Annotated in this window: 205 protein-coding genes, 1 tRNA gene and 1 other RNA gene (2 of these 207 cut by a window edge); 92 read left to right on the top strand and 115 right to left on the bottom strand. The window is 33.7% G+C overall.

The window, feature by feature from the left end:
• Positions 1-359 carry the 3' portion of a hypothetical protein gene (locus tag BIW12_RS15380; protein WP_071185928.1) on the top strand. The gene continues 97 nt to the left of window position 1, outside the view, so the window shows 359 of its 456 coding nt (coding positions 98-456); the start codon falls outside the window, past its left edge; the stop codon is at positions 357-359.
• Between the two features lie 55 nt (positions 360-414).
• On the opposite strand, the gene BIW12_RS15375 is transcribed toward BIW12_RS15380, so the two are convergent.
• On the bottom strand, positions 415-1,401 hold the full coding sequence (locus tag BIW12_RS15375; RefSeq protein ID WP_071185927.1) for an aldo/keto reductase: 987 nt from the start codon (positions 1,399-1,401) through the stop codon (positions 415-417).
• 12 nt (positions 1,402-1,413) lie between these two features.
• The gene (locus tag BIW12_RS15370) at positions 1,414-2,040 is read right to left on the bottom strand and encodes an SGNH/GDSL hydrolase family protein (RefSeq protein ID WP_071185926.1); all 627 of its coding nucleotides are present in this window, start codon (positions 2,038-2,040) and stop codon (positions 1,414-1,416) included.
• A gap of 161 nt (positions 2,041-2,201) precedes the next feature.
• Between BIW12_RS15370 and BIW12_RS15365 the strand changes: the two genes are divergently transcribed.
• Together BIW12_RS15365 and BIW12_RS15360 are read left to right on the top strand one after the other, a co-directional pair.
• The gene (locus BIW12_RS15365) at positions 2,202-3,245 is read left to right on the top strand and encodes a sensor histidine kinase (RefSeq protein WP_071185925.1); all 1,044 of its coding nucleotides are present in this window, start codon (positions 2,202-2,204) and stop codon (positions 3,243-3,245) included.
• Between the two features lie 226 nt (positions 3,246-3,471).
• A complete protein-coding gene (locus tag BIW12_RS15360) occupies positions 3,472-10,440 on the top strand; it encodes an MBG domain-containing protein (RefSeq protein WP_071185924.1) in 6,969 nt (2,322 codons plus the stop codon).
• Positions 10,441-10,546: 106 nt separating this feature from the next.
• On the opposite strand, the gene BIW12_RS15355 is transcribed toward BIW12_RS15360, so the two are convergent.
• From BIW12_RS15355 to BIW12_RS15330, 6 genes are all read right to left on the bottom strand, one after another.
• Positions 10,547-10,822 carry an ATP-dependent Clp protease adaptor ClpS gene (locus tag BIW12_RS15355; protein ID WP_071185923.1) on the bottom strand — a complete coding sequence of 92 codons (276 nt, stop codon included), beginning with the start codon at positions 10,820-10,822 and terminating at the stop codon, positions 10,547-10,549.
• 44 nt (positions 10,823-10,866) lie between these two features.
• On the bottom strand, positions 10,867-11,700 hold the full coding sequence (prmA, locus tag BIW12_RS15350; RefSeq protein ID WP_071185922.1) for a 50S ribosomal protein L11 methyltransferase: 834 nt from the start codon (positions 11,698-11,700) through the stop codon (positions 10,867-10,869).
• A 110-nt stretch (positions 11,701-11,810) separates the two neighbouring features.
• Positions 11,811-12,563, bottom strand: a complete 753-nt coding sequence (gene tpiA, locus BIW12_RS15345; protein ID WP_071185921.1) for a triose-phosphate isomerase — start codon at positions 12,561-12,563, stop codon at positions 11,811-11,813.
• Between the two features lie 31 nt (positions 12,564-12,594).
• Complete coding sequence (locus BIW12_RS15340; RefSeq protein WP_394332087.1) at positions 12,595-13,110, bottom strand: TlpA family protein disulfide reductase; 516 nt, start codon at positions 13,108-13,110, stop codon at positions 12,595-12,597.
• Between the two features lie 262 nt (positions 13,111-13,372).
• A complete protein-coding gene (locus BIW12_RS15335; RefSeq protein ID WP_071185920.1) occupies positions 13,373-14,476 on the bottom strand; it encodes a BT_3928 family protein in 1,104 nt (367 codons plus the stop codon).
• A gap of 6 nt (positions 14,477-14,482) precedes the next feature.
• Entirely contained in the window at positions 14,483-15,031 is a 549-nt protein-coding gene (locus tag BIW12_RS15330; RefSeq protein ID WP_071185919.1) for a DUF1599 domain-containing protein, read from the bottom strand.
• 74 nt (positions 15,032-15,105) lie between these two features.
• Between BIW12_RS15330 and folP the strand changes: the two genes are divergently transcribed.
• On the top strand, positions 15,106-15,930 hold the full coding sequence (gene folP, locus BIW12_RS15325; protein ID WP_071185918.1) for a dihydropteroate synthase: 825 nt from the start codon (positions 15,106-15,108) through the stop codon (positions 15,928-15,930).
• A 2-nt stretch (positions 15,931-15,932) separates the two neighbouring features.
• On the top strand, positions 15,933-16,568 hold the full coding sequence (locus BIW12_RS15320; RefSeq protein WP_071185917.1) for a hypothetical protein: 636 nt from the start codon (positions 15,933-15,935) through the stop codon (positions 16,566-16,568).
• Between the two features lie 88 nt (positions 16,569-16,656).
• Here the strand turns inward: BIW12_RS15320 and BIW12_RS15315 are convergent, their stop codons facing one another.
• From BIW12_RS15315 to BIW12_RS15305, 3 genes are all read right to left on the bottom strand, one after another.
• A complete protein-coding gene (locus BIW12_RS15315) occupies positions 16,657-17,145 on the bottom strand; it encodes a CHRD domain-containing protein (protein WP_071185916.1) in 489 nt (162 codons plus the stop codon).
• A 233-nt stretch (positions 17,146-17,378) separates the two neighbouring features.
• Positions 17,379-17,852, bottom strand: coding sequence for a 23S rRNA (pseudouridine(1915)-N(3))-methyltransferase RlmH (gene rlmH / locus BIW12_RS15310; RefSeq protein ID WP_071185915.1), 474 nt, complete (start codon positions 17,850-17,852; stop codon positions 17,379-17,381).
• Between the two features lie 40 nt (positions 17,853-17,892).
• Positions 17,893-18,348 (bottom strand): cupin domain-containing protein, encoded by a 456-nt coding sequence (locus BIW12_RS15305; RefSeq protein WP_071186483.1) that lies wholly within the window; start codon positions 18,346-18,348, stop codon positions 17,893-17,895.
• A gap of 340 nt (positions 18,349-18,688) precedes the next feature.
• Here BIW12_RS15305 and nadC point away from each other — a divergent pair, with 340 nt between their 5' ends.
• The 3 genes from nadC to priA are packed head-to-tail and all read left to right on the top strand — an operon-like array spanning position 18,689 to position 23,014.
• On the top strand, positions 18,689-19,549 hold the full coding sequence (gene nadC / locus BIW12_RS15300) for a carboxylating nicotinate-nucleotide diphosphorylase (protein ID WP_071185914.1): 861 nt from the start codon (positions 18,689-18,691) through the stop codon (positions 19,547-19,549).
• Between the two features lie 25 nt (positions 19,550-19,574).
• Entirely contained in the window at positions 19,575-20,504 is a 930-nt protein-coding gene (locus BIW12_RS15295; protein WP_071185913.1) for a YihY/virulence factor BrkB family protein, read from the top strand.
• Positions 20,505-20,560: 56 nt separating this feature from the next.
• Entirely contained in the window at positions 20,561-23,014 is a 2,454-nt protein-coding gene (priA, locus tag BIW12_RS15290) for a replication restart helicase PriA (protein ID WP_071185912.1), read from the top strand.
• 7 nt (positions 23,015-23,021) lie between these two features.
• Here the strand turns inward: priA and BIW12_RS15285 are convergent, their stop codons facing one another.
• Complete coding sequence (locus BIW12_RS15285; RefSeq protein WP_071185911.1) at positions 23,022-23,717, bottom strand: LytR/AlgR family response regulator transcription factor; 696 nt, start codon at positions 23,715-23,717, stop codon at positions 23,022-23,024.
• A gap of 167 nt (positions 23,718-23,884) precedes the next feature.
• Between BIW12_RS15285 and rpsF the strand changes: the two genes are divergently transcribed.
• The 17 genes from rpsF (at position 23,885) to BIW12_RS15200 (ending at position 39,854) form a co-directional block, all read left to right on the top strand.
• Positions 23,885-24,226, top strand: coding sequence for a 30S ribosomal protein S6 (gene rpsF / locus BIW12_RS15280; RefSeq protein ID WP_071185910.1), 342 nt, complete (start codon positions 23,885-23,887; stop codon positions 24,224-24,226).
• A 5-nt stretch (positions 24,227-24,231) separates the two neighbouring features.
• Complete coding sequence (rpsR, locus tag BIW12_RS15275; protein WP_007138295.1) at positions 24,232-24,528, top strand: 30S ribosomal protein S18; 297 nt, start codon at positions 24,232-24,234, stop codon at positions 24,526-24,528.
• Positions 24,529-24,593: 65 nt separating this feature from the next.
• Positions 24,594-25,037 (top strand): 50S ribosomal protein L9, encoded by a 444-nt coding sequence (gene rplI, locus BIW12_RS15270; protein WP_071185909.1) that lies wholly within the window; start codon positions 24,594-24,596, stop codon positions 25,035-25,037.
• Between the two features lie 221 nt (positions 25,038-25,258).
• The gene (locus BIW12_RS15265; RefSeq protein WP_071185908.1) at positions 25,259-25,732 is read left to right on the top strand and encodes a DUF6495 family protein; all 474 of its coding nucleotides are present in this window, start codon (positions 25,259-25,261) and stop codon (positions 25,730-25,732) included.
• Positions 25,733-25,817: 85 nt separating this feature from the next.
• Positions 25,818-27,824, top strand: a complete 2,007-nt coding sequence (ligA, locus tag BIW12_RS15260) for an NAD-dependent DNA ligase LigA (protein ID WP_071185907.1) — start codon at positions 25,818-25,820, stop codon at positions 27,822-27,824.
• Positions 27,825-27,974: 150 nt separating this feature from the next.
• Positions 27,975-28,493 (top strand): DUF6913 domain-containing protein, encoded by a 519-nt coding sequence (locus BIW12_RS15255; protein ID WP_071185906.1) that lies wholly within the window; start codon positions 27,975-27,977, stop codon positions 28,491-28,493.
• 11 nt (positions 28,494-28,504) lie between these two features.
• Positions 28,505-29,386 (top strand): 4-hydroxy-tetrahydrodipicolinate synthase, encoded by an 882-nt coding sequence (gene dapA, locus BIW12_RS15250; RefSeq protein ID WP_071185905.1) that lies wholly within the window; start codon positions 28,505-28,507, stop codon positions 29,384-29,386.
• A 135-nt stretch (positions 29,387-29,521) separates the two neighbouring features.
• Entirely contained in the window at positions 29,522-30,316 is a 795-nt protein-coding gene (locus tag BIW12_RS15245) for an outer membrane protein assembly factor BamD (protein WP_071186481.1), read from the top strand.
• A 9-nt stretch (positions 30,317-30,325) separates the two neighbouring features.
• The gene (locus tag BIW12_RS15240; protein WP_035657230.1) at positions 30,326-30,643 is read left to right on the top strand and encodes a DNA-directed RNA polymerase subunit omega; all 318 of its coding nucleotides are present in this window, start codon (positions 30,326-30,328) and stop codon (positions 30,641-30,643) included.
• A gap of 6 nt (positions 30,644-30,649) precedes the next feature.
• Positions 30,650-31,861 carry a bifunctional phosphopantothenoylcysteine decarboxylase/phosphopantothenate--cysteine ligase CoaBC gene (gene coaBC, locus BIW12_RS15235; protein ID WP_071185904.1) on the top strand — a complete coding sequence of 404 codons (1,212 nt, stop codon included), beginning with the start codon at positions 30,650-30,652 and terminating at the stop codon, positions 31,859-31,861.
• Positions 31,854-32,738, top strand: a complete 885-nt coding sequence (gene porD, locus BIW12_RS15230) for a type IX secretion system protein PorD (RefSeq protein WP_071185903.1) — start codon at positions 31,854-31,856, stop codon at positions 32,736-32,738. The genes coaBC and porD overlap by 8 nt, the downstream gene beginning before the upstream one ends.
• A 51-nt stretch (positions 32,739-32,789) precedes the next feature.
• A complete protein-coding gene (recN, locus tag BIW12_RS15225) occupies positions 32,790-34,442 on the top strand; it encodes a DNA repair protein RecN (protein ID WP_071185902.1) in 1,653 nt (550 codons plus the stop codon).
• A 99-nt stretch (positions 34,443-34,541) separates the two neighbouring features.
• Positions 34,542-35,732 (top strand): enoyl-ACP reductase FabV, encoded by a 1,191-nt coding sequence (fabV, locus tag BIW12_RS15220; RefSeq protein ID WP_071185901.1) that lies wholly within the window; start codon positions 34,542-34,544, stop codon positions 35,730-35,732.
• 158 nt (positions 35,733-35,890) lie between these two features.
• Entirely contained in the window at positions 35,891-36,889 is a 999-nt protein-coding gene (locus BIW12_RS15215; RefSeq protein WP_071185900.1) for a glycosyltransferase, read from the top strand.
• 2 nt (positions 36,890-36,891) lie between these two features.
• A complete protein-coding gene (coaE, locus tag BIW12_RS15210; RefSeq protein ID WP_071185899.1) occupies positions 36,892-37,479 on the top strand; it encodes a dephospho-CoA kinase in 588 nt (195 codons plus the stop codon).
• A 68-nt stretch (positions 37,480-37,547) separates the two neighbouring features.
• Entirely contained in the window at positions 37,548-39,140 is a 1,593-nt protein-coding gene (locus BIW12_RS15205) for a sensor histidine kinase (protein ID WP_071185898.1), read from the top strand.
• A gap of 3 nt (positions 39,141-39,143) precedes the next feature.
• On the top strand, positions 39,144-39,854 hold the full coding sequence (locus tag BIW12_RS15200) for a response regulator transcription factor (protein WP_071185897.1): 711 nt from the start codon (positions 39,144-39,146) through the stop codon (positions 39,852-39,854).
• Positions 39,855-39,915: 61 nt separating this feature from the next.
• Here the strand turns inward: BIW12_RS15200 and cysM are convergent, their stop codons facing one another.
• Positions 39,916-40,803 carry a cysteine synthase CysM gene (gene cysM, locus BIW12_RS15195; RefSeq protein ID WP_071185896.1) on the bottom strand — a complete coding sequence of 296 codons (888 nt, stop codon included), beginning with the start codon at positions 40,801-40,803 and terminating at the stop codon, positions 39,916-39,918.
• 2 nt (positions 40,804-40,805) lie between these two features.
• Positions 40,806-41,597, bottom strand: a complete 792-nt coding sequence (gene epsC, locus BIW12_RS15190; RefSeq protein WP_071185895.1) for a serine O-acetyltransferase EpsC — start codon at positions 41,595-41,597, stop codon at positions 40,806-40,808.
• 228 nt (positions 41,598-41,825) lie between these two features.
• On the opposite strand from epsC, the gene BIW12_RS15185 reads away from it, so the two are divergent.
• Positions 41,826-42,008: a hypothetical protein gene (locus tag BIW12_RS15185; protein ID WP_071185894.1), complete on the top strand. Its 183-nt coding sequence runs from the start codon at positions 41,826-41,828 to the stop codon at positions 42,006-42,008.
• A complete protein-coding gene (locus tag BIW12_RS15180; protein WP_071185893.1) occupies positions 42,001-42,552 on the top strand; it encodes a Smr/MutS family protein in 552 nt (183 codons plus the stop codon). Before BIW12_RS15185 ends, BIW12_RS15180 begins: the two co-directional genes overlap by 8 nt.
• 123 nt (positions 42,553-42,675) lie before the next feature.
• On the opposite strand, the gene BIW12_RS15175 is transcribed toward BIW12_RS15180, so the two are convergent.
• The 3 genes from BIW12_RS15175 to BIW12_RS15165 all read right to left on the bottom strand — a co-directional run bounded on the left by BIW12_RS15175 (position 42,676) and on the right by BIW12_RS15165 (position 46,229).
• Positions 42,676-44,304, bottom strand: coding sequence for an acyl-CoA carboxylase subunit beta (locus BIW12_RS15175; RefSeq protein WP_071185892.1), 1,629 nt, complete (start codon positions 44,302-44,304; stop codon positions 42,676-42,678).
• A 260-nt stretch (positions 44,305-44,564) separates the two neighbouring features.
• Complete coding sequence (lpxD, locus tag BIW12_RS15170) at positions 44,565-45,563, bottom strand: UDP-3-O-(3-hydroxymyristoyl)glucosamine N-acyltransferase (protein WP_071185891.1); 999 nt, start codon at positions 45,561-45,563, stop codon at positions 44,565-44,567.
• A gap of 216 nt (positions 45,564-45,779) precedes the next feature.
• Positions 45,780-46,229 carry a YhcH/YjgK/YiaL family protein gene (locus BIW12_RS15165; protein ID WP_071185890.1) on the bottom strand — a complete coding sequence of 150 codons (450 nt, stop codon included), beginning with the start codon at positions 46,227-46,229 and terminating at the stop codon, positions 45,780-45,782.
• Between the two features lie 192 nt (positions 46,230-46,421).
• Here BIW12_RS15165 and BIW12_RS15160 point away from each other — a divergent pair, with 192 nt between their 5' ends.
• Complete coding sequence (locus BIW12_RS15160; protein ID WP_071185889.1) at positions 46,422-47,081, top strand: M15 family metallopeptidase; 660 nt, start codon at positions 46,422-46,424, stop codon at positions 47,079-47,081.
• Positions 47,082-47,386: 305 nt separating this feature from the next.
• Here the strand turns inward: BIW12_RS15160 and BIW12_RS15155 are convergent, their stop codons facing one another.
• From BIW12_RS15155 to tsaD, 7 genes are all read right to left on the bottom strand, one after another.
• Positions 47,387-47,956: a hypothetical protein gene (locus BIW12_RS15155; RefSeq protein ID WP_071185888.1), complete on the bottom strand. Its 570-nt coding sequence runs from the start codon at positions 47,954-47,956 to the stop codon at positions 47,387-47,389.
• A 1-nt stretch (position 47,957) separates the two neighbouring features.
• On the bottom strand, positions 47,958-49,139 hold the full coding sequence (locus tag BIW12_RS15150) for a class I SAM-dependent methyltransferase (RefSeq protein WP_071185887.1): 1,182 nt from the start codon (positions 49,137-49,139) through the stop codon (positions 47,958-47,960).
• Positions 49,140-49,141: 2 nt separating this feature from the next.
• The gene (locus BIW12_RS15145) at positions 49,142-50,233 is read right to left on the bottom strand and encodes an AI-2E family transporter (protein WP_071185886.1); all 1,092 of its coding nucleotides are present in this window, start codon (positions 50,231-50,233) and stop codon (positions 49,142-49,144) included.
• Between the two features lie 32 nt (positions 50,234-50,265).
• Entirely contained in the window at positions 50,266-50,769 is a 504-nt protein-coding gene (locus tag BIW12_RS15140; RefSeq protein ID WP_071185885.1) for a TrmH family RNA methyltransferase, read from the bottom strand.
• A gap of 5 nt (positions 50,770-50,774) precedes the next feature.
• Positions 50,775-51,413: a DUF4159 domain-containing protein gene (locus tag BIW12_RS15135; protein ID WP_071185884.1), complete on the bottom strand. Its 639-nt coding sequence runs from the start codon at positions 51,411-51,413 to the stop codon at positions 50,775-50,777.
• A 68-nt stretch (positions 51,414-51,481) separates the two neighbouring features.
• Positions 51,482-52,189 (bottom strand): 16S rRNA (uracil(1498)-N(3))-methyltransferase, encoded by a 708-nt coding sequence (locus tag BIW12_RS15130; RefSeq protein ID WP_071185883.1) that lies wholly within the window; start codon positions 52,187-52,189, stop codon positions 51,482-51,484.
• Between the two features lie 3 nt (positions 52,190-52,192).
• The gene (tsaD, locus tag BIW12_RS15125; RefSeq protein ID WP_071185882.1) at positions 52,193-53,215 is read right to left on the bottom strand and encodes a tRNA (adenosine(37)-N6)-threonylcarbamoyltransferase complex transferase subunit TsaD; all 1,023 of its coding nucleotides are present in this window, start codon (positions 53,213-53,215) and stop codon (positions 52,193-52,195) included.
• Positions 53,216-53,420: 205 nt separating this feature from the next.
• Between tsaD and BIW12_RS15120 the strand changes: the two genes are divergently transcribed.
• The 5 genes from BIW12_RS15120 (at position 53,421) to BIW12_RS15100 (ending at position 61,527) form a co-directional block, all read left to right on the top strand.
• Positions 53,421-57,857: a translocation/assembly module TamB domain-containing protein gene (locus BIW12_RS15120; protein WP_071185881.1), complete on the top strand. Its 4,437-nt coding sequence runs from the start codon at positions 53,421-53,423 to the stop codon at positions 57,855-57,857.
• A 228-nt stretch (positions 57,858-58,085) separates the two neighbouring features.
• On the top strand, positions 58,086-59,072 hold the full coding sequence (gene pfkA, locus BIW12_RS15115) for a 6-phosphofructokinase (RefSeq protein WP_071185880.1): 987 nt from the start codon (positions 58,086-58,088) through the stop codon (positions 59,070-59,072).
• 78 nt (positions 59,073-59,150) lie between these two features.
• Positions 59,151-60,155: a type I glyceraldehyde-3-phosphate dehydrogenase gene (gap, locus tag BIW12_RS15110; RefSeq protein ID WP_071185879.1), complete on the top strand. Its 1,005-nt coding sequence runs from the start codon at positions 59,151-59,153 to the stop codon at positions 60,153-60,155.
• 140 nt (positions 60,156-60,295) lie between these two features.
• Positions 60,296-61,147 carry an N-acetylglucosamine kinase gene (locus tag BIW12_RS15105; RefSeq protein ID WP_071185878.1) on the top strand — a complete coding sequence of 284 codons (852 nt, stop codon included), beginning with the start codon at positions 60,296-60,298 and terminating at the stop codon, positions 61,145-61,147.
• 5 nt (positions 61,148-61,152) lie between these two features.
• A complete protein-coding gene (locus tag BIW12_RS15100; RefSeq protein ID WP_071185877.1) occupies positions 61,153-61,527 on the top strand; it encodes a methylglyoxal synthase in 375 nt (124 codons plus the stop codon).
• Here BIW12_RS15100 and BIW12_RS15095 read toward each other — a convergent pair.
• Together BIW12_RS15095 and BIW12_RS15090 are read right to left on the bottom strand one after the other, a co-directional pair.
• The gene (locus BIW12_RS15095) at positions 61,517-61,897 is read right to left on the bottom strand and encodes a RidA family protein (protein ID WP_071185876.1); all 381 of its coding nucleotides are present in this window, start codon (positions 61,895-61,897) and stop codon (positions 61,517-61,519) included. The genes BIW12_RS15100 and BIW12_RS15095 overlap by 11 nt on opposite strands.
• Positions 61,898-61,944: 47 nt before the next feature.
• Entirely contained in the window at positions 61,945-64,692 is a 2,748-nt protein-coding gene (locus tag BIW12_RS15090) for a putative LPS assembly protein LptD (RefSeq protein WP_071185875.1), read from the bottom strand.
• Between the two features lie 92 nt (positions 64,693-64,784).
• On the opposite strand from BIW12_RS15090, the gene BIW12_RS15085 reads away from it, so the two are divergent.
• From BIW12_RS15085 to BIW12_RS15045, 9 genes are all read left to right on the top strand, one after another.
• Positions 64,785-65,873, top strand: a complete 1,089-nt coding sequence (locus tag BIW12_RS15085; protein WP_071185874.1) for an N-acetylmuramoyl-L-alanine amidase family protein — start codon at positions 64,785-64,787, stop codon at positions 65,871-65,873.
• Between the two features lie 59 nt (positions 65,874-65,932).
• Entirely contained in the window at positions 65,933-67,063 is a 1,131-nt protein-coding gene (locus tag BIW12_RS15080) for an N-acetylmuramoyl-L-alanine amidase family protein (protein WP_071185873.1), read from the top strand.
• A 46-nt stretch (positions 67,064-67,109) separates the two neighbouring features.
• The gene (locus BIW12_RS15075) at positions 67,110-68,072 is read left to right on the top strand and encodes an MlaD family protein (RefSeq protein WP_071185872.1); all 963 of its coding nucleotides are present in this window, start codon (positions 67,110-67,112) and stop codon (positions 68,070-68,072) included.
• A 6-nt stretch (positions 68,073-68,078) separates the two neighbouring features.
• Positions 68,079-69,416 carry a 4Fe-4S dicluster domain-containing protein gene (locus BIW12_RS15070; protein ID WP_071185871.1) on the top strand — a complete coding sequence of 446 codons (1,338 nt, stop codon included), beginning with the start codon at positions 68,079-68,081 and terminating at the stop codon, positions 69,414-69,416.
• Positions 69,417-69,518: 102 nt separating this feature from the next.
• Entirely contained in the window at positions 69,519-70,310 is a 792-nt protein-coding gene (locus tag BIW12_RS15065; protein WP_071185870.1) for a (Fe-S)-binding protein, read from the top strand.
• A gap of 62 nt (positions 70,311-70,372) precedes the next feature.
• Complete coding sequence (locus BIW12_RS15060) at positions 70,373-71,107, top strand: phosphatase PAP2 family protein (protein WP_198033427.1); 735 nt, start codon at positions 70,373-70,375, stop codon at positions 71,105-71,107.
• Between the two features lie 31 nt (positions 71,108-71,138).
• Positions 71,139-71,621: an ABC transporter ATPase gene (locus BIW12_RS15055; protein WP_071185868.1), complete on the top strand. Its 483-nt coding sequence runs from the start codon at positions 71,139-71,141 to the stop codon at positions 71,619-71,621.
• A gap of 129 nt (positions 71,622-71,750) precedes the next feature.
• Entirely contained in the window at positions 71,751-72,920 is a 1,170-nt protein-coding gene (bshA, locus tag BIW12_RS15050) for an N-acetyl-alpha-D-glucosaminyl L-malate synthase BshA (RefSeq protein ID WP_071185867.1), read from the top strand.
• Positions 72,921-72,945: 25 nt separating this feature from the next.
• Positions 72,946-73,374, top strand: a complete 429-nt coding sequence (locus BIW12_RS15045; RefSeq protein WP_071186479.1) for a protease complex subunit PrcB family protein — start codon at positions 72,946-72,948, stop codon at positions 73,372-73,374.
• A gap of 48 nt (positions 73,375-73,422) precedes the next feature.
• On the opposite strand, the gene BIW12_RS15040 is transcribed toward BIW12_RS15045, so the two are convergent.
• Together BIW12_RS15040 and BIW12_RS15035 are read right to left on the bottom strand one after the other, a co-directional pair.
• Entirely contained in the window at positions 73,423-73,914 is a 492-nt protein-coding gene (locus BIW12_RS15040) for a porin family protein (RefSeq protein WP_071185866.1), read from the bottom strand.
• A 123-nt stretch (positions 73,915-74,037) separates the two neighbouring features.
• A complete protein-coding gene (locus BIW12_RS15035; protein WP_071185865.1) occupies positions 74,038-74,862 on the bottom strand; it encodes a UDP-2,3-diacylglucosamine diphosphatase in 825 nt (274 codons plus the stop codon).
• Positions 74,863-75,047: 185 nt separating this feature from the next.
• Between BIW12_RS15035 and aroC the strand changes: the two genes are divergently transcribed.
• The 3 genes from aroC to BIW12_RS15020 all read left to right on the top strand — a co-directional run bounded on the left by aroC (position 75,048) and on the right by BIW12_RS15020 (position 79,196).
• The gene (gene aroC, locus BIW12_RS15030; protein ID WP_071185864.1) at positions 75,048-76,106 is read left to right on the top strand and encodes a chorismate synthase; all 1,059 of its coding nucleotides are present in this window, start codon (positions 75,048-75,050) and stop codon (positions 76,104-76,106) included.
• A 134-nt stretch (positions 76,107-76,240) separates the two neighbouring features.
• Positions 76,241-77,521 carry a dicarboxylate/amino acid:cation symporter gene (locus BIW12_RS15025; protein ID WP_071185863.1) on the top strand — a complete coding sequence of 427 codons (1,281 nt, stop codon included), beginning with the start codon at positions 76,241-76,243 and terminating at the stop codon, positions 77,519-77,521.
• Positions 77,522-77,633: 112 nt separating this feature from the next.
• Positions 77,634-79,196, top strand: a complete 1,563-nt coding sequence (locus BIW12_RS15020) for a response regulator (protein WP_071185862.1) — start codon at positions 77,634-77,636, stop codon at positions 79,194-79,196.
• 51 nt (positions 79,197-79,247) lie between these two features.
• On the opposite strand, the gene BIW12_RS15015 is transcribed toward BIW12_RS15020, so the two are convergent.
• Positions 79,248-80,498, bottom strand: a complete 1,251-nt coding sequence (locus BIW12_RS15015; protein WP_071185861.1) for a DEAD/DEAH box helicase — start codon at positions 80,496-80,498, stop codon at positions 79,248-79,250.
• A 119-nt stretch (positions 80,499-80,617) separates the two neighbouring features.
• Positions 80,618-81,658 carry a formimidoylglutamase gene (locus BIW12_RS15010; protein ID WP_071185860.1) on the bottom strand — a complete coding sequence of 347 codons (1,041 nt, stop codon included), beginning with the start codon at positions 81,656-81,658 and terminating at the stop codon, positions 80,618-80,620.
• Between the two features lie 108 nt (positions 81,659-81,766).
• Here BIW12_RS15010 and BIW12_RS15005 point away from each other — a divergent pair, with 108 nt between their 5' ends.
• The gene (locus BIW12_RS15005; RefSeq protein ID WP_071185859.1) at positions 81,767-82,642 is read left to right on the top strand and encodes a hypothetical protein; all 876 of its coding nucleotides are present in this window, start codon (positions 81,767-81,769) and stop codon (positions 82,640-82,642) included.
• Between the two features lie 70 nt (positions 82,643-82,712).
• Here BIW12_RS15005 and BIW12_RS15000 read toward each other — a convergent pair whose 3' ends face one another.
• Positions 82,713-83,762, bottom strand: a complete 1,050-nt coding sequence (locus tag BIW12_RS15000) for a glutaminyl-peptide cyclotransferase (protein ID WP_071185858.1) — start codon at positions 83,760-83,762, stop codon at positions 82,713-82,715.
• Positions 83,763-83,850: 88 nt separating this feature from the next.
• Here BIW12_RS15000 and ffs point away from each other — a divergent pair.
• The 3 genes from ffs to fsa all read left to right on the top strand — a co-directional run bounded on the left by ffs (position 83,851) and on the right by fsa (position 85,606).
• Positions 83,851-83,948, top strand: an RNA gene (gene ffs / locus BIW12_RS14995) — signal recognition particle sRNA small type.
• 118 nt (positions 83,949-84,066) lie between these two features.
• Positions 84,067-84,870, top strand: a complete 804-nt coding sequence (locus tag BIW12_RS14990) for an SDR family oxidoreductase (protein WP_071185857.1) — start codon at positions 84,067-84,069, stop codon at positions 84,868-84,870.
• 79 nt (positions 84,871-84,949) lie between these two features.
• On the top strand, positions 84,950-85,606 hold the full coding sequence (gene fsa, locus BIW12_RS14985) for a fructose-6-phosphate aldolase (protein WP_071185856.1): 657 nt from the start codon (positions 84,950-84,952) through the stop codon (positions 85,604-85,606).
• A 74-nt stretch (positions 85,607-85,680) separates the two neighbouring features.
• Here fsa and fahA read toward each other — a convergent pair whose 3' ends face one another.
• Complete coding sequence (gene fahA / locus BIW12_RS14980; protein ID WP_071185855.1) at positions 85,681-86,964, bottom strand: fumarylacetoacetase; 1,284 nt, start codon at positions 86,962-86,964, stop codon at positions 85,681-85,683.
• A gap of 106 nt (positions 86,965-87,070) precedes the next feature.
• Here fahA and glyA point away from each other — a divergent pair, with 106 nt between their 5' ends.
• From glyA to BIW12_RS14960, 4 genes are all read left to right on the top strand, one after another.
• Entirely contained in the window at positions 87,071-88,345 is a 1,275-nt protein-coding gene (gene glyA / locus BIW12_RS14975) for a serine hydroxymethyltransferase (protein WP_071185854.1), read from the top strand.
• Positions 88,346-88,439: 94 nt separating this feature from the next.
• The gene (gene miaE, locus BIW12_RS14970; protein ID WP_071185853.1) at positions 88,440-89,033 is read left to right on the top strand and encodes a tRNA-(ms[2]io[6]A)-hydroxylase; all 594 of its coding nucleotides are present in this window, start codon (positions 88,440-88,442) and stop codon (positions 89,031-89,033) included.
• 108 nt (positions 89,034-89,141) lie between these two features.
• Entirely contained in the window at positions 89,142-90,185 is a 1,044-nt protein-coding gene (gene guaC / locus BIW12_RS14965; RefSeq protein ID WP_071185852.1) for a GMP reductase, read from the top strand.
• Positions 90,186-90,188: 3 nt separating this feature from the next.
• Positions 90,189-90,683, top strand: coding sequence for a GNAT family N-acetyltransferase (locus BIW12_RS14960; protein ID WP_071185851.1), 495 nt, complete (start codon positions 90,189-90,191; stop codon positions 90,681-90,683).
• A 194-nt stretch (positions 90,684-90,877) separates the two neighbouring features.
• Here the strand turns inward: BIW12_RS14960 and BIW12_RS14955 are convergent, their stop codons facing one another.
• The 19 genes from BIW12_RS14955 to BIW12_RS14860 all read right to left on the bottom strand — a co-directional run bounded on the left by BIW12_RS14955 (position 90,878) and on the right by BIW12_RS14860 (position 112,391).
• Entirely contained in the window at positions 90,878-91,198 is a 321-nt protein-coding gene (locus tag BIW12_RS14955) for a hypothetical protein (RefSeq protein ID WP_071185850.1), read from the bottom strand.
• A gap of 101 nt (positions 91,199-91,299) precedes the next feature.
• A complete protein-coding gene (locus tag BIW12_RS14950) occupies positions 91,300-91,932 on the bottom strand; it encodes a response regulator (RefSeq protein ID WP_071185849.1) in 633 nt (210 codons plus the stop codon).
• Positions 91,929-93,584 (bottom strand): sensor histidine kinase, encoded by a 1,656-nt coding sequence (locus BIW12_RS14945; RefSeq protein WP_071185848.1) that lies wholly within the window; start codon positions 93,582-93,584, stop codon positions 91,929-91,931. Before BIW12_RS14945 ends, BIW12_RS14950 begins: the two co-directional genes overlap by 4 nt.
• 313 nt (positions 93,585-93,897) lie before the next feature.
• Positions 93,898-94,305, bottom strand: a complete 408-nt coding sequence (locus BIW12_RS14940; RefSeq protein ID WP_071185847.1) for a hypothetical protein — start codon at positions 94,303-94,305, stop codon at positions 93,898-93,900.
• Between the two features lie 641 nt (positions 94,306-94,946).
• The gene (locus BIW12_RS14935) at positions 94,947-96,293 is read right to left on the bottom strand and encodes a hypothetical protein (protein ID WP_071185846.1); all 1,347 of its coding nucleotides are present in this window, start codon (positions 96,291-96,293) and stop codon (positions 94,947-94,949) included.
• Complete coding sequence (locus BIW12_RS14930; protein ID WP_157499561.1) at positions 96,280-98,013, bottom strand: IPT/TIG domain-containing protein; 1,734 nt, start codon at positions 98,011-98,013, stop codon at positions 96,280-96,282. Before BIW12_RS14930 ends, BIW12_RS14935 begins: the two co-directional genes overlap by 14 nt.
• Positions 98,014-98,108: 95 nt before the next feature.
• Complete coding sequence (locus tag BIW12_RS14925) at positions 98,109-99,605, bottom strand: FGGY family carbohydrate kinase (protein WP_071185844.1); 1,497 nt, start codon at positions 99,603-99,605, stop codon at positions 98,109-98,111.
• Between the two features lie 156 nt (positions 99,606-99,761).
• A complete protein-coding gene (locus BIW12_RS14920) occupies positions 99,762-100,736 on the bottom strand; it encodes an ABC transporter permease (RefSeq protein ID WP_071185843.1) in 975 nt (324 codons plus the stop codon).
• A gap of 2 nt (positions 100,737-100,738) precedes the next feature.
• Positions 100,739-102,229, bottom strand: a complete 1,491-nt coding sequence (locus tag BIW12_RS14915) for a sugar ABC transporter ATP-binding protein (protein ID WP_071185842.1) — start codon at positions 102,227-102,229, stop codon at positions 100,739-100,741.
• Between the two features lies 1 nt (position 102,230).
• A complete protein-coding gene (locus BIW12_RS14910; RefSeq protein WP_071185841.1) occupies positions 102,231-102,845 on the bottom strand; it encodes a DUF2291 domain-containing protein in 615 nt (204 codons plus the stop codon).
• Between the two features lie 2 nt (positions 102,846-102,847).
• On the bottom strand, positions 102,848-103,768 hold the full coding sequence (locus BIW12_RS14905) for a D-ribose ABC transporter substrate-binding protein (RefSeq protein ID WP_071185840.1): 921 nt from the start codon (positions 103,766-103,768) through the stop codon (positions 102,848-102,850).
• Entirely contained in the window at positions 103,765-104,724 is a 960-nt protein-coding gene (locus BIW12_RS14900) for a transketolase family protein (RefSeq protein ID WP_071185839.1), read from the bottom strand. The genes BIW12_RS14905 and BIW12_RS14900 overlap by 4 nt, the downstream gene beginning before the upstream one ends.
• Positions 104,724-105,563, bottom strand: coding sequence for a transketolase (locus BIW12_RS14895; protein WP_071185838.1), 840 nt, complete (start codon positions 105,561-105,563; stop codon positions 104,724-104,726). Before BIW12_RS14895 ends, BIW12_RS14900 begins: the two co-directional genes overlap by 1 nt.
• A 10-nt stretch (positions 105,564-105,573) precedes the next feature.
• The gene (locus tag BIW12_RS14890) at positions 105,574-106,977 is read right to left on the bottom strand and encodes an L-fucose/L-arabinose isomerase family protein (RefSeq protein WP_071185837.1); all 1,404 of its coding nucleotides are present in this window, start codon (positions 106,975-106,977) and stop codon (positions 105,574-105,576) included.
• Between the two features lie 38 nt (positions 106,978-107,015).
• Positions 107,016-107,777, bottom strand: coding sequence for a DeoR/GlpR family DNA-binding transcription regulator (locus tag BIW12_RS14885; protein ID WP_071185836.1), 762 nt, complete (start codon positions 107,775-107,777; stop codon positions 107,016-107,018).
• A gap of 567 nt (positions 107,778-108,344) precedes the next feature.
• Positions 108,345-109,580 (bottom strand): ATP-binding cassette domain-containing protein, encoded by a 1,236-nt coding sequence (locus tag BIW12_RS14880; RefSeq protein WP_071185835.1) that lies wholly within the window; start codon positions 109,578-109,580, stop codon positions 108,345-108,347.
• Between the two features lie 187 nt (positions 109,581-109,767).
• A protein-coding gene (locus BIW12_RS14875) for an IS3 family transposase (protein WP_394332086.1) occupies positions 109,768-110,942 on the bottom strand; the annotation gives its coding sequence in 2 pieces (ribosomal slippage) (positions 109,768-110,684 and positions 110,684-110,942; 1,176 coding nt in all).
• 172 nt (positions 110,943-111,114) lie between these two features.
• Positions 111,115-111,885, bottom strand: coding sequence for a patatin-like phospholipase family protein (locus tag BIW12_RS16600; protein ID WP_071185834.1), 771 nt, complete (start codon positions 111,883-111,885; stop codon positions 111,115-111,117).
• 68 nt (positions 111,886-111,953) lie between these two features.
• Positions 111,954-112,391, bottom strand: coding sequence for an acyl-CoA thioesterase (locus tag BIW12_RS14860; protein ID WP_071185833.1), 438 nt, complete (start codon positions 112,389-112,391; stop codon positions 111,954-111,956).
• Positions 112,392-112,597: 206 nt separating this feature from the next.
• On the opposite strand from BIW12_RS14860, the gene BIW12_RS14855 reads away from it, so the two are divergent.
• A complete protein-coding gene (locus BIW12_RS14855; protein WP_071185832.1) occupies positions 112,598-113,440 on the top strand; it encodes a transglutaminase-like domain-containing protein in 843 nt (280 codons plus the stop codon).
• 24 nt (positions 113,441-113,464) lie between these two features.
• Here the strand turns inward: BIW12_RS14855 and BIW12_RS14850 are convergent, their stop codons facing one another.
• Both BIW12_RS14850 and BIW12_RS14845 read right to left on the bottom strand, forming a co-directional pair.
• Complete coding sequence (locus tag BIW12_RS14850; protein WP_071185831.1) at positions 113,465-114,748, bottom strand: serine hydrolase domain-containing protein; 1,284 nt, start codon at positions 114,746-114,748, stop codon at positions 113,465-113,467.
• 33 nt (positions 114,749-114,781) lie between these two features.
• Entirely contained in the window at positions 114,782-115,171 is a 390-nt protein-coding gene (locus BIW12_RS14845) for a DUF1398 domain-containing protein (protein ID WP_071185830.1), read from the bottom strand.
• 299 nt (positions 115,172-115,470) lie between these two features.
• On the opposite strand from BIW12_RS14845, the gene dnaK reads away from it, so the two are divergent.
• The 4 genes from dnaK to BIW12_RS14825 all read left to right on the top strand — a co-directional run bounded on the left by dnaK (position 115,471) and on the right by BIW12_RS14825 (position 122,032).
• A complete protein-coding gene (dnaK, locus tag BIW12_RS14840; RefSeq protein ID WP_071185829.1) occupies positions 115,471-117,348 on the top strand; it encodes a molecular chaperone DnaK in 1,878 nt (625 codons plus the stop codon).
• A gap of 258 nt (positions 117,349-117,606) precedes the next feature.
• Positions 117,607-118,677, top strand: a complete 1,071-nt coding sequence (gene corA, locus BIW12_RS14835) for a magnesium/cobalt transporter CorA (RefSeq protein WP_071185828.1) — start codon at positions 117,607-117,609, stop codon at positions 118,675-118,677.
• A 75-nt stretch (positions 118,678-118,752) separates the two neighbouring features.
• Positions 118,753-120,846, top strand: coding sequence for a phosphate acetyltransferase (gene pta, locus BIW12_RS14830; RefSeq protein ID WP_071185827.1), 2,094 nt, complete (start codon positions 118,753-118,755; stop codon positions 120,844-120,846).
• 1 nt (position 120,847) lies between these two features.
• Positions 120,848-122,032, top strand: coding sequence for an acetate/propionate family kinase (locus BIW12_RS14825; RefSeq protein WP_071185826.1), 1,185 nt, complete (start codon positions 120,848-120,850; stop codon positions 122,030-122,032).
• A 38-nt stretch (positions 122,033-122,070) separates the two neighbouring features.
• Here the strand turns inward: BIW12_RS14825 and BIW12_RS14820 are convergent, their stop codons facing one another.
• Both BIW12_RS14820 and BIW12_RS14815 read right to left on the bottom strand, forming a co-directional pair.
• A complete protein-coding gene (locus BIW12_RS14820; protein WP_071185825.1) occupies positions 122,071-123,162 on the bottom strand; it encodes an AI-2E family transporter in 1,092 nt (363 codons plus the stop codon).
• 265 nt (positions 123,163-123,427) lie between these two features.
• The gene (locus tag BIW12_RS14815) at positions 123,428-124,159 is read right to left on the bottom strand and encodes a Dph6-related ATP pyrophosphatase (protein ID WP_071185824.1); all 732 of its coding nucleotides are present in this window, start codon (positions 124,157-124,159) and stop codon (positions 123,428-123,430) included.
• 99 nt (positions 124,160-124,258) lie between these two features.
• On the opposite strand from BIW12_RS14815, the gene BIW12_RS14810 reads away from it, so the two are divergent.
• Positions 124,259-126,328 (top strand): M1 family metallopeptidase, encoded by a 2,070-nt coding sequence (locus tag BIW12_RS14810; protein ID WP_071185823.1) that lies wholly within the window; start codon positions 124,259-124,261, stop codon positions 126,326-126,328.
• The gene (locus BIW12_RS14805) at positions 126,325-127,239 is read left to right on the top strand and encodes a patatin-like phospholipase family protein (RefSeq protein ID WP_071185822.1); all 915 of its coding nucleotides are present in this window, start codon (positions 126,325-126,327) and stop codon (positions 127,237-127,239) included. Before BIW12_RS14810 ends, BIW12_RS14805 begins: the two co-directional genes overlap by 4 nt.
• A 1-nt stretch (position 127,240) precedes the next feature.
• On the opposite strand, the gene BIW12_RS14800 is transcribed toward BIW12_RS14805, so the two are convergent.
• Positions 127,241-127,762, bottom strand: coding sequence for a DUF7935 family protein (locus tag BIW12_RS14800; protein ID WP_071185821.1), 522 nt, complete (start codon positions 127,760-127,762; stop codon positions 127,241-127,243).
• Positions 127,763-128,106: 344 nt separating this feature from the next.
• Between BIW12_RS14800 and BIW12_RS14795 the strand changes: the two genes are divergently transcribed.
• The 3 genes from BIW12_RS14795 to BIW12_RS14785 all read left to right on the top strand — a co-directional run bounded on the left by BIW12_RS14795 (position 128,107) and on the right by BIW12_RS14785 (position 132,211).
• Positions 128,107-130,440 (top strand): ATP-dependent helicase, encoded by a 2,334-nt coding sequence (locus tag BIW12_RS14795; RefSeq protein WP_071185820.1) that lies wholly within the window; start codon positions 128,107-128,109, stop codon positions 130,438-130,440.
• A gap of 89 nt (positions 130,441-130,529) precedes the next feature.
• Positions 130,530-131,150, top strand: a complete 621-nt coding sequence (locus tag BIW12_RS14790; RefSeq protein WP_071185819.1) for an L-threonylcarbamoyladenylate synthase — start codon at positions 130,530-130,532, stop codon at positions 131,148-131,150.
• Between the two features lie 98 nt (positions 131,151-131,248).
• Positions 131,249-132,211, top strand: coding sequence for a M23 family metallopeptidase (locus BIW12_RS14785; protein ID WP_071185818.1), 963 nt, complete (start codon positions 131,249-131,251; stop codon positions 132,209-132,211).
• 115 nt (positions 132,212-132,326) lie between these two features.
• Here the strand turns inward: BIW12_RS14785 and BIW12_RS14780 are convergent, their stop codons facing one another.
• The 3 genes from BIW12_RS14780 to BIW12_RS14770 form a co-directional block, all read right to left on the bottom strand.
• Entirely contained in the window at positions 132,327-133,160 is an 834-nt protein-coding gene (locus BIW12_RS14780; RefSeq protein ID WP_071185817.1) for an OmpA/MotB family protein, read from the bottom strand.
• A gap of 75 nt (positions 133,161-133,235) precedes the next feature.
• Positions 133,236-134,225 carry a glycosyltransferase family 2 protein gene (locus tag BIW12_RS14775; protein ID WP_071185816.1) on the bottom strand — a complete coding sequence of 330 codons (990 nt, stop codon included), beginning with the start codon at positions 134,223-134,225 and terminating at the stop codon, positions 133,236-133,238.
• Entirely contained in the window at positions 134,222-134,686 is a 465-nt protein-coding gene (locus tag BIW12_RS14770) for a type I restriction enzyme HsdR N-terminal domain-containing protein (protein ID WP_071185815.1), read from the bottom strand. The genes BIW12_RS14775 and BIW12_RS14770 overlap by 4 nt, the downstream gene beginning before the upstream one ends.
• 83 nt (positions 134,687-134,769) lie before the next feature.
• Between BIW12_RS14770 and holA the strand changes: the two genes are divergently transcribed.
• The 4 genes from holA to ettA all read left to right on the top strand — a co-directional run bounded on the left by holA (position 134,770) and on the right by ettA (position 138,176).
• Positions 134,770-135,774 (top strand): DNA polymerase III subunit delta, encoded by a 1,005-nt coding sequence (gene holA / locus BIW12_RS14765; protein ID WP_071185814.1) that lies wholly within the window; start codon positions 134,770-134,772, stop codon positions 135,772-135,774.
• A 44-nt stretch (positions 135,775-135,818) separates the two neighbouring features.
• Positions 135,819-136,001, top strand: coding sequence for a CAL67264 family membrane protein (locus tag BIW12_RS14760; protein WP_026713689.1), 183 nt, complete (start codon positions 135,819-135,821; stop codon positions 135,999-136,001).
• A 27-nt stretch (positions 136,002-136,028) separates the two neighbouring features.
• Entirely contained in the window at positions 136,029-136,418 is a 390-nt protein-coding gene (locus BIW12_RS14755) for a four helix bundle protein (RefSeq protein ID WP_071185813.1), read from the top strand.
• Positions 136,419-136,481: 63 nt separating this feature from the next.
• On the top strand, positions 136,482-138,176 hold the full coding sequence (gene ettA / locus BIW12_RS14750; protein WP_071185812.1) for an energy-dependent translational throttle protein EttA: 1,695 nt from the start codon (positions 136,482-136,484) through the stop codon (positions 138,174-138,176).
• A gap of 308 nt (positions 138,177-138,484) precedes the next feature.
• On the opposite strand, the gene BIW12_RS14745 is transcribed toward ettA, so the two are convergent.
• The gene (locus BIW12_RS14745) at positions 138,485-140,272 is read right to left on the bottom strand and encodes an ABC transporter ATP-binding protein (RefSeq protein WP_071185811.1); all 1,788 of its coding nucleotides are present in this window, start codon (positions 140,270-140,272) and stop codon (positions 138,485-138,487) included.
• Between the two features lie 210 nt (positions 140,273-140,482).
• Between BIW12_RS14745 and BIW12_RS14740 the strand changes: the two genes are divergently transcribed.
• A tRNA-Val gene (locus BIW12_RS14740) sits at positions 140,483-140,560 on the top strand.
• Between the two features lie 69 nt (positions 140,561-140,629).
• On the opposite strand, the gene BIW12_RS14735 is transcribed toward BIW12_RS14740, so the two are convergent.
• The 6 genes from BIW12_RS14735 to BIW12_RS14710 all read right to left on the bottom strand — a co-directional run bounded on the left by BIW12_RS14735 (position 140,630) and on the right by BIW12_RS14710 (position 146,265).
• A complete protein-coding gene (locus BIW12_RS14735) occupies positions 140,630-141,820 on the bottom strand; it encodes a hypothetical protein (RefSeq protein WP_071185810.1) in 1,191 nt (396 codons plus the stop codon).
• Positions 141,821-141,956: 136 nt separating this feature from the next.
• Positions 141,957-142,787 carry a type 1 glutamine amidotransferase gene (locus tag BIW12_RS14730; protein ID WP_071185809.1) on the bottom strand — a complete coding sequence of 277 codons (831 nt, stop codon included), beginning with the start codon at positions 142,785-142,787 and terminating at the stop codon, positions 141,957-141,959.
• Positions 142,788-142,831: 44 nt separating this feature from the next.
• Positions 142,832-143,938 carry a carboxylate-amine ligase gene (locus tag BIW12_RS14725; protein WP_071185808.1) on the bottom strand — a complete coding sequence of 369 codons (1,107 nt, stop codon included), beginning with the start codon at positions 143,936-143,938 and terminating at the stop codon, positions 142,832-142,834.
• Positions 143,939-143,956: 18 nt separating this feature from the next.
• Positions 143,957-144,904 (bottom strand): ATP-grasp domain-containing protein, encoded by a 948-nt coding sequence (locus tag BIW12_RS14720; protein ID WP_071185807.1) that lies wholly within the window; start codon positions 144,902-144,904, stop codon positions 143,957-143,959.
• Positions 144,905-144,956: 52 nt separating this feature from the next.
• Positions 144,957-145,670, bottom strand: coding sequence for an alpha/beta fold hydrolase (locus BIW12_RS14715; protein ID WP_071186477.1), 714 nt, complete (start codon positions 145,668-145,670; stop codon positions 144,957-144,959).
• Between the two features lie 193 nt (positions 145,671-145,863).
• The gene (locus BIW12_RS14710) at positions 145,864-146,265 is read right to left on the bottom strand and encodes a glyoxalase (protein WP_071185806.1); all 402 of its coding nucleotides are present in this window, start codon (positions 146,263-146,265) and stop codon (positions 145,864-145,866) included.
• Positions 146,266-146,333: 68 nt separating this feature from the next.
• Between BIW12_RS14710 and BIW12_RS14705 the strand changes: the two genes are divergently transcribed.
• Positions 146,334-146,717 (top strand): acyl-CoA thioesterase, encoded by a 384-nt coding sequence (locus BIW12_RS14705; protein WP_071185805.1) that lies wholly within the window; start codon positions 146,334-146,336, stop codon positions 146,715-146,717.
• An 81-nt stretch (positions 146,718-146,798) separates the two neighbouring features.
• Here the strand turns inward: BIW12_RS14705 and BIW12_RS14700 are convergent, their stop codons facing one another.
• A complete protein-coding gene (locus BIW12_RS14700) occupies positions 146,799-147,068 on the bottom strand; it encodes a DUF3817 domain-containing protein (RefSeq protein ID WP_071185804.1) in 270 nt (89 codons plus the stop codon).
• A 103-nt stretch (positions 147,069-147,171) separates the two neighbouring features.
• On the opposite strand from BIW12_RS14700, the gene BIW12_RS14695 reads away from it, so the two are divergent.
• The 5 genes from BIW12_RS14695 (at position 147,172) to BIW12_RS14675 (ending at position 152,833) form a co-directional block, all read left to right on the top strand.
• The gene (locus tag BIW12_RS14695) at positions 147,172-147,699 is read left to right on the top strand and encodes a DUF6155 family protein (RefSeq protein WP_071185803.1); all 528 of its coding nucleotides are present in this window, start codon (positions 147,172-147,174) and stop codon (positions 147,697-147,699) included.
• Between the two features lie 105 nt (positions 147,700-147,804).
• On the top strand, positions 147,805-149,352 hold the full coding sequence (locus tag BIW12_RS14690) for a DEAD/DEAH box helicase (protein WP_071185802.1): 1,548 nt from the start codon (positions 147,805-147,807) through the stop codon (positions 149,350-149,352).
• Between the two features lie 51 nt (positions 149,353-149,403).
• Complete coding sequence (locus BIW12_RS14685) at positions 149,404-150,744, top strand: DEAD/DEAH box helicase (protein ID WP_071185801.1); 1,341 nt, start codon at positions 149,404-149,406, stop codon at positions 150,742-150,744.
• 63 nt (positions 150,745-150,807) lie between these two features.
• The gene (locus tag BIW12_RS14680) at positions 150,808-152,088 is read left to right on the top strand and encodes an NAD(P)/FAD-dependent oxidoreductase (protein WP_071185800.1); all 1,281 of its coding nucleotides are present in this window, start codon (positions 150,808-150,810) and stop codon (positions 152,086-152,088) included.
• Positions 152,089-152,437: 349 nt separating this feature from the next.
• A complete protein-coding gene (locus BIW12_RS14675) occupies positions 152,438-152,833 on the top strand; it encodes a hypothetical protein (protein ID WP_140485862.1) in 396 nt (131 codons plus the stop codon).
• 290 nt (positions 152,834-153,123) lie between these two features.
• Here BIW12_RS14675 and BIW12_RS14670 read toward each other — a convergent pair whose 3' ends face one another.
• Positions 153,124-153,876: an NUDIX hydrolase gene (locus BIW12_RS14670; protein WP_071185798.1), complete on the bottom strand. Its 753-nt coding sequence runs from the start codon at positions 153,874-153,876 to the stop codon at positions 153,124-153,126.
• Positions 153,877-154,264: 388 nt separating this feature from the next.
• Here BIW12_RS14670 and BIW12_RS14665 point away from each other — a divergent pair, with 388 nt between their 5' ends.
• The 6 genes from BIW12_RS14665 (at position 154,265) to BIW12_RS14640 (ending at position 161,892) form a co-directional block, all read left to right on the top strand.
• A complete protein-coding gene (locus BIW12_RS14665; protein ID WP_232227104.1) occupies positions 154,265-155,599 on the top strand; it encodes a carbohydrate porin in 1,335 nt (444 codons plus the stop codon).
• Between the two features lie 76 nt (positions 155,600-155,675).
• Positions 155,676-156,530 carry a sugar phosphate isomerase/epimerase family protein gene (locus BIW12_RS14660; protein WP_071185796.1) on the top strand — a complete coding sequence of 285 codons (855 nt, stop codon included), beginning with the start codon at positions 155,676-155,678 and terminating at the stop codon, positions 156,528-156,530.
• A 137-nt stretch (positions 156,531-156,667) separates the two neighbouring features.
• Positions 156,668-157,618 (top strand): carbohydrate kinase family protein, encoded by a 951-nt coding sequence (locus BIW12_RS14655; protein ID WP_071185795.1) that lies wholly within the window; start codon positions 156,668-156,670, stop codon positions 157,616-157,618.
• 19 nt (positions 157,619-157,637) lie between these two features.
• Positions 157,638-158,993, top strand: a complete 1,356-nt coding sequence (gene fucP / locus BIW12_RS14650) for an L-fucose:H+ symporter permease (protein WP_071185794.1) — start codon at positions 157,638-157,640, stop codon at positions 158,991-158,993.
• 390 nt (positions 158,994-159,383) lie between these two features.
• On the top strand, positions 159,384-161,288 hold the full coding sequence (locus BIW12_RS14645) for a DUF294 nucleotidyltransferase-like domain-containing protein (RefSeq protein WP_071185793.1): 1,905 nt from the start codon (positions 159,384-159,386) through the stop codon (positions 161,286-161,288).
• A 4-nt stretch (positions 161,289-161,292) separates the two neighbouring features.
• Positions 161,293-161,892 carry a DNA polymerase III subunit epsilon gene (locus BIW12_RS14640; RefSeq protein ID WP_071185792.1) on the top strand — a complete coding sequence of 200 codons (600 nt, stop codon included), beginning with the start codon at positions 161,293-161,295 and terminating at the stop codon, positions 161,890-161,892.
• Between the two features lie 15 nt (positions 161,893-161,907).
• Here BIW12_RS14640 and BIW12_RS14635 read toward each other — a convergent pair whose 3' ends face one another.
• The gene (locus tag BIW12_RS14635; protein WP_071185791.1) at positions 161,908-162,912 is read right to left on the bottom strand and encodes an LLM class flavin-dependent oxidoreductase; all 1,005 of its coding nucleotides are present in this window, start codon (positions 162,910-162,912) and stop codon (positions 161,908-161,910) included.
• 245 nt (positions 162,913-163,157) lie between these two features.
• Here BIW12_RS14635 and BIW12_RS14630 point away from each other — a divergent pair, with 245 nt between their 5' ends.
• Complete coding sequence (locus tag BIW12_RS14630; protein WP_071186475.1) at positions 163,158-164,612, top strand: FAD-dependent oxidoreductase; 1,455 nt, start codon at positions 163,158-163,160, stop codon at positions 164,610-164,612.
• 73 nt (positions 164,613-164,685) lie between these two features.
• Here the strand turns inward: BIW12_RS14630 and BIW12_RS14625 are convergent, their stop codons facing one another.
• The 38 genes from BIW12_RS14625 to BIW12_RS14440 all read right to left on the bottom strand — a co-directional run bounded on the left by BIW12_RS14625 (position 164,686) and on the right by BIW12_RS14440 (position 207,792).
• Positions 164,686-165,390, bottom strand: coding sequence for a DUF4240 domain-containing protein (locus BIW12_RS14625; RefSeq protein WP_232227102.1), 705 nt, complete (start codon positions 165,388-165,390; stop codon positions 164,686-164,688).
• Positions 165,391-165,446: 56 nt separating this feature from the next.
• Positions 165,447-167,102, bottom strand: a complete 1,656-nt coding sequence (locus tag BIW12_RS14620; RefSeq protein WP_071185790.1) for a M1 family metallopeptidase — start codon at positions 167,100-167,102, stop codon at positions 165,447-165,449.
• A 144-nt stretch (positions 167,103-167,246) separates the two neighbouring features.
• Positions 167,247-168,461: an ATP-grasp domain-containing protein gene (locus BIW12_RS14615; RefSeq protein WP_071185789.1), complete on the bottom strand. Its 1,215-nt coding sequence runs from the start codon at positions 168,459-168,461 to the stop codon at positions 167,247-167,249.
• 4 nt (positions 168,462-168,465) lie between these two features.
• The gene (locus BIW12_RS14610) at positions 168,466-169,896 is read right to left on the bottom strand and encodes a leucyl aminopeptidase family protein (RefSeq protein WP_071185788.1); all 1,431 of its coding nucleotides are present in this window, start codon (positions 169,894-169,896) and stop codon (positions 168,466-168,468) included.
• Between the two features lie 9 nt (positions 169,897-169,905).
• Positions 169,906-171,033 carry an alpha/beta hydrolase gene (locus tag BIW12_RS14605; RefSeq protein ID WP_083382145.1) on the bottom strand — a complete coding sequence of 376 codons (1,128 nt, stop codon included), beginning with the start codon at positions 171,031-171,033 and terminating at the stop codon, positions 169,906-169,908.
• Positions 171,034-171,171: 138 nt separating this feature from the next.
• Positions 171,172-171,771, bottom strand: coding sequence for a bifunctional phosphoribosyl-AMP cyclohydrolase/phosphoribosyl-ATP diphosphatase HisIE (gene hisIE / locus BIW12_RS14600; protein ID WP_071185787.1), 600 nt, complete (start codon positions 171,769-171,771; stop codon positions 171,172-171,174).
• Positions 171,772-171,847: 76 nt separating this feature from the next.
• The gene (gene hisF, locus BIW12_RS14595; RefSeq protein ID WP_071185786.1) at positions 171,848-172,603 is read right to left on the bottom strand and encodes an imidazole glycerol phosphate synthase subunit HisF; all 756 of its coding nucleotides are present in this window, start codon (positions 172,601-172,603) and stop codon (positions 171,848-171,850) included.
• Between the two features lie 96 nt (positions 172,604-172,699).
• Positions 172,700-173,422, bottom strand: coding sequence for a 1-(5-phosphoribosyl)-5-[(5-phosphoribosylamino)methylideneamino]imidazole-4-carboxamide isomerase (gene hisA / locus BIW12_RS14590; RefSeq protein ID WP_071185785.1), 723 nt, complete (start codon positions 173,420-173,422; stop codon positions 172,700-172,702).
• A gap of 61 nt (positions 173,423-173,483) precedes the next feature.
• On the bottom strand, positions 173,484-174,065 hold the full coding sequence (gene hisH, locus BIW12_RS14585) for an imidazole glycerol phosphate synthase subunit HisH (RefSeq protein WP_071185784.1): 582 nt from the start codon (positions 174,063-174,065) through the stop codon (positions 173,484-173,486).
• Positions 174,066-174,147: 82 nt separating this feature from the next.
• Positions 174,148-175,284, bottom strand: a complete 1,137-nt coding sequence (gene hisB, locus BIW12_RS14580; protein ID WP_071185783.1) for a bifunctional histidinol-phosphatase/imidazoleglycerol-phosphate dehydratase HisB — start codon at positions 175,282-175,284, stop codon at positions 174,148-174,150.
• A gap of 35 nt (positions 175,285-175,319) precedes the next feature.
• Positions 175,320-175,742, bottom strand: coding sequence for a DUF2846 domain-containing protein (locus tag BIW12_RS14575; protein WP_071185782.1), 423 nt, complete (start codon positions 175,740-175,742; stop codon positions 175,320-175,322).
• Positions 175,743-175,832: 90 nt separating this feature from the next.
• Positions 175,833-176,882 (bottom strand): histidinol-phosphate transaminase, encoded by a 1,050-nt coding sequence (hisC, locus tag BIW12_RS14570; protein WP_071185781.1) that lies wholly within the window; start codon positions 176,880-176,882, stop codon positions 175,833-175,835.
• Positions 176,883-176,982: 100 nt separating this feature from the next.
• A complete protein-coding gene (gene hisD, locus BIW12_RS14565; RefSeq protein ID WP_071185780.1) occupies positions 176,983-178,281 on the bottom strand; it encodes a histidinol dehydrogenase in 1,299 nt (432 codons plus the stop codon).
• Between the two features lie 97 nt (positions 178,282-178,378).
• Entirely contained in the window at positions 178,379-179,236 is an 858-nt protein-coding gene (gene hisG, locus BIW12_RS14560; protein ID WP_071185779.1) for an ATP phosphoribosyltransferase, read from the bottom strand.
• Positions 179,237-179,535: 299 nt separating this feature from the next.
• Positions 179,536-180,015: a DUF2231 domain-containing protein gene (locus BIW12_RS14555; RefSeq protein ID WP_071185778.1), complete on the bottom strand. Its 480-nt coding sequence runs from the start codon at positions 180,013-180,015 to the stop codon at positions 179,536-179,538.
• A 40-nt stretch (positions 180,016-180,055) separates the two neighbouring features.
• A complete protein-coding gene (locus tag BIW12_RS14550) occupies positions 180,056-181,174 on the bottom strand; it encodes a VIT1/CCC1 transporter family protein (protein WP_071185777.1) in 1,119 nt (372 codons plus the stop codon).
• A 9-nt stretch (positions 181,175-181,183) separates the two neighbouring features.
• Entirely contained in the window at positions 181,184-182,302 is a 1,119-nt protein-coding gene (locus tag BIW12_RS14545) for an efflux RND transporter periplasmic adaptor subunit (RefSeq protein ID WP_071185776.1), read from the bottom strand.
• A 6-nt stretch (positions 182,303-182,308) separates the two neighbouring features.
• On the bottom strand, positions 182,309-186,646 hold the full coding sequence (locus tag BIW12_RS14540) for a CusA/CzcA family heavy metal efflux RND transporter (protein ID WP_071185775.1): 4,338 nt from the start codon (positions 186,644-186,646) through the stop codon (positions 182,309-182,311).
• Between the two features lie 100 nt (positions 186,647-186,746).
• Positions 186,747-187,151, bottom strand: a complete 405-nt coding sequence (locus tag BIW12_RS14535; protein WP_071185774.1) for a hypothetical protein — start codon at positions 187,149-187,151, stop codon at positions 186,747-186,749.
• Between the two features lie 116 nt (positions 187,152-187,267).
• A complete protein-coding gene (locus BIW12_RS14530; protein WP_232227100.1) occupies positions 187,268-188,602 on the bottom strand; it encodes an LTA synthase family protein in 1,335 nt (444 codons plus the stop codon).
• A gap of 728 nt (positions 188,603-189,330) precedes the next feature.
• On the bottom strand, positions 189,331-190,713 hold the full coding sequence (locus tag BIW12_RS14525; RefSeq protein ID WP_071186470.1) for a sensor histidine kinase: 1,383 nt from the start codon (positions 190,711-190,713) through the stop codon (positions 189,331-189,333).
• Positions 190,714-190,723: 10 nt separating this feature from the next.
• Positions 190,724-191,386 (bottom strand): response regulator transcription factor, encoded by a 663-nt coding sequence (locus BIW12_RS14520; protein WP_071186468.1) that lies wholly within the window; start codon positions 191,384-191,386, stop codon positions 190,724-190,726.
• Between the two features lie 4 nt (positions 191,387-191,390).
• Complete coding sequence (locus tag BIW12_RS14515) at positions 191,391-192,842, bottom strand: DUF3570 domain-containing protein (RefSeq protein ID WP_071185772.1); 1,452 nt, start codon at positions 192,840-192,842, stop codon at positions 191,391-191,393.
• Between the two features lie 44 nt (positions 192,843-192,886).
• Entirely contained in the window at positions 192,887-193,099 is a 213-nt protein-coding gene (locus BIW12_RS14510; protein WP_071185771.1) for a DUF4266 domain-containing protein, read from the bottom strand.
• A gap of 1 nt (position 193,100) precedes the next feature.
• Complete coding sequence (locus BIW12_RS14505; protein WP_071185770.1) at positions 193,101-194,084, bottom strand: FAD:protein FMN transferase; 984 nt, start codon at positions 194,082-194,084, stop codon at positions 193,101-193,103.
• Entirely contained in the window at positions 194,081-194,518 is a 438-nt protein-coding gene (locus BIW12_RS14500; RefSeq protein ID WP_071185769.1) for a thioredoxin family protein, read from the bottom strand. Before BIW12_RS14500 ends, BIW12_RS14505 begins: the two co-directional genes overlap by 4 nt.
• Positions 194,519-194,764: 246 nt before the next feature.
• Positions 194,765-195,718, bottom strand: a complete 954-nt coding sequence (locus BIW12_RS14495; protein WP_071186466.1) for a YeiH family protein — start codon at positions 195,716-195,718, stop codon at positions 194,765-194,767.
• A 49-nt stretch (positions 195,719-195,767) separates the two neighbouring features.
• Positions 195,768-197,795, bottom strand: a complete 2,028-nt coding sequence (locus BIW12_RS14490; protein WP_071185768.1) for a hypothetical protein — start codon at positions 197,793-197,795, stop codon at positions 195,768-195,770.
• 72 nt (positions 197,796-197,867) lie between these two features.
• The gene (fabG, locus tag BIW12_RS14485) at positions 197,868-198,614 is read right to left on the bottom strand and encodes a 3-oxoacyl-[acyl-carrier-protein] reductase (protein WP_071185767.1); all 747 of its coding nucleotides are present in this window, start codon (positions 198,612-198,614) and stop codon (positions 197,868-197,870) included.
• A gap of 136 nt (positions 198,615-198,750) precedes the next feature.
• A complete protein-coding gene (locus tag BIW12_RS14480) occupies positions 198,751-199,173 on the bottom strand; it encodes a hypothetical protein (protein WP_071186464.1) in 423 nt (140 codons plus the stop codon).
• A gap of 186 nt (positions 199,174-199,359) precedes the next feature.
• On the bottom strand, positions 199,360-200,244 hold the full coding sequence (gene sucD, locus BIW12_RS14475; RefSeq protein WP_071185766.1) for a succinate--CoA ligase subunit alpha: 885 nt from the start codon (positions 200,242-200,244) through the stop codon (positions 199,360-199,362).
• 168 nt (positions 200,245-200,412) lie between these two features.
• Positions 200,413-201,345, bottom strand: a complete 933-nt coding sequence (locus tag BIW12_RS14470) for a UDP-3-O-(3-hydroxymyristoyl)glucosamine N-acyltransferase (protein ID WP_071185765.1) — start codon at positions 201,343-201,345, stop codon at positions 200,413-200,415.
• A gap of 91 nt (positions 201,346-201,436) precedes the next feature.
• Positions 201,437-202,003: an elongation factor P gene (gene efp, locus BIW12_RS14465; protein ID WP_071185764.1), complete on the bottom strand. Its 567-nt coding sequence runs from the start codon at positions 202,001-202,003 to the stop codon at positions 201,437-201,439.
• A gap of 135 nt (positions 202,004-202,138) precedes the next feature.
• Positions 202,139-202,924, bottom strand: coding sequence for an acyl-ACP--UDP-N-acetylglucosamine O-acyltransferase (gene lpxA, locus BIW12_RS14460; RefSeq protein WP_071185763.1), 786 nt, complete (start codon positions 202,922-202,924; stop codon positions 202,139-202,141).
• Positions 202,925-203,005: 81 nt separating this feature from the next.
• Positions 203,006-204,400: a bifunctional UDP-3-O-[3-hydroxymyristoyl] N-acetylglucosamine deacetylase/3-hydroxyacyl-ACP dehydratase gene (locus BIW12_RS14455; protein WP_071186460.1), complete on the bottom strand. Its 1,395-nt coding sequence runs from the start codon at positions 204,398-204,400 to the stop codon at positions 203,006-203,008.
• The gene (gene lpxD / locus BIW12_RS14450; RefSeq protein ID WP_071186462.1) at positions 204,393-205,439 is read right to left on the bottom strand and encodes a UDP-3-O-(3-hydroxymyristoyl)glucosamine N-acyltransferase; all 1,047 of its coding nucleotides are present in this window, start codon (positions 205,437-205,439) and stop codon (positions 204,393-204,395) included. Before lpxD (BIW12_RS14450) ends, BIW12_RS14455 begins: the two co-directional genes overlap by 8 nt.
• Before the next feature lie 38 nt (positions 205,440-205,477).
• On the bottom strand, positions 205,478-206,707 hold the full coding sequence (locus BIW12_RS14445) for an HD domain-containing protein (protein WP_071185762.1): 1,230 nt from the start codon (positions 206,705-206,707) through the stop codon (positions 205,478-205,480).
• A 293-nt stretch (positions 206,708-207,000) separates the two neighbouring features.
• On the bottom strand, positions 207,001-207,792 hold the full coding sequence (locus BIW12_RS14440) for a 3-keto-disaccharide hydrolase (RefSeq protein ID WP_071185761.1): 792 nt from the start codon (positions 207,790-207,792) through the stop codon (positions 207,001-207,003).
• Between the two features lie 220 nt (positions 207,793-208,012).
• Between BIW12_RS14440 and BIW12_RS14435 the strand changes: the two genes are divergently transcribed.
• The 4 genes from BIW12_RS14435 to BIW12_RS14420 are packed head-to-tail and all read left to right on the top strand — an operon-like array spanning position 208,013 to position 214,206.
• The gene (locus BIW12_RS14435) at positions 208,013-208,507 is read left to right on the top strand and encodes a GbsR/MarR family transcriptional regulator (RefSeq protein ID WP_071185760.1); all 495 of its coding nucleotides are present in this window, start codon (positions 208,013-208,015) and stop codon (positions 208,505-208,507) included.
• Between the two features lie 9 nt (positions 208,508-208,516).
• A complete protein-coding gene (locus BIW12_RS14430) occupies positions 208,517-209,629 on the top strand; it encodes an efflux RND transporter periplasmic adaptor subunit (protein WP_071185759.1) in 1,113 nt (370 codons plus the stop codon).
• 19 nt (positions 209,630-209,648) lie between these two features.
• Complete coding sequence (locus tag BIW12_RS14425; RefSeq protein WP_071185758.1) at positions 209,649-212,816, top strand: efflux RND transporter permease subunit; 3,168 nt, start codon at positions 209,649-209,651, stop codon at positions 212,814-212,816.
• Positions 212,806-214,206 carry an efflux transporter outer membrane subunit gene (locus BIW12_RS14420; protein ID WP_071185757.1) on the top strand — a complete coding sequence of 467 codons (1,401 nt, stop codon included), beginning with the start codon at positions 212,806-212,808 and terminating at the stop codon, positions 214,204-214,206. The genes BIW12_RS14425 and BIW12_RS14420 overlap by 11 nt, the downstream gene beginning before the upstream one ends.
• A 289-nt stretch (positions 214,207-214,495) precedes the next feature.
• On the opposite strand, the gene BIW12_RS14415 is transcribed toward BIW12_RS14420, so the two are convergent.
• Positions 214,496-214,975 (bottom strand): GyrI-like domain-containing protein, encoded by a 480-nt coding sequence (locus tag BIW12_RS14415; RefSeq protein WP_071185756.1) that lies wholly within the window; start codon positions 214,973-214,975, stop codon positions 214,496-214,498.
• Between the two features lie 57 nt (positions 214,976-215,032).
• The gene (locus tag BIW12_RS14410; protein WP_071185755.1) at positions 215,033-215,392 is read right to left on the bottom strand and encodes an immunity protein Imm33 domain-containing protein; all 360 of its coding nucleotides are present in this window, start codon (positions 215,390-215,392) and stop codon (positions 215,033-215,035) included.
• A gap of 280 nt (positions 215,393-215,672) precedes the next feature.
• Here BIW12_RS14410 and porX point away from each other — a divergent pair, with 280 nt between their 5' ends.
• The 4 genes from porX to BIW12_RS14385 all read left to right on the top strand — a co-directional run bounded on the left by porX (position 215,673) and on the right by BIW12_RS14385 (position 219,551).
• Complete coding sequence (gene porX / locus BIW12_RS14400; RefSeq protein ID WP_071185753.1) at positions 215,673-217,226, top strand: T9SS response regulator signal transducer PorX; 1,554 nt, start codon at positions 215,673-215,675, stop codon at positions 217,224-217,226.
• 87 nt (positions 217,227-217,313) lie between these two features.
• Complete coding sequence (tsaE, locus tag BIW12_RS14395; protein ID WP_071185752.1) at positions 217,314-217,721, top strand: tRNA (adenosine(37)-N6)-threonylcarbamoyltransferase complex ATPase subunit type 1 TsaE; 408 nt, start codon at positions 217,314-217,316, stop codon at positions 217,719-217,721.
• Positions 217,722-217,939: 218 nt separating this feature from the next.
• A complete protein-coding gene (locus BIW12_RS14390; protein WP_071185751.1) occupies positions 217,940-219,139 on the top strand; it encodes an alanine dehydrogenase in 1,200 nt (399 codons plus the stop codon).
• 34 nt (positions 219,140-219,173) lie between these two features.
• Positions 219,174-219,551 carry a DUF4258 domain-containing protein gene (locus BIW12_RS14385; protein ID WP_071185750.1) on the top strand — a complete coding sequence of 126 codons (378 nt, stop codon included), beginning with the start codon at positions 219,174-219,176 and terminating at the stop codon, positions 219,549-219,551.
• Positions 219,552-219,709: 158 nt separating this feature from the next.
• Here the strand turns inward: BIW12_RS14385 and ung are convergent, their stop codons facing one another.
• Positions 219,710-220,384, bottom strand: coding sequence for a uracil-DNA glycosylase (ung, locus tag BIW12_RS14380; protein ID WP_071185749.1), 675 nt, complete (start codon positions 220,382-220,384; stop codon positions 219,710-219,712).
• 169 nt (positions 220,385-220,553) lie between these two features.
• Between ung and BIW12_RS14375 the strand changes: the two genes are divergently transcribed.
• Positions 220,554-222,719 carry an endonuclease MutS2 gene (locus BIW12_RS14375; protein ID WP_071185748.1) on the top strand — a complete coding sequence of 722 codons (2,166 nt, stop codon included), beginning with the start codon at positions 220,554-220,556 and terminating at the stop codon, positions 222,717-222,719.
• Between the two features lie 193 nt (positions 222,720-222,912).
• A complete protein-coding gene (locus BIW12_RS14370) occupies positions 222,913-223,356 on the top strand; it encodes a thiol-disulfide oxidoreductase DCC family protein (protein WP_083382144.1) in 444 nt (147 codons plus the stop codon).
• 60 nt (positions 223,357-223,416) lie between these two features.
• Here the strand turns inward: BIW12_RS14370 and acs are convergent, their stop codons facing one another.
• Positions 223,417-225,324: an acetate--CoA ligase gene (gene acs, locus BIW12_RS14365; protein ID WP_071185747.1), complete on the bottom strand. Its 1,908-nt coding sequence runs from the start codon at positions 225,322-225,324 to the stop codon at positions 223,417-223,419.
• Positions 225,325-225,670: 346 nt separating this feature from the next.
• On the opposite strand from acs, the gene BIW12_RS14360 reads away from it, so the two are divergent.
• The gene (locus BIW12_RS14360) at positions 225,671-226,357 is read left to right on the top strand and encodes a hypothetical protein (protein ID WP_071185746.1); all 687 of its coding nucleotides are present in this window, start codon (positions 225,671-225,673) and stop codon (positions 226,355-226,357) included.
• 274 nt (positions 226,358-226,631) lie between these two features.
• Here BIW12_RS14360 and BIW12_RS14355 read toward each other — a convergent pair whose 3' ends face one another.
• The 4 genes from BIW12_RS14355 to ilvB all read right to left on the bottom strand — a co-directional run.
• Positions 226,632-228,047: a hypothetical protein gene (locus tag BIW12_RS14355; protein ID WP_071185745.1), complete on the bottom strand. Its 1,416-nt coding sequence runs from the start codon at positions 228,045-228,047 to the stop codon at positions 226,632-226,634.
• Positions 228,048-228,376: 329 nt separating this feature from the next.
• Entirely contained in the window at positions 228,377-229,849 is a 1,473-nt protein-coding gene (ilvC, locus tag BIW12_RS14350; RefSeq protein WP_071185744.1) for a ketol-acid reductoisomerase, read from the bottom strand.
• Between the two features lie 15 nt (positions 229,850-229,864).
• Positions 229,865-230,395, bottom strand: coding sequence for an acetolactate synthase small subunit (gene ilvN, locus BIW12_RS14345; protein WP_071185743.1), 531 nt, complete (start codon positions 230,393-230,395; stop codon positions 229,865-229,867).
• Between the two features lie 4 nt (positions 230,396-230,399).
• Positions 230,400-230,686, bottom strand: partial view of a biosynthetic-type acetolactate synthase large subunit gene (ilvB, locus tag BIW12_RS14340; protein ID WP_071186456.1) — the final stretch only. 1,402 nt of this gene lie beyond the right edge of the window; the window shows 287 of its 1,689 coding nt (coding positions 1,403-1,689); its start codon lies beyond the right edge, outside the window; the stop codon is at positions 230,400-230,402.

Here is a 230,686-nt window from a genome sequence, read left to right as displayed (position 1 = left end):
AACAATTTCATTATCGGGCGATAAACGATAAGGATACGGCATTTCTTAATTTTATAAAACTGGAGGACAACCGGTTTTTTGGTCAATATGAAATTCGATATGGAGGAGTCAGTAAAGATTCCGGTGAGATAAGGGGGATTATTAGTGGAGATACGATAAAAGGAAGTTTTTATTATCAGCCTTATGGTGGCGGAGTTTTGAAAAGATATCCCATTGCACTACTGAAACGTAAAAACAAATTACTGTTAGGTAAAGGTGTAATTTCGGTTTACATGGGAATTCCTTCGTTTTTAAAAGGAGATACCATTGATTATTCTAATCCCGAATTTGTATTTGAAGAAATAAAGAAAATCAAATAAAAATCCGTCCCGATTAGCTATCAGAACGGATTTTTTGTTTAATAAGGATACTCTTTTACCACAAATGGTGTACTTCTTTTTTGATATAATGATTGTAAATCTCGTTCATAGCCGCAATTTTTTCAGGAGTTAATGCCGGTAAATCAAACGTTGAAAGATTAGATAATACATGACTTTCCGTTGAAGCACCAGGAATAATACAACTTACTTCACTAAAACTTAAAATCCATTGTAAGGCAATAGGAGCCAGGTTTTGAACTTCAGGGAATAGTTTTTTTAGTTCGTCCACGGCAATCAAACCTAATTCGTAATTTATTCCGGAGAAAGTTTCTCCTTTGTCAAATGCAGCTCCTTCACGATTAAAAAAACGATGATCTTTGCTGTCAAAAATAGATTTTTCAGAGAATTTTCCTGTCAACAATCCGCTGGCTAATGGAACACGGGCAATGATTCCCACATCTTTTTTCTGAGCTTCCTTAAAAAGTAACTCCGATGGACGCTGTCTGAAAAGATTGAAAATGATTTGAATCGAAGTGACATTTGAAAACTCCATCGCTTTAAGTCCTTCTTCTACTTTTTCGACACTAACTCCAAGATTTAAAATTTTTCCTTCTTGCTTTAGTTTGTCAAAAAGCTCAAAAATTTCCGGACGATAAAAAACTTCAGTAGGAGGACAGTGTAACTGAATAAGATCGATAGTATCTAATTGAAGACGTTTCAAACTGTCTTCGACATATTTTTGTAAAACCTTAGGCTGATAACCTTCGTTAACATGCGGATTGATGTGACGTCCACATTTAGTAGCCACATAAATACGTTCAGAGCGGGAACGAATGAGTCTGCCCACCGCTTTTTCACTCAATCCGTTTTCATAAACATCGGCAGTGTCAATAAAATTGATGCCTTTGTCAATAGCTGTATTCAATAGTTCATCGGCGGTTTTGTCATTAAAAGGCGAGCCCCATTTGCCGCCCACCTGCCAGGTACCAAGAGCAATTTCGGATATTTCAAAGTTTGTTTTTCCTAGTTTACGATAGTTCATTTTTTGTTTGTTTTATAGATTTTTTATAGTGAGTTGAATAGCTTTTTCAATTAGTGGACTCATAATTTCATATCCTGCTTTGTTGGGATGAACCCTATCTTCTGAAAATTCGGTTTTTAAGCCTTTTTGATCGTCAACCATTGCCGAATAATAATCAACAAATGGAATTTTATTGACAAGCGCATAATTTTCTAACAGTTGATTTAATTCAATAATTCGTTCCGCTGGTTTTTCTTTTGGATTCCAATAGAAAAAATTAGCAGGAAGAACAGAGCAAAGTATCACTTTTATATTGTGAACATGAGCCAGTTCAATCATCGAATAAATATTATCAGTAATCATTTTAGTTGTTGAAGCTCCCGTATTCCCTGCAATATCATTTCCGCCAGCTAAAATAATAACTATTTTAGGATGTAATGCAATGACATCTGCTCTAAAACGCAGCAGCATTTGCGGAGTAGTTTGACCACTGATTCCCCGATTGATATAAGATTTATTTTGAAAAAATGAAGGCTGTTCTTTACTCCAGAATTCAGTTATGGAATCGCCTAAAAACACAACACGGTTTTCAGCATTTACAGGAAGAGGCAGTAATGCGTTTTCTTGTTGGTATTTTGCTAAATAAGGCCAGTCTTGCATTGTGATAGTTATGGATTAGATTCGATATGGGCTGGAAAGCAAAACTAAGGAAATTATTTTGAAGTTAGTATTTCTGATTTTTCTTAAAAAATAATTTTTAATAGATAAGAAAAAATATAGTTTTTTCGTACATTTGGTCTTGTCTCAAATAATATGAATTTATGGAATTTTATAAAAAACTATCTTCAATAGGTTTTCTTAAAAAAAGTTATGCGTTTAAGTTTCTTTTTGTAGCTTTCATAGGAATTCATATTCCTCTAATAGGGATTTTGTTTTTTGTACTGTATTCAAAAAATAACTTTTCAAGCGCTGGTTTATTGCTTTTTTCATTAGTAATGACCTTATTAGCTACGGTTGTAACCTTAATATTATTGAAAAAATTAATTCAGCCTTTAGAATTGGCTTCAAAAGCTTTGAATGATTATAAGTTAAGTCGAACAGTTACAAAATTGCCCTTAGATTTTTCAGACGAAGTAGGTTTGTTATTATCCAATATTCAGGATTCTATTTCAGAGAGTGAAAAATTTATTACCGAAAAACAAAATTTGATTTATTTGCTTTCTCATGATTTAAGGACTTTTGCCGGAAATCCCAAATCATTGGCAACAATGATTTTAGGGACTAATCCTCCTGAAAATGTAAAGGAATTAGCCCAAATGATTTATCAGTCGTCAGACGAGCAGTTTCAATACATTGAGAAGTTTGTAAAAATGCTGAAAGATCAGGATGAGATACTGCAAACGGCTGTTGAAGTTAAAGAAATCAATTTGAAAACGATGATTGATGCAATAGGTACTCAATTGAGACAGTCTATGGCTGTTAAAAAAATTGAATTGATTAGGAATGTTGCTATCGAAAGTGTTAGTCTGAAAATTGATGCAGAATTATTGACAAGAGTAATTTTTAATTTGCTTCACAATGCGATTAAATTTTCTTTTTCGGATTCAAAAATACAGTTAGATGTTTTTAATGAAAATGGAAAAATAGTTATAAAAATTATTGATCAAGGCGTTGGTTTTGATAGTAAGGACAATGAAAAAGTATTTGCTAAATTTACTAATATGAGCCGTTTAGGGACTTCTGACGAATCTTCAACAGGAATAGGTCTGTATTTATGCCGACAAATTATAGAAAAGAATCAAGGAATTCTTATTGCCAATAGTGAGGGTGTAAATAAAGGGGCTACTTTTTCGATTGTTTTTTAGAAATATTCTTTATAAATGACTTAAAAACAACAGGCTATGTAGTTTATAGTTTTTTTTAACACTTCATCGGGAATGTGGAATAAATAAAATTATTGTATCTAAATTAGATATGAATTAAATGAAATAAAAGTAAAAACAATATTGTTTTTCAGACAAATAGAAACCTCATTCTATTGATTTCAATTATTCAATTTAGCATACATTTTTTTATTTAAATCCCTCGCGTATGAAAACAATTCTACCCCAATCTCGTTTTTTCTTATTTGTTTTTTTGATTGCCAATTTGTTTTTTGCAAATGTGGCTTTTAGTCAGGCAACTGTCACGACTGATAAAGATGATTATCAACCAGGAGATACTGTTATAGTTACAGGTTCGGGTTGGCAACCTGGAGAAACGGTATTGTTACATTTTGATGAAACACCTCAGGTATGTACCAGTGATCATAATCGATCGACTGTAGCAGATGCAAATGGAAATATATATTATGATCAGTTTTTGATTAATATAAAACATCTAGGAGTGTCATTTGTATTAACAGCTACAGGGCAAAGTTCAGGTTTAAGTGCAGAAGTTTTGTTTACAGATGGAGGGTATCAATTTGCAGCAGTAGGACTTCCATTAAGTACAAGTGTGATTGTTAATTATACAATTTCAGGAACCGGTGGTGGTAATGGAACTTTTAATACCACTAGTTTTATTCCTCCATCAACAGCTGGAGGAAGTATTAATAATAAGGCTATAACCGCAAATAGTTATACTCCAACTTATAGTCCATCACCATCGGTAAATTATTCAATTCTAAATTATAGTTTACGCGTAGGATCAACTTCATCTCCAACAAGTCAGCAAACTTCAAATGTTTTTACTGTTGCTGGAGGAGGAGCAGCGAATGCTGTACTATTTACGGCTAATTATGGAGCTTTAGTGGCAACAAATGTTACAGGTCTTTATGGAAGTTCTGTTACATTGACTTCAACATTCTATTCCAATTATCAAACAACTACTGGTATATCAGGAAAAACGATTGCCTTTTATATTAATGGCACTTCAGTAGGTACAGCTGTTACGAATGCTAGTGGAGTTGCAACTTTAAATTTAGATTTAACAAATGTTCCCTCACTTGGAAAACTGAATTCAGGAAACTATACAATTTCCAGTTCTTTTTCAGGAGATAGTGATTATTTAGCAGTTTCTAGTGGTAATAGTACATCAGCAATCTTAACAATAAATAAAAAAGTAGCTACTGTTACTGCTAATGCAAAATCCAAAATCTACGGTGATGTAAATCCGGCATTGGACGCTGTAGTTACAGGTATAGTTAACGGAGATGAGTTAGATTATAGCTTATCTACCACCGCAGTTCATTTTTCAGGAGTTGGTAATTATCCAATTGAAGTTACTTTGGGGGCTAATCCAAATTATAGTATAACTCCAACGAATGCTTTATTAACCATTGGCGAACGAAACATTACAATTACTGCCGATGCTAAATCTAAAACCTATGGCGAAGCAGATCCTGCATTGACTTATCAAATTAGTTCAGGAAGTTTGGTGACTGGTGATTCTTTCAGTGGTTCATTGAGCAGAGATACAGGAGAAATTGTTGGGGATTATGCCATCACTCAGGGAAGCGTTGCTTTGAACAGTAATTATACTTTAACTTATGTTGGAGCAAATCTAACCATTGGTAAACGAGATATAACGATTACTGCCGATGCTAAATCTAAAACCTATGGCGAAGCAGATCCTGCATTGACTTATCAAATTAGTTCAGGAAGTTTAGCGTTTAGTGATTCTTTCAGTGGTTCATTGAGTAGAGATACAGGAGAAATTGTTGGAAATTATGCCATCACTCAGGGAAGCGTTGCTTTGAACAGTAATTATGCTTTAAGTTATGTTGGAGCAAATCTAACCATTGGTAAACGAGATATTACAATTACTGCCGATGCTAAATCTAAAACCTATGGCGAAGCAGATCCTGCATTGACTTATCAAATTAGTTCAGGAAGTTTAGCGTTTAGTGATTCTTTCAGTGGTTCGTTGAGCAGAGATACAGGAGAAATTGTTGGGGATTATGCCATCACTCAGGGAAGCGTTGCTTTGAACAGTAATTATACTTTGACTTATGTTGGAGCAGATTTAACGATAGACTTGCGTTCAGTAGAAATCACTGCCGATGCAAGATCCAAAACCTATGGCGAAGCAGATCCTGCATTGACTTATCAAATTAGTTCAGGAAGTTTGGTGACTGGTGATTCTTTCAGTGGTTCATTGAGCAGAGATACAGGAGAAATTGTTGGAAATTATGCCATCACTCAGGGAAGCGTTGCTTTGAACAGTAATTATGCTTTAAGTTATGTTGGAGCAAATCTAACCATTGGTAAACGAGATATAACGATTACTGCCGATGCTAAATCCAAAACCTATGGCGAAGCAGATCCTGCATTGACTTATCAAATTAGTTCAGGAAGTTTGGTGACTGGTGATTCTTTCAGTGGTTCATTGAGCAGAGATACAGGAGAAATTGTTGGAAATTATGCCATCACTCAGGGAAGCGTTGCTTTGAACAGTAATTATGCTTTAAGTTATGTTGGAGCAAATCTAACCATTGGTAAACGAGATATTACAATTACTGCCGATGCTAAATCTAAAACCTATGGCGAAGCAGATCCTGCATTGACTTATCAAATTAGTTCAGGAAGTTTGGTGACTGGTGATTCTTTCAGTGGTTCATTGAGCAGAGATACAGGAGAAATTGTTGGAAATTATGCCATCACTCAGGGAAGCGTTGCTTTGAACAGTAATTATGCTTTGACTTATGTCGGAGCAAATCTAACCATTGGTAAACGAGATATAACGATTACTGCCGATGCTAAATCCAAAACCTATGGCGAAGCAGATCCTGCATTGACTTATCAAATTAGTTCAGGAAGTTTGGTTACTGGTGATTCTTTTAGTGGTTCATTGAGCAGAGATACAGGAGAAATTGTTGGGAATTATGCCATTACGCAAGGAAGCGTTGCTTTGAACAGTAATTATGCTTTGACTTATGTTGGAGCAGATTTAACGATAGACTTGCGTTCAGTAGAAATCACTGCCGATGCTAAATCTAAAACCTATGGCGAAGCAGATCCTGCATTGACTTATCAAATTAGTTCAGGAAGTTTGGTGACTGGTGATTCTTTCAGTGGTTCGTTGAGCAGAGATACAGGAGAAATTGTTGGGGATTATGCCATCACTCAGGGAAGCGTTGCTTTGAACAGTAATTATACTTTGACTTATGTTGGAGCAGATTTAACGATAGACTTGCGTTCAGTAGAAATCACTGCCGATGCAAGATCCAAAACCTATGGCGAAGCAGATCCTGCATTGACTTATCAAATTAGTTCAGGAAGTTTGGTGACTGGTGATTCTTTCAGTGGTTCATTGAGCAGAGATACAGGAGAAATTGTTGGAAATTATGCCATCACTCAGGGAAGCGTTGCTTTGAACAGTAATTATGCTTTAAGTTATGTTGGAGCAAATCTAACCATTGGTAAACGAGATATTACAATTACTGCCGATGCTAAATCTAAAACCTATGGCGAAGCAGATCCTGCATTGACTTATCAAATTAGTTCAGGAAGTTTGGTGACTGGTGATTCTTTCAGTGGTTCATTGAGCAGAGATACAGGAGAAATTGTTGGAAATTATGCCATCACTCAGGGAAGCGTTGCTTTGAACAGTAATTATGCTTTGACTTATGTCGGAGCAAATCTAACCATTGGTAAACGAGATATAACGATTACTGCCGATGCTAAATCCAAAACCTATGGCGAAGCAGATCCTGCATTGACTTATCAAATTAGTTCAGGAAGTTTGGTTACTGGTGATTCTTTTAGTGGTTCATTGAGCAGAGATACAGGAGAAATTGTTGGGAATTATGCCATTACGCAAGGAAGCGTTGCTTTGAACAGTAATTATGCTTTGACTTATGTTGGAGCAGATTTAACGATAGACTTGCGTTCAGTAGAAATCACTGCCGATGCTAAATCTAAAACCTATGGCGAAGCAGATCCTGCATTGACTTATCAAATTAGTTCAGGAAGTTTGGTGACTGGTGATTCTTTCAGTGGTTCGTTGAGCAGAGATACAGGAGAAATTGTTGGGGATTATGCCATCACTCAGGGAAGCGTTGCTTTGAACAGTAATTATACTTTGACTTATGTTGGAGCAGATTTAACGATAGACTTGCGTTCAGTAGAAATCACTGCCGATGCAAGATCCAAAACCTATGGCGAAGCAGATCCTGCATTGACTTATCAAATTAGTTCAGGAAGTTTGGTGACTGGTGATTCTTTCAGTGGTTCATTGAGCAGAGATACAGGAGAAATTGTTGGGGATTATGCCATCACTCAGGGAAGCGTTGCTTTGAACAGTAATTATGCTTTGACTTATGTCGGAGCAAATCTAACCATTGGTAAACGAGATATAACGATTACTGCCGATGCTAAATCCAAAACCTATGGCGAAGCAGATCCTGCATTGACTTATCAAATTAGTTCAGGAAGTTTGGTGACTGGTGATTCTTTCAGTGGTTCATTGAGCAGAGATACAGGAGAAATTGTTGGAAATTATGCCATCACTCAGGGAAGCGTTGCTTTGAACAGTAATTATGCTTTGACTTATGTCGGAGCAAATCTAACCATTGGTAAACGAGATATAACGATTACTGCCGATGCTAAATCCAAAACCTATGGCGAAGCAGATCCTGCATTGACTTATCAAATTAGTTCAGGAAGTTTGGTGACTGGTGATTCTTTCAGTGGTTCATTGAGCAGAGATACAGGAGAAATTGTTGGAAATTATGCCATCACTCAGGGAAGCGTTGCTTTGAACAGTAATTATGCTTTGACTTATGTCGGAGCAAATCTAACCATTGGTAAACGAGATATTACAATTACTGCCGATGCTAAATCTAAAACCTATGGCGAAGCAGATCCTGCATTGACTTATCAAATTAGTTCAGGAAGTTTAGCGTTTAGTGATTCTTTTAGTGGTTCGTTGAGCAGAGATACAGGAGAAATTGTTGGGGATTATGCCATCACTCAGGGAAGCGTTACTTTGAACAGTAATTATGCTTTAAGTTATGTTGGAGCAAATCTAACCATTGGCAAACGAGATATAACTATTACAGCCGATGCTAAATCTAAAACCTATGGCGAAGCAGATCCTGCATTGACTTATCAAATTACTTCAGGAAGTTTGGTGACTGGTGATTCTTTTAGTGGTTCGTTGAGCAGAGATACAGGAGAAATTGTTGGGGATTATGCCATCACTCAGGGAAGCGTTGCTTTGAACAGTAATTATGCTTTAAGTTATGTTGGAGCAAATCTAACCATTGGCAAACGAGATATAACTATTACAGCCGATGCTAAATCTAAAACCTATGGCGAAGCAGATCCTGCATTGACTTATCAAATTACTTCAGGAAGTTTAGCGTTTAGTGATTCTTTCAGTGGTTCATTGAGCAGAGATACAGGAGAAATTGTTGGAAATTATGCCATCACTCGGGGAAGCGTTGCTTTGAACAGTAATTATGCTTTAAGTTATGTTGGAGCAAATCTGACCATTGGCAAACGAGACATTACAATTACAGCCGATGCTAAATCCAAAACCTATGGTGAAGCAGACCCTGTGTTGACTTATCAAATTAGTTCAGGAAGTTTGGTAACTGGTGATTCTTTCAGTGGTTCATTGAGCAGAGATACAGGAGAAATTGTTGGAAATTATGCCATTACGCAAGGAAGCGTTGCTTTGAATAGTAATTATACTTTGACTTATGTTGGAGCAAATCTAACCATTGGTAAACGAGATATAACTATTACAGCCGATGCTAAATCTAAAACCTATGGCGAAGCAGATCCTGCATTGACTTATCAAATTAGTTCAGGAAGTTTGGTGACTGGTGATTCTTTCAGTGGTTCGTTGAGCAGAGATACAGGAGAAATTGTTGGGGATTATGCCATCACTCAGGGAAGCGTTGCTTTGAACAGTAATTATACTTTGACTTATGTTGTAGCAAACCTAACCATTGGTAAACGAGATATAACGATTACAGCCGATGCTAAGTTCAAGTGTTTTGGAGTGAGTGATCCCGGACTAACAGCACAGTTAACTTCCGGTTCAATTATTTCTGGTGATACGGTAAGTGGACAATTGGAAAGAAATAGTGGAGAATCTGCCGGGGTTTATGCTATTAATAAAGGAACTTATACTTATGGTAATAATTATAATGAAACCTATATTTCAGCTAATTTGACGATAAACTCTCAAATAACAGCAACTTTTACCAGAACCAATCCAAATCATTATTTTGGATTATCGGGAGATCAGACTTCGAAAATTACAGTAATACCATCAGGAGGTATTGGACCTTATACAGTAACAATTACTATGGATCGTAGTTTAATTAGTAATTATATCAATAGTAGTGGTGATGAATCCTGGATTCCAGATCCGATAACTATGCCAGCAACTACTAGCAGTTACAATATTGTATTGCCTTCTTCAGGATCCAATACTCAAGGAAATCCATATACAATAACGACAGGAGTCCAAACGGCTGTGGGGTATTCTATAAAAGTTGGTTTAATAGATGATGCTGGGTTTACCGCTACTATTACTGATTCTAAAGGATGTACAATAACAACCGAAAAGATATTTATTCATGGGGAAGATGTACGTTGTTTTGCTGGTAAAAGTGGTGTGGCAAAAGTAAAACTTTGTCATAGAACAGGGAATACTAAAAATCCATGTCAGGAGTTGTGTGTAGATGAATCTGCAGTTGCGGCTCATTTAGCTCATGGTGATTTCTTGGGTACATGTACTCCAAATTGTGAAGCACCAACGTTGTTAACGAAGTCTTCACTAGCAACTAAGGGTAAAGTGATGGAAGTAGAAGTAGAAATTGATCCTTTTTCTGTAATAGCTTATCCAAATCCATCGAGCAGTCAATTTTCGCTAGTTGTAAATAGTGAAAGTCAGGAAAAAGTGGAAGTTTTAGTATATGATATGTTAGCCAGATTAATAAAAAGAATAGAGACAAAAGATGAAGAAATTATTTCATTTGGTGAGGATTTACCTTCCGGAGAGTATTTGGTTTTAGTACGTCAAGGTGAAAAACGAAAATCAGTTAACGTGATAAAGAAATAAAAATACTGTATAGATTAAATTTCAATAAAAAAAAAACAAAAAAATCTCCATAAAAAAAGCATTCGTCTCGGCGAATGCTTTTTTTATGGAGAAAATTTTAGTTTAATTAGATTATTTCGGCACTTAAACCGGCTTCTAAAAGCTGTGTACACTGTGGTTTTAATTTGGTAATCAGTCCTGTTTTTACGGTACATTTTCCATTGTAATGAATAATTAATGAACATTGTTCAGCTTGTTCAGCCGTATGTTCGCAAACACGCATTAAGGTTTCGATTACATGATCAAAAGTATTCACATCGTCATTATAAACAATAATTTCGTTGTTTTGTGTGGTAGTTTCCTGTACGCTTACTCTTTCTCTAATTTTTTCTTTAGTACTCATTGTATTGCTTTTTGTACTTTAATTATTTGATAATAAACAGAGTACTAATTTACGTATTTTAGTGAAACCCAGTTGTTTCTTTCGAATTTTTTAACATAAGTTAAGCCTTTTTCAGTGCATGAAGCATCTATAAAAGGAATGTCTTCGGTATAAAAACCACTCAATAATAACGTTCCTTTAGGATTTAAGCAGTCAATATAAGTTTGCATATCGTTTAACAAAATGTTTCTGTTGATATTGGCAATGATTAAATCGTATTTTTTGCCTTTTAATAAAGAGGCATCTCCTTCATAAACGCTGATGTTTTTGCAATTATTACGTTCGGCATTTTCAATAGAATTTAGATAGCACCAGTTGTCAATATCGATGGCATCAATAGGTTGAGCACCTTTCATTTCGGCAAGAATAGCAAGAATAGCAGTTCCGCAACCCATGTCTAAGGTTTTCATTCCGGTAACATCAATTTCTAGTAAATGTTGAATCATCATGTGAGTGGTTTCATGATGTCCTGTTCCAAAACTCATTTTTGGTTCAATTACTATATCAAATTCGGCATCGGTTTTTGGATGAAAAGGAGCTCGAACATGGCAATCTCCTTCTACATCAATAGGTTCAAAGTTTTTCTCCCATTCTTCGTTCCAGTTGATTTGGTCGATTTCTTCGAAAGTGTAGTCAATTTCAAATTCTTCTGAATGGAGAATATTAACATTGTCAAGAATCATTTCGTCCCATAAATCTTTTTGTACAAAAGCCGAAATTCCTTTTTCGGTTTCTGTAAAACTTTCGAATGCTAATTCGCCTAATTCGGCAATTAAAATTTCAGAACCCAGTTCTTTTGGTTCAATGCTAAAATGGTAGGCGATATAAATATTTGACATAATTGATTTAATTTTTTGCAAAGGTAGTATTTCTCTTTTATCAAAATCAGAAAAATAAAAAAAGCGATAAAATGAATTACCGCTTTCTTGAATAGTATAAAAAGGTTTTCTTAGATAGCTGTTACAATTGCAACAAAATCATCTGCTTTTAAAGCAGCTCCACCAATAAGACCACCGTCTACATCTGGTTTTCCAAAAATTTCTTTAGCATTTTCAGGTTTTACTGAACCTCCGTAAAGAATAGTTACATTCTCAGCAATTTCTTTTCCAAAAGCTTTAAGAACAGTTTCTCTAATAAATTCGTGCATTTCCTGTGCTTGTTCCGGAGAAGCAGTTTCACCTGTTCCAATAGCCCAAACTGGTTCGTAAGCTAAAACAACTTTTTCCCAAGATTTAGTATCAATTTGGAATAAACCATCTCTCAATTGATTTTCTACAACGTTGAAATGTTGGTTAGACTGACGGTCTTTTAATTCTTCACCAAAGCAAAAAATAACAGTCATATCATGTTTTAAAGCTGTATTTACTTTATCAGCAATTAAAGCATCAGTTTCATGAAAAATAGCTCTACGTTCAGAGTGTCCAAGGATTACAGTGTTTACACCAACTCCAGTCAACATATCAGCAGAGATTTCTCCTGTAAAAGCACCACTTTCTGTTTGGTGAACATTTTGTGCAGCAACAGCAATGTTAGATCCTTTTAATTGATTTACAGCTGCAGCCAAGTTTACAAATGTAGGCGCAACAATTATTTGTGCTGTAGTATTTGCAGGTACTTTTGCAATTAATTCACTTAACAATTCGCTAGTTTGTGTTGCGTTTTTGTGCATTTTCCAGTTTCCTGCTACAATCTTTTTTCTCATTTTAGTAGTGTTATATTTGAATTTTATTCTTTTATTGTTTTTCTAATTGATTTAAAACAGCATTAATTTTTTCAAAATCAGTTTCTACAGCGCGATACAGCACAATTTTTCCTGTTTTGTCAATAATAATGTATCTCGGAATCCAGTTGACATCCACTGCTTTTGCAAAAACACCACCCATTTGATCATTAGCCATATAATGCGCTCCTTTTAATTGGTGTTTTTCAATTCCGGCTTTCCATTTATCAGCGGTTTTATCCATTGAGATAAATACATAATTTGTATTCGAATGTGCCACCTGTAATTCTTTTATTTTTGGCATTGCTTTTACACAATCACCACACCAGGAAGCCCAGATTTCGATTACCGTATTTTTACCTTTATTTTTAGATAAAATAGTTTCGAAAGCGACTTGATTATCGCTAGTATCTAATAAAGTTTCTGCTAAAGCTTCTTTAGAAAACTCCGTTTTTTGTGCATTCGATTTAGTACATGAAATAGTGACTAAAAGAAGTAAAAAAGCGATAATTTTTTCTATTTTTTTCATTGTAACAAAGTTAAAATAAACAATTTGATTGCTGTTTGCTGTTTTAGTTTTTTTGGATAAACTCGTTAAAAATAACAAATACAACGTTAAGAGTTATAAAAACACAAATGAAAACGTAATAGTGAGCACGAATTATTATTGTTTCTAAAAAAAAAATTCTAAAAAGTTCTCTAAAAACCGCTATTTGGGATGTTTTTTAGTCTTTTTTAGACATAAAAAAAGCTCATAAATACCATTTTTAGTCTTCATGAGCTTTGTTTTTTTAAAATTTTAAATCTTGTATATCGTTGTAATGTACTTTTTGTTTTATAGTTCCTTTTTCCAGAATTACAATACTTGGATTGGCTCTTTCTATCGTTTTTAAGGCAGTAGCATCGCAGCTGTAAAAGTCAAATTTTAGATTGTATTTTTTCTGTGCTTTTTCGATTTCCTCAATTGAAGAATTGGTCATACCAATTACTTTATAACCTTTGGCAGTAGCTTCCTGATTTAACTTTTGTAATTTTTGCATTCCTTTTTCTTCGGCTGAAGCCAAATCATAAGTTACAATCATTAGCAATTTAGGTTCTTGTAACAACTCGTCTTTATAGTCCGAACCGTCTTTTGTCATCGTGAAATCATGGATAGGAGGAACGTAACCTTCGCTGATAATCTTGTCTTTTCGATCCACAAATTCAGCTCCTTCAGGAAGATTCATCAGATCGTTTTCCGAAAATTCTTTTTCGACACCGTTTACTTTGTATATAAATTTCATTTCTACAACAGGCATAGCCGCTCCTTCGGGAATTTCCATTCCTTTTTGGATGTTTGTTCCTACTTTGTACGGACGGAAATCAATTATTGGTAGGTGATTTAAAACCGTATAGGCCATAAAAATACAGGATGCTAATCCCAGAAAAACAATGGCATTTTGAAAGCTGCTATTAAAAAATAAGGGCTTTATTAGTTTTTTGTTTATAAATAATATGAGAATAAAAAACAGTAAAACAACATCTTTGGTAAATGATTCCCAGGGCGTAAGATGCAAAGCGTCTCCAAAACAGCCACAATCTTTTACCACATTGTAATAAGCCGAATAAAAAGTTAAGAAAGTAAAAAACACAATCATTAACAATAAGCTCCAAATAGTAAATTTAGTTTTGTAACCAATGAGTAACATGATTCCTAACAGTACTTCTACAATAACTAAAAATAAGGCCAGGTAAAAACTAAATGGCACTAAAAAAGGCAGATTAAAAACAGGTTCGCTAAAATATTCGGCTAGTTTGTAGGAGAAACCTACCGGGTCATTTAATTTAATTAATCCTGAAACAATGAATAAAATCCCAACAAAAAGTCTTGAAAACTGAGTAATAAAATTTTTCATATACTATTATTTCTTATTGACAAAACCCATTAAAATTAAAGCAAAAACCGAGTAATTAATCATGTCCTGGTAATTGGCGTCAATTCCTTCCGACACAATGGTTTTTCCTTTATTGTCTTCAATTTGCTTTACGCGAAGTAGTTTTTGCAAAATCAAATCGGTCAACGAACTCACACGCATATCGCGCCAAGCCTCGCCATAATCATGGTTTTTGGCTTCCATTAATTCTTTGGTTAATTTTACTTTGGCATCATACAATTGCGTTGCTTTGTCGGAATCTAAATCCGGTTGGTCAACAACACCTAGTTCTAATTGGATTAAAGCCATTATTGAATAATTAATAATTCCGATAAATTCGCCCGATTCGTCTTCGTCTACTTTTCGAACTTCGTTTTCCTGTAAACTTCGAATTCTTTGAGCTTTGATGAAAATTTGATCGGTTAAAGAAGGCAATCTTAAAATGCGCCAGGCACTACCGTAATCCTGCATTTTATTAGTAAATAAGGAACGACAAATTGCAATTACCTTATCGTATTCTTGAGAAGTATTCTTCATTATTGATGTATATTTGTCTAAAATTTTTCTCAAAAATAGGGAAAAGGATTCAACTTTAAAATAAAGATTAAAAAATGACTATTAACTGCAAAGGACAGCTGATTGATTTATCGCAACCTAAAGTAATGGGGATTTTGAATATAACTCCCAATTCTTTTTTTGATGGTGGAAAGTATTCGAGCGAAGAAGAAATTATTGCTAAGGTCGAAAAAATGCTTGCCGAAGGAGCTACTTTTATTGATATTGGAGCTTATTCGAGTAAACCCAGTGCCGAATATGTATCGGAAGAAGAAGAGTTGAACCGTATTGTTCCTGTTGTGCAATTATTGGTTAAACATTTTCCAGAAATTTTAATTTCAATTGATACTTTTAGAAGTGAAGTAGCAAGAGCTTGTATCGAAAATGGTGCGGCTATGATTAATGATATTTCGGCAGGAAATCTTGATGATAAAATGCTTGAAATTATTGCCCAATATAATGTTCCTTACATTATGATGCACATGCGTGGAACTCCACAAAACATGCAATCCATGACCGAATATGAAGATATTGTAAAAGAAGTTTTGCTTTATTTTTCAGAAAAAATAAGTCAAGCCAGAAGTTTAGGAATCAATGATTTGATTGTAGATCCCGGTTTTGGATTTGCAAAAACAATAACACAAAATTATGAAGTGATGCGAAAATTAGAGTTGTTTCATATTTTAGAATTACCCATTTTAATTGGTATTTCCAGAAAATCGATGATTCATAAAACATTGGAAATTACTGCCGATGAAGCTTTAAACGGAACTACTGTTTTAAATACCATTGCTTTGACAAAAGGTGCTCAAATTTTAAGAGTACATGATGTGGCTGCAGCCGTTGAATGTGTAAAATTGTTTGAAAAATTAAATTCTTAATAATGAAATATTTTAGTCTTATTGCTGTATTATTTTTGTTTAGTTGTGGTAATAAAGAAGATATTTTACTCCCAAAATCAGATAAAACAGTAGTTAGTGATGTACAGGATCATTCGCCAATTTATATTTTTTTTCGGACCAATGGCAAAGACACTTTGGCAGAAGTCAATAGAAAAAACAGCATTATTACCACCAATTGGATTCTGAATATCGATAAGCGTTTGCCTTTGAAATTAGTCATTCCTGAAGTAATGAAACTGCAAGACAAAAAACGCAAAGAAAAAGCGCACAAGAACGAAAAAGCGGAAAATTATTATTCGTATGCTGATTCAATAAAAAAAAATATAGCTTTTATTCCTTTTACAAAAGTGTATTATACTATTGGAAAACCTAAAAAAGAGGACTTCGTTATTGCTTTCAAGAAAGGCAGTGATTTGGTTTCTTTAAATGGGAAATATGTAAAAAAAATAGATTTGATACAAGAGTTTTTCAGTATTCGGTTTATTTTAAAACCTCGTATTGTTATTCAATTTGATAAAAATATGTCTTATGACGAATATATCCAGAATAAAATTTTAATTCAAAAATTTGATTTGTACAGTGTAAATCCAATCGCTCCAAAAGAATTTGTTTTTTAAAATCGAATGATTTAGAAAAGAATTTATTAGTTAAAAAAAGACCTTCTTCTGTTAAAAGAAAGTCTTTTTTTTTAGAATAAAGAAGCTATTAATAGCCACCACCGCCACCACCTCCAGAACCACCACCTGGATTTGTGGTAATAAGTTGTCCTCTAATTTCTCCTCCGGGGAATGCAGCAGTATGTAAATTTACATAATAGAGATTGGCAAGTAAATCAGCTTCTTGAGCGGAGCTCAAAGTCATACTTGTATAATTCATAGGGGAAGTTAAATCGGTGATAGGAAATACAACGCCACCATCAACGCCTATGGCTCCTTTGTGAATGTGTGCATCGGTAAGTGTAATTCCTGAAAAATTTACTGTCAAAGTGAAAATTTTACTTGTTTTGTTATAAAGAAGTACAGCCGTTCCGGTAGCCGTTGAAGTATTACCGGGTACTTCGCTTGAACCGTTTAAAGTAGCATTAAAAGTTACGATAACAGGTGTGGGATCAGAATCATTACCATCATCACTATCACATGAAAAAAGTCCTGATAGAATGATAAAAATAGCTAAAAATAAAATTGGACGTTTCATTACAAAATGTTTTAAAGTTCAAATGGGAAACATTTTCTTGAAAAAGGAGGTGATTGTATAACGATTGATAAGTTATTAGAATCAAACCTTGAAATCGATCCTTATAAAGTTAAGCATTTTATATAAAAAAGACTGCTAAAGAAAGTTTAAAATATGAGTCTATGTGATTGGTTATTAGTGGTTTGTTGTTTTTGTTAGAGGCGTGTTTTTAACTTCTGACTTCCAGCTTTCTGCTATTGATGATGATAAGGTTCGTTTCTTAAAATTGTAAATCCGCGATACAGTTGTTCGATAAAAAACAAACGTACCATTTGGTGAGAGAAAGTCATTAGTGAAAGCGAGATTTTTCCTTGTGCTTTGGCGTAAACAGTTTCCGAAAAACCATAAGGGCCACCAATAACAAAGACTAAGGTTTTAATTCCTGAATTCATTTTCTTTTGCAATTCTTCCGAAAAAACTACACTGGAAAAGTTTTTTCCGTTTTCATCCAAGAGAATAAGTTGATCGGTTGAGCCGATTTTCGACAAGATCAATTCGCCTTCTTTTTCTTTTTGTTGGCTTTCGGATAAGTTTTTTACATTTTTAATATCAGGAATAATTTCCAAATCAAATTTGATGTAAAAAGACAGGCGTTTGGTATAATCGTCAATTAAGGTTTGCAGTGCTTTATTATCCGTTTTGCCTATGGCGATGAGTTTGATATTCATTTTGAGGATGATTTTCGGAGTGGCAAAGATATAATTTTAATTATTTGGGATTATTCGTCGTAATTACAAAAACAATTAAAACTTCGTCAGTAGTGTTGATTAGCGAATGAAAGCCTTCGCCGCTCATGGCAGTAATGCTTCCTTTTTTGATTGTTTTTTTTCGAATAATACCTTCTTTTTTTGTCATTTCAGTATATTCTCCTTCTCCGTGCATCACGATATAAAGCTCTTCTTCATTTCGAGTTCCATGAGTATGAAAACCTGCTTCGTCTCCTTTGTTGAAGAAAACCATATAGGCTCCAATGCGGTTGTTGGTTAATTCGCCTTCGTCAAACATTTGCAATAAATAAACAATTCCGTTTCCTCCATACATAGGGTCGCGTTTATCCACTTTTACAACGGTTCTTTCCGGTTTATTGAAAGGAGTAACACTAAGATCGATGTATTGAGATACCAATTCGATTATTTTGGCGTTTTCAGATGTTGTTTCAGACATTGTGATTGTATTTGTTGGCAAAATTGGATTATTTTTTCCAAAAGTAAAATATATTTTCAACGGATTTGTCTTCGGAATAAGTTTTAGTCAAATTGGCTAGGCAAAGATTTAGAAGTTAAAGCAAAGACCGCAGATTCGCTAATTTACTTTTTGTAAGAATTTTTATTTATTTGTAATTTATGTTTTGAGCTTGTTTTTATTTTAATTGTTTGATGTTAATAAAAATCTGTGAATCCGCGGTAAAAAATAACTCAAATGTTTGATTCAAGTGAAATGGAAACAAATTTTCTATTCCACAAAATATGTCCTACTTTAGCAACATAAAAATTTTCAGTAAAAAATGATTAGCGAAGCACAATTTCAAAACGAGTTAGAACTATTAATTGCAAATGCCATCAGGGAAGATGTAGGAGATGGAGATCACAGTTCGCTGGCTTGTATTCCAGCATCTGCTCAAGGAAAAGCAAAGCTTTTAGTAAAAGATGAGGGGATTATTGCAGGTGTTGCATTTGCGAAAATGATTTTCAACTATGTGGATTCTAATTTGAAAGTTGAAACTTTTATAGAAGATGGAACTCCGGTTAAATTTGGAGATGTAGTTTTTCATGTCTCGGGAAGTTCCCAGTCAATTTTAAAGGCCGAGCGCATGGTGTTGAATTCGATGCAAAGAATGTCTGCCATTGCGACTAAAACCAGTAGTTATGTGCAATTACTGGAAGGAACCAATACTAAAATATTAGACACTCGTAAAACGACTCCTGGTTTTCGTGTGGCCGAAAAATGGGCAGTGAAAATAGGAGGAGGGGAGAATCATCGTTTTGCATTGTATGATATGGTGATGTTGAAAGACAATCATATTGATTTTGCAGGCGGAATTACTTTGGCTATAGCCAAAACCAAAGAATATTTAAAAGCTATTAATCGCGATTTAAAAATTATTGTTGAAGCCAGAGATTTGAATGAAGTGAAAGAAATTGTGGCTGCAGGCGGTGTTTTTAGAATTTTGCTGGACAATTTTGATTATGAAATGACTAAGGAAGCAGTAGCTTTTATTGGTGATGCTAGTTTAACAGAATCGTCAGGAAATATTAACGAAGATACGATTCGTCATTATGCTGAATGCGGTGTGAATTATATTTCTTCGGGTGCTTTGACACATTCTATTTATAATATGGATTTGAGTTTAAAGGCAATCGACTAATTTTCTTCGATAAAAGATACTATTAATGTCAGTAGAAATAGAAATAAAGCTTGAAAAAATTCCTGTGTTACGCAATTTTATGCGTTGGGCAAGAAAAGTAAAACTCAATTGGCTCAGTGGATTATCGCTGTATGATTTGTTAGAATTGTACATTATTGGGATTACCGAAGCTGCCCTGTCAAACCGTGCAGGATCTATTGCATTTAGTTTTTTTATGGCATTATTTCCTTTTGCACTTTTTATTTTGAACCTTATTCCATTTATTCCCATAGAAGGTTTTCAGGAAGATTTTTTACAGTTTGTAGCTGATGGAGTTCCGCCTAATACTTTTTATGCAATCAAAAATATCGTTAATGATATTCTTCATAATAGTCATTCGGGATTAGTGTCTTCGGGATTTATATTGTCTGTTTTTTTAATGGCTAATGGTTTGAATGCTATTTTAGGAGGTTTTGAAAATTCGAAACATGTTTTGGTAAAAAGAGGTTTTTTTCATCAGTATTTTGTCGCTATCGGTTTGTCACTGTTTTTAGCTTTGTTGTTGATAGTTACTGTGGCAACTATCGTTGTTTTTGAAGTTTTTATTCAAAAATTAAATGCAACTGATTTTTTGAGTGATAAAATCCCGTTGATGGTTATGGGACGTTATGCTTTTTTGATTTTAATGATTTTGATTACCACATCGGTGCTGTTTAAATTTGGAACTAAAAATCAGGAAACCCGGTCTTTTATATCCATAGGTTCGGTTTTTACTACTGTTTTAACTATTATTAGTTCCTATTTTTTTGGAGTTTGGGTGATTCGATTTTCAAAATACAACGAATTGTATGGTTCGATTGGTACTTTGTTGATTGTGATGTTTTACATTTGGATTAACTGTATGATTTTGTTACTTGGTTTTGAATTGAATGAGGTAATTAATAAATTAAAAAAGCGAAAAGAAACAATTACTTAGAGTAAAATTCTAAAAAATTAATCAAGATTTAGTACTAAAAGAATAGGAGATAATAAATGTATTTTGTTGAAGTAATTTTACCGCTAGCTCTTGCCAAAACCTTCACTTATAGTGTTTCTGAAGCCGAATATCATTATATTCAAAAAGGAATGAGACTGGCAGTTCCTTTTGGGAAAAGTAAAATCTACACCGCTTTAGCGATTGATTTGCATCAAAACCAGCCTACTTTATACGAAGCCAAAGAAATTCATCAAATTCTGGATGAAAAACCTATTGTTACCGAAAACCAAATTAAACATTGGCAGTGGATTGCAAGCTATTATATGTGTGCCATTGGCGATGTATATCGTACTGCTTTACCAAGTGCTTTGTTGCTGGAAAATGAAACTTTAATTTCGCAAAAAGCGGATGTTTTTGTGGATGAAAGTCAACTTACGGATGATGAGTTTTTGATTTATCAGGCGTTACAGCAACAATCTTCTTTAAAAGTTCAGGATATTATTGGGATTTTGAACAAAAAAAATATCTTTCCTGTTATTCAAAAACTGATTGATAAGAACATCCTGGTTTTGCAGGAAGAAATGCAGGAAAGTTATAAGCCTAAATTGGTGCGATACATTCGTTTGCATTCTAAATACGAATCAAGCGAGGGATTGAATGAATTATTGGAAGTTTTAAAAAATGCCAATAAACAAAAAGAAATTGTACTTACTTATTTTCAATTAAGTGCCAGTGAGAAGAAAAAGCCTATTTCTGTTAAAAAATTAGTGGAAGCATCGAATGTGACTTCAGCGGTGGTAAAAGCCCTAATTGATAAAGAAATTTTTGAAGAATATTACATTCAGGTAGATAGAGTAAATTTTTCAGGAGAATCTAATTCGAATCTATTACAACTAAGTGAGGCACAGCAAAAAGCTTTTGAAGAAATCAATATTAGTTTTCAGAAAAAAGAAGTTTGTTTGTTGCACGGAGTGACTTCGAGTGGAAAAACCGAAATTTATATCAAACTGATTGAAGAATATCTGGTAACCGGAAATCAGATTTTGTATTTGTTGCCCGAAATTGCCTTGACTACTCAATTGGTAACCAGATTACAGGCACACTTTGGTAACAAAGTAGCTGTTTTTCATTCGAAATACAATAATAATGAACGTGTTGAAGTCTGGAATCAAGTATTGCAAAATTCGGAGAAAGCACAAATAGTAATAGGAGCGAGGTCGGCTTTGTTTTTGCCATTTTCAAATTTAGGTTTTATAATTGTTGATGAGGAACATGAGCAAACTTTTAAACAAGTAGATCCTGCACCCCGATATCACGCCCGTGATGCTGCGATAGTTTTGGCTAGTTTTTTCAAAGCTAAAGTTTTGTTAGGTTCGGCTACGCCAAGTATTGAATCCTATTATAATACAACTGTGGATAAATATGCTTTAGTCGAACTTAAAGCGCGTTACGGAAATGTAATGATGCCTGAAATCGAATTGGTCGATTTAAAAGACAAGTATTTCCGAAAAAGAATGACAGGGCATTTTAGTGATGTTTTGATTGAAGGAATTACTACTGCTTTGTCTTTAGGAGAGCAGGTAATTTTATTTCAAAACAGAAGAGGTTATTCACCTTTGTTAGAGTGTATGACTTGTGGACATGTACCACAATGCCAGCAATGCGACGTGAGTTTGACTTATCACAAGCATAAAAATCAGCTGCGATGTCATTATTGTGGTTATTCGATTGCTAAGCCTACTAATTGTCATAGTTGTTCCAGCATCGATTTGCTGACTAAGGGTTTTGGAACAGAGCAAATTCAACAGGAATTGGTTCAGTTGTTTCCGGAGCGAAAAATTGGTCGTATGGATCAGGATACGACTCGTGGTAAATTTGGTTTCGAAAAAATCATCGATAGCTTCAAAAATCGTGAAATTGATATTATGGTAGGAACGCAAATGCTTGCCAAAGGATTGGATTTTGACAATGTGAGTCTGGTAGGAATTATGAATGCCGACAATATGTTGTTTCATCCCGATTTTAGGGCTTTCGAAAGAAGTTATCAAACCATGACTCAGGTGGCAGGACGTTCAGGACGTTCCGAAAAACAAGGGAAAGTAATTATTCAGACTTATAATCCTCTTCATAATACCATACAACAAGTAACTAATAATGATTATTTGGGTATGTATAAAGAGCAGTTGTATGACAGGAAGATTTATAAATATCCGCCCTATTTCCGGATTATAAAACTAACCTTGAAGCATCGGGAATTTGAAAAATTAAAAGAAGGATCTTTGTGGTTGTATCAGGTTTTGAGTCAACATTTAGGAATTCCGGTTCTTGGTCCCGAGGAACCAGCTATTAACCGAATCAGAAATGAGTATATTAGAACAATTATGATAAAAATTCCTCAGGATTCCTCGGTTTTGGGTACAAAAAAAACTATTCAAAGGGTATTGAATAGTTTTGATGCTGTTCCGCAATACAGAGCTATCAAAGTAGCGCTAAATGTGGATTTTTATTAAGTAGTTTTTAAACAACAGAAAGTGCTTTTATTAAGTCTTCTTTTTTGTTTCTACTCAAAGGAATTTTAGTAGTTCCAATTTCGGCAAATTTGCTGTTGAAACGTTCTACCTTATCTATATTAATGATGTAGGATTTATGAACACGCACAAATTTCTTTTTCGACAAATCATTTTCAAAAGATTTCATTGTAGAAAGTACCAGATTGCTGTCGTCTTCAGTAACCACTCTTACGTAATCTCCAAAGGCTTCAATCCATTTGATTCTGGAAGTGTATATTTTTAATTTTTTCAAATTACTTTTAATGAAAATATGTTCACCTTCTTCTTCCTTAGTATCTTGTTTAAGCAAGTGTAAGTCCATTGCTCTTTTGACAGATGCACTAAAACGATCTACAGCTATAGGTTTTTGCAGATAATCAGTAGCATCATAATCAAAAGCTTTCAGGGCATATTCTGCTTTTGAGGTGATAAATATAATCTGGGGTTTGTTTTTTAATCCGTCTAGAAAATCAAAACCGCTAATTACGGGCATTTCAATGTCTAGAAAAATTAAATCAACCGAATGTACAGACATGCAACTTTTGGCTTCAATTGCATTCGAAAAATCACCTACTAAATGTAGATTAGGGTGATTATTTACTAACTTTGCGATGATCATTCTTTGAATCGAACTGTCATCGACTACGACACAATTAAGTTTCATATTTTTTGTGTTTTAAGATTTGGATACGTAAAAGTATTGTACTTTTTCTACAAAAACTAATTTTAATCGGTTTTTTTTACCATACAACGAATAAAGTTGGTTTATGTTTTTTTATTCAAATAAAAAGATTACTTTTGCAGCCAATTTAACAAATTAAATGAAATTTTATGAATCACTATGAAACTGTTTTCATTTTAAATCCCGTTTTATCTGATGTTCAGGTAAAGGAAACAGTAAGCAAATTTGAAGATTTTCTTACTAGTAGAGGAGCAGAAATGGTAGCTAAAGAGGATTGGGGTCTGAAAAAAATGGCTTACGAAATCCAAAACAAAAAATCTGGTTTTTACCATTTATTCGAATTCAAAGTATCAGGAGAAGTTCTTTTGGCATTTGAAACTGAATTTAGACGTGACGAAAGAGTTATGCGTTTCTTAACTGTAAGTCTTGACAAACATGCTATCTCTTGGGCTGAAAGAAGAAGAGCAAAACTTAAATCTCAAAAAGCTTAATTATCATGGCAACATTACAACAATCTGCTTCAGGAAAAAAAGACGGAGATATCAGATATCTTACTCCTTTAAATATTGAGACTAACAAGACTAAAAAATATTGTCGTTTCAAAAAATCTGGAATCAAATACATCGATTATAAAGATGCTGATTTCTTATTGAAATTTGTTAATGAGCAAGGAAAGATTCTTCCTCGTCGTTTAACAGGTACTTCATTGAAATACCAAAGAAAAGTGTCTGTAGCTGTAAAAAGAGCTCGTCACTTAGCTTTAATGCCATACGTGGCCGATTTATTAAAATAATTAAAAATTAACAGTTGTTGTTCCGAATACTATCGGGACTAACTTCTATAACAAAGGACATCAACATGGAATTGATTTTAAAAAAAGACGTTCAAAACTTAGGTTTTAAAGACGATGTAGTAACTGTAAAAAACGGATACGGTCGTAATTACTTAATCCCACAAGGATTTGCTCAATTGGCTACTTCTTCTGCTAAGAAAGTATTGGCTGAAAACTTAAAACAAAGAGCGCACAAAGAAGCTAAAATTGTTGCAGATGCAAAAGCATTAGCAGAAACATTGAAAGCTCTTGAAATTAAAATTTCTGCTAAAGCAGGTGGTGAAAAATTATTTGGTTCAATCACAAATATTGACATCGTTGAAGCTTTAGAAAAAGCAGGACAAACTATCGACAGAAAATTCATCACTTCTGGAATCGTTAAGCGTACTGGAAAATATTCAGCTACTGTAAGATTACACAGAGATGTTATCGTTGACTTAGCTTATGAAATTGTTGCTGAAAAAGCATAATTTCTAAACTTCATATTTGAAATCCCGATGAAAATCGGGATTTTTTTTGTTCAAAATTTTGCCACAAAGACACAAACGCACAAAGGTTTTTTTGTTTTAGGAGAGAATTTTAGTTTAATAATGAAAATTTTATAAAATCGAAAAGTTTTTATAAGGGATTGATACAGGATTAAAAAAAATTAGCGCCTTTGCGCCTTCGTGGCAAAAAAAATAATAATGACATGAAATACACAAGACTAACAAAAGAACAATTTGAGGAATTACATCCTGAGTTTACAAACTTTTTAGCAACCCAGTCTATTGATAAAGCAGAATGGGATAAGATAAAAGTAGAGAAACCCGAAGTGGCCGAACAGGAATTGGATGTTTTTTCTGATTTGATATGGGAAGGTGTTTTGTCGAAAGCAGAGTATTTAGAGCACTTTTCTAAAAATCATATTTTCCTTTTTCAGGCTTTTGATACTTATGTTCAATCTATTGTTTTGAAAACATTAGTGACCGATGTGGACTTTTTGACCAAAGAAGGTTTGCAATGGTTGAGTGATAATATGTTTACAGAAACTATCGAAATGAAAGTGGGTAAAAAAGTATTTACAGAAGAACGAAATGCCTCCGTTTTTGCATTAATCCAGCAAGGTGCTTTTTTAAGTGACGGACAATTATTTAAACAAATAAATTCAATTATTGAATCGTAATTTGAAATAATAAAAGCTGTTATTTCTTTTAAATTGGTTATTTTAGTAGGCTGTTTGCAGAAACTAAAATGACCAATTTTTTTATATGGATGTTCTAAATACGATTCAAAAATTAAGAGAAGAACTTAATCTTCATAATTATAATTATTATGTGTTGGATAATGCTACAATATCTGATTATGAGTTTGATATAAAATTAAAAGAACTTCAGGATTTAGAAAATGCGCATCCTGAATATTTTGATGAAAATTCCCCGACACAAAGAGTAGGTGGAACAATTACTAAAAATTTCCAAACGGTAGCACATACGCAACGAATGTATTCTTTGGATAATTCGTATTCTAAAGAAGATTTACAGGATTGGGAAGTGAGAATTCAAAAAGTTTTGGGTAATGTTGATTTGCAATATACCTGCGAATTGAAATACGATGGTGCATCGATTAGTATTACTTATGAAAACGGAAAATTAGTTCGTGCAGTTACGCGTGGTGATGGTTTTCAGGGTGATGATGTAACCAATAATATAAAAACCATTCGTTCGATTCCTTTGACTTTAAAAGGAAACGATTATCCTGAGAAATTTGATATTCGTGGCGAAATTATCTTGCCTTTTGCTGGTTTCGAAAAAATGAATCAGGAGTTGATTGAAATTGGCGAAACACCCTATTCGAATCCTCGAAATACCGCTTCAGGCAGTTTGAAACTACAAGATAGTGCTGAAGTGGCTAAGCGTCCATTGGAATGTCTGCTGTATTTTGTTACGGGCGAAAAACTGCCTTTTGCTTCCCAATTTGAAGGTTTGAATTCGGCTCGTCATTGGGGATTTAAAGTGCCTAATGAAGCGAAATTGGCTAATAATTTACAGGAAGTTTTTGATTTTATTGATTATTGGGATATAAATCGTCATAATTTGCCTTATGAGACTGATGGTGTTGTAGTGAAAGTTAATAATTTACACTACCAGGAAGAATTAGGTTATACAGCAAAATCTCCTCGTTGGGCAATGGCTTATAAGTTTAAGGCGGAGCAGGTGTTTACTAAATTAAATTCGATTTCGTATCAGGTGGGAAGAACAGGAGCAATAACTCCTGTGGCTAATTTAGAGCCGGTACAATTGGCAGGAACTGTTGTAAAAAGAGCTTCTTTGCATAATGCCGATCAAATTCAAAAATTAGATATTCGAATTGATGATACTGTTTTTGTAGAAAAAGGAGGGGAAATCATTCCTAAAATTATTGCTGTTGATTTAACTAAGCGTCCTGAGAATTCTATAGCTACCGAATATATTACACATTGTCCGGAATGTCAAACGGAATTGGTTAGAAACGAGGGAGAGGCGAATCATTATTGTCCAAATTTTTATGGTTGTCCGCCGCAGATTATTGGTAGAATTCAGCATTACATTTCGCGAAAAGCAATGGATATTGAAGGTTTAGGAGGAGAAACTGTGGCGTTACTTTACAATAATAAATTAGTTCAGAATTATGCAGATTTATACGAATTAAAAGTGGAAGATATTTTGCCTTTAGAGCGAATGGCACAAAAATCAGCGGAGAATTTGGTAAATGGAGTGGAAAATTCAAAAAACATTCCTTTTGAGAGTGTGCTTTACGCGTTAGGTATTCGTTATGTAGGTGAAACGGTAGCAAAAAAGTTGGCAAAGCATTATAAAAACATTGATGCTTTGAGCAAGGCTAGTTTGATGGATTTGGTTTTGGTAGATGAAATAGGAGAACGAATTGCGCAAAGTGTTGTTGACTTTTTTGAAAATGAAGAAAATAAAATTATAATTGAGCGTTTAAAAAGTTTTGGTGTTCAATTTGAGATTGTTGAAAAAATTAATTTGAATGCAACGGATAAATTAGCTGGGAAAACCTTTGTAGTTTCGGGAGTTTTTGCGCAATTTTCACGTGACGAACTAAAAAAAGCCATTGAAGATAATGGTGGAAAAGTGGGGAGTTCAATTTCTTCTAAAACCGATTTTGTGGTTGCGGGAGATAATATGGGGCCGGCTAAATTAGAAAAGGCGAGTAAGTTGAATATCCCAATTATTTCGGAAAGTGATTTTATGGAAATGTTAGCTGTAAATTGATATTTTTGTTTTGGTTATAAATTCAATTAGTATCACGAAATAAGTGTTAAGAATTTAACAAAAAGTTTCAAATCATCGTTATACTTTTTTAGATTTGCCACCTATAGTGTAACTTAATTAATTAATTTTGTTTACTAATAAAGACAACTTATGTTTTTAAATTACTTAAAAGAGTTTTTAGTAAAGAAAATATTAAAAAACAGCTTACTTAATGTTAAAGCAGGATCTTTTAGTGGTAAAATAGAAACAGTAGGGGTGATTATAGACGAAACTTATTTTAATCATACAGAATTGTTGGTTAAGGAGTTAGTGTTAAATGGGATTACTGAAGAAAACATAGAATTATTAATCTATAAAAGTAAATCAAAAGGTGGTTTTACTTCTTTGGTAACAAAATTAGAATGGACGCATTTAAGTTGGAAAGGCCAAATTATAAATCAGGCAGTAAATGATTTTTTGATCAAAGATTTTGATTTATTACTGAGTTATTATGATGTAGATAAAGCGATTTTGCTTGTTGCAACTCAGGAATCAAAGGCCAAATTTAAAGTTGGTTTTTCAACTATAAATAAACGATTGAATAATTTGATGATTAATACCAATTCAGAAAATTATAAAATCTTTGTTCAGGAATTATTCAGGTATTTAAAAATATTAAACAAAAAATAGAATCTAAAAACATGCAATCATTAATAGGAACTGGTGTTGCTCTTGTAACTCCTTTCAAAGAAGATTTTTCAATTGATACTGAAGCATTAAAAAGAATTGTAAATTTTTCTGTAGATGGGGGAATTGAATATCTGGTTATTTTAGGAACAACAGCAGAGAATGCAACGCTAAGCAATGACGAAAAAGAATTGGTTATCCAAACTGTTATTGAAGCTAATAATGGTCGTTTACCGTTGGTTTTAGGTGTAGGTGGAAATAATACAATGAAAGTGGTTGAGGAGTTAAAAACAAGAGATTTGTCTCCTTATGTTGCAATTCTTTCGGTTTCTCCTTATTATAACAAGCCTTCACAAGAAGGGATTTATCAGCATTTTAAAGCGGTTTCTGAGGCTTCGCCAATTCCGGTAATTATTTATAATGTTCCTGGTAGAACTTCAAGCAATATGTTACCTCAAACAGTATTGCGTTTAGCCAATGATTTCGAAAACATTGTTGCAATTAAAGAAGCTGCGGGCGATATTGTTCAGGCAATGCAATTGTTGAAAGACAAACCAAAAGATTTCCATGTAATTTCAGGTGATGATATGACAGCACTGGCAACTGTATTAGCTGGAGGTTCAGGAGTGATTTCGGTTATTGCACAAGGTTTTCCAAAAGAATTTTCTGAAATGATTCGTTTAGGGCTGAATCGTAAAGTGGATGAAGCATTCAAATCACAATATTTATTGTTTGATTGTATCGATATGATTTTTGAACAAGGGAATCCGGCTGGTATCAAGCAGGTTTTTCAGACTTTAGGAATCGCCGAAAATATCGTTCGACTTCCATTGGTAAGCGTGGATGAATCTTTACAACAAAGAATTGCTGAATTTGTAAAAAGAATTGACAAATAAGCAGTTTTTGCCCGATTTTTTTAAGCTAAGAAATATTTTGTAGTCGCTAAATTAATAACTAAATTTGCCACCGAAACTTCGGTATGATTTTTTATAGACTTGAAAAGTCTGTATTTTAAAGATAAAAATAAAAAAATGAAGAAAATTGTATCCTTATTGTTTCTTGTTGTTCTTTTTGGTTCCTGTAATGAGTACCAAAAAGCATTGAAAAGCGAAGATGTTTCGAAAAAATTTGCGATGGCAGATACATTGTTTGCTCAGGCTAAATATTCTAAAGCATTGCGACTTTTTGAGCAAATAGCTCCTGAATTTAGAGGGAAACCTCAGGCGGAAAAATTGTTTTATATGTTTGCACAGTCATATTACAAAACAAAACAATACCATTTAGCAGCCTATCAGTTTGAAAGTTTTGTTTCAGGATACCCAAAAAGTGTGAAAGCAGAAGAAGCTGCTTTTTTAGGTGCCAGAAGTTATGCTGTTTTATCGCCGGTGTATAGTTTAGATCAGGCAGATACTCATAAGGCAATTGAAAAAATGCAGTCTTTTATTGATAGGTATCCTAATTCTTCTTATTTAGCAGAAGCAAATGGTTTGACAAAATTATTGTCTGAAAAGATTGAGAGAAAGGTTTATGAAAACGCAAAAGGTTACAATACTATTTCTGATTTTAAATCAGCATTAGTAGCTTTTGATAATTTTATTATCGATTTTCCGGGTACAAAATTTCAGGAAGATGCCTTGTATTATAAATTTGATTCTGCTTATCAATTAGGGATTAACAGTGTTCCTGAAAAAATGCAGGAAAGATTAAACGTTGCTAAAACTTCGTACCAAAATTTGATTAAGTTTAAAGCGGATACCAAATACAAAGAAAAAGCAGACGAGATGTATGCTCGTGTGGAACAAGAATTACAAAAATATACTAAATAACTATAAGTCATGGATTTAAAAAAGACGAATGCTCCAGTAAACACAATAACGTACAATAAAACGCTTATTGAACAACCTACTGGAAATGTGTATGAAGCAATTACCATTATGGCTAAAAGAGCGAACCAAATTAACTCTGAAATTAAAAAAGAATTAACAGAGAAATTGGAAGAGTTTGCTACATATAATGACAGTCTTGAAGAAGTTTTTGAAAACAAAGAACAAATCGAGGTTTCTAAATTCTATGAAAAATTGCCAAAACCACACGCTTTAGCAGTACAGGAATGGTTAGATGGTAAAATCTATCACAGAGAATCAAACAAATAAGATACTATGTCAGTTTTAAGCGGTAAAAAGATTTTGCTAGGTGTTTCTGGCGGAATTGCCGCCTATAAAACAGCGTCTTTAGTACGACTTTTTATAAAAGCAGGTGCACATGTCCAAGTGATAATGACACCTGCTTCTAAGGATTTTGTAACCCCACTTACCTTATCCACCTTATCTAAAAATCCGGTTTATTCCACTTTTTTTAATCAGGACGAAGAAGATGAAAAATGGAATAATCATGTTGAATTAGGGCTTTGGGCTGATTTAATGCTTGTTGTGCCCGCAACTGCAAATACCCTGTCTAAGATGGCAAATGGTAATTGTGATAATCTGCTTATTGCTACTTATTTGTCAGCAAAATGCCCTGTTTATTTTGCTCCTGCAATGGATTTGGATATGTATAAGCATCCTTCTACTATTGCTAGTTTTAAAGCTTTAGAACAATTTGGCAACATTATGATTCCTGCCGAAAGCGGAGAATTAGCCAGTGGTTTATCAGGTGAGGGCAGAATGGCTGAACCTGAAAATATCATTGCTTTCCTTGAAGCTGATTTGGAAAGTAAATTGCCTCTCAAAGGTAAAAAAATACTAATCACAGCCGGGCCTACTTATGAGGCTATCGATCCTGTTCGTTTTATAGGAAATCATTCTTCAGGAAAAATGGGCTTTGATATAGCAAAAAGTGCCGCTAATCTTGGCGCTTCGGTTATTTTAGTTACAGGTCCTACACATTGTGTTGCAAATCATTCTTTAATAGAAGTAGTTAAAGTTACTTCGGCACAGGAAATGTACGATACCTGTCATCAATATTATAATGAGGTTGATGTGGCCATTGCTGCAGCTGCTGTAGCTGATTATAAGCCAAAAAGAGTAGCTGACCAAAAGATTAAAAAAGCAGCAGATAATTTTATCATCGAACTCGAAAAGACAAAAGATATTCTGTATTCATTGGGGGAAAATAAGAAGAACCAGTTTTTAATCGGTTTTGCTTTGGAAACTGAAAATGAAATTGAGAATGCTAAGGCTAAAATTCAGAAAAAAAACTTAGATTTGATTGTTTTAAATTCTTTGCAGGATGAAGGTGCCGGTTTTCAAAAAATAACCAATAAAGTTACTTTTATCGATAAAGATTTTAAAATTGAACCGATGGAATTAAAATCCAAAGAAGCGGTTGCTGATGATATTATAAATAAAGTAATAGCTCATTTTCATGAATAAGATAATCGTCTTTGTTTTTCTATTAAGCTTTGGTTTTGTTCAGGCGCAACAGTTGAATTGTACTGTGACGGTTAATGCCCAAAAAATGGGTAATCCTAATCAGCAAGTATATAAAACACTGGAAACTTCGTTGAACGAGTTTGTTAATAAAACCGATTGGACTACACAGAATTACAAACAACAGGAAATGATTAATTGTTCGATGTATATTACTTTGCTTTCGCATAGTTCTGATCAGTTTACAGCAACAATTCAGGTTCAATCATCCCGTCCTGTTTTTGATTCTTCTTATGAAACACCGGTTTTGAATATTAATGATAAGGATTTTGGTTTTACTTATACCGAATTTGAAAATTTAGTCTTTAACGTTAATTCATTTCAATCGAATTTGATTTCGGTGATTTCTTTTTATAGTTATATGATTATCGGAATGGATAAAGATACATTTGAATTAAAATCAGGTGATCCGGTTTATCAAACAGCACAAACCATAGCTACAGTTGCCCAGCAAAGCGGATACAAAGGCTGGAGTCAATTGGACGGAAATCAAAATCGTTATTTTTTAATTAATGATTTATTGTCACCAACATTTGCTGAAATTAGAAAAACAATTTTTGATTATCACCAGGCTTTGGACGGAATGACAACTGATACTAAATTGGCTAAAGAAAAAGTGAAAAACTCCTTAATAGCATTGAATAAATTGAATAATTCAAAACCTAATGCCTTTTTGACCCGCGGTTTTTTTGATGCAAAATCAGATGAAATTGTTTCTATTTTTTCAGGAGGACCTAATTTAAGTATTACTGATTTAGTAGATAATTTGAATAAAATTTCGCCTATGAATTCCAGTAAATGGGCAACATTTAAGTTTTAATTTTCCTTGCTTTTTTAGATTATCCAACAATAACTTATATAAATACAATTAATGATTACTGCACTATCAATAAAAAACTATGCTTTAATTGAAAAATTAGCTATTGATTTTTCTAAAGGATTTTCGATTATTACAGGAGAAACGGGTGCGGGGAAATCCATTATTTTAGGGGCTTTAGGACTAGTTTTAGGAAAACGCGCCGATTTGACTTCTTTGAAAAACAAGGAGGAAAAGTGTATTATTGAAGCCCAATTTGAAATTTCAAAATACAATTTAAGAGCTTTTTTTGAAGCTAATGATTTGGATTACGAAGATGAAACTATCATACGAAGAGAAATTCTACCTTCGGGAAAATCGCGTGCTTTTATTAATGATAGTCCTGTAAATCTTCAGGAATTGCAGGATTTAGGTTTGTTTTTAATCGATATTCATTCGCAGCAACAAACCAGGGAACTTAACGATGAGAATGTACAGTTTGATATAATTGACGCCATTGCTGCTAATCAGGAAATTATTGCTGATTATCAATTGCTTCTTAAAAGTTATAAATCAGATAAGACACAATTAAATTCGCTTATTAAAAAGCAAAGTGAATCTAATAAAGAACAGGAATATCATGCTTTTTTATTGAATGAATTGCTTGCAGCCCAACTAAAATCGGGTGAGCAAGAAGAACTGGAAAGTGTTTTTGAGCAGCTGAATAATGTTGAAATTATAAAAGAAGCTATTGATAAATCGTTGGCTATTGCCAATGAAGAGCAATTTGGCGTTTTAAATAATCTGAAAGAAATTAAAACAGCCATACAAAAAATTGCTTCTTTTTCTATTGAGTACAAAGAATTACTGGAAAGAATTGATAGTTTAACGATTGAATTTGATGATATTTCGGCTGAAATGAATCGTTGTTCTGAAAAAATCACTCACGATCCGGAACAATTAGAGCAAATTAATCAAAAGTTACAGGTGATTTATAATTTGCAAAAAAAGCATCAGGTGCTTACTGTAGATGAGTTGTTGTTAATTCAAACCAAATTAGAAAATGAAGTTGTTGAATTAGGAAATATTGAAGAGGAAATTACTCTTTTGAGTACTGCAATTCAGGAAAAAGCTTCAAAATTAAATGCTTTAGCCACTACTATTCATGATAATAGAATTCAGGCTATTCCGGTTTTATCTGAAAAAATGATTGGAATATTGGCGACTTTGGGAATGCCTAATACACGTTTTAATATTGAAGTAACACAAGGTGAAAGTTATTTTTCCAATGGAAAAGACGAATTGCAATTTTTGTTTTCGGCCAATAAAGGAACTGATTTTGGATTATTGAAAAAAGTAGCTTCGGGAGGAGAGATGTCCCGAATTATGCTGGCTGTAAAAGCTATTTTGGCACAATATTCAAAATTACCAACCTTGATTTTTGATGAGATTGATACTGGGGTTTCCGGAGAAATTGCCATAAAAATGGGAGAAATCATGAAGGAAATGAGCAAGAAAATGCAAATATTTGCCATTACTCATTTACCTCAGATTGCTGCCAAAGGGGAGGCTCATTTTAAAGTGTTTAAATCAACTATTGAAGAGGATACCCAATCAGAATTAAAATTACTGTCAGAAGAAGAGCGCGTTGTTGAAATTGCGCAAATGCTGTCGGGAGCTATTGTTTCAGATTCGGCTCTAAATCATGCAAAAGCCTTGTTGAACTAAAAAAATGCTCTATATTTGCCATCCAAAAACGATAGCTTTTTCTTGATAAAGTCATTGTTTTATTCGATTAAAAAAATAAAAATATAATATTGATACCCTATGATCATAGAACCTAGAATGAGAGGATTTATTTGCTTGACAGCACACCCGGTGGGATGTGAGCAAAGTGTTAAAAATCAAATTGAGTATGTTAAATCAAAAGGAGCCATTGATGGTGCTAAGAAAGTACTTGTAATTGGTGCTTCAACAGGATTTGGTTTGGCTTCAAGAATTTCAAGTGCTTTTGGTTCTGATGCAGCAACTATTGGAGTATTTTTTGAAAAACCACCATTGGCTGGAAAAACGGCTTCACCAGGTTGGTATAATTCTGCTGCTTTTGAAAAAGAGGCTCATAAAGCAGGTTTGTATGCAAAAAGTATCAATGGAGATGCTTTTTCGAATGAAGTAAAAAGAGAAACATTAGATTTAATAAAAGCCGATTTAGGTCAGGTGGATTTGATTATTTACAGTTTGGCTTCTCCTGTTCGTACAAATCCAAATACAGGTGTAACACATCGTTCGGTTTTAAAACCTATTGGAGCTACTTTTTCAAACAAAACAGTAGATTTTCATACAGGAAAAGTTTCTGAAGTTTCGATAGAACCATGCAGTGGTGACGATATCGAAAATACAATTGCTGTAATGGGAGGTGAAGACTGGGCTATGTGGATTGATGCTTTAAAAGCAGAAAATTTATTAGCTCCAGGAGCTGCAACAGTTGCTTATTCTTATATTGGGCCATCAGTTACTGAGGCAGTTTATAGAAAAGGAACTATTGGTCGTGCTAAAGATCATTTAGAAGCTACTGCTTTTACAATTTCAGATAGTTTAGCTGATATTAACGGAAGAGCGTATGTTTCGGTAAATAAAGCATTAGTTACTCAGGCGAGTTCGGCAATTCCTGTAATTCCGTTGTATATTTCTTTATTGTACAAAATAATGAAAGCTGAAGGAGTCCATGAAGGTTGTATCGAGCAAATTCAACGTTTATACCAACAAAGATTGTTTACAGGAGCTGAAGTTCCTGTTGATGAAAAAGGTAGAATTCGTATTGATGACTGGGAAATGCGCGATGATATTCAAGCTCAGGTTGCTCAATTGTGGGAACAGGCAACTACTGAAAATTTAGCTGAAATAGGAGATTTAGAAGGATACAGAAAAGATTTTTATAATTTATTTGGTTTTGATTTAGCTGGAGTGGATTATAAAGCAGAAGCTGACGAAATGGTTCAGGTTGAAAGTATAGCTTAATTTTATTTCGCAAAGAATATAAAAACATAAAATTTTTGATAATGCGTCTTGATTTTAAATGTATAAAAGCATTTAAAATTAAGGCGCATTATTGATTAAAGGTTATCTTTGTTAAAATATTACATTTATATTGTATAATTAATACCGCTTTTAAGAATATGTATTTTTCTTTGATTATTCCCGTGTATAATCGTCCAGACGAAGTCGATGAACTTTTAGAAAGTTTGTCAAAATCAGATTATAAAGAAGATTTTGAAATTGTAATTGTAGAAGATGGTTCTGCAATTAAATGCGAAGATGTTGTCAGTCAGTACAAAAGCAAATTGACGATTTCTTATTATTTCAAAGAAAATTCAGGTCCCGGAGATTCCAGAAACTACGGAATGAGAAAAGCCAAAGGAGATTATTTTATCATCTTTGATTCGGATTGTATTATTCCGGCTGAATATTTAACGGAAGTAGATAAGGCTTTAAAAGAAGATTATGTGGACTGTTTCGGTGGTCCTGACAGGGCATTGGATAGTTTTTCGGATATTCAAAAAGCAATTAATTTTGCTATGACTTCTTTTCTTACTACAGGAGGAATAAGAGGAGGTTCAGAAAAAATTGAAAAATTCCAGCCACGAAGTTTTAATATGGGGATTTCCCGTAAAGCATTTGAAGCTTCTAATGGGTTTGGGAATATTCATCCTGGAGAAGATCCTGATTTGTCTATTAGATTATGGAATTTAGGTTTTGAAACCAGGCTTTTTTCGAATGCTTATGTATATCATAAAAGGAGAATTGACTGGGATAAATTTTCAGTTCAGGTAAATAAATTTGGGAAAGCACGACCAATTTTGAACAGTTGGTATCCGGAATACAGCAAGTTGACGTTCTTTTTCCCATCGATATTTATTATTGGTTTAGCACTTTCGATCGCTTTATTGATATTTACCTATGATCTTTTGGCAAAATTGTATTGTGTTTACTTTTTTGTAATATTTTTAGTGTCAAGTATTCAAAATAAAAGTATTAAAATAGGTTATCTTTCGGTAACTGCAGTCTGGAAACAATTTTCAGGTTATGGTTTGGGTTTTTTAGAGTCTTATATTAAAGTCATTATTTTAAAACAAAAACCGGAAGTGGCTTTTCCTAAATTGTTTTTTAAAGTATAATTATGCCCAAAATTATTGGTTTAACAGGAGGAATTGGAAGTGGAAAAACTACTATTGTTAATTATATTGCATCATTAGGTATTCCTGTTTATATAGCTGATGAAGCCGGTAAAAAAGTAATGCAGACTCAGGAAGTTCTTGAGTCAATTAAAGCTGAATTTGGCAAAGTTATTTTTGATAAAAATCAGTTAAACAGAGCGAAATTAGCAGCTATTGTATTTGAAAATCAAGATAAGTTAAAAGCTTTAAATGCTATTGTTCATCCCGCTGTCAGGCAGGATTTTAATGATTGGCTAGCTAAAAATCAAAAAGCTTCGATTGTTGTTTATGAATCGGCAATTTTATTTGAAAGTGGCAGTTATGTTAATTTTGATTACATATTAACAATAACGGCACCTTTAGAATCAAGAATCGAACGTGTTTTAAAAAGAGAATCAATCAGTCGCGATCAGGTATTAAAAAGGATTAATTCGCAATGGACAGACGAACAACGTATTTCAAAAAGTGATTTTGTTGTAGAGAATATTGATATTGATTTGACTAAGCATAAAATCGATGAAATTCTTAAAATTTTGTTGATTAAGCAATAGGACGTATAGATGTTAATGTTTGGTTAATACATTATCAACTATAGTGTTAAAAAGTTAATTTTGGTTTGATGAATAAATTATTTTTTAGATTTCTTGTTTTATTGATGAGTTTGTCTCTAATAGGGATAATACTCGTTCAGGTATATTGGTTCAATACTTCATTTAAAAATAATGATGAACAATTTAAGTATCATGTTACTCAGGTAATTGATAATGTGGCGGATAAACTTGAAAAACAAGAAGAGTATAGTTTTTATGATAAAATTAATCACATAAAAGACAGTACAGGTAAAATCCCTGAAAAAGAAGATTTATTAGAGATTTTATTTGTTCAGAGAAATACGAAAACCAATAAAACGATAATTTATAAAAACAGTATTACATCTGAAAAGTACGATTACGATGGAGCGCTATTCAATAAAAAGTTTAATTCAGGTGGTTTTAAAAGTTTTAGTTCTAAACGATTAACAGAAGTTTATAATAGCAATAAAACTATTGATAATTCGTCATTAAACAAGAGTTTGATTCCGGATGTAAAAATGGAGAAAGAAGGGAGTCTGGATGTTTTGAACAAGGCTCAATTGCAGATTTCATACAAAGATTACGCATCGACATTGTCTATTGAAGAAAGAATTTCGAAAGAAAAACTGAAAAATCTTTTGAAAAAAGAATTGGTTGAACATGGAGTTAATACCAAATTTGAATTTGGAATTTCCAGTAATGGATCGGAGACAAAAATAAAATCGGCAGGTTTTAATTTTGATTTTGATAAAGATGCAACTTATTCGATTCCTATTCTTGCTGATAATGAAGGGAATGAAAAGTATGAATTATCAGTTACTTTCCCCAATAAAAAGAAATTTTTATTGTCAGAATTAGTAAGTATTACAATCTTGTCAATAGTATTTACGTTGATTATCTTAATTGCTTATACCAGTGCATTGAATCAGTTAATTCGTCAACGTCAGATTTCGGAGATTAAGACCGATTTTATAAATAATATGACGCATGAGTTTAAAACGCCTATTGCTACTATAAATTTAGCCTTAGATGCAATAAAAAATCCTAAAATAATTGAAGATAAGGAGAAGGTTTTCAGGTATTTGCAAATGATTCGGGATGAGAATAAACGAATGCACGCTCAGGTAGAAAATGTATTGCGAATTTCGAAATTAGAGAAAAAAGAATTAGATATAGAGAAAGGTTCCAGCAATGTAGAAGAAGTGATTTATGATGCAATTGATCATGTTAATTTAATTTTGCAAGACAGAGGAGGAGAGATACATAAACATTTTGAAGCAGCAAGAACCAGTGTTTTAATTAACGAAGTGCATTTTACCAATGTTATTGTAAACATTTTAGAAAATGCAATCAAGTATTCGCCTGAAACACCAAAGATTGATATTTATACCGAGAATATTAAGGATATGATTCTGATAAAGGTAAAAGATCAAGGTTTGGGAATGAGTAAGGTGGCTCAAAAAAGAGTTTTTGAAAAATTCTATCGCGAGCATACCGGAGATTTACATAATGTAAAAGGACATGGTTTGGGCTTAGCTTATGTAAAAAGAATTGTAGAAGATCATAACGGACAAGTGTTTGTAGAAAGTGAAAAAGGAAAAGGAAGTACCTTCATTATAAAATTACCTCTAATAAATTAGATTATGGAAAATATAAATAAAAAAATTCTCTTAGTAGAAGACGACTTAAATTTTGGAGCTGTTCTAAAAGATTATTTAATGTTAAATGATTTTGACGTTACTTTAGCAAAGAACGGAATGGAAGGTTTTGAGAAATTTAAAAAAGATTCTTACGATTTATGTATTTTAGACGTAATGATGCCTTATAAAGATGGCTATACATTGGCTAAAGAAATAAGAGAAAAAAATGCCGAAGTGCCTATTATCTTCCTTACGGCAAAATCAATGAAAGAAGATGTTTTGAAAGGTTATAAAGCAGGGGCTGATGATTATTTGAATAAGCCTTTTGATTCAGAAGTATTGTTGATGAAAATTAAAGCTATCATTCAAAGAAAGGCTTCTGATGTTAAGGCAGAACAAGTTCCTTTTGAGTTTACAATAGGTAAATTTCATTTGAACTCAAAATTGAGATTCTTAAGCTATGCCGGAGAAGAACCGGTGAAATTGTCTCCAAAAGAGAACGAATTATTAAAAATGCTTATTCTCCATGAAAATGACTTGATGCCAAGAGAGTTGGCTTTAACTAAAATATGGAGAGATGACAACTATTTTACTTCAAGAAGTATGGATGTTTATATTGCTAAATTGAGAAAATATCTGAAACTTGACGAAGATGTAGAGATTTTAAATATTCACGGAGAAGGTTTCCGATTGGTAATTAAAAATAAAGCCTAATAAACAAAAAGTCCCGATGAAAAATTCGGGACTTTTTGTTTTATGAATTTTCGATAAGAAATTAATCAAATAAATCAGAAGATAAATAACGATCTCCTCTGTCGCAAATAATAGCTACAATCACACCCGATTCGAGTTGGTTAGCAAGTTTTACAGCCACAGCTACAGCGCCACCGCTACTCATTCCTGCAAAAATTCCTTCTTCTAAGGCCAAACGTTTAGTCATTTCACGGGCTTCCTGTTCGCTTACATCAATTGTGCGATCTACCTTTGAAGGATTAAAAATTTTTGGCAGGTATTCTATAGGCCATTTTCTGATTCCTGGAATTTGGGAGCCTTCCGAAGGTTGGGCACCAATAATTTGTACTGCCGGATTTTTTTCTTTCAAATAAGTAGAAGTTCCAATGATGGTTCCCGTAGTTCCCATAGCTGACACAAAATGCGTTACACTACCTTCGGTATCATTCCATATTTCAGGACCGGTGGTGTTATAATGTGCTTTCCAGTTGTCATCATTGGCAAATTGATTCAACATGATGTAACCACCTTCGGCTACTTTTTTATCTGCATAATCTCTGGAACCGATGATTCCCTCTTTGGCAGAAGTCAAAATCACCGTTGCACCATAGGCGCGCATGGTTTGGGTGCGTTCTTTGGTAGAATCTTCTGGAAGAATTAATTCAATTTCGATTCCTAGTAATTGTGCAATCATAGCCAGAGCAATACCGGTGTTTCCACTGGTAGCTTCAATTAATTTGTCTCCTTTTTTGATTTCACCGCGATCTAGTGCACCTTTAATCATATAATAAGCTGCACGGTCTTTAACACTACCGCCGGGATTATTTCCTTCTAGTTTTAAAAGTAGTTTTACGTTTTTATTTTGTACTAAATTGACTGTTTCTACAAGTGGAGTATTTCCTATTAAGTCAACTAATTTTTGAGGCTTCATAATTATTTAATTTCTTTTACTTTTACTTCGGTAGTTGTGGTGTTCATGACAATCGATTTTACAGGCACCGACTTGGTTACCCAGGCATTTCCTCCTACAATGCTGTCTTTACCGATAATGGTTTCACCTCCCAGTATGGTTGCATTGGCATAAATACAAACATTTTTTTCTACTGTTGGATGTCGTTTGGCGTTTTTCATGTCTTTACTCACACTCAAAGCACCAAGGGTAACTCCCTGATATATTTTTACATTTTTTTCAATAACTGTGGTTTCACCAATAACAATTCCAGTGGCGTGGTCTATGAAAAATGGCGAATCAATTTTGGCTCCCGCATTAATATCCGTTCCTGTTGTTTTATGTGCATATTCGCTCATTAATCTTGAAAAAAGCATCAAATCCAAGTTGTAGAGTTCGTGACTTAGACGATAAATGGCAATTGCATAAAAACCAGGATAAGCTAAATAGACTTCTTCAATGCTATTGGAAGCCGGGTCATTTTCTAAAATATAAGCTGCATCCTGATTTAATTTTTCAAGTACAGCGGGAAGTTTTTGGAGAAAACTATCCCACATAGATTCGCAAGTAACTTCCGGTTTTTTACAGGCTACTCTTGAAATATCTTTAAATAAACCTTCAAGTTCATCAATGCTTTCTGCCAACGAAGCATTTGAGTCAAATAAAGTGTAGAATAATTTTTCAGTGAATTTTTCAATTTTAGTTTTTATTCCGTAATTGATGGATAGGTGACTTTTTAAAGAGTCGATGTTTTTTATAATTAGATCCTTTGTCATGACTTTTGGATTGTTAGTAGAAAGAATGCTACTTGATTCTATTGCTGTTGCTAATTTTAAACAAATATATTGAACTATTTTGAATAAAAGGATAGAACAGTCACGCTTTCACATTGCGATTTTATTTTTTATGAAACGAGTTTCCGAGTCGATTTTGTCGAATAGAAATCTAGTTTCTTAAAACCACAATTTTAAATTTAGTATTTTTGAAATCTGATATCATTTAAAATGAAAAAAATAATATTTCCGATAATGTTAATTGCTATTGTGGTTGCTTTTTATGAGCAAACATCGGCTGAGAAAAATGTGTATGTAACAGTAGTTGCAATGGCGGTTTTTATGTTTGGAATGATGCGATTAAGTGCTAAAACGCCAAGTAAGAATCAAGAAAAAGACGAAGAAAATGTTTAGTAAAGGAGATAAGGTTTCGGTACTCGATGACGCTATCAACGGTGTGGTATTGGCTGTAAAAGGCAATGAAGTTACTGTTGAAACCGATGAAGGTTTTGTAATGAATTTTTTAAAAAATGAATTAGTTAAGTTAAACGATTCTAGTAATTTAATGGATTCTATCAAAAGAATTAATGTAGATGAAATTAAGAAAGAAAAAACAATACCAAAGCCCAGAAGTTTTGTGAAAGAGAAAAAGGACAAACATGAAGTTGGTGTTCCTGAATTTGATTTACACATTGAGAAATTAGTCAAAAATAAAAACGGAATGTCGAATTATGATATTTTGACATTACAGGCTGAAACAGCTCAGAGGCATATTGAATTTGCTATTAAAAATCGTATTCCTAAAATAGTTTTTATTCACGGTGTGGGTGAAGGTGTATTGAAAGCAGAACTCAATTTTCTGTTAGGACGTTACGATAATATTGATTTTCAGGAAGCCAATTATCAAAAATACGGACAAGGAGCAACTGAGGTTTTTATCAGACAAATTAAAAAATAAAAAAAGGATCAATGGTTGGGAACCCTAGTTCTATATCTTAAATTTAAATAAGGATTGCCATCAATTGCTTAAAATTTTAAGAACAATTGGTGGCAATCTTTTTTATTGGTTATAATTATAATCTTAAACCTGAATCACTCCCAAATTAAATGCTTTTTCAATAGGAGCGTGGTTTGCGGCTTCAATACCCATAGAAATCCATTTTCGCGTTTCCAGCGGGTCGATAATAGCATCAGTCCAAAGACGGGAAGCGGCATAATAGGGTGAAGTTTGTTCGTCGTAACGTGCTTTTATTTTGGCAAACAATTCTGCTTCTTTGATTTCATCTACAGTCTCGCCTTTAGCTTTTAGTGAAGAAGCTTCTATTTGTGCCAATACTTTTGCAGCCTGCGTACCACCCATAACGGCGAGTTCGGCACTTGGCCAGGCAAAAATTAATCTTGGGTCATATGCTTTTCCGCACATGGCATAATTTCCTGCACCGTATGAATTCCCTACAACCACGGTGAATTTTGGTACTACCGAATTACTCACGGCGTTAACCATCTTAGCTCCGTCTTTTATGATTCCGCCTTGTTCTGATTTGGAACCTACCATAAAACCGGTTACGTCCTGAAGAAAAACAAGTGGAATTTTTTTCTGATTGCAATTGGCAATAAAACGCGTGGCTTTGTCGGCACTGTCAGAATAGATTACACCGCCAAACTGCATTTCGCCTTTTTTGGTTTTGATGACTTTTCGTTGGTTGGCAACAATTCCCACTGCCCAACCGTCAATTCGGGCGTAACCTGTGATGATGGTTTGTCCATAACCATCTTTGTAGGCTTCAAACTCTGAATTATCCACCATACGATTGATGATTTCCATCATATCGTATTGCTCGGTACGGGCTTTTGGCAAAATGCCGTAAATTTCGTTTTCGTCTAAGGCTGGTTTTTGGGGTTTTATGCGGTTAAAACCTGCTTTGTCGTAGTCACCAATTTTGTCAACGATATTTTTAATTTTGTCTAAGGCATCTTTGTCATCTTTGGCTTTATAATCGGTAACTCCAGATATTTCGCAATGTGTTGTGGCTCCGCCAAGACTTTCATTGTCGATGGTTTCGCCAATGGCAGCTTTGACTAGATAGCTTCCGGCAAGAAAAATACTCGCCGTTTTATCAACAATTATCGCTTCGTCACTCATGATAGGCAGGTAAGCACCACCAGCAACACAGCTGCCCATGATAGCCGAAATTTGTGTAATTCCCATGCTGCTCATAATAGCATTATTCCTGAAAATACGACCAAAATGTTCTTTGTCTGGGAAAATTTCGTCCTGCAAAGGCAAATACACTCCGGCACTGTCAACTAAGTATATAATCGGAATTTTATTTTCCATTGCAATTTCTTGTGCACGCAGGTTTTTCTTAGCCGTGATAGGAAACCAGGCACCGGCTTTTACGGTCGCATCATTAGCAACAACAATACATTGTTTTCTTTTGATATAACCTATTTTTACCACAACACCCCCCGAAGGACAGCCACCGTGTTCTTTATACATTCCTTCTCCCACGAGAGCTCCAATTTCGATACTTTCGGCTTTATCATCCAATAAATAGTCAATGCGCTCACGGGCAGTCATTTTTCCTTCGGCATGTAATTTTTGGATGCGTTTAGTTCCGCCTCCTAATTTTACTTTTGCCAGTTGTTGCTTTAATTCAGAAAGTGAAAGTTTATTGTGATCTTCGTTTTTGTTGAAGTTTAAATCCATGGTGTTTGTAATTGCAAGAAAATTGATGGCTAAAATACAAAACCATTAATCCATTTTTATAGGAAAAAGAAATATTTTTTATTTGGAACACAGATGAAACAGATTTAGCTGATTAACACAGATAAAAGATTAAAAAAAATTGTGAAACTTAGTGTTTTCTTTGTGAGACTTGGTGTGATTGAAGATGATAAAAAAAAAAACCGCAAGTTCACAAAAGTTTAAATTTGCGAACTTGCGGTAAAAAATAAAAATAAAAAAAATTATTTCTTAGAATCGTTAACAAGTCTTTTTAAAAGAGCCCATTGTTTTAAGGCATCACGAGCTTCAACAGCCGGGTAGCCCAACATGGTTTTTCCGGCGGGAATATCACAGGTAACTCCCGAACCTGCACCAATAACAGCTCCGTCACCTATAGTAGTATGATCTTTTATCGAAGCACTTCCGCCAATGATAACGCCATTTCCTAGTGTTACTGAACCAGCTAAACCGCTGTTTCCGGCCATAATGCAAAAACGTCCCAATTTACTGTTATGTCCTATTTGAACTAAATTATCAATTTTACAACCATCACCTAAAACAGTGGAGCTGAATTTACCTCTGTCGATACAACTATTGGCACCTATTTCGACATTATTTCCAATGACTACGTTCCCGATTTGAGGGATTTTTACCAAGCCTTTTTCAGGACAGGGACGGAATCCAAAACCATCAGCTCCGATGGTGGCATTGGGATGAATAATACAAGCATTACCAATATGACAACGCTCTCTGACCACAGTTCCTGACCAAATTACCGTGTTTTTCCCAATAGTAGATTCGTCAAGAATGGTTACATTAGGATAAATTGTACTGTTTTCTCCAATTTTTACATTAGGTCCAATATAACTTCCGGCACCAATCTTTGTTCCCAAGCCAATACTAGCTGTTTTGTCAACTACTGCGTTGGGATGAATATCTACGAAAAATTCAGGTAGTGGAGGTGCAAAAAGTTCTAATATCTGCGACATTGCTAAATCAGCATTCTTAACTTTTATAAAAGCTCTGTTTTCGCCGGGTTCAATAGAAATATCTTCATTTACTACGGCAACACAGGCCTTTGATGTAGCCCAAAGTTTTTCGTATTTTTTGTTTCCAATAAAAGAAATTTCAGAATCAGAAGCGACTTCCAATTGCTCAGCAGCAGTAATATTTTGTGATGTATTGCCGGAAATTACGCCTTTAAGTACATCGTTTATTTCATGAATAGAATAAGATTTCATAAGGTGGTTAGGAAAATTAGTTAAATAGATGACTCAAATGAACTGATTCTATATACACAATCCTAATATTTTAAGAATACAGGGCTAAAGTTTAACAAAGACTTATTCTTAATGGGGTTTTTGTAATCTTTTTATGAAATAAAAAGGAATGAAGTAATGTATAAAACAATAAAACTACCTGAAGAAGTAGTTTTATTGTTTTGAATAAGTAATCGGTTATATTTTAACCTTGATAACAATTTTTTTAATTTTTCCATTGCTTATCATAGCCGCATGAACATCTTCAGGAAACAAGATAGTAAATTGTCCCGGATTTAATTCAAAAAACATATCGGGTTTGTCATAGAAAAAACGAACGTCTTTTTCGTCGCTGTAATCACCATTTGGACTCACACATTTTTCTCTTGGTTTCCATGCATAGGTTTCCGGTCCGGCAACACAAACCTGAATGTCAATATTTTTATCGTGACATTCAAAGTGAATTAAACTTTGTTCTTTTGAATTTCCGTTTCCGGAATTAACGATAATTTTTAAATCATCGGAATATTGGGTTACGCCATCTGCTAGATTGGCTAAGTCATTTTCGTTTAAAAATTGAAATGCTTTTTCGAATGCAGGGTGTAAACCATAGTATTTCGTAGCATTGTTTAATGAATCTACAATCATTTTAAAGTTGTTTTAATTTTATGGGTAAAAAATAGTTGCTTTTTTGAAACAAAAAATAAAAGTACATTTTTAAATTTAACTGCCTAATGAAAATTTGACAAAAAGAGTTTTTTTAACGAATCGAAGGTTTAATTGAAGGAGTTTTTTAGTAGTAGTTTTGTACATTTGTTTTAAGCCTAAAATTCGTATTTAATGATTACTACTTTAAAGAGCATAAGTTTAATTTTATTTTTAGCTGTATTTTTGCCTTGTAAATCGCAAAATACGGTTGTAAAATCAGCAAAAGAAATAACAACAATAGTTGATGATACTACTTTTGTGAATTTAAAAGACTATAGCTCGGATTTTGTACATGATATGAAATATGCCACCGAAGACAATTTCCTGAAAGCAAAAGTTTATGATTGTGCCGAATGTTATCTTAGATTGAAAACAGTTAAAGCCTTGATTTTAGCCAACCAAAAATTTATCAAAAAAGGCTATCGCATTAAACTTTTTGATTGTTACAGACCCTTAGATATTCAAAAAAAGATGTGGCAAATTGTTCCCAATCCGGAATACGTTGCCAATCCGGCAAAAGGATCAATCCATAATCGGGGTGGAGCAGTCGATATTACACTGGTAGATAGTAATGGAAAAGAACTGGATATGGGTACTAAATTTGATTTTTTTGGTCCGGAAGCCAGTCATTATTATGCTGGTGTTACTGAAGAAGTGAAAGAAAATAGAAAATTATTGAAAAAAATTATGTTGAAGAAGAATTTTATTTCTTTTGATTCTGAATGGTGGCATTACAATTTAAAGTCGGCTTTGACGGATAAAGTTGCCAACGAAAAATGGAAGTGCGAGTAGTTACAATTTTCTCAAATTAAATTCTTTGTACAAAAATAGGTTGCTCCGTTGGAGCTTTATTTAACTAATAATTACCGTTTTCTACAAATATTTAGTTACTAAAGGATTATTTTAGTCCCATTGGCATCTAACTGTTTGTAGAAAATGAGAATTCTCCAAAAAAGCTCCAGAGGAGCGACCTGTCATTGTAAATTTTCTCTTTAACGGATATTGGTTTAATATAAAATCCAATACTTTCAAGCAGATAAATTGAAAGTGTTGGCTTTTTATGATAAATCAAATAAAGAATAAAGTAGGCTATTGATTTAGTTTTCGATACATTTTAAATTATTAATAAAATAAGTTTCGGGTTGATATGTTTTTCCATTTAGTTCAGAAACCAATTGTTTTTTAACAATATAATCTTCTGTATCCGATAAATATTTTATTCGCATTAATGAAAGTGGCGAACTTTTCAAGTCTTCCATTGTTCCTTTCATAAACATGAAATTTCCAACGATGACACGGTTGTCAAAACCATTTTCGTCTCTAATCATGCTTCCACAGTATTCCAAATTGGTATGCACCAGAGTAATTACTTTTCCGTTGTTGAGTTGTAGATACAATCTGGAGTTTTTATCAAAACAATTGGCTTTAATAAAACCTTTGCTTTTTTGAATAAGTTGCACATTGAGCGTTGGCAAACCATCTGTTAAAGACAAAGTGTAAAAAATATAGCTGGAAGTTCCTGCGAAAATTTTCTCAGAAATCAGGTATTCTTTGGTTAGTTTGTAGGTTCCTAGGGAATCTTTTATGTTAGTTGCGTAGTCGCAATCTTTTTGCGCAAAAGTGTTTAATGATAAGAAGAATAAGGCGGTAAGTAATAGTTTTTTCATTTTAATTTATTTTGGCGCAAATTAATACTATTTTATTATTATTTGCATCTGTGGTAAAAAAAGTATATAAATTTCCACCCTCTTTGATTTTCCATTTTTTTCGAATGTTTTCCACCGTTTCGGGAAAATTTCGAGTAGTAATATTGGATTGTTTTCCGCTCATTTGGTTCTTCATTTCGATTTTATTATACGGAAAAGCCGTCGTTATTTCAAAAATTCTACCCGGAAACGATAGAATTTCATCAGAAGTATATAAATGAGAATGTTTGTGTAATTTATTGATGTTGTAGTTAATAGCAACTTCATCAAAGCCTCCCGATTTCATGATAGCACTATTGGGTTCGTACAAATATTTTTTAGGCAAACTATAATCAGGAAATACCGATTCCTGATTCATTAAAAACTCAAATGTATTAATAACGCCTTTGTTGATGTTGACCGTTTTCAAAGTGATTTCCCCCTCATAATCTTTATGCAATTCCCATAAAAGTTCTTTTACTTCGTTTTCCAGGGCTACAATATGAATGGTTTTTACGTTTTTCAATTCGGATAATCCTGCTGAAATATCTAATAAAGGCGCGGTTTTGATTAAGATGGCATCCGAATTTTCTAAATAAAAATCAAGATTTTCGGGAACATTGGGCAAACAGTCTTTGAGCATAAAAACTTTGCCTTTGGTATCATTTCGCCTTGAAGGATCAATGTAAATCCAATCCCATTTTCGATTCAAAGTTTTTAAGGTTTCAAAACTGTCGCCAGCATGACATTCGATATTTTTAATGTTGAGCTGTTCGAAATTGTGTTGTACAATAGCCGAAAGCTCTGAGTTTATTTCGCAATGCACTACCGATTTGATTTTGGCAGAAAAAAAAGAATCATCTACACCAAAACCACCGGTAAGATCAATTAAATTTTCTCCCGAAAGGATACTGGTTTTGTATAAAGCCGTTGGTTCGGAAGAGGTTTGTTCTACCGAAATTTTACTGGGATAAATAATGTTTTTGGTGTTAAACCAAGTTGGTAATTTGTCTTTAGCCTTTGTTTTAGCTTCAATTTGATTCAAAATCCGAATCCATTCCACATCAGGAAATGGATTTTTTTGAAGGGCTAATTTTGAAATGGAGTTCCCTATTTGGTTTTCAATAAATTCTTGAATTTGTGGTTGTAAAATAGTAGAATCCAAACCTAAATATCTTTAGTTAGTAATTGAATGATTTTGTTTTCAGGAATGAATTCTTTTCCTATCACTTTCAGAATTGTGTACAACGGAACAGCAATAATCATCCCTAATATTCCCGAAAGAAAGCCCGCAATTAAAATGACAAGAAAGATTTCCAAAGGATGAGAACTGACACTTTTTGAAAAAATAACGGGTTGCGAAACATTATTGTCAATAATCTGAACAATCCAAAAACCGATTAATACATAGATGGTCGTAGGTAAAATTTCAGATTGGAAGTCATTTCCTAAATTACTTAACATGGTCAATAAAGCCGCTAATACAGAAGCAATCAATGGACCGATGTAAGGAATGATATTCAATACGGCACATAAAAAAGCAATAATTAAGGCATTTGGGATTCCAAAAATGATTAAAACAATCAGATATAAAAGGAATACAATGAATAATTGCAATAATAATCCAATGAAATAACGGGAAAGTAAATCGTTGATTTTTTCGAAAGAGTTCAAAAATTGCTCTTCATAACTGTCCGGGATTAGTTTTTTAGCTCCACGTAAAAAGAGTACTCTGTCTTTTAAAAAGAAAAAAGTAATAAATAATACTGAGCCTAGACCCACACCAAAACTGCTGATGGTACCTAAAATACTATTTAAAAAATCAGGAATAAAAGTGAAATTGATTTTAGAAGAAATATTAGCTTCCTTTAATACTTTGGAAGAATCAATATTGTGAGAATCTAAAAAAGCCTTGATTTGGTTGACTAATTCGCTAATGTTTTTCTCTATTTCAGCGGTATTTAGTAAAGATAAATTTTGTCCTTGAGAAGAAATTAAAGGAATAAACATTAAAACAAATCCCAAAATAATCAATACAAAAATGACTATCGTAATAATAGTTGCAAAGATGTGGCTGAATTTTAATCGTTTTTTAAAGAAATTTAAAATTGGTTTTCCAATCATCGTAAGAATGATTGAAACTACCAAATAAGTCAGAACAATGCTGATTTGATATAGAAAAAGCAAAATTAAACCGACAATAACTACGGTTAGTAAAGCGCGAAGGATTCCGTTGGATATCGTTTTTGATGTAATCATAGCAATGTTTTAGTTTATAAAGATAAAGAAACTCAAATCATTTTTGAAGTAAATTCATAAAGCGCAATACTTGCAGCCTGAACCACATTCATACTGCTGTTTTGACCAAACATATTGATGTGTACAATTTGATTTGAAATTGCCAAAAGAGCTTCGTTTATGCCATTAATTTCGCTGCCAATTATAAGTGCTATTTTTTTATCAGAAGGCAAAATCACTTCTTTTAATGCTTTGCTGCTTGAAGCAATTTCTAACGAAATTATTTCATAATTATTCTCCTGTAAGTAATTAATTAAAGTGTCGTTTTCTTCAATTACAGTGTAAGGAACGTGTAAATGGGTACTTCTGGAAGTTTTATTAATTTTTCGGGGATTTAGAGGAATGTCTTTTCCTAAGAAAATAATTTTCTCAATTCCGAAAGCTTCCCCAATTCTAAAAAGCGAACCAATATTTTGTTGGAAATAGATATTGTCACAAACCAGCGTAATAGGAAATTGCGTTTGTTTAAACTGATTTTCTTCGTGTTTTAGCTGCACTTGAATTAGTTATTAAAGATATAGTTCATAATATTAGCTCCCATTTTCAATGCTTTTTCACGTACTTCAATTGGGTCGTTATTGACTTCGGCATCTTCCCAGCCATCACCTAAATCACATTCAAAAGTATATAGCAGTACTAATCTATTGTCTATGAAAACCCCAAAAGCTTGTGGACGTTTGCCATCGTGTTCGTGTATTTTGGGTAAACCATTGGCAAAAAGATAAGGTTTTTGAAAAATAGCGTGATTAGCAGGAATTTCAATCAATTCTTTGTCAGGGAATATTTTTTTAATTTCTTTTCGAATGTATTGATCCATTCCGTAATTATCATCAATATGTAAAAAACCACCGGCTTTTAAATATTTTTGAAGATTTTGTACATCTGATTCACTAAAAACAACATTTCCGTGTCCCGTCATGTGGGTAAAAGGATAGGAAAATAAATCAGGGCTACTTGGTTCTACTGTAGCTGGTTTTGGATTAATAGTGGTGTTGATATGGCTGTTGCAAAAACGAATTAAATTATGAAGTGAAGTAGGATTGGCATACCAATCGCCACCACCGCTGTATTTTACCAAGGCAATTTCCTGGGAAAACGAGGTGAAAGAGATTAATACTAAAAGAAGATATATTTTTTTCATTTTTTAGTCCTTAGTGATTAGTCCTTAGTAGTTAGTCCTTATTGATTAAATTCATCCTAAACTAAGGACTATTCTTCATTAAAAAACACCACACTATGGCAAGCTACTAACGCTGCTGTTTCAGTTCTTAATCTGGTGTTGCCTAAAGAAACGGGAATATAATTATTCTCTAACGCCAATGCGATTTCTTTAACCGAAAAATCGCCTTCTGGGCCAATAAGTAAAGTAATATCTTCGTTGGCTTTCAAAACCGATTTCAATGTTTTTTTATCGGTTTCTTCGCAATGGGCAATTAGTAAGCTGCCATTCTTTTTTTGATTTACAAATTCTTTAAAACTAACTGCTTCGTTCAATTTTGGTAAGTAAGCTTCGTTGCATTGTTTTAACGCTGACAGGATGATTTTATCAAATCGTTCTTTGTTGATGACCTTTCTTTCGGAGCGATCACAAATAATGGGCGTAATTTCCTGAATACCAATTTCGGTAGCTTTTTCCAGAAACCATTCGTAGCGGTCGTTCATTTTTGTTGGTGCAACGGCCAGATGCAAATGGAATTTTGGCGTTTCTTTTTTCTCAAAAGAATTAATTTTGACTGTACATTTGTTATCAGATGCTAAGGTGATTTCGCATTCGAAGATATATCCCAAACCATTGGTTACAAATAAAATATCGCCATCTTTTTTTCGTAAGACTTTGATAATGTGTTTGCTTTCTTCTTTGTCGAAAGAAAAGGATTCCGTTTGCGGGTCAATATTTGGATTGTAAAATAATTGCATAGTTTAGAATTGAATTCGCGCTTTAGAAACAACTGAAGCATTTTCGAAATTTTGAGACAAGAATTTTTGATAACCTACAATCCCTATCATGGCAGCATTATCGGTCGTGTATTCAAATTTAGGGACAAATGTTTTCCAGCCGTATTTTTGTTCAGCGTCTTTTAAAGTTTGTCTGATTCCGGAATTTGCCGAAACGCCTCCGCCAATAGCTATTTGTTTAATTCCCGTTTCTTGTACAGCCAATTTTAATTTGTCCATTAAAATTTGGATAATCGTATATTGAATCGAAGCACAAATATCATTGGTGTTTTCTTCGATAAAATTTGGATTTTTTTGTTTTTCTTTTTGGATGAAATACAAGATTGCCGTTTTTAAACCTGAAAAACTAAAATCCAGTCCGGGAACTTTCGGTTTGGTAAAAGGATATGCTTTTGGATTTCCCAGTTGGGCATATTTATCTACTAAAGGCCCACCAGGATAGGGAAGTCCCAGGATTTTAGCGCTTTTGTCAAAAGCTTCACCTACAGCATCATCGGTGGTTTCGCCAATGATTTGCATATCAAAAAAGTGGTTGACTTTCACAATTTGGGTATGTCCGCCGCTAATGGTTAAGGCCAGGAAAGGAAATTCGGGTTTGTCATAACCTTCTTCGTCAATAAAATGCGCCAAAATATGTGCGTGCATGTGGTTGACCGCAATAAGTGGAATTCCCAATGCCAGTGCCATTGATTTGGCAAATGAACTACCTACTAATAAAGAACCCATTAGTCCCGGTCCTTGAGTAAATGCAATGGCTGAAAGTTGTTCTTTTTGTATATTGGCTTTTTTGAAAGCAGCATCAATTACAGGTACAATATTTTGCTGATGCGCTCTTGAAGCCAGTTCAGGAACCACACCGCCGTACTGGGTATGAATTAATTGATTCGCCACAACATTTGACAGTACTTTGTCGTTACATAAAACGGCTGCAGCAGTATCATCGCATGAACTTTCGATAGCAAGAATAAAAACCTCGGGATTTAGCATATTTGAAGGCACAATTTTTGAATTATCTATAGAAACCGATTTTATTTTTTTTAATTTTACGGCGCAGCCAAAATTAAAGAATTTTTATTAAAGGTTTTGCTCTTTCCTTAAGCAAAATAATATTTCATAAATAAAAGCAAAGCATATCAAAAAAGCCATTAAAATAACTTCGAGTATAATTCTGGGGCTCATCATTTTCCTGTTGATGCTTGGTATTGCTTTATCGTTACCAGCGGTTCAAACTAAGGTAGGTAAGTATTTAATGAATCGTATCAATAATGATTTTGGTACAAGTATCAATATTGACAAAGTTAGAGTATCAGTTTTTGGTGGAGTAAAAATTAAAAACGTATTGATTTTAGATCACCATAAGGACACTTTAATTTATACCCGAATTTTAAATACTACTATTTTTGATGTCAATGCTGTTTTAGAAGGCGATTTGTTGTTTAAGAAAATTCATCTGGATGGAGTTTTGTTTGATATGAAAACTTACAAAAACGAAAAGAAAACTAATATGGATGTTTTCATAGATGCCTTTGATTCGGGGAAACCACCTACAGGAAAACATTTTCTTCTGACATCAGATAAGGCTTACATCAATCATGGGCATTTTAGATTGACAGATGAGAATAAAGCCAATCCAAAGGATGTTGATTTTAAAAATATTAATACCGAATTGACCAATTTTAAACTCTATGGTCCTGATGTGGATATTATTATAAATAAATTATCTTTTTTAGATTCAGGAGGTTTGTTTGTAAAAGATTTAAGTACTGTTTTTAGTTATACCAAGAAAAAAATAAAGCTGGAAAATCTGGATTTAACCACTTCTGAATCCAAAATAAAAGCTGAAGTGGCGCTGAATTATAAAATTGAAGATTTTGCCCATTTTAATGATAAAGTTAAGTTTGATGTTAAGATTCATTCGGCTTCGATAGCAAGTAATGATGTCCGTTATTTTTATAATGAATTAGCTAAAAATCATTTCTTCTATATCAACAGAGCCAATATTAATGGAACTTTAAACGATTTGTATGTAAATCGTTTAAAGTTAGTTGATTCGAAAAAATCAAGAATTGAAGGAGCTATTCGTTTCAAAAATATTTTTGGAAAACAACATCAGCGATTTTATATGGATGGCGATTTTAGCCGAATCAACTCGAGTTACGATAATTTAGTGAACCTTCTTCCTAATGTTCTTGGCAAAAAACTACCGGTTGAATTAAAAACATTGGGGGGTTTTTGGATGGAAGGAAGCACCCAACTTACAGCTACAGCTATCGATGCAGCACTTAATTTGAAATCAGAAATTGGAAGAGTACAGTCGGTTTTTTCGATGACAAATATAGATTTTATTGACAAAGCGACTTATACCGGAAATGTAGTTTTTGAAAATTTTGATGTTGGAACTTTTTTAAATCGTGAAGATTTAGGAAAAGTAACCATGGATGTCAATGTAGATGGAAAAGGATTTACAGAGAAATTCTTGAACACACAGTTAAAAGGAACTATCAATACAGTTGATTATAAAAATTACAGATACAGCAATATTGTTGTTAATGGTAATTTTAAATTGCCTTATTATAAAGGACAAATTTCGGTAGATGATCCTAATCTGGATATGGAATTTGATGGTTTGGTTGATTTAAGTGCCAAAGAAAATAAATATGATTTTCATATCAATGTGGCTCATGCCAATTTGAATAAGCTGAAATTTGTAAAGGATAGTATTTCTAATTTTAAAGGTGATGTGGTGGTACAGGTCACGGGAAATACTATTGAAAATTTACAGGGAAATATTTATATAAAAGAGACTTCGTATCAAAATGTAAAGGATACTTATTTTTTTGATGATTTTAATATTAATTCCACTTTTGACGAAAAAGGAATTCGTACGCTAACAATTGATTCTCCGGATATTGTTGAAGGAAAAGTGGTGGGGCGTTTTCAATTTAGTCAATTAGGAAGATTGGCTAAGAATTCACTGGGTAGTTTATATACTAATTTTAAGCCCGAAAAAGTAAACAAAGGACAATTTTTAAGGTTTAATTTTACTATTTACAGTAAGATTGTTGAGATTTTATATCCCGAAATTGCGTTGGCAACCAATACGGTTCTTAAAGGAAACATCAAATCGGATGGTCAGGAATTTAAGATGAATTTTAATTCGCCTAAAATTGTGTATGCTAAGAATACTTTTGATAATATTAGTGTTGCTATTGATAATAAAAATCCGTTGTACAATGCTTATGTGGAATTAGATAGCATCAAAACGCCTTATTATAAAATGCGTGATTTTAGCTTGATTAACATCATCACTAAAGATACTTTACTGTTTCGTTCCGAGTTTAAAGGAGGCGAAAAAGGAGAAGATTATTTCAACCTGAATTTATACCATACTATTGATGAGGATAATAATAATGTGGTAGGTATTAGTAAATCAGAGATGAAATTCAAGGAGAATTTATGGTATTTGAATCAACAGGACCGATCGGATAATAAAATAGTTTTTGATAAATCGGTTAAGAATTTCAATTTTGATAATATCATACTTTCTCACGAAAATCAATCTGTGGCTTTGAATGGGGTGATAAAAGATAATTTGAATAAGAATTTAGAACTTAGTTTTAAAGATGTTGATTTGTATAAAATTACGCCTTTGAGCAGTAAGTTTGTGTTTAACGGAAATGTAAACGGTGCCATTCATTTTAAGCAAAACAATCAGATTTATAAGCCCACCGCTTCATTAATAGTCGATAAACTGAATATTAATAAAACCGACTTGGGAACTTTGAAGTTTGATATTGAAGGAGATCAAAATCTGGAAAAATTCAGTATTAATTCTTATTTGCAAAATGATAATCTGGAATCTTTTAATGCTAACGGAAGTTTTGAAATTGTCAACAAGAAAACGGTTCTTGATTTAAAATTGAAATTGGATAAGTTTAATTTAGGTGTTTTTAGTTCGTTAGGAGGTGACGTTTTGTCTAATATCAGAGGATTTGTAACAGGAAATTCAATTGTAACAGGAGATGTAAATAAGCCAAAAATAAGCGGACGATTGTTTGTAGATAAAGCAGGAATGACTATTCCTTATCTCAATGTTGATTATCAGTTGAGTGATCGTTCAGTAGTGGATTTGGTAGATGAGACATTTTTGTTTAGAAATAATACCATTACAGATTCTAAATTTAATACCAGAGGTTTATTGAATGGTAGTATTGAGCATAATAATTTTGCAGACTGGAAACTGGATTTTGGGATAACTTCCAAAAGGCTGGTGGTTTTAGATACCAAGGATTCTGAAGATGCTGCCTATTATGGAACTGCTTTTATTAACGGAGCTGCAACGATTAAAGGACCTACTAATGCTTTGTTGATAAAAATTGACGCAAAATCAGAGAAGGGATCCGACGTTAAAATACCTATTAATTATGCCGAGAGTGTAGGCGAGAATTCTTTTATTCACTTTGTAACACCCAAGGAAAAGTATAATAAAAAAATGGGAATTGTCGAAAATACCCGAAAGTATAATGGTCTTGAGTTAAAATTTGATTTGGACATAACGCCTGATGCCGAGGTTGAAGTGATATTAGACAGAAATTCAGGACATGGAATGCGTGGTAGAGGTTATGGTTCACTTTTGTTTGAAATTAACACTTTAGGAAAATTTAATATGTGGGGTGATTTCCAGGCTTATGAAGGAACTTATAATTTTAAATACGGCGGATTAATTGATAAGAAGTTTGATGTAAAAAAAGGAGGTTCTATTTCCTGGGAAGGGAATCCAATGCGAGCGCAGTTGAATTTACAGGCGGTTTACAAAACCATTGCGAATCCTGCTGTTTTGTTGGACAATTCTTCATTTAACCGAAAAGTCCCGGTGAATGTAGTTATTGGTATTCAGGGAGATTTAGCCAGTCCGGATCCTGATTTTAATATAGAATTCCCAACGGTGAGTAATGTTTTAAAGTCAGAAATTCAATATAAATTATACGATAAAGATGTAAGGCAAACACAGGCTTTGTATTTGCTTTCTTCGGGAGGTTTTTTGAGTCCGGAAGGAGTGAATCAGTCTGATTTTTCGGGAAGTTTGTTTGAAACCGCTTCCAGTTTGTTAGGAGATATTTTAAAGACGGATAGTGATAAGTTTAAGGTAGGACTGAATTATGTTTCTCCTGACAGAAGAATTGGTAGAGAAACCGATGGTAGAGTAGTAGCAACTATTTCGTCAAAAATTAATGAGCGTATTTCTATTAACGGAAAGGTAGGGGTTCCTTTTGGAGGAATTAATGAATCGGCAGTAGTAGGCGATGTTGAAGTTTTGTATAGGGTAAATCAGGATGGAACAATGAATTTACGATTATTCAACAGAGAAAATGATATTAATTATATTGGTCAGGGAATAGGTTATACCCAAGGTTTAGGGGTGACTTATGATGTTGATTTTGATACTTTCAGGGAATTGGTTAGTAAGATATTTAAAAAATACCGTATTCAAAATACCGGGAATACTAATGAGTATTTTCAGGATTCTAATGTAATTCCGGAGTATATTAATTTCAGTAAAAAGAAAGCTCCTAAAAAAGCTGATTCAAAAAAGAATAAAGAAGCGGTTAAAGCCGAGGACGAAGAGTAGTTTGCTAATCGATGTTGTTTTATTAAAATGTTAGATAAAGGTTAAAATAAGGTATTCTTAGTTAAATTATCTAAAAATCGATTTCTTTCAAAAAAAAGTTCAGTTTTTTTGTTTTTTGTGAAACTTATTAACGAAAACGTTTGAATTTAAGCTGATTAGTTAAAATATTAAGTCATACCCTTTTAAAGTAATTAATGTTTCTTAATTTTACCTTTCAAAACTAAAACTATGCTAAAAACAATAAAAAAAATAGGTGTTTTAACCTCAGGTGGAGATTCACCGGGAATGAATGCCGCGATACGTTCTGTAGTTCGAACTTGTGCTTATCATAATATAGAATGTGTTGGGATTTACAGAGGATACCAAGGGATGATTGAAGGAGACTTCAAAGAAATGGGACCTCGTAGTGTAAATAATATTATTAATAAAGGAGGAACGATTTTAAAATCGGCTCGTTCATCTGAATTCAGAACTGCTGAAGGAAGAAAAAAAGCACATGATAACTTAGTTAAAGAAGGAGTTGAAGCTTTAGTAGTTATCGGAGGAGACGGTACGTTTACAGGAGCTTTGATTTTTAACTCAGAATATAATTTTCCTGTAATGGGAATTCCGGGAACTATCGATAATGATATTTACGGAACAACACATACTTTAGGATATGATACTGCTTTAAATACCGTAGTAGATTGTATCGATAAAATTAGAGATACTGCCAGTTCACACAATCGTTTATTCTTTGTGGAAGTAATGGGAAGAGATGCCGGACACATTGCATTGAACGCAGGTATTGCAGGTGGTGCTGAAGAAATTTTAATTCCTGAAGAAGATTTAGGGCTAGATCGTCTATTGGAATCACTTCAAAAAAGTAAAGCTTCCGGAAAATCATCCAGTATTGTTGTAATTGCAGAAGGAGATAAAATAGGTAAAAATGTATTCGAATTAAAAGATTATGTGGATGCTAATTTGCCCGAATATGATGTTCGTGTATCTGTATTAGGACACATGCAGCGTGGAGGTTCGCCTTCTTGTTTTGATAGGGTATTAGCTAGCCGTTTAGGTGTTAAAGCTGTAGAATCATTATTAGACGGAGTGTCTAACTTTATGGTAGGATTAAAAAATGATACTGTAAATCTTACTCCATTATCATTAGCCATCAAAGGTAAGTCGGAAATCGACAGAGAGTTGTTGAGAGTTTCAGATATTATCACAACTTAATAAAAATTGTAGCAGAATTAATTATTAAATTTGCGAAAATTTTTCAATCAGAATAATAAACAATAAATAAATAAAGAAATGTCAAAAGTAAAATTAGGAATAAACGGTTTCGGAAGAATCGGAAGAATTGTTTTTAGAGAGTCTTTCAACAGAGATAATGTAGAAGTTGTTGCAATCAATGACTTATTAGATGTAGATCACTTAGCTTACTTATTAAAATATGATTCAGTTCACGGTCGTTTTGATGGTGATGTTGAAGTAAAAGAAGGAAAATTATACGTAAACGGAAGAAACATCCGTATCACTGCTGAAAGAAATCCAGCTGACTTAAAATGGAATGAAGTTGACGTTGATGTAGTTGCTGAATGTACTGGTATTTTTACAACTATCGAAACTGCAAATGAGCACATTAAAGGTGGTGCTAAAAAAGTAATTATTTCTGCTCCTTCTGCTGATGCTCCAATGTTTGTAATGGGAGTAAACCACGAAACTGCAAAAGCTACTGATTTAGTTGTTTCTAACGCTTCTTGTACTACTAACTGTTTAGCTCCATTAGCTAAAGTAATTCACGATAACTTCGGAATTGTTGAAGCTTTGATGACTACTGTTCACGCTACAACTTCAACTCAAATGACTGCTGATGGTCCTTCTAGAAAAGACTGGAGAGGTGGACGTGCTGCTGCAATCAACATTATTCCTTCTTCTACAGGAGCTGCTAAAGCGGTTGGAAAAGTTATTCCTGAATTGAATGGAAAATTAACTGGTATGGCTTTCCGTGTTCCTACTGCTGACGTTTCTACTGTTGACTTAACTGTAAAAGTAGCTAAAGAAACTTCTTACGAAGAAATTATGGCTGTTTTGAAAAATGCTTCTGAAACTAACATGAAAGGTATCTTAGGATATACTGAAGATGCTGTTGTTTCTCAAGATTTTATCTCTGACAAAAGAACTTCAATCATTGATGCTACTGCAGGAATTGGTTTGAACTCTACTTTCTTTAAATTAGTATCTTGGTACGATAATGAGTACGGATACTCTAGTAAATTAATTGATTTATCTGTACATATTGCAGGTTTAAAATAATATTTTACAATTTTAGAAAATCCCGTTCGATGCGTCGAACGGGATTTTCTTATTTTATACCTCTTTTAATTAATGTAAAAACAACATTTTTAATTAAAAAGGAACAGCTTATCTAAAAACAAATCTAAAAACTAAAATAAATGAAATTAATAGTTGATAGTGGTTCTACCAAAGCCGACTGGATTGCGATAGACGATCATGGAAAAATATTATTTACAACTCAAACACTGGGTTTAAATCCGGAAATCCTGGAAGGAGATCAAATTGTAGCTCGTTTAGAGGATCGATTTGATATTCAACAAAGCAAAAAAGAGGCTACTCATTTATTTTTCTATGGTGCAGGTTGCGGAACTGACAGAATGAAAATCAGTTTGACTGCTGTTTTTCAGGATTATTTTCCAAATGCTAAAATTGTTGTGGAAGAAGATACTTATGCGGCTGTTTATGCAACTACGCCAAAAGACGAAAAAGCAATTGTTTGTATCCTGGGAACAGGTTCCAATTGCAGTTATTTTGATGGAACTCAATTGCATCAAAAAGTACAATCTTTAGGGTATATCGTTATGGATGACGCCAGTGGAAATGTTTTTGGAAAAGAATTAATCAGAAAATATTATTTTAATAAGATGCCTAAAGATTTAGCTGTTGAATTTGAAAAAGAGTTCAATGTGGATCCTGATTTTATTAAAAACAAATTATATAAAGAAGAGAATCCAAACGCTTATTTGGCCACCTTCGCTAAGTTTTTAATTCAGCATAAAGAAACTGAGTTTTGTCAAAAAATTATTCGTAAAGGAATGAAGTCTTTTGTGAAAAATTACATTCAGCAATATGATAATTGCAAAGAGGTTCCGGTTCATTTTATTGGTTCAATTGCTTATTATTTAAAAGAGGAATTGCAACATACTTTCGATAAATACAACTTACAATTAGGTAATGTTTTAAGAAGACCTATTGATGGTTTGATTTCGTATCACGTAGCTAATAAATAAGAATTATGGAAATTGCTATTATTTCACACGATGGAAAAAAAGTTGACATGGTTCAATTTTTAAATAAAAATAAAGATATTTTATCCAGAGAAAATATTCAGCTTATTGCTACCGGTACAACCGGTGGAAGAGCTGAAAAAGCAGGTTTTAAAGTAATGAAAATGCTTTCAGGACCTATAGGAGGTGATGCTCAAATAGCTGCCAGAGTGGCTGAAGGAAAAACTAATATGGTTTTCTTTTTTAAAGACCCTTTGGCAAGTCACCCACACGAACCAGATGTGAGTATGCTTGTTCGTGTATGTGACGTACACAATGTGCCTTTGGCTACTAATGAAGCTACAGCACAATTATTATTAGATGCAATTGCTACTAGAGTATAGCAATTACTGAAATTTCTACATTTACATTTTTTGGCAAACAAGCCACCTGAACCGTTTCACGAGCTGGAGCGGTTTTTTCGTTAAAATAAGAACCATAAATGCCGTTGATAGCTCCAAAATCATTCATGTTCATGATAAAAATAGTTGATTTTACAACGTTTTCAAAAGTCATTCCGGCAGCTTCCAAAACAGCTTTTAGATTTTCCATAACCTGAGTTGTTTCGGCTTCGATAGTAGCGGTAACTAAACTTCCGTCAGCTGGATTGATGGCGATTTGTCCCGAAGTGTATAAGGTGTTACCGGTAAGTATGGCTTGATTATACGGACCAATAGGAGCAGGGGCTTTTTCGGTAAAAATTACTTTTTTCATGATAATAGGGTTTTATATGAAACGAATGGTTTTGTATTTTAGTCAGATTAACGAGTAGGGTAGTTGCGTTTTTCCCATTTAATATCGCTCAACATACCTGATTTAATTCCGATAAAGAAATTCCAGTTAGCGTTATTTCCAAAAGGAGTCCAGTTAAAACTTAGTCTCCAGCTTGCTAAATCGCGTTCAAATCGCAATTGGGTATAGGTAACTCCGTTTTGAACAAAATCATATCCTGTAGATACTCCTACTTTCCATTTTGGAGTTAAATCGGTATTGGCCGAAATCATTAGAGAATTTCCTGTAATCCTGCTTTCACGATTGTTATTGCTATAAGTAAAAGAATAAGCAAAAGTCATATCCCAAGGCAGTTTGGCATTGAAAAATTCCGAAATAGTATCTTCGCCTTCTTCCTCGCTGCCATCAAATAAACTTTGTCTGTTGTCATTCAAATCTGTTGCTGTTCCGAAAAGGTCGTCTTCACGACCACCATTTCTGGTGGTTTGCTCCGTGTTTTTATTCTTTTTATCTTCTTTATCTTTACTTGATAAAGCATAGTTTAGTGTAATATTGGCACTGGTCATTCTGAATAAGCTTCCTCCATTGTCAATATTAAATTTGTTAATTCTTCGTCCTGAATTATCAATTGCATAAGGATCTAAAGTAGTAGCAAAGTTTGCATTTAGTTTGTTTTGAAAAAATTGTGCTCCCGTACTTACTCTTACCGGAGACCAGGCCAGTGCGGTAACCCCATCGGCATCAAGATTGTAGCTGGTAGATAAATTCAGGTTGTTTAATAGCATTACTTTTTTGGGCTCTGTTTTCGTTGAATCAGCATCTCTAACTTTTGCTTCAAAGGTGTTACTGATGCTAATTCCCATCGTATTGGAATTGCTTAATCCCGGAGCGCCATAAATTCCGCCTTCAAATCGGGTGTATCGTTTGTCCATAGTTCCGCTGGCATCAGAGGCATAGGTGTCGTAATATTTTTCAAAACTTGGAGTATAAGCATACGAAATAGAGGGACGCATAACGTGTCTGATGGCTTGTATTTTTTTATTTTCACCAAAATTGAAAGTTCCGTAAATAGTAGTTCCTAAACTGGCAGACAGGTTATAGGTTCTAAAAGCATCAAATCCGTTTACTGTTCGGTCAACTACAGCACTTTGTTCAGCATCATAAGCTCTTCGGATGGTTTTTGCGTACCAAATCTCTTCGTAATTAACAGAAGTCGAAGCACTAAAATATTTGAATAATTTAAAGTTAGTACTCAAAGGAATACTGTGTTGCATTCCCATTTGTGCATCTTTAAACATTTCGGGTTTGAAAAACAACGAATCGGTAGTGGTAATGGAATTACGTCCGTTTAAATTATACTGTAAGTTGATGTTTTTGAAAAAACCTTTTTTTACACCATCTTTTCCAACAAAGGGGTACATTCTGTCTAAGCTAAATTGCAAAGTTGGCAAAGTCATATTAATGGTCTCAGTTTGGGTATTTTGCGAATGCGTAGCAGACAATGACAAACGTGCCTGAGGAATAATATTGAATGTTTTAGAGTAAGAAACTGACGAACTTAAGGTGTTGTTTAATGAAGATCCAATATTGGACTGATTAATAGATTGTTGGTAATATTTACTACTTCCTAAGTTAACCGATGCTGAGAAACTCGAATTAGGATTAGCTTTCGAATCTCTGGAATGTGACCATTGAATGTTGTATATATTTTGTCTGGAATAGTCAGGATAGCCTCTTTCACTATTGATAAGGTTTTCAAAACGGATGTTAACATTTCCTCTGTATTTGTATCGGGTAGCGTAGGAGGATTCAAATCGCATACCATAACTGCCGTTAGTGTAGTAATCTCCCAGGACAGTTAAATCGTAATGGTCACTAAGTGCAAAATAGTATCCTCCGTTTTGCAATGAAAATCCACGATTGTTTGAGTCGTTATAACTGGGTAAAATTAATCCGGAAACACTGGTTTCTTTGCTCATCGGAAAAAAAGCAAAAGGCAGGGCAATAGGTGTGGGTACATCGGCAATGACTAAATTAGTTAATCCGGTAATTACTTTTTTACCCGGAATAAATTTTACCTTATTGGTTTGAAAATAATATTCGGGATTTTCTTTATTTGTAGATGTTGTAAAACGAGCTCCTTTTAAAAAGTAAACAGAATCATTTTCTTTTTTTGTAATAGCTGCTTTTACATTAAATTCTCCCTGATCAGTTTTTGAGTTCCATATTAGGGCTTTTTTTGTTTTGAAATTAAAGCGTATCGAGTCCGGTTCTATAATATTTTCGCCCTGTTTAAAGTTGGGATATTGAGTGTATTTACCTAAAGAATCTTTAATTCGACCGGCATAAACTTCGTTTTTTTCATAATCCATTACAATTTTACCCGATTTTAATTCAATATCCTGGTAATAAAGTTCGGCATTGTCGTACAAAGTGATTAATTTCTTTTTTTGGTCAATTTTAGCGTATTGCTCTGCTTTGTATTTTACTTTTCCTTCCAAAAATGCTTTTTTGGGTTTAATACTATCGGTTTTTACGCTGTCTTTTACCTTTGTTATGCTGTCATTTACAGTGATTTCGGGCTTTTTTTGTGTTGTTGCAGTTTGTTGTTGCTTAGGAATAGCAATAGGCTTCGTTTTTTTTGTTATATCTTGCGAATATATGTTAGTTGCCCCAAATGTTAGGAAAAAGGATAGTAAAACGATATGAAATAAGTTTGTACGCAAAGGGATAAATACTATTTTTGTAAAATTATGGCTCGATTTTTGACTCGGCAAAATTAAATCTAATTTCCAGTCAAAGGCGGGTCAAAAATAAGTAAATAATACTTCTATAGGAAATACGTTTTAATTAAAATTAACTTTTGCAGATGAAATTCAATTATAAGAATCCACTTTTAAGCATTGTTTTAATCTTAGTTCTTTGTAATTCAGTTTTTTCGCAAAAAAATAACAGTTTTACAATCATTTTAGATGCAGGTCACGGAGGTAAAGATCCGGGTAATATGTATCATGGTTATAGAGAAAAAGAAATTGCTCTTAAAACAACACTTAAAGTAGGGAGTTACCTTGAAAATGATAAAGATTTTAAGATTATTTATACTCGTACCTCTGATGTGTTTATTGAATTAGAAAAACGTCCTAAAATTGCTAATAAGGCTAATGCTAATTTGTTTGTTTCAATTCATTGTAATTCGGTAAAAAATAATGCTCCTTCGGGTACAGAAACCTTTGTGATGGGATTGTCACGCAGTGATATGAATATGGAAGTGGCTAAAAATGAAAATTCGGTTATTCTTTTCGAAAATAATTACAAGGAAAAATACCAGGGATTTGACCCTAAAAAGCCCGAGTCACTTATTGGTTTAACCATGATGCAGGAGGAAAATTTAAACAGCAGTATTAATCTGGCTACTAAAATCCAAAGTAATTTTACAAATAGGTTAAAACGAAATTCAAGAGGAGTTAAGCAACAGCCGCTTTGGGTTTTGGATGCAGCATATATGCCAAGTGTTTTGATAGAATTAGGTTTTCTTTCTAATAAAACAGAAGGGGCTTTTTTAAATTCGAATGAAGGTCAGGAAAAAATGGCCCGACAAATTGCAGATGCAATTATTAAATACAAGAATGAATACTTTGGAGGTGCTAAATACAGTTCGATAGCTTCAGTAAAACCGGTGAATGCTAATAATCAAAATATTGGAACTAATAATGCTACAGATTCAGTTTATAAAGTACAGATTGCAGTAAGTACAAGGGAATTGCGTTTGGTTTCAAGTAATTTTAAGGGTCTGAAAAACGTGTCCAGTATGCGAACAGCTAACTTTTTTAAATATATGTATGGAGAAACATCTGATATTAATGAAGCTAAAAAGTTGGAAAAAGAGGCTAAAAACAAAGGTTTTCCGGATGCTTTTATTGTAGCAGTTAAAGACGGTAAAACTTCAAGGGTAAACTAAGTTCTCCTAGAAATTAAGGACTAAATTTGTAATTTTGTAAAAAATTTATGTTGAGAATAATGAAAAAATATAAAAAAACTGATGTGCTGCTTGCTGTTTTAATGATGATGGTTAGTAGTCTTGTTTTTTCACAATCCGATCAGGTATTTAAGGTTACATTGGACGCAGGTCATGGCGGACACGATTTTGGAGCGGCTTATAACGGTCATGTTGAAAAAAATATTGCTTTGGCAGTAGTTTTAAAAGTGGGTAAAATTTTGGAATCACATCCTAAAGTCAGTGTTATTTATACCCGAAAAACCGATGTTTTTATTGATTTGATCGAAAGAGCTAATATTGCTAATCGAGCTAACGCTAATATTTTTGTTTCTATTCACTGTAATGCCAATAGAAATACTGCTGCCGACGGAACAGAGACCTATGTAATGGGGATGACTAAAATTGCCTCTAACCTGGAAGCTTCTAAAAAGGAAAATGCAGTAGTTACTCTGGAAAAAGACTATCAAACAAAATACGAAGGTTTTGATCCTAATTCTCCCGAAACGATGATTGGTTTTACTTTAATGCAGGAAGAATATTTGGATAACAGTATTTCTTTAGCCAGTAAAATACAAAATGGTTTTGCAGCATTAGGTAAGAAAATCAGAGGCGGAGGAGTAAAACAAGCTCCTTTTATGGTGCTTCACAAAGCTTATATGCCGAGAGTTTTAATCGAAATGGGGTTTATTTCGAATTATGTTGAAGGAAATATTCTTGCTTCAGAAGAAGGTCAGGATGATATTGCCCGTGCTATTGCTGATGCAATCATTAGTTATAAAAGCGAATATTTTGGAGGCGAGGAATCAGAAGTTGTTAAGCCATCACAACGAATGATTGAAAATTCAGAAGACACTACCGCAAGTACTAAATCAGTTGAAGAACCTAAGAAATCAAACCCCGATATTGTTTTCAAGGTACAATTAGCCGTTTCACGTAGAAAATTAGAGTTGGCTCCTAAAAACTTCAAAGGCTTAAAAGACATATCGATGATTTCTAGTGGTAAAAATTATAAGTACTTTTATGGACAAACTTCTGATTATGAGCTTTCCAAAAATCTTTTAACAGAAGCCAAAGCTAAAGGTTTTGATTCGGCATATTTAGTTGCTTTTAAAAATGGTAATGAAATCGATATTCAAGAAGCAATTAAATAACACCAAGTCTAATTATTTATATTAAATTTGCACTAAAACTTATATTTTGATACTAACAAGAGAGATTAAAACTGCAATTTTAGTAATTGCATCGATATTATTATTTATTTGGGGTTATAGTTTTTTAAAGGGAAAAGATCTTTTTCATAGCTATACTACATTGTATGTAGAGTATGATAGTGTCGAAGGTTTGTCTCCATCAGCTCCGGTAACTTTAAATGGATTGGTTATTGGAAAAATAGAAAAAATTACAATAAACCCTAATACAGCTAAATTATTAGTTGAGTTGCAAATTGATACCGATTTCCCTATTTCTAAAAAAAGTACTGCAACTATCTATGAACCGGGATTTATAGGCGGAAAACAAATTGCCATAGAGCCTAATTTTACAGATAAAACAAATATAGAATCAGGAGATTACCTAAAAGCAAATGTGCGATTAGGAATGACCGAATCTTTGAGTAAAAAATTAGTTCCGCTTCAGGACAAAATCGAAAAAATATTAGTGAATGCCGATAATCTAATTACAGGTATTAATAATGTTTTAGACAAGAAAACACAGGATGATTTAAAGAAAAGTTTAGCTGAGTTGAGCAAAACTATGGAACAGTTTCATCAGGCTTCTGCCGGAGTTAACTCGATGTTAGCCGAAAACAAAGCTCAAATTTCGGGAACTGTTGCGAACTTTAATAAAGTTTCCAGTAATTTTTCTAAAATATCCGATTCTTTAAATAAAGCCGATTTAGGAAAAACAGTGAAGAGTTTAAATACAACTTTGACCAAAGTAAATGGAATCATGGCTGGTTTAGAAGCCGGAAACGGAAGTATGGGCAAGTTGTTAAAAGACGATGTTTTTTATAATAATTTATCCAGTACTTCTAAGGAATTAGAACTATTACTTCAGGATCTTCGTTTGTATCCTACAAGATATGTTAATGTTTCTCTTTTTGGAAAGAAAAACAAGCCCTATAAAGCACCTAATGATACCATTTCGAAGGTTAAAAACTAACAAGACATGAGTTATTTAGATAATATATTATTTGCTATCGTTTTAATTGTTGGTTTTGGATATTTCATTTCTAATATAAAAAAAATCTACCGCAACATTAATCTGGGTATTGATGTGAATAGAAAAGACAATTCAAAACAACGATGGAAAAACATGGCGTTAATTGCCTTGGGGCAGAAAAAAATGTTTACCAGACCTATTCCGGCACTGTTGCATTTTATGTTATATGCTGCTTTTGTAATTACTCAAATTGAGTTGTTAGAAATATTTATAGATGGTTTATCGGGTTCACATCGTTTCTTTAAGACCGGTTTAGGAGGTTTTTATACTTTTTTAATAAGTTTTATAGAAATACTTTCTTTATTAGCATTAATTGCGACGGTGGCGTTTTTATCGAGAAGAAATCTTTTAAAATTACCACGATTAAATAAAGCGGAATTATTGGGGTGGCCTAAAAAGGATGCCAATTTGATTCTTATCATGGAATTAATTCTGGTGATTTGTATTTTTACGATGAATGGAACCGATGAAGTTTTATACTTATTAGGGAAATCTCATTTTGAAGGAACTGGTTCATTTAATTTTGCAGTTTCACAGCATTTAGGACCTGCCATGTTTGGCGGAATGAATGAAAGTACGTTACATATTTTAGAACGAGTAGGATGGTGGGGACATCTATTAATGGTGATGGCATTTTTAAACTATTTATACTATTCTAAACATTTGCACATCGTTTTAGCTTTCCCAAATACTTATTTTGCCAATTTAAATCCGTTAGGAGAGTTTGATAATTTGGCTTCGGTTACTAAAGAAGTTAAAATGATGATGTATCCTAATGCTGATCCATTTGCGGCACCGGCAGCTCAAGAAGGCGAAGTTCCTGCTAAATTTGGAGCCAGCGATGTTCAGGATTTAAATTGGGTACAATTGCTTAATGCTTATACTTGTACCGAATGTGGAAGATGTTCATCGGTTTGTCCGGCTAATATAACGGGTAAGAAATTATCTCCTCGTAAAATTATGATGGATACCCGTGATAGAATGGAGGAAGTAGGTAAAAATATCGATGCCAATAAAGGTGTTTTTGTACCGGATAATAAGTCATTGTTGAATGATTATATCACTCCCGAAGAATTGTGGGCTTGTACTTCTTGTAATGCTTGTGTGGAGGAATGTCCTGTAAGCATAAGTCCGTTGTCAATTATTATGGATATGCGTCGCTATCTGGTAATGGAGCAAAGTGCTGCACCAGCAACATTAAACGCCATGATGACTAATGTGGAAAACAATGGTGCGCCTTGGCCATACAATCAGCAAGACCGATTGAATTGGAAAAATGACTAAAATAGTTAATAGTTTTTGGTATGATTAAAAACAAATATTTATAAAATTATAAAACAGTAACAAACCATAAACCCTAAACAATAAACAAAATAACTTAGTGTTATGTCAGAAAATTTGATAGTACCTACAATGGCAGAAATGCTGGCCCAAGGAAAGCAACCGGAAGTGTTATTTTGGGTAGGTTGTGCAGGGAGTTTTGACGATAGAGCCAAAAAAATAACAAAAGCATTTGTGCGTATTTTAAATCGTGCCAATGTTCCATTTGCAGTGCTGGGTACTGAAGAAAGTTGTACTGGAGATCCTGCAAAAAGAGCCGGAAATGAATTTTTGTTTCAGATGCAGGCCATGATGAACATCGAAGTGCTGAATGCTTATGAAGCGAAGAAAATTGTTACTGCTTGTCCGCATTGTTTCAATACATTAAAAAATGAATATCCTGAATTAGGAGGTCATTATGAAGTGATTCATCATACTGAATTTTTAAAATCCTTGTTAAATGACGGTAGATTGACTATTGAAGGAGGTCAGTTTAAAGGCAAAAAAATCACTTTTCATGATCCTTGTTATTTGGGAAGAGCTAATAAAGTTTACGAAGCACCTCGTGATCTAATTGAAAAATTAGACGTAGAGTTGGTCGAAATGAAGCGTTCTAAAGCTAATGGATTGTGTTGTGGAGCCGGTGGAGCGCAGATGTTTAAAGATGCCGAAAAAGGAAATAAAGAAATCAATGTCGAAAGAACCGAAGATGCTTTAGAGACTCAATCGGAAATAATTGCTACCGGATGCCCGTTTTGCAATACCATGATGACTGATGGTATCAAACACAAAGAGAAAGAAGCAGATGTGAAAGTAATGGATATTGCTGAGCTAATTGCTAATGCACAGGATTTGTAGTTACTTTTTAACTATCTAAAAATATGATTTTAAAAAAATCTGTTTTTTTTATAATGCTATGTATGAGTTTTGTTTTGCAAGCTCAGACTAATTATGATGAAAAGAAAACAGATACTTTAGAGATAAAAACCAAAGAGCAATTGCATTTTAATAAAAAGCAATTAATTATTCCCACTGTTTTAATTGGTTATGGAGTAGTTGGGCTTGGAAGTGATTTTTTAAAATCGGTTAATTCTGAAATTAAGGAAGAGGTTAATGAAAATTTCGACAAAAAGTTTACTATAGATGATTTTACTCTTTATGCACCCGCAGCTTCATTATATGCTTTAGAAGCTTTTGGTGTAAAAGGGAAGAATAATCTTAGAGATAAAACGATTATTCTTGCAACTGCTACTTTAATTATGGGAATAACTGTAGGAACGCTTAAAACGACAACTAATGTTGAAAGACCGGATGGTTCCAGTTTCGATTCGTTTCCTTCAGGGCATACTGCAATAGCCTTTATGGGGGCTGAATTAATGTATCAGGAATACAAAGAGGTTTCGCCTTGGTATGGTGTGGCAGGATATGCTGTTGCGGCAGGAACAGGAGCTTTTAGAATGTATAATGACAGGCATTGGCTTACTGATGTTATTGCAGGAGCAGGTATAGGAATTTTGAGTGCAAAAGCAGCTTACTGGTTGCATCCAGCAGTAAATAAACTGCTGTCGTCAAAAAAGCATAAAAATAGAAAATCAGTATTTGTTCCCTATTATGATGGAAAACAACTTGGATTTGGTATGGTTTCCTCATTTTGAATTTAATAAAAATAAAATAACTTAATATATCATGTACGTACCATTTGAAAATTTACCGGAAGAATCCAGAATTTGGATTTATCAATCAAATAGAAAATTTTCGGATGCCGAATTTTCTGAAATTGAAAAAGATTTAGAATTGTTTCTTAACGGTTGGGCTGCACACGGAACTAGTTTAGAAGCTTCTTATCAATTAAAATACAATCGATTTATTATTATTGCTGTTAATCAGGAGGTGCAAGCTGCTACAGGTTGTTCTATTGATGCTTCGGTGGTTTTTATTCAAAGTTTGGAACAAAAATATGGAGTTGATTTGTTGGATAAAATGAATGTAACTTTTAAATTAGGAGAACATATTGCTCATAAGCCATTGATTGATTTCAAAAAAATGGTAAAGGATAAAGCGGTTACCGAAAACACAATTGTTTTTAATAATCTGATTAACAATATTCAGGAATACAATGAATCCTGGGAAGTTCCCGCAGCCGATAGCTGGCACAGTAGATTTTTTTAATAAAATAGAAAAGGAGAATTTTGTTCTCCTTTTTTTATGCTGATGATTTTGTTTCAAACACTTAGTTTTAACTTAATTTAACTCTTTTTTATTGCTTTTTCAGTACATTCGTAGTACTAAAATTTATACATGAAAATAGCAATAGTTTGTTATCCAACCTTTGGAGGAAGTGGTGTTGTAGCTACCGAATTAGGTTTAGAATTAGCTCGTTTAGGACATGAAGTTCATTTTATAACCTACAGTCAGCCAGTACGTCTGGCTTTGTTGAATCCTAATGTGCATTATCACGAAGTAAACGTTCCCGAGTATCCTTTATTTCATTATCAACCTTATGAATTAGCCTTATCGAGTAAACTGGTCGATATGGTCAAACTTTATAAAATAGAGTTGTTGCATGTACACTATGCTATTCCTCACGCTTATGCAGGTTATATGGCTAAGCAAATGCTTAAAAATGAAGGAATTGAAATCCCAATGATTACAACACTTCATGGAACAGATATTACTTTGGTGGGGAATCATCCGCATTATAAACCTGCGGTGAGTTTTAGCATCAATAAATCAGATGTGGTAACTTCTGTTTCTCAAAGTTTAAAAGAAGATACCTATAAATTGTTTAATATCAAGAGAGATATTCATGTTATACCTAACTTTATTGAGTTAGACAAAAACGTAAAAGATTATAATATTCCTTGCCAGCGAACGCTTATTGCTAAACCCGAAGAGCGTATTATTACACATATTTCTAATTTTAGAAAAGTAAAACGCATTCCGGATATTATTCGAATTTTTTACAAAATACAAAAAGAAATTCCAGCCAAATTATTGATGGTAGGTGATGGACCGGAAAAAGAAAAGGCGGAATTATTGTGTCAGGAATTAGGGATATTAGAGAAGGTAATCTTTTTTGGTAACAGTAACGAAATTGATAAAATTTTAAGCAATTCGGATTTGTTTTTATTACCGTCAGAAACAGAGAGTTTTGGATTAGCAGCTCTGGAAGCAATGGCTTGGGGAGTTCCAGTTATTTCAAGTAATTCAGGAGGTTTGCCTGAGGTGAATTTTGAGGGAGTTTCCGGTTATTTAAGTACTGTAGGTAATATTGACGAAATGGCCGAAAATGCCTTGAAAATATTAAAAGACGATACCGTTTTAGCCCAATTCAAAGAGAATGCCTTAACGGTAGCTAAGAAGTTTGACATCAAACATATTTTGCCTATTTATATTGATATTTATGAAAAAGCAATTAAAAAATACACTAAAAAAGCCAAACATTCGACGAAACCCCATGATGATTAAATCGCTAATTGATATTTCTATAAAAATGAAAAAAACGTTAGTTTCGGTAGCAATGCTTTTAGTGATGTTTTCCTGTAGTACCACACAAAAAACTAATGTGAATAAACCTTTGTACGAAGTTTTATTACAGCAAAACGACGGAGGAGCAAATATTAATTTTTATGAAATTCTATCAGAATCCAATGAAATTAAAATGTTGTTAAACGACGAAAAACTGAAAGGAAAAATTAATACTGATGATGTTCAGCAATCTAATTTTGTTGTATTGAATATGGGCGAAAAAAATACTGGCGGCTATTCGATAACAGTTGATAATGTTACTGAAACTGAAACCGAAATTGTTATCACTCTAAAAGAAACAAAGCCTGAACCGGGAGCAATGTTGATTCAACAAATTACTTATCCTTATACTGTAGTGAAAATCAATTCGAAAAAGCAAATTGTTATAAAATAGAAAATGCCACTAGCAAGTGGCATTTTTAATATGTAATTCTTTTTTAGATTAGAATTGATATCTGATACCTAAAGCGATGTCCGGACCAAAGTTATCATTTCTAAAATCATCAGAATTGAAATACAACTCAGGTCTGATGTCTAAAGAAAGTTGAATTGGCACTTCGTCAAAACCATATTCAATACCAAGGTTACCAGCTACAAAAGCAAAAGTTCCGCTATCGTCAATAGCATTATTGTCTATGCTCCAGCTACCTAAACCTCCACCAACACCAGCGTACCAGTTGAAACCTCCGTCAATGTTCCAAACCCATTGGTAGATACCAGTTAATTTGAAAGCATCAACATTGTTGCTGTTTCTCCATCCCAAATCTAATTCTAAACGGTTGTTGTCAGACAATCCTCTTTGGTATGAAATCTCACCACCAAAACCATCATTGTCACCCAAACGCAAACCTAAAGCATTTTTTGAAATTTCCTGTGCTTGTGTGCTAAATGCTAATCCCATTAGCATAAAAGCTGATAAAATAATTTTTTTCATAAATAAAGTTTTGTTTTATTTTATTACAAATTTACAATTATTATCAAACGCTAAGTTTATTATATAATTATAAAATTTTATAGAATTCCCATCTTTTTTTAGCAAAAAAAGGATTATGAAGTTTTATTTTGAAAGGATTATTGATGCAATTAGTTGTTCTCCAGTAAGTTCTTCTTTCTCGGCAAGATTTATAGTTTCATTATATTTTGACTCCTGGTATCGATATAATTTCCACTTTTTTCTGTTGTATTCTAAAGATGTAAGATTTTCTACCCAATCTCCCGAGTTCAAGTACATAGTTGAACCGTTTTTGTTCTCTTTTTTGAGAATTTTTGGTTCGTGAATATGACCACATATAACATAATCGTATTTATTTTCGATTGCTAATTCAGTTGCAGTTTCTTCAAAATCCGAAATGTGTTTGACTGCTTTTTTTACACTCGCCTTTATTTTTTTAGAAAAAGAATAAGGTTCTTTCCCCATTTTGTTTAAACACCAATTAAAAAAGCGGTTAATTAGAATTAAATAATCATAACCCAAACCGCCAAGTTTGGCAATCCATTTGGCATGATTCACCGAAGCATCAAAAACATCACCGTGGAAAATCCAGGCTTTCTTATCGTTCATTTCTAAAACCACTTTATCGGCTAAGATAAAATTCCCCATATTCATTTCGGTAAATTTTCGGAGCATTTCGTCATGATTTCCGGTAATGTAATAGACTTTAGTTCCTTTAGAAGCAAAGCTGATGATTTTTTGGATTACTTTTAAATGTGATTTAGGGAAATAGGATTTTCTAAATTGCCAAATGTCAATAATATCGCCATTGAGTACTAAAATTTCAGGCTTTATAGACGACAGATAATTGTATAATTCTTTGGCATGACTTCCGTAAGTTCCCAGATGAACATCGGAAATTACAACTACTTCAACTTTTCTTTTTTTCAATTGATTTATTCATTTGTTGTTATGCAAATTAACGCTCTAAACGTGAATTTATCTTAAAGTTAAGGTTAACAAATAGGTTGTTGTTTGTAAATAAAGAAGCAATTTTATGACTAAGATTGAAATCTTTAAATCATTAATTTTTAAAGCTAAAACTAAAATAGTATTTTTGTTCAAAATTAATTATAATGGCAGGAAATAGCTACGGAACACTATTTAGAATAACAACTTTTGGAGAATCACACGGAGAAGCTTTAGGAGGAATCATTGATGGTTGCCCATCAGGAATTGCATTAGATTTTGATGCTATTCAACTGGAAATGTCAAGAAGAAAACCAGGACAATCAGCTATTGTTACACAAAGAAAAGAACCGGATGATGTTCAGTTTTTATCCGGAATTTTTGAAGGTAAAACAACTGGTACGCCTATTGGTTTTATTATTCCAAATACCAATCAAAAATCAGACGATTATTCTCATATAAAAGACAATTACCGACCTAGTCATGCCGATTATGTGTATGATCAAAAATACGGTTTTAGAGATTATCGTGGAGGAGGAAGAAGTTCGGCTCGTGAAACAGCTAGTAGAGTAGTAGCGGGAGCTATAGCAAAACAAATGTTGTCTGAAATCAAGATAAATGCTTATGTTTCGGCTGTAGGACCTCTTTCTTTGGATAAATCCTATGAGGAATTGGATTTTTCTAAAATAGAAAGCAATCCGGTACGTTGTCCTGACGAAGCCATGGCTGCAACAATGGAAGATTACATCAAGCAAATTCGTAAAGAAGGAGATACTGTAGGTGGTGTGGTTACTTGTGTGATTCAAAATGTGCCTATTGGACTTGGGGAGCCTGTTTTTGATAAATTGCATGCCGAATTAGGAAAAGCCATGCTTTCTATTAATGCGGTAAAAGGATTTGAATTTGGAAGCGGTTTTGAAGGTTCGAAAATGAAAGGTAGCCAGCATAATGATTTATACAATGCTGATGGAACTACCAAAACCAATCTTTCAGGAGGAATTCAGGGAGGAATAAGCAACGGAATGGATATTTATTTCCGTGTAGCTTTCAAGCCGGTGGCTACTATTATGCAAAAACAAGATTCATTAGACAATAAAGGGAATATCACCGAGATGACAGGTAAAGGTCGTCATGATCCTTGTGTAGTTCCTCGTGCTGTGCCTATTGTTGAAGCTATGGCAGCAATTGTATTGGCAGATTTTTATTTGATAAATAAAACCTATTAATAAACGATATTTTTGAAATAATCATATTGTTTTTTAGTAATATAATAAATATAAAAAGGTGAGGTATTAATTTTTATTATACTCACCTTTTTTTTGTACATTTTGTCCGGATTTTAACTTTAAAGCTAGATAAAATGACGCAAAAGAATACCTCAAAACCATCACTTTTAGGAAATCTTACTTTCCAGATTTTAATTGCAATGTTTCTTGGTGCCGTTTTAGGTGTTATTATTCATAATTCACTTGCGGTAGAAGCAGCTCAATCGTTTAGTAGTAAAATAAAAATGTTGGCTACCGTTTTTATTCGGTTAGTCCAAATGATTATCTCTCCTTTAGTGTTTACCACTTTGGTTGTTGGAATTGCTAAATTAGGAGATATTAAAACGGTAGGGAGAATTGGAGGAAAATCATTAGCATGGTTTTTTACGGCCTCATTCCTGTCATTGTTATTAGGGATGTTTTTTGTAAACTTGCTTCAACCCGGAGTAGGACTTAATTTGTCAAACGTTGATTTGGCTTCTGTTTCAGAGGTAACGGCCAAAACACAAAATATATCTTTCGAAAATTTTATAGAACATATTGTCCCTAAAAGTATTTTTGAAGCAATGGCTACTAATGAAATTTTGCAAATTGTTATTTTCTCTATTTTCTTTGGTTTAGCCGCTGCATCTTTGGGAGATTACGTAAAACCTGTCGTTAGTGCTTTAGATAAAACTTCTCATATTGTATTAAAAATGGTTAATTACGTCATGAAATTTGCTCCTATAGGTGTTTTTGGCGCTATTGCTGCTGTATTTGCTGTGAGGGATTTTCAGGAATTGGCGATAACCTATTTTAAATTTTTCGGTTCTTTTTTAATTGGAATTTCTTCAATTTGGATTGTATTGATATTAGTAGGTTATATTTTTCTTAAAGGTCGAATGACCATTTTGCTTAAAAGAATTATTGGCCCTTTAATTATTGCTTTTGGAACCACAAGTAGTGAAGCTGTTTTTCCTAAGCTTACAGAAGAACTGGAACGTTTTGGGGTTAAAGACAGGATTGTTTCGTTTATGTTGCCTTTAGGTTATTCTTTTAATTTGGATGGCAGTATGATGTATATGACTTTTGCTAGTATTTTTATAGCTCAGGCTTATGGAATTCATTTAGATTTGGGTGTTCAAATGACTATGCTTTTAGTTTTGATGCTTACCAGTAAAGGTATTGCAGGTGTGCCAAGAGCAAGTTTAGTAGTTGTGGCTGCCACTTGCGGAATGTTTGACATTCCGGTTGAGGGAATTGCACTAATTTTACCAATTGATCATTTTTGCGATATGTTTCGTAGTGCTACTAATGTTTTAGGGAATGCTTTGGCTACATCAGTAGTTGGAAAATGGGAACAACAAAATGAAGAAATTATTGTGTTAGCCGAATAAAAAAAGCGATTGATAGTTTTATTAAAATCTATTTTTTTTTTTGTTAAAATATAACTTACAATTGAATACATAATCAATTGATTGTTTTATATTTGAAGCTAATATAATAACCATGTATTTGATACGGATTGTTTTTTTATTATTATCCTTATCGCTTTTTAGTCAAAATACTGTTGGAAACGGTAACGGAGCTAAAAACGAAAATTTGTTATTGCCAAAAACGACAGCTGAGAATTTAATTTCGAATCAAAAAGGTAATGGCGAAAAACAAAATACAGTTCCATTATTAACAGCTGATATTGCTATCGTTAATTCTGAAATCGATGCTTATAAAAGAAAAATAAGCGAAATTGAATTTGAAAATAATCTTCAGGCTCAGGTTTTAGAAAAAACAAAAATGATTTCTATTTTGTTGATTATTAGTTTGGTAATCTTATTACTTTTGATTTATTCTTTGTATCGAAATTATAATCTTAAGAAAGAAAAGAATATCGAATTAATTAATAAAAATAAAGAATTACAACTTGCCAAAGAAAAAGCTGAAGAAGGTTCTAAGTTAAAATCTCAGTTTGTATCTACTATTACGCACGAATTACGTACTCCGCTGTATGGTGTAATCGGAATTACTAATATGTTGGAAGATGAACATCGGGAATTATCTGAAAGTCCCCATTTAAAATCGCTGAAGTTTTCGGCAAAATATTTATTAGCTTTAGTAAATGATGTTTTGCAAATAAATAAAATTGAAGAAAACAGAATTGTGCTTGAAAAAAGGACGTTTAATATCAGTGATGAAATTGAATTCATCAAAAACTCATTATCATTTTTAGCTAAAAAACACAATAATTCTATTGACGTTGTAATAGATAATAAAATACCGGAATACTTAATAGGAGATAAATTACGATTTTCTCAAATTATTATTAATTTGATGAGTAATGCTTTGAAATTTACTCAGGACGGAGTGGTTACAATCTCAGCACATTTAGTCGATGTTAAAGATCAAATTCATTTTATAGAATTCAAAATTGAAGATAATGGAGTAGGGATTGCTCCGGAAAATCAGGATAAAATATTTGATAAATTTGTACAAGTTGGCAGAAAAGAGATTGATTATCAGGGTACAGGTTTGGGTTTGTCTATAGTAAAGCAGCTTTTGCAATTATTTGACAGTACCATTTATTTAAAAAGTGAATTAGGTATAGGAACTACTTTTAATTTTACAATAGGTTTTGAAAGCGATATGGCTAAAACGAATGCCATAATCAATAATATTAATGTTGATTTATCGTCGAGTCCTATTTTCAAAATTTTAATTGTCGATGATAATGTAATTAATCTTATTGTTACCAGAAAAACAATTGAAAAATTCAATTACAAATGTACAACTACCGCTTCCGGAAAAGAAGCTTTAGAATTGATTGACAAGGAATATTTTGACGCGGTCCTGATGGATATTAATATGCCGGAAATGAATGGTTTTGAAACTACTAAGCTAATTCGTGAAAAAGGAATAACAACACCTATTATTGCTTTAACTGCCTTTGATAAGGAAGAAGTAACGGAAGAAGCTATTTCGGCGGGATTTGATGATATTATCAGTAAACCTTTTGATTCTAAACAGCTGTACAAAATTATCAATGCTGTGGTTTTAAAAGAAACATCAGAAATATAAAAAAAACCGTAAAATAGTTTTACTAATTTACGGTTGTGAAAGTTACTGAAATTAATACCAGCGTTTTTTATTTTGTTTAGAAGCACTAGACTTTCTCGATTTGTGAGCAGCGCCACTTCTGTTTGAATTTTTGGGTTTTTCTTCTTTTGCGTCCGAGCTTCCAGCATGCCAGGGATAAGGATGATCACTAATAGTTTTTACATCTACCTTGATTAATTTTTGAATGTCTTTCCAGTAGCCGTGTTCGTCTTTGCTGCAAAAAGAGATTGCAATTCCACCATTTCCGGCACGTCCTGTTCTTCCTATACGGTGTACATAAGTTTCAGGGATATTAGGTAAATCAAAATTGATAACATAAGGCAATTGGTCAATATCAATTCCGCGGGCAGCAATATCGGTAGCAACCAGTACGCCAACTTCTTTATTTTTAAAAGCATCCAGAACGCGTTGTCTGGCATTTTGTGATTTGTCTCCGTGAATGGCTTCGGCAGCAATATTTTTTTTGCGCAAAGCTTTCACCACGTTATCGGCTCCGTGCTTTGTTCTTGAAAAAACCAATACATCGCTAAGATTTTCGTTTTGGAGCAAACTGTATAAAAGATTTCTTTTTTCGCCTTTTTCTACAAAATAAATGCGTTGTTCTACATTTTCAGCAGTAGAAGAAACAGGAGAAACAGTTACGGTTTCAGGATCGGTCAAAAACATTTCGGCTAATTCTCTGATGGCGATTGGCATAGTAGCCGAGAAGAATAAAGTTTGTCTGTTTTTAGGAGTCAGTTTTACAATTTTCTTGACATCGTTCACAAATCCCATATCGAGCATTTGATCGGCTTCGTCTAAAACTAACGTATGTAAGTGGTCTAAGTTAACGAATCCCTGTTTGTGCAAATCCAATAATCTTCCCGGAGTAGCGATCAAAATATCGACACCTTGTTTCAGTGTATCTACTTGTGGATTTTGTGAAACACCACCAAAAATGGTCAATTGGGTAAGGTTGGTATATTTAGCATAAGTGTCAAAACTTTGACCTATTTGTACTGCCAATTCTCTTGTAGGTGTAACTACTAAGGCACGAATTTGTTTTGGTTTTTTTGAAGAACCCACAATTCGGTGTAATTGATGGATGATTGGAATGGCAAAAGCCGCCGTTTTTCCTGTTCCGGTTTGTGCACAACCTATTAAATCATTTCCTGCTAATACTAGCGGAATGGCTTGTTCCTGAATAGGAGTGGGATTAGTATAGCCTTGTTCAAATACGGCTTTTTGGATACTTTTTGAAAGTGATAAATCTTCGAATAACATAAGTTTGGTATTAATTATCCTGTAACAGTTACAGCGATAAGCGGTGCAAAGATAGTATTATTATTCTTGATGCTGATTTATTGCTTGTATTCAGTAAATATAAATAAGGAACTTAGTTCTTAAATATTTTTATTTGAGTTTGATTTTATAAAATCGGTAACGAGGTAACCAATGAGTTTTCCTATCAGATGATTGTTTTTATCAACGTCCAAATCGGGTGCGCCTTCGCAAATGTGTAAATAGCCGGCATTTTTGTTTTTTGCAAAAAAGGAAACAAACTGGCGTAATTCTTCTACCGAAAAACCGCTTAAAGTCATGGCACTGCTGGCAATATTAGGAATAGCGTCTAAATCTACTTCAATCCCAAATGTTTCTGATTTAATAAACTCCAGAGCATAAATCATTTCCTGACCGAAATTCTTTTCTTTTCGAATATTGATGCTGTCGTAGGTGTTAAAACGAACCCGGTCTTCAGTTTTTTTTATAATATCTAAAACACTTTTTGAGGTGTAGTTTTCGTGTAGTCCAAAGACGAAATATTTTTTTAAAAAGCCTTCTTCGTAAGCATACGAAAAACCATTGCCACTATGGCGTCCTTCTAGAATTCTAAAATCAGAATGAGCATCAAAGTTAATGGCATTGATGGGTTTTCCTTTGGCAAGAGCTGTACCTTTGATATTTCCGTAGGCATTGTTGTGTCCGCCGCCAATGATAATTGGAATTTTCCCTAATTTAACAATGCTGAAAATAATATGCGAAACATCTTTATCAATTTTTTGGACTAATTGACTCAGTTTAACGCGGTCGTCAATATTGTTGAAATCTAAGTTTTCGACTTCTTTCATTTCTTCCAAAACATTGATTTGTCCTAAAACAATGATTTGGTTTCCTTTGCAAAAACGATTATGCTGAATATTAGCAATGCTTTTAATGGCTTCATTCCAGGCCGAAGCCGCTCCGGGTCTTCCAAAATTAGCTCTGATTCCAATGTCTTCAGGAATTCCTAATAGTACATATTTGGCATCCGTATTTTTAATATAGGAAATGGGGTTGGCTCCATGAGGAACCGTAAGCATCTTTTCTCCAAATTTTATTTCTCCACTTCTATGGTTAGTTACCTTAGCTAGATCATTTATTGTAAATGGTAGAAATTTATCCATACAAAAGAAAATTTTTCCTCAAAAATAATATAATTTCCTTAGCAACGTTATATGTTAAATATATATTGTTAAATTTGATATTATAAAAATCGAAAAAACGTTAAAAAAATGGAAAACAAACAAAGTAGCTCAAGTCTAAAAGCAGTAATTGCTGTATTGGCAGTTTTATTAGTGGGAAGTTTAGTTTATATTTTCAAATTATCTTCGGATACAGATAAAGTTCAAACTGTTTTAAAAACAACTGAAACTGAAAAAGAATCTGTATTAAAAGACTTGGAACAATTAAAAACTACTTATGACGCAGCCATTGCCGAAAATACTTCTATGTCTGACGAGTTGATTCAGGAGAGAGATAAGGTAGTAAGCTTAATGGCTGAAGTAAAAAAATCAAAAGGTGATGTTTCGGCTTTTAAAACACAGCTTAATTTTTTACAAAACAAAATGAAAGCCATGATGGCTGAAAATGAAGGTTTGAAAAAACAAAATACGGTACTAACTTCGCAGCGCGATAGTACTGCAGTAGTTTTGACAGAATCTAAAAAATTCAATGAAGCATTAGTAGGACAAAACAGTGAATTAGCTAAGGTTGTTGAAAAAGGATCTAAATTAACGGTTTTGAACATTCAAAGTTCAGCTTATAAAGTGAGAAGTTCCGGTAAAGAAATCGAAACTGAAAAAGCCAGAAGAACTAATATGCTGAAAATTAGTTTTACTATTGCTGGTAACGAAATTGCACAATCAGGAGATAAAACCTATTATGTACAGGTAATCGATAGTAAAAACAATGTTTTAGGTGAGAAGAAAAACATCAGTTTTGATGGTAAAGATTTAACTTATAGCTTTACAAGTACTGTAAAATATGAAAATAAAACGGTTCAGGTTTCAGAAAACTTACCAGGGAAAGATTTTGTAGCAGGAACTTATTTTATAAATGTTTTTGATAAAGGAGAATTGGTTTCTAAATCAAGTTTTAATTTGAAATAATTACTTTAATTTTTAGATAAAAAAAACGAGGACAATGTTCCTCGTTTTTTTTATCTATTATAGTGGGAGCTTATTCAGAAATGGTTATTTCAAACATTTTATCCCAGTTTTTACCGGTAACAAAAATGGTTTTAGTTTTTGGGTTGTAGGCAATTCCGTTTAAAACTTCAGCAGTTGCGCTTTTAAGTTGTTTGCGTAATTTAGATAAATCCAAAATTGCTTCGACTGCGCCGTTTGCTGGATTTATAATAGCTATTGCATCTTTTTGCCAAATATTAGCATAGAATTTCCCATCAATAAGTTCTAATTCGTTTACCGCCTTAATTTTAGAACTTCCTGAGTAAACATTGATGTAATCAATCATTTTTTGAGTTTCAGGATCCATTTTCCAGATTTTCTCTGTCCCGTCCGATTGGTAGATGTATTTCCCGTCATTGGTCATTCCCCAGCCTTCGATGTCTTTAGTGTAGGCAAAAGTTTTTTCCAGTTTTAAGGTATTGGCATTGTAGATAAAACCTGTTTTTTCCTGCCAGCTCAATTGAAATAATTTTCCGTTGATAAAAGTGATTCCTTCACCAAAGTATTTTTCGTCAAGAGTTATTTGTTTGTAGACCTTTCCTGTTTTGTAATCGTATTTTCTGAAATACGAATTGCCTTTTTGTCCTGTACTTTCATACAAAGTGTCTTTGTAAAATTCTAATCCTTCGGTAAAAGAGGCTACATCGTGGGGGTAGGTATTTACAATTTTGTATTTTAATAATTTAGGAGTTACATTTGAAACCACTTCAATTCTAGCAGTAGTTTCGGCATTTTCACCTTCAAAATAAACTAAGGCTTTAATGTTTTGATAGCCTAATTTTTGATCTTTTAATTCAAAAGCGAGTTTTTCAAGACCTTTTACTGTTTTAATTTTAACATCGTTAACATAGTACACAATACTGTCAACTGCTTTTGATTTTGGATTCAAAATGTTTAAATCAACAGTCTCCTGAGGATGATATTGTGCCGAAATTTTGGAAGAATCAAAATTAAATATACTATTTTCTCTATTTTTTGTATCTCCACAATTAGAAAGCAGTGTTCCTAATAAAATGAAAGATAGTAAGTTATGTTTTTTCATGTTCTGATTTTTAAAAGCCCTAATATACAATGTTATTTTAAGCACACAAAAGGGCTTGCAAAAATATAAAAAGATTGTATATTTGCACCGGCAAGTCCTACACGACCAGCTCCTGCAGACTCCCCCAGGATGGGAACATAGCAAGGGTACGCGGTTGAGCGGTGCGATGTAGGTCGCTTGCCTTTTTTTATTTAATCTGTTTGCTGAGGCATACCAGATTCTTTTCTAAAATTTACCAAAAGTAGTCTTCCTTCGGGAGGATTTTTTTATTTTTGGCCCAGTCTAACAAAAAAACAATTAAACAATGAGCAAAGTAGTATTGATTACTGGAGGTTCTTCAGGAATAGGAAAATCTATTGGGGAATTTTTACATCATAAAGGCTTTATTGTTTATGGAACCAGCAGAAATCCGGAAAAGGTTTTGAATTCTGTTTTTCCTTTAGTGGCTTTAGATGTTAGAAATGTGGAAAGCATTCAGGCTACTGTTGCTAAAATAATTGCTACAACTGGAAGATTAGATGTGGTGATTAACAATGCAGGAGTAGGGATTACTGGACCTTTGGAAGAAATTCCAACTTCTGAAATCAAAAATAATTTCGAAACCAATTTTTTTGGTCCTATCGAAGTGATGAAGGCAGTATTGCCACAAATGCGTCAACAAAAATCAGGGTTGATTATTAATGTTACTTCAATTGCCGGCTATATGGGTTTACCTTACAGAAGTGTTTATTCGGCATCCAAAGGCGCTTTAGAGTTGATAACGGAAGCTTTGAATATGGAAGTAAAATCTTTTGGAATCAATATTACTAATGTGGCTCCTGGTGATTTTGCTACTAATATTGCTTCGGGGCGTTTTCATGCACCTTTAGTAAAAGGTTCAGCTTATGAAGTTCCTTATGGGAATACTTTGAAAATGATAGACGAACATGTGGATAGTGGAAGCAATCCAAATGATATGGCAGTAGCGGTTTTTAGTATTATACAAACAGAGAATCCTAAAATCCATTATAAGGTAGGTGCGTTCATGCAAAAGTTCTCAATTGTGTTAAAACGCATATTACCAGATAAAATTTATGAAAAAATGCTGATGAATCATTATAAGTTGTAAATTTGCAAACGTTGAAGAAAAAACAAGTGTTAAAAAAACACTTTTAAGAATAATCTAAAAACAATTAAATATATAAATTATGAAATTTTTTATTGACACGGCTAATTTGGCTCAAATTAAAGAAGCACAATCTTTAGGTGTTTTGGATGGTGTAACTACAAACCCATCTTTGATGGCTAAAGAAGGAATCACCGGAAAAGACAATATCTTGAAACACTACGTTGACATCTGCAACTTAGTTGACGGAGATGTAAGTGCTGAAGTAAATGCTTTGGATTTTGAAGGAATGGTAAGAGAAGGTGAGGAATTAGCTGAATTACACGAACAAATCGTTGTAAAATTGCCTATGACTAAAGAAGGTGTTCAGGCAGCTAAATATTTTTCTGACAAAGGAATTAAAACAAACGTAACTTTAGTATTCTCTGCTGGTCAGGCTTTATTGGCTGCTAAAGCTGGAGCTACTTATGTTTCTCCATTCTTAGGAAGATTAGATGATGTTTCAACTGACGGATTAAACTTGATTCAGGAAATTAGAGATATCTATGATAACTATGGTTATGAGACTCAAATTTTAGCAGCTTCTGTACGTCACACAATGCACGTTGTTAACTGTGCTAAAATTGGTGCTGATGTTATGACTGGACCACTTTCTTCAATCTACGGTTTATTGAAACACCCATTAACAGATATCGGATTAGCTCAGTTTGTTGCTGATTTCGAAAAAGGAAACAAGTAATCTTTTTACTTTGTCCCAATAAAAAAGTCCCGTCTGAATTAACAAACGGGACTTTTTGTTTTATATATTTAAAATTATTTTCTAACGAATGGAGGAAGTAATTTACTGGAAACTTCTCCAAAACCAATTCGGACCTGACTGTTTTCGCAAAAACCTTTGATGATAACAGTGTCGTTGTCATTAATAAATTTTCGTTCGCTGCCATCATTTAATTTAAGCGGCTTTTCTCCTCCCCAGGTTAGTTCCAGCATAGATCCATAACTGTCTTCACTTGGGCCTGAAATAGCTCCTGATCCCATCATATCACCTGAATTTATTCGGCAACCATTAGAGGTGTGGTGTGTTAATTGTTGGTTCATCGTCCAGTACATGTATTTAAAATTAGATTTAGATACAATGGTTGGTTCAGTGTTTTCAGGCTGTATGGCAACTTCAAGATTGATGTCAAAAGAATGTTTCCCTTTTTGTTGTAAATAAGGAAGCGGACTCGGATTTTGCTTAGGGCTGGAAACTCTAAAAGGTTCTAAAGCATCCATAGTTACAATCCATGGGGAAATTGAACTGGCAAAACTTTTGGATAAAAAAGGGCCTAAAGGCATGTATTCCCATTTTTGAATATCACGTGCTGTCCAGTCGTTTAATAAAACCATTCCAAAGATATAATCTTCGGCTTCGCTAATAGGAATCATTTCACCCATGATATTAGCATCGGTAGTGATGAAAGCAGTTTCTAATTCGAAATCAATAGAGCGGGAAGAACCAAAAACCGGAGTAGATTCACCTTGTGGCAGTTTTTGTCCAAAAGGGCGGTGTACCGGAATTCCCGATGGCACAATGGTAGAACTTCTTCCGTGATAACCAATAGGCATTTGAGGCCAGTTAGGTAATAAGGCGTTTTCTTCGTTGCGAATCATTTTTCCAACATTCGAAGCATGAATTTTACTCGAATAAAAATCAGTGTAATCACCTATTAATACAGGTAATTGCATTTCGATTTCATCCATTTTAAATATAATGATGCTTTTGTGTTCCGGATTGTCCCGCAAAGTGGAATTATTTTCGTCAAAAATATCTGCGATACGATTGCGGACTAATCGCCAGGTTTTTTTTCCGTCTGAAATAAAATCATTCAAAGTGTCCTGAATGAACATATCGTCAGTCAATTCGATACCTGAAAAATAGCCCAATTGTTGTAATGCGCCTAAATCTATAGCCGAATCTCCAATACGGGTTCCTACCGTTACGACATTTTCTTTAGTTAGGAAAACACCAAAAGGAATGTTCTGGATAGGAAAGTCACTGTTTTTAGGAACTTCTATCCAGGATTTTCTTTTGGTATCGTTGGCTGATATTGGCATATTTTGTTAATTTTTTGTTGAAAATTATATATCAAATATATCATAATCTAACTGTTTAACAAACGTTTTTTTGTATTTTTGCGCTAAATTATTTAAAATCTAAAAAATGCAACGCGACAAACAAATTTTTGAACTTATTCTTGAAGAACAAGACAGACAAATACACGGATTAGAACTTATTGCTTCTGAGAACTTTGTAAGTGATGAGGTGATCGAAGCTGCTGGTTCAGTTTTGACAAATAAATATGCAGAAGGATACCCAGGTAAAAGATATTACGGAGGTTGTGAAGTAGTAGATATTGTTGAGCAAATTGCAATTGATAGAGCTAAAGAATTGTTTGGAGCGGAGTATGCTAATGTTCAACCTCACTCAGGTTCTCAGGCTAATGCGTCTGTGTTTCACGCTTGTTTGAAACCAGGTGACAAAATTTTAGGTTTTGATTTATCTCACGGTGGTCACTTGACTCACGGTTCTCCTGTAAACTTCTCAGGACGTGTTTACAACCCTGTTTTTTACGGAGTTGACAAAGAAACAGGTCGTTTAGACTATGATAAAATTCAGGAAATTGCTACTAAAGAGCAGCCAAAATTAATCATCGCTGGAGCTTCGGCTTATTCTCGTGATATGGATTTTGCTCGTTTTAGAGAAATCGCTGATAGTGTTGGTGCTATTTTAATGGCTGATATTTCGCATCCAGCCGGATTAATTGCTAAAGGATTATTGAATGACCCAATTCCTCACTGTCATATTGTAACTACTACAACTCACAAAACTTTACGTGGACCTCGTGGTGGTTTGATTTTGATGGGGAAAGATTTCCCAAATCCATGGGGATTAACTACTCCAAAAGGTGAAATCAGAATGATGTCTGCTTTATTAGACTTAGCTGTTTTCCCTGGGAATCAAGGAGGGCCTTTAATGCATATTATCGCTGCTAAAGCGGTTGCTTTTGGTGAGGCTTTACAAGATGAGTTCTTTACTTACGCTCGTCAATTGCAAAAGAATGCTAATGCAATGGCTGATGCTTTTGTAAAAAGAGGATACAACATCATCTCTGGAGGTACTGATAACCACATGATGTTAATTGACTTAAGAAACAAAGGGATTTCTGGAAAAGATGCTGAAAATGCTTTGGTAAAAGCCGAAATCACTGTAAATAAAAACATGGTTCCTTTTGATGACAAATCTCCATTTGTTACTTCTGGTATCCGTGTGGGAACTGCTGCAATCACAACTCGTGGTTTAGTAGAAGAAGATATGGAAACTATTGTTGCTATGATTGATAAAGTATTGACAAATCATACTAACGAAGATGTTATTGAAGAAGTAGCTGAAGAAGTAAACGAAATGATGAGCGAAAGAGCTATTTTCGTTTTCTAAAAATAACACATTCAAATTTTTTAAAGTCGAAAGTCGAAAGTATAATTTTGACTTTCGACTTTTGCTTTTCTATTTAACTTTTAAGACTAAAAACATGGGCGTATTACGATTACAATTACCAACCGACCCAAGATGGGTGAATATTGTAGAGAAAAACATAGAAGAAATCTTGACCGATCATGCCTGGTGCGAGCAAAAAGCAGCTACCAACGCCATTACGATTATCACCAATAATTCAGAACACCAGGATTTGGTTAAAGATTTATTGGCTTTGGCCAAAGAAGAAATCGATCATTTCGAACAGGTACATAATCTAATCATCAAACGCGGATTAAAGTTAGGTCGCGAGCGTAAAGACGATTATGTAAACGAATTGTACCAATACATGAAAAGAAGCGGAAACGGAAGCCGAGTTTCAGGTTTGGTTGAAAGATTGCTTTTTTCGGCAATGATTGAAGCCAGAAGTTGCGAACGTTTCAAAGTACTTTCAGAAAACATTCAGGACGAAGAATTGGCTGTTTTTTACAGAGAATTGATGGAAAGTGAAGCGGGACATTACACTACTTTTATTACCTATGCCCGAAAATATGGCGAAGGAATTGATGTCGAAAAACGTTGGAGAGAATGGTTGGAATTTGAAGAATCCATTATTTCTAATTACGGAAAAAACGAAACCATTCACGGTTAATATATAGTTGATAAGTCTCTTTTTTAATTGCATAATTCTCGCGTAAAATTCATTACTTTTAAGAATAATAAAAGTTATTTTCCAATAACCGATTAAAAAGTGATAATTATGCGAATAGAAACCGATCTTAAATTAGGCTTTAAAGATGTTATGATCAGACCCAAACGGTCTACGTTAAAAAGTAGAGCTGAGGTTTCTTTAGATAGGGAATTTAAGTTTTTGCACAGCACGACCAAATGGAGTGGAATTCCTATTATGGCTGCTAATATGGATACTGTGGGGACTTTTGAAATGGCTAAGGAATTAGCCAAGCATAAATTATTCACTGCCATTCATAAGCATTATTCGGTTTCAGAATGGAACGTGTTTCTTGAAGATGCGACTCCTGATTTTTATGATTATATCGCCGTTAGTACAGGAACTGGAAAAAATGATTTCAAAAAGGTAATCGAAATTATTACCGCTAATCCATTATTGAAATTTATCTGTATTGATGTTGCCAATGGGTATTCGGAGCATTTTGTGAACTTCTTGAAACAAACCCGAAAACAATTTCCCGACAAAGTAATTATTGCCGGGAATGTGGTTACTGGCGAAATGGTAGAAGAATTGCTCTTGGCTGGTGCTGATATTATAAAAGTAGGCATTGGTCCCGGTTCGGTTTGTACTACCCGAATAAAAACGGGTGTGGGTTATCCGCAGCTTTCGGCAATTATAGAATGTGCCGATGCAGCTCATGGATTGGGAGGTCATATTATCAGTGATGGTGGTTGTACGACTCCGGGCGATATAGCAAAAGCCTTTGGTGCCGGTTCTGATTTTGTTATGCTTGGCGGAATGCTTGCCGGACATACCGAAAGTGGGGGAGAACTATTGGAAATTAATGGTAAAAAGTACAAACAATTTTATGGCATGAGTTCTGCCACGGCCATGAAAAAACATGTAGGTGGCGTTGCCGAATATAGAGCGAGTGAAGGAAAGGTAGTGAAAATTCCTTTTAAAGGAGATGTGGTGGATACCGTTTTAGATATTTTGGGAGGTTTACGAAGCAGCTGTACTTATGTGGGTGCCTCTCGACTAAAAGAGTTGACTAAAAGAACTACTTTTATACGTGTAAGCGAACAGGAAAACAGAGTTTTTACGAATGAATAACCAATGATACATATTGTTAAAGCTACTGTAGCCGACTTAAAAACTATTACCGAAATAGCGCATAAAACCTGGCCGCTTACCTATGGCGAAATTTTATCTTCAGCACAATTAGAATACATGCTCGATGCGTTCTATTCAGAAAGTGCTTTGCTGGCTAATATAGAAAATGGACATGAATTTATTCTTGCAAAAGAAAATGATATTTGTTTGGGTTTTGCTTCTTTCGAACATAATCATAAAAATGAAAATACTACAAAAATCCATAAAATTTATATTCTTCCTGAAACTCAAGGAAAAGGAATCGGTAAATTATTAATTGATTCGATAGCTCAATTTGCTAAAGAAAACAAATCAAATTCTCTTTTGTTAAATGTTAATCGTTTTAATAAAGCATTAACTTTTTATCAAAAATTAGGCTTCGAAATTGTTGAAGAAATAGATATTGAATTAGAGTACGGTTATTTAATGGAGGATTATGTTATGGAGAAGGAGATGTAGTTTAGAATAGTATTAAATGAGTCATTCAGGCTGGAAGATCAATAGAATTGTGTTTGCAAGACTAGTAGGGGAACAAAAATAAAGGCTGCCCGAAAATTACTTTTCAGACAGCCTCTTTAGTTTTGTAATCGTCAATTGAATCAGATTTTAGATAGAGATAAATCTCTAAACGATCTCATTCAGTTAGTCAGATGTTAACCTTTTTTACTCCATGGACCATGGTTTTTGTATGCAGGTCCAGTCAACTTTTGTCTTTCAGAATCACCTATTTTCACTTCAACCAAGTCTTGGCTAGAAGTATTTCTCCCCGGTTGTTGGTTTTTGTATGCAGGTCCTTGAAGTGATGTTTTGTTGTTTTCTGAATATATTTTGGTAGGCACTGTTTTGTGCATCCAATGTTTGTAATTCTTATAAGCTGGACCTTTTAAATCACTTTGTTTTACATTACTTTCCTCTTGTGCAAATGCACTAAATGAAATTAATAAAACTCCTAATATTAATGCTATATTTTTCATAACTATTACTGTTTATTGTTTTTTATAAATTTACAATCAGTAATAGGGTTTTAGTATTATGTGAATTTACCCAATTTGCATCCGTATTTATACGGATATTTTTATACTAAATTCATTTTTGTTGCTTTTTTAATGAGTTCGGCGGTATTTTTTACTTCTAACTTTTTTAAAACATTGGCACGATGAGTTTCTATGGTGCGGGAACTTACAAATAGTTTAGTAGCAATTTCTTTAGTTGTTAACCCCTTAGCAATTAATCCTAAAACTTCGGTTTCCTTATTGGATAAAACATTTTCACTGATGCTTTGTGTTGACATAAAGTTTATCATTTTTTCAGAAATTTCAGCACTAAAATATTTTTTTCCATTATAAACGCTCCTTATTGCAAGGATTAATTCGGCTTCATCTGTGTTTTTTAATAGATATCCGAAAGCACCCATTTTAGCGCATTTTGCAATGTAATTTCCATCATTGTGCATCGAAATTACAATAGGTTTTATATCAGAATTTAAGGTTTTTAATTCTTTTAAAACCTGAAAACCATCCATTTTGGGCATAGTAATGTCCAGTAATACAATATCAGCCTCTAATTGGCTGTTGATAAGCTCCATAAATTCAATGCCATCCCCAACACTTTTAACTATTTTTATATCGTCATGTTTTCTTAACAGTTCTGCAAGTCCGTTTCTAAAAAGCTCATGATCATCAGCTATTATTAATTTGATTTCGTTCATAATTCTACGGGTAATTCAATTTCAAAAGTTGTATTTCCGGGATTTGCATTGATGGTAATTGTACCATTGCAAATTTCTACACGTTCTTTGATGTTAGTAATTCCTAAACCTAATTTAACAGTTTTGATATCAAAACCAATACCATCATCAAAATAAAAAAGAGAAATAAATTCATCAAATTCCGAAAGTGTAATCCTGATATTTTTTGCATTAGCATGTTTTAATGAATTATTAATCAGTTCCTGGCTTATTCTAAAAAGATTAATCGCCTGATGGTTTGTAATATTAGAATTTTCCTGTTGGGTTAAATCTTCGTATTGAATAGTTACAGTTGTTGATTTTTTTAGGCTTTCGATAAAGTTGGTTAAGGTAACTCCAATTCCAAAATCATCTATTGAGGCAGGCATCAAGGCATTTGACATCAATCTGATTTCAGCAATGGTGTCGTCCACTATTTTTTTCATTTCTGCTTTTTTCGATTCATTTTGAACCCTATTCTCAATGTAGTGTTTTAATGATGTTAAATAAGGACCTACACCATCATGGAGCTCTCGCGAAAGTCGGCGCCTTTCATCTTCCATACCGTTTACCAGCATCCGTTTGGATAGTATTCGGGTATTTTCTTCATTATTTCTAAACTCTATCAACTTATCTCTCATTGCTAAAAGGCTTTTTCCAAGCAAATCATTAGAACTTTTAGGTTTAAAATCGCTATGTAAATTCATTTTTCCAATATCATCAGAGAATTTTACGGCACCTTGCAAAGAAGCTTTCAAATTGGCCAAGGCGTCAAACATTTCCTTTATTTCCTTCGAATTTTTTATAAATTCATTGGTTTGGTTATAGTCTCCTTCTGCCATAATTCGGAGACTTTTTTGCATATTTTTAATTGGGTTGGTAATAATTCTTGTCAGGAAAAGAGAAAGCATAACAGCCAGTAAAAAAATTCCAAGAGTTAAAGCTGCAAGTCTTTCCTTCAATTCTTTTAACGGAATCGTAACCTCATCCACATCTATTTCAGACAGAATAACCATCTTTAGGTTTCCTACTACTATCAGACTGTACACACTATATACATCAATGCCCCTGTAATCTTCAAAAACACCTCTGCCATTTATACCTTTAAAAGCATTGGTCACGCCTTTGGTTTTCACCACTATAGTGTGAGGAATTTTGTTTGGATAAAAACGAGATTGAGAACGCATTCGGAAATCTTCGCCAACAAGGTAGGATTCGCCACTGTCACCCATTCCTGTACGTTCCAGAAGTATTTTTTTTATTTTGTTGTAATCAAAAATTTTAATCTTCGTACCCTTTTTTGACTGGGCGATAAAACCTATTGTTGTTTTTTTAGCTACATGGTAGGCTGTAAAATCGTAAATTCCATTGTTGTTTTTAATACTATCCGGAAGCTTTAATACGGTAGTGTCAATGTTTTGGTTGTACAATTCGGAAGCTTCAAATCGTTCCCATTCTGATTTTAATACATGTTCAATCTGGTTTTGCTTGAGGGTTTTAATAGAATTTAATTGCAGCAAAATACGATCGTTTAAAACGTTTGAAAACTGTTGGTATGAAGAAAAAGACAATAAAGCAATTACCAATGCAATTAAACTATTAATTATAATCAGTATTAATGTTTTGATGTTCATTAAAATCTATTTTAAAGATAAAGTTGTTTGAATATATCGGATTCAAGTCATAAAGATAACACTAAATTCTTTAAATGTTGGGGAGTTAGAAGATGGAAGTTAAGAGTTGGGAAATACAATTTTCGACCTTAACTTGACCACAAAGTTATCCCGTTGACAAAGGAAGCATCTCGTCAAGTTGCGCTAGTAGTGAATACTCTGCATCGATTTATAAATTTACCACACTAAAGGATTGAGTTTGTCGAATTTTATTTCGTGCAGTAGTGCTACTAAGGTTTGAACATATCTAAAGGAGGGGAATATCTTTAATTTATTATAATTCAATCCTTAAACAGAGTGAAGGTTGTTTTTTAAAAGTGAAACTATTGTCTTGAGGAAGTAGGATATTTTGATTATCAATAGTTAAGGCAACAGCCATTTTTTTATTTTTTGCGGCACTCACAAAGCAAGGAATGCTGGCTAGTGACAAAACACCTCCACCTATAGCAATGTAAGCTCCGGTAAAATCGAAATTCCAAGAGCTTGAGTTTGAATTACTCAATTGTACCAATCCACCAATTGCAGCAATTCCTAAACCAGTTCCCAGTACTATCCATCCTGTTTTTTTTTGCTTTTTACTTTTTTCTAAATAGTATTCTTTCGAAAATGTTGTAGTTTGTGTTTGACAAAAAGAATTTACAATGAAAAACAACATTGAAAGAGATAATGTAATTTTTTTCATGACCTAAATATTTGTTGCCTACTCTTTCAATATGCAGTTTTCGGCTACTCTGGTGGATTCATTTTTTTTGATATTAAATGATTTTGTATTCTAGCATTAAATTAATGAAAATATCGATACAGAACTGTTTTTGAATTAATTAAGTTGTTGATTTTTAGTGTGTTTTTGTTTAGTATGTTTCTTGAGTTAACGTATCACCGGGTGGGCTAATTTTATTAGTTTCTGGGAATTATTAGAACTAAAATGTTGGGACAATTGCTTTCATCGAGTTAAAAAAGAAACTATTCCCGCAATCTTGTCTTTCCGACGAAGGAGGAATCTCCGTAAGTAACTCGACAAAGTAATTTAGATTACATTTTTTACTCACTGTTGCGGGCACGGAAAACATTTCCAGACTATCGTTGCATGAATATATCTGTGCGGTCGAGGATTCATTTTTCAGTCCAATAAGCAACATGTTCCATCATTATGGCTCTTCCTTCATTTGTCATGGTCATCGAAAGTCAGGGGCGGCAAAGGTTTAAATAAACAGCATAGAATTGTTTTTCCTTAGGTTTATTTATAAGATTATGTTGTTTGTTGTTAATTTCCCTTTTTTATTTTGTTCAGTAGCTGGGAAAAATAACAATCATTTTTTTATTTCAATTAATAGTTTCTATTGCACATTCTATATTAAAGTTGAAATAATAACCATATCCAAAACTCCAATAAGAAATAGGTTCGTAACTTCCGATGACTTTCAAATCATTATCTGTTTTCATTGGAAAAAGTGGAAATAATTTTGTATCAATAATATCAATTAGTTCATACTTAGAGTTGAAAACATGGATTTTTTTTTCTGCTTGTACACAAGCATAAATAGTATCATTTGAATCAAAAGCAAATTGAAAATAGCGTTTTCCAGTAATGTCACTTAAACTTTTTTCTATATTCATATCAGAAATATTAAAGACACAACCATTTATGGATGTTATAAATTTGGATTTACTGGAGTTCCAGGAAAATATATTGGGATCAACAGAATATGTTTTAGTTGGATTTCTGGGGAAATTATAAAAGGTTGGCCAGCAATCTAAATTATTACAAGTATTTGGTGAAAAACCAAAAAGTTTTGCATCATATCCAATTTGTGAATATAAAAACAGAAAAATATCATTACCCAAGTATTCTGAATAATCCATTGAAGTAACGAGTCCTACTTTATTATTTCCCCCTGTAGAAATATTATAAAAATTCCAAGTTTCTTCATCCTGATAATAAATACGATTACCTGAAATGGCAAATGCATTTAGATTGTCTGAAATTAAAGTAGAATAAGTTCCAATAGTGTTATAATTATCGGCATTTAACCTGAAAACCTTACCTTTAGTATCTGCGATATAAATTTCATTGGTGTTTATTATTTGAAATCGATTATTTAAAAGATTTCCATTATCAAATGTTTTTGTGTATTCAAAGTTGTTTTTGCTACTGTTATACTTATATAGATACCCATTCCCTTTTTTGTCCAAAATATGGAAAATATTTGTTTGTATTGGATCTTTTTGTACTTGGAAAGGAACATTAGTGAATGATATAATTTGTCTAGTGAATTTTTTTTCTTCACTTTCTAAATTTAAAAACTGTATAGGAGTAGTTCTTTCGTCTCTGTAATTAATTCTTATTTTGTATGAGACTTCTTTTTTATAAGGTACATCATAGTCTGTAAATGTCGTTTCGTTGGAAGGTAAATTTGCAATACGCTTTTCACTAACAAAATCGGTTTCCTGATTCTTATCCAATCTATAGATGCATAAATCTTCAATAATTAATCCTTTTGGTTTAATTGTTTCCCATTCAATTTTGACCTGATTATTTGAAGATTCAAAATTAGTAATAGTTAGTTCTAATGGCGAATCATCAATGTCATCATCATTATTGGAACTACAACTTAGAATAATAAATAAGAAGAAAGTGTAAAATGTATATTTTAGTTTAAAGCAATCCATTTAAAATTTGTTTACTTATTTTTTGGGTATAAATAGTGTTTTGATAATACATAGACCAACTATTTCTTAAATAATAAACCTCATTATTTAATGTGAAGAAATTATTGCTATATCCGGTTAAATTTAAAATGTCTACTGCCACATATTTATTTGTTTTTGTATTATAGAGATAATCATAGGAACTTTTGACAATAATATTATTTCCGTATTGAAAACTGAGTGCATAAGGGGTTTTGGTAACACTCAGGTTTGGACTTATTTTAAATGTTGAGTAGTTCAATCCATAAGAGATATAAATATCTTCTCCAATGAATACATAGTCGATAGGGGTAGTAACAGCATGTTCACTAGTAAGAGGCAGCTCAGATAAAACTGAAGATGACAGTTCTCTCCAAGTGTTATCAAGTTTTGAATATTCATATTTTTTATTACGAACAGTTGTTGAGGTACTGGTTCTGTCTAATCCACTATATAAATAGAGTTTATCATGAAAGGCAAAGAGGAGAGGAGCTACAATTTTATTGTTAGGTAAATCTATTGCAGTCTCTTTGTTTGTATCCATATTAAATTTTGATAGACTATAAGATTGACTATTACCTTCTAATTTGTAAAAGTAAACGGTGTTGTTCCCATCATAAACAGCATTAACTATATGTCCGGTGTAATGAAATGTTGATATTTGTTTCCATTTTTCAGTGACAGGGGAAAATTCAAGAAAAGTATAATAACGTTCAAATTCATCAGTTCCAGGAATGGTATATGAAAAAGTATATGCTTTATTATTATGAATGAAAATGTTGAATTCAGTTTGTGCATTGTCGATATGGTCAACTAAAATAAAATTGTTTAAAATTTTTATGTTACAATCATAACTTGTTGTTAATCCTGCAGTTTTGTAAGTGATATTAGTAACAAAAAAATCTTTGTATGGTCCTGGAGGAATAGTGATTCCAATTATGTTGTTGGTACTAGCAGAAAAATAACATGGAATACCATTTACAAATACTTCGCCAAATTCGCTATTAGGATTCACGTTTTCTATATTGACATCAAGAGTTTGTTGCAACCAAACTTGGTTAAGCTGCGTTCCTTTAATAATTGGATTTTTTAAGACTAAAGGCAGAGTAGAAGATGCTTCCTGAAGTTGGGATTGAACTTTTATTTCCAGATTTGCAGTAGTAAGTTTAGTAGGAATCATTATTTCAACTTTATTGAAGTCGGTATTTTGAATTTGAGCAATTTCATTATTCACCAATACCTTTATTAAGTTTCTATTGGTGTCAAAGTTTTCCCCATATATGGTAAGGGTTTCATTAAATGAAATATTCTCACTGCTATATTTAGTAATTACAGGTTTTTTTAATGTAAAGGTTGAACTTAATATCGTTTTATTTTCATTTAAATCAATAATCTTAAGAGTTGGGTTATAACGTTTAATAGATGTTGGTACTATTACCATAATTTCATTATCAGCTGTATATTTTACATCTGCTTCTTCCAAATCGAAAAAGACCTGGATTTTACCAATTTCCATATTCTCTATTTGAATGGATATAGGCTGACCTAATAAACCGGATTCCGGAAAGTTTTTTAAAGTAGGGGGAACATAATCCGGATCATTATCAGAATTATTGCAGGAAATCATTAAAAAGCTTAGTCCTAGAAAAAAGAAAAATATTTTTTTAAAGATAGTATTTTTTAGATAAGATAGTTTTAGCATAAAAATGAATTTCAGATGTAGCTAAAGTAGTATTTTTTTATCTAAAAAAATTGGAATCGCATCATTTTTCTTAAAAATTTCCAAAAGTTGATTTTCTAAGTAACTATTTTTTCTTTCCACCCCAAATACCCATTTCTTGGCAAATCATTGTCTGAATCTGCTAAAACCTGATCGGTTTGACTTTTATTAATTGCCGAAAGTTGCTCAATACTGCTGTAAACACCACTTTTAAGACCGGATAAATAAGCGGCTCCCAAAGCGGAAACGTCAGGATTTCGTTGCTTGTTCAGGGGAATTCCCAATAAATCGGCCAGAAAGTGAATGACAAATTTGTTTTGAGTCATACCGCCGTTTACCGAAATGGATTTTATTGTGGCCTGCATGTCTTTAGCCATAGCTTCCACCACATCTTTTATTTGGTACGGAATACTTTCTAAAGCTGCCCTGACAATATGATTTTTAGTGGTGCCAAAAGTCATCCCTTCAATCGATGCTTTTCGGCTCATTTGCCAATGTGGTGCACCCAGTCCGCTAAAAGCAGGAATCAGATAAATACCTGCATTGTCCGGAATGGCTTTTGCCATAGCTTCGGTTTCAGCAGCAGAGGAGAACAATTGCAATTCGTTTTTCAACCATTCGATAGTGGAACCACAGGAAACAATAGCGCCTTCCAGCGCATAATCTACGCGGTTTTCGGTACTCCAGCAAATGGTGGTCAACATTCCGGAATTGGATAAAATGGCTTTGTCGCCAATGTTCATCATTATCGAACTTCCTGTTCCCAGAGTGACTTTGGCAGTACCTTTTTCGAAACAACCTTCTCCAAAAGTCGCCGCATGCGAATCGCCAATTAAAGAAGTAATTGGGATAGAAAGCGGGATTTTATTGTCCAAAAATTGTCCAAAATCAACCATTCCAAAATTATGTGAAGAAGGGCAGGGTTGAGGTAAATTCAAGTTGGATAATCCCCAGGTTTCTAAAATTTCAGCATCCCATTGTAACGTATGAATATTGAAAAGTAAGGTTCGGGAAGCATTGGTGTAATCGGTTTTGAAATGGGTTCCATTGGTCAATTTGTACAAAAGCCAGCAATCTACCGTTCCAAAATATACTTCGCCTTTGGTTACTTTTTCTTTTAATTTCGCATCATTTTCCAGTAGCCAAAGCAATTTGGTACCCGAAAAATAAGGATCTAATAATAAACCTGTTTTTAGTTTGATAAAATCATTCTGCCCTTTTTTGATTAAATCAGTGCAAATGGAAATAGAACGTTTACAGGCCCAAACTACGGCTGGAGCCAATGCATTTCCATCTTTGTCCCAAAGGATAAAAGTTTCTCTTTGATTGCTGATACCACAGGAAACAATGTCTGAAACAGCCAGCCCTTTTTTTGTAAAATCATTTAGGCATTCAGTTACGGAGTCGAGTACATTTTGGAAAATATCCTCAGGATTTTGTTCCACAAAACCATTGTCAAAATAATTCGTTTTTAAATCAACGCTGCCTTTAGCCGCAGCCTGTCCTGATTCGTCAAAAAGTATGGTTTTGGTACTGCTGGTACCCTGGTCTATGGCAAGAATATATTTTTTCATTTTTTAGTGTAAAATTTGTCTTTTAAAAGCTCAGTTGAATAATAAACAACTTTTAAAAGAGAAACATTAAATAGAATTTTTTTCACCATTAAGAAATTAAGGAGCATTAAGTCTTAATTATCTTAATTTCTTAATGGTGAAAAAAGAATTAATATTTTATTTATTTTTCTGATTCATTTTATCAATAATTACCGCCAATAAAATAACGATACCTTTTACCACTTGCTGCCAAAAAGGCGAAACGTCCAGTAAAACTAATCCGTTGTTTAAAACTCCAATAATTATCGCACCAATCACGGTTCCGGCAACGGTACCCACACCACCTGATAGCGAAGTTCCTCCAATAACTACGGCTGCAATAGAATCCAGTTCGTAACTCATACCGGCATTAGGTTGTGCCGAATTTAGTCTCGAAGTGACTAAAACACCACCCACAGCCGCCATCATTCCGGCAATTCCATAAACTGCTAATTTGATTTTATTAATGCTGATTCCTGATAAAAATGCTGCTTTTTCATTTCCTCCAATGGCATAAATGTATCTGCCAAAAGTGGTTTTTTTAGTTAAGAAAACGACAATTAAGACCATGAACAGCGATATCCAAACCGGTACCGGAATTCCTAAAATCCAACCCGAACCAATAAACTCAAATTCAGGACCTAAATTAGAAATGGGAATACCTTCGGTATAAAGCATTGTTAATCCACGTGCAATTGTTAACATTGCCAGTGTTGCCACAAAAGGAGGAATGGCGAATTTGGTAATCACCCAACCGTTGAAAAGCCCCAAGGCCATTCCGATAAGTATGGCTGCTAAAATGGCTCCTAAAACGCTAAATCCTACAAATAAATCCATGGATTCAAAGGAGAGTCCGCTTTTTAATAAACCGGCACATATTGCTGCGGTAAGCCCCAATACTGAACCTACTGAAAGATCGATTCCTGCCATTAAAACTACCAATGTCATTCCGACAGAAATGCAAACATTAACAGAGATTTGTCTCAATACATTCCAAAGGTTAGTGCTTGTCATGAATTTATCAGACAACAGGCTGATAAATAAACACAAAAGAAACAACGCAATTAAGGATTGCGATTTTTTGATAATAGGGTGGTTTAAGGAAATAGTCATAATTATTCAGGTAAGGCTGATTTTAATAATTTATCTTCATTGGCTTCTGCGGCTAAATAGGAAGCTTTAATCTTCCCTTCGGCCATCACTAAAATTCGATCCGAAAGCGCTAGTATTTCGGGAATTTCAGAAGAAACTAAAATGATACTCATTTGGTTGGTTGCGAGCTCTTTTATTAGATTGTAAATTTCATTTTTGGCATTGATATCGATTCCACGGGTAGGCTCATCCATCATTAAAATTTGAGGATTGGTTGCGAGCCATTTGGCTAAAACTACTTTTTGTTGATTTCCACCACTTAAATTTTGGCACAATTGCATTTCAGATGGCGTTTTGATGCGTAACTTTTCGATATAATCTTTCGAAGAAGCCTTGTCTTTTGAAGGACTTAAAAGTCCAAACGTAGGCAGATTAGTCAGGCTGATATTAGACGAAATATCCATGCCTAAAACCAATCCTTCGGTTTTACGATCTTCGGTTACAAAAGCCAATCTATTTCCAATAGCATCTTTTGGCTTTTTGTGGAAAGTGCTTTTTCCATCAATTTCTAAATGATATTCGCTATTTGAAGGATGCATTCCGAATATAGTTTCCAAAAGTTCAGTTCTGCCAGCTCCCATCAAACCAAAGATGCCCAGAATTTCTCCCTTTTTTAATTCGAAAGAAATATCGTGAAGGAGTTTTCTTTTCTTATTGCCGGGATGGATCAGGTTTAGATTTTCTACTTTCAGAATGGTATTTTCGAATTGATTTTCGGTGTTTTTTTTCTCGATAAGCACATCACGACCTACCATTTTTCGAATTAATTCCTGCTCGGTGGTGTTTTTCATTTCCCCGGCATCAATGCTGTTTCCGTCTCTTAAAACGGTATAGTTTTCAGCAATTTTGAATAATTCATCCATTTTATGAGAAATGTAAACAATGGTTTTGCCTTCCGCTTTTAGCTCATAAATAATACGGTGTAAGTTGTCTATTTCTTTGTCACTTAAGGCAGAAGTAGGCTCGTCCATCAAAATAACATCGGCATTACAAAGTAACGCTTTTGCAATTTCAACTAACTGTTGTTCTCCTACTTTTAGTTGTTGTACCAAGGTTTTAGGACTAACGTTCAATTGAATTTTTTCAAAAATGCGCGTGGCTTCTGCTTCCATTTTTGAGGAATCTAAAAGTCCGAATGAAGTTTTAATTTCTCTTCCTAAAAATAAATTTTCGGTTACACTAAGCTCCGGAATTAAGTTTAATTCCTGATGAATAATGGCAATTCCCGCATTTTGAGCTTCTTTAATATTCGAAAACGTAACGGTTTCACCATTTAATTGAATCTCACCATCGTATTGGGTGTAAACGCCTGTCAAAATTTTTAACAAGGTCGATTTTCCCGCACCGTTTTCTCCCAATATGGCATTGACTTTGGCAGGATAAAATTTAAAATTTACCTGATTGAGTGCTTTTACGCCCGGGAATTCTTTGGATATGTTAATTGCTTCTAACAATTTACTGAAGTTTAATTTGTGATGGAATAATTAAAAGATCGGTAAACAAAGTTTGTTTTTTGCTTAGTTTGATGGCTCCTGAAAATGAAACGCTATCGCCAATTTGTACTTTTTTAATTTCTTTTGGGATGACTTCATTTCGAACAATATCGTTCAACGATTCTGACACTTTGTTAAATTGAGCATTGGTTTTAAAATCAGTCAGTTTCACTAAACCTGAAGCATCTCGCAATGCATTTCCAAAAATGTATTTGGTGTCAATGTAAACCACACCATTTTTCTCGTCGGCAATAGTGTAAATTCCGTCTTTGATATCAATGATTTTTCCGGTGCTTTGAATCATAAAATAAGCCGAATTTCCTATTCCAAGTCGGTTTCCATATTTTTTGAAAGCAGCTTCCTGATTGGTTTTTACCGAAGAAATCAAATTGGTTAAAGCAATCGTTTTTTTGCTTTTCAAAATACCTTTATAGTAAATCGAATCGGCGTAAGCTTTAAAATCGAAATTTTCCTTTTTGGCATTTTTCACATCACTCAGTTTTTTGAAATAAACCGAATTGTATCCTAAAATGGCGATTATTACAAAAGCTAAAATATATACATACTTTTTTTTCATCTTTAGTAGTCTTTAATGTTTGCTGCATTTACTAATTCGACTTCTACAGGAACCCTTTGAGGAAATACTTTTCTCCCTTTAAAATACTCATCGGCATATTGGGCAGCTGTTTGAGCCATCACTTTAGGAAATTGCATGCCTGTAGCTATAATTTTCTTTTCCCGAATTTTTTCAATGACATCACCTGCACCATCAAATCCAAAAATTTTAACTTTGGTTTCCTTTCCTGCCGCTTGTAAGGCTTGAAAAGCACCCATTGCCATCGCATCATTGCCGCAAAAAACACCGTCAATATCAGGGTTAGCCTGCAGGATTGTTTCTAAAACTTCCATGGCCTTATTTCGATCGAAATCGCCACTTTGTTGGGCTACCATTTTTAAATTAGGGAATTTATCCACAACCGAATGGAATCCTCCTGAGCGCGCCCAGGTGTTATTGTCGCCTACTAAACCTAAGATTTCAACATACTTTCCTTTTTCTTTTAATTCTTTTACAAATTCGATTCCGATAGAAACACAACCTGAATAGTTGTCCGAAAGAATCTGGCTTGTAGCTGCATCGTCGGCATTTACTTCTCTATCCATGCAAAACACCGGAATTCCCGCTGTTTTAGCTTTTAAAATATTCGAAATAGAACCGTCAGAATCAGTTGGATTTAAAAGAATGGCATCATAACCCGAAGAGATGAGGTTTTCAAAATTATCCGATTCGATAGCAGGGTTGTTTTGCGAATCAAATATTTTGGCTTCATATCCTAGTTTTTTGGCGTTTTCAGCAGCTGATTCCGCCAGCATCACAAACCAGGGATTGTTTAAGGTGGAAACCACAACTGCAATTTTAGGCTTTTCGGACTTCTCTTTCGAGGAACATCCAAAAACTAAAACCAATGTTAGCAGCACTAAGGAAAGGTGTTTTATCTTCATAGGTTGATTGTATTTAAAGCAGTATTTTTTAATCCTTCGGCTGAAATACCATAATGATTGAAAATTTCGATTTGCGAACCTGAAACGGTGTGATCATCAGGTAATCCTACGATTTTGAATTTATTAGTGCATCCGTTTTGGAATAATAAGGAAGCTACGGCTTCGCCTAATCCGCCATTGATAGAATGTTCTTCAACGGTAATAATGGCTTTTCCATTGGCAGCAGAAGCCAATAATAATTCAGTATCCAAAGGTTTAATGGTGTGTAAACTGATTATTTTGCAAGAAATATTATGTTCTTTTTCCAGTAGTTTGGCTGCTTCAACACAGGGTAGTACCGCTTCACCAGTAGCAATAAAAGTCAAATCGTTTCCTTCCTGAATAACACGTCCTTTACCAATTTTAAAATCAGCATTTAAGTCTGATTGTAAATTGGCAGGCATTGTTTTTTTACCAAAACGCAGGTAAATAGGGCTAGTCATTTCGGCTGCTTGTTTGATGGCTTCGGCAGTTTCAAAATTATCTGCAGGCGCTACAATGGTAATGTTATTGATGGCTCTCAGCACCGCATAATCGTGTAAACTATGGTGTGTGGTTCCCAATGCGCCATAACTTACCCCGGCACTAATACCAATTAGTTTTACGGGATTGTCTGAATAAGCCACATCATTTTTAATTTGTTCCAATGCTCGTGCCGTAAGGAAACAGGCTGGAGAAACGGCAAAAGCTTTTTTACCCATACTGGCTAATCCAGTGGCAACGCCTACCAGGTTTTGCTCGGCAATACCCACTTCAACAATTTGTTCGGGATATTTTTGTCCAAAAGGGACTAACTTTCCTGAACCACGAGAATCACTCGTAACCACCATAATATCTCTGTCGGTTGCGGCTAATGACTGAAGAACTTCAGAAAAGACTTCGAGGTTAGCGGCATCAATTGTTTTTATTTCTTCCATTATTTTGAGACAGTTTCAAGTTCTTGTAATTGTTTGTCTAACTCTTCTATAGCCATATCGTATTGTTCTTTTGAAGGAACGCCATGATGCCATTTCAATACGTTTTCCATGTAGCTGATTCCTTTTCCTTTGATGGTATGTGCTATGATAAAGGTTGGTTTCCCTTTTTCTAACGGTAGTCCTCTGAAGGTTTCCAAAAGCTTTTCAATATTATGCCCATCCACATGTTTTACTGCCCATCCAAAGGCTTCTAATTTTTGATCAATGGGTTCTAAGCCCATCACATCTTCATTGGCAGCTGTGATTTGCAATTTGTTGTAATCCAAAATAGCACATAGATTATCCAGTTTATAATGAGCAGCAAACATCATCGCTTCCCAATTAGAACCTTCGGCCATTTCTCCGTCACCTAGAATTGTAAATACTTTTGTTGGTGAATTGTCTTTTTTGGCAGCCAAAGCAGCTCCGGCACAAATAGGCAAACCGTGTCCTAATCCACCGGTATTTTGTTCAATACCGGGAATGGCTTTGGTTGGATGTCCTATGTAAGGCGAGTTGTATTGGCAAAGTGTCAATAAATCTTCTTCAGGAAAAAAACCTTTGTCGGCCAAAACAACGTACAATGCTTCCACACAATGTCCTTTACTCTGGATGAATCGGTCTCTGGTATTAGAATCGAAATTCTCTGGAGAAACGTTCATTACATCATTGTACAATACATTCAGAATGTCTAAAATAGAAAGACTTCCACCAGTGTGACCTGCTTTGGCATTGAAGATGTATTTGAGAATTTTTTTTCTACTCTCAATGGATTTTCGTTTTAAATTTTCGATGTGCATCTTGATTCTTTTAGTGTTTGTAAACTTCCCAGCCCATGTAGTTTCCTAAGGCTTCTTCTAAGATTGCTGCTGTTTTTGAAGCATTCATCACCACGTGGTGTTCAAATCCGTTTTTACAAACGTATTGCATTAGTCCTTGCAAATCAGGAATTTGAGCAACGGCTCTGTTTCCGAAAGTTTCTAAGGTATCGTTTGTCAGTTCGCCTTCGCCAATGTAAACCTTAATGATTCCTTTAGGGTCATCGGTACTAATTCTACCATAAGTAAGCGGCATAGCAGGAGTTCTTCCGTCTAAGGCTCCATAAGTATTTTCTACACCCACAGTTGTTCCTAAGATAGGAGCGGTGCTCAATTGAATGTCCGGCAGGAATGATTTTGCCCAGTTTCCACAGTGGAATAAAACACATTTTTCAGGATCGTCAGCATAGTTATTATTCCAGTCTACCAATGCACTTGGAGAACCCGAAGCCAACTGCATCGCATACATACTCAAGGTTCCTGTTACGTCAACTTCACAGGCACTTGGAAGCATGTTTTCACTCATGATACTCATGCTGGTACATACATTGCAACCGTAATTTTGTTGTAATGAAGTCCAACATTGAATAGCAGTAGCGTCTAAGGCATATTCTTCCATGAAATCTTTCAATACCACATCTAATTTTGCAATTTGAAGCATCGCTTCGTTAGGTGTTTTTCCTTGTGCAACATAAGCGTTGATGGATTCCAAATGCTTTTTGACAGCCGGGGTATCAGCCGTTAATTTGTTAGCTTTACCTAAAATTTCAGATAAATCTACCGTAGTAACCGTGATGCCGTTTCTTTGTAATATTTTTTCAGAATAACGAACGGTGTTAAAAGCACCCGGTCTTGCACCGATAGCTCCAATACGCACATTACGCATTCCTTTTACCACTCGGCAAACAGCAGTAAAGTCTAATAAATCTTTTTGGAAAATAGGATCCGACGGACTCATTACGTGCTGAGATGTCAACGAATATTTGATGCCGTATTGGTATAAGTTGTTGCAAACCGAGATTTTTCCGCACCAGGAATCACGTCTGTTGACCACATTCATTTTTGTCAACTCATCAGGGTAAGCCTGAATTAAAACAGGAACATTTAAGTTGGCTAACTTTAAGGTGTCAGCAACTCCTTTTTCGTCACCAAAATTAGGTAGCAATACCAAGACCCCCATAATTTCATCCTGATGTTTTTTGAATAATTCAGCACATTTTTGTGCTTCTTTATAAGTTTCTACACCGCCTAGTTTTGTATCTGTACTGTCTAATAAAATAGGTTTGATGTTTAATTTAGCAAAAACTTCAATGATTTCAAATCTCGCTTTTTCTACTAAACTGTCCGGGAAAAAATCTCTGTTTCCTATGATTACTCCTAATGTTGATGTTGCCATTTTCTTTGCTTTTTTTATGTTTTTTTGTGTTTTGTCTTTTATGCTACTATAACTTCAATTTCGTTATCTCTAAATACTTCTTTGTGTTTTTCTTCAATTCCATTATCGGTAATGATGTAATCAATTAAGGATAAGGCGCCTAAACTGGCTAAAGCACTTTTGCCAATTTTGGTGCTGTCTGCCACTAGGTAAGTAACTTCGGCAGCGTCAATCATGGCTTTTTTTACCACTAAATCACTAATACTAGGATAGGTAAGTCCTGATTTTAGTGAGATTCCCGCAGTGGCTAAAAATAGTTTTTGAACGTTTAAGCCTTTGAAGAAATCGGCGGCTTTTTGACCTGTTAATGATAAAGTAGGTGGTTTAAATTCGCCTCCGGTCATTATAACCTCGATATCTTGTTCAGTGCCAAGTAATAAAGCAATGTTTAAGGCGTTAGTAATGACCGTTAAGTTTTTGAATCCTTTTAATTTTTTTGCGATTTCGGTGGTTGTGGAACCGGAATCCAGGATAATGGTGTCTCCATTTTCGATAAATTCGAGACATTTTTGGGCAATAGCCGATTTTAGTTCCAAGTTTTCCTGACGAATCAGCGAAAAGCTTCTTACCTGATCGGCAACGTTTTTTATACTTGCTCCTCCGTGTTCTTTGATGATAAGATCTTCGCTTTCCAGTTTTTCAAGATCCTGACGTATAGTGACTTCGGTAACTTTAAATAAGCGGGCTAAATCGATAACTTTTGCAAAACCATCTTCTTTTAAAAGGTCGAGTATTTTTTCTCTTCGCTGATTGGGTAACATATTTTTTTATTGTTTTTTGTATTAGTGTTAAAACAAATATAAAAGAAAATAAACGAAAGAAAAAGAAAGTAAACGTTAATTTTAGTTGAATGGGATAAAATTTAAGAAACAATTTAATTATTCGAAAAAATAATTGGGTTTTATTGAGACATTGTTATCCAATAAAAAAGGAATGAACAGTTCGCTTCTGGCGGATTTGATCAAAGTTCTATAGGAATTTTTAGTTTGTAGAGATAATAAGTATGTTTCAAATAAGTACTATCAATATTAATAGATAGAAAAACATTTTCGAGTTAAGATAATTGATAAAATCTGTTGTAGTGTTTTGGAGCTAGGCTTTATTTTTTTAGAGAAATCCATTTCATATTAATCAAAGTATTATTAATTAGCTCTTTGTTCCCCGTAATTACTTTAGTCACGAAATCATTCGAAATTTCATAGATTATATTAGAATCATTTCTCATATATAAACTCATTTCGTCCATTTGATTTATAAAAATAGAATAAACCTCGAATTTTTTTTCAATAGCTTTTTTTTTTCATAAATCGGATTGATATTGAACTACGTTATTTAACAACTCCTGTAGAACCTTCACTGGATGGAATTAATTCAAAAATAGAATTGGGAGCTAAATTAGGTTCTATGCGGTGCGAAACATACACTATAGTCATATTGGATTCCTGTTTTAGCAAATTGATGAGTTGGCATACCATGACTACATTTTCATCGTCTAAGCCTTCAACAGGTTCGTCTAAAATAACTAAAGGCGGATGTTTTAAAACCGAACGTACAATCATGGCTAGCCTTTGTTGTCCTACTGAAAGGCGTTTGAACATTTGATTTTTAAGGTGTTTCATGCCTATTAATTCCAGCCATTGATCGGCAATGTTTTTCTGCAAAGTAGTAGGCAGGTCGTACAATCCAATAGAGTCAAAGAATCCGGATAAAATCATTTGTTCCAGTGTGTGATTTCTTGTGAACAAACTGGTCATATTAGTTGCAAAATAACCAATATTTTTTTTAATCTCCCATACGCTTTCACCGCTTCCTTTTTTTCTTCCAAAAAGATGTAAATCCTGTCCGTAACCCTTAGGACTGTCACCATTAATTAGCGATAAAAGGGTGCTTTTTCCGGAACCGTTAGGGCCAATCAATTGCCAGAATTCACCTTGTTGAATCGTCCAGTTGATGTTTTTCACAATAGGCCGTTCTTCGTAGCTAACACATACATTATTCATCTGAATCAATACTTTTTGTTTGTATTCGATGGCCTGTGCCGGATGCGGAATCCCGGATTGAGTTATAATTTTATTTTCGTGTGCCTCGTGGCTAATGTTTTCCAGTACAAAAGAGTCGGAATTAATTTGTCTGTTATTCGAAATAAAAGGTAGCAAATCGGCATGGCGGTTGATAAGCTGGATAATCTTAATTTCAGTAGCCATTATTTTCATTGACTCTGCTAATTCAATTCGGGAAGCCTGATCCAAATGATCCATTGGATTATCAAAAATAATAAAATCAGGTTTTTGGTCGATACAATATTGAAGAAACTTCTTTTTACGCTGTCCCGAAGAGAAAGTGCTTAATTTTCTATGCGAATCTGCGCCTACAGTAATCAATTCGAGGTATTGAAATTCTTTTTGGATAAAAATATCAATAGCCAAATCGGAAAAAAGAATTCCTTTTAAGTCGTTAAAAGCTGCTAATTCGCCAACGGCATTCCCTGAAAGGATATTTTCTATAAAGTTTTTTTTATTGATTTGATTGGACAATAAAATGTTCCAATGAGATGCAGTAGTCATGAAAAAGGGTCTGTTTTTATTGGCTGTAAAGATAATAAAAGAAAATATAAGGAGAAGTTAGAAGACAGGAAGCGGAAAATAGAGAATAGAATAAAGAATACAGACTACAGATTTAAAAAATAGCATATTAAGATTTATTGTCTTATAAAAATACACCTGGATATGCAAATAAAAATTACAGTTTAAGTTAAGCTACATTTTTGTAAATATCGTTTTGATAATTGAACTCCTCTATTGTTTTATAATTCAAAGCACGATGTCTTCTTTTTCTGTTGTACCATATTTCAATATATTCAAATATTTCAAGTTTCATTTGTTCTTTTGATAGTAACTTATTTCCGTAGATAAGTTCTGTTTTGAGAGATTTAAAGAAACTTTCAGCCACTGCATTATCCCAGCAATTCCCTTTTCTACTCATACTCCGGATTACTCCATAAGACTTAATAGTATTAGCAAATCTCTTAGTAGCATATTGTACACCTTGATCGGAATGAAATATTAATCCTTTTTTGATAGCTCTGTTTTTTATTGCCATTCGCCAAGCAGCTAGTGATGTGTCATTCGTGCTCATTGTATTGCTCAAACTCCAGCCAATTAATTTTCGGTCATATAAATCAATTACAGTTGTTAAATACAAAAAACCTTCTTTTGTTTGAATATAGGTAATATCGGACACCCATACTTCTGAAGGTTTAGTTACCATAAAGTTTCTATTGAGCACATTATCAACAATTAGATAATTATGTTTTGAATTGGTTGTAACTTTAAATTTCTTACTTACTTTACTCCGTAAGCCAAGTTGTCTCATGTATTTTGCGACAGTAAATCGTGATATTCGATATCCTAAAGCATGTAGCTCAGATGTTATTCTTGGACTACCATAACGTTGCTTAAATTCAAAATAAAGAGCTTTTATTTTTTCTTTCAGCATATTCTTTTTTAGTAGTCTTTCTGAAACAACCCTGCTTTTCCATTTATAATAGCCACTTGAACTGATTTTTAAAATCAAACACATTTTCTCAATCGTAAACTGGCTTTCATGGTTCTTAATGAACCTGTATTTCATCGACCGCTCTTGGAGAAAATGCTGATTGCTTTTTTTAATATATCACGTTCCATTTCTGCATCTTTCAATTTTTTCTCCAATTCGTGAATACGTTCCTGTTCAGGTGTCAATTTTAAATTTCCTTTTCCAGGGAAACTGCCTTCACCATATTCTTGGTAATCTTTGCGCCATTTATAAAGTAAAGAAACTTTTATTCCAAGTTCTCTGGCTAACTCTGACAAATTGCTTCTTTCGTTACTTAATTCTACAGCTTTAACCTTAAAGGCTGCATCGTAAATTTTTCTTTCTTGTTTCATGTGTTAAAATTAAGATTTTAGTCTTAACTAACACTGTAAGCTAAATTAGTACATCCAACCTTTACTTGTATAGTCTAATTTATAAAACCGTAAAAAAGAAAAGGATAAAACAAAAACTTATATGACTTATGTGGTTTAAAAAACAGCATTATGAAATTCAGGCTTTAATTATCTATAACTGAATATCGAGCGCTTTTATCTGATCTTCTAAAGTAAGTGCATATTGATAGCTGTATTCGAAAATCTCATCGGCATTTTTTAAATTATAAAGACTGTACTGACTCATATTAGGCGGTTCAAAGTACAAATTACAACTATGGGTTTTTATCTCAACCGAACTTTTCATTGCCAAATGAAAACAGCGATCCAGAATGTTATTTATACTTACTTTCTCGACTTCTTTTTTGATAGAATTGACATAGCTGCCAATAATGACATCACATTGTCCCATCAAAGGTTCGATAGGGAAGTTGTTAATGACTCCGCCGTCAACATACAGGGTATTGTTGTAGTTTACCGGTTGAAATAATAGCGGCATACAGGAGGAAGCCATTAAAATCTGAGATAAATTTCCGGACGAAAAATAAACCAATTCACCTTTTAGAATATCGGTAGCCGCTATATAAAGTGGGATTTTTAAATCCTCAAAACTGTTATTTGGGAAACATTCAAGATAAATATCATGAAAACCTTTCATGGCAAACAACCCCTGTCTTTTCATTAATAGATTAGAAAAACTAAAGATTTGTCCCTTTTTCAAGATGCTCAAAATTTCGCTTACACTATAGCCTGCTGCATAAAAAGCACCTGCTATCGCTCCCGCACTGGTGCCTGAAATATGGGTAGGAACAATACCGAATTCCTCCAAGGCTTTTAAAACACCTAAGTGCCCAATGCCTCTGGCACCTCCGCCGGATAAAACAATTCCTATTTTAGTTTGCATATTGCTGTTTGGTTTTATTGTTTAAAGTTTATTGTAGTTGAATTTACTATTACTACTTTACCCATTGATTAGGATTCGATAAAATCCTCACTTTTGGGAATACTGGCTAAAGCCTTTACTGCAACTTCAGGAACAGGATCTATTAATTTGCGTAATTTGGTATCCATCCAGGCACCATCCACCGTTAAAGTGGCACAAAGCAAATTATCTTCGGTACGAAATTCATGAGAAATAGACCAACGAGAGGCATCGGCTCTCATTTTGGCTACCCGGGTATGGATGTAAACCGAATCACTTTGTGTAATTTCTTTTCTAAAGATACATTCTTCCCTAAAGAGAACGGGACCAAAATGCTGTTTTTGGAAAACTTTTAAATTTAAACCAAGACTGTCTAAGATTTCCATTCGGTGTTGTGCGGCACAATCGTAATATACGCTATGACGAACATGGAAATTAGGGTCTAAATCAGCCCAGCGAAAAGTTATGTGTTTACTGAAAGAGGTCATATACTGTTTTTAATTTTGTTTTAGCTGAATATAATGTCAATTCGAACGAAGTTGAGAATGTTTTCAAAAAATGAATGTTCTCGTAAATTTAAAAAAAATAAGCCAAAAAGAAAGAAAAGGACTCTTTATAGTTTTTTGCTAAAATCCGATTGTATAGAGTTTATTTTTTGTTGTACTATCAAGCTGATAATTAATATCTTTACAAGATGAGATTCAAAGTGAACAGTTTTTTATCCTATGAAGTTTTTTCGACAACGACCTTTATTTTTAATATTCAGGTTGTCAATTCGCCAACTCAAGTAATTATTTCGGAATCTCTTACGATTACTCCAGAAATTAAATACGAAGAATTTGTATTGCAAAACTCAGCTACTCGTTTTATTAAAATGGAGGTAGTAAAAGGAATTAATTTTTCGCTTACTTATGAAGCTGAAGTTGACGTTTTACACCAGGTAATCGCTGCTGAAAAGATGTTACAATCTGTTCCCATTATTGATTTAGATAATGAAGTATTGCCTTTTATTTCACCAAGCAGGTATTGTGAATCGGATAAATTATTAGATTTTGCTCATCAGCAATTTGGACATTTACCGAATGAATTTAATAAAGTAAAAGCAATAAACGAATGGGTTTTTAGTACTATAGCTTACAAAGCGGGAACAAGTGATTCCAGCAGATCCGCTTGTGATGTTTTGGCTTTAAAAGAAGGTGTTTGTAAAGATTTTGCTCATCTTGCAATTGCTTTATGTCGTGCTTTGGACATACCGGCACGTTATTTTACGGGTTATGCTTATGCGTTGAATCCACCTGATCTTCATACTTGTTTTGAAGCGTATGTGGGAGGGAAGTGGCTGTTTTTTGATCCAACTAAATTAAGTGTTTCCAATGGATTGGTAAAAATAGCCAATGGTAAAGATGCCAGCGAAGTAGCTGTGGCTAGTTTTTTTGGAGAAGTGAATTGTACTTTTATGAAAGTAGATTGTAATCCTGTTTCGACTGATTTTATTCCTTTTGATAAAGAAGAAAACACAGCAGTTTCTTACGGTTGAAACCGCTGTGTTTTTTCGAATGGATTAATCATCAATAGCTTGTTCAGCCAAAAGTTGGAATTTCCAGCCTGTATTGTCACTCGTTTTTTGGGTTTGTTTTAAGATAATACCAATCAGTTCCTCTTTAGGGTCGGCAAAATATTGCGTATTGAAATAACCGCCCCAATTGAAAGTTCCTGCACTGCCTTGACCGCCCAAATCTTCGCCCATTTGGGTTAAAACTCTAAATCCTAAACCATGGTAGGCATCACTTTTACCCCAAACATCACCAATTTGGTTTGCTAACATAAATTGGACAGTTGTTCTGCTTAATAATCGAATTCCATTTAGTTCACCTTTATTCAGGAACATTTGCAGGAAAGTAGCATAGTCTTTAGCAGTGCTGGAAAGTCCGGCACCCCCAGAGAAAAAGCTTTTAGCTCCTGATTTTGGATAATTAGTATCGTAGAAAGTATTTGGAAACGGAATCCAATTGCCATTTTCTTTGGTTTGAACACTTACTAATCGGTTGTATTTTGATTCCGGCAAATAGAAATAAGTATCATTCATTCCCAATGGTTCAAAAATACGGCTTCTGTAAAACTCGTCCATAGGCATGCCTGACATGATTTCGATAAAGTAGCCAATGACATCCAAACCTTCGCTATAAGTGAATTTCTCTCCCGGATTGTGATGCAATGGCAGTTTTGCCAGTTTTTTGACACTTTCGGCAATGGTGATTTTATCGGTTGTAAACAAATCGGTTATGCCAGCGTCTTGATAGATTTTTTTGAAACGAGAATCGCTATCAATTTGGCCGTAACCAATTCCGGAAGTGTGTGTAATTAAATCGCGAATGGTAATTTCTCTTTTCGCTGGTTTAGTAGTGTATTTTCCATCCGGATACACAGAGTCTAAAACTTGGGCGTTTTTAAATTCAGGGATGTATTTTGAAATAGGGTCGTCGAGTTTGAATTTTCCTTCTTCCCATAGCATCATTACGGCTGTAGTGGTTATGGCTTTGGTTTGTGATGCAATTCTGAAAATGGCGTCGGTTTTTAAGGTTTTTGAAGTAGCATTGTCAGCCATTCCAAAAGCTTTAAAATACACAATTTTTCCTTTTCGGGCTACTAAGGCTATAGCTCCCGGAATTTCCGAATCGGCGACGGCTTTGTTGAGCATATTGTCAATTCGCGCCAATCGTTCGCTGGAGATGCCTACACTTTCAGGAGCAGCTTCACTGAGTTTAGGGGAGTTTTTTATCGAATGAGTTTGCGCATAAGTGCTGCAATTCCATATCGCAAAAATAGTGATGAAAATTTTTTTCATGGTTGGTTTTTTGGTTTTAACAGGATAGCTGTGTTATTCCGGAATTTTCTCTATTAGGATAGGATTTTCGGCATTATCATAATAGGTACAAGTCATTTCGATGATGTCTACCCGCCATTTGGCAATACCACATTGGGCTGCATGTTGGCAAAAAGTATAATAGTCGGTTTGACCGTCCTGGTGCATTACCAGAAATTCAATAAAACGTTCTTTGTTTGTCACAGAGGCAATTGGGAGTGCGTCGTATTTTTTATCTGTACTTGCGGTAAAGTCGTTATCTCCATAATAAGAAACGCGACCATCAGTAACGATAGTATCGTAACCTTTTACGCCTAGATTTATTAAGTCCTGAATGTAATTGGGGAAATCAGCACCCGATTTTACTTTTTCATGTGCTGCTTTGATTTGATCTATGGTAAACATATTTTAAATTTTAGGTTTTCAAATATAGGTTAAAATCAAATTATACCAATACTTCTGATGTAATTTGGCGGAGAGCGGGAAATAGCTTCTTGTTCTTAGTATTTGTTATGACTATGACAGTATTGTTTCTGCTTTTTGCAAGTCTGTCAGTTAGCTTAAAATGCCATCTTGTCAGTTGTTTTGCGACAGCTTTAACATTTTATGACAATTTATAGGGAGCTTTAATATTGGCACAAAGATTGACTTAAGCACGTTGAGTTATTAAATCGAGTATATAATAAAAATTAAATATATTAAAAATGGGTAAAATAATCGGAATTGATTTAGGTACGACCAACTCTTGTGTTTCTGTAATGGAAGGTAGTGAAGCAGTTGTTATTCCTAACGCAGAAGGGAAAAGAACAACGCCATCTATCATCGCTTTTGTAGAAGGTGGAGAAATTAAAGTGGGTGATCCTGCAAAAAGACAAGCAGTAACTAATCCAACTAAGACTATTGCTTCTATCAAACGTTTTATGGGACATTCATTTGCTGAAATTACTGAAGAAGCAAAAAGAGTTCCTTACAGTGTTGTAAAAGGTGACAACAATACGCCACGTGTGGATATTGACGGTCGTTTGTACACTGCTCAAGAATTGTCAGCTATGACACTTCAAAAAATGAAAAAAACTGCTGAAGACTATTTAGGTCAGACAGTTACTGAAGCAGTTATTACTGTTCCTGCTTACTTTAACGATGCACAACGTCAAGCTACTAAAGAAGCTGGTGAAATTGCTGGTCTTAAAGTTATGCGTATCATCAATGAGCCAACTGCAGCTGCATTAGCTTACGGATTAGATAAAAAAGGAACTGATCAAAAAATTGCTGTTTACGATTTAGGAGGAGGTACTTTTGATATTTCTGTTCTTGAATTAGGAGACGGAGTTTTCGAAGTATTATCTACTAATGGAGATACTCACTTAGGAGGAGACGATTTTGATCAGGTCATCATTGACTGGTTAGCTGACGAATTCAAAGCTGAAGAAGGTGTTGACTTGCGTTTAGACCCAATGTCTTTACAACGTATTAAAGAAGCTGCTGAGAAAGCTAAGATTGAATTATCTGCTTCTGCTGAAACTGAAATCAACTTACCATACGTAACTGCTACGGCTTCAGGACCAAAACACTTAGTTAAAAAATTATCTCGTTCTAAATTTGAGCAATTAGCTGATTCTTTAGTAAAACGTTCTATGGCACCAGTTGCTAAAGCGTTAAAAGATGCTGGTTTATCAGTTTCTGATATCGACGAAGTAATCTTAGTAGGAGGTTCTACTCGTATCCCAAGAATAGTTGAAGAAGTTGAGAAATTCTTCGGTAAAAAAGCTTCTAAAGGAGTTAACCCTGATGAGGTTGTAGCTATTGGAGCTGCTATCCAAGGTGGTGTACTTTCTGGAGATGTAAAAGATGTATTGTTACTTGACGTTACTCCATTATCTTTAGGTATCGAAACAATGGGTGGTGTAATGACTGTTCTTATCGAAGCTAATACTACTATCCCAACTAAAAAATCTCAAGTATTCTCTACTGCTGCTGATTCTCAACCATCTGTTGAAATTCATGTATTACAAGGAGCTAGAGCAATGGCTGCAGATAACAAAACTATCGGTCGTTTCCACTTAGACGGTATTCCACCAGCACCAAGAGGAGTTCCTCAAATCGAAGTTTCTTTCGATATCGATGCTAATGGTATCATCAAAGTTTCTGCTACTGATAAAGGAACTGGAAAATCTCACGATATCCGTATCGAAGCTTCTTCTGGTTTAACAGCTGAAGAAATCGAACAAATGAAAAAAGATGCAGAAGCGAATGCTGATGCTGACAAAGCTGCAAAAGAAAGAGCTGAAAAATTAAACGAAGCTGATAGTACTATTTTCCAAACTGAAAGTCAATTGAAAGAATTGGGAGATAAAATTTCAGATGAGAACAAAACAGCTATCGAATTTGCTTTAACTGAACTTAGAATGGCGCACCAATCTCAAGATATTGCTGCTATTCAAAAAGGTTTAGATAATGTAAATGCTGCTTGGAAAACTGCTACTGAAGCTATGTACGCTCAAGGAGAGCAAGGTCAAGCTGCTGCTGAGCCACAAGCTGAAGGTGATAACGTTCAAGACGTAGATTACGAAGAAGTAAAATAATTTAGTATTACTTAATTAGTACTGAGTATTAAGATAAAACCGGGCTAGAAATGGCTCGGTTTTTTTGTTTATTAAACCCGACAGGTTCAAAAACCTCTCGGGTTTGTTTGTTTAAATTATTTCCAAAACATGATTTATCTCATAAAAGAAAAAACTATTTCAATTTACTTTTGTCAGAGTTAATCTGTGTTTTTAAATTGTTAAGTTGTACTTTTTTGCCAAAAGTTTTTTGTAATATTACTGTTAAATGATTTCTTTATGAGAAAAATAAAATATAAAAAGGCTAGAAAAGTACATTTGAATCAGTTAGTATATACGGGAAAACACAAGAAGCTGGAGTCAAAAATGCAGTTGTTTGTGTATGACGATTTGGATTTTACAGAATACCAGGATTTAGCTATTTCAGATTTTAGGGAATGTATCGACAATACAAAAACAAACTGGCTTAATTTACATGGTTTGAGTGATATTAATACAGTGGAGGGAATTGGGGATTTTTTTAGTATTGATAGTTATCTGCTTTCGGATATTTTAAATACTTCAAGAAGGACAAAAATGGAAGAATCGGCCAGTAGTTTGTTTTTTAATATAAAGTCGATATTACCAACGGAGAACTCAGATAATATCAGTTCAGAACAGATTAGTTTTTTTATAAAAGATGAGATTTTGATTTCTTTTCAGGAAAAGAGTAGTGATTTTTTTTCGCATATCAGGGAAAGGATACGCACTCATTCGGGAGTTGTGAGAACTAAAAAAGCTGATTATTTGCTTTCTCTGCTTCTAGAGGCCGTTATGGAGAATTTTTATATTACTATCGAAAATGAAGAAGATAAGGTAGAGGAGTTGATTGATTTGTCAAAAACAAGTACTAATCCTGATGTTTTAATACGAATTGAAAAACACAGGGATAATTTAAGTTTTTTAAAACGCTCTATTATTCCACTAAGGGATTCATTGTACGGTATTAAAACATTAAAAGAAGATGTTGTTTGTAATGTGATTCAGATGGATTCTTATGTTTATTTTTCAAGATTGCATCAAAAAAGTTTAGAGCTTTTGGAACAAATTGAATCAGATTTGGGAATGCTTGAAGGAGCTTCAAATTTCTTTTTTTCTTCTCAATCGCATAAGATGAATGAGATTATGAAAACGCTTACGATAGTGTCTGCTATATTTATTCCGTTAACGTTTATTGTAGGTGTCTATGGGATGAATTTTGATTATATGCCTGAATTAAGATATCAAAATGGGTATTATACTGTAATTGGTATAATGTTTTTAATAGTAATCCTGATGGTTCTTTATTTTAAAAAGAGAAGATGGTTTTGAGAATAATTATCGGTTGTGTGTTGGTAGAATTGCCAAAAGAATTGAATTAATAAAATAAGTTTAAATATTTATAAAATGAACAAAGCCATTTATATCGCAACTTCAGAAAGTAATAGCGGGAAATCGATTATTACGCTTGGATTAATGAGTATGCTTATTGGTAAAACTGCCAAAGTAGGCTATTTTAGGCCTATTATTGAAGATTTTGAGGATGGAAAATTAGACAATCATATCGAAACGGTAATATCTCATTTTGGTTTGGATATTCGTTTTGAAGATGCTTTTGCCATTACCAAGAGTCAATTAATCAAGAAAAAGAATAAAGGTAAAATAGGCGATGTTTTAGATTTGATTATCGAAAAATTCAAACATTTAGAAGAGCGTTTTGATTTTGTATTGGTTGAAGGAACCAGTTTTAGTGGTGAAGGAACAGCAATCGAGTTAGATATGAATGTTCTTATTGCTAAGAATTTAGGTATTCCAACCATAATTGTTGGTTCAGGTGTTGGGAAAACTCTCGAAGAATTTTTGGATGGAGAATATCTTGCTTATGATTCTTTTAAAAATAAAGAAGTTGAAGTGTTGGCTTTTATTGCCAATAAAATCCAACCCGAAAACTTAAAATTAGCAGAGGATGGTTTGCGAAGTGTTTTACCCAAAGAAGTTTTGGTGAGTGCTATTCCTGTCATCTCAAGTTTAAACAATCCTACGGTTAAAGAAATAGTTGAGGAATTGGATGCTAAGATTCTTTTTGGTAAGGAGTTTATTAATAATGAAGTAGGTAGTTTTAGTGTAGGTGCTATGCAATTGCGAAATTATTTATTGCATCTAAAAGAGAATGCGTTGGTCATTACTCCGGGAGATAGAGCCGATATTATTTTGGGAGCTTTACAGGCCAATGAATCGGTGAATTACCCGACGGTTTCGGGAATTATTTTAACGGGGAATATACTTCCTGAAGACAGTATTTTGAAGTTAATTGAAGGGTTAAACAGTGTTGTGCCAATTATTGCAGTTGAAGGTGGTACATACCGAATAACCAACAAAATAGGTTCTATACAATCTAAGATTTATGCCGAGAATATTCATAAAATAGAAACCTCAATAAGCACCTTTGAAAAGTACGTTGATTTAGATGAACTGTCGGATAAATTAAGTGCGTTTGAAGCAGAAGGAATGACGCCAAAAATGTTTCAGTACAATTTGGTAAAAAGAGCCAAACAACACCGAAAACACGTTGTCCTGCCGGAAGGAAATGACGATAGAATAATTATTGCGACCTCCCGATTATTAGCGATGGATGTGGTAGATATTTCTATCATTGGAAACAAAAAACAAATAGAAAATAAAGTAGCCGAATTAGGAATAGCTTTTGATTTTTCGAAAGTGAATATTATTAATCCTATAGTATCGCCTTATTATGATGATTATGTAAATACGTATTATGAGCTTCGAAAAAACAAGAATGTTTCTATGGCTATGGCCAAAGATTTAATGGAAGATGTGTCTTATTTTGGAACAATGATGGTGTACAAAGGTCATGCGGACGGAATGGTTTCCGGTGCGGCACATACCACACAGCATACTATTTTACCAGCTTTGCAGTTTATTAAAACCAAGCCTAATTCGAGTGTGGTTTCTTCTATATTTTTCATGTGTTTAGAAGACAGAGTTTCTATTTTTGGGGACTGTGCCATTAATCCGAATCCTACTGCTGAACAATTGGCCGAAATTGCGATTTCTTCTGCCGATTCTAGTATGGCTTTCGGAATAGAACCTAAAGTGGCTATGTTGTCTTATTCTTCGGGTTCGTCAGGAAAAGGGGATGAAGTAGAAAAAGTGCGAACAGCAACTGAAATTGTAAAGAAAAAACGTCCCGATTTAAAAATAGAAGGGCCTATTCAGTATGATGCGGCTGTTGATATGGAAGTGGGTCAAAGCAAAATGCCAAACTCAGAAGTGGCAGGGCAGGCGAGCGTGCTTATTTTTCCGGATTTGAATACAGGAAACAATACTTATAAAGCAGTTCAGAGAGAAACGGGAGCTTTGGCCATTGGGCCAATGTTGCAAGGTTTAAACAAGCCGGTAAACGATTTGAGTCGTGGTTGTACCGTAGATGATATTATTAACACAGTCGTGATTACGGCGATTCAAGCACAAGGATTGTAAAATGAAAATAGTTATTATAAATTCAGGAAGTTCTTCTATAAAATATCAATTAATTGATATGCCTTCAAAAGAAGTGATTTGTAGCGGGATGATTGACAGGATAGGTTTAGAGACTTCTAATTTTACGTATAAAACAAATAAAGATTCTATAGAAGAAATTTTGCCAATTGCCAATCATAAAATAGGATTGGAGAAAATTTCTCAATTATTATTGGATGAAACTATTGGTGTAATTAAAAGTACGCAGGAAATTGAAGCTGTAGGTCATAGAGTTGTTCATGGTGGAGCTAGTTTTTCGGATACTGTTATGATTGATGATGAAGTAAAAGAAAAGATAAAACAACTTTTTGAGCTGGCTCCTTTGCATAATCCGGCCAATTTAGAAGGGATAATCGTTGCCGAGGAAGTTTTTCCTTCGGCTAAACAAGTGGCTGTTTTTGATACTGCTTTTCATCAAACTATGCCAGAAGTGGCTTATCGATATGCAATTCCAAATTACTTATTGACCGAAAATAAAATCAGAGCCTACGGTTTTCATGGAACGTCTCATAAATATGTTTCGGAAAAAGCAATTGGGTTTTTAAAGAAAAGCAGCAAAATAATTACAATTCATTTAGGAAATGGATGTAGTATTACCGCGGTAAAAGACGGAAAAAGTATTGATCATAGTATGGGATTTGGTCCCATGAATGGATTGGTAATGGGGACAAGAAGCGGAGATATCGATCAGTCGGTCATTTTTTATATGGTAAATACTTTAGGCTATCAATTAAGTGAAGTAAATACGGTATTGCAAAAACAAAGCGGAATGCTTGGACTTACTGGTCATAGTGATTTAAGGGATATTCAGGCCAATGCCGAAAAAGGAGATGTAAATTGTCAGTTGGCTCTTGATATGAATGTGTATCGCATTAAAAAATACATTGGTTCTTATGCGGCAGTTTTAAACGGAATTGACGCCATTGTTTTTACGGCAGGAATAGGGGAGAACTCTGCTTATATCAGGAAATCGGTATGTGCCGACATGCAGTTTTTAGGATTGGAATTAGATGAAACTAAAAATGATATCCGTTCAAGTGACATTCGCGAAATAAATACACCAAATTCTAAGACTAAAATTTTAGTGGTGCCAACCAATGAAGAATTAGAAATAGCCAATCAGGTTTATGATTTGATTTTAAATTAAACAGTAATTAAAAGGCTTCTTGAAAACAGAAGCTTTTTTTATGCCGTTTTCTCCTTTTTTTGTTTACCATCACCTAATAAAATAGAAATTGCTTTTAGGCTTTCTGTGCGGTCAGCAATAAGCTTAATGATACTTGTAAATGGGATAAACAATATCATTCCCGCAGCACCCCATAAAATCCCTCCTAAAGTAATCATGATGATAATAATAAGGGTGTTTATTTTTAAACGATTTCCCACTACGTAGGGAAAAATGATATAAGCTTCTAAAATTTGTACAATCGAGAAAATAGCTATGACTCCAATTGGGTACCAAACAGAATTAAAAGTAATCCATGAAATTGCAATTGGCAAAAGTGCTGATATCATGATCCCAACATAAGGAATAAATGTTAAAATAGCAGCAATAAATCCAAACATAAAAGGATGTGGGATACCTATAATTAAAAGTCCTATACTATTGAGAATTCCAACAATAAGATAAACGCCCAACATGCCTTTTATAAAATTATGGTAAGCATTTATTGTTTCCATAAGGATTTCAAGGATTTTTCCTTTTTGTTTTGAAGGGAAAAAATTAAGTAAAGCATCTGTAAACATACTTCGATGAAAAAGAATAAGAGCCGTGAAAACAGGAATGATTATAGCGTAATAAAGAGTGTGGGAAAAAGAATAAAATGAAGATTCTAAAATAGCCAAAACCTGATTCTCGGAATGGTTTATCAGGTTTTCAAAAAAAGAAATTTGTTCAGTATTTGTAATATTAAAATATTGCGAAATGAAAATACTAATTTGATTAATGGCTTCCAGCAATTTAGTCTTAAAAGGTTCCCATTCTAAAGCAAATTCTTTAATTTGGAAAATAAGTAAGCTTAGGATGCTTATCATTAATAGAAACACCATTAATAATGAGATGCCAATTGCAATTGTAGGACTGATTCCTTTTTTTTCAAACCATCGACAAACAGGATAAAGTATAAAACTAATAAGAAGAGCAAAAGAAAGAGGGATAAAAATTAGTTTTCCAAAATACAACACCAATGTTATTAAAACAAAATACTGAAGAAATTCTATTGCTGAGATTTTTTTATCGGCATCAATGATAGTCGGGATTTTAGGAATGAGGCTCATCTTTTTAAAAATTAGGTAGTTAATTTTTATACATAAGTTAACTCTTTTTTCGTAAAATTAATTTATTCCTGTTATTTTTTTAATCTTTATAAGTCAGATTTAATCTCTTTAGGTTTAATTCCTCGAAGCTTTGCTTCGTTTTTTAACGCTGATTCGCAGATTATAATATGAAAATCTGCGAATTTGCGGTTGTTTTCTAATACCTCATGGACTCTGCCCCGAAGCAGTATAATAAAAACTATTTTTATATTGCTAATGGTCTGAATTATTTAGGAATCAAATCACAATACCAAAACCCATAATCAAAAGCGGTTTTATCATCGGTATCACAGGCTGTATTTGAAGAGTCTTGTTTTGGCTTTTCATATTTTCGATACACCACTTCGCCAACTTCAAAATTGATCGGTTTTTGAAAAATCGGTCCGTCAAAACTAAAAGTATGGAATTCGCCGTTTTCTCCGCATACATCTACGTTTTCGGGTAAATCATCAATAAATTGCTGATCAATCACACGACCTACAAAACTTTTGTCTAAATAGCGTTCGTTGACACATACCACAATAGTTTTAAAACCTAAAGCAATAAATTCCTGAATTAAATCCTTTGTTGGAATTTTCCAAATCGGGAAAACACCTTCAAACCCCATAATTGCTAATTTGTCTTCACGATATTGGCGTAAATCTTCCAGAAAAATATCCCCAAAAACCGAATGAGTAATTCCTTTCTTTTTTAGTTTTTCCAATGTTTGCTGCATTACATTCTCATAGACTTCCATCGTAGGCATTTCGGGAATTTGCATAATTTCCAATGGAATTCCGATGCTTTCGGCTTGTTGTTTTAACAGTTCAACTCTAACACCGTGCATAGAAATGCGCTGAAATTGTTGGTTTACACTGGTTAACAAACAGTTGATTTCAAATTCAGGATTTTGCAGGATTTTGTATAAGGCTAAAGCAGAATCTTTTCCGCTGCTCCAGTTAAAAAGGGCTTTCTTCAACTTAATTTTATTAAAAGTTTAAGAGGTAAACTTACAAAATACTTTCAATAGTTTATCAAAGCTTTGTAACTTTGGTTTTCTAGCTTTAATACACTTTTAATGAAATACTTTTTCCTTTTTATTTCCACTTTTCTTTTTGCTCAACAAGCAAAAACGGTTGATTTCACTTCGGTTTCGGCTCAATTAAGCTTAAATGCTACTGAAAAATCGGTTGCAGGAACAGTGAATTATTCCTTCGAAATTTTGAAAGCAATCGATACTTTGAAAATTGATGCGCAAAATATGCAGTTTTCAAAAGTGGAATTGAATCAAAAAGAAGTTCAATATCTAAATTCCGGTAAACAGCTTTTGATTATTCATCCGTTTCAAAAAGGAAAAAACACGCTTACTTTTAATTATAATGCAACGCCTAAACAGGCTTTGTATTTTGTGGGTTCGCCAAATTCAGAAGATATGCAAATTTGGACTCAGGGTCAGGGAAAATACACCAGTAATTGGTTTCCAAGTTTTGATGATGTCAATGAAAAGTTGATTTTTAACCTCGAAATTGCATTTGATTCTAATTATCAGGTGGTTGCTAATGGTGTTTTAAAGCAAAAAAAAGATCAAAATAACGCTACTGTTTGGAGTTATCAAATGGAAAAACCAATGAGTTCCTATTTGTTGATGCTTGCCATTGGTAAATTCAAAAAACAAACTCAATTTTCCAAAAGTAAAGTACCACTGGATTTGTATATCGAAAATAAAGACATTTCTCGTTTTGAGCCTACTTATCGTCATTCTAAACGAATTTTTAATTTTTTAGAAAAAGAAATTGGCATAAAATACCCGTGGCAAATTTACAAACAAGCTCCGGTTCGGGATTTTTTGTATGCGGGAATGGAAAATACTTCAGCAACTTTATTTGCCACCCGATATGTGGTAGATTCCATAGGTTTTACTGATAGAAATTACACTAATGTGGAAGCACATGAATTAGCCCATCAATGGTTTGGAAACTTAATTACTGCCGCCAGTGGAAAACATCATTGGTTGCAGGAAGGTTTTGCTACCTATTATGCTTTATTGGCTGAAAAAGCCATTTATGGAGAAGATTACTTTTATTCCAAAATGTATGAGTCCATTCAGCAGATAAAATATGCTTCAAGAACCGATACAATTCCTGTTTTAAATGAAAAAGCCAGTTCGTTGAGTTATTATCAAAAAGGAGCTTGGGCTTTGTTTGTCTTGCATCAGGAAATAGGGGATAAGAAATTCAGAAGAATTATTAAAAACTATTTGAAAAAATACGCTTTCAAAACCGTAACAACTCAAGATTTTTTCACTGAAATTAAAAAGTTAAGCAATTTTAATACTGATTATTTTTCTAAAGAATGGCTTGAATCAACTACAATTAATACGCAAAAGGTCAATGCTTTATTAGTTAAAAATAAAATTACCAAGATAATGCTGGAGCTGGACAAAATAAAATCAAAACCTTTATCTGAAAAAGAAGGTTTTTTTAAATTGATTTTAATGTCAGATGCTCATTATTCGGCAAAGGAAATGGTTATTGATCAACTCCGAAACGAAACTTTTGAAGCTAAAAAAAACTTTTTAGAATTGGCTTTGGAAAGCAACAATCCCCAAGTTCGTCAGGCTGTGGCTTATTCGTTACCTAAAATCCCTGAAGAATTTCGAATGGATTACGAAAGTCTTTTAAGTGATGATTCTTATCAAACTCAGGAAATTGCTTTGTTGTATTTATGGCGAAACTTCCCAAAACAACGATTGGATTATCTGGAAAAATCAAAGAAATGGATGGGTTTTAATGATTATAATTTAAGAACTTTATGGTTGTCATTAGCACTGAATACTCCTGAATTTTCAACTGATAAACAAGTTTTAATTGATGAATTAATTAGTTATACATCTGATAAGTTCGAGGCTACAACCAGACAAAATGCTTTGGAAAAATTAATTGGGTTTAAAATAATTAATGATATTGTTTTAGTAAATTTAGTGAAGGCAACCACACATCATATGTGGCAATTTTCTAAATTTGGAAGAGATACTATTCGGATTTTATTGAAAAATCAAATTTATAGAGATTCTTTTATTCGAATTTTAAGCAGTTTGAATGAGAAAGAACAGTTTCAGTTGAATCGATTATTAAATGAAATAATATGAGAGCATTAGTAATTTCCGGAGGAGGTAGTAAAGGCGCATTTGCCGGCGGTGTTGCCCAATTTTTATTGGAAAAGAAAAAAATAAAATACGATATGTTTTTAGGAACCTCTACCGGAAGTTTGTTGATTCCTCATTTGGCTCTGGGAAATATCGAAAAAATTCGTCGTATTTACACTAATGTTAATATGCGGAAAATTTTTAATGTTAATCCTTTTATAGTTAAAAAAAAGAACGGAATTGATGTGGTAAGTATCAATCACTTTAATGTGTTATATCAGTTTTTTAGAGGAAAAAGAACCTTTGGTGAAAGCAAAAAATTACGCTCTTATATTAAAAAAAATTTTCCTATAACCGAATTTAATCAATTAAAAGCTCAGAATACTGATGTAATTGTTACAGTAACCAATCTTTCAACCAATGAATCCGAGTACAAGTCGATAAAAGATTGTACTTATGATGAATTTTGCGATTGGGTTTGGATTTCCAGTAACTATATTCCTTTTATGAGTATTGTAAATATTAAGGGTTATGACTATGCCGATGGTGGTTTTTCGAGCCTAGTGCCTATTCAGGAAGCCATTAATCGCGGTGCTACCGAAATTGATGTGGTTATTTTAGAAACAGAACAAGCAATTCCCAGAACAACTATTGGAAGAAATCCGTTCTCTTTATTGATTGATTTGTTCCAAATTGAATTGGATCAAATAGGAAAGCATAATATTTTATTAGGGACCTTATCGGCTTCTCATAACAACGTAAAACTCAATCTCTATTACACTCCGATTGATTTGACTAATAACGCCTTAATTTTTAACAAAGCCAAAATGACACAATGGTGGGAGGAAGGATTTCAATATGCTTTGAAAAAAGACATTGTCTTAAAAAGTGATGTTGTTGAAATAGATAAATAGCTTACCACAATTCGGCTACTTCATTTTTTATAAAAGCCAGGGCGGTGTTAGTAGGCGAAGTTTTTTCTAATAATTCACTGATTATAGCTGTTCTTAGTTCATCAGCATTAGTTATTTTCTCGTTCTTAGTAACTGAACGAATCATTTGAACAATTGCATTTTTAGCCGTTAAAATAACAGTCCAGCATTTGTCAGAAAGATAAATTTGCTGTGCTATATTGTGTTCAAATTCCTGTTCTATGTGTGCAATTACATAATTGGCATAATCGTTTTTATCAGTAGAAACAGGATTAATACGCACCATTAATTGTGACGGATTAATGCGTTCCATCAACAAAGTCATTCTCTCATAAGCCTGTAAACGCAAAGGTAGAGCTGTTTTTTGATTGTCTTTTTGCAATAACCAACGTCGGGTGTTTTGCTGGTCTTTAAAATGCGAATTGAATAAAAAATAGGCAACTCCGCCTGTGATTACTGATGGTATTGTGTAAGCTATTATTTCGATGATATTTGTAGAGTTCATTTGGGTATAAAATTTGAAAGCAAAAGTATACTTTTAGAGTTATTTCACAAAGATTCGCTAAGAGAAAAGCACAAAGACTCGCAAAGATAAGTTTAAAATCTTAGCGTATCTCTGTGTTGACTTTGCGTTTCTTTGCGGAATATATTACACAAAGCTTCGCAAAGAAATTAAATAAAATGCTTTGTGTCTCTCTGAGTTTCTTAGCGAATCTCTGTGAAAGTATATAGCAAAGAGAAGTATTAGTTTATGGTTAAAAAAAACTTTGCGTTTCTCTGTGTTACTTTGAGAATCTTTACGAAATAAATCCCTGTAAATACTTATTTTTGCATAAATAGAAAAAAATAATGCAACAATATATTTCGCAACTCAACGAAGCTCAGCGCGCACCAGTACTACAAAAAGATGGTCCAATGATTATTATTGCCGGTGCCGGTTCTGGAAAAACCCGTGTGTTAACCATTAGAATTGCTTATTTGATGCATCAGGGAATTGATGCTTTTAATATTTTGTCGCTTACCTTTACCAATAAAGCGGCGCGTGAGATGAAAAACCGTATTGCTGACATTGTGGGTGCCAGCGAAGCCAAAAACCTTTGGATGGGAACTTTTCACTCTATTTTCGCTAAAATTTTACGTTCGGAAGCAGACAAATTAGGTTATCCTTCTAATTTTACTATTTATGATTCTCAGGATTCGCTGCGTGCTATTTCCGGAATTATTAAAGAAATGCAATTGGACAGGGATATCTATAAACCCAAACAGATTCTAAGCCGAATTTCGACTTTCAAAAATAGTTTGATTACGGTAAAAGCCTATTTCAATGATCCCGATTTACAGGAAGCCGATGCCATGGCTAAAAAGCCGAGAATGGGCGAAATCTATCAGGCTTATGTAGATCGTTGTTTCAAATCGGGAGCGATGGATTTTGATGATTTATTGTTGAAAACCAATGAATTATTAACTCGTTTTCCGGAAGTTTTAGCCAAATACCAAAATCGTTTCCGCTATATTCTGGTGGATGAGTACCAGGATACTAACCATTCTCAATATTTGATTGTTCGTGCTTTATCGGATAAATTCCAGAATATTTGTGTGGTGGGTGATGATGCACAAAGTATTTATGCTTTCCGTGGAGCGAACATCAATAATATCCTGAATTTCCAAAAAGATTATCAAGGTGTTCAGACCTATAGATTAGAACAAAATTACCGTTCGTCCCGAAATATTGTGGAAGCAGCAAATACGGTAATGGAACATAATAAAACCAAACTGGAGAAGGTGGTTTGGACTGCCAATGAGTTTGGACCAAAAATTAAAGTACACCGCAGTTTAACCGATGCAGAAGAAGGTCGTTTTGTTGCCAGCACTATTTTCGAACAAAAAATGCAAAATCAAATGACTAACGGTCAATTTGCTATTTTGTATCGAACTAATGCGCAATCGCGAGCAATGGAAGATGCACTCAGAAAAAGAGATATTCCGTATCGAATTTATGGAGGTTTGTCTTTTTACCAAAGAAAAGAAATCAAAGACGTTTTGTGTTATTTGCGATTAGTACTTAATCCTAAGGACGAAGAAGCTTTAATACGTGTTATCAATTATCCGGCACGAGGAATAGGGGATACGACTATTGAAAAATTGACTGTTGCAGCGAATCATTACAAAAGATCAATTTTTGAAGTGATGCAGAATATTGATCGCATCGATTTAAAACTGAATTCGGGAACCAAACAGAAATTACAGGATTTCGTTACGATGATTCAGAGTTTTCAGGTGATTAACGAAAATCAGGATGCTTTTTATATTACGGATCATGTTTCTAAAAAAACAGGATTAGTTCAGGAATTAAAGAAAGATGCTACTCCGGAAGGAATGGCAAAAATCCAGAATATCGAAGAATTATTAAACGGTATTAAAGATTTTACCGAAGGTCAAAGAGAAATTGACGGAGCCCGTGGTTCTTTGTCTGAATTTATGGAAGATGTGGCATTGGCAACCGATTTAGACAAAGATACCGGCGATGAAGATCGTGTGGCTTTGATGACGATTCACCTGGCAAAAGGACTGGAGTTTCCTCATGTTTTTGTGGTAGGAATGGAAGAAGATTTGTTTCCGTCAGCTATGAGTATGAGTACGCGTTCAGAATTAGAGGAAGAACGCCGTTTGTTTTATGTTGCCTTAACAAGGGCCGAACATCAGGCGTATTTGACTTATTCGCAATCGCGTTACCGTTGGGGGAAATTGACAGACAGCGAACCTTCGCGTTTTATCGAAGAAATTGATGGGCAATTTTTAGAATACCTAACACCGGCCGAAAGTAATTATCGATTTAAACCTATGATTGATAAGGATGTTTTTGGAGATGTAGACAAATCTAAATTACGTTTAGCAAAACCTTCAAATGGAACGCCTCCAAAATATATTACTGATAACCAACCCAAACCGGAAGCGGCAATCAGAAAATTAAAACCGGTTTCTTCTAATGCTCCTTCAGGAGCTGCGAACTTATTTGATAATCAATTAACTGCCGGAAATATTGTTATGCACGAACGTTTTGGGCGAGGACAAGTATTAAATTTGGAAGGCGTTGGTGCCGATAAAAAGGCTGAAATTAAGTTTGAAGTGGGAGGGATTAAAAAGCTTTTGCTACGATTTGCGAAGTTGGATGTTATTGGGTAAAACAGAAATCAGAATCAAGAATGCAGAAAGTATAAGCATAAGTCAATGGTTTTTTTTTAACTTTAATACTATTAGAAATAAAATAAAAAATGGCAGAATTCATAAAAATATACGAAGACAAACCATCCGAAGCAGCTATTGCTAAAGTGGTTAAGGTTTTAAGAGATGGTGGTCTGGTAATTTATCCAACAGACACAGTGTATGGTTTGGGTTGCGATATTACTAATTCCAGAGCTTTAGAAAAAATCGCAAAAATTAAAGGTGTAAAGCTTGAAAAAGCGAAGTTTTCGTTTATTTGTCACGATTTGAGCAATCTTTCGGATTATGTGAAGCAAATTGATACCGCGACTTTTAAAATTTTAAAAAGAGCTTTGCCGGGTCCTTATACTTTTATTTTACCGGGAAATAATAATTTACCAAGAGAATTTAAAAAGAAAACTACTGTGGGTATTCGTGTGCCTGAAAATAATATTACGCTGGAAATTGTAAGAGTACTGGGAAATCCTATCGTTACAATGTCTATTCGTGATGAAGATGATGTGGTAGAATATACCACTGATCCTGAACTGATTTTTGAAAAATGGCAGAATCTGGTTGATATGGTTATTGATGGTGGTTATGGGGATAATGTGGCTTCTACTATTATTGACTTGTCAGGACATGAACCTGAAGTAATTCGTGAAGGAAAGGGAAGTTTGGATATCCTTTAAGTAAAAAAAGGATTTTTAGTCAATAAAAAACATCTTGAGTAATCAGGATGTTTTTTTTATACTTTTATAAATATTAATTAGTTCGAAATAGTTTAAAAATGAAAAAGTATTACTTCGTAATCTTATTATGTTTCAATTTGGTTGTTGGATATTCTCAAAGTGAAAATATTGAAAATCCAGCTATATTAAAGCAGTTTCAAAATTTATATAATACATCACAGTATGATAAGATACATGCTTCATTTTCGGATTTTGCCAAAAAGAATTTACCTCTTAATGAAATGAAAGATTTTTTAACAAAATTGAATTCAAGTTATGGTGCAATTCATAAAATGGAATTGGTAGGTTTTAAGGATAATTTTGATGTTTACAAGACTGATTTTGATAAAGGTGTATTGTGTTTATATCTAGCCTTAAGTGATACTAAAATAAGTGGAATTTATGCTTCGCCTTATGATGCCAGTAAATTTCCTGAAATTAAAAGAAATGTTACTCCTATGCAATTACCTTTTAAAGAAGAATGGACGGTTTTTTGGGGTGGTGATACCAGAATTTTAAATTATCATGTTGTCTCAAATTTTCAGCAGAATGCATTTGATATTGTGATTAATAAGGAGGGAAAAAGTTATAAAACAGATGGTAAAACAAACGAAGATTATTATTGTTTTGGAAAAGAAATTATTGCTCCTTGCGATGCAGAAGTTGTTTTTGCTATTGATGGAATTAAAGACAATGTTCCAGGAGTTATGAATACGATGTTTTTATTAGGGAATTCTATTTTGTTGAAAACAAAAAATGAAGAGTATATTTTATTGGCACATTTCAAGCAAAATTCATTGAAAGTAAAACAAGGGGATTTTATAAAACAGGGTAAATTACTTGGTTTGAGTGGGAATTCTGGTAATTCTTCAGAGCCACATTTACATTTTCATATTCAAAACCAAGAAAGTTTTGATAAAGCTAAAGGGATAAAGTGTTATTTTGATTCCTTAAAGGTTAATGGTACTTTAAAAAAGAATTATTCTCCAATAAAAGGAGATAAAATTACCAACTATTTTTAACCACATTGCCATAAAAAAACGTCCCAAATTCCGATAACTACGGGATGGGACGTTTTTTTGTTGTAAGCCGTAAACTAATACCGAGAACTATCAGGACTGTTCACTGACCACTATCTTATTTTTGTTGTTTTTTCATTTCTTTTTCAACCATATCATAGAACTGGTCAATTTTAGGAAGAACAAGAATACGGGTTCTTCTGTTTTTAGCTCTGTTTTCAGCAGAAGTGTTTGGTACTAAAGGAACATAAGAACTTCTACCTGCGGCAACTAATTGTTCTGGTTTCACACCTAATTCGTTTGTTAACACACGGATGATAGAAGTAGAACGTTTCACACTCAAATCCCAGTTGTCTAACAAGATGTTGTTTCCAATGTAAGGTACATTATCAGTATGACCTTCAACCATACATTCAAAATCCGGTTTATCGTTAACTACTTTTGCCACTTTTGCTAAAACGCTTTTTGCTCTGTCAGTTACATTATAACTACCTGTTTTAAACAACATTTTATCAGAAATAGAAATAAATACTACTCCTTTTTCAACATTGATTTCGATATCTTCATCGTTTAATCCTACTACGCTTTTTAAGCTGGTTACAACAGCAAGTGTAACACTGTCTTTTCTGGTTAAAGCATCCTGAAGTCTGGATATTTTTAAATCTTTTTCTTTTAAGCTTTCCAGTGATTTTTCTAAGTTTTCAGCTCCTTTAGCTGTTAACATAGTCAAATCTTTTGAAGTACTGATTAAACCTTGATTTTGTTCTTTTAAACCTTCAACTCTTGCTGTAAGTCCTGCTTTTTCTTCAAGGCATGAATTTAATTTTACAGTAGCAGTATTTAATAAATCCTGAGTTTCTTTGTTTTTTGCTTCTAAAGCTGCGTATTTCTTTTTAGATACACAAGAAGTTAAAAGAGCGAGTACCGAAAGGGCAATTACAACTTTTTTCATAAATTTTATTAGTTTTTGAGTTTTTACAAATTTAGTTTTTAATGTTTAGAAATTAAATATAAAATAATGTTAATTTTACTTCGCAAAGACCTTGCCATTGTTTAAATAGTAATTTATAACGATACTTTTAACAGTATAGTATGTTTTTGATTGAAAATCACCTCTTTTCTTGTAAGTTTCTGAAAATAAGCTGTAAAAATAAAAATGTGCTTTCAAAATTGCCCAGAAATGACTGAATTTTCCTTGTGTTAAAAAATGTATTCCAGCAATTCCATCGAGTAATAATCGAATAAATAAAACCGAATACAAACTTTCTTTGGGTAAATTTTTAACCAACATTAATAATGAATTTCGGAAATTCAGAAAAGTTTTCTTTGGATTTCCTTGTTGTAAAGTCGCTCCGCCTACATGATATACTACTGAATTAGGGTTGTATTTGATTGTATAATTTAAATTTTTTGCACGCCAACACAAATCAATTTCTTCCTGATGCGCAAAAAAATCAGCATCAAATCCTTTTAATTCATGATATACTTTACTGCGAATGAAAAAACAGGCTCCTGAAGCCCAAGTGATTTCAAGGGCGTCATTATATTGCCCGTTATCTTTTTCGATAGTTTCAAAAATACGTCCACGACAATAAGGATAGCCATATTTGTCAATGAAACCACCAGCAGCACCGGCATATTCAAAGTATTCTTTGTTTTTAAAATCCAATAATTTAGGTTGGATAATAGCTGTTTTTGGTTCGTTTTCGAAAGTTTCTAAAATAGGATTTAACCAATTTTCAGTCACTTCAATATCTGAATTGACCAAAGCATAAATTTCGGCATCAATGTGTTGCAAAGCTTCGTTGTAACCTTTGGCAAAACCATAATTCCCGGTGTTTTTTACAATTTTAACAGTTGGAAAATTCGCTTTTACAAAGTCAACAGAATCATCAGTCGAAGCATTATCGGCAACATAAATTTCAGCTTCTGGAGAATATTTTACAACGGAAGGTAAGAACTGTTCCAGTAATTTTGTTCCATTCCAATTAAGGATAACGACTGCTATTTTTTTCAAGGTTTTGGTGTGTTTTCTATTTTATAATCGGGAAGTTCGGCTTGAAATTGGTATTTCTCATTCTCATAATCCATTTGGCAAAAATAATGATTCAATCCATTGCTTACCATCAAAAAACTGGATTTCATCGTCATATTGTAGCGGGCAATTTGGTCAAAAGTCCCCTGGGTGATTTTTACTTCGGGTGCTTTGCATTCGACTAAAATATGGATGGAACCGTCAGGATTAAAAACAACCACATCGTATCTTTTTCTTAATCCGTTGACCAATAATACTTTTTCGACATTAATTAAGGATTTTGGATATTTTTTCTCTTCCAATAAAAAACGGACTACATGCTGACGAACCCATTCTTCGGGAGTAAGAATGATGAATTTTTTCCTGATTTCATCAAAAATTGCCGTTTTATTTTCGCTATTTTTGAAACGAAAAGTATAAGCTTGAAAATTGAGTTTTTGCATGAGGCAAAAATAGTTATTTTGTTTATAGTTTATGGTTTGTTGTTTTCAAATAAACCATAAACTCCAAACTATAAACCAAAAGAATGGACGAAGTCATAAAAATTGTAAACGATATAAAAGCCGGAAATATCAAACCTATTTATTTTTTAATGGGGGAGGAACCTTATTATATAGATAAGTTATCGGATTATATTGAAGAAAATGTTTTATCTGAAGACGAAAAAGGATTCAATCAAACGGTGATGTACGGCAGAGATGTTTCGGTTGAAGATATTGTTTCGACTGCTAAACGTTACCCAATGATGGCCGAACGTCAGGTGGTAATTGTAAAAGAAGCTCAGGATTTGACTAAAACCATCGATAAATTAGAAGCTTATGTCGAAAATCCAATGCTTTCTACCGTTTTAGTTTTTTGTTACAAATACAAAACCTTAGACAAACGTAAAAAAGTAACCAAGGCTATAGCCAAAAACGGAGTCGTTTATGAGAGTAAAAAACTGTATGAAAATCAGGTAGGCGATTGGATTAAGCGTGTTTTGTCAGGAAAAAAATATGCTATTGAACCCAAAGCTTCAGCCATGTTAGTGGAGTTTTTAGGGACTGATTTGAGTAAGATAAATAATGAACTCGAAAAATTGCAGATTATTTTACCGAAAGGAAGCACCATTTCTCCAAAAGATATTGAAGAAAACATTGGATTCAGCAAAGATTTTAATGTATTCGAATTGCGAAAAGCCATTGGAGAACGCAATCAATTAAAAGCATACACGATTGCCGAAAATTTTGCCAGCAATCCTAAAGAAAATCCGATGGTTGTTACCACGAGTCTGGTTTTTGGATTCTTTGTGCAATTATTAAAATACCACGGATTAAAAGACAAAAATCCTAAGAATGTGGCGACTGTTTTAGGGGTAAATCCCTTTTTCTTAAAGGAATATGATCTGGCTTTGAAAAATTATCCGATGCGAAAAGTAAGTCAAATAGTAGCTGCATTAAGAGAAATTGATGTTAAAAGCAAAGGAGTAGGAGCTAACGCCTTATCTAATGCTGATTTATTAAAAGAAATGCTGTATCATATTTTTAATTAGCATTATAAATTAACGATATTTGCATTTTAAAAAATACCACAATAATGGGAATGAATAAAAATACCATCTTAGGATGGGCTACTTTTATAATGATTGTAATGGGATTAATCTTAATTGCTTTAGGAATCTTCAAATACCGCGACGTTTCAGGTATTGGATTTGCTGCCGTGGGTATTGGATTTTTTGCCATTGCATGGGTTTTTAGCTCGCTTAAGGGAAGGGTTTAAAAAGTTTGTAGTTAATAGTTTGTAGTTATGGCAACAATATCAAAATTTGAAGGATTAGAAATTTGGCAGAAAGCAAGAGAAATTTGCCAATACGTTGAATTATTAATTCAGACTACAAATTTAAAATCAAACTTTTCTTTAAAAGACCAAATTGACAGAAGTTCAGGTTCTATAATGGATAATATAGCCGAAGGTTTCGAAAGAAATGGTAATAGAGAGTTTATTCAGTTTTTAAGTATAGCAAAGGGTTCTGCTGGTGAAGCAAAATCACAATCATATAGGGCTTTTGATAAAAAATTGATTTCAGAAGAACAACATTTAAAACTGAATGAAATGATTGAAATTGAAAAAAATAAAATAGGTTCGATGATGAACTATTTGAATAATTGTGAAATTAAAGGATTAAAATTTAAATAATTAAAAGGTAGTTTGTAATTAACAAACGATAAACAACAAACAAAAAACAATAAACTTTAAATTATGTCAGACGATAAGAAAGTAATATTCTCAATGCAAAAATTGAGTAAAACCTATCAGGGAGCAGATAAGCCAGTGTTGAAAAACATTTATTTGAGTTTCTTTTACGGGGCTAAGATTGGTATTCTTGGTTTAAATGGTTCAGGTAAATCTTCACTTTTAAAAATTATTGCCGGAGTTGATAAAAACTATCAGGGAGATGTTGTTTTTCAACCGGGTTACACTGTTGGATATTTGGAGCAGGAACCTATTTTGGATGATTCTAAAACTGTTTTAGAAATTGTTCAGGAAGGAGCTGCTGAAACAATGGCAGTTTTAGCAGAATACAACCAAATCAATGATTTATTTGGTCTTGAAGAAAACTATTCTGATCCGGATAAAATGGATAAGTTAATGGAGCGTCAGGCGGCTTTGCAAGATAAAATTGATGCTTTAGGTGCTTGGGAAATCGATACCAAATTAGAAATTGCAATGGATGCTTTACGCACTCCAGACGGAGATACACCAATCAAAAATCTTTCAGGAGGAGAGCGTCGTCGTGTAGCTTTATGTCGTTTGTTATTGCAACAACCAGATGTTTTGCTTTTGGATGAGCCTACCAACCACCTTGATGCGGAGTCTGTACTTTGGTTAGAGCAGCATTTGGCACAATATTCAGGAACTGTAATTGCTGTAACGCACGACCGTTATTTCCTGGATAATGTTGCAGGTTGGATTTTGGAATTAGATAGAGGAGAAGGTATTCCTTGGAAAGGGAATTATTCTTCTTGGTTAGACCAAAAATCAAACCGTTTGGCACAAGAAGAAAAAGTAGCTTCGAAAAGAAGAAAAACTTTGGAGCGTGAGTTGGACTGGGTTCGTCAAGGAGCTAAAGGTCGTCAAACAAAACAAAAAGCGCGTTTGCAGAACTACGATAAGTTGTTGAACGAAGACCAAAAACAATTGGATGAAAAATTAGAAATTTACATTCCAAATGGTCCACGTTTAGGAACTAATGTTATCGAAGCTAAAAATGTTGCTAAAGCTTTTGGAGAAAAATTATTGTATGATAATTTGAATTTCACTTTGCCACAGGCTGGAATTGTTGGAATTATTGGGCCAAACGGTGCTGGTAAATCAACTATTTTCAAAATGATTATGGGCGAACAACAAACTGATGGTGGAGAATTCACTGTTGGGGAAACGGTTAAAATTGCTTACGTTGATCAATCGCACTCTAATATTGATCCAAATAAATCCATTTGGGAAAACTTTGCTGATGGACAGGAGTTGATTATGATGGGAGGAAAACAAGTGAATTCAAGAGCTTATTTATCGCGTTTTAACTTTGGTGGAGGAGAACAAAACAAGAAAGTATCGATGCTTTCTGGTGGAGAACGTAACCGTTTGCACCTGGCAATGACTTTGAAAGAAGAAGGAAACGTATTGTTGCTGGATGAGCCAACGAATGATTTGGATGTAAATACACTTCGTGCATTAGAAGAAGGTTTAGAAAATTTCGCCGGATGTGCCGTAGTTATTTCGCACGACAGATGGTTCTTAGACCGTATTTGTACTCACATTTTAGCTTTTGAAGGAAACTCTGAAGTATATTTCTTCGAAGGAAGTTTCACCGAATATGAAGAAAATAAGAAGAAACGCCTTGGTGGTGATTTAACTCCAAAACGTTTGAAATACAGAAAATTAATAAGAGGATAATTTTTTTTCTTGAAAAATTAAAACCGCAAATTTTATTAGGATTTGCGGTTTTTTTTATGTTTTTTTTTGAGTTAATCTTACTGTTTCAATTAGTCTCAAAATAGTTTAAAACTCTGCATTTTACGTTGTTACTTTTAGTTTCTAAAAAAATTACCGCAGATTCCCAGATTGAAATATTTTGCATCTATATCAAAAATCTGCGAATCTGCGGTTTAAGTTTTCTAATTGGTCTTTAACCTAGAAGATTTTTAGGCTGCCAACAAAATCTATGAACTTTAAGTCCTAGTGGTTTATCTGTGTATTTCTTATTATGAATTACTAAACTGTAGATTACTTAGGTTTTTGTAAATTCCGTTTTCTAAGCCTATTAATTCAGAATGCGTTCCTTGTTCGCTAATCATTCCGTTATCAATAACTAGAATTTGATCAGCTGAGCGAATCGTTGATAAGCGGTGCGCAATAATAATACTTGTTCTTCCTTCCATCAAAATTTCCAGTGCTTCCTGAACTAATTTTTCGCTTTCGCTATCCAAAGACGAAGTAGCCTCGTCTAAAATTAAAATACTAGGATTTTTAAGTAAAGCACGAGCAATAGCAATACGCTGTCTTTGACCACCGGAAAGTTTAATTCCTCTTTCGCCCACAACAGTTTCCATTTTTTCTGGAAAACTTTCGATAAAATTGTAAGCATTGGCTTGTCTGGCTGCTAATAAAATTTCTTCGTCAGTAGCATTTGGTTTTCCGTAAGCGATATTTTCTTTTATGGTTCCGCCAAATAAAATTACATCTTGAGGCACAATACTCATGTTGCCACGAAGGTTTTCCAAATCAAAATCATGGATGTTTTTATCATCAATTAAAATTTCTCCACTATCAATATCGTAAAAACGCAATAATAAAGATGCAATAGTTGATTTTCCGGCACCACTTGGTCCCACGATGGCAATTTTTTGACCAAAATTAGCCGTGAAATTTACATCTTTCAACACCTGAATTTCTTTTCGGGACGGATAACTAAAAGCAACATTTTTGAAAGTTACATTTCCTTTTATTTTCTCGATTGAAGCTGAATTAGTAGTCGCATTAATTTTTTCAGGAGTTTCGTCTAGTAATTCAAAAACACGCTCTGTAGCTCCAATCGCCTTTTGAACCTGAGCATACAATTCCGCAATTCCTCCCGAAGAAGCACCTACATAACTGGAATATAAAATAAAGGTAAATAATTCACCTACGGATATTTCACCACCAATACTTAATTGAACACCATACCAAACCACAGCCACAATAGTTCCAAATAAACAAATGATGATAAAAGAAGCAAAATAACCTCTTAATTGCCCGCCTTTGATAGCAACTTTAACTACTTCTTTTATTTTACCCTGATAACGGGCAATTTCGTACCACTCATTCGCAAAGGCTTTTACAATGCTAATTCCCTGCATGGTTTCCTCAACGACCACCTGACTTTCGGCAACCTGATCTTGCACTTTTTTGGAATATTTTCGAATAAAACGACCAAAGAGTACCGCTGCTACTCCGACTAAAGGAACAATCGAAACCATCATTATCGTCAACTTAATGTTGATACTGGCTAGCATTACAAAACTTCCAATAATTAAGATGAACTGTCGCAGGAACTCGGCAATGGTTGTTGTTAAAGTATCCTGAATTTGGGTAATATCGTTACTAATTCGACTGTTTAATTCACCAACTCTTTTTTGAGAGAAGAATGACATCGGTAGTTTAACCAAATTAGTATATAATGCCAATCGAACATTGGCCAAGGTGTTTTCGGTAAAGTTAACAAACAAAGACAATCTGAAAAAAGAAAATACCGATTGTAATATTAAAACCAATCCTAATCCTAAGGCGATTTGGTTCGCTAAGCCGGCATCTTTTTTGTTAACACAGTCTACAAGCATTCCCATGAACTTTGGGAAGGCCAATGCCGTGACACTCGTTAGCAATAAAAAAATCAATCCTACATAAAATTTCCAACTGTTATTCCCGGCGTATTTAAAAATAATTTTTGCCTTTTTAAGCGAACTTGCTGTAATTTTTGATTTTGGTAAATCGTTTTCTTTGTACCTAGCCATTCGTATTTTTATTTTAGAATGCAAATGTACTACTATAAGCCAGTGATAGCAAAAAAATATAGCTAAGCTTAGTTTGTCTAAAAGTCTGTATCTAAGCAAGAAAGAAAATAAGTGTAATTTTTTATTAATTTATTTTCAAATTATGCTTGCAAATATAAAATCTAGCTGTATATTTGCACTCGCAATCAGCAATGATAGCAAAACAAAATAGGGCGATTAGCTCAGCTGGTTCAGAGCACCTCGTTTACACCGAGGGGGTCGGGGGTTCGAACCCCTCATCGCCCACCAAGAAACTCCTTAAGTAATTAAGGAGTTTTTTTATATCTAATTTTCGGATTAGCACAAAAAAGTTCTCATCTATCTTTCAAATAATCCAATAGTTCCGCCCACCCAGTCTTTATCTTTATTGTATTTTACACCAATCATTTCTCCGCGACTCAAACGCACTAAATTGCACAAAAGAGTAGGAGAAGTATCTTCTTTTTTCCAGGTACAAAGCATTCTCACTTCGGCTTTTACTTTTCCGTCAGGCGATTGAATAATAGGTAAATAATTGACTTTTTTCTGAAGAATATACAGTTCTTTATCAACAACAGCTTCTATATCTTCTTTTTTTACATGGAAAATCACGCCTGAACCTGAGAACGAGAAAAGAGGTTTCAATACATAATTTTCTAAGTCTTCCGGAATTTCTTTTAAATCACTTAACAGCGTAGTTTCAATAAAATATTTTCCTTTAAGCAAAGGCAAAATAAACTTACTGATTCTGAAAAACCAATTGGGATGTCCAGCCCATTCTACGTCCAATTCATCCGAAAAACTAAAATTCAATTTTAAATCAGTGCGTAAATCCAATTCGTCAAAAATGACTCTATTGTAAATGCGTTTTACTAAAACTTCGTCTCCATTTTCATTTTTATAAAATAACTGATTGCCTTTTTTAATCAAATCGGTGACACATACAAAAGGAATTCCGAGGTCTCTTTTGCAATAATAAAAATCAATTTTTGTGTTTTGTTTTTCGGGTTCTATTTCCAGTAGAATAACATTTTCCTTGGGATGATTGTTGCAAAAAACAGCCTCCAAAGTTTTCAAATACTCCTGAGGTGTAGTATCATTCAGGAATGGTGTTAACTCTTTAAGAAAAGGATATTGCTTTTTAAATTTCTCAAATAAATTAACCTGATAATTAAACAAAGAAGGAAAACCCTGTACCTCAATTAATTTAGGAATTGTTTTTCCGTTCTCTTCGCAAATTCCAAAATCGATAGCTAAAAAAGTACTGTGTTCATCTTCGTTTGGAACTTTATTGTTTAATTCTAATGCTTTATCTGTAAGTTCTTTGAAGTTACTTTGTTGAATTAAATTTATAACATCATTACAGCCTTCGATAAGTTGTTCTTTTAATTCGTTGGAAATAAAAAAAGGGGTTTCTCCTAATCGAAAAGTCGGGTTATAATCAAAATCAGTTGCAATATCTTCTTTTAAAGCCTGGTATTTTTCTTCGGTAAATTGTTCGTTAAATAATTTTCGATATTTAGAAATCATATAGATTTAATTATTAAAAAATTGGAACACAGATAGTATTAATTGGATAAATAAAAAGAAATTTATCTTCATTTGCTATAATTTCCTTAATCTGTTCAATCAGTGTTTCAATATTTATAGTAGCACAATAATTTATTTAATTTGACATGATTTTTTTAGATTGCATCAGGTCAGTAATGGCAGAACGAAGAAAATTAGGAATCAAAGTCTCGTTAGTTCGATATATTTTATCATCGTCAACTAAGTCTTCCAGCATATTTCTGAATTTTCGTTTGCCTTTCATTTTTCTTATTTTGTCTTTTACTTCTTTATTTCTCAGATGTGACAGAAAACTAATGGGATCAGCTTCAGGATGAAATTGTGTTCCTACCAAATGATCTGTAAAACGTACCGCCATGATGGCTCTTTCGTATTGCACATGATCTCTTATTTTTTCCAGAGAAATGATTTTTGCGCCTTTTTTAGCAAAAACACTCAATTTTGGTTGAACTACCTGATAATCTCTGGAGTCGATAGCATAAAATGGATCAGATAAACCTTCGAATAACAAATCTTTGAGACCGTCTTTGGTTTTATGAATGGTCATTACACCAAACGAGGTGTCGTTTCGTTTTGTAATTTCGGCCAAACCAAAATGCTTGCAAGCCATTTGAAAAGAATGACAAATAAAAAGAACGTGTTTTTTTATCGGATTTTCAGTATTCCATTTTACAATGGAATCTATAAAAGCATAATATTTTTTGTCCCATTCGCCATCTCCTTCTAACGGATTTCCGGGACCTCCGGAGGAAATATAAATATCAAACTGATCAATTTCGGGCAACTCACATTTTCCTCTGACATCAAATATTTTGAAACATACAAAAGGGGCAAATCGGTTAACAACATCAATAATACATCGCATTCCCTGATTAGGTTCGCCATTGTACATGTCTAATATTGCGACTGTTATACTTTTCTTTTTCATAAATCCCACTTTTTAAAATAATTATTCAAAGATAAGTTATTATTTTATAAGCCTTTAGTAAATTCTGAAGTTATAAAATCAACCACTTTAGTAAGGTCTTTTGTTTCTTCAAAAATGGCCAATTGTTTATCGGCTCCGGTACCGTTTTTCAGGATTTGGTGAGCAAAATTAATGTGTTCTCTACTACCTAATTCATCCACAACATCTTCAATAAAATCAAGTAATTCCAAAATCAACATTCTTGTTTCAACTTCTTTTTGAAGTCCAAAATCAATCATTTGTCCCTCAATCCCATAACGGGCAGCACGGAATTTATTTTCTTTTATCAATGCTAATCGGTAAATATTGAAACTCATATTTTGTGAATTTATACGATATAATTTGGCTACAACTGCCTGAATTATAGAGACAATACACATGGTTTCTTCAACCGTTAAACTCATATCGCAAATGCGAAATTCTATGGTATCATAGAAAGGATGTAAACGCAAATCCCACCAAATTTTCTTTGGATTATCAATACAGCTAGTTTTAACCAAGGTTTCCAAAAAATTATCATAGGAAGATAAAGAATCAAAATATTCAGGCAAACCTGTTCTTGGAAACTTATCAAAAACCTTTGTTCGGTATGATTTATAACCCGTTTGTCTGCATTCCCAAAAAGGGGAATTAGTAGACAACGCAAAAATATGAGGTAAAAAATAACAGGCCTGATTGATTAATTGTAAGCCAATTTCTCGATTTTCAATTCCCACATGACAGTGCATTCCAAAAATCAGATTAGAACGAGCTGCATCCTGTAATTCGTTAATAATGTTGTGATAACGGGGATCGTCTGTTATGGGTTGATCCTGCCATTTTGAAAAAGGATGCGTTCCTGCTCCACCCACAATAAGTCCCTGTTTATCGGCTAATTCAACAATTTTTGTCCTTAAAAACTTAATCTCACACTCAGCTTCCTTGACATTTTTACAAATATTAGTTCCAACTTCCACAACCGATTGGTGCATTTCGGCTTTTACCTGTTCATTCAATAATATTTTAGCTCCATCAACAATTTTTGACAAATGGGAGCGTAGATCTCTGGTTTCGGGATCTATAATTTGGTATTCCTCTTCAATACCCAGTGTAAAAACAGGCAATTTCTTCATTTAAATTATTCCAATTATTTATTTTAATCCAACAGCATCTTTCATAAATGTTCCCCAGGTAAGGTTAATTTTTCCCGGTTTTTGTTTTTTTGCTGCTGATATCGCCATTTTAGCGGCTTCTTCAACAACCCATTCAAAGTTTTCAGCTCCAACCGAATTGATATCGGCATCGGGAGCAGGATTTCCAAAATCGATAGCATACGGAATCCCATCACGGACAGCAAATTCCACGGTATTAAAATCGTATCCCAAACCTTTACAAAGACGAATAGTATAATCTTTTATGGTAGCCAATAACTTTTTATCTACTGGTGGCCCGTCAAGTACATAACGCAAATGTGGCTGATTTCTAGGTTCGTATTGCATGATTTTTACCGCTTTACCACCCAGACAATACACTCTGAAATATTCGGTAAAAACAATTTCTTCTTGTAACAACATCACCAACTGTCCAGTTTCCCTGTGTTTTTCCCAAAACTCTTCTTTGTTTTCCAGTCGATATACATTTTTCCATCCACCACCTGCATAAGGCTTCATATAAGCCGGGAATTTTACATAGTCGAAAATCCCTTCCCAATCCAATGGAAATGTCAAGTTTCTAAAGGAATTAGAAGTCGTATCTGTAGGATGTTCTGCCGACGGAAGAATTACCGTATTAGGCAACGGAACTCCAAGCGTGTCAGCTAAGGCATTATTGAAAAATTTATCATCAGCACTCCACCAAAAAGGATTATTAATCACATTAGTTCCTGTTAAGGCAGCATTTTTAAGAAAGGCGCGGTAAAAAGGAACGTCCTGCGAAATTCGATCAATAATTACAGCATACTCACCACCTTTGTTTTGGATAACCTTATCGATAGAAACGGCTTCGGCCACAATGTCTTTTTCATTTTTTGAATTAACACGGTCAATAAATGCTTGCGGAAAGGTGTCTTCCATTCCAAATAAAATTCCAATTTTTTTCATTTTAATAATATCGATTAATAGCGTATAATTTTTTCTTGTTTAGAATGAGATTCTAACTGAATTTAATTCGGGACAAATAATGAGGAAACATTTCTTTCCATAGCGGCCAGTCATGTTGTTTTTCCTGTCGGATATCAAGCCAGTGTTCCATGTGTTTATCAGCAAGTAGTTTACTCATTTTTAAATTGGCATCAAAACAAATATCCCAATTGGAAGTTCCCAAAACTACATCCATATTCCACAATTCATAATCATTGAGTCCATGTAAATAATCATCGGGACTGTGATAAAAAACAGTGTCGTTATGAAAACCGTCTAAGTAACTTTTGATATTAAAAATACCGCTCATACTAAACAAATGACTCACATAACCTGGATGCCTAAAGGCAAAATTAGCCGCATGATAACCTCCAAAACTGCAACCTGCCACCACAACTTTTCCAGAAGGAGTATTGTGACGGACTTTTTCGACGATTTCATGACAAATCATTTTATCATACCAATCGTGGTTTTCTATGCGGTGTACCGGATGAATTTGTTTATTGTAAAAACTGTCCTTATCAATACTGTCCGGGCAATAAATTTGGATTAATCCCTGTTCGACATACCATCTTGCGGATTCAATCAATCCCATGTCTTTATTTTCATAGAAACTCCCCATGGAAGTTGGAAACAGCACCACGGGATAACCCGAATGTCCGAAAACAAGCATTTCCATTTCTCTGCTTAGATTGGGTGAATACCAATTCAAATAGCGTTCTTTCATAAACATTAAGATTTCAACAATTATAATGAAATTTATTACACCAAATTTACAATTAGTAGCTGTTTCATTATTTTTAACGAAAAGATAATACTCGCTTGTTTTACTTGAGTATCATCCGTTTTTTAGCATAAGAAACTTACTTTTGCTGAGTAATTTCTTAACATAACGGTAGGGTTTGGGATTGTTTTTTTTGCTAAACCAGACTTTGGTCAAACAATTGAACCTGGCTTTTAAGACGTTCAATAAGCATGTTCATCATGCGTTTGTTTAAATTCGACGAATTCCTGATATACAATAAATATTCATCGACGGTAAACAGGGCAATAATCATTCCCTTTAAAGCATTTCTGAACTTGATGTCTTTTTGAATAGCATTTTCAATAATGGCTAATTTTTTTTCGACACTGAGCGAATAAAAATCCCTTTTGTATTTACTAATGTAATTATGGAAAGAAGCGATGAATAAATCATTTTGAAGTTTTAATATGGGTCTCAAAACTTCATTTTGAAAAATTTCATCTGCTGAAGATTGCGTGCTAACACTCCCGATAGCTTCACCTCTGAATTCACTTAAAAAACGATCTCTCTGGTTCATCTTTTTTTCTTAAAAATAGGAAAAAAATTATCAAGGATGTTCTATTTTAGCATAAATAATTTAAAAATATGCGATTTCATACCAGAAAATGGGTAAAGCCCGAAGACCTCAATCCAAACGGAACTTTATTTGGAGGAAAACTATTAGCCTGGATAGATGAAGAATTGGCTTTATACACCATTATTCAATTTGAAAATTCCAAGGTGGTTACCAAATATATGTCTGAAATTAATTTTAAAAGTTCAGCAAAACAAGGAGATATTATCGAAATAGGAATTGATGTAGTTCGTTTTGGGACAACTTCAATTACTTTAGAATGTGAAGTCCGCAATATGATGACCCGAGAAACGATTATTACTATAGATAAAACGATAATGGTAAATCTGGGTGAAGACGGCAAACCAAAAGCGCACGGAAAAACGGAGATTGAATTTGTAAAAGACCGTTTGTAAATTATAAAACCGCAGATTCGCAGATTTTATAATTTATAATCTGTGAATCTGCGGTAATTATTTTCACAACAGTTTATTGATCTAGCAATATTTCTTTTCTACATAAAAAGTACCGAATGGAGGAATTGAAGCCAAACAAATAATGACATATTTTTTAAGATCCCATTTTTCACTGAATTTTAATATGGTTGCCAACACAATGTAAGCAGTAAACAAAACCCCATGCGCCATACCAATATGTTTTACATACATGGGTTCGTTAAAAATATATTTCATTGGCATAGCAAAGAAAAACAACAATAAAGCAGAAATTCCTTCTACGAGTGCAGTAATTTTAAAAATTTTAAGCATGATTATTATTTTAATTATTTCGTGCCAAAAATAGTGATTATCATTGATTTTATAGTTAAGAAAACCCAAAGTAATTTACATTTGCAATCATAAAATTTTCATAATGAGCAAAAGAGATTTAAAGAAATATTTGGGCGAACTCGATAAAGAACAGCTTCAGGAGCAACTGATTGAATTGTATGAAAAATTTACTGCCGTAAAAGAATATTATGATTTTGTTTTTAATCCAAAAGAAGAAAAACGACTTCAGGAAGCCAAACTGAAAATCTCTCATGAATATTTTCCTGTTTCGACTAAAGGAAAAAGCCGAAAGCCTAAAATGCGCCGTTCGACAGCCCAAAAAATCATCAAACATTTTATTACACTGGGAGTCGATCCTTTTGTAACTGCCGATGTGATGTTATACACTATTGAAATTGCTCAGACTTTTTCGGCTGAAAATCCCATAAAACAGGAAGCTTTTTATAAAAGTATGCAGAATTCTTTTGAGCAGGTCGTTCAATTTTTAATTGTAAATGGTATTTTGAGCGAATTTAAAAGCCGAATAAATGGTATTTATGAAGAAATTATAGAGCAAAAATGGAAAAATAGAAGCGATTTCTTGCTAATAATGGAGCAAATTAGTGAATAAGCCCCTTGTAAATCAAATTATTTCATATTGAGTTAATAATTTAAATTAAATATAACAAGATAACTGTTTTTTAGACGTATTTTTGCAAAAATTCAACAAAAAGCAATGTTCGAAAGTACGATAGAAATAGAAAAAGAAGAAAAAAAAGAACTTTATGCCTACCAGCAGGGCGATATTGATGCCATTTTTGAGCGCATTGATAATGGTCCTGAAAAACACCATCTACTGTATCAATTGCCTACAGGTGGTGGAAAAACAGTAATATTCTCAGAAATTGTTCGCCGTTACCTATCCAAACACAATAAAAAAGTAGTTGTTTTGACACACCGAATCGAGTTGTGCAAGCAAACTTCTAAGATGTTGAAAGGTTTTGGTGTTAAAAATAAAATAATCAATTCTAAAGTAAAAGACCTGCCGGATCAAAACGAATATTCTTGTTTTGTTGCCATGGTCGAAACCCTTAAAAACCGTATTAATGACGAAAAATTGATATTGGATAATATTGGTTTGGTTATTATTGATGAGGCACATTATAATTCGTTCAGAAAATTATTAAATTCATTTTCTAATGCTTTTATATTAGGAGTAACCGCTACGCCGTTGAGTTCTAATATCAAATTGCCGATGAATCAAAGTTATAATGAATTAATTGTGGGAGATACTATTAGTTCATTGATTGAAAATGGATTTTTGGCAAAAGCTACTACTTATAGTTATGATGTAGGATTGACTTCGCTTAAAGTAGGTATTAACGGAGATTATACCGTAAAATCATCTGATGATTTATATACCAATACCTTAATGCAGGAGAAATTATTGCATGCCTATACCGAAAGATCTTTAGGTAAAAAAACCTTGATTTTCAATAATGGTATCAATACTTCATTGTATGTATATGAAACCTTTAGAGAAGCAGGTTATGAAATTCGCCATCTGGACAATACCAGCAGTAACGAAGAAAGGAAAGAAATTCTACATTGGTTCAAACATACTAAAGACGCTATTCTTACCTCTGTAGGGATTTTGACAACCGGTTTTGATGAGCCTACAGTAGAAACTATTATATTAAACCGTGCCACAAAATCATTGACTTTATACTATCAAATGATTGGACGTGGTTCGAGAAAATTGCCTCATAAAGACGAATTTACCGTTATCGATTTAGGTAATAATGCGGCGCGTTTTGGACTTTGGAGTGAGCCTGTAAACTGGCAGCACATTTTTAAATCACCTGAATTTTATTTGGAAAATTTACGTGACGATGCTGAAATCGAGATGTATTTTAAATACACCATGCCACCGGAGTTAAGGGCTAAATTTCCCAATACTGAAGATGTGACATTTGATGTGGATGAAGAACATAAATTGGCTATTAAGCAAAATTTACGTTCTAAGGTAGTTTTGGATAAATCGCTGGATCAGCACGCAATTATGTGTGTTTACAATACCGAAACTTTGCAGGAAGCTAAATTATTATCTAAGGAATTAGATGATGATATTGAATGCCGTATCAAGCGTTATGCAAAATGCCTAAGCCAGTGTAGTAAAAACTACCGCGAATGGCTTGTAGATGATTACAAACAAAAATTAACTTTGTTGATAGGGAAGAAGTATCGTGAGAAAATCATGAACGAACCTGATGATGAGGATTAAAATACAAAGACTAAAAAAACTGTTTTTCATACAAACAATTAAAACAAAACAATGTCAAAACAATTCTCAGATTTAGGAATTTCGACAGCTTTATTACAAACTTTGAATGACTTGAAGCTTGTGGCACCAACAGCCATTCAGGAGCAAGCCATTCCTTTGCTTTTAGCAAATCAAACTGATTTGGTTGGATTAGCAAAAACAGGTACGGGAAAAACGGCCGCCTTTGGTTTACCAATTTTACAATTAATTGATTCTTCAAAGCCAAATGTACAAGCCGTAATATTAGTTCCAACCAGAGAATTAGGACAACAAGTTTTTAAAAACTTAGAAGCTTTTGCTCAAAATCTTCCTGCAGTTTCTATTGCTGCTGTTTGCGGAGGAATTCCAATAAAACCTCAAATTGAACGATTAAGCAATCCAACGCATATTGTGGTGGCAACTCCGGGACGTTTGATTGATTTATTGCAACGAAAAGCCATCAGTCTAAAAGAAACTCAATTTTTAGTTCTTGATGAAGCCGATGAAATGGTAAGTATTCTAAAAGAAAGTCTGGACGAAATTGTTGCCGAACTGCCTAAAAATCACCGTACTTTTTTGTTTTCGGCTACTATGCCGGGAACTATAAAACAGTTGATTCAGAATTATTTACATAAAAATGTGGTGCAAATAAGTGCCAATATGGAAACTTCTGGAAATCAAAGTATTGATCACCAATATATTATTGTAGATCCTATTGAAAAACTGGATGTTTTAATGCACTTTTTGAACTCAAGAGAAGGACAACGCGGAATTATTTTTTGCAAAACAAAAGCAGCCGTAAATAAATTGGCTAAAAACTTAGCTATCAATCGTTTTTCGTCAGGAGCTTTGCACGGAAGTTTGACTCAGGGAATTCGCGACCGAATTATGGAGCAATTTCGCGAAGGACACATTAATATACTAGTAGCTACTGATTTGGCAGCCAGAGGAATCGACGTTAAAGAAATTGCTTATGTAGTCAATTATCATTTGCCTGATACTTACGAAAATTATGTTCATAGAAGCGGTAGAACTGCCAGAGCAGGAGCAAACGGATTGTCCTTAACCGTTTTACAAGCGGAAGAAGAAGTAGAAATTGCAGATTTTGAAAAGGAATTAGGTATCCAATTCAAACCATTTGCAAAACCTTCAGTTGCCAGTATTGAAGACAATAATACTTTGCTTTGGGCGAAACAAATTTTTAAAACCAAGCCCAATCACGAAGTAGATTCCGAATTAAAAAACAAGATAAAAACCATTTTTCATCATTTAACCAAAGATGAACTAATAGAAAAAATACTAGCCAATCATTTGTTACAAAATAAAAACCAAGTTGCAGAAAAACCAGTAAAAAAACTAAAACAAAAAAAATAAAAACAATCCAAATCTCTTTTGGTGACTGACTAACTAAGGAGGTTCTTTTTAAAATTGTAAAATATGGAAATCGTAATAATCGGAGGCGGTTTTGCAGGGATGAATCTGGCAAAAGAATTATTAAATCAGGACGGAGTACACGTAACTCTGGTTGATAAAAACAACTACAATTTTTTCCCACCATTGATTTATCAGGTGGCTACGGCTTACTTAGAGCCATCAAGTATTAGTTATCCGTTTAGAAAATTTTTCGCAGGAAAAAAAAACCTGCAATTTCGTTTAGGAGAATTAGTAGAAGTGGTGCCTGCTGAAAACAAGGTAATTTTGAGCAATGGCGAATTACATTATGACAAATTAGTTTTTGCAACCGGAGCTGAGACGAGTTATTTTGGGATGGAAAACGTAAAAAAGAACGCTATTCCAATGAAAACCCTGAACGATGCCATTGTAATGCGTAACACTTTGCTTAAAAACTTAGAAAAAGCGGCTATTACTAAAGACATTCGTAAACGTCGAAAATTATTGACCATTGTAGTTGCCGGTGGAGGTCCTACAGGAGTGGAGATTTCAGGAATGTTTGCCGAAATGCGCAAAAACATTCTTTTAAAAGAATACCCTGAATTAGAAACAACAGCAAGTAATATATATTTGGTTGATGGTGCACCTGCTTTGTTAACTCCAATGAGTAAGGAATCTCAGGAAGATACTCTTAAAGCTATTACCGACTTAGGAGTTATTGTAAAATTGAACAACAATGTGGTGGATTATGTGGATGATACAGTTCATTTTGCTAATGGAGAAACCATTCAGACCAAAAACCTGATTTGGGCAGCCGGAGTAACCGCACGCGAATTTAAAGGACTTCCTGCTGATTGTTACGGGCGTGGAAAGCGTTTAAAAACAGATGCTTTTAATAAAATTGAAGGTACAGAAAATATCTATGCTATAGGTGATACCTGTATTCAGTTTAATGATACCGCTTTCCCTCACGGTCATCCACAAGTAGCTCAGGTAGCCATTCAGCAAGGAATTAATTTGGCTAAGAATATTAAAAACGAAATGCAACAAAAAGCATTAGTTCCTTTTAAATATGTTGATAAAGGATCGATGGCAATCATTGGAAAAGCTAAGGCCGTAGTTGATTTACCAAAACCTAAAATGCACTTTAAAGGAACATTTGCCTGGATGATTTGGTTGTTTATTCACCTGATTTCGTTGATTACTTATAGAAATAAAATAAAAACATTCTACAACTGGATGATTGCTTATTTCTCTAAAGACAACTCCTTGCGAATGATTATCAGACCTGATAAAAAAGTAAAAGTAGAAGACGTGGTAAAATAATCTCTTTTATTAACAATAGTAAAACCGATGCGGAAATGTATCGGTTTTTTTTATGAATTATTTTTTCATAATAAGAAATGGATTACTTTAGATAAAGTTGTTATATTTGGAGAGAATAGTAAAATGACAAAATAAAATCACCTTGCGTTTTGTTATTAAAGGACTCATTCTAAATAAGTTTGCAATCATATATTTAAATTAAAAAATGATCATAAAAATAAGTGTATTCAGAATTAAAGAGATTTTTTTAGGCTTGTTTATTATTACATCCTGCTTACTAATGATTAATTGTTCATCCGTAAAACCATCAAAACGAATCCAATTCGAATTTATACCTAACAGTTTTCAATTGGCAACCACTGGGCATGGCTTTGTAGATGTCTATCCCGACAAATTAAAAATTCAAATTACAAAAGGCGAAATACGAATTAATCCAATACACAGTAGATTTACAACTTCTTCTGCATATGCAATTCAAATAGCAATATCTAGATATTTTCCAGGTGATAAATCTTTTAAAATCATAGCTACTGGAGAAAAAATAATAATCAATAAAATATTTATATCTAAAGAAGCTTCTTATACTTTTTCAAATTTAAAATTTACTATTACCAATATCAAAAAAGAGGATTTAAAAAACTCAAGAATCACGCTTACTATTTATATGGATAAAACTCCTAGATCTAGTACAAATTATGCTCATTCAATTGATGAAAACACAATTTCTACTTTATTCGATTATTGACTTTCACTCGTTTGCAACGAGTACTAGCTTACTTTTTAAAAGAGAATAAAGCATTTGTAATGCGGCTTATTAAAAATAACTTGTTGAGATTTACCCCATACTGGTACTCATTTTCAACGAGTACCTACTTTATTTTTAAAACAAAACAGAGCGTTTTTAACGGCTTATTAAAAAAATAACTTATTGAGATTGCTTCGTTCCTCGCAATGACAAGTTTGTGGGAAATAAATAATCCATGAAAATCCGTGTAACCTGCCTCTCGGCAGATAGGTCCGTGGTTAAAAGAAAATTTAAATATTAATCAAATAACTCTCCTTATAGATTTTTTGATACACATCTTTACTGAACATATACAATTGAGACGGTTTTTTAGAAACGCCCACTTGTTTTTCATCCAGTGCAATGATGTATTTTTTAGTAATTAATTTTCTTCTAAAATTACGGTTGTCAATCTCAATCCCTAAAATGGCTTCGTAGGCATCCTGCAAATCCTTAATGGTAAACTTATCGGCAAGTAATTCAAAAACAATGGGTTTAGATAAGGCATCTTCTTTTAAATCAGCATAAGCTTCGGCAATGATTTTTTTATGGTCAAAACCCAATTCTGGCAGCTGATTTACCGGAAACCATTGCGGATTGTATTTGTTTTCTAATTGAACTATATTCGTTGGCAGTAAAATATAATAAGCAATAGTGATGGTTCTTTCGCTGAAATGTTCGTTTTCGGCCCAAATCACATCTTTTTCATTCTTCAAACGGTTGGGATCACCAAAAACATTGAATTGTTTTTTGTATAAATTATCTAAACCGGTCAATTCTTTCAAAACCCGATTAGCTGTATCGTCTATGGTTTCGTTTTCATAGGTGTGAAATCCTTTCAGGACATAATCGTTAACAATCGGATTTTCGGAGTTTTCTACTTTCAAAACACGTTCGATTAACAATACATTCAGTGATTTTGTTGTGTTGTCGAATCCAAAAATGACACAGTCAACAGATATATTTGGAATTATTTCGGCTTTCTTGTTTTGAATTAAACTCATGTTTTTTTGGGGTAAGTTGGTTTTGTTATGTCACAAATTTAACGATTAAATTTTAATATTCCTTCTTTTAGTTTTCTTTAAAATTCAATATTAAACGTTTTTAAAACGTTAAATGTTTTTTCGTTTTCTCTGTTTGATAATTGTTTTAAAATAGTGGTTTATGTGTAATAATTACTTTATAATATTAATTTAAATGCAAAAATATTCTATTTTTTTTGTTGCATATAAAATTAAAATAATACATTTGAAAAATAATAGTCAAATTGACGTTTAATAAAAACACATTTAAAACTAATTCAAAACCATGAAGACAAATTGCAAATCCAGCCTTTATAACCAACTAAAAATTCAAGTTGGCTTAATGCTATTTTGCTGTTTTGCAATAAACATGAAGGCTCAGGTAGTAATTACTAATTCTAATTTTTCGATGGGAACAACCGGTAGGATAGGAGTTGGGCTTTCGCCAAATGGAGAAGGGAATCAATGGAAACCGCTGAATTTATCCGGACAGGGGTCACTGGGCGGACGAATGGAACAGGTAGATTATGTAGATATTTTACCTGCGATTCATTTTACACCAAAAATCATTGGAAACGACAGCACAAATGTTACTTTTCAAATGCGATTAGGAATGTATTCGGCTAACGGCCAGTTTGTAGGCAATGTTAGCAGTCGCTCTAATAACGGACTGACTTTTATTCTTCCGGAAGCTTATGTTGAAGCAACTAATATTTTGGGAAGTAAATGGTCGGCCTGGGCAGGATCCCGTTTTCGCAGATATGACGACATTCACATTAGTGATTATTTTTATTTTGACGACCATTCGGCTCAGGGTTTTGGTGTAAAATATAAAAACACCGAATTGACGATGCTGATGCCTACTTCAACCGATTCTACCGGGGTTTTTCCATATAATTATGAAATTACGGTTGCCGGAGCAACTAATCCTGTCATCCGTCAGCGTATGGTTTGGATAGGAGAGCATAGTATTCATTTTAAAAATAAGAGTGTAATAAAACTTTTAGGCGAATTTCATTATGTTTCTAAAAGTTCAGCCGAAGCTTCTAAAGATTTTCCTTCGGATAATGGCTGGGTTGCCGGAATTAAATACAATAGTCCGTTTAAAACAGTGAAGCCGGGTTCATTTAACCAAATTTCAGCGCGTTACGGTTCCGGAATTGCGAATGGAGGCGACAACGGAAACACCTTTACCTGGGCAACTTATGGTGCTCCCGATACTGACGGAAAATACACTAATGCATATTCGTTCACGATGGTAGAACATTTTTTACTGAATCTATCAAACAAGTTTAGTATTAACGGTTATGGCGTTTTTACCAAAAGCAAAGGAGGGTCATCAAGTACAAATACTGATGAATATTTCAACGGAAACCAACTCTATAACCGAAAAACTGATTTTGTTATTGGCTTAAGAAACTTTTATTATGTAACCAATTGGCTTCATCTAATTCAGGAAGTGCATTATGCTGTTAGAAAAGACGGTGATAATCCCGAAGCCAGTATGTGGAAATTTTCATTGGCTCCTACAATTGTTCCGTTAGGACAGCGTGATCCCTGGAGCCGTCCCCACATTCGATTAGTTGCCACTGTAGCAAGATATAATGACTACGCAAAAGACCATAATTATTCTCCTTTTTTACAAATTAATCAAAAACGCTGGGGATCTTATATTGGAGTTAAAACAGAATGGTGGCTTTTTTAAAAATCATTATTACCTAATTAATAATTGTTTACAATGTATCACTTAAATTATTTTTTAAATTAAAAATTAAATCGTTATGCCAATTTTTGGAACATCTATTTTATCATTTATACCCAATTGGACTGCTGACGGAGGACAATATGCGATACAAAAAACAGCCGAATGTGGTTTTGATATGCTGGAAATTCTTTTACCAACTTCATTGGATTTCGATTCCAAACAGGTAAAAAAACAATTAGATACAGTAGAAATTTCGGCACGTTGTACACTCAATTTGCCTGCTGATTGTCATATTCCTTTTTATCCGGAACAGGCTGTAAGCATCATTAAATCAGCATTGGATAAAGTAGCCGAAATGAATGGTGATTTTTTAGGAGGTGTTTTACATTCAGCCATTGGAACATTCACCGGAAATCCTTGTACTAAGGATGAAAAAAAAGTTATCCAACAAGTTTTTACCGAAGTTGCGGCTTATGCTAAAGTACATAACATCAATCTGGGAATCGAACCCATCAACCGCTATGAAAGTTATGTATTTACAGCTGCCGATGAAGTTTTAAATATGATTGAAAATATTGGTACAACTAACATTGGCTTGCATTTGGATACTTTTCACATGAATATTGAAGAATCTAATTTTTACGATCCAATTATTCGGGCAGGAAATAATTTAAATCATTTGCACATTACAGAATCGGATCGTGGAATGACCGGTGAAGGCAATGTGCGTTGGGATGATTTATTTAAAGCTCTCGCTCAAATTAATTATCAGGGGCCGTTGGTTTTAGAAAATTTTTCATCTGAAATAACCGAATTGATTGGGCCAACTTCGTTGTGGAGACCGTCAAAATACAATTCGGAAGATCTTGCCAAAGGCAGTCTGGCTTTTATGCAGGAAATGGTAAATAAATATTACAACAAAAATGATTAATCAGTTGTCGGTCTGTCCTGAAGTTTCGGGATGTTGAAGCCTGATTTTAATAGAAAGTATGCACTTAGACAAGCTTAGTGTAACAAAAAACAGAATAAATATTACAATTACTACAGTAAACCTAAAAAAAAGAAGCAATGAAAAAAGAATTAAAAGCAGTTTGTTTTGGAGAAATCCTTTTTGATGTATTTCTGGAACATAAAAAAATTGGCGGAGCACCACTTAACGTAGCCACAAGATTGAAGGCGCTAGGAGGAGAGGTTGCGATGATAAGCGCAGTAGGGGATGATAATAATGGTAAAAAATTAACTCACTATTTAGATAATCTAGGAATTGACACCAGAGGAATTGAGGTAAAACCTAATTATCCAACAGGAATTGTCAATGTGATTTTAAACGAAAAAGGGAATGCTTCTTATGATATTCAGTATCCGTCGGCCTGGGATAAAATTGAAACTACGGCTGTAAATAAAAAAATAGTTGAAGAGGCTGATTTTTTGGTGTACGGAAGTTTATCGTGCCGAGATTCAATTTCTAAAAAAACATTATTAGAATTATTGGCAGTAGCCAAATATAAAATATTCGATGTTAATTTAAGAGTGCCGCATTACACTAAGAAAAATGTATTGGATTTATTATATGCCGCTGATTTTATCAAATTTAATGATGAGGAATTGAATGAAATTTGCGAAGATTTACATTCGAATAAAAAATCCTTGGAGCAAAATATCCAATTTATTGCCGAACTTACCGATACACCAACTGTGTGTGTTACACTGGGGTCTCATGGTGCGGTACTTTTTCACAACAATACATTCTATCACAACTGTGGTTACAAAGTAAATGTTGTGGATACTGTTGGTTCAGGTGATTCTTTTTTGGCTTCACTAATTATCATGCTTCTCAATGGTGAAGATCCGCAATATGCCATCAATTTTGCCAGTGCCATTGGAGCTATTGTGGCACAAAGTGAAGGAGCAAATCCGATTATTTTGCAATCGGAAATAGACGAATTTCTATGCGATTTCAGTAAAAAAAAACATCACCAATGCAAGCGTTTAAGCAAAATACAGTTCGCAATCAAATAACCAAAAAATCAATATAATTATGAATCTTTCTAAAAAAATACCCGTAGTCAGCAAAGAATATGTTTTTCAGTTTATCATTATCACCATACTATTTGCACTATGGGGAATTGCCAATGATTTGACTACGCCTATGGTTTCTACTTTCAAAAAAGTAATGCCCGAACTTTCGAATACTCAGGCATCATTAGTGCAATTTGCCTTTTATTTTGGTTATTTCTTTATGGCATTGCCAGCGGCATTATTCATTAGAAAATACAGTTATAAATCAGGAATAATCGTTGGATTGATTCTGTATGCTGCAGGAGCTTTCTTGTTTTATCCTGCAGCACATTACCAAAGTTATAATTTCTTTTTGCTGTCTTTATGGGTAATTACCTGTGGTTTAGCATTTTTAGAAACAACATCTAATCCTTTAATTTTATTTTTGGGAAACAAAGAGACGGCCACACAGCGTTTAAATTTAGCTCAGGCATTTAATCCTATCGGAGCAATAACAGGATTAGTAATGGCTCAGTTTTTAGTCATTAAAGAAATAAAATCAGACGATTACAGTACCGATGCTTTTAACGCTTTGTCCTCAAGTGAATTAGCCAGTATCAGAGAGAATGATTTAGGTATTATCAGTATTCCTTATATTGGATTAGGACTTTTTGTGTTGCTTATTTTAGTAATTATTTGTTTGACAAAAATGCCAAAAACAGCGCATGAAGACAAAATGTCTATTGGTGATTCTTTCAAAAAATTACTGGCTAATAAAAATTACAAACATGGTGTTATTGCACAGGCTTTTTACGTAGGCGCACAAATTATGTGCTGGACTTTTATTTTTCAATACGTTGACAACATTAATATGAACTTAGGGTTAGAATTGACAGCTACGTATTATAATATAGGAGCGATGCTGTTATTTTTGTCAGGCCGATGGCTTGGAACTGCATTGATGAAAAACACCAATCCTTCCAAAATATTGATGTATTTTGGTCTTGGAGGTGTTTTGTGTTCCGCTGGAGCAATTGTACTTCAGGGAATTCCGGGTTTGATTTCGCTGATTAGTATTTCTGTTTTTATGTCGATTATGTTTCCAACTATTTACGGAATTGCATTAAAAGATATGGGCGATGAAGCTAAAATTGGTTCAGCCGGACTGGTAATGGCCATTGTTGGTGGAGCTTTAATGCCTGTTTTGCAGGGAAGTATTTTGGATTGGGGAGGTTCAGGATTTTCAGATATTCAAATTTTAGGATTTATTCCTGAAGTAAATTTTTCATTTATTTTGCCTTTAATTTGTTTGGCAGTTGTAGCACATTATGGTTATGCAACTTATAAGATTTCAATAAAAGAGAAAAACACGAAAAAAATACTTGTAACTGAATAAATCACCATTTTAAAAATCATTCAAACCGATGCGAATCAATGATTTGTGTCGGTTTTTTTTATTTCGATGTTTTTTAAAATAATTTTTCACTTTTATAAAGTGATTAATATTCATTAAAATCAACTTAAAAGCTTCAAAAAACCATGAATTTTAGATGTATTATTTTTGAACTATAATTTATATTATGTAAAATAGAATTTTTCATTTGTTGAAAAAAAAATTGTTAAATAATAATAATCTGATTGTACTGTTCTATCTATATAACTTAGAATAGAATTTATAATAAATAGTACACAAAATATTTTTGTAAAACAACAACATTAAGCAGTAATCAAATATATTTTAACTCATTTATTTAGTATTTTTACGGCAATATTTTATCAAAAACACATGAATATAATCGCGGAACAAATTGCCGATTTTTTAAAAAATTATGCACCTTTTAATCAGCTGAGATCAGATGAATTAGCTGAAATTGCTAATAATGTTCGTGTAATTAGTTTAGAAAAAAAGCAAACTTTATTTAAAATTAATGATGCTTTGCACGACAGTTTTTATGTTGTGGCTTCGGGGGTTGTTAATATTTCAGTAATTGCTGATGCCGAAGAAAGTATTATCAATAAATGTCACGAAGGAACTATTTTTGGTTTACGTCCTTTTTTCGCCAAAAATAAATACAAAATGACGGCAAAAGCTCGTGAAGAAAGTTTGGTTTACGCAATTCCTATCGCTGTGTTCAAGCCTTTACTGGCAAATAATTCGGAGGTTTTAAATTTTTTATTAGAAAGTTTTGCCAGTAACTTACCCGAAGATCGTTCAACTCAGGGAAATCTTGCTTCAGACGGGTTTTACACTGAAAAGCAATCGGAAGTACAATTTTTTCAAACTTTAGCATATAATACTACACCTCTACTGGCCACTGCTGACAGTACTGCCCAGGAAGTAGCCCAATTAATGGCAGAATCTTTAAAGAATAATGTAATTATTTTTGAAAAAAATGGTCCAATTGGGATTGTAACTCATGCCGATTTGGCTTCAAAAATTGCTACAGGCCGCTATCCTATTAATATCCCGGTAAATAATATCATGTCTTCGCCTGTGGTTACCGTTTTAGAGAATGTTTCTTTGGCGGAAGCCCAATTATTAATGCTTAAAAATAATGTGACACATTTGTGTGTTACAGTTGACGGAACCGATAAATCTGTGATTAAAGGAGTAATTTCTGAACATGATTTGATTGCAGCTCAAGCCAGTAATCCTGGGGTTTTAATCAAAGAAGTCAAACGTTCTTTGTCTTCAAATGAACTCAAAGAAATTCGCAGTCGATTGACGAATTTAATTCAGTCTTCGATTCAAAAAAACATTCCTTTAACACACATAACTAATATTGCCAGCGAAATTAATTTTGCTATTTTAAAGCGAGCAGTCGAATTGTCTATTTTAGATTTAGGCTCCCCTCCTGCTCGATTTGCCTGGTTGAGCATTGGTAGTCAGGGACGAAAAGAACAACTTTTATTAACCGATCAGGACAGTATTTTAATTTTTGAAGATGTTGCCCAAGATAAATATATTGAAGTAAAAGATTATTTTTTAAAACTGGGAAAAAAGACAACTGCTACCTTAGAAAAAATAGGTTATCAATTGTGTCCGCATGGTCATATGGGGAGCAACATGATGTGGTGTAAATCATTGACTGACTGGATAAAACAGTACAACAATTGGATGAATGCTCCAAGAGAGAATCAGGACAATTTAAGTAGTATTTTCTTTGATTATGAATTGGTTATTGGAGAACAAAAAATAGAAACTGCGATCAATAATATTGTTTTCGAAAATGCCTATAACAATACTTTATTTTTTGATTTCTTAGGAAACGACGCTTTGCGAAAAAATTCGCCTTTGAGTTTTTTCAAAAAATTTATTGTTGAAGAAGAAGGTATTCATAAAGACAAATTTGATATTAAATCCCGTGCATTAATGCCTTTAATTGATAGTGCGCGGCTTTTTACCTTAAGTCATGATATTAAAGGAATCAACAATACTTATACCCGTTTTAAGCAATTAGCAATTGTTGATCCTAAACATGCAGAAATTTATCTGAATTGTGCTGAAGCTTATTTATTTTTAACCCGAATCAGAACTTTAGAAGGTTTAAAAAACGAAAATTCAGGACAATATATTAACTTAGAGGAACTATCTAAAAATGATAGAGAAAAATTAAAAAATGCCCTAATTCCAATGAAAGAATTAGAAGAATTAATTAAAGATAAGTTCCAACTCACTCAATTCTCATAGACAGATGTTAGACTGGTTAAAACATATAAATAAGGAATATCCTGAATTTTGGAATGATTATTTGGCTAAATTTTCGAAAAAATCCAAGCGATACGTAATTCTATCTACTGACGCAACAGGAAATTCAACTGAAAAAGACGTGATAACATTTATAAGTGCTTTTGCAGTTGAAGATGATGCTGTTTTAATCAAAGATAGTTTTGAAACAATATTATTGCAGTACCGTTTTTTGCATGATAATCATCTTTCAAACGAGTACATCATCGAAAGCAGATTGCTTAAATTATCTGAACCCGAAGCTCTGAAAAGTTTTATAGAATATCTGGGTAATGCAATTATTGTAGGTCATCAGGTGCAATCAAGTGTTGCTATGATTAACGCTACCTTAGAAAGACTAGAATGTGGAAAATTGCGTAATGAAGCCTTAGATATTGACATTATGCACCGAAAACTCAACGAAATTACCGATGACAAAGAATTGTCTCTGGAAGAACTTGCTGATTTTTACAAAATTCAACCCACACCTGCTGATACAACCACTGAAAAAGCCTATAAAATTGCTTTACTCTTTTTGAAATTAAAATTCAAACTGGGATTGAAATAACAAAAAACATAAAGATTACTCTTTATTCAATTGTGCTAAAATTTCATAGGAATGCAATCTCGCTTCATGTTCATAGACGGCAGTTGTTACCATTAATTCGTCAATTTGGGTAATTTCGATAAAATGTTCCAATTCCGTTTTTACTTTTTCTGGTCCACCAATAAAAGTATATTTGATCATTTGTTGTAAAGCAGCCTCTTCCATCGGATCCATAAAATCTTCATCGGGTTCAACGGGTTCTTTTAGCTGTTGCCTGTTTCCGGTTATAATGCCCAAAAATAATTTTTTAAACGAAGTAGCTAATCGCTCGGCTTCCTTATCAGTATCGGCAGCAATTACATTCACACAGGCAATTACATAAGGTGCTGCTAATTGTTCTGAAGGAATAAAATTTCTTCTGTAAATAGCCAAAGCATTATGCAAATGAGCCGGAGCAAAATGACTCGCAAAGGCATAAGGTAAGCCCAAAGAAGCTGCTAAATAAGCACTTTCGGTGCTCGAACCCAGAATCCAGATTGGGATATTCAATCCTTCTCCCGGGAAAGCCCTTACTCTTCCGTTTTTATTCCCTTCTGACAAATAACGCTGCAATTCTTCTACATTAGCAGGGAATTCCATTGCGGCATGTTCGTCCCTTTTTAAGGCTGCAGCCGTAAATTGATCGGTTCCCGGAGCGCGTCCTAAACCTAAATCGATGCGGTCAGGAAAAAGAGTTGCCAAGGTGCCAAATTGTTCCGCCACAATTAAAGGAGCATGATTAGGAAGCATAATTCCTCCAGAACCCACTCTTAGCCTGGAAGTTCCAGCAGCAATATGTCCAATCAAAACTACTGTAGCGGTGCTTGCAATGCCTTTCATATTGTGATGTTCAGCCAGCCAAAATCGTTCATAGCCCCACTTTTCTGCCTGTTGGGCTAATGCCAAACTGTTTTTAAAAGTATCGCTTGCGTTTCCTCCGTCTCTAACTATGGCTAAATCAAGAACGGATATTTTTATTTGTGAAAGTTTATTGCTAGTCATGAAAACAGTTTCTTATTTGTATATACAAAGGTAAGGATTGTAATGTGCTTTCAAGAATATCAAATACTAATAGAAAGTTAAATCAGAATTAATCAAGAAGTTTAAGAGATAAAACAAAGAAGAGCAAAATAATCGTTATTAACTATAGAATTTTCTAGTAACAGTCTTTTGCCTTAAATTTGCATAAGCTAATAAGCAGCAAAAAAACACTGAAAAAACATATTTTCAGGTTAAACAAAGAGGAATTGGAAAAAGAAAAAAAGGAAGCTACAAACTGGACTATTTGTTTGGATTGTAAAGGACAAGGCAAAAAAAGCCAAAGACTCAGTAAGAAAGTGCGACTACGTTACCAAATGGAGTTAGAACAATTTGAAAAGTCCAATGGTGAAGGAACGGTTCCTGTTCCTCCTAAAAGTCACTTAATTCTCTGCTCTAATTGCAACGGATCCGGACTAATTCCCGCTACCAGTCCTCCTATTCCTGACAAAGAAAACTATCCACAACTTGCTATTATTGGTGGCGGTATTGGTGGTGTAGCTCTGGCTGTGGCCTGTTTGCATCGTGGTATTCCATTTACGCTTTATGAACGTGATACTAATTTTGAAGCCCGATCTCAGGGTTACGGACTCACTTTGCAACAAGCAAGTAAGGCTATTGAGGGTTTGGGTATTTTTTCTTTAGATGAGGGTGTAATTTCCACCAGACATTTGGTTCATACCACTGAAGGAGAAGTTATTGGTGAATGGGGAGTTAGAAAATGGCTACAATCAGAAACAAAAAACACTCCGAAACGTACCAATATTCACATTACCCGACAATCGCTACGTTTAGCATTATTGGAACAACTCGGTGGAAATGGTGCTGTGACATGGGGACATCGATTGATAAATTTCAAAGCAACCGAAGACGGAAGTATTGATCTCAGTTTTCAGGTAAATAATGAAATAAAACACTCGAAAGCTGATCTTGTAGTGGGGGCTGACGGAATTCGTAGTTCAGTACGCAACTTGTTGATTAGTGAAGAAATTACTCCATTACGCTATTTGGATTGTATAGTGATTTTAGGAATTTGTCCTTTGCATGCTATTGAAAGTTTTGATAATTCTTTATTGGATTCTGCTACGGTATTTCAAACAGCTAATGGTAATGAACGAATCTATATCATGCCTTATACTTCCGATTCGGTGATGTGGCAACTTAGTTTTCCAATGCCGGAAAATGAAGCTAAGTCTTTAAGTGCTAAAGGTTCCCAGGCACTCAAAGAAGAAGCCTGTCGAAGAACACAATGGCATGCTCCTATTCCTCAAATTATAGCCGCAACTCAAGAAGCTAAAATTTCAGGTTATCCGGTGTATGACCGCGAATTACTGAATTGTGAATTATTGAAAAAAGGTGGACAAGTAACATTAATTGGTGATGCAGCTCACCCCATGAGTCCGTTTAAAGGCCAGGGAGCTAATCAGGCATTATTGGATGCACTTTCATTGGCTCGTACCATCACAAAAGAATGCCGTCCATTATCACAATGGAGAAAATCCGGAATTAGAGAAAGTGTACTCAATAAGTTTGAAGCAGAAATGTTAACCCGCTCGGCTATAAAAGTAAAAGATTCAGCAGCTGCTGCCGAGTTTTTGCATTCGGATATTGTACTTCACAAAGGAGATGAGCCTAGAGGCCGTTTTTTGAAGAGAAAAGAATAAAAAAATCAATCCTGAATTCGGCATAAATTCCAATTATCTATAATCTGGATTTTTTATCATTCCATTTAAAAAATTATTTTTTCCAGAATTTTTTAAACAAAACAGGACAAACTTTTTCCATTGTTTTAGGTTCATCAACATTCCAGTTGAATTCTAATATTGGATAATGTTCGTCGGTTGTTTGAAAATTTTCGTAGTCAATGTAAGCTTCAGCTTCTTTGTTGGTCAGGTTTTTAAAAGCATTATTGGCTACATACCAAAAACCTTCAAAATCATACGCATGAGGTTCGTTTCCAACCAAATTAACTAAATAATCAGGGGTTTCCTGTGTTTTGTAGTAAGCTTCTTTACCTCTTGAAATCAACCAACATCTGAAATAATCAAAACCTTCATCGGCTGTTCCGTTACTAATAATATAATTAGCACACCACAAATTAGAAGTATAAGAATCAAACAAAAGTTTATCTGTTCTCAGGCGAAAACCAATCATTTCCTTTGGAGAAAGTTTTTCTAATTCAGCTGTAAGAAAAATTTCCTGATCTTCCTGATTACTGGTTTCTTTCAATGATTTTTCTATAATTCCCCAATAGCTTTCTTCGTCCAGCATTTCAGATGAGGGTGCAAATTGAATCGAATCTAAATTGATTTTAGGAGCCGCTTCAATAGAATCAGTACTTGTTTGCAATTCAGTCACAGCAGGATTAGTTTTAGCATTTTGACTATAATTAATCCCTGATACCATTAGAAAAAAACACAAAAAGAAGTTATATGGTCTCATGTTATTTAGGATATTCGGTTTAACAGTTTTGAATTTCCTGATAAAATTAGTCTATTTTATTTTGTAATATTCATTTCGACAACATAAAAATTAGGATCAATTACTAATTTCGAATTTTGGCTGTTATTATCTTCTGTTTTCCAATTAGTTTCAGGCTTTAACCATTTTTCAACATTATCAATACTAACTTTAATTGGCATATTAAATTCGGGAACACAATTTGTCCAATGATAAAAAAACTGATTGTCTTTAAAATAATATTCTAACTTAGGTATTTTAACGTCCCTTAAATACTGGTTAAAAAATGGATTCAAATCCATTCCAACTTCTTCACTCAAATAATCTTCAATTTGTTTTGTGGTAACGGTTTGATGGTAAAAAGTACTGTTTAAGCCTCTTAAAATTCTTCTCCATTTTTTGTCATCATTTAAAATTTGGCGCAAAGTATGAAGCATATTTCCTCCTTTCGAATACATATCTACTGACCCCTCCTGATTCACATTGTAAGTACCAATGATAGGAATATCATTTTTAATACCACTTCTTGTTCCTATAACATATTCAGATCCGGCTTTTTTTCCGTAATAATATTCCAGAAAAAGACTTTCGGAATAGTTTGTAAAACTCTCGTGAATCCACATATCTGCAACATCTTTATAGGTAATATTGTTCGCAAACCATTCGTGTCCTGACTCATGAACAATGATGAAATCAAATTTTAGTCCCCAACCTGTATTACTCAAATCATGTCCTAAATAACCATTTTGAAATCCATTGCCATAAGTCACCGAGCTTTGATGTTCCATGCCTAAATAAGGTACTTCAACCAATTTATAACCATCTTTATAAAAAGGATAAGGACCAAACCAGTATTCAAAAGCCTTTAACATTCTAGGGACTTCCTTAAATTGTTTTTTGGCTTTCGCCAAATTATTTCTCAAAACATAATAACTGCAATCTAAAATGCCTTTTTCACCTTTATATTTTTCTGAAAACGAAACATAATCTCCAATATTGATATTGACTCCATAATTATTTATCGGATTAGAAACATACCAATTATAAGTTTTCGTGCCATCTTTTTTCTTTTTAACACTCAGCAAACGACCATTGGAAACATCCATTAAATCAGACGGAACATTCACACTAATATACATATCCTCCACTTCATCATACATGTGATCTTTATTTGGCCACCAAACACTAGCTCCTAATCCCTGACAGGAAGAAGCAATAAAGGGTTTTCCGTTGCTGTCTTTTTTCCAGCTAATTCCACCATCCCAAGGCGGATTAACAGCAACTTTAGGTTTACCTCCATAAAAAACCGTAAGTTCTTTTATAGCACCCTCTTTTTGAGAAGCGACTAAATCAATCCAAAAAACATTGCCTTCACGTCTGTATTTTAAAGCTACACCATCCTGAATAACTTTACTGATTTCTAATGGTTTTTGCAAATCAAGATGTATTACATTATATTCTCGTAACACTTGATATTTAATAGTATTAGAGCCTGTAATTGTGCTATCTAAAGGATTGATTTTTATATCTAAACGATACTGTTTTAAATCCCACCAGAATCTTTCTTTAGTGATACTTCCGCGCAAACTATCTTGCTTAGTAAACGAAGTTGTTTGGTTACCCAAAAGTGATTGTGCTTTTATTCCATTCGAAATAAAGAATGATATAAAAACAAAAAGACAAATATTTTTCATTGAAAAGAATCCTTAGAGAAGTTTTTTAAAATAATAACTTTCTTTTTTGCTTGATCAAAAAAGAAACAAAAAAGAAAGTTTTACGCACGGAATATGATAAAAATAGAGAACAAAAGGTCAATCTAAAAAATGAATTAATTGAGATTAATGCAATTTGGTCACTTTGTTTTGTTCCACAACCACGGTATAATCGGCAATTAGGCGATCGACATAATTATTGAGCAACTCTAAAACTCTTTCGTTTTTATCCGATTTTACTATTAATCCCGCATGATAATCTAATGGAACTCTATAGCAAACTTCGGGATCTGAGAAAGAAGACAAATCAGGATATTGGTATTTGGATAAAGTCAAAACGATACCGGCGTATTCTTTTTTTACTTTTGGCAACTGATATGCTTTTTCTTTAACCAAAGCATCTTCGATAGTTGCCCATTCTTTCCAAAGATTGATATTCGAAGCGGCTTCGACCATTTCTGCAATATGAGCACCACCTACACGGGAAGAAGTTTCCAGAAAATAGATTTTACCATCTTCATTACATTTTATAAATTCAGTATGAGCCGCTCCATTTTTTAAACCAAAGCTTTTTAAAACTTCTTCATTCACTTTTTTAATTTCAATATCATCTTCTGAATCATACGGAATATTTGAACTTCTAAAAACACCTCCACCTTGTGTGATTTCCATTGGTGTAGCTAAATATTTTGAAGTGAGACTAAACAGGTTTTTACGGTCTAAAACTAAACTATCACAATGATAAACGGAACCGGGTTTAAACTGTTCCAATAAATATTTGAATCGGTTATTGCCCATTTCATTAATATGAATCCATAGCATTTCTTTGTCAAAAACCTTTATAATTCCGGATGCAGAAGCTTCGGAACGGGGTTTTAAAACCCAGGGAGGTGAAATCGTATCAGCAAAAGTATTGATGTCATGGTCGTTAAATAAAGAACAAAATTCGGGAATTGGAATTCCGCAACTTTTAGCTCTCATACGCATCGCTAATTTATCCCTAAAATAACGTCCCGTAGTTTGTCCCATTCCGTCAATTCGGAGATTTTCTCTGAGGTAAGTAGCTTTTTCAACATCGAAATCGTCTAAAGCGACTATAGCATCAATGTTCTTTAACTTCATCAAACTGCCAACACCTAATAATAAATGCTCTAAATTCCATTCGGTATCCTGTCCCTGCATATAGAAAATTTCGTCAATATAATCATGTGGCCAAGGCTTCTCACGTAGTTTTTCACTAGTTACCAGATATACCGTATTACCTAGTTTTTTTAACTGAATTAAAAAATCAGTTCCTTTAAAATAATTTGAGATACAAACGAAGCTTTTAGCACTTTCCATAATGTCATAAATTTTCTATGAATTTAGTCAATAAATGTACACCATAAGCAGTTGCATGTTTACTTTTTGCAAATTCGTCATCACCAAAGGCTACGCCAGCTATATCTAAGTGCGCCCAGGCGATATGTTCTTTAGTAAAAAACTCTAAAAACTTAGCTGCACTGATGGCTCCGGCTACCGGTTTTCCACTGAAATTTTTAACGTCGGCAATATCGCTTTCAATGTCTTTTTTATAATCATCCCACAAAGGTAAAGGCCATAAACGTTCGCCAATTGACTCTCCTGCTTCCTGTATTTTTTTAGCAATAGATTGATTATTGGTAAACAAAGCGCCACATTCGTATCCAAAAGTAGCGACACTACTTCCTGTAAGTGTGGCAATGTCTATAATATATTCGGGATTGTAATTCTTAATTAAATAGGATAATCCATCGGCTAAAACTAATCGGCCTTCGGCATCGGTATCGATTATTTCAATTGTATTTCCGCTGTAACTATGAATGACATCACTTGGTAAAAAAGACTTACTATCGACAGAATTTTCAGCACAAGGAACAATCGCAGTAACCTTTACGGGCAATTGTAAATCGGCAATCAATTGCATGGCTCCTAAAACAGCAGCTCCACCGGCCATATCACATTTCATGTGCACCATTCCTGCCGTTTTGATATTCAATCCTCCAGTATCAAATGTGATTCCTTTGCCTACTAAACCAACATGTTTTAAATTAGTAACAGCTTCTTTAGGACTGTAATTCATGATTACAAATTGAGCTTCATTTTGGCTGCCTTTTCCAACGGCCACAAAAGCACCTAAATTTTCTTTTTTAGCAGCTTCTAATCCTAATATTTTGACATCAAAACCGTATTTATCTCCTTTTTCTTGTGCCCATTGCGCTAAATACTTTGGAGTAACTGTATTGGGAGGTAAATCTACCAGTGCAAAAGTTTCCAGTTGTGCTCGCGCAATTTTTATAGCCTTACTAATTGATGCTGAATAATCTTTACCAGAAGAGTTTTTGAGTTCAAATTCCGCATTTAAAAACGGATGTGTTTCCTTTTTTTTATAATGTCCCAGATTATAGGTTCCTAAATACAATCCGGAAATAGCAGCTTCTACATGCTCTTCAGTAAAAACTTCCGGTAAAAATAAAGACACATTCTTGGTAAATGTGTCTTTTTCTTTAAATGTAATTCTCCTAAATATTGTTTTTAACGATTTATAATCAATTGTTTTTCCCAGCCCAATAAAGATATAGATTGTATCGTTTTTTTCCACTATATAATGGGTGTCTTTTTTTCCTGAAAAAATCTTTGGACTTATTTCCACGCCGTCAAATTGGATAGAAGTCAAATTCTTAGCAGCCGTTTCAAAAACGGGAATTAAAACTGTTCCTGAAAATTTTCCTAAACTATCAATATTTGTCGTTTTCATCTAATTATTTTATTTAGTGTTAAAAAAGAGCCATTCTATTGCCTTAGGGAATTCGTCACTCCAATAGGTTTCGTTGTGTTTTCCTAATTTGTTAATACTAAGATTAATTTTCATCTTATCATTAACAAATTCATTTTCAAGTATTCGGGTTTTGAAAGTTTCCACATGTTCAATCATGGTTGCACTTTCGTCTCCTCCGGCATACAAATAGATTTTAGTGTCACCTGAGTTTTCTGCATCTTTAACTTTTATTTTGGGGTTAACCCAAAGTGAAGGCGAAAAAATCATCAGTTTACCAAATACTTCCGGATACCTTAAACCGCTAAAAATGCTGACCAAAGCTCCCATCGAACTTCCTCCTATTCCGGTAAATTCTCTTTCTTTTTTGGTTCTGAAATTATTATCCACATAAGGTTTTAAGGTTTCAACTAAAAACTGAATGTATTTTTTTCCTTGTCCTTTACCTAAAAGTGTTTTACCAACATTGTATTCTTTTATCCGGTCTTCTTCGGCATGTTCAACGGCAATAACAATAATTTTGCCTACTTTATATTCAGACATTACTGCTAATTTCTTATCAATTTCCCAATTGCCATATTCAGCATTTTCGTTGAATAAATTCTGGGCATCCTGCAAATACATCACCGGATAGCTTTCTTCCGATGCATCGTAATCATGAGGCAATAAAGCCCAAATTTTTCTGGTGGTATTCAGTTGCGGAATTTCAAACTCATCCGATATTAATTGGATTTGAGGCAAAAAATTAGGTTTGAACGGCAACCAGTTTCTTCTCCATTTATAAACATGCTCATTTTGAATTCCTGTATGTTTTGTTGTAGAACGATTTTCTGTTCGTTCTTCGTTAATACCAATTTCTACATCACTCCAGTCTCCTTTAGTAAATTTATACAATAAGGTTTCCGGATAATTAAAATCGTGAGTGAACTTATAATGATACAGGCCTACACCTACTTTTTCCATCATAAATTCCTTGTCCTGAGTACGCCAATCGTTGAAATTACCCGATAAATATACCGGACGTGAATCGTCTTCGTCAGTGGTCAATATGATGTATAGTCCTGTTTTTATTTTAGTATCGATTAAATCTTCTGAAAAATGAGTTTTATCAAAAATCATAAGTTGTTATAGCTAATCATTAATTAATGCGGTAAATATAACAGATTGTGTTTTTGTGGAAAAATAAAAACGAATCTATAAGGTGTTTTCTACACTTATAAACTCGTTTTTAATATAAATTAACACAAAATAAGGTTGTTATTTCTGACGGCTTTTCAAAACGTCAATCACATCATTAAGTTTGTATCCTTTAGCCTGTAACAAAATCAAATAATGGAATAATAAATCGGCACTTTCATCCAAAAATAAATTATCGTTAGAGTCTTTAGCTTCAATGACTACTTCTACCGCCTCTTCACCTACTTTTTGAGCAATTTTGTTGATTCCTTTTGCAAAAAGAGAAGCCACATAACTTTGTTCTGAATCGGCTTTTTCTCTTCGAATTTGTATGGTGTCTTCCAATTTCGAAATAAAACCATAACTACTCTCGTTAGGAGTTTGCCAGCAAGTATCAGCACCGGTGTGACAAGTTGGTCCTACCGGAACAGCCTGAATCAAAAGAGTATCGCCATCACAATCATTTTTGATATCAACCAAATTTAAAAAGTGACCACTTTCTTCTCCTTTAGTCCAAAGGCGTTGCTTAGAACGACTGAAAAAAGTTACTTTTCCTGTTTCAATTGTTTTTTGATAAGCCTCGTCGTTCATGTAACCCAGCATCAAAACGTTTTTGGTTTCGCTATCTTGAATAATGGCCGGAATTAATCCGTGTGCACTTTTTGAAAAATCTATTTCCATTAATTTTAAAGTTTGAGATTAGAAGTTAGAAATTAGAAATAAAAGAAAGAAGATGAATACTTCTGACTTCTTATTTCTAAATTCTAACCTCAATATTATTATTTTTTAATTCGTTTTTCAAAGTTTTGATTTCAATTTCCTTGAAATGAAAAACACTTGCTGCCAATGCTGCATCGGCTTTTCCTTTAGCAAAACTATCCACAAAGTGCTGAATGTTTCCGGCTCCACCCGAAGCTATAATAGGGATATTGACTAAACTTGACAATTTAGCTAAAGCTTCATTAGCAAATCCGTTTTTAGTTCCGTCATTATCCATTGAGGTAAAAAGGATTTCTCCTGCGCCTCTTTGTTCTACTTCTTGTGCCCAGTCAAAAAGATTCAATTCGGTAGGTACTTTTCCACCTACTAAATGAACAATCCATTGTCCGTCAATTTGCTTCGCATCAATTGCTACCACGACACATTGACTTCCAAATTTCTGAGCCAAATCATTAATCAACTGCGGATTTTTTACCGCTGATGAATTAATTGAAACTTTGTCGGCTCCATTTTGCAACAAGACTTCAACATCAGAAACTGCCGAGATTCCACCACCTACAGTAAATGGAATATTAATAGTTGAAGCTACTTTTCGAACCAAATCGACTAAAGTTCGTCTTCTTTCCTCAGTTGCCGAAATATCTAAAAAAACCAATTCATCCGCGCCTTCATCCGAATAAATTTTAGCTAATTCCACCGGATCTCCTGCATCACGCAAATCTACGAAATTAACACCTTTTACGGTTCTTCCGTTTTTAATATCGAGACAAGGGATTATTCTTTTTGTAAGCATATTTTTTTTGTTACACAGAGATTCGCAAAGATTCCACAGAGATACACAAAGTTTTAGCGAATCTTTGTGTTTCTTAGTGCTTCTTTGCGAAACAATCTATTTTATTATGAATTCTTCTAGTTGCTTCAAACTAATTCTTCCTTCGTAAATTGCTTTTCCAATTATAGTTCCTTCGCAACCTAATTCGGCTAATTTAGGCAATTCATCAAAAGTAGAAATTCCTCCTGAAGCAATTAATTTTAAACCTTGTGCTTGTTTTAAAATTTTGGCATACAAATCAAAACTTGGTCCTTCCAGCATTCCGTCTTTAGCAATATCAGTACAAATTACGTATTGAATTCCTTTAGATCGATAATCCTGAATAAAAGGAACTAAATCTTCATTAGAATCTTCTAACCATCCAGAAACAGCTACTTTTTCGTTATTGGCATCGGCTCCTAAAATAATTTTATCAGCACCATATTCAGCAATCCATTTTTCGAAAATAGCACGGTTTTTCACGGCGATACTTCCTCCTGTAATTTGGTTAGCTCCACTTTCGAAAGCAATTTTCAAATCAGAATCCGCTTTTAATCCACCACCAAAATCAATTTTCAATTTGGTTTGTGAAGCAATTTGTTCCAATATTTTATAATTTACAATTTTGCTTGATTTGGCTCCGTCTAAATCCACCAAATGCAAATATTCGATTCCGTGTGCTTCAAATTCTTTAGCAACTTCTAGCGGATTTTCGTTGTATATAATTTTGGTATTGTAATCTCCTTTAGACAAACGAACACATTTTCCGTCTATGATGTCTATGGCTGGTATTATTCTCATTTTATTTGTCATTGCGAGGAACGAAGCAATCTCATTCCGCTGATTTTTTAAATATTGAAATTTATAATTTTAAAAAATTCCCTAAAATTTTCTCCCCTACATCACCACTTTTTTCAGGGTGAAATTGGGTTCCATAGAAATTATTATTTTCTAATGCCGAAGCGTATTCTACTTCATAATTAGTTGTTGCAATGGCTTCGTCACAAAGCGGTGCGTAAAAACTGTGTACCAAATACATGTATTCGTTTTCGGTAATTCCTTCAAAAAGCCCCGATTTCAAATTATAAATCTGGTTCCACCCCATTTGTGGCACTTTTACTTTTGGTGTAAACTTAATCACATCCACGTCAAAAATCCCCAAACCGGTAGTATCGCCTTCTTGTGTGTGTTTGCACATCAATTGCATGCCCAGACAAATTCCTAAAACCGGTTGTTTTAATGTTGGAATTAAAGTATCCAATCCACTTTCCTTTAGCATCTTCATGGCATAACTCGCCTCTCCTACACCCGGAAAAATTACCTTGTCCGCAGCTTTGATTTCTTCTGGATTATTGGTTAACACAGCAGAATATCCCAATCTTTCTATTGCAAATAGAATACTTTGAATATTTCCTGCTCCGTAATTTATGATAACTATTTTCATTGTTTTTTTTAGTTGGGAGTTAGAAGTTGGGAGTTGGAAGAAGCAAATATTACTTCAAGCTTCCACCTCCAAGCTTCCTACTTTATAGCATTCCTTTCGTTGAAGGCAAAATCATTTTTTCGGTATCACGTTTTACCGCAACTTTTATCGCTTTCGCAAAAGCTTTAAAGATGGCTTCAATCTTGTGATGTTCATTGTCACCTTCTGCTTTGATGTTGATATTGGCTTTCGCTCCATCAGAAAATGATTTAAAAAAGTGGAAAAACATCTCAGTTGGCATTTTTCCCACCATTTCACGTTTGAATTCGGTTTCCCAAATCAACCAGTTTCTTCCACCAAAATCGATAGCCACCTGGGCTAAACAATCGTCCATTGGCAAACAGAAACCGTAACGCTCAATTCCTAATTTATTCCCTAAGGCTTTTGCATACACTTCACCTAAAGCAATCGCAGTATCTTCGATTGTATGGTGTTCATCCACTTCCAAATCTCCTTTAACTTTTATATCCAGGTCCATTTGTCCGTGACGCGAAATTTGGTCTAACATGTGGTCGAAGAAAGCAATTCCGGTATCGATGTTGCTCTTTCCGGTTCCGTCCAGATTTAACTTGATGTAAATATCTGTTTCGTGCGTTTTTCTGGTAATTGAAGCTGTACGCGCTTCTAACTTTAAGAACTCATATATTTGTTTCCAATCAGTAGATTGTAACACTATTGTAGCGTCTAATTCTTCTCTTTTAGCACTGATTTCTTCACTTCCTGCGCCATCAGTCGTATTCATAAAGATGGCTTTAGCACCAAGATTTTTAGCCAATTCCACATCAGTAAGTCGGTCACCAAGAACAAATGAGTTTGCCAAATCGTAGTCTGGGTTATCAATATATTTGGTTAACATTCCCGTGCGAGGCTTGCGTGTAGGCGCATTATCTTCTGGAAAAGAACGATCGATAAAAATATCATCAAAAAGCACTCCTTCGTTTTGAAAGGCTTTCAGAATGAAATCCTGTGTTGGCCAAAAAGTATCTTCAGGAAAAGAATCTGTTCCTAAACCGTCCTGATTGGTTACCATTGCTAATTCATAATCCAATTCGTTAGCAATTTTAGCCAAATATTGAAACGCTTTCGGATAAAACTCTAATTTCTCCAGGCTGTCTAATTGGTATCCTTCCGGTTCTAAAACAATCGTTCCATCACGATCTATAAAAAGTACTTTTTTCATTTATTTTTATAAGTTAAATATCTTCTATTATAATTTTAAAGACATTTTGTGTCTTCAACTAATATCTCCATTTTCTTTTTAGCAGTGTTCTCAGTTACTTCTTCACAATAAATATTATTAATAAAAACACCTGTTTCAAAAACAAGCTGTACATAAGTTATTTTTCCTGGTTCAACTTGAACTTCAAACTTCTCCGCTTTTTCTTTAGATGTCTTTCCTCCAAATTGCACAGAACATTCATGTTTACCAACAGGTACTTCATGAATAGAATACTTTTTATTATTCAATTTGCATACAAATTCTCCATCTATAAACGTTTTGAATGCAACTGCAGAACCTTGAAAACCTGTTGACCGCAAAAAATAGATTTTACCAGTTCCTAAATTTTCTTTTTCTTGAGCCGAAACAAATGAAGTAACTATTAAAGAAACTAAAATTGCAAATACTATATTTTTCATTTATTATGTTTTTTTGCCACAGATTTCACGGATTTCACGGATTTCACGGATTTTTGATCTTTAATCCGTGAAATCTGTGGCCTATTTTTTTTAATTCAATTCTGTTAATGCGTTCATCAACTTTTTATTCTCTTCTTCTGTTCCAATAGTAAAACGCAAGCAGTTTTCACATAAAGGCTGCGTAGTTCTGTTTCTGATTACGATGCCTTTAGCAATTAATTCATCATAACGTTTGTTGGCATCATCCACTTTTACCAAGATAAAATTAGCCTCTGTTGGATAGATTTTCTCAACAAAAGATACTTTGTCCAAAACTTGCAATAAAGCTTCTCTTTGTGCTATAATTGAGGTGATTTCGTTGTCAATTTTTGATTGATCTTTTAATCTTTCCAAAGCTCTTTGTTGTGTCAATTCGTTTACGTTATACGGTGGTTTTATTTTATTCAAAACCGCAATCACTTCAGGGGAACCGTAACAAATCCCCAAACGAATTCCTGCCAGACCATAAGCTTTAGACAAGGTTTGTGTAATAATTAAATTAGGATATTGATCTAATTTGGCTAACCAACTCGCCTTATCAGAAAAGTCAATATAAGCTTCGTCAATTACAACAAAACCATTGAATTTTTCTAAAATTGTTGTTACACTTTCTTCGGTGAAAGAGTTTCCTGTTGGATTATTTGGTGAACACAAAAAGATAATTTTGGTGTTTGCTGTTACCGCTTCTAAAATTGCCTCCACTCTTGGTTGGAAACTTTCTGAAAGTAAAATTTCTTTATGTTCTACGTTGTTGATATTTGCCAAAACACCATACATTCCGTAAGTTGGAGGCAACGAAATTACATTGTCTTCTTTTGGCTCACAAAAAGCTCTAAAAAGTAAATCCAGTACTTCGTCACTTCCATTTCCTAACAAAATTTGTTTAGGACTCAAACCTTTATTTTTGGCTAAAACCACTTTCACACTGGCTTGTTGCGGATCTGGATAACGGTTTACCCCATTTTGATACGGATTCTCATTGGCATCCAAAAATACCATATTAGCGGTATCAAAATCTTCAAATTCATCACGTGCTGACGAATAAGGCTTCAACACCTTTACGTTATCACGAACTAAACTATTTATATCGAAATTTTTCATTTTTTTTATTTCAAAAAGAGTACAGAATAAAGAAAATAGAATATAAACTTGCTGAACAAAATCTCAATTAATATTCTTTCTTTTTTCTATTCTCTATGTTCTATTTTCTATTATCTTTTTCTATCTGAGCTAATCTCAAAGTAACTGCATTTTTGTGTGCTTGCAATCCTTCGGCTTCGGCCATGATTTCAATAGCTTTCCCAATATTTTGAATTCCTTCGGAAGATATTTTTTGAAAAGTCATCGATTTCATAAAACTATCCAGATTCACACCGCTGTAATTCTTAGCATAACCGTTTGTCGGCAAAGTATGATTAGTTCCAGAAGCATAATCTCCGGCACTTTCCGGCGTATAATTCCCTATGAAAACCGAACCCGCATTTTGGATTCCATCTACATAAAAATCATTATTGGCAGTACATACAATAAAGTGTTCTGGCCCGTATTCATTGATTAAATCCAGAGCAACAGCATCATTCTCAACAAAAATCAATTTCGAATTAGCAATGGCTTTTTCGGCAATGGCTTTACGAGGTAACACTTCTAATTGCAATTGAATTTCGTTCTCAACAGCATCCATCATCGTTTTAGAAGTAGAAACTAAAATTACCTGACTGTCAGTTCCGTGCTCTGCTTGCGACAATAAATCAGAAGCTACAAAAGCAGGAATAGCCGTGTCATCAGCCACTACCAACAATTCAGATGGTCCGGCAGGCATATCAATCGCCACACCAAATTGCGTTGCTAATTGTTTCGCTACAGTTACATATTGATTTCCAGGTCCGAAAATCTTATATACTTTTGGGATTGCTTGCGTACCGAAAGTCATTCCGGCAATCGCTTGAATTCCTCCTACTTTGATAATTTTAGTCACACCACATAAATTAGCAGCGTACAAAATCGCAGGATTGATATTTCCGTTTTTATCAGGTGGAGAGCATAAAACAATTTCGTTGCAACCAGCAATCTTAGCAGGAACAGCTAACATTAACACTGTAGAAAATAAAGGCGCTGTTCCTCCAGGAATGTATAAACCAACTTTTTGAATTGGTCTTTTTTCCTGCCAGCATTGCACGCCTGGAGCAGTTTCTACTGAAACGCGAGACGTTTTTTGTGCTTGATGAAAAGTTTCTACATTGGCTTTTGCCAAGGCAATTGCTTCTTTCAAATCATTTGGTAAAGTCGCAACAGCAGCATCGATTTCAGCAGCCGTTACTTCAATATTTTCAAAACTTACGCCATCAAACTGCTTTGTATAGTTGGAAACAGCTACATCTCCGTCTTTTTGAACAGCAGCAAAAATTTCTTTTACCGTTTGTTCTATATCGTTTACCGTTTTAGTTGGTCTTTCCAAAATAGAATCCCAGGTATCAGGTGTTGGATTGTATATTTTATTCATGTTGTTAAGTTATGAGTTATGAGTTGTCAGTTAAGTGTCAGTTGTTATTCAGATTATCTGAAAACTTCTAACTACTAACTTCAAACTACTAACTTTTTTAAAGCACCATTTTCTCGATTGGGCAAACCAAAATTCCTTCAGCACCAGCTGCTTTCAATTGGTCGATAACTTCCCAAAAAGTATCTTTGTCAATTACGGTGTGAACACTACTCCAACCTTCCTGAGCCAATGGCATCACCGTAGCACTTTTCAATACCGGAAGAATACTGCTTACCGCTTCGATTTTATCGTTAGGCACATTCATCAAAATGTATTTTGATTTTCTAGCTCTTAAAACCGATTCGATTCTGAATTTTAATGTATCAATGATTTTTTGAGATTCAGCAGAAACTTTTGGAGAAACCGCTAAAACTGCTTCACTTTTAAAAATTACTTCAACTTCTTTCAAATTGTTTTTAAACAAAGTACTACCGCTAGAAACAATATCCACAATTGCATCGGCCAGACCAATATTTGGAGCAATTTCTACCGAACCGGAAATTTGGTGAATATCAACGGTTACTCCTTTTGAATTGCAATAATCAATCACCGTATTTGGATAAGATGTCGCAACACGTAAACCATTCAAATCCTGAATAGAATTGTATTGAAACGCCTTTGGTACAGCAATAGAAACTTTACATTTAGAAAAACCTAATTTTTGAATTACTTCAATGTTTTTTCCTTTTTCAACCAATAAATTATCTCCTACAATAGCAATATCCACTACTCCATCAATCAAATATTGAGGAATATCGGAGTTTCTTAAATACAAAACTTCCAATGGAAAATTTGATGCTTCAGCCTTTAACTGATCAATACCATTGTTGATAGAAATTCCCGCATCTTTTAGGATTTGGATACTTTCTTCGTTTAATCTACCTGATTTTTGAATTGCAATTTTTAGCGTACTCATTGTTTTGTTTTTTTATGTTTTATTGAATGTGTTTGAGTACAAAGGACTTAACACACAATGAAAAACCCGTTTGATGTACTCAAACGGGTTTATTAATATGATGACTTACACGCATACCATTAACACATCGCTTGAGAGCAATAATGTGAATGATGATGATGCAATTGATTTGATAACATTATGATTTTGTATTAATCTTAATTTTGTGCTGCAAATATAAGTGATAAAATAGTTACAACCAAATTTTTAATTTAACTAAATGTTTCAAAAATATTAAAAAAAAGAACTTTATTAATTGATCATTCCGGACTTTCAACATTAAGATTTTGAAACGCTTTTTCAGGGCGAATTTCGGTATGACGAATTTCTCCTCCAGATGTTCCCACTTTTGTTGAAAAAAACACAGCAACTATCGAAATAACTAAAATTGCATACGAAAAGAAATTGGCTTTAGAATGTTTTTTAATGTTAGTTATTAATCCAATAACAGATACAGCACCTAATAAATACATGATAATAGCAAATTTTTCCGCCAATTCTTCATGATTATGAATAATTTCATGCCCGATAGTTGGCATATCCTCCACTATTTCTTCCGCCCCTTCACCGGTTGTCATAGAAAACACTGTGAAAACGGTAGCTGTTATAAATAAAAAATAAGCGGTATTTTTAATTGGAGTGTTTTTAAAAAACAGACCACCTATTAAAACCAATAATCCTAAAATTGGTCCAACAATAGGAAAATGGTTTACAATCATATGTAAATGTGCATCATTCATAATTATTCTTTTTTAATGTTAAACATTTTTATTTCAAAAATTATCCTGCTAGGGAAACACCTATGAGCGAACCAATTCCATAAGTTATTGCGGCAGCAACTAATCCAAATAAAACTTGTCTAAGGCCTGAAAACCAAAGACTTTTACCCGTTAATAAAGTAATCGCTGCTCCAATACCGAAAAGTCCAATAACACAGCTTGCTAAACTTAACAAAATTGCTTTTTCGCCATTGATAAAAATAAACGGATACAAAGGAATTATGGCTCCAATTGAAAACAACACAAAAGAAGCTATAGCCGCTTCCCATGCAGAACCTCCTAATTCTTCTTTATCAATTCCTAATTCTTCTGCAATGATAGCGTCCATCGCGGTATCAGGATTTTCAAATGCCTTTTCGGCTAATTTTTGAGCTTCATCAGCATTCATTCCTTTTGCCTGATACAACAAAACCAACTCTTTTTTTTCTTCTTCAGGAGAGACTTCGAACTCTTCCATCTCCAAATCTATTTGACGCTGATTTAATTCTCTCGAACTTTGTACTGATAGCCATTCGCCTAAAGCCATAGAAATAGCCCCTGCTAAAAGTCCCGCAATTCCAGTAAGCAGAATAGTGTTATTAGAAACAGCAGCACCCGCAACTCCCATAACCAAACTCATATTGGAAACCAAACCGTCATTAGCTCCTAAAACGGCAGCACGCAAAGCATTTCCCCCAACTGATTTATGACGGCTTTCAAATTTAGACAACAAACCACCCGAAACATTGAGCGCTTCATTTTGACTAACAGCTTCAATAATATTCAAATGATTGTGTTCAAATCCTGAAGTTTTAATTCCTTTGGCTATTTTGTCTTTAATAGCAATTTCTGCGAACTCTCTCTCGGTATTTGACAAATTACTAATAATACTGCTATATCCAAAATACTTACCTGCTTTGAGTTGTATCTTGGCCCTGGATGAAGCAGCTGGCATTTCGTAATTAGGCTCAACCGCCCTCACTTTTTGAAGCATATGATTGGCATGATTGTTTTCAATCTCTGCCAAGCTATTTAAAACCTTAGTTAAATTAGAATCCGTTTGTATAGCCGCTATATTTTCATAAAGAAAAGCAGTATCAACTTCGGTTTGCAACTGACTTTTTAGTTTTTGTAGATTCATAATACAAGATTAATTAGCAACTTCATAAGCTCCTTTTAGCAAAATTCTGGAATTTTTATTGATTTGATTATCAGGAATTATTTCAACATAATCCTCTGATACTGCTCCAGTAGTAACGGCTACTTTTTTAAAAGTATAATTACCATTTTTGTTTTTACTTAATAAAAGTATGAAATTTTTGTTTTCTTCATTCAATAAAGCGTCTTTAGGAATGGCTAAAGCTTTTTTAGAATCAACAATAATATTGGCTTCCACAAACATTCCGGTAAGCAATCGTTGTTTGATATTATCGTCTAAATGTGCATGAATATTTATCGTTCTGTCGTTACCTTCAATTGACTTTCCCACCAAATGAACTTTAGCATTAAAAACCTCCTTAGAAGCCTCCGGAACAGTAAATAGAATATCTTGTTCTTTCTTAATTTTCAAAATGTCTTTTTCGAAAATAGCCAATTCTAAATGCAAATGATCCGTTTGGATAATTTCTAAAATCACATCGGATGGATTAATATGCATTCCTAAATGAGCATTCATTACCACAATATCTCCTGAAATAGGCGCGTAAATAGTTACAACAGATGATAACTTTCCTTTTTCAACATTAGCAGGATTGATGTTTAACAATTTTAGTTTTTCTTTCAAACTTTGATACATACCTTTAGCCCGACGATAATCACTTTCCGCTTTTAGATAATTTTTCTGAGAAGTAATTTTTTCATCAAACAATGTTTTTTGACGAAAGTATTCTGATTTCAAATAATTAATTTGTTCAGCTACTTCCAAATATTCTTTTTGAATATCTAAAAATTCGGTGTTTTCAAGAGTTAATAAAGCCTGTCCTTTCACTACTTTGTCTCCAACCAATAATTGAGTTGACTTTACATAACCTCCAACAAAAGAAGTGATTTGAGTACGATTTTGAGGAGGCACATCCACTTTACCAGTCGCTTTTACCATAACATCAAAAGACTGTTCTGTTGGACTGCCAAGTTCCATCCCGGCTGATTTAAATTGGGTAGCTGTCACTGTAATTAAATCAGAATCAACTACAGTATTTTCTTCTGTTTTATTTTGCTGGCAAGAAAACAAAACAATTGATAAAGAAAGTATAGAGAGTATTTTTTTCATTGGAATCTATTTAAAATTTAAGTATTGAAAATCTAATTGAGTTTGGTTAAACTGAAGTACATTATCTAAATATTCGACTTCAATAATTGTAGCGTTTTCAAGACTTTGGATGTATTGAAAAAAGTCAATTTCTCCATGCTTGTAACTCATATTAGCTACTTTCAGAATTTCGTCAGCTAATTTTTTTCCCTGTTGATTGTAATAATGAATAGCTTCTTGGTGCTTTAACAATTCATTCTTTTTGTTTTCAACAAAAGCATTTATTTTTTGATTTTCATTTTGGATTTGTGCTTCCCAACTTTCTAATTCAAGTTTGGCTGCTTTAGTTTTAGAAACATTTCCAGAGAACAGAATTGGTAAAGCTATCCCCACCTGAAAACCATTCAAAGATTGGGATAATCCTTTATTAGAACCTCTGAAGTATTCTAAATTTAAATCAGGCAACCAATTTTGTTTTTGTAAATTCATTTGATTGATATAATTTTCCCTAACAGACTCTAAATAATTACTATAAAGTGTTTTACTTATTTCATTAGTTGAAAACTCTAAAGGTTTGATTTCATTTGTTTTTATTGTAATTTTCTCATTCGATTGAATGTTATATTGAAGTAAATTATACTGTGCTTCTTTCTCATTTCTAATTTGTGAAAGCTTTAAAGCAATTTGTCTTGCTTTGGACTGAGCTGTGATTTTTTCAAGATAATTAGTTTCTCCTAATTCAAAACGACGATTGCTTGCTTTAGAGAAATTTTGATACAAACTATCTAATCTTTTGTATAAAATCTCCTGGTGTTGCAAATACACAATTTGATAAAACAATTTCGAAATTTCTAAACTCAACTTGTTTTTTTCTAATTCAAAAACAGCTTGTTGCTTTTGAAATTCGGCTGTGTTGAGTTTTTTTTGGGCAGCATACACCGTAGGAAACAAAAAGCTTTGTTGAACTCCAATTACCGAAACAGCTTTATTATTGTAGGCCAAATTATTTTGGTCGTAATTATAATAAACATTGGTTTTGTCAAAAGAATAAGCACTGTTAATATTGGCTTTTACTTTTTCAACCTGTAATAAAGAAGCTTTCAAAGAGTTGTTATTATTGATTCCTATTGTGATTAACTGATGTAATTCTTGATTAGAATTTTGTCCAAAAGCAAATGAAGTACTCAGCAAAAACAAAACAACAGAAGCTCCATGATGCAGTTTTTTAAATTTTGTTTTTTTGAATTCTTTTCCATCAAAAACTTTAAATAAAACAGGCAACACTATCATTGTCAAAATTGTAGCCGTAAACAATCCACCAATTACTACTGTTGCTAATGGTCTTTGAACTTCGGCTCCAGCAGATGATGAAATTGCCATTGGCAAAAATCCTAAGGCAGCTGCTGCTGCTGTTAATAATACGGGACGCAATCTATCGCTTGTTCCTTTCAAAATTAATTCGTCTTTATTTGTAATTCCCTGATGTTTCAATTCTTTAAAATGTTCAATTAATACAATTCCGTTTAATACCGCAATACCAAACAACGCAATAAAACCAACTCCTGCAGAGATACTAAAAGGCAAATCTCTTATCCATAAAAATAAGATTCCTCCAACAGCAGATAATGGAATGGCTGAATAAACCATCAAAGCTTCTTTGACAGAACCAAAGGCAAAATACAACAGTATGAATATCAAAAATAAGGCAATAGGCACTGCAATAAGTAATCTTGCTTTGGCACTTTGAAGGTTTTCAAATTGTCCTCCATATTCAATCGAATACCCAGATGGTAATTTTACTTTGGCAGTTACATTATTTTGAATGTCAGTTACCACACTTTGTAAATCTCTATTTCTAACATTAATTCCAACGACAATTCTCCTGTTGGTATTGTCTCTTGAAATTTTTGCAGGACCTTGAGTATATTCAATTGTTGCCAATTCTTGCATTGGAATCTGATTACCCGACGGAGTAGTTACATAGAGATTTTTTAAATCCTCAATATCATGTCGGTTATTTTGATCCAAACGAATGACCATATCAAATCGTTTTTCACCTTCAAACACATTTCCAACCGTTTTTCCGGCAAAGCCAAGAGCAATCAATTCATTCAAATCAGCAATATTCAATCCATAACGTGCTATTTTAGAACGGTCAAATTGTACACTCATTTGTGGCAAACCTTCTGTTTTTTCTATAATGATATCCGAAGCTCCTTCAACATTTCTAATGGCCTTCTCAATTTCTTGTGCTTTTTTAGCTAAAACATCTAAATTTTCACCAAAAATTTTCACCGCCACATCCGAACGAGTCCCTGAAATTAATTCGTTAAAACGCATCTCAATAGGTTGGGTAAATTCGATTTCCATATTCGGAATTTGTTCTTCGACTGCTAATTTGATTTTATCAGCCAATTCGTCTTTGCTGGAAGCTGAAACCCAATCCGATTTTGGTTTTAGCTTCACAATAATGTCGCTTTCTTCCATACTCATTGGATCGGTTGGGACTTCGGCTGCTCCTATCCTACTAACAACCTGTTGAACTTCGGGAAAGTTTTTAAGAATTATTTTCTCAATTTTAGTTGTAGTTTCGATGGTTTTACTCAAAGAAGTTCCTGTTTTTAAAACAGGCTGAATCACAAAATCGCCCTCATCCAAAGTCGGAATAAATTCGCCTCCCATAGTTGAAAATAAAATGACAGCCATTACTAACAATCCTATCGCGCTGTACATTACTTTTTTAGTATTTTCTAACGCCCAACTGATTACAGGCAGATAAAAGGAATTTAATTGGGCTATTAATTTATTCGAAAATGAATCTGGATTTTCTTCTTTAGGTTTTAAAAATAAGGATGCAACTACTGGAACATACGAAAAACAAAACAACATTGCTCCAACCAAAGCAAAACTAAAAGTCATTGCCATGGGTTTGAACATTTTTCCTTCAATGCCGGAAAGCGATAGAATTGGAATAAAAACAATTAAAATAATTAACTGTCCAAAAATAGCCGAATTCATCATTTTTGAAGCACTTTTGTAGGTAATCTGGTCAATTTCTAGCTGACTGTCTTCTCTTGAAAGTTTGGCTAAATGTGCTGATTTATGAGCAATTTGGAACGCAATAAATTCGACAATAATTACAGCTCCATCGATAATGATTCCGAAATCAATCGCGCCTAAACTCATTAAATTGGCATCAATGCCAAAAATATTCATTAACGAAATGGCAAACAATAAACACAGCGGAATAACCGATGCTACAACCAATCCTGAACGCCAATTTCCAAGCAACAAAACAACTACGAAAACAACAATCAAACAGCCCAGAATTAGGTTTTCGGCAACTGTAAAAGTAGTTTTGCTTACTAACTCACTTCTTTCCAAAAAGCCATTGATATAAACGCCTTCAGGTAAACTTTTCTGAATTTCTGCAACCCTGTCTTTTACATCATTAATTACCTTTTTAGAATTGGCATCTTTGAGCATCATTACTTGTCCAAGTACCTTCTCTCCTTCTCCGTTTCCGGTAATTGCTCCAAAACGATTGGCATGACCAAAACGCACATTGGCAACATTTTTAATAAAAATAGGCAAGCCATTATGATTTGTAACCACAATATTTCCAATATCTTCTAAAGATTTTGTTTTTCCTTCAGCACGAATAAAATAACTTTGGTTGACTCTTTCAATATAGGCTCCTCCTGCAATTCCGTTGTTATTTTGCAACGCTTTAAAAACATCCGAAACACTTATGTTCATCGCATTTAAACGAGAGGGCGAAATGGCTATTTCGTATTGTTTTAAATAACCACCCCAAGTATTAATTTCGACTACTCCTTTAATTCCTGAAAGTTGACGTTTTACCACCCAATCCTGAAGTGTTCTTAAATCCGTAACCGAATAATTGTTTTTAAATTCAGGTTTTACTTCAAGTGTATATTGATAAATTTCACCCAGTCCGGTTGTTATAGGCCCCATTTCGGGTGTGCCAAAACCTTCCGGGATTTTCTCAGCAGCCGATTTAATTTTTTCGGCTATTAATTGCCGTGGCAAATAAGTTCCTAAATCATCATCAAAAACAATAGTTACTACCGATAATCCGAATTTTGAAACCGAACGAATTTCTTTTACTCCAGGCAAATTAGACATTTCAATCTCCACCGGATAGGTAATAAATTGTTCAATATCCTGAGTAGAAAGATTGCGTGAGGTAGTAATCACCTGAACCTGATTGTTAGTCACATCAGGAACAGCACCTATGGAAATTTGGAAGACAGAAAAAAATCCGAATCCAAAAATTCCTAAAGTGAATAATAGTACGATGAGCTTATTCTGAATAGAAAAAAAGATGATTTTATTAAGCATACTAGTTAAAATTAAATAAATTATTTAGTTAGAATTATTTAACAATCAAATAATTCTTGAACTACTAATTACAAAAAGACAATTAGTTAAAAATATTTATTTATGCTAGTTTAGGGGGCTGCCAAATCGACAGAAGTACATTAGAAATATACCATTCTTTATAAATCGGAAGGGATTGATTTACAGAGATCAATATTGGTTTCTTAAAAGTAAAAATAGTTAGAATCTCTTCAAAAGTAAGAACAACAGTATCTAAATTTAGAGTTTGTGTCTTGAAAGGTAAATTTTCATGTTTATCATGTCCATCTGCATCAGTGTGTTTTTGTGAATTTTTGTAATGATTAATAATAAACGCCATAAAAGATTGTGGCTGTTCTTGCTTGTGATTAGTATGCTCTAAATAGTGTTGAACAAGATTTGAAATTTTAAATAACTGCCCCAGTTCTGTATTGGAATATACAAAAAAGAGTAAAAATAAAAGTGTAATTATTTTTTTTAGAGTCATAATAATGACAATTATAAAATTTAAAAAACTTTAAAATTAATTACAAAAATAAGATCTAATTACATCAATCGTCTTAAGAACTGCTTAAATAAAAAACAAAGTATATTAGTTTTATTTTACTCCCTATTATTAGAGCAATATTTCCTGTTTTTATATAAATAAGAGGCCGTTATCACATGAGCCAAAGCGTCTTTTGCTAATTCTTTATTCAGAGTTACAGGAGTAAACACAGTGTCTTTTTCAACCTTAAATTGCAAAGGTTCTTTATAAGGTTGCATGATAACTACCTGATTGCCTAATCTAAAAGCATTGATGTCGTTAAACTGCATTATGGCTCTTCCTTTTACATTTTCCGGAAGTTCAAACAAATTCCTGCCAGGCATTGGAGTACTTACATTCATACCAATTTTGCTTAAAACTGTTGGTTGTATGTCAATTTGACTACATAATTTGGTATATTTCTCTCCTTTTGGAAAATTAGGACCAATGATTAATGCTGGAATATGAAATTTATGAATAGGAACTAAATGCTTGCCATAAGTTCGGGTATTGTGATCAGCAATTATTACAAATATGGTGTTTTTATAATAGGCTTCTTTTTTAGCCATCTCAAAAAACTTTCCTATAGAATAATCGGCATATTTCATTGCATTATTTACTGTATTTTTCTGTTTGTCATATAATTTAATTCTTCCTTCGGGATACTCAAAGGGCTCGTGATTAGAGGATGAAAAAATTAATGAAACAAAAGGTTTTGTCTTTAACGAACTAAAATAGGTGTTTGCTTTTTTCATTACATCTTCATCACACCAGCCCCATGTTCCATGAAAAATGCTTTTTTTGGAATCAAAATTGTCTTCGTCAATCAAATAATCAAAGCCGTTTCCATTAAAAAAAGAACCCATATTGTCAAAATTATTCATGCCTCCATAAATAAAACTAGTGTCATATCCTTTTCTCTTTAATAAACTCGCAATAGTATAAAAATTGGTTTGGGAATTATTTAATTTTACAACACTTTCTGATGGCGAAGGTAAAAAACCTGTAACCACAGCTTCAATTCCTCTTACACTTCTAGTTCCTGTTGAATATAAATTAGTAAACAGCAAACCTTCTTTTGCTAATTTATCAAATTCAGGAGTTAGCTTTAAGCCTTCTAAACACCCTACATATTCTGCTCCCAAACTTTCTTCTAGTAGAATAACTATGTTGTATGGTCTCTTAAGTAGTGTATCAGAATATTGATTGTGTAACAATGGTAATTCTTTATCAGTAAAATCACTATTGCTAACATTCATATATTTTTTAACTCTTGAAATGGCTTCCTCAGGATTCATTTTCCCATAAATTTTCCCAGAGTTGCCTTCATTTTTTATTGAATATAATGCAAATGTAATGGTGTAAAATGAATTTAATCCCAAACAATTGGTCAATTGATCTGTAGAAAACACTGCATTACTTGAATTTATTGGTCTCTTGGAAGTAAGACTAGAGCGAGCTCCAAAAAATAACAGAAAAACAATCAATGGGAATAAAATCAACTTGGTTTTATAAACCGAAAAAACTGTTCCAAAAAGTCTTATTCTATGCTTTATCAAAACATAAATAAATACAGAAATGATAATAAAAGTTGCAATAATTGAAAGAAGATAACCTTTGTAAAGCAGCTGCAAAATTTCTTTGGGGTAAATTAAATATTGGATAAATAATTGATTCGGCCTAGTGTCGTATTGTCCTATGAAATTTGGTGTTGCTAATTCTAAAAACAAAATTAACGACAAGAAAAAAACAAAATAAAAAGTAAAAAAAACGCTTATTTTCTTTAAAAACCGATCTGGAAGTAAACAAATTAACAGTGTTGGAAGAAAGAGAATATAGCAGAGTATTATTAAATCCATTCGCAAACCTATTGGAAAAACATACCAATAATCAGCAGTTGAAATTACTCGTTCGATATAGAAAAAAAACAAAAGAAATCTAGATAAAGTAGTTATCAATAATCCAATAAATAAGAAACTAAATGTTGGTTTGAGGAAAGCTATTTTTTTCATAAATATAATTTAAAACTGAATTCGTAATAAATTATAAAAGTAGATTCAAAAATTAAATCAACCAGATTAACCACCTTAATATTTAATTAGTATCGGCTTAAGATTCGCTTAAGAATTTTTATTGACCTTTAGCTATTAAAACTTAAAACAACTGTAGTTCCTTTGCCTACTTCGCTATGAATTTCAAATTGAATATTGAGCAAATCTGCTAATCGTTTTACAATAGAAAGTCCTAATCCAGATCCTTTTATCTCGGGATGCTGCGTTGGATTTGAACGATAAAAAGGATTGAAAATTTTATCTAAATCTTCTTTAGCAATCCCAATTCCGTTATCCGTAATGGTACAAGTTGTAGTGTTTTGATTTTGTGAAAGTTGTATTGAAACAGTTCCTTTCTCATTAGAATATTTAATTGCATTACTGATAATATTACTGATGATTATGGATAGTAAATAATTATCGGATTCAATATTAAAATCTTTTGAAAAAGAAGGATTGATGCTTATTTTTTTGACATTAATTTTACTGGAAAATCGGGTCAGAATATCTAAAATCATAGCGTTCAAATAAACTTTTTCTACCTTCAAACTTTGAATTTGATTTTCAAATCGAGCCAGTAATAACAGTTGATCTACTAAAGTATTCAATCGATTTACTTCTGAAATTCCATATTTAATTTTGTCTTCATATTCCGCTTGTGTTCTGGGTTTTCTAACCAGAACTTCTAATGTTCCTTTCAAAACCGTTAATGGAGTTCGTAATTCGTGTGAAGCATCTGAAGTGAATTGTTTTTCTCTTTCTACGGCATTTTCAATTCTATCCAGCAAATCATTTATTGTTTTGGATAAAACATAAAGTTCATCTTTATTTTGAGGCAGAGAGATACGCTCCTTGAGATTGTCTTTAGTAATTTTGCTGGATGTTGCAGTAATTAAGCTTACAGGCTTGATACTTCTTCCGGCAATCAATCTGGCAATCAAGAAAAGAATAAGTAGTATTAGCGGAAAAGCAATTAATAAAGTATTTTGCAAATTATTCAAAATCATTGTTGCATCATCTAATGACATGGCAATTAATAAATAACCAACCACTTTATTTTTGTCTAATAGTGGTACTTGAATTTGTCTAATTGGTTTTTTATTCAAGTAAGTATCTATAAATTTATTGTTCCATTCTGTAGAATATACTTTGAGTTGTATTCCTTTTAAATTAGGAGACTTGTCAATTAATTGTTTGTTGATGTCTAAAAACTGTACAAAAACAGGATTTACATTAACGGTATTGTGCTCCCGTTCTCGCCATTCGTCCACCTGAATCAAATAAGTATTATTAGGATCAATGACAATCTCTCTTAAATGCTTTTGCACTTCGTCGTTAATATCTTCATTGATATGAGTATTTACATTGTGATCTATACTATGATAAATCACAAAAAACACCACCGAAATCAATAATCCCGTGCTGATGATGTAGTAAAAAGCAATTCTGTTTTTAAAAGAAAAGGAAAACATATATTGGGTGTTAATCATTAGCAATATAACCAACTCCTCGAATAGTTTTGATTAAATCTTCATCTTTATTTAAATTTAATTTTTTACGAATGGCATTCATAAAAACATCAATCACACCAGTATCATATTCAAAATGAATGTCCCAAACGTCTTCTATAATTTGAGTTCGAGTGCAAACTTTTCCTTTATTTTGAACTAAATAGCGTAGCAATTCAAATTCACGTTGTGTTAAATTCACTTCAATTCCATTGACGCTAACAAGATATTGAGCCAAATCAATTTTTATAGACCCCAATTTTAATATTTCAGGTTGAGTTTGATTCCTAAAATGAATTTTAATTCGTTCGAGTAATTCTTCAAAACTAAATGGTTTTTTGATGTAATCATTGGCTCCAGCTTTGAGTCCTTCTATGGTTTCCTGAACTGTATCTTTGGCCGTAAGAAAAATAATTGGTGTTGTTGAATTTGCTTTTCGAATAGCTTTACAAACTTCAATTCCGGTTATTTTGGGTAACATCCAATCTAAAAGAATAATATTTACTGTTTGAGCCAAGGCTAATTCGAGTCCTTTTTTCCCATCATTAGCAACTAAAACAGTATAACCTTCTTCTTCCAAACCTTGTTGGAGAAAATTAGCGATACCTATTTCGTCTTCAATTAGTAGAATTTTCATTTTTTTATTGTAAGATAAACTTAAATCCAATAGTAGCAATATTTGCGGTTAAATTATCACTTCTTCGATAATGGCTGAATCTGAAATCGATATTCTTTAAACCTAATTTCCAAATTTTTGCTCCTGTAAAAATATCCGTATAATTAATACCAAAACCATATTGATTAGTATCAAAACTACTTAAATCAGCATCTGATGTATAATATTTTTCGGTTGATAAATGGGTTTCATAAGGTGCATAATATTTGGATTGCGTTTGGGTATAAAAACGATACATTGGGAAAATAGTAAATCGATCAGAAATTTTAAAAGGCAATTCGATATTGGCGGTGTGCGATTGAATATCCCAATTATCGGAATAATAGCGATAATAAGTTCTCAAAACAAATCGTTCGTTAATGTAATAATTGAGTCGCCCTCCAATAGGCAATTTGAATCGACTATTAGGCAATCTTTCAATATCGTCTGACAATTGATACACTCCTACATTGCTTTGGTTTTGGTATTCAGGAATATATTGTGCTTGACCAATATAATAATTGTCTTTGTCAGCAAAATAAATTCGGTGATACGGTGTTGACAATAATCCTTGTTGCTTTAAAACATCAAAGAATACAGAGAATTGTAATTTTTTTGAAACTACCTGCGAAAATCCAAATGAAGCAGAATACGAATTTCGATTCACAGCACTTACAGTTTGAAAAATTGAAGGTAAATAATCCACCGTAGCTTGTCCGTTTTGATTTAAAACTGAAACTCCACTAAAAAATCCTTGGTTTAAGAAATCAGGACCATTTTTTGAATATTCGTGTAATTCTGTTGGATAAATAGGTCTCCATTGATCTAAATACGCATTGACTTTAAGATTTATTTCTGAATTTTTATCGTTAAAAAGTTGAGCTACACCTCCACCAAAACCTATAGAAGTATAATCATATTCATTAGAAAAAGAAACATCTGCATTCCAAATAAAATTACGAGAATCACTACTGTGAGCATAATTTACGGTTATAGCTGTTAACTGATCACTCTTTGAAGCTCCTGAAGAAGCTTGCCATGGAGTTCCATAAGGTGCTGTTGAACCTGAATTGGGATTATCATCGTTATCATCGTCGTCGTCATCGCCTCCACCGCCCGAAGCACCAGTTGCATTAAATGGATTAATATTACTGGAAGAAGCAGATGAATATGCCGAAATACCCAAATCAACCGTTAAAACATCATTGTCATTTATAGGCATGGAAACTACAACATTTGAAGCTATATCTGTTAATTGTTCCGAACCAAGACCACCTGAAACGGCTGATTTAGAGCCGTCTTGATTGTAATAACTCAATAGAAAATCTACCTCGGTACTTTCTAAAACTCTTTTCTTAAACTGTATGCTGTCAGTAGTTTTTTGAGAAAATGCACTGATTCCAACTAATAAAAAGAAATATATGATTCTATTTTTCATCTTACATATTATAAAATAATACTCCATCCACTGGAGATAGAAATTTAGTTGCAACCACAACCTCCACCCGATTTTCCTCCATTGGCTCCAGCTGCAGCTTCTCTATAAACCTGAAAAGCAGTTTCATAACGTTCCGATGTTCGAGCAGAAAGTTTCATGTCGGGATCATTGATGGATACTTTTTCATACTCTCTTACTGTGTTACACGATTGAAAAACAACTACAATCAATAACACTAAAATTATTTTCTGTATCATCTTATTCAAATTTTTTGATGTCTATTCCTTTTGATGTATGAATTTTACCTTTATCATCCACAATAATACACTGAATCCCTTTCATTTGATTGACTAAATCCAAGCCTACTTCTACTCCAAGAACAAAAATTCCTGTAGCTAAAGCATCAGCAATTTCGGTTTGTTTGGCAAAAACCGAAACACTCACAATGCCTTGAGCCGGATATCCCGTTCGTGGATCGATGATATGAGAATAGCGGATACCATTAAAAAAAACAAATTTTTCATAGCTACCAGAAGTTTCTACAGCACTGTTTTCTAATGGGAAAGTGGCAAAAATTTTATTTTTATTCATGGGGTTTACAATAGCAACTGTCCAAGATTTTCCATCAACTTGTTTACCCCAAGTATTAATATCGCCTGAAACATTAACAATACCTGAAACACAGCCTTTAGTTTGGAGTAATTCTTTCACTTTGTCAGCAATATAACCTTGACCAATGCCACCAAGTCCTAATTTCATTCCTCCGATTTTAAGGAAAATAGTTTGCTCGTTTGAATCAAGAATAATGTTTTTATATCCAATTTTAGAAACCGATTTCTTGATGGCTTCTTCCGTTGGCATGGCTTTCATACTACCATCAAATTTCCAAATTTTATCCATTGAAGCATAGGAAATATCAAATGCTCCAGAAGTAATTTGGGATACTTTGATAGCTCTACCCACTAGATCAAATACTTCTTTATCTACTTTAATGGCTTTGATTCCGGCATTTTGATTGACTTTCGATATTTGCGAACTCGGAATCCAATCGGAAATTAAATTTTCGATGCGTTTTACTTCAGCTATTGCCATATCGATATATTGATTTCCTTGAATAGTGTCTTGTGCAACAACAGTTATTTCTAATGGACTACCTAACATTGATAGTTTTCTCTTGTGCGTGATTTGTCCAAAAGAACTATAAGTCGCAAGTAAAAAAAGGAAGTAAGCTATATTTTTCATTTTTTCTCCAATGAATGAATTAACTGTATATAATCTATTGCTGAAATGTTTTTGAAACCAGTCATTCCAATCACTTTTCCTGTTTTATCCAAAAGGATCACCAAGGGAAAACTACCATTTCGATTGTATTTTTCCGCCAATTTATTATTCGATTCTGTTTGTTCGACTGACAACTGATTGGCTTTCTTTTTAGGAAAATCAGCTTTATAAATCACCCAGTTTTTTTCGGATTCCGATTTGAATACCTCCGATTTCCAAACTACATTATCTAATTTGATGCAAGGTGCACACCAATCTGAGCCAGAAAATACAAGAAGAATGTTTTTATTTTCATTTACAGCTTCTTTTTTAGCTTCATCAAAATTACTTTTCCAATCTTGAGAATACCCAAAAAATCCAGTTAAAACCAACAATAGTAATAGTGTATTTTTCATGAAATCCTTTTTTAAACTTTATTCAACAAACAACATTAAGTTTAATCAAAGAAACTAAAATTCAAAAAGAATATTACATGTTTATATCTTTCTTAAGCTAAACTTAAGAATAAAACCTAAAACCAATTTTCTACTATTATGAATCCTATTTTATGTTTTTATAAAGAGATTATCCAATTTTACCAGGAGTACAACTCTTTATAAAAAGAATTAGAATATTCCAGTTTTTGAAATTTTTTAAAAAAATCAAATCAAAATTGCCAATAAAGCCATTGTAGCAATAAATCCCCATAACAAAATTCCTTGTATCAATGGTTTTATTCCAACAGCAAGTAATACCGAACTACTAAGTCCTGAACCAATAAAAAACAAGGTAACTGTTAATCCAATTTTAGCAACAGCAACGATATAAGGAGTCGCAATTGCTACTTGAGAAATATAAGTATTTGCAATCATCGCCAGAATAAAAAATCCAATGAAATAAGGAATTTTTATTCTGCTTGCTTTGTTTTTAAACAAGAAGCTCGTTAACAATACAATTGGAATTATCCATAAAGCACGTGCTAATTTTACAGTTGTAGCAATAGCTAAGGCTTCGGCACCATACTTGTTAGCTGCTCCCACAACCGAACTGGTATCATGAATCGCTAAGGCACACCACAATCCAAAATCTTCCTGAGATAAACTTAACCAATGACCAATAGTTGGAAACAAAAACAAGGCAATAGAATTTAAAATAAAAATCACTCCTAATGCTACCGAAGTCTGTTTTTCATCCGATTGAATAACCGGAGTAATTGCAGCTATAGCACTTCCACCACAAATGGCAGTTCCGCAGGAAATTAAATGAGAAGTTTTTTTATCAGTATTAAGCCATTTTCCTAAAACACTTCCCAGAAAAACAGTACTAAATATTGTGGCAACCGTGAGTATGAAACTTTCTTTACTCGATAATAAAGCATTAGTAACATTCATTCCAAAACCCAGTCCTACAACCGAAACCTGAAGTAAAACCCGAATGATTTTATGGTTTAAATGCAACCAGGGATGCCCCGAAAGATTAGCAACAAGCAAACCTAATAATAATGCAATAGGCGGAGTAATCATCCCTGTCAAACAAACCAATAGCAAACCCACAAAAATCACCTGCTGTGTTCTGGTATGTTTTTCTAAATTGAAGATTCCGTGTTCAGGGAGAATTTTGGATTGTTTTTTCAAGAGAAATCTTTTTATTAAAATTTAAAATTGCTTACAACAAACCGTTGTATTTTCGAACAAACCATTCGATTGCAAAAAAGCCACAAATGAATACCAACAGCCATTTCCAATCAATCAAAGGAGAACGTTTTATGTTGCTTTTTTCAATGGTTTTATAATTCTCATCAGCTAAAAGCGATTGGATCAAAGCATCTATTTGATTCGGATAATAAACTTTTCCCTTTGTTGATGAGGCTAATTGATTCAGTCTGTCTAAATCAGGATTTACAAATTGCTTTTCGATATCAAAATCTAGAATTTCAAAACGACCCGAATACGAAGCATTTGAATTTAATTCTTTCACCGTAAACTGATAATTCCCGGCAGCTAATCCATCCAGATTTACCTTGTAGGCATTGTTTCCTTTCAATAAATCGTAATTTTTAGTTTGCTTCGTTTTGGAATTAATCAGCTTAATAGTTAAATGTGCTTTTTCGTCAAATTCATAATTCTTATTGAAATATTGAGCTGTGATTTCGATAGCATCACCTGAATTGTAAAAACTTTCGTGATTGACAACCAAAGATTTTTTAGCATTGTTTGTTGCCAAAAACTGAATGATTTTATCAATAAAAACATCATATTTTTCAAAAGATTCATTTGTAATATGACTTTCTAAACGCCATTTCCAACTGTTTTCTCCCAAGAGAAAAGCAGACCGATTTCCTTGATTTTCATTAAAAGCAAGCAATGGTGCCTGAGTGTCAATATTTCTGATTTTTGAAGAAAGTAAAACAGTAGTGTTTCCGTTTACTTTGATTTTTCCATACGGATTTTGCAAAGGAGGAAAATTTTCGAAACCAATATTATCAATAGCAAAAAGATTGAATTGCGATTTATATTCAGCCAAATAATCTTCTTTTTGAGAAGTCATTTTAAATTCTAAATTATTTTGCTGCTGATTTAAAAATCCAAAATCAGTATGTGTTCCGGTAATAAAAAAAGCATTAACTCGGGCTGATTTATTGGCATCAAAAACAGTTTTAAATTCCGTTGTAGGTTGGTAAAAAACCAAAACATTATAATTGTTTAATCCATTGATTTGTTTCGGATTAACTATAGTTGCTTTACGTTGTGCATTAGATTCAATTGCCCGTTTTAAAGCAGCTATATCAGGATGGTTTATTGACGAAATTATGGCAACATTGGTCTTTTGATCTATAATTTCTACAGCAAAATTTTTATTGTTGTTATAGCTGTTTTTTTCTTTTTCATTCGAAACCAAACTCGCCTTATACAACTGCGTTCCTATTTTATTTGCTGATAGCAAAAGAGAAATAACAGCTGTATTTTTAGTAGCAGAAAAAGAAACTTTCTGCTTGCTCAAAACTGAATTTCCCTGCGAAATCTGAAAATCAGCAGTTATATTTTTTGTGCCTGAATATTGTAAAAACACTTCTACAGGAAATTTATTCTTAAAAAAAGCGTATTTATTGACATTCAGCTGATTGATTTTTAAATCTAAAACCCTGGTTGTATCTCCTAAAACTATGGGATAAACTTTATTGGAAGCATCAAAACTATATACATAATCATTACCTGAAGTTTGGTTTCCATCACTAATTAGTACCGTAGGAAACAGGCTATTTCTGTTGATTGCCTTTAAATCTTTAGCCGCTACGTCCAGATTGGTTTGAGTTCCTTTAAAATTTAATTTTTCTAAAAGAGAAAACTCCGAATCAAATTGATAGGATTGAATGTTGAATTTTTCATTCAATGCTTTATTGTTTTTTAGCTTCAAATACAATTCAGAAGCTGTTTTTTCAGCTTTTAAAAAAAATATGGAACCGGAATTATCAACCACCACAGCAAGCGGAGGCTTAATCATTTCTGTATTATTGGTTGTAATTATTGGATTTACCAGCAATAATAATATCCCGAAAATGCTTAAAAAACGCAAAAAAGCCAAGAGTAAATTAACTTTTAATTGACTCTTGGCTTTGTAATAATATTGAAAATAAGACAACCCAGCTGCTATTAATAATGAAAGCAATACTAATAGAATGGTGTTTGTTGTCATATTTTTAGTTTATGGTTTATAGTTTATAGTTTGTGGTTTCAAAAAAACAACAAACTATTAACAACAAACTGATTAAGTAAGCATTCCTCCGCAAACATTCAATACTTGTCCTGTAACATAAGCACTCATATCTGAAGCTAAGAATAAACAAGCATTTGCAACATCTTCAGTAGTTCCACCACGTTTCAATGGAATTCCTTCTCTCCATCCTTTTACAACATCTTCGCTTAATTTAGCAGTCATTTCAGTTTCAATAAATCCTGGAGCAATAGCATTGCAACGGATATTACGAGAACCTAATTCTAAAGCTACTGATTTTGTAAACCCAATAGCACCAGCCTTAGAAGCCGCATAATTAGTTTGTCCTGCATTTCCGGAAACCCCTACAACTGAACTAATATTGATGATTGAACCTGCACGTTTTTTCAAGAATGTTTTTTGAATGGCTTTAGTCATATTAAAAACCGATTTCAAATTCACATCAATTACCTGATCAAAATCAGCCTCTGACATACGCATTAACAGATTGTCTTTTGTAATTCCGGCATTATTGATAAGGATATCAACTGTACCAAAATCAGCTAAAATAGTATCTACTAAAGTTTGTGCTTCATTAAAATCGGCAGCATTGGATTTATAACCTTTAGCTTTAATACCTAATGCGTTCAATTCATTTTCCAATACCTGAGCTGATTCAGCAGATGAGCTGTATGTAAAAGCAACATCGGCACCGTTTTTTGCAAAAACTTCAGCAATCCCTCTTCCAATTCCGCGACTTGCGCCTGTAATAATAGCTACTTTTCCTTCGAGTAATTTCATATTATGATAATAAGTTTATTTTCTAAATTGAGGTACAAATATAAACGATTTAGCTGTTTTATAAAATTTATGCTATAAAAAAAGCCTTACCGAAGTAAAGCTTTTAATAATAATATTTTATTTCACTGAAAATGAATTAGAAAGCTACATTCCATCTTGGCAATTTTGCATTTTCACTTAAAAAGTTTTGCAAAATCTGAGCTTCGACAAAAGTAGGAATCACTTTAGTATCATCGTTAAATGTTTCATACCAAACTACTTCTAAACGGCTAATTTCTTCTTTTTTCATTTGTGCAGGCCAAGAATATTTTCTTCCTGTTTTTGCAAATTGGTGACCGTTTACAATTTTATCATACAGTCCGCCATTTTTAGTCTTCAAAGTACCATCATTTTGTACCGTTCCTGTAGAACCTACCATGATTAATTCTTTTTCATCGGCAACATCATAAACTAAAAACACACCTGAACCCTCAGTAGCATTACAAACTTCTTCTAAGCTATCTTCTATTGTTAATGAAAATTGATTTTTAACTTTGAATCCTTCTAATTCCTTATACATAGTATTTCCTTTTGAATTGATTTCAGAAAAAAACATGAAATCAATTATTTATTTTTAATTTACTTTTAGATTAAATCAGAGCTTTGATTTTAATCGAGTGCAAATGTATTCCTTTAATTCTGTTTTATACTAAAAAAGCCCCACAAATGTGAGGCTTAATTTATTTAAAATTTAATTTAGAAATAATTAAACTGTTGCTGTAACTAATACTTCTTTAACTTTTTTACCAATTTCAGCTGGTGAATCAACAACATAAATTCCGTTGTCTCTCATAATTTGTTTTTTAGCAGCAGCAGTATCGTCAGAACCCCCAACAATAGCACCGGCATGTCCCATAGTTCTACCAGCAGGAGCAGTTTCTCCAGCGATGAAACCAATTACAGGCTTACGGTTACCATCAGCTTTAATCCATTTAGCAGCATCAGCTTCTAATTGACCACCGATTTCGCCAATCATGATGATTGCTTCTGTTTCAGGATCGTTCATTAATAATTCAACTGCTTCTTTAGTAGTTGTTCCAATGATTGGGTCTCCACCAATTCCGATAGCAGTAGTGATTCCTAAACCTTGTTTTACAACCTGGTCAGCAGCCTCATAAGTTAAAGTTCCTGATTTAGAAACAATACCTACAGTTCCTTTTTTGAAAACGAAACCTGGCATGATACCAACTTTAGCTTCACCTGGAGTGATAACACCTGGACAGTTAGGCCCAATTAATCTGCTGTTTCTTGCTTTAACGTAGTCGTTTGCATAAATCATGTCAGCAACAGGAATTCCTTCTGTAATTGCAATGATTACTTTAATTCCGGCATCAGCAGCTTCCATAATTGCATCAGCAGCAAAAGCTGGTGGTACAAAAATAATAGAAGTATCAGCACCTGCTTGCTCAACTGCATCTTTAACAGTGTTAAAAACAGGAAGGTCTAAGTGAGTTGTTCCCCCTTTTCCTGGAGTTACACCACCTACAACGTTTGTACCGTATTCAATCATTTGAGAAGCGTGGAAAGTACCTTCGCTACCTGTAAATCCTTGAACGATTATTTTGGAATCTTTATTAACTAAAACACTCATGATATATATTTTTTGTGATTTTTAAATTTGTTATGCAAAAGTAAGATTTTCGAAATTAATCTAAACAGTTTTCTTACCAAAAAAAAGATGGATATTCTACCCATTTTGTTAGCTTCAACACAAATTATTTACTTTTTAAACAAAATTAATAATTTGGCAGCACTTTTTTTATTGTTTTAATTTATCAAGAATCTCCGGAATCTTTTTGATATTGGCTAATTGTTTTAATTTTTCTCTGGACTCCTGAATAGGTGTTCCGAAATAAGTTTTCCCTCCTTCTACTGATTTAGTTACTCCGGTTTGTCCCATGACAACAGCTTTTCCTCCAATTGTAATTCCGCTGGTTGTACCAACCTGTCCCCAAAGTGTCACTTCGTCTTCAATGATTACACAACCTGCAATTCCGGTTTGAGAAGCTATTAAACATTTTTTTCCAATCACAGTATCATGACCTACATGAACCTGATTGTCAATTTTTGTTCCTTCACCAATTGTTGTATCACCGGTAACCCCTTTATCAATAGTACAAAGAGCACCAATGCCTACATTATCTTTAATAACAACACGACCTCCTGATAGCAATTGGTCAAAACCCTCAGGACGTTTTTTATAATAAAACGCATCGGCACCAAGAACAGTTCCGGCATGAATAATTACATTGTCTCCTATTATAGTATGATCATAAATGGACACATTAGAATGAATCAAACAATCTTTTCCAATAACAACATTATTACCAATAAAAGAATTTGGCTGAATTATAGTTCCTTCGCCAATAATTGCCGTTGGAGCAATAGCTACTCCGGCAAATTGGAAAGGTTTAAAAAAATGAGTTAGTTTGTTGAAATCACGAAAAGGATCATCAGAAACAAGCAATGCTTTTCCTTCAGGACAATCCACTTTTTTATTAATCAAAACAATTGTAGCTGCCGAGTTTAGCGCTTTGTCGTAGTATTTAGGATGATCTACAAAAACAATATCTCCTTTCTCCACCACATGAATTTCGTTCATGCCTAAAACCTCAAAATCCTCATTCCCTACAAATTCACAGTTGAGTAAATTTGCGATTTCTTTTAAAGAATATGCTCTTGTAAATTTCATCTTTTTAGTATTTAGCCCGACTGTCGGTAGGCAGGTATTCAGTTTTTAATGTCCAGCCTGATTTTCAAACTGGAGCACTAAATACTGTAAACTATTCTTTAACACGCTCCATGTAGGATCCTGAAGCGGTATCAATTTTAATTTTATCTCCTTCGTTGATAAACAAAGGAACGTTAACTGTAGCTCCAGTTTCAACAGTTGCTGATTTAGTAGCATTTGTAGCTGTATTCCCTTTTACTCCCGGTTCTGCATAAGTTACTTCAAGAATAATTGAAGCCGGCATATCTACTGATAAAGGCAAATCAGTTTCAGTATTAATCTGAACCATTACATTAGTTCCTTCTTTCAATAAATCCGGAGCATCAAGAATACTTTTGTTCAAAGTAATTTGCTCAAAAGATTCGTTATTCATAAAATGAAATTGATCTCCTTCTGCATATAAATATTGGTACGTATGTGTTTCTACGCGTACATCATCAATTTTATGTCCTGCTGAAAAAGTATTATCCAATACTTTTCCGGTTGTTAAACTTTTTAATTTTGTTCTTACAAAAGCAGGTCCTTTTCCTGGTTTTACGTGTAAAAATTCGATAATTTTATAAATATCGTGGTTGTATTTAATACAAAGTCCGTTTCTAATATCTGATGTAGATGCCATTTTATTTATGATTTAAGATTGTAGATTTTAGAGTTTATATTTCTAAAATCTTATTTTATTTATTTTCTAAAGATCAACTAATATAAATTAAATACCTGATCTTTTCTCATTCTTCTTTTTTTATTCTATTAGCCTTTAATAGCCTCCACTATAACCTTTCATAATACCTCTGGAAGAGTTTCTTATAAAATCAATAATTTCGTCTCTTTCAGGAGTTGCTTCCATTTCGGCTTCTATGATTCCTAAAGCCTGAGTATTATTATAATTTTTTTGATATAAAATTCGATAGATGTCCTGAATTTCTCTGATTTTTTCAGTTGTAAAACCTCTTCTTCTCAATCCAACAGAATTGATACCTACATAGGACAAAGGTTCTTTAGCCGCTTTAGTATAAGGAGGAACGTCTTTACGAACTAAAGAACCACCTGAAACCATTGCGTGATCTCCAATATTGATAAACTGATGTACTGCTGCCAAACCGCCTAATACAGCGTATTTACCCACAATAACATGACCCGCCAAAAGCACACCGTTTACAATAATTGCATTATCTCCTACTACACAATCATGAGCAATATGAGCTGCTGCCATAATTAAACAATTATTTCCAATAACTGTTTGTCCGGAAGCATTAGTACCTCTGTTGATAGTTACACACTCTCTAATAGTACAGTTGTCACCAATAATAGCCAATGAATCTTCACCACCAAATTTTAAATCTTGTGGAACAGCCGAGATAACTGCTCCGGGAAAAATATTGCAATTTTTTCCAATTCTTGCACCTTCCATGATGGTTACATTAGAACCTATCCAGGTACCATCGCCAATTACCACATTGTTATGAATGGTTGTAAAAGGTTCAATTACCACATTTTTGGCGATTTTCGCACCAGGATGAACATAAGCTAACGGTTGATTCATCTATTTTTTGTTTTTATAATTAATTACCTTAATTACTATTTAAAAAATCATAGTAACAGGGAGGAACTGTTTCTATCCTAATTATTGTTGTTGTTTTCTTGCAATTTGTGCCATTAATTCAGCTTCAGCAACTAATTTACCATTAGCGTAAGCATTAGCCTGCATGTGGCAAATTCCTCTTCTGATAGGAGTAATTAAATCACACTTGAATATTAAGGTATCTCCTGGCAATACTTTATGTTTGAATTTCACATTATCAATTTTCATAAAGTAGGTCAAATAATTCTCCGGATCCGGAACGGTACTTAAAACTAAAATACCACCAGTTTGTGCCATAGCTTCAACAATTAAAACTCCAGGCATAACCGGAGCATCAGGGAAATGTCCAACGAAGAAATTTTCATTCATAGTTACATTTTTCATCCCCACCACATGACTGTCAGACATTTCGATGATTCTGTCAATCAACAAAAATGGTGGCCTGTGTGGCAACATTGCCATGATTTTATGAATATCCATCAAAGGCTCTTGATTCAAATCGTAAACAGGAACGTAGTTGCGTTGTTCAATTTTAATCATCTTAGCCATTTTCTTTGCAAATTGTGTGTTTACAAAATGACCTGGTTTATTAGCAATAACTTTTCCTTGTATTTTTATTCCAATCAAAGCCAAATCACCTATTACATCCAATAATTTGTGTCTTGCAGCTTCATTTGGATAATGTAAAGTCAGATTATCTAAAATACCATTTGGTTTTACAGTAAGTGTTTCTTTACCAAAAGCTACTTTTAAATTTTCCATTGTTGCTGTAGAAATTTCTTTATCTACATAAACAATAGCATTATTCAAATCACCGCCTTTAATCAAACCATTATCTAAAAGAGACTCTAATTCGTGCAAAAAGCTGAAAGTTCTTGAAGATGCAATTTCAGTTTTAAAATCGTCTATACTTTTAAGAGTTGCATTTTGTGTACCTAAAATTTTAGTACCAAAATCAACCATTGTAGTTACCGTATAATGATCACTAGGCATTACCAGAATTTCGCTTCCGCTTGCTTCGTCAGTAAATGAAATTACTTCTTTTACAACGTAAACATTGCGTTTAGCACTTTGTTCCTCTACACCTGCTTTTTCTAAAGCTTCAACAAAATATTTTGAAGAACCATCCATAATAGGAAGCTCTGAAGCATCTAATTCAATGATAACATTGTCTAAATCACAACCTACCAGAGCAGCTAAAACATGCTCAGGTGTTTGAATTTTAACGCCTAATTTTTCCAGATTTGTACCTCTTTGAGTATTGACAACATAATTTGCATCTGCCTCAATTACAGGATGTCCTTCAAGATCTAACCTAACAAAAGTAAAACCATTATTTGCAGGAGCAGGTTTAAAAGTCATTTTAACTTCTTTACCGGTGTGTAAGCCAACTCCCGTTAACGAGATTTCTGTTTTGATGGTCTTCTGTTTAACCATTGTTTCCATGTTTTTGGTTTAATATTTGTTTCTTTAATTCGTCAATTTCTGCAATAATCTTAGGGAAATTTTTGAAATGCACATAGGATTTACTAAAATCAGTATAACCAAATGTAGGACTCCCTTGCAAAACTTCGTCGTCTTTTATATTTCTTGCCACTCCGGACTGCGCCTGGATTCTGACATTATTTCCAATTATTAAATGACCTGATATTCCTACTTGCCCGCCAATCATTCCGTTTGTACCAATCTTAGTAGAACCCGCAATTCCGGTTTGAGCAGCTATTACAGTATTTTCGCCAATTTCAACATTGTGAGCAACCTGAATCTGATTGTCTAATTTCACTCCTTTTCTAATTCGGGTTGAACCTAATGTGGCTCTGTCAATTGTAGTACAAGCTCCTATTTCAACATCATCTTCAATAACTACATTTCCTATTTGGGGAATTTTCTTGTATGTTCCATCCGAATTGGGTGCAAACCCAAAACCATCCGAACCAATAACAGTTCCTGCATGAATAATACAATTATTACCAATTATGGTTTCCGAATAAATCTTTGCGCCGGCAAAAATAGTGACATTATCGCGAATGACAACATTATCGCCAATAAAACAGTTAGGATATATTTTTACATTATCACCAATAACCACATTTGTACCTACATAACTAAAGCTACCTAAATATAAATTTTGACCATATTTGACATCTTCAGATAAAACTGTATGAGGTTCGATACCTTTTTTACTGGCTTTTTTTGCCTGATCGTAAAATTCTAACAACTTGGAAAAAGCCATATAAGCATCATCCACCTTAATTAGTGTTGTTTTTAAATCTGATTCAGGGACAAAAGTTTTATTTACAATGGTTATTGTAGCCTCGGTAGTATAGATATAATTATTGTATTTGGGATTGGATAAAAAAGTAAGCGAACCCTCTTTTCCTTCTTCTATTTTAGATAATTCATGGACTTCAGCTTGGGGATTCCCCACTACTTCGCCCTCTAAAACACCCGCTATTTGTTCTGCTGTAAATTTCATTCCGACAAAAATATAAAAAATAGATTTTAAATATGGTTTTATACCAGTTGTTTTGGGAAACAAATGTAATATTTGGTCACCGACTTTGATAAAGATTTCAAATTCAATTGATCTGATGATTCGATAACATCTTCAACTGTTCGGTCTTTTTTCAAAATTCGTATGGGTTCAGCTTCCTTGTCATAAGCCTGATTTTTTATTTTTCCTTTAAAAATAAAATAATTAGCATCGGCTACACTGATATTATTTTCTAAGGCAAAACGCTCTTTTAAAGGAGTTAAATCTTCAATGGCTACTTTTTCACTAGTCAATTTTATTTTCAATAAATCTCTGTTGATAATCATTTTACTCAAAGTAGATAAAATAAAATCATCTTGTCTTTGCCAGGCTTTTAAGGCGCTAATGATATCAAAATCATCTAACTGAGAAAACAAATCTAAAGTAATAGTATTAAACGATTCCAACGAAATTTTATTTTGCATAAAAAATTGCAATGGCTCACTGCAAGGCAAAACCATTCCTTTTAATGCTAATTCTTTGGCGCGTTTTAAGATTTTTGTCAAAATCAATTCGCCCACTAAACTGGTCTTGTGCAAATAAGCCTGCCAATACATCAGTCGGCGTGACATTAAAAATTTCTCAACTGAATAAATACCTTTTTCTTCGATAACCAAAAAATCATCTTCGACATTCATCATTTGGATTAAACGCTCCGAATTGACATTTCCTTCGGCCACACCCGAATAGAAACTATCACGTTTTAAATAATCCATTCGATCCATATCCAATTGACTTGAAATCAATTGCAACATGAATTTTCGATGATAATCTCCTTCAAAAATTTTAATTGCCAGACTTAATTTTCCTTTGAACTCAACATTTAATTGCTTCATGAACAACAACGAAATTTCCTCATGATGCACATCTTCTACAATACTTTTTTCCATTGCATGCGAAAATGGTCCATGCCCAATATCGTGCAATAAAATAGCAATATACAATGCGTTTTCTTCTTCTTCCGAAATGGAAACCCCTTTAAAACGCAACACATCTACGGCTTTTTGCATTAAATGTAGGCAACCTAAGGCGTGATGAAAACGAGTATGATTAGCTCCGGGATATACTAAGTACGACAAACCCATTTGAGAAATACGTCTTAATCGTTGAAAATAGGGATGCTGAATTAAGTCGTATATTAAAGCATTTGGAATGCTGATAAATCCATAAATAGGATCGTTGAATATTTTAAGCTTATTGATTTGCGTCACTAGAACTTGAATTTTAGGTTGACAAATATAAGTAAATTAGATTGTAAAAACAGTAAAATTACTAATTCTCCAAGGTGTTTACTTTTAGAAAAAAGTTGTACACGACCCGAGCGATAGCGAATTGGCGAAGCAATTACAACAATTGTTACTAATTATAATCAAAATTAAAATCGAATAACACAAATTCTATCTGTTTTAATGATTAGTGTAATTAAAAACAACGTTTAATTTGTACTTATTGGTCTAATTTTCGGCAAAAAAATTTAATGCACTTGACCTGCTAATTGCCATTTTTAAAGTTTTCTTATCCAAATATTTCTAAATTGATTTTTAGTACCATGATCCTGAAGCGAAATAACATCATCACCATGAGAAGACGGATAATTATGTAAACCGATATAAAGCGTCAAACCATTTATTGTTACATTATTTTGTATCAAAACACCGTTTAGAAAAACAGTAATTCTGGCTGGAGCATCAATTTTTCCATCAGTCCTGAAGCGTGGTGCGGTATAGATTACATCATAAACATTCCATTCCAATGGTGATTTTACAGCATTTACTAATGGTGCATGATCCTTATATATACTTCCCGCCTGACCGTTACTGTAAGTTCTGTTATTATAAGAATCTAAAATTTGCAATTCATATCTGTTTTGGAAAAACACACCACTATTTCCCCTTGCCTGTCCTCCATCTAAAACTTCGTCCGGCGTACTCCATTCTAAATGAAACTGACAGTCTCCAAAAGTCATTTTTGTCTGAATATCACCCGAACCTGGTACAACTTCTAAATAATCATTATCAACAATTTTCCATTCCGCCGGTTTATTACTGTTTTTTTTACTGACCCACTGATCTAAGTTTTTTCCATCAAATAAAACAATTGCGTCCGAAGGTGCGTTGCCCAAAATTTTAGCAGGTGTAATTATTTTTACTTCCGGTTTCCAAATTTCAGTCATTTCAGGTTTCATGGGCATTGGAGAAACTTCCGGCGGAGTATTTACAAACTTGTTTTGTGCTGTAATTCCTGCCGAAAATAAGACTACCGATAAAAAAGATTGTTTCAAAACTTTAAATTTCATGGTTCAATTTATTTGAATGGTTAATTTTTGATTCTCAATATTAAGCATTTTTTTTAAGAACTAATTTTATTAAAATAAAACTATTGAACAATTGATTTTGATGTATTTAACTGAATTATTTTCAAATCTGAAAAATATGGCTGTATAAAAATTAACACAAAATTAAGTTCGGTTAGTTCGGTATTTTACGAACTAACTTTAAATTTGCAAAAAATTAGTCATGGACATCAAAAAAGAAAGGGAAGAAATCATAGAATTGTACGGGAATTATTTTGAAAAACTCTACAATATTTCACCACTTGCGGCAAGAATCTTAGGAACACTAATTATTGACGGATGCAAAACAGGGCTTACATTTGAATCTTTAGTCGAAAAATTAAGTGCCAGCAAAAGTTCAATTTCTACTAATTTGAACTTACTCTTAAAGATGGAAAAAATATCCTATTTCACCAAAACAGGAGACCGCAAAAAATATTTTAAACCGGCCAACTTAAGTGAACGTCTCGGCAATATTATCAAACTAATCGATTCTGAAATGCTCATCATTGACCGATTGGTCGAGTACCGAGAAGCCACTGCTTCCTGCCCTGAAGAAAAGTGCAATTTGGAAAACGTAAAAGCCTACAGAACACATATTATAGAAGTTGGAAAAGTGTTTAGTAAAACAATTAACAACTTCAAACAAATAGAAATCAATAACAACAATAATAAATAATTTGTCTCAATGAAAAAACTTTCATTAACCCTTATAAGTGCCATTCTCTTAGTAGCTTGTGGTAAAAAAGAAGAACAGGCAGCAGCACCTACTGTAATTCCGTACAAAGTAATTCAAATACAAAAATCAAATACTACTCTATTAGCCGAATATCCTGCAACTTTAGAAGGAATTACAGATATTGACATTCGTGCAAAAGTGGATGGTTATATCGAAAAAATATATGTTCAGGAAGGTCAGGAAGTAAAAAAAGGACAATTGCTTTTTAAGCTGGAAACACAAACGGCTAATCAGGAAGCCGCTGCTGCTAAAGCAAAAGTAACTGCAGCTCAAGTAGAAGTGAATCGTTTAAAACCATTAGTAGAACGCAATATTATCAGCGATGTACAACTGGAAACAGCTAAAGCAAATTTAGCCAGTGCCAAAAGTACCTATCAAAGTATTCTTGAACGCATTAATTACGCAACAATCAAAAGTCCGGTAAACGGAATAGTAGGAACTTTACCTTTACGATTAGGAAGTTATGTAAGCAGCCAAACTGCCGAGCCATTAACCCGAATTTCAGACGTAAGTACTATTTATGCCTATTTTTCAATGAACGAAAAACAGCAATTGGATATTACCATGCAAACTCCTGGAAAAACTTTTCAGGAAAAAATCACTAAAATGCCTGCCGTCAATTTGATTCTAAGTAACGGAATGCAATATGATTTAAAAGGAAAAATCGAAACTTTTAGCGGACAGGCTAATACACAAACAGGTTCTTTTAACGTAAGAGCCAGTTTTCCAAATGCAAACAAAGTATTGCGTTCCGGAGGAAGTGGTAGTATTCAAATTCCAACTAATTTAAAAGATGTGATTTTAATTCCACAAAATGCTACTTTAGAAATGCAGGACAAACGCATTGTATTGGTTGCTGATAAGGACAACAAAGTAAAATTTGTTCCCGTTGAAGTTCGTGCGGTACCCGGAGGACAATATTTTGTTGTTGATAAAGGATTGAATAGCAATGATAAAATTCTTATTGAAGGTGTAGGAATTGTTGCCGAAGGAACAGCAATAAAACCTGAATTAGTGGACTATGCCACCATAATTACTGCTGATAAAAAAGCCATTAACTAACATCGAATAATAACAGAGTATGTTTTCAAAATTTATTGACAGACCCGTATTGTCAACGGTAATTTCTATTATCATTGTTATACTGGGAATATTAGGGTTGATTTCGCTTCCCGTTTCACAATATCCCGAAATTGCACCTCCTACGGTAACGGTATCCGCTAATTATCAGGGTGCGAGTGCCGAAGTAGTAATGAACTCGGTAGTTATTCCTTTAGAAGAACAAATCAATGGTGTAGAAGACATGACCTACATGACTTCAACCTCAAATAATGATGGTTCAGCTTCAATTAATATCTTTTTTAAATTAGGAACTAATCCTGATTTGGCAGCTGTAAATGTACAAAACCGTGTAGCACGTGCTGCTTCATTATTGCCACAGGAAGTTACTAAAGCCGGAGTTACTACATCAAAAAAACAAAGTGATAACATTTTAATTTTATCGCTGTATAGTGAAAATCCGGATTACGATATTACCTTTCTTCAAAACTATGCCAACATTAATATTTTACCAAAAATCAAACGTGTTCCGGGAGTTGGAGAAGCAATGATATTTGGTCAGAGAGACTACTCCATGCGTATTTGGTTGAAACCTGATGTTATGGGTGCTTATGGTTTAGTGCCCTCGGATATTTCTGCATTATTGGCCGAACAAAATATTGAAGCTGCTCCGGGACAATTAGGAGAAAGCGGCGACCAGTCTTTCCAATATACTTTAAAATACAAAGGACGTTTACAAAGTACTAAAGAGTTTGAAGAAATTATTGTGCGTTCTACTCCCAATGGCGAAGTATTAAAACTGGGGGATATAGCCCGAATTGAACTGGGAGCGGTTAATTATGCCAGTAAATCGTTTACTAATGGCAACCAATCTATTGCCATTGCCATTGCTCAAACCGCAGGATCTAATGCACAGGAAGTAATTGAAGGCTCTCTGAAAGTAATGGATCAGTCAGTAGTGAATTTCCCAAAAGGAATAAAATATACCACTTTAATTAATGCTAATGATTTTCTGGAAGAATCTATTTCTAAGGTAATCCATACTTTAATTGAAGCTTTTATATTGGTATTCCTTGTTGTTTTCATCTTTTTGCAAGACTGGAGATCTACATTAATACCGGCTATTTCTGTTCCGGTTGCTATTGTTGGAACCTTCTTTTTCTTAAGTTTATTTGGTTTTACCATTAACTTATTAACTTTATTTGCGTTAGTATTAGCTGTTGGTATTGTGGTTGATGATGCCATTGTGGTTGTAGAAGCTGTTCATGCTAAAATGGAAGCCGGTGAACATGATCCTAAAAAAGCAACTCATAGTGCCATGGGCGATATCAGTAGTGCTATTATTTCGATTACCTTAGTCATGTCGGCGGTATTTATTCCGGTTTCATTTATTAGTGGATCTGCCGGAGTTTTCTACAAACAATTTGGATTGACCTTGGCTATTGCTATCGTACTTTCTGCTATCAATGCCTTAACACTTTCGCCGGCTTTGTGTGCTATTTTCTTAAAAAATCATGGAGAGAAAAGTAGCAAAGGATTTTTAGACCGTTTTTACTCTGCTTTTAATGCCGGATTCGACTCAACAACTTCTAAATACAAAAGAGCCGTTGAATTTTTAGTTAAGCGTAAATGGTTAGCTTTCTTAGGAATTGTTGTTTTTGCAGGACTTTTTATCTTATTGACTAATACTACTCCAAAAGCGTTTGTACCTAGCGAAGATACCGGAGCCATTCTTTCGGATGTTTCTTTAGCACCGGGAACTTCTTTGGAAAAAACCGAAAAAGTACTAATCCAAATTGAAAACCAGGTAAAAAACATGCCTGAAATTCAGGAAGTACTTCGTATTTCAGGTCGAAGCTTGATAAGTGGAACAGGAAGTAATTACGGGATGGTCATTGTAAAATTAAAACCCTGGGCCGAACGTAAAAATGCAAATCAGGAAATTACCGCTGTGGTACAGGAATTATTCAAGCGTGCTGCAGTTGTTAAAGATGCCAAAGTACTATTCTTTGCGCGCCCTACATTAGTTGGTTTTGGTTATTCGAATGGTTTCGAATTTCAATTACAAGATCAAAAAGGAGGAACAATCCAGGAATTAAGTACGGTAAACAGTCAATTTTTGGCGGCTTTAAACAGTCGTCCGGAAATTCAATATGCAGCTACTTCATTCTCTCCTAATTTCCCGCAATACCGAATTGATTTGAATGTAGCAGCTATCAAAAAATCGGGGCTTAGCGTTACCGATGTTTTAGGTACAATGCAAGGCTATTATGGTGGAGTTTATGCTTCTAACTTTAATAAATTCGGAAAGCAATTTCGTGTAATGTATCAATCCGAACCACAATTCAGAACAGATCCGGAATCTTTAAACAAAGTTTTGGTTCGAAATAACAGCGGACAAATGGCACCAATTTCTGAATATGTAAAATTAGAAAAGGTATTTGGCCCTCAAGCCATCGAACGTTTTAACTTATTTACTTCGGTAAAAATTACAGGAGCTCCAAAAGAAGGATACAGCTCAGGAGACGCTATTAAAGCGATTGAAGAAGTGGCTGCACAACATTTACCTTTGGGTTACGGATATGAATTCTCAGGAATGACGCGTGAAGAAATCAGTGCAGGGGGACAAACCTTATACATTTTCTTATTGTGTCTAGTGTTTGTTTATTTCTTATTGGCAGCCCAATATGAAAGTTATATTCTGCCTTTTGCCGTATTGTTATCATTACCTGTTGGTTTAGCCGGAACCTTTATTTTTGCTTATTTCTTTAAGTTAAGCAATACTATTTACCTCCAAATTACGCTCATCATGCTTATTGGATTATTGGCTAAAAATGCCATTTTGATAGTCGAATTTGCTGCCGAAGCAAGAAGAAAAGGCTTAAGTATTTCACAAGCAGCCATACAAGGTTCAGTAGCTCGTTTGCGTCCTATTTTGATGACTTCTTTCGCCTTTATTCTTGGATTATTGCCATTAATGTTGGCCAAAGGAGCCGGTGCGGTTGGTAACAAAGCAATTGGTACAGGTGCTATTGGAGGAATGCTTATCGGTACTATTTTAGGAGTATTTGTAATTCCAATTTTGTTTATTGTTTTCCAAAATTTACAGGAAAAAATTTCAACAAAACCACTTCCAACTCCAATTGGCGAATCTAATATTGAATCTTTAGAAGAAGAAAATGAAAAATAGAATATATAAAATCGCTTTATTAGCGATAGCTGCGGTCTTATTACAATCTTGTTTTGTGTCCAAAGATTATAAAAGACCTGAATTAAAAACAGCCGATTTGTATCGAAATGAAGTAGTGTCAACTGACACTGTTTCATTTGCAAATGTTTCCTGGGATAAGATTTTTACCGATCCGCTTTTGCAGGGATATATCACAAAAGGATTGGCAAACAATTTGGATATTAAAATCGCCATGCAAAATCTTGCCGCTGCCGAAGCGTCTATGAAACAAGGAAAAGCAGGCTACTTCCCTACTCTTTCTGCCGGAGCCGACTGGACACATCAGGAATTGTCTAAAAATAGTCAGTTTGGTGCAATTGTTCAAAACCGTAGTACCGATCAGTACCAACTTACTGGAACTTTATCCTGGGAAGCGGATATTTGGGGAAAAATACGAAGCAATAAACGCGCAACCAATGCTGCGTTTCTACAAACTTCGGCAGTTAATCAGGCTATAAAAACCCAATTAATTGCTTCGATTGCCACTACTTATTACCAGTTAATGGCTATTGATTCTCAAATAAAAGTAGCTGAAGAAACCTTAATCAACAGAGAGCAAAGTGTTGAAACAATCAAACAACTTAAAAAAGCCGGAAACGTTACCGAAGTAGGTGTCAAACAAACCGAAGCTCAAAAATATGCAACACTATTAATTATTGCCGATTTAAAAAACAATGCCGTTTTACTGGAAAATACGTTGAATATTCTTTTAGGCGAATCTTCTAAAAAAATAGAACGAAGCACTTTTGAAACGCAAAAAATACAACCCCAAATTACCCTTGGCGTTCCTTCTAATTTACTGCGTAATCGTCCTGATGTAATTGCTGCCGAGTACAATTTGATCAGCAATTTTGAAATGACAAATGTTGCTAAAAGCAGTTTTTATCCTTCATTTAAAATCACAGCTACCGGCGGATTACAAACTATTCATCTGAATGAATGGTTTAGTGCTAATTCCATTTTTGCCAATATCGTTACCGGTTTAACACAGCCTATTTTTAATCAAAGACAGTTAAAAACCAAATATGAAATTGCAAAAGCCAATCAGGAAAAAGCCTATATTCAATTTGAACAATCGCTTTTAACGGCAGGAAAAGAAGTTTCGGATGCACTGGCACAGTACAATAATGAAACTTACAAAATCAAGGTTCGTGAAAAACAGGTTGATGCTCTAAAAAAAGCAGCAAATTTTTCAGATGAATTGTTGACTTATGGTTTAGCCAACTATCTCGAAGTTTTAACGTCTAAAAACGATGCCTTGAATGCCGAATTGAGTTTGGTTGATAATAAATTCCAACAATACAAAGCCATCATTCAATTGTACAAAGCCTTGGGCGGAGGATGGCAGTAAATTATTATTTACTCAGTTTACATTAGGTTATATATTCAAAAAGCTATCCCGTTCCAAAAAACGAGATAGCTTTGTTGTGTTGTATTCATGTTATTTAATTGTTTTTCAAACATCAATTGCGTCGGGCTTTAGCCCTATGTAAGTAATTGTCAACAAATGGTTTTAGCCAAATCTATTTTAAGTTTGACTAAAGCCATTAAATCCCGTTCCAATTCATCAAATAACACTATAAAATTCATTTAAATCTGCTAAAATCCGTTTGATCTGTGTTCCTTAAAAATTCAAGTAATTATTTCAATCGAATCGGAATCCAGATTTCCTCTTCTGAATTAGGATCACCTTTTTTGTATTTAGCACCTAATATTTCAAAATGTGGTCTGTCATCCACAACGTAAGCCGAATTAGGAAACCAGGTTCCAAAAATAGACTCAAAAAAAGCCGGAGCATCACTCCCATCCCCTTTATAATCAAAAACGGCATACCAACCTCCCGGAATCACTAAAGAACTCATATTCTCAGGAATACTGTCAAAATCAGTTACTTCAACCGCAGCCCATTTTTCAAACACAGTTTCAGGGTTAAATTGAGTCCAAAAACCTTCCGGAAATTGCTGAACCGAAAACAAATCAGCACTTACAGTATTTATAATTTCCTTTTTTATAGGCATAAAACTTTGCCATAACGGTACCGGATTGTAAGCCACATAATTCATGTTTTGCTTACAACCAATTAGCTTTTTCTCTGAAAGTGTGGTGATTTTTGGTTTCATTTTTTCGTTTGAAATTTATTTATAATCTGTAATAAACGTTACTGTATTCTACTATTTTTAAACGTTTGCTACTTTTTCATCAAACCAAATGTCTTCATATTTTTTACTATCAATCTGAAATCTATAACCTACGGGTAATCCCAAATATTTAAGTATTTCAGGTTTACTATCAATTAAGTGATAAATGTGAATTGATTTAAAAAAATTTTCTTCATCATGAGGTATTTCATCACCACTCCAAATATACCAACCTTCAATATTTCCATTACGATTATGCCTTAAACCATTTATTGGTTCAATATTTAAGAACAAAGAATCATTAACTGCTAACATAGAATTTTCATTTACAGAATTCCATTCTAAATTATACTTTTTACAAATTTCTTTTTGTTCTTTTTCAAAAATATTCCATTCCATTTGACTTCCTATAATTTAATTAAATATAAATGTTTGAAGATTTTATTTAAAAATGATAATTTAAAAAATATCAGAAACCTTTTAATTACGATCAAATATAAAGTATTTAGTATAGATTTTAAAAAACTGTATTACTTAGATAATCGATTATTAATTATTCAAACCTTATTTACTAAGAAACTTTATCATAATATTAGCAATTTGGAGCGTATAAAATCTGTAATTTGCACAATGTACTTGCGTTTTTTACGTTCAAGAATAACTTTAGAACCGACAAAATATGGACAAAATAAAAATACTTTGGGTTGACGATGAGATTGATTATCTAAAACCACACATTCTTTTTTTAGAGAAAAAAAATTACGAAGTTACTACCTGTAATAATGGTCTTGACGCTATTGAAATATTTGAAAACGAGAACTTTGATATTGTTTTTTTAGACGAAAATATGCCCGGAATGAGCGGACTGGAAACCCTTTCGGAGATGAAAGAGAAAAAAAGTGCTATTCCGATGATTATGATTACCAAAAGTGAGGAAGAATACATCATGGAGGAAGCCATTGGCGCTAAAATTGCCGATTATCTGATAAAACCCGTGAATCCAAACCAGATTTTACTGAGTTTGAAGAAGAATTTGGATAATTCGAAACTGATTTCCCAAAAGACCACTTTGGATTACCAAAAGGAATTCCGAAAAATTGCCATGGAAATGGGTATGGTCAACAGCTATGAAGATTGGATCGAATTGTACAAAAAACTATTATTCTGGGAATTGCAGCTTGAAGATATCAACGATCAAAGTATGATTGAAATTCTGGAATCGCAAAAAGTAGAAGCTAATTCGCAGTTTGGAAAATTCATCGAACGCAATTACGAAGATTGGTTTTTACCCAAAGCCGATAAACCCATTCAGTCGCACACTTTATTCAAGGAATTAGTGGTTCCTGAATTGAAGAAAAAAGAAAGACCAGTATTGTTTGTAGTCATTGACAATTTACGTTATGACCAATGGAAATCCTTTGAAAGCGTGGTGTCCGATTATTACAAACTGGAAAAAGAAGTGCCTTACTATTCTATTTTGCCTACTGCAACCCAATATGCCCGTAATGCAATTTTCTCCGGATTATTGCCGGCAGAAATGGAGAAAAAACATCCTGACTTATGGAAAAATGATCCCGATGAAGGTGGAAAAAACTTATTTGAAGCCGAATTTCTTGAAGCTCAATTAAAGCGTTTGAGTCTGAACATCAAATCGGATTATTTTAAGATTACCAATATGGCTTCGGGTAAAAAGCTTCTTGAGAGTTTCAGAGCCTTAAAAGACAACGATTTGGTTGCTGTAGTTTATAATTTTGTCGATATGCTTTCGCACGCCAAAACCGAAATGGATGTGGTAAAAGAACTCGCACCTGATGATAAAGCTTATCGTTCGCTAACATTGAGTTGGTTTAAAAATTCTCCTTTGTTAGAAATCATCCAACAGGCACAAAAACTGGGTTTCAAATTGATTTTAACCACCGATCACGGAACCATCAACGTCAAAAATCCTTCAAAAGTGGTAGGTGACAAAAACACCAGCCTGAATTTACGTTACAAAACCGGTCGTAGTCTGACATACGAAAGCAAAGATGTTTATGCGGTAAAAGACCCAAAAAAAATTGGTTTACCGGCCATAAATATGAGTAGTTCTTATATTTTTGCAAAAAATGATTTGTTTTTGGCTTACGTCAACAACTACAATCATTATGTGAGTTATTATAAAAACACCTATCAGCATGGAGGAATTTCTCTGGAAGAAATGATTATTCCATGTTTGATATTTAATCCTAAGTAGGGATTTAGTCCTTAGTTGTTAGTCCTTAGCATCGAGAACCGAAACTAAGACTAGGGACTAAGGACTAGGTACTAAAAAACTAAAAACATGGAAATCACTTTTTCATTAGACGAAATAAGCAATGTAGCTGAATTGATTGTAGCTGCTCAACCGAATAAAATCATACTTTTCAATGGTGAAATGGGTGCCGGAAAAACTACTTTTATCAAACAATTGTGCAAAACCTTAGGCGTAGCCGAAGCTACCAGCAGTCCCACTTTTTCCTTAGTTAATGAATACCAAACCACAGATAATCAGATAGTTTATCATTTTGATTTTTACAGATTAAAAAAAGAAACAGAAGCCTTAGATATGGGAGTCGATGATTATTTGTATTCCGGTAATTGGTGTTTTATTGAATGGGCCGAAAACATTGCCAGTCTTATTCCTGAAACGCATTCGACCATTACTATCGAAGTGCTTTCTGATGGCAAACGTCTTTTAAAACTAAACTAAACCAGTTAGAAACAAACAAGTTCTGATAACTGATTTTCAATACATTACACACTTTTTACTTAGTATAAATTCCGAAAAAACTGCTAAAAAATTTCTATAAAAACTTAAAAAATACAACTTAATGTTAATAATTAAACACATTTGTATTTTTATCAAAACATAAAGCTTATTCTTTTAATCTTTTTGTGTAATTTTACTTTTTAATTGTAGCAAAAACGATGTCAATATCAATAACTCCATTTACCAAACAACAGTTATTACCTCAGGAAGAGAAGCTGGAAGTAGCTAGAAAAAAAGGCAAACTTTTTATTGGTATTCCCAAAGAGACTAGCTATCAGGAACGTCGCATTTGTCTCACGCCGGATGCTGTGAGTTCGTTAATTTGTCACGGACATCGGGTGATGATTGAATCGGGTGCCGGAGAAAGTGCCAGTTATTCAGATAAAGAATACTCTGAAGTAGGTGCCGAAGTAACCAAAGACACTCAAAAAGTCTTCGGTTGTCCTATGATTTTAAAGGTAGAGCCGCCTACAGTTGCCGAAATCAAAATGATGAACAATCAGGCGATACTCATTTCGGCAATCCAATTAAAAACCAAGAAAAGAGAATATTTCGAAGCTTTAGCTAAGAAAAAAATTACAGCTCTTGCTTTTGAATACATCAAAGATGTTGATGACACCTACCCCATTGTTAAGTCTTTAAGCGAAATTGCCGGTACTGCTTCTATTTTAATCGCAGCCGAATTAATGATTGCCAATTCTTACGGAAAAGGACTCCTTTTTGGTAATATTACCGGAGTTCCTCCTACCGAAGTGGTTATTCTGGGCGCGGGTACTGCTGGTGAATTTGCAGCAAGAACCGCTATTGGCCTGGGAGCTAACATCAAAGTTTTCGATAATTCGATTACTAAATTAAGACGACTTCAAAACAGCCTAAATCAACGTATTTTTACTTCGACCATTCAACCTAAGGCTTTAATGAAAGCTCTAAGACGTTGTGATGTGGCTATTGGTGCTATGCGTGGTTTAGAACGCTGTCCGGTAGTAGTTACTGAAACCATGGTTGAACACATGAAAAAAGGTGCTGTAATTGTCGATGTAAGCATTGATACAGGCGGTTGTTTTGAGACTTCCGAAGTCACAACTCACGAAAAACCAACTTTTGTAAAAAGCAATATTCTTCATTATTGCGTTCCTAATATTCCTTCCCGTTATTCTAAGACAGCTTCGCTTTCTATCAGTAACATTATCACTCCTTATTTATTGAAAATTGCCGAAGACGGTGGTATTGAAAGTGCCATTCGTTGCGATAAAGGTTTGAAAAATGGAATTTATACCTATCATGGAATTTTGACCAACAGAGCCATTGGAGATTGGTTTGATTTACCTAATAACGACATCAATTTAATTGTGTTTTAAGTAAACTTTCGATTACCTTTGCAAAAAATATTTCATGAAATTTGTACAACGTTTTGCCTATTATTTGGTAGGTTTAGTAATAGGTTGCTTTTTTGTAGCCTTTGTTTTTAGCGGAAAAGATACCCGTTGCAATTATTTCCCAAATGCCAGGGTACTCAATGATCTTCGCAACAAACCTTTCCATTATTCTGAAAATGCTAATAAAGTTTTATCTGAATCATGGGTGACTATTGCAGATATAAAAAACACTTTGGAATTTGGCGATGTTGATTTTGACAAAAGCGACACCGAATTTGGAAAAAGAACAAAAATCTACATTATTGAAGGTAAAACCCTAAAAGGACAGGAGATTATTCTAAAAGTAAAAAACGAAGAAGGTAAAGCTACTTTGGAAGAAATTATAAAAAAGTAATTTTAGCTTTTATCATATATAATATAAGCCATTTAAGTTTCTTTTGGAAATTTAAATGGCTTTTTTATTATCTTTTTCTTACATGAATTTCAATTAAAAATACGGTACAAAACTTCATTTAATACTTCTGAAACTTATATGGCTTATATGTTTTAAAACTACAAAAACCAATCAATTTCAGATTTATCATTCGTTTTTAAATAGGTATTTGCTTTGCTAAAATGTTTGTTCCCAAACCATTTTCCCTGATTCGCACTCATTGGTGACGGATGTCCTGATTCTAAAACCAAATGTTTGTTTCTGTCTATTTTACTTCCTTTTTTTTGTGCGAATGCGCCCCAAAGTAAAAAAACAACATGTTCTTTTTCATCCGAAATTTTTTGAATCACTGCATCGGTAAACAAATTCCATTTCAAATGTTTGTGACTATTGGGTTTGTCTTTTCGAACGGTAAGTGCCGCATTCAACAACAAAACGCCTTGTTTTGCCCAATGTTCTAAATTTCCGGAAGTTGGCATAAAAATCGAATCCAAATCATCATTGATTTCCCGATAAATATTGCGTAATGAAGGCGGAATCTTAACTTCACCATTCACCGAAAAACACAAACCATTCGCCTCTCCATCCCCATGATAAGGATCCTGACCAATAATAACCACTTTCACCTCTTCAAAACCACAATAATTAAAAGCCGAAAAAATCAGGTCTTTTGGTGGAAAACACACAAATTCCTGATACTCTTTTTCTAGCTCCTGCAATAAATCATTAAAATATGGTTTTTGTAATTCTTCAGATAAAATGGTTTGCCAATCAGGATTTAAGGAAATTTGCATCTTTACTTTAAATTTGTTCCGCAAAGATACACAGAGTAAACACAAAGACAAACCAAGATCCTTTTACAATTAAGCAAATCTTTATGAATCATAGCGAAATCTTTAAAAATCTTCGTGAAAGAATCTCTACTATTACCTATTTTTGCATAAAAAGAAGCACTCACAAAGAATGATATCCATCACCGAAAAAACATTACAAGATCTACAATTTCCAACGATTCTCGAAACCATTTCAGAGATATGCAATACCGAAATTGGAAAAGAAAAAGCACTTCAAATTACTCCTTTTAGAGACAAGGAAAGCCTGATGCAAGCTTTGTTACAAACCTCGGAGTATGTTTCTTCTTTTCAAAACAATAATGCGATTCCAAATCACGGTTTTGATGCGATAACAAACGAAATAAAATTCCTTGCAATTGAAGATAGTTTCCTTGAAGTAGGTAGTTTTAGAAAAATTGCTACGCTTTCTTCAACGGTAAATTTCCTCTTGAATTTCCTGAGAAAATTTGATGATTACTATCCAAATATCAATGCCAGAGCTTCACGCGTTGAACTTACTAAGGAAATTGTAGCACTTATTGATACTGTTGTCGATAAATATGGTGAAATAAAAGACAATGCTTCTCCTGTTTTGTCAGATATTCGCAGAAATATGAATATGGTTCGCGGCAAGGTTAATCAGAGTTTTGGTATTGCTCTGACTCAATACAATGGTTTAGGATATTTAGATGATATTAAAGAAAGTTTTGTGCAAAACCGTCGTGTTTTAGCCGTTTTATCAATGTATCGCCGAAAAGTGAGAGGTACTATTTTAGGAAGTTCTAAAACTGGAAGCATTGCGTATATAGAACCTGAAATGACGCTGAAATATTCCAGAGAATTGAGTAATTTAGAATACGAAGAAAAAGAAGAAATCACGCGTATTTTAAAACAATTATCGAATGCTATTCGTCCGTTTTTACCTTTATTAAAAGAATATCAGGACTTTTTAAGTGATGTTGACGTGATTGCTGCCAAAGCAAAATATGCTGAAAGAATCAATGGAATTTTACCAAATATAACTGAGGAACGCCGTTTGTATTTTAGAGACGCCTTCCATCCTATTTTATATTTGACTAACAAACAAAAAAAGGAAGTTACTCATCCACAAACGATCGAATTACAACAGGAAAACCGAATCATTGTGATTTCGGGACCTAATGCCGGAGGAAAAACCATTTCGTTAAAAACGGTAGGCTTACTCCAATTAATGCTACAATCAGGAATGCTAATTCCGGTTCATGAACGCTCAGAAACTTTTTTATTTGACAGAATCTTGACCGACATCGGAGACAATCAATCTATTGAAAATCATTTAAGTACATATAGTTACCGACTAAAGAACATGAACTACTTCCTGAAGAAGTGCAATAGCAAAACCATGTTCCTGATTGACGAATTTGGTACTGGTTCAGACCCTGAATTAGGAGGAGCCTTGGCTGAAATTTTCCTGGAAGAATTCTACCATCGGGAAGCTTTTGGTATCATTACCACTCATTATGCTAATTTGAAAATTCTTGCTAACGAATTGCCTTTTGCTACCAATGCCAACATGATGTTTGATGAAAAATCACTGGAACCCATGTATAAACTGGCTTTAGGACAAGCGGGAAGTTCGTTTACTTTTGAGGTAGCACAGAAAAATGGAATTCCCTTTGGATTAATCAATCGTGCCAAAAAGAAAATCGAAGTTGGGAAAGTGCGCTTTGATAAAACCATTGCTACCTTACAAAAAGAGCGTTCTAAACTCGAAAAAACGTCTCAAAACCTGAAAGAAGAAGAAACAAGAGCGCGCGAAGAAGGTAAAAAGATGGAATCTATCAATACCAAAATCAAGCAGAAACTGGAAAGCTATCAGGAATTGTACGACAGCAATCAGAAAACGATTTACATTGGTCAAAAAATAGAGGATATTGCCGAGAAATATTTCAATAATAAAAACAAAAAGGAATTGATAGGCGAGTTTTTGAAAATAGTTGAAATCGAAAATTCGAAACGTAAAAAAGCGACTCCAAAAGAGACTAAAGCCATTGTAGCCAAGAAAAAAGAAATCATCGATGAAGTTAAAGTTCAGGTTGAGGAAATTAGAAAAGAAAAGAAAGAGAAAAAACTAAAACCTGTAATTGAAAAGCCAAAACCGATTTTAAAAGTAGGTGATCGCGTGAGAATGCTGGACGGAAAAGCTGTGGGAAGTATTGATAAAATTGAAAAGAACAAAGCCGTTGTTAATTATGGTTTGTTTACTTCTAAAGTAAGTTTAGATGAGTTGGACTTGGTGGAAGCGGTGAAAAAGTGATCAGTTTGAAAAAGTCATTGCTTCGTTCCGATAGCTATCGGAACGAAGCAATCACACTAACACGAGTAAATGCAGTATGTAAAAAAATAAGAAAATGAGATTCTTTCGTTCCTCGCACTAAAAAAGAGGAACCCGTTTTTCTACATCAATTTGATGAATTAAAAAATTTAACAGCTGAATAATACCAATTGAAATGGAAACACCTGATGAGATTGCTTCGTTCCTCGCAATGACTGCAGAAAACAAAAAAATAATACTCTTTGATGGCGTTTGCAATTTGTGCAATTCGGCAGTGCAGTTTATTATTGAAAGAGATAAAAAAGATGTGTTCCGGTTTGTGACTTTGCAATCGGATTTCGGGAAAGAAATTTGTAGTTACATTGGTATCGATCCAAAAATGACTGACAGTATTATTCTGTACGAACCTGGAATTGCTTATTATTATAAATCCCAAGCTGCTTTTAAAATCGCTTCACAATTAGGCTCTTTCTATAGTTTACTTGCTGTTTTTAAAGTTTTACCCAGAAAAACCTGCGATAGTATTTACGATTATATTGCTAAAAATCGCTACAGTTGGTACGGCAAAAAAGAACATTGTATGATTCCCTCTCCTGAACTAAAAGCGAAGTTTATTTAAAATAGTATTCCAAAAAGTTCTACATAAAAAAAAAAGCTGCTTCGAAGCAGCTTTTTAGAATTATTTTTTCTCACTTTGAATTTCTTCGATAATCTCCGGATTCAGTAAAGTACTGGTGTCTCCGTAATCAGAAAAATCTCCCGCTGCGATTTTCCTGAGTATTCTACGCATAATTTTTCCGGAACGCGTTTTTGGCAATCCTGAAACAAACTGAATCTTATCTAATTTAGCAATTGGTCCTACGTGATCAGATATGTATTGATTGATTTCGATAAAAAGATTCTCTTTATTTCTAATCTCACCAGTTTCTTTCAAAATAACATAGCCATACAAAGCATTTCCTTTTACATCATGTGGAAATCCTACTATGGCGCTCTCAGCAACAGCCGGGTGTTCATTAATAGCATCTTCAATTGGAGCAGTTCCTAAATTATGTCCTGATACAATAATTACATCATCCACACGACCTGTTATTCGGTAATAACCTACTTCATCACGTAAGGCACCGTCTCCTGTAAAATATTTTCCGGGATATTGCGAAAAATAAGTATCGATATAACGTTGATGATCGTTCCAGATGGTTCTTGCCATTCCCGGCCAAGGGAATTTAATACACAAGCTACCTACCACTTGGTTTCCTTCGATTTCATTTCGCTTATCATCCATCAAAACAGCCTGGATTCCAGGTAATGGGAATGTAGCATAAGTAGGTTTTGTAGGGGTGATAAAAGCAATTGGCGATATCATAATTCCTCCCGTTTCGGTTTGCCACCAGGTATCCACAATTGGACATCTTTTTCCGCCCACATGATCATTGAACCAGTGCCAAGCCTCTTCATTAATTGGCTCCCCTACTGATCCAATTACTTTTAAACTTTTAAAAGGATATTTCTGTACGTATTCTAGTTTTTCTTTTGCCAATGCCCTAATGGCTGTTGGTGCCGTATAAAACTGACTTACTTTGTGTTTTTCGATTACTTCCCAAAAACGACTGAAATTAGGATAGGAAGGTACTCCTTCAAAAATTACAGTTGTTGCACCATTCAATAATGGACCATATAAAATATAAGAATGACCTGTTATCCAGCCAATATCGGCAGTACACCAGAAAACGTCATTCTCTTCATAATTGAAAACATTTTTAAAAGTATAGGCTGTGTAAACCATATAACCGGCAGTAGTATGCACCATTCCTTTTGGTTTTCCGGTAGAACCCGAAGTATAAAGAATAAACAAAGGGTCTTCGGCATCCATAATTTCAGCTACACTATTATCAGAAGCTTCATCTAATAATGGTTGTAACCAGATATCCCTGCCCTCTTTCATATTGATGGCTGTATTGGTTCTTTTCGTTACCAAAACAGTACTAACCGAAGGGCAACTTTGTAATGCTTCATCAGCAATTTCTTTTAGTTCCACGGTTTTATTACCACGGTAACCACCATCAGAAGTAATAAGCATTTTACTGTCGCTATCGGCAATTCTAGTTGCTAAAGCCTTAGCCGAGAATCCGGCAAAAACCACAGAATGGATTGCTCCAATTCGGGCACAAGCCAAAATAGATACTGCCAATTCCGGAATCATAGGTAAATAGATACATACACGATCGCCTTTTTTAATGCCTTGCTCACGCAAAACATTAGCCATCTTGCATACTCTTTGGTGTAATTCGTTATAAGAAATGTGTAATGCTTCTTCATCCGGATTATTCGGTTCAAAAATAATTGCCGTTTTTTCACCTCTTTTATTAAGGTGTCTGTCAATACAGTTTTTAGCAATATTTACTTTAGCACCGGCAAACCACTGAACATCAGCTTCTGCCATATTAAATTCAACCACCTTGTCCCACGGTTGGTACCATGTGAAATTTTCTTCGGCTATTTTTCCCCAAAATTTTCTTGGTTCTCTGATGGACTTATTGTAATGCTTAAAATATTGTTCTAAATTATCGATTTTGTAGTAGCTCATCCCTTTTTATATTTTTGATAAATATATTAAATCTCAATCTATTCTCTAAAAAAAATAAATCATAAATCGCCGCAATTTAATTAAAATAACGAAAAAGTAAGCCCAATAAAATGCAAAATATTGAAAATCTCGTTAAAAAACACTTTTATCTAAAACACAAATATTTAGAAACCAGTCTTTGTTATTTCTTTGTCAAAAAGAAATATTCTGATTAACTATCCTAAAGCTTCAGAAAATCCAACAAAACAGTGGCTTTTAAATTTTACTGCACTTTGTCGATTATTTTTGTTAATTTTTTCTAAAATATTTAATTTAGTATCAATCCTTAATCTATAAAAAGAAAATTATGAAAAAATTACTACTTAGCCTACTCGCTTGTGCATCACTTCTTTCTTGCTCTAATGATGACAATGATGACAACAATTTATCAAACAGTCCAACTGCAACAGCCAGTTATGACAGTAAAAATTATGGTATTTACAAAGGTGTTTTTGTAGGATCAACAGGAACTATTGTGATTAATTTGAAAAACAATGGAACGACCTTATCGGCAACTTTGGTTATTGACGGTACTTCTTACACTTACACTTCTCAAGATGCTGTGACTGAAGGATCAAACACAGAAATTACTTTTACTCATAACAATGATTATTTTGATTTTACTGTAAATGCTAATGGAACTAATCCAACCGTTTCTAATATCCACATTAGTGGTCACCCTGAGGCCGCTATTAATGTAGGCAAAGAAGAATCGGACGTTCAGGTTTATTGTTACGTGGGTACTTTTATTGAAGACGGTATTACGGGTGGTACCTGGAATTTAATTATTTACGGAAACAAAGTTACGGGAATGGTTTTGCCAAATGACGGTCAGGTTTTACCATTTATTGTGGGTACAATATCTAACAATACCATTACCGCATCTATCCCCGATACAGCTACTATTACAGGAACACTAAATGGAAATACTATAACTGGAAATTGGGTTTCATCTACAGGAAGTGGAACCTGGAAATCCACCAGAAAATTATAAAATTAGAACATTCCTAATAATTGACGAAAAAGAGGCTATTTGTTTCCATATAGCCTCTTTTTTTCAATAAGATTCAGGAAAAACTACAAATCTCTTCTTTTTATACTTGCTTTAATTTCTGCAATTCTTTTTCTTGTTAGTTCTTCTAAATAAGTTGAATATATTAAAGGTTGCATACTACCGCCTTCATATGTGAAGCATCAAACTCTTTGTTCTGTTTTTAAAAGTAAGAAGGTTCTCGTTGCAATCTAGAAGTAAGTGCGCTAATTTTAAATCACAATTTTATTTTTATTCCCGTTATAAAATAATCTGGGTTATCTGTTCCAAATGCCATAAAAATATAAAGAGTATTGTTCTTTATAATTGGTGACACAAAACCGCCTAAATGATCCCAAGCCCAATTATAAATAGGGTATTTGTTATGCAACTGAACTGGATTTACTATCAGTGGACTTCTAGGATCATGTTTCCAAGTATCATTATTCAATTTCATTAAACCATATTCCCTGTTATTTGAAGTAAGATAATTAGAAGGTAATTCTTCTCCACCAATAAGCAAGTATAACTCGGAATTAAAATTAATATAATTAGCATCATCAGCTTTTCCTCTTAAGTAACCACTACTGCTAGTTCCTTTATGAATCATTGTAGAAGAAACAATACTTTTGTTTAAGTCAAGAGCATCAAATAAATTTGAAGCTATGACTTCATGAATTTCTCGATCAATAAAATTTGGATTTCGTTTATGAAATAAAATTCGATACTTATTATTGAATTTTGTTATTGCTAATGGAAAACTATTATTGTCTAGTCCATTCCATTCGGGAATATTAATTTCCTTGGGAGGCTGTATAATTGTAAGATTCTCATCAATAATCATATATGCCGAAGTATAATTATTATTAGGTTCTTGTACACCCAATAAAACTAATAAATTTCCATTGTCTAATTTGAAAGGAGTTCCTGTAGAAAATACATTTCCATTCGTTTTAGCAAATGGAATCATATCAGTACTAAGTAGCTTTTTATTTTCAAAAACCCAATTCTCCAGATTTGTACTCGTCGCATAATATATACTTCTTTTATCGTGTGCTCCAAATACAATTGGAGTTAAAAGAATATAACTCCCATCTGTTTTTTCAATAATACCTCCTGATTGTATATAATTAAAATTTCCTTCGGTTACAATAGTTGAATAAGGATTGAATAAAGGGCGATCATTAATTATTTCGTAATTAATAAATGGATTAAAAAATTCTAAAGTGCTTCCAATACTTGTGCTTAGTCTCCCTGAATAGGTACTTCCTAAAGAAATCCATCCACTTTGAATATCTACATTTGTAATTTCTACAATTGTTGAAGCTTCACTATTTTGAGTTACAAACCAACTTTGATTGTTAGTAGCTTTTACCAGTAAGTTTTTTAAATAAGGATAATTTGTTTTAATCCGATTATTTATTTTGTCATATGCTGTAATTTTTATCGGGTTTCTCCTTTCGATATTACTTATTATATCTGAAATTAACGCATTTGAAAAAAAACTATTTAAACTTCCGTCTGGAAATTTTTCTTCCGGAATTACATTCTCATCGTCTATAGGGTCGGGATCATCTGCTATTTCTGAGCTATCAGGATTACAAGAAATGAGTAAGGATAAAGAAAGGAATAAAAATAGTAACTTTTTTTTCATAGGTTAATTTAAGTGACTTTGTCAAGTTTTTTTAGTTGTTTTTCTGGTCTGTGATTAAATCACATAAATCAACTTAAATAGGCAAATTTGTTTGATTTAAGTCATGTGTAAAAGCAAGTTCAAATATATAAAAATTATCATACAAATCACTTTTTTATAGCTAATGTGCTTGCTTTACTTCGTGCCTCACAAATCCTCGCAGTGGCAATATTTGGTACTCATTATGAAACTATTGAATACCAAAAGAGCTCTGTTCCTGTAAATTAAACACAAAAAAGGCGAAGTAACTTAATACTCCGCCTTTTTGAATTAACTATAATTGTAAAGAATTATACAATTTTTTTCATTGCAGTCATTGACTCTCTTAACCAAGCTCCAACTTCTTCAACCGGGTGATTTCTGATGATTGAATTCACATCGATTAATTCTTTGTTGTCAACACCGTTATCTCCACTATTGAATGGACGACCAATTAAGTTAGATGGTGCATTTTTAACGTACTCAGCGATTAATGGCTTACAAGCATGGTCAAATAAATAACATCCGTACTCAGCAGTATCAGAGATTACACGGTTCATTTCGAACAATTTCTTTCTTGCAATTGTGTTAGCAATAAGTGGAGTTTCGTGTAATGACTCGTAGTAAGCAGACTCTTCGATAATTCCTGAATCAGTCATAGCTTCAAAAGCTAATTCAACACCAGCTTTTACCATAGCTACCATTAATACTCCGTTGTCGTAGTATTCTTGCTCAGAAATTTCAACATTTCCAGCTGGAGTTTTCTCGAAGTTAGTTGCTTCAGTAGCAGCTCTCCAAGTCAATAAGTTTTTATCGTCATTAGCCCAGTCTTCCATCATTGTTTTAGAGAATTCTCCAGAAATGATATCATCCATGTGTTTTTGGAATAATGGACGCATGATGTCTTTTAATTCTTCAGCAGTGTTGAATGCAGCAATTTTAGCTGGATTAGATAATCTATCCATCATATTTGTGATACCACCGTGTTTCAATCCTTCAGTGATAGTTTCCCATCCGTATTGGATTAATTTAGAAGCATATCCAGCATCAACACCTTCAGCAACCATTTTGTCAAAACATAAGATAGAACCTGTTTGTAACAAACCACAAAGGATTGTTTGCTCTCCCATTAAATCAGATTTAACTTCAGCTACGAAAGAAGAACGTAAAACTCCTGCTCTGTTTCCTCCTGTTGCAACAGCATACGCTTTTGCCTGATCTAAACCAAAACCATTTGGATCGTTTTCAGGGTGAACAGCGATTAATGTAGGTACACCAAATCCTCTTTTGTACTCTTCACGTACTTCAGATCCTGGACATTTAGGAGCACACATAATAACTGTTAAGTCTTTACGAATTTGCATTCCTTCTTCTACGATATTAAAACCATGAGAATATGATAATGTAGCTCCTTGCTTCATTAATGGCATAATTGCAGTAACTACAGCAGTATGTTGTTTATCTGGTGTAAGGTTGCATACTAAATCAGCTGTAGGGATTAATTCTTCATAAGTTCCTACATTGAAACCATTCTCAGTAGCATTTCTGTAAGAAGCTCTTTTTTCAGCAATAGCTTCAGCACGCAAAGCGTAAGAAATATCTAAACCTGAATCTCTCATGTTTAAACCTTGGTTCAAACCTTGAGCACCACAACCTACGATAACTACTTTTTTACCTTTTAAAGCTTCGATTCCGTTAGCAAATTCGGATTGATCCATGAATTCGCAAACGCCTAATTGTTCTAATTGTAATCTAAGTGGTAATGAATTGAAATAATTTGCCATTTTCTAATATTTAATTTATGATTTTAATTCCTCTAGTAATAAACTTGTCACTTCCATTTTTTCTTTGGAAACTGATATTCTTCCTGAACGCACAAATTGCATGATTCCGAAAGGCTTTAATTTTGCATGTAATTCTTCTATTTCAGAACGTCTTCCTGATTTTGAAATCACAAAAAAGTCTCTTGATACCGTTACAATTTCCGAATGACTTTCTTTGATGATGTTTTGAATTTGTCTTTCGTCAAATAATAAGTTAGAAGCGATTTTGAATAAAGCACTTTCCAGAAAGATAGTTTCCTCATCTACATGGTAGAAAGCTTTAATTACTTCAACTTGTTTTTCGATTTGACCCACAATGTTTTGTACCCATTTTTCAGTAGTATCTACTACAATTACAAATCGGGAAACGTTTTCAATTTCCGATTCGGATACATTTAAACTCAATATATTGATGTGGCGTTTCAAGAATATTCCTGATATTCTGTTCAATAAGCCAACGTTGTTTTCTGAATAAACAGAAATCGTGAATGTTTTATTTTCTTCCATAATATTAACTTAATCGGATGTCAGAAACCGAAGCTCCTGTTGGAATCATTGGGAATACATTGTTTTCTTTTTCTACCATAACTTCAAGGAAATAAGAGTCTTTAGAAGCCATCATTTCAGCAATTGCTTCATCTAGTTCTTCTCTTTTAGTTACTTTACGAGCTTTGATATAATAACCTTCGGCAATAGCACAAAAGTTAGGATTTGTCATCACTGTAGAAGCATATCTATAGTCAAAAAACAATTCCTGCCATTGACGCACCATCCCTAAAAATTCGTTGTTTAAAACTA

This window comes from Flavobacterium commune (genome assembly GCF_001857965.1).
Lineage (GTDB): Bacteria > Bacteroidota > Bacteroidia > Flavobacteriales > Flavobacteriaceae > Flavobacterium > Flavobacterium commune.
The sequence above is the reverse complement of the archived record's forward strand: the minus strand, read 5'-3'. Positions and strand labels throughout refer to the sequence as shown.

What these genes read in the sequence shown, in the direction of transcription:
- BIW12_RS15375 (WP_071185927.1), bottom strand. Translation starts at nt 1,401, where the DNA reads ATGAACTATCGTAAACTAGGAAAAACAAACTTTGAAATATCCGAAATT.
- BIW12_RS15370 (WP_071185926.1), bottom strand. Translation starts at nt 2,040, where the DNA reads ATGCAAGACTGGCCTTATTTAGCAAAATACCAACAAGAAAACGCATTA.
- BIW12_RS15365 (WP_071185925.1), top strand. Translation starts at nt 2,202, where the DNA reads ATGGAATTTTATAAAAAACTATCTTCAATAGGTTTTCTTAAAAAAAGT.
- BIW12_RS15360 (WP_071185924.1), top strand. Translation starts at nt 3,472, where the DNA reads ATGAAAACAATTCTACCCCAATCTCGTTTTTTCTTATTTGTTTTTTTG.
- BIW12_RS15355 (WP_071185923.1), bottom strand. Translation starts at nt 10,822, where the DNA reads ATGAGTACTAAAGAAAAAATTAGAGAAAGAGTAAGCGTACAGGAAACT.
- prmA (WP_071185922.1), bottom strand. Translation starts at nt 11,700, where the DNA reads ATGTCAAATATTTATATCGCCTACCATTTTAGCATTGAACCAAAAGAA.
- tpiA (WP_071185921.1), bottom strand. Translation starts at nt 12,563, where the DNA reads ATGAGAAAAAAGATTGTAGCAGGAAACTGGAAAATGCACAAAAACGCA.
- BIW12_RS15340 (WP_394332087.1), bottom strand. Translation starts at nt 13,110, where the DNA reads ATGAAAAAAATAGAAAAAATTATCGCTTTTTTACTTCTTTTAGTCACT.
- BIW12_RS15335 (WP_071185920.1), bottom strand. Translation starts at nt 14,476, where the DNA reads ATGAAAAATTTTATTACTCAGTTTTCAAGACTTTTTGTTGGGATTTTA.
- BIW12_RS15330 (WP_071185919.1), bottom strand. Translation starts at nt 15,031, where the DNA reads ATGAAGAATACTTCTCAAGAATACGATAAGGTAATTGCAATTTGTCGT.
- folP (WP_071185918.1), top strand. Translation starts at nt 15,106, where the DNA reads ATGACTATTAACTGCAAAGGACAGCTGATTGATTTATCGCAACCTAAA.
- BIW12_RS15320 (WP_071185917.1), top strand. Translation starts at nt 15,933, where the DNA reads ATGAAATATTTTAGTCTTATTGCTGTATTATTTTTGTTTAGTTGTGGT.
- BIW12_RS15315 (WP_071185916.1), bottom strand. Translation starts at nt 17,145, where the DNA reads ATGAAACGTCCAATTTTATTTTTAGCTATTTTTATCATTCTATCAGGA.
- rlmH (WP_071185915.1), bottom strand. Translation starts at nt 17,852, where the DNA reads ATGAATATCAAACTCATCGCCATAGGCAAAACGGATAATAAAGCACTG.
- BIW12_RS15305 (WP_071186483.1), bottom strand. Translation starts at nt 18,348, where the DNA reads ATGTCTGAAACAACATCTGAAAACGCCAAAATAATCGAATTGGTATCT.
- nadC (WP_071185914.1), top strand. Translation starts at nt 18,689, where the DNA reads ATGATTAGCGAAGCACAATTTCAAAACGAGTTAGAACTATTAATTGCA.
- BIW12_RS15295 (WP_071185913.1), top strand. Translation starts at nt 19,575, where the DNA reads ATGTCAGTAGAAATAGAAATAAAGCTTGAAAAAATTCCTGTGTTACGC.
- priA (WP_071185912.1), top strand. Translation starts at nt 20,561, where the DNA reads ATGTATTTTGTTGAAGTAATTTTACCGCTAGCTCTTGCCAAAACCTTC.
- BIW12_RS15285 (WP_071185911.1), bottom strand. Translation starts at nt 23,717, where the DNA reads ATGAAACTTAATTGTGTCGTAGTCGATGACAGTTCGATTCAAAGAATG.
- rpsF (WP_071185910.1), top strand. Translation starts at nt 23,885, where the DNA reads ATGAATCACTATGAAACTGTTTTCATTTTAAATCCCGTTTTATCTGAT.
- rpsR (WP_007138295.1), top strand. Translation starts at nt 24,232, where the DNA reads ATGGCAACATTACAACAATCTGCTTCAGGAAAAAAAGACGGAGATATC.
- rplI (WP_071185909.1), top strand. Translation starts at nt 24,594, where the DNA reads ATGGAATTGATTTTAAAAAAAGACGTTCAAAACTTAGGTTTTAAAGAC.
- BIW12_RS15265 (WP_071185908.1), top strand. Translation starts at nt 25,259, where the DNA reads ATGAAATACACAAGACTAACAAAAGAACAATTTGAGGAATTACATCCT.
- ligA (WP_071185907.1), top strand. Translation starts at nt 25,818, where the DNA reads ATGGATGTTCTAAATACGATTCAAAAATTAAGAGAAGAACTTAATCTT.
- BIW12_RS15255 (WP_071185906.1), top strand. Translation starts at nt 27,975, where the DNA reads ATGTTTTTAAATTACTTAAAAGAGTTTTTAGTAAAGAAAATATTAAAA.
- dapA (WP_071185905.1), top strand. Translation starts at nt 28,505, where the DNA reads ATGCAATCATTAATAGGAACTGGTGTTGCTCTTGTAACTCCTTTCAAA.
- BIW12_RS15245 (WP_071186481.1), top strand. Translation starts at nt 29,522, where the DNA reads ATGAAGAAAATTGTATCCTTATTGTTTCTTGTTGTTCTTTTTGGTTCC.
- BIW12_RS15240 (WP_035657230.1), top strand. Translation starts at nt 30,326, where the DNA reads ATGGATTTAAAAAAGACGAATGCTCCAGTAAACACAATAACGTACAAT.
- coaBC (WP_071185904.1), top strand. Translation starts at nt 30,650, where the DNA reads ATGTCAGTTTTAAGCGGTAAAAAGATTTTGCTAGGTGTTTCTGGCGGA.
- porD (WP_071185903.1), top strand. Translation starts at nt 31,854, where the DNA reads ATGAATAAGATAATCGTCTTTGTTTTTCTATTAAGCTTTGGTTTTGTT.
- recN (WP_071185902.1), top strand. Translation starts at nt 32,790, where the DNA reads ATGATTACTGCACTATCAATAAAAAACTATGCTTTAATTGAAAAATTA.
- fabV (WP_071185901.1), top strand. Translation starts at nt 34,542, where the DNA reads ATGATCATAGAACCTAGAATGAGAGGATTTATTTGCTTGACAGCACAC.
- BIW12_RS15215 (WP_071185900.1), top strand. Translation starts at nt 35,891, where the DNA reads ATGTATTTTTCTTTGATTATTCCCGTGTATAATCGTCCAGACGAAGTC.
- coaE (WP_071185899.1), top strand. Translation starts at nt 36,892, where the DNA reads ATGCCCAAAATTATTGGTTTAACAGGAGGAATTGGAAGTGGAAAAACT.
- BIW12_RS15205 (WP_071185898.1), top strand. Translation starts at nt 37,548, where the DNA reads ATGAATAAATTATTTTTTAGATTTCTTGTTTTATTGATGAGTTTGTCT.
- BIW12_RS15200 (WP_071185897.1), top strand. Translation starts at nt 39,144, where the DNA reads ATGGAAAATATAAATAAAAAAATTCTCTTAGTAGAAGACGACTTAAAT.
- cysM (WP_071185896.1), bottom strand. Translation starts at nt 40,803, where the DNA reads ATGAAGCCTCAAAAATTAGTTGACTTAATAGGAAATACTCCACTTGTA.
- epsC (WP_071185895.1), bottom strand. Translation starts at nt 41,597, where the DNA reads ATGACAAAGGATCTAATTATAAAAAACATCGACTCTTTAAAAAGTCAC.
- BIW12_RS15185 (WP_071185894.1), top strand. Translation starts at nt 41,826, where the DNA reads ATGAAAAAAATAATATTTCCGATAATGTTAATTGCTATTGTGGTTGCT.
- BIW12_RS15180 (WP_071185893.1), top strand. Translation starts at nt 42,001, where the DNA reads ATGTTTAGTAAAGGAGATAAGGTTTCGGTACTCGATGACGCTATCAAC.
- BIW12_RS15175 (WP_071185892.1), bottom strand. Translation starts at nt 44,304, where the DNA reads ATGGATTTAAACTTCAACAAAAACGAAGATCACAATAAACTTTCACTT.
- lpxD (WP_071185891.1), bottom strand. Translation starts at nt 45,563, where the DNA reads ATGAAATCTTATTCTATTCATGAAATAAACGATGTACTTAAAGGCGTA.
- BIW12_RS15165 (WP_071185890.1), bottom strand. Translation starts at nt 46,229, where the DNA reads ATGATTGTAGATTCATTAAACAATGCTACGAAATACTATGGTTTACAC.
- BIW12_RS15160 (WP_071185889.1), top strand. Translation starts at nt 46,422, where the DNA reads ATGATTACTACTTTAAAGAGCATAAGTTTAATTTTATTTTTAGCTGTA.
- BIW12_RS15155 (WP_071185888.1), bottom strand. Translation starts at nt 47,956, where the DNA reads ATGAAAAAACTATTACTTACCGCCTTATTCTTCTTATCATTAAACACT.
- BIW12_RS15145 (WP_071185886.1), bottom strand. Translation starts at nt 50,233, where the DNA reads ATGATTACATCAAAAACGATATCCAACGGAATCCTTCGCGCTTTACTA.
- BIW12_RS15135 (WP_071185884.1), bottom strand. Translation starts at nt 51,413, where the DNA reads ATGAAAAAAATATATCTTCTTTTAGTATTAATCTCTTTCACCTCGTTT.
- BIW12_RS15130 (WP_071185883.1), bottom strand. Translation starts at nt 52,189, where the DNA reads ATGCAATTATTTTACAATCCAAATATTGACCCGCAAACGGAATCCTTT.
- tsaD (WP_071185882.1), bottom strand. Translation starts at nt 53,215, where the DNA reads ATGCTAAATCCCGAGGTTTTTATTCTTGCTATCGAAAGTTCATGCGAT.
- BIW12_RS15120 (WP_071185881.1), top strand. Translation starts at nt 53,421, where the DNA reads ATGCTTGGTATTGCTTTATCGTTACCAGCGGTTCAAACTAAGGTAGGT.
- pfkA (WP_071185880.1), top strand. Translation starts at nt 58,086, where the DNA reads ATGCTAAAAACAATAAAAAAAATAGGTGTTTTAACCTCAGGTGGAGAT.
- gap (WP_071185879.1), top strand. Translation starts at nt 59,151, where the DNA reads ATGTCAAAAGTAAAATTAGGAATAAACGGTTTCGGAAGAATCGGAAGA.
- BIW12_RS15105 (WP_071185878.1), top strand. Translation starts at nt 60,296, where the DNA reads ATGAAATTAATAGTTGATAGTGGTTCTACCAAAGCCGACTGGATTGCG.
- BIW12_RS15100 (WP_071185877.1), top strand. Translation starts at nt 61,153, where the DNA reads ATGGAAATTGCTATTATTTCACACGATGGAAAAAAAGTTGACATGGTT.
- BIW12_RS15095 (WP_071185876.1), bottom strand. Translation starts at nt 61,897, where the DNA reads ATGAAAAAAGTAATTTTTACCGAAAAAGCCCCTGCTCCTATTGGTCCG.
- BIW12_RS15085 (WP_071185874.1), top strand. Translation starts at nt 64,785, where the DNA reads ATGAAATTCAATTATAAGAATCCACTTTTAAGCATTGTTTTAATCTTA.
- BIW12_RS15080 (WP_071185873.1), top strand. Translation starts at nt 65,933, where the DNA reads ATGAAAAAATATAAAAAAACTGATGTGCTGCTTGCTGTTTTAATGATG.
- BIW12_RS15070 (WP_071185871.1), top strand. Translation starts at nt 68,079, where the DNA reads ATGAGTTATTTAGATAATATATTATTTGCTATCGTTTTAATTGTTGGT.
- BIW12_RS15065 (WP_071185870.1), top strand. Translation starts at nt 69,519, where the DNA reads ATGTCAGAAAATTTGATAGTACCTACAATGGCAGAAATGCTGGCCCAA.
- BIW12_RS15060 (WP_198033427.1), top strand. Translation starts at nt 70,373, where the DNA reads ATGAGTTTTGTTTTGCAAGCTCAGACTAATTATGATGAAAAGAAAACA.
- BIW12_RS15055 (WP_071185868.1), top strand. Translation starts at nt 71,139, where the DNA reads ATGTACGTACCATTTGAAAATTTACCGGAAGAATCCAGAATTTGGATT.
- bshA (WP_071185867.1), top strand. Translation starts at nt 71,751, where the DNA reads ATGAAAATAGCAATAGTTTGTTATCCAACCTTTGGAGGAAGTGGTGTT.
- BIW12_RS15045 (WP_071186479.1), top strand. Translation starts at nt 72,946, where the DNA reads ATGAAAAAAACGTTAGTTTCGGTAGCAATGCTTTTAGTGATGTTTTCC.
- BIW12_RS15040 (WP_071185866.1), bottom strand. Translation starts at nt 73,914, where the DNA reads ATGAAAAAAATTATTTTATCAGCTTTTATGCTAATGGGATTAGCATTT.
- aroC (WP_071185864.1), top strand. Translation starts at nt 75,048, where the DNA reads ATGGCAGGAAATAGCTACGGAACACTATTTAGAATAACAACTTTTGGA.
- BIW12_RS15025 (WP_071185863.1), top strand. Translation starts at nt 76,241, where the DNA reads ATGACGCAAAAGAATACCTCAAAACCATCACTTTTAGGAAATCTTACT.
- BIW12_RS15020 (WP_071185862.1), top strand. Translation starts at nt 77,634, where the DNA reads ATGTATTTGATACGGATTGTTTTTTTATTATTATCCTTATCGCTTTTT.
- BIW12_RS15015 (WP_071185861.1), bottom strand. Translation starts at nt 80,498, where the DNA reads ATGTTATTCGAAGATTTATCACTTTCAAAAAGTATCCAAAAAGCCGTA.
- BIW12_RS15010 (WP_071185860.1), bottom strand. Translation starts at nt 81,658, where the DNA reads ATGGATAAATTTCTACCATTTACAATAAATGATCTAGCTAAGGTAACT.
- BIW12_RS15005 (WP_071185859.1), top strand. Translation starts at nt 81,767, where the DNA reads ATGGAAAACAAACAAAGTAGCTCAAGTCTAAAAGCAGTAATTGCTGTA.
- BIW12_RS15000 (WP_071185858.1), bottom strand. Translation starts at nt 83,762, where the DNA reads ATGAAAAAACATAACTTACTATCTTTCATTTTATTAGGAACACTGCTT.
- BIW12_RS14990 (WP_071185857.1), top strand. Translation starts at nt 84,067, where the DNA reads ATGAGCAAAGTAGTATTGATTACTGGAGGTTCTTCAGGAATAGGAAAA.
- fsa (WP_071185856.1), top strand. Translation starts at nt 84,950, where the DNA reads ATGAAATTTTTTATTGACACGGCTAATTTGGCTCAAATTAAAGAAGCA.
- fahA (WP_071185855.1), bottom strand. Translation starts at nt 86,964, where the DNA reads ATGCCAATATCAGCCAACGATACCAAAAGAAAATCCTGGATAGAAGTT.
- glyA (WP_071185854.1), top strand. Translation starts at nt 87,071, where the DNA reads ATGCAACGCGACAAACAAATTTTTGAACTTATTCTTGAAGAACAAGAC.
- miaE (WP_071185853.1), top strand. Translation starts at nt 88,440, where the DNA reads ATGGGCGTATTACGATTACAATTACCAACCGACCCAAGATGGGTGAAT.
- guaC (WP_071185852.1), top strand. Translation starts at nt 89,142, where the DNA reads ATGCGAATAGAAACCGATCTTAAATTAGGCTTTAAAGATGTTATGATC.
- BIW12_RS14960 (WP_071185851.1), top strand. Translation starts at nt 90,189, where the DNA reads ATGATACATATTGTTAAAGCTACTGTAGCCGACTTAAAAACTATTACC.
- BIW12_RS14955 (WP_071185850.1), bottom strand. Translation starts at nt 91,198, where the DNA reads ATGAAAAATATAGCATTAATATTAGGAGTTTTATTAATTTCATTTAGT.
- BIW12_RS14950 (WP_071185849.1), bottom strand. Translation starts at nt 91,932, where the DNA reads ATGAACGAAATCAAATTAATAATAGCTGATGATCATGAGCTTTTTAGA.
- BIW12_RS14945 (WP_071185848.1), bottom strand. Translation starts at nt 93,584, where the DNA reads ATGAACATCAAAACATTAATACTGATTATAATTAATAGTTTAATTGCA.
- BIW12_RS14940 (WP_071185847.1), bottom strand. Translation starts at nt 94,305, where the DNA reads ATGAAAAAAATTACATTATCTCTTTCAATGTTGTTTTTCATTGTAAAT.
- BIW12_RS14935 (WP_071185846.1), bottom strand. Translation starts at nt 96,293, where the DNA reads ATGGATTGCTTTAAACTAAAATATACATTTTACACTTTCTTCTTATTT.
- BIW12_RS14930 (WP_157499561.1), bottom strand. Translation starts at nt 98,013, where the DNA reads ATGCTAAAACTATCTTATCTAAAAAATACTATCTTTAAAAAAATATTT.
- BIW12_RS14925 (WP_071185844.1), bottom strand. Translation starts at nt 99,605, where the DNA reads ATGAAAAAATATATTCTTGCCATAGACCAGGGTACCAGCAGTACCAAA.
- BIW12_RS14920 (WP_071185843.1), bottom strand. Translation starts at nt 100,736, where the DNA reads ATGACTATTTCCTTAAACCACCCTATTATCAAAAAATCGCAATCCTTA.
- BIW12_RS14910 (WP_071185841.1), bottom strand. Translation starts at nt 102,845, where the DNA reads ATGAAAAAAAAGTATGTATATATTTTAGCTTTTGTAATAATCGCCATT.
- BIW12_RS14905 (WP_071185840.1), bottom strand. Translation starts at nt 103,768, where the DNA reads ATGAAGATAAAACACCTTTCCTTAGTGCTGCTAACATTGGTTTTAGTT.
- BIW12_RS14900 (WP_071185839.1), bottom strand. Translation starts at nt 104,724, where the DNA reads ATGGAAGAAATAAAAACAATTGATGCCGCTAACCTCGAAGTCTTTTCT.
- BIW12_RS14895 (WP_071185838.1), bottom strand. Translation starts at nt 105,563, where the DNA reads ATGCACATCGAAAATTTAAAACGAAAATCCATTGAGAGTAGAAAAAAA.
- BIW12_RS14890 (WP_071185837.1), bottom strand. Translation starts at nt 106,977, where the DNA reads ATGGCAACATCAACATTAGGAGTAATCATAGGAAACAGAGATTTTTTC.
- BIW12_RS14885 (WP_071185836.1), bottom strand. Translation starts at nt 107,777, where the DNA reads ATGTTACCCAATCAGCGAAGAGAAAAAATACTCGACCTTTTAAAAGAA.
- BIW12_RS14880 (WP_071185835.1), bottom strand. Translation starts at nt 109,580, where the DNA reads ATGACTACTGCATCTCATTGGAACATTTTATTGTCCAATCAAATCAAT.
- BIW12_RS16600 (WP_071185834.1), bottom strand. Translation starts at nt 111,885, where the DNA reads ATGCAAACTAAAATAGGAATTGTTTTATCCGGCGGAGGTGCCAGAGGC.
- BIW12_RS14860 (WP_071185833.1), bottom strand. Translation starts at nt 112,391, where the DNA reads ATGACCTCTTTCAGTAAACACATAACTTTTCGCTGGGCTGATTTAGAC.
- BIW12_RS14855 (WP_071185832.1), top strand. Translation starts at nt 112,598, where the DNA reads ATGAGATTCAAAGTGAACAGTTTTTTATCCTATGAAGTTTTTTCGACA.
- BIW12_RS14850 (WP_071185831.1), bottom strand. Translation starts at nt 114,748, where the DNA reads ATGAAAAAAATTTTCATCACTATTTTTGCGATATGGAATTGCAGCACT.
- BIW12_RS14845 (WP_071185830.1), bottom strand. Translation starts at nt 115,171, where the DNA reads ATGTTTACCATAGATCAAATCAAAGCAGCACATGAAAAAGTAAAATCG.
- dnaK (WP_071185829.1), top strand. Translation starts at nt 115,471, where the DNA reads ATGGGTAAAATAATCGGAATTGATTTAGGTACGACCAACTCTTGTGTT.
- corA (WP_071185828.1), top strand. Translation starts at nt 117,607, where the DNA reads ATGAGAAAAATAAAATATAAAAAGGCTAGAAAAGTACATTTGAATCAG.
- pta (WP_071185827.1), top strand. Translation starts at nt 118,753, where the DNA reads ATGAACAAAGCCATTTATATCGCAACTTCAGAAAGTAATAGCGGGAAA.
- BIW12_RS14825 (WP_071185826.1), top strand. Translation starts at nt 120,848, where the DNA reads ATGAAAATAGTTATTATAAATTCAGGAAGTTCTTCTATAAAATATCAA.
- BIW12_RS14820 (WP_071185825.1), bottom strand. Translation starts at nt 123,162, where the DNA reads ATGAGCCTCATTCCTAAAATCCCGACTATCATTGATGCCGATAAAAAA.
- BIW12_RS14810 (WP_071185823.1), top strand. Translation starts at nt 124,259, where the DNA reads ATGAAATACTTTTTCCTTTTTATTTCCACTTTTCTTTTTGCTCAACAA.
- BIW12_RS14805 (WP_071185822.1), top strand. Translation starts at nt 126,325, where the DNA reads ATGAGAGCATTAGTAATTTCCGGAGGAGGTAGTAAAGGCGCATTTGCC.
- BIW12_RS14800 (WP_071185821.1), bottom strand. Translation starts at nt 127,762, where the DNA reads ATGAACTCTACAAATATCATCGAAATAATAGCTTACACAATACCATCA.
- BIW12_RS14795 (WP_071185820.1), top strand. Translation starts at nt 128,107, where the DNA reads ATGCAACAATATATTTCGCAACTCAACGAAGCTCAGCGCGCACCAGTA.
- BIW12_RS14790 (WP_071185819.1), top strand. Translation starts at nt 130,530, where the DNA reads ATGGCAGAATTCATAAAAATATACGAAGACAAACCATCCGAAGCAGCT.
- BIW12_RS14785 (WP_071185818.1), top strand. Translation starts at nt 131,249, where the DNA reads ATGAAAAAGTATTACTTCGTAATCTTATTATGTTTCAATTTGGTTGTT.
- BIW12_RS14780 (WP_071185817.1), bottom strand. Translation starts at nt 133,160, where the DNA reads ATGAAAAAAGTTGTAATTGCCCTTTCGGTACTCGCTCTTTTAACTTCT.
- BIW12_RS14770 (WP_071185815.1), bottom strand. Translation starts at nt 134,686, where the DNA reads ATGCAAAAACTCAATTTTCAAGCTTATACTTTTCGTTTCAAAAATAGC.
- holA (WP_071185814.1), top strand. Translation starts at nt 134,770, where the DNA reads ATGGACGAAGTCATAAAAATTGTAAACGATATAAAAGCCGGAAATATC.
- BIW12_RS14760 (WP_026713689.1), top strand. Translation starts at nt 135,819, where the DNA reads ATGGGAATGAATAAAAATACCATCTTAGGATGGGCTACTTTTATAATG.
- BIW12_RS14755 (WP_071185813.1), top strand. Translation starts at nt 136,029, where the DNA reads ATGGCAACAATATCAAAATTTGAAGGATTAGAAATTTGGCAGAAAGCA.
- ettA (WP_071185812.1), top strand. Translation starts at nt 136,482, where the DNA reads ATGTCAGACGATAAGAAAGTAATATTCTCAATGCAAAAATTGAGTAAA.
- BIW12_RS14745 (WP_071185811.1), bottom strand. Translation starts at nt 140,272, where the DNA reads ATGGCTAGGTACAAAGAAAACGATTTACCAAAATCAAAAATTACAGCA.
- BIW12_RS14735 (WP_071185810.1), bottom strand. Translation starts at nt 141,820, where the DNA reads ATGATTTCTAAATATCGAAAATTATTTAACGAACAATTTACCGAAGAA.
- BIW12_RS14730 (WP_071185809.1), bottom strand. Translation starts at nt 142,787, where the DNA reads ATGAAAAAGAAAAGTATAACAGTCGCAATATTAGACATGTACAATGGC.
- BIW12_RS14725 (WP_071185808.1), bottom strand. Translation starts at nt 143,938, where the DNA reads ATGAAGAAATTGCCTGTTTTTACACTGGGTATTGAAGAGGAATACCAA.
- BIW12_RS14720 (WP_071185807.1), bottom strand. Translation starts at nt 144,904, where the DNA reads ATGAAAAAAATTGGAATTTTATTTGGAATGGAAGACACCTTTCCGCAA.
- BIW12_RS14715 (WP_071186477.1), bottom strand. Translation starts at nt 145,670, where the DNA reads ATGAAAGAACGCTATTTGAATTGGTATTCACCCAATCTAAGCAGAGAA.
- BIW12_RS14710 (WP_071185806.1), bottom strand. Translation starts at nt 146,265, where the DNA reads ATGAACCAGAGAGATCGTTTTTTAAGTGAATTCAGAGGTGAAGCTATC.
- BIW12_RS14705 (WP_071185805.1), top strand. Translation starts at nt 146,334, where the DNA reads ATGCGATTTCATACCAGAAAATGGGTAAAGCCCGAAGACCTCAATCCA.
- BIW12_RS14700 (WP_071185804.1), bottom strand. Translation starts at nt 147,068, where the DNA reads ATGCTTAAAATTTTTAAAATTACTGCACTCGTAGAAGGAATTTCTGCT.
- BIW12_RS14695 (WP_071185803.1), top strand. Translation starts at nt 147,172, where the DNA reads ATGAGCAAAAGAGATTTAAAGAAATATTTGGGCGAACTCGATAAAGAA.
- BIW12_RS14690 (WP_071185802.1), top strand. Translation starts at nt 147,805, where the DNA reads ATGTTCGAAAGTACGATAGAAATAGAAAAAGAAGAAAAAAAAGAACTT.
- BIW12_RS14685 (WP_071185801.1), top strand. Translation starts at nt 149,404, where the DNA reads ATGTCAAAACAATTCTCAGATTTAGGAATTTCGACAGCTTTATTACAA.
- BIW12_RS14680 (WP_071185800.1), top strand. Translation starts at nt 150,808, where the DNA reads ATGGAAATCGTAATAATCGGAGGCGGTTTTGCAGGGATGAATCTGGCA.
- BIW12_RS14670 (WP_071185798.1), bottom strand. Translation starts at nt 153,876, where the DNA reads ATGAGTTTAATTCAAAACAAGAAAGCCGAAATAATTCCAAATATATCT.
- BIW12_RS14665 (WP_232227104.1), top strand. Translation starts at nt 154,265, where the DNA reads ATGAAGGCTCAGGTAGTAATTACTAATTCTAATTTTTCGATGGGAACA.
- BIW12_RS14660 (WP_071185796.1), top strand. Translation starts at nt 155,676, where the DNA reads ATGCCAATTTTTGGAACATCTATTTTATCATTTATACCCAATTGGACT.
- BIW12_RS14655 (WP_071185795.1), top strand. Translation starts at nt 156,668, where the DNA reads ATGAAAAAAGAATTAAAAGCAGTTTGTTTTGGAGAAATCCTTTTTGAT.
- fucP (WP_071185794.1), top strand. Translation starts at nt 157,638, where the DNA reads ATGAATCTTTCTAAAAAAATACCCGTAGTCAGCAAAGAATATGTTTTT.
- BIW12_RS14645 (WP_071185793.1), top strand. Translation starts at nt 159,384, where the DNA reads ATGAATATAATCGCGGAACAAATTGCCGATTTTTTAAAAAATTATGCA.
- BIW12_RS14640 (WP_071185792.1), top strand. Translation starts at nt 161,293, where the DNA reads ATGTTAGACTGGTTAAAACATATAAATAAGGAATATCCTGAATTTTGG.
- BIW12_RS14635 (WP_071185791.1), bottom strand. Translation starts at nt 162,912, where the DNA reads ATGACTAGCAATAAACTTTCACAAATAAAAATATCCGTTCTTGATTTA.
- BIW12_RS14625 (WP_232227102.1), bottom strand. Translation starts at nt 165,390, where the DNA reads ATGAGACCATATAACTTCTTTTTGTGTTTTTTTCTAATGGTATCAGGG.
- BIW12_RS14620 (WP_071185790.1), bottom strand. Translation starts at nt 167,102, where the DNA reads ATGAAAAATATTTGTCTTTTTGTTTTTATATCATTCTTTATTTCGAAT.
- BIW12_RS14615 (WP_071185789.1), bottom strand. Translation starts at nt 168,461, where the DNA reads ATGGAAAGTGCTAAAAGCTTCGTTTGTATCTCAAATTATTTTAAAGGA.
- BIW12_RS14610 (WP_071185788.1), bottom strand. Translation starts at nt 169,896, where the DNA reads ATGAAAACGACAAATATTGATAGTTTAGGAAAATTTTCAGGAACAGTT.
- BIW12_RS14605 (WP_083382145.1), bottom strand. Translation starts at nt 171,033, where the DNA reads ATGATTTTTGATAAAACTCATTTTTCAGAAGATTTAATCGATACTAAA.
- hisIE (WP_071185787.1), bottom strand. Translation starts at nt 171,771, where the DNA reads ATGGAAATAGATTTTTCAAAAAGTGCACACGGATTAATTCCGGCCATT.
- hisF (WP_071185786.1), bottom strand. Translation starts at nt 172,603, where the DNA reads ATGCTTACAAAAAGAATAATCCCTTGTCTCGATATTAAAAACGGAAGA.
- hisA (WP_071185785.1), bottom strand. Translation starts at nt 173,422, where the DNA reads ATGAGAATAATACCAGCCATAGACATCATAGACGGAAAATGTGTTCGT.
- hisH (WP_071185784.1), bottom strand. Translation starts at nt 174,065, where the DNA reads ATGAAAATAGTTATCATAAATTACGGAGCAGGAAATATTCAAAGTATT.
- hisB (WP_071185783.1), bottom strand. Translation starts at nt 175,284, where the DNA reads ATGAAAAAAGTACTTTTTATAGATCGTGATGGAACGATTGTTTTAGAA.
- BIW12_RS14575 (WP_071185782.1), bottom strand. Translation starts at nt 175,742, where the DNA reads ATGAAAAATATAGTATTTGCAATTTTAGTTTCTTTAATAGTTACTTCA.
- hisC (WP_071185781.1), bottom strand. Translation starts at nt 176,882, where the DNA reads ATGAAAAATTTCGATATAAATAGTTTAGTTCGTGATAACGTAAAGGTG.
- hisD (WP_071185780.1), bottom strand. Translation starts at nt 178,281, where the DNA reads ATGAATAAAATATACAATCCAACACCTGATACCTGGGATTCTATTTTG.
- hisG (WP_071185779.1), bottom strand. Translation starts at nt 179,236, where the DNA reads ATGAGTACGCTAAAAATTGCAATTCAAAAATCAGGTAGATTAAACGAA.
- BIW12_RS14555 (WP_071185778.1), bottom strand. Translation starts at nt 180,015, where the DNA reads ATGAATGATGCACATTTACATATGATTGTAAACCATTTTCCTATTGTT.
- BIW12_RS14550 (WP_071185777.1), bottom strand. Translation starts at nt 181,174, where the DNA reads ATGAATCTACAAAAACTAAAAAGTCAGTTGCAAACCGAAGTTGATACT.
- BIW12_RS14545 (WP_071185776.1), bottom strand. Translation starts at nt 182,302, where the DNA reads ATGAAAAAAATACTCTCTATACTTTCTTTATCAATTGTTTTGTTTTCT.
- BIW12_RS14540 (WP_071185775.1), bottom strand. Translation starts at nt 186,646, where the DNA reads ATGCTTAATAAAATCATCTTTTTTTCTATTCAGAATAAGCTCATCGTA.
- BIW12_RS14535 (WP_071185774.1), bottom strand. Translation starts at nt 187,151, where the DNA reads ATGACTCTAAAAAAAATAATTACACTTTTATTTTTACTCTTTTTTGTA.
- BIW12_RS14525 (WP_071186470.1), bottom strand. Translation starts at nt 190,713, where the DNA reads ATGTTTTCCTTTTCTTTTAAAAACAGAATTGCTTTTTACTACATCATC.
- BIW12_RS14520 (WP_071186468.1), bottom strand. Translation starts at nt 191,386, where the DNA reads ATGAAAATTCTACTAATTGAAGACGAAATAGGTATCGCTAATTTTCTC.
- BIW12_RS14515 (WP_071185772.1), bottom strand. Translation starts at nt 192,842, where the DNA reads ATGAAAAATAGAATCATATATTTCTTTTTATTAGTTGGAATCAGTGCA.
- BIW12_RS14510 (WP_071185771.1), bottom strand. Translation starts at nt 193,099, where the DNA reads ATGATACAGAAAATAATTTTAGTGTTATTGATTGTAGTTGTTTTTCAA.
- BIW12_RS14505 (WP_071185770.1), bottom strand. Translation starts at nt 194,084, where the DNA reads ATGAAAAATATAGCTTACTTCCTTTTTTTACTTGCGACTTATAGTTCT.
- BIW12_RS14500 (WP_071185769.1), bottom strand. Translation starts at nt 194,518, where the DNA reads ATGAAAAATACACTATTACTATTGTTGGTTTTAACTGGATTTTTTGGG.
- BIW12_RS14490 (WP_071185768.1), bottom strand. Translation starts at nt 197,795, where the DNA reads ATGACAACAAACACCATTCTATTAGTATTGCTTTCATTATTAATAGCA.
- fabG (WP_071185767.1), bottom strand. Translation starts at nt 198,614, where the DNA reads ATGAAATTACTCGAAGGAAAAGTAGCTATTATTACAGGCGCAAGTCGC.
- BIW12_RS14480 (WP_071186464.1), bottom strand. Translation starts at nt 199,173, where the DNA reads ATGTATAAGGAATTAGAAGGATTCAAAGTTAAAAATCAATTTTCATTA.
- sucD (WP_071185766.1), bottom strand. Translation starts at nt 200,244, where the DNA reads ATGAGTGTTTTAGTTAATAAAGATTCCAAAATAATCGTTCAAGGATTT.
- BIW12_RS14470 (WP_071185765.1), bottom strand. Translation starts at nt 201,345, where the DNA reads ATGAAATTTACAAGAGCATATTCTTTAAAAGAAATCGCAAATTTACTC.
- efp (WP_071185764.1), bottom strand. Translation starts at nt 202,003, where the DNA reads ATGGCATCTACATCAGATATTAGAAACGGACTTTGTATTAAATACAAC.
- lpxA (WP_071185763.1), bottom strand. Translation starts at nt 202,924, where the DNA reads ATGAATCAACCGTTAGCTTATGTTCATCCTGGTGCGAAAATCGCCAAA.
- BIW12_RS14455 (WP_071186460.1), bottom strand. Translation starts at nt 204,400, where the DNA reads ATGGTTAAACAGAAGACCATCAAAACAGAAATCTCGTTAACGGGAGTT.
- lpxD (WP_071186462.1), bottom strand. Translation starts at nt 205,439, where the DNA reads ATGAAATTTACAGCAGAACAAATAGCGGGTGTTTTAGAGGGCGAAGTA.
- BIW12_RS14440 (WP_071185761.1), bottom strand. Translation starts at nt 207,792, where the DNA reads ATGAAATTTAAAGTTTTGAAACAATCTTTTTTATCGGTAGTCTTATTT.
- BIW12_RS14435 (WP_071185760.1), top strand. Translation starts at nt 208,013, where the DNA reads ATGGACATCAAAAAAGAAAGGGAAGAAATCATAGAATTGTACGGGAAT.
- BIW12_RS14430 (WP_071185759.1), top strand. Translation starts at nt 208,517, where the DNA reads ATGAAAAAACTTTCATTAACCCTTATAAGTGCCATTCTCTTAGTAGCT.
- BIW12_RS14425 (WP_071185758.1), top strand. Translation starts at nt 209,649, where the DNA reads ATGTTTTCAAAATTTATTGACAGACCCGTATTGTCAACGGTAATTTCT.
- BIW12_RS14420 (WP_071185757.1), top strand. Translation starts at nt 212,806, where the DNA reads ATGAAAAATAGAATATATAAAATCGCTTTATTAGCGATAGCTGCGGTC.
- BIW12_RS14415 (WP_071185756.1), bottom strand. Translation starts at nt 214,975, where the DNA reads ATGAAACCAAAAATCACCACACTTTCAGAGAAAAAGCTAATTGGTTGT.
- BIW12_RS14410 (WP_071185755.1), bottom strand. Translation starts at nt 215,392, where the DNA reads ATGGAATGGAATATTTTTGAAAAAGAACAAAAAGAAATTTGTAAAAAG.
- porX (WP_071185753.1), top strand. Translation starts at nt 215,673, where the DNA reads ATGGACAAAATAAAAATACTTTGGGTTGACGATGAGATTGATTATCTA.
- tsaE (WP_071185752.1), top strand. Translation starts at nt 217,314, where the DNA reads ATGGAAATCACTTTTTCATTAGACGAAATAAGCAATGTAGCTGAATTG.
- BIW12_RS14390 (WP_071185751.1), top strand. Translation starts at nt 217,940, where the DNA reads ATGTCAATATCAATAACTCCATTTACCAAACAACAGTTATTACCTCAG.
- BIW12_RS14385 (WP_071185750.1), top strand. Translation starts at nt 219,174, where the DNA reads ATGAAATTTGTACAACGTTTTGCCTATTATTTGGTAGGTTTAGTAATA.
- ung (WP_071185749.1), bottom strand. Translation starts at nt 220,384, where the DNA reads ATGCAAATTTCCTTAAATCCTGATTGGCAAACCATTTTATCTGAAGAA.
- BIW12_RS14375 (WP_071185748.1), top strand. Translation starts at nt 220,554, where the DNA reads ATGATATCCATCACCGAAAAAACATTACAAGATCTACAATTTCCAACG.
- BIW12_RS14370 (WP_083382144.1), top strand. Translation starts at nt 222,913, where the DNA reads ATGGAAACACCTGATGAGATTGCTTCGTTCCTCGCAATGACTGCAGAA.
- acs (WP_071185747.1), bottom strand. Translation starts at nt 225,324, where the DNA reads ATGAGCTACTACAAAATCGATAATTTAGAACAATATTTTAAGCATTAC.
- BIW12_RS14360 (WP_071185746.1), top strand. Translation starts at nt 225,671, where the DNA reads ATGAAAAAATTACTACTTAGCCTACTCGCTTGTGCATCACTTCTTTCT.
- BIW12_RS14355 (WP_071185745.1), bottom strand. Translation starts at nt 228,047, where the DNA reads ATGAAAAAAAAGTTACTATTTTTATTCCTTTCTTTATCCTTACTCATT.
- ilvC (WP_071185744.1), bottom strand. Translation starts at nt 229,849, where the DNA reads ATGGCAAATTATTTCAATTCATTACCACTTAGATTACAATTAGAACAA.
- ilvN (WP_071185743.1), bottom strand. Translation starts at nt 230,395, where the DNA reads ATGGAAGAAAATAAAACATTCACGATTTCTGTTTATTCAGAAAACAAC.